Source organism: Streptomyces sp. SS7 (assembly GCF_037993025.1).
In the GTDB taxonomy this organism is placed as follows: Bacteria; Actinomycetota; Actinomycetes; order Streptomycetales; family Streptomycetaceae; genus Streptomyces.
In genome coordinates, this window is sequence record NZ_CP141223.1 from 1 (window position 1) to 230686 (window position 230686).

Annotated in this window: 189 protein-coding genes, 1 tRNA gene and 24 pseudogenes (1 of these 214 cut by a window edge); 103 read left to right on the forward strand and 111 right to left on the reverse strand. The window is 70.9% G+C overall.

Annotated elements, in window-relative coordinates; genetic code table 11:
* Nucleotides 1-679: 679 nt before the first annotated feature.
* The 3 genes from U5640_RS00005 to U5640_RS00015 all read left to right on the forward strand — a co-directional run bounded on the left by U5640_RS00005 (nt 680) and on the right by U5640_RS00015 (nt 3728).
* Complete coding sequence (locus U5640_RS00005) at nt 680-841, forward strand: hypothetical protein (RefSeq protein WP_340373729.1); 162 nt, start codon at nt 680-682, stop codon at nt 839-841.
* A 652-nt stretch (nt 842-1493) separates the two neighbouring features.
* Nucleotides 1494-2828: an MFS transporter gene (locus U5640_RS00010; RefSeq protein WP_340373730.1), complete on the forward strand. Its 1335-nt coding sequence runs from the start codon at nt 1494-1496 to the stop codon at nt 2826-2828.
* Between the two features lie 213 nt (nt 2829-3041).
* Nucleotides 3042-3728 (forward strand): tetratricopeptide repeat protein, encoded by a 687-nt coding sequence (locus tag U5640_RS00015; protein WP_340373731.1) that lies wholly within the window; start codon nt 3042-3044, stop codon nt 3726-3728.
* Between the two features lie 101 nt (nt 3729-3829).
* Here U5640_RS00015 and U5640_RS00020 read toward each other — a convergent pair whose 3' ends face one another.
* From U5640_RS00020 to U5640_RS00035, 4 genes are all read right to left on the reverse strand, one after another.
* The gene (locus tag U5640_RS00020) at nt 3830-6457 is read right to left on the reverse strand and encodes a LuxR C-terminal-related transcriptional regulator (RefSeq protein WP_340373732.1); all 2628 of its coding nucleotides are present in this window, start codon (nt 6455-6457) and stop codon (nt 3830-3832) included.
* Between the two features lie 1063 nt (nt 6458-7520).
* On the reverse strand, nt 7521-8555 hold the full coding sequence (locus tag U5640_RS00025) for a threonine/serine dehydratase (RefSeq protein ID WP_340373733.1): 1035 nt from the start codon (nt 8553-8555) through the stop codon (nt 7521-7523).
* A 116-nt stretch (nt 8556-8671) separates the two neighbouring features.
* Nucleotides 8672-9070, reverse strand: coding sequence for a hypothetical protein (locus U5640_RS00030; RefSeq protein WP_340373734.1), 399 nt, complete (start codon nt 9068-9070; stop codon nt 8672-8674).
* Between the two features lie 296 nt (nt 9071-9366).
* Nucleotides 9367-9846, reverse strand: a complete 480-nt coding sequence (locus tag U5640_RS00035) for an ATP-binding protein (protein ID WP_340373735.1) — start codon at nt 9844-9846, stop codon at nt 9367-9369.
* A gap of 293 nt (nt 9847-10139) precedes the next feature.
* On the opposite strand from U5640_RS00035, the gene U5640_RS00040 reads away from it, so the two are divergent.
* The 3 genes from U5640_RS00040 to U5640_RS00050 all read left to right on the forward strand — a co-directional run bounded on the left by U5640_RS00040 (nt 10140) and on the right by U5640_RS00050 (nt 12566).
* Complete coding sequence (locus tag U5640_RS00040) at nt 10140-11021, forward strand: class I SAM-dependent methyltransferase (protein WP_340373736.1); 882 nt, start codon at nt 10140-10142, stop codon at nt 11019-11021.
* A gap of 306 nt (nt 11022-11327) precedes the next feature.
* On the forward strand, nt 11328-11795 hold the full coding sequence (locus U5640_RS00045; protein ID WP_340373737.1) for a GNAT family N-acetyltransferase: 468 nt from the start codon (nt 11328-11330) through the stop codon (nt 11793-11795).
* Nucleotides 11796-12191: 396 nt separating this feature from the next.
* Entirely contained in the window at nt 12192-12566 is a 375-nt protein-coding gene (locus U5640_RS00050) for a TetR-like C-terminal domain-containing protein (RefSeq protein ID WP_340384838.1), read from the forward strand.
* 232 nt (nt 12567-12798) lie between these two features.
* Here U5640_RS00050 and U5640_RS00055 read toward each other — a convergent pair whose 3' ends face one another.
* The 4 genes from U5640_RS00055 to U5640_RS00070 form a co-directional block, all read right to left on the reverse strand.
* Nucleotides 12799-13182, reverse strand: coding sequence for a hypothetical protein (locus U5640_RS00055; RefSeq protein WP_340373738.1), 384 nt, complete (start codon nt 13180-13182; stop codon nt 12799-12801).
* 69 nt (nt 13183-13251) lie between these two features.
* Nucleotides 13252-13857 (reverse strand): TetR family transcriptional regulator, encoded by a 606-nt coding sequence (locus U5640_RS00060; RefSeq protein ID WP_340373739.1) that lies wholly within the window; start codon nt 13855-13857, stop codon nt 13252-13254.
* A gap of 134 nt (nt 13858-13991) precedes the next feature.
* Nucleotides 13992-14795: a hypothetical protein gene (locus tag U5640_RS00065; protein ID WP_340373740.1), complete on the reverse strand. Its 804-nt coding sequence runs from the start codon at nt 14793-14795 to the stop codon at nt 13992-13994.
* Between the two features lie 903 nt (nt 14796-15698).
* Nucleotides 15699-16280, reverse strand: coding sequence for a TetR family transcriptional regulator (locus U5640_RS00070; protein WP_340373741.1), 582 nt, complete (start codon nt 16278-16280; stop codon nt 15699-15701).
* Nucleotides 16281-16557: 277 nt separating this feature from the next.
* On the opposite strand from U5640_RS00070, the gene U5640_RS00075 reads away from it, so the two are divergent.
* Entirely contained in the window at nt 16558-18105 is a 1548-nt protein-coding gene (locus tag U5640_RS00075; RefSeq protein WP_340373742.1) for an MFS transporter, read from the forward strand.
* 234 nt (nt 18106-18339) lie between these two features.
* Here the strand turns inward: U5640_RS00075 and U5640_RS00080 are convergent, their stop codons facing one another.
* The 4 genes from U5640_RS00080 to U5640_RS00095 form a co-directional block, all read right to left on the reverse strand.
* Complete coding sequence (locus U5640_RS00080; RefSeq protein WP_340373743.1) at nt 18340-19011, reverse strand: enoyl-CoA hydratase-related protein; 672 nt, start codon at nt 19009-19011, stop codon at nt 18340-18342.
* Nucleotides 19012-19068: 57 nt separating this feature from the next.
* On the reverse strand, nt 19069-19635 hold the full coding sequence (locus tag U5640_RS00085) for a helix-turn-helix domain-containing protein (RefSeq protein WP_340373744.1): 567 nt from the start codon (nt 19633-19635) through the stop codon (nt 19069-19071).
* A gap of 89 nt (nt 19636-19724) precedes the next feature.
* The gene (locus U5640_RS00090) at nt 19725-19946 is read right to left on the reverse strand and encodes a hypothetical protein (RefSeq protein ID WP_340373745.1); all 222 of its coding nucleotides are present in this window, start codon (nt 19944-19946) and stop codon (nt 19725-19727) included.
* Nucleotides 19907-20077: a hypothetical protein gene (locus tag U5640_RS00095; protein ID WP_340373746.1), complete on the reverse strand. Its 171-nt coding sequence runs from the start codon at nt 20075-20077 to the stop codon at nt 19907-19909. Before U5640_RS00095 ends, U5640_RS00090 begins: the two co-directional genes overlap by 40 nt.
* Nucleotides 20078-20330: 253 nt before the next feature.
* On the opposite strand from U5640_RS00095, the gene U5640_RS00100 reads away from it, so the two are divergent.
* Nucleotides 20331-22568, forward strand: coding sequence for a LuxR C-terminal-related transcriptional regulator (locus U5640_RS00100; RefSeq protein ID WP_340373747.1), 2238 nt, complete (start codon nt 20331-20333; stop codon nt 22566-22568).
* Nucleotides 22569-23034: 466 nt separating this feature from the next.
* Here U5640_RS00100 and U5640_RS00105 read toward each other — a convergent pair whose 3' ends face one another.
* On the reverse strand, nt 23035-24165 hold the full coding sequence (locus U5640_RS00105) for an FAD-dependent monooxygenase (protein WP_340373748.1): 1131 nt from the start codon (nt 24163-24165) through the stop codon (nt 23035-23037).
* A 292-nt stretch (nt 24166-24457) separates the two neighbouring features.
* Entirely contained in the window at nt 24458-24778 is a 321-nt protein-coding gene (locus U5640_RS00110) for a WhiB family transcriptional regulator (protein WP_340384840.1), read from the reverse strand.
* A gap of 778 nt (nt 24779-25556) precedes the next feature.
* Between U5640_RS00110 and U5640_RS00115 the strand changes: the two genes are divergently transcribed.
* Complete coding sequence (locus U5640_RS00115) at nt 25557-25772, forward strand: hypothetical protein (RefSeq protein ID WP_340373749.1); 216 nt, start codon at nt 25557-25559, stop codon at nt 25770-25772.
* A 640-nt stretch (nt 25773-26412) separates the two neighbouring features.
* Here the strand turns inward: U5640_RS00115 and U5640_RS00120 are convergent.
* Nucleotides 26413-26823: pseudogene (locus U5640_RS00120) on the reverse strand (GtrA family protein); the annotation flags it as partial.
* Between the two features lie 553 nt (nt 26824-27376).
* On the opposite strand from U5640_RS00120, the gene U5640_RS00125 reads away from it, so the two are divergent.
* Complete coding sequence (locus tag U5640_RS00125) at nt 27377-29542, forward strand: MMPL family transporter (RefSeq protein WP_340373750.1); 2166 nt, start codon at nt 27377-27379, stop codon at nt 29540-29542.
* Between the two features lie 1034 nt (nt 29543-30576).
* On the opposite strand, the gene U5640_RS00130 is transcribed toward U5640_RS00125, so the two are convergent.
* The gene (locus U5640_RS00130) at nt 30577-31410 is read right to left on the reverse strand and encodes a LysR family transcriptional regulator (protein ID WP_340373751.1); all 834 of its coding nucleotides are present in this window, start codon (nt 31408-31410) and stop codon (nt 30577-30579) included.
* Nucleotides 31411-31483: 73 nt separating this feature from the next.
* Here U5640_RS00130 and U5640_RS00135 point away from each other — a divergent pair, with 73 nt between their 5' ends.
* The 5 genes and pseudogenes from U5640_RS00135 (at nt 31484) to U5640_RS00155 (ending at nt 35031) form a co-directional block, all read left to right on the forward strand.
* A complete protein-coding gene (locus U5640_RS00135) occupies nt 31484-32347 on the forward strand; it encodes a PhzF family phenazine biosynthesis protein (protein ID WP_340373752.1) in 864 nt (287 codons plus the stop codon).
* Nucleotides 32344-33354 carry an ornithine cyclodeaminase family protein gene (locus U5640_RS00140; RefSeq protein WP_340373753.1) on the forward strand — a complete coding sequence of 337 codons (1011 nt, stop codon included), beginning with the start codon at nt 32344-32346 and terminating at the stop codon, nt 33352-33354. Before U5640_RS00135 ends, U5640_RS00140 begins: the two co-directional genes overlap by 4 nt.
* A gap of 442 nt (nt 33355-33796) precedes the next feature.
* Nucleotides 33797-34054, forward strand: coding sequence for a hypothetical protein (locus U5640_RS00145; protein WP_340373754.1), 258 nt, complete (start codon nt 33797-33799; stop codon nt 34052-34054).
* Between the two features lie 100 nt (nt 34055-34154).
* Nucleotides 34155-34786 (forward strand): annotated as a pseudogene (locus U5640_RS00150) (transposase).
* Complete coding sequence (locus U5640_RS00155) at nt 34783-35031, forward strand: hypothetical protein (protein ID WP_340373755.1); 249 nt, start codon at nt 34783-34785, stop codon at nt 35029-35031. The pseudogene U5640_RS00150 and the gene U5640_RS00155 overlap by 4 nt, the downstream one beginning before the upstream one ends.
* A 115-nt stretch (nt 35032-35146) precedes the next feature.
* On the opposite strand, the pseudogene U5640_RS00160 reads toward U5640_RS00155, so the two are convergent.
* From U5640_RS00160 to U5640_RS00185, 6 genes and pseudogenes are all read right to left on the reverse strand, one after another.
* Nucleotides 35147-36339: pseudogene (locus U5640_RS00160) on the reverse strand (IS3 family transposase).
* Between the two features lie 69 nt (nt 36340-36408).
* The gene (locus U5640_RS00165) at nt 36409-36531 is read right to left on the reverse strand and encodes a hypothetical protein (protein WP_340373756.1); all 123 of its coding nucleotides are present in this window, start codon (nt 36529-36531) and stop codon (nt 36409-36411) included.
* A gap of 293 nt (nt 36532-36824) precedes the next feature.
* Nucleotides 36825-37238: an HGxxPAAW family protein gene (locus U5640_RS00170; protein ID WP_340373757.1), complete on the reverse strand. Its 414-nt coding sequence runs from the start codon at nt 37236-37238 to the stop codon at nt 36825-36827.
* 504 nt (nt 37239-37742) lie between these two features.
* Nucleotides 37743-38093 (reverse strand): helix-turn-helix domain-containing protein, encoded by a 351-nt coding sequence (locus tag U5640_RS00175; RefSeq protein WP_340384842.1) that lies wholly within the window; start codon nt 38091-38093, stop codon nt 37743-37745.
* Between the two features lie 152 nt (nt 38094-38245).
* Nucleotides 38246-39826, reverse strand: a complete 1581-nt coding sequence (locus U5640_RS00180; protein ID WP_340373758.1) for an MFS transporter — start codon at nt 39824-39826, stop codon at nt 38246-38248.
* 68 nt (nt 39827-39894) lie between these two features.
* Entirely contained in the window at nt 39895-41397 is a 1503-nt protein-coding gene (locus U5640_RS00185) for a hypothetical protein (protein ID WP_340373759.1), read from the reverse strand.
* Between the two features lie 454 nt (nt 41398-41851).
* On the opposite strand from U5640_RS00185, the gene U5640_RS00190 reads away from it, so the two are divergent.
* A complete protein-coding gene (locus U5640_RS00190) occupies nt 41852-43405 on the forward strand; it encodes a hypothetical protein (protein WP_340373760.1) in 1554 nt (517 codons plus the stop codon).
* A gap of 239 nt (nt 43406-43644) precedes the next feature.
* Nucleotides 43645-44085 (forward strand): hypothetical protein, encoded by a 441-nt coding sequence (locus tag U5640_RS00195; protein WP_340373761.1) that lies wholly within the window; start codon nt 43645-43647, stop codon nt 44083-44085.
* A 403-nt stretch (nt 44086-44488) separates the two neighbouring features.
* Here U5640_RS00195 and U5640_RS00200 read toward each other — a convergent pair whose 3' ends face one another.
* From U5640_RS00200 to U5640_RS00250, 11 genes and pseudogenes are all read right to left on the reverse strand, one after another.
* Entirely contained in the window at nt 44489-44668 is a 180-nt protein-coding gene (locus U5640_RS00200) for a hypothetical protein (protein ID WP_340373762.1), read from the reverse strand.
* A gap of 208 nt (nt 44669-44876) precedes the next feature.
* Nucleotides 44877-47282 (reverse strand): Helicase associated domain protein, encoded by a 2406-nt coding sequence (locus tag U5640_RS00205; protein WP_340373763.1) that lies wholly within the window; start codon nt 47280-47282, stop codon nt 44877-44879.
* A 180-nt stretch (nt 47283-47462) separates the two neighbouring features.
* Nucleotides 47463-48140 carry a restriction endonuclease gene (locus U5640_RS00210; protein WP_340373764.1) on the reverse strand — a complete coding sequence of 226 codons (678 nt, stop codon included), beginning with the start codon at nt 48138-48140 and terminating at the stop codon, nt 47463-47465.
* A gap of 126 nt (nt 48141-48266) precedes the next feature.
* A pseudogene (locus tag U5640_RS00215) lies at nt 48267-49459 on the reverse strand (IS3 family transposase).
* A 69-nt stretch (nt 49460-49528) separates the two neighbouring features.
* Nucleotides 49529-49654, reverse strand: coding sequence for a hypothetical protein (locus tag U5640_RS00220; RefSeq protein ID WP_340373765.1), 126 nt, complete (start codon nt 49652-49654; stop codon nt 49529-49531).
* Between the two features lie 541 nt (nt 49655-50195).
* Nucleotides 50196-50724: pseudogene (locus U5640_RS00225) on the reverse strand (SbcC/MukB-like Walker B domain-containing protein); the annotation flags it as partial.
* Between the two features lie 147 nt (nt 50725-50871).
* Nucleotides 50872-50945, reverse strand: a tRNA-Met gene (locus U5640_RS00230).
* 61 nt (nt 50946-51006) lie between these two features.
* Complete coding sequence (locus tag U5640_RS00235) at nt 51007-51579, reverse strand: transcriptional regulator (RefSeq protein WP_340373766.1); 573 nt, start codon at nt 51577-51579, stop codon at nt 51007-51009.
* On the reverse strand, nt 51579-53147 hold the full coding sequence (locus tag U5640_RS00240; RefSeq protein ID WP_340373767.1) for a helix-turn-helix transcriptional regulator: 1569 nt from the start codon (nt 53145-53147) through the stop codon (nt 51579-51581). The genes U5640_RS00235 and U5640_RS00240 overlap by 1 nt, the downstream gene beginning before the upstream one ends.
* Entirely contained in the window at nt 53144-53431 is a 288-nt protein-coding gene (locus U5640_RS00245; protein WP_340373768.1) for a helix-turn-helix domain-containing protein, read from the reverse strand. The genes U5640_RS00240 and U5640_RS00245 overlap by 4 nt, the downstream gene beginning before the upstream one ends.
* A 363-nt stretch (nt 53432-53794) precedes the next feature.
* Nucleotides 53795-54007 carry a hypothetical protein gene (locus tag U5640_RS00250; RefSeq protein WP_340373769.1) on the reverse strand — a complete coding sequence of 71 codons (213 nt, stop codon included), beginning with the start codon at nt 54005-54007 and terminating at the stop codon, nt 53795-53797.
* Nucleotides 54008-54495: 488 nt separating this feature from the next.
* Here U5640_RS00250 and U5640_RS00255 point away from each other — a divergent pair, with 488 nt between their 5' ends.
* On the forward strand, nt 54496-54822 hold the full coding sequence (locus U5640_RS00255) for a hypothetical protein (RefSeq protein WP_340373770.1): 327 nt from the start codon (nt 54496-54498) through the stop codon (nt 54820-54822).
* A 62-nt stretch (nt 54823-54884) separates the two neighbouring features.
* Here U5640_RS00255 and U5640_RS00260 read toward each other — a convergent pair whose 3' ends face one another.
* From U5640_RS00260 to U5640_RS00270, 3 genes are all read right to left on the reverse strand, one after another.
* Entirely contained in the window at nt 54885-55373 is a 489-nt protein-coding gene (locus tag U5640_RS00260; protein ID WP_340373771.1) for a hypothetical protein, read from the reverse strand.
* A 119-nt stretch (nt 55374-55492) separates the two neighbouring features.
* On the reverse strand, nt 55493-55624 hold the full coding sequence (locus U5640_RS00265; RefSeq protein WP_340373772.1) for a hypothetical protein: 132 nt from the start codon (nt 55622-55624) through the stop codon (nt 55493-55495).
* A gap of 59 nt (nt 55625-55683) precedes the next feature.
* The gene (locus U5640_RS00270) at nt 55684-60450 is read right to left on the reverse strand and encodes a cation-transporting P-type ATPase (protein ID WP_340373773.1); all 4767 of its coding nucleotides are present in this window, start codon (nt 60448-60450) and stop codon (nt 55684-55686) included.
* A 237-nt stretch (nt 60451-60687) separates the two neighbouring features.
* On the opposite strand from U5640_RS00270, the gene U5640_RS00275 reads away from it, so the two are divergent.
* The gene (locus U5640_RS00275; protein WP_340373774.1) at nt 60688-61023 is read left to right on the forward strand and encodes a hypothetical protein; all 336 of its coding nucleotides are present in this window, start codon (nt 60688-60690) and stop codon (nt 61021-61023) included.
* A 104-nt stretch (nt 61024-61127) separates the two neighbouring features.
* Here U5640_RS00275 and U5640_RS00280 read toward each other — a convergent pair.
* The 3 genes and pseudogenes from U5640_RS00280 to U5640_RS00290 all read right to left on the reverse strand — a co-directional run.
* Nucleotides 61128-61367: pseudogene (locus U5640_RS00280) on the reverse strand (hypothetical protein); the annotation flags it as partial.
* Between the two features lie 439 nt (nt 61368-61806).
* Nucleotides 61807-62046 (reverse strand): hypothetical protein, encoded by a 240-nt coding sequence (locus tag U5640_RS00285; protein ID WP_340384844.1) that lies wholly within the window; start codon nt 62044-62046, stop codon nt 61807-61809.
* Between the two features lie 144 nt (nt 62047-62190).
* On the reverse strand, nt 62191-62727 hold the full coding sequence (locus U5640_RS00290; RefSeq protein ID WP_340373775.1) for a TetR family transcriptional regulator: 537 nt from the start codon (nt 62725-62727) through the stop codon (nt 62191-62193).
* A 118-nt stretch (nt 62728-62845) separates the two neighbouring features.
* Here U5640_RS00290 and U5640_RS00295 point away from each other — a divergent pair, with 118 nt between their 5' ends.
* Nucleotides 62846-63532, forward strand: a complete 687-nt coding sequence (locus U5640_RS00295; RefSeq protein ID WP_340373776.1) for an SDR family oxidoreductase — start codon at nt 62846-62848, stop codon at nt 63530-63532.
* A gap of 253 nt (nt 63533-63785) precedes the next feature.
* Entirely contained in the window at nt 63786-64670 is an 885-nt protein-coding gene (locus U5640_RS00300) for an alpha/beta hydrolase (protein WP_340373777.1), read from the forward strand.
* A 451-nt stretch (nt 64671-65121) separates the two neighbouring features.
* Here U5640_RS00300 and U5640_RS00305 read toward each other — a convergent pair whose 3' ends face one another.
* Nucleotides 65122-65445, reverse strand: coding sequence for a DUF6191 domain-containing protein (locus tag U5640_RS00305; protein WP_340373778.1), 324 nt, complete (start codon nt 65443-65445; stop codon nt 65122-65124).
* Nucleotides 65446-65650: 205 nt separating this feature from the next.
* Between U5640_RS00305 and U5640_RS00310 the strand changes: the two are divergent.
* Together U5640_RS00310 and U5640_RS00315 are read left to right on the forward strand one after the other, a co-directional pair.
* Nucleotides 65651-66786: pseudogene (locus tag U5640_RS00310) on the forward strand (transposase); the annotation flags it as partial.
* Nucleotides 66787-66861: 75 nt separating this feature from the next.
* A pseudogene (locus U5640_RS00315) lies at nt 66862-67065 on the forward strand (transposase); the annotation flags it as partial.
* 97 nt (nt 67066-67162) lie between these two features.
* Here the strand turns inward: U5640_RS00315 and U5640_RS00320 are convergent.
* Nucleotides 67163-68452, reverse strand: a complete 1290-nt coding sequence (locus U5640_RS00320) for a DUF418 domain-containing protein (RefSeq protein WP_340373779.1) — start codon at nt 68450-68452, stop codon at nt 67163-67165.
* Nucleotides 68453-68882: 430 nt separating this feature from the next.
* Entirely contained in the window at nt 68883-69056 is a 174-nt protein-coding gene (locus U5640_RS00325) for a hypothetical protein (RefSeq protein ID WP_340373780.1), read from the reverse strand.
* 1150 nt (nt 69057-70206) lie between these two features.
* Between U5640_RS00325 and U5640_RS00330 the strand changes: the two genes are divergently transcribed.
* The 3 genes and pseudogenes from U5640_RS00330 to U5640_RS00340 all read left to right on the forward strand — a co-directional run bounded on the left by U5640_RS00330 (nt 70207) and on the right by U5640_RS00340 (nt 73582).
* On the forward strand, nt 70207-71226 hold the full coding sequence (locus U5640_RS00330; RefSeq protein ID WP_340373781.1) for an alpha/beta hydrolase family protein: 1020 nt from the start codon (nt 70207-70209) through the stop codon (nt 71224-71226).
* A gap of 39 nt (nt 71227-71265) precedes the next feature.
* On the forward strand, nt 71266-72513 hold the full coding sequence (locus U5640_RS00335; RefSeq protein WP_340373782.1) for a glycosyltransferase: 1248 nt from the start codon (nt 71266-71268) through the stop codon (nt 72511-72513).
* A gap of 71 nt (nt 72514-72584) precedes the next feature.
* Nucleotides 72585-73582, forward strand: a pseudogene (locus U5640_RS00340) (IS5 family transposase).
* 206 nt (nt 73583-73788) lie between these two features.
* Here U5640_RS00340 and U5640_RS00345 read toward each other — a convergent pair.
* Nucleotides 73789-75216, reverse strand: coding sequence for an MFS transporter (locus tag U5640_RS00345; protein WP_340373783.1), 1428 nt, complete (start codon nt 75214-75216; stop codon nt 73789-73791).
* 339 nt (nt 75217-75555) lie between these two features.
* Here U5640_RS00345 and U5640_RS00350 point away from each other — a divergent pair, with 339 nt between their 5' ends.
* Both U5640_RS00350 and U5640_RS00355 read left to right on the forward strand, forming a co-directional pair.
* On the forward strand, nt 75556-77211 hold the full coding sequence (locus U5640_RS00350) for a fatty acyl-AMP ligase (RefSeq protein WP_340384846.1): 1656 nt from the start codon (nt 75556-75558) through the stop codon (nt 77209-77211).
* Nucleotides 77212-77256: 45 nt separating this feature from the next.
* Nucleotides 77257-83994, forward strand: a complete 6738-nt coding sequence (locus U5640_RS00355) for an SDR family NAD(P)-dependent oxidoreductase (protein ID WP_340373784.1) — start codon at nt 77257-77259, stop codon at nt 83992-83994.
* Here U5640_RS00355 and ccrA read toward each other — a convergent pair whose 3' ends face one another.
* Nucleotides 83995-85314, reverse strand: a complete 1320-nt coding sequence (ccrA, locus tag U5640_RS00360; RefSeq protein WP_340384848.1) for a crotonyl-CoA carboxylase/reductase — start codon at nt 85312-85314, stop codon at nt 83995-83997. It abuts the gene before it with no gap.
* 504 nt (nt 85315-85818) lie between these two features.
* On the opposite strand from ccrA, the gene U5640_RS00365 reads away from it, so the two are divergent.
* Nucleotides 85819-86172 (forward strand): Ig-like domain-containing protein, encoded by a 354-nt coding sequence (locus U5640_RS00365; protein ID WP_340373785.1) that lies wholly within the window; start codon nt 85819-85821, stop codon nt 86170-86172.
* Between the two features lie 76 nt (nt 86173-86248).
* Complete coding sequence (locus U5640_RS00370; RefSeq protein ID WP_340373786.1) at nt 86249-86407, forward strand: hypothetical protein; 159 nt, start codon at nt 86249-86251, stop codon at nt 86405-86407.
* A gap of 191 nt (nt 86408-86598) precedes the next feature.
* Here U5640_RS00370 and U5640_RS00375 read toward each other — a convergent pair whose 3' ends face one another.
* On the reverse strand, nt 86599-87345 hold the full coding sequence (locus tag U5640_RS00375) for an IPT/TIG domain-containing protein (protein ID WP_340373787.1): 747 nt from the start codon (nt 87343-87345) through the stop codon (nt 86599-86601).
* A gap of 771 nt (nt 87346-88116) precedes the next feature.
* Nucleotides 88117-88929 (reverse strand): IPT/TIG domain-containing protein, encoded by an 813-nt coding sequence (locus tag U5640_RS00380; protein ID WP_340373788.1) that lies wholly within the window; start codon nt 88927-88929, stop codon nt 88117-88119.
* Between the two features lie 1053 nt (nt 88930-89982).
* On the opposite strand from U5640_RS00380, the gene U5640_RS00385 reads away from it, so the two are divergent.
* A complete protein-coding gene (locus U5640_RS00385; protein WP_340373789.1) occupies nt 89983-91002 on the forward strand; it encodes an IPT/TIG domain-containing protein in 1020 nt (339 codons plus the stop codon).
* A 130-nt stretch (nt 91003-91132) separates the two neighbouring features.
* On the opposite strand, the pseudogene U5640_RS00390 reads toward U5640_RS00385, so the two are convergent.
* The 3 genes and pseudogenes from U5640_RS00390 to U5640_RS00400 form a co-directional block, all read right to left on the reverse strand.
* Nucleotides 91133-92379, reverse strand: a pseudogene (locus U5640_RS00390) (IS701 family transposase); the annotation flags it as partial.
* Between the two features lie 230 nt (nt 92380-92609).
* Nucleotides 92610-93701 (reverse strand): IS630 family transposase, encoded by a 1092-nt coding sequence (locus tag U5640_RS00395; protein WP_340373790.1) that lies wholly within the window; start codon nt 93699-93701, stop codon nt 92610-92612.
* 271 nt (nt 93702-93972) lie between these two features.
* On the reverse strand, nt 93973-94161 hold the full coding sequence (locus tag U5640_RS00400) for a hypothetical protein (RefSeq protein WP_340373791.1): 189 nt from the start codon (nt 94159-94161) through the stop codon (nt 93973-93975).
* A gap of 1546 nt (nt 94162-95707) precedes the next feature.
* On the opposite strand from U5640_RS00400, the gene U5640_RS00405 reads away from it, so the two are divergent.
* On the forward strand, nt 95708-96178 hold the full coding sequence (locus U5640_RS00405) for an IPT/TIG domain-containing protein (RefSeq protein ID WP_340373792.1): 471 nt from the start codon (nt 95708-95710) through the stop codon (nt 96176-96178).
* 138 nt (nt 96179-96316) lie between these two features.
* Here U5640_RS00405 and U5640_RS00410 read toward each other — a convergent pair whose 3' ends face one another.
* A complete protein-coding gene (locus U5640_RS00410; protein WP_340373793.1) occupies nt 96317-97579 on the reverse strand; it encodes an MFS transporter in 1263 nt (420 codons plus the stop codon).
* 38 nt (nt 97580-97617) lie between these two features.
* Here U5640_RS00410 and U5640_RS00415 point away from each other — a divergent pair, with 38 nt between their 5' ends.
* From U5640_RS00415 to U5640_RS00435, 5 genes are all read left to right on the forward strand, one after another.
* The gene (locus U5640_RS00415) at nt 97618-98193 is read left to right on the forward strand and encodes a CGNR zinc finger domain-containing protein (protein WP_340373794.1); all 576 of its coding nucleotides are present in this window, start codon (nt 97618-97620) and stop codon (nt 98191-98193) included.
* Between the two features lie 433 nt (nt 98194-98626).
* Nucleotides 98627-99472 (forward strand): 2-amino-3,7-dideoxy-D-threo-hept-6-ulosonate synthase, encoded by an 846-nt coding sequence (locus U5640_RS00420; RefSeq protein WP_340373795.1) that lies wholly within the window; start codon nt 98627-98629, stop codon nt 99470-99472.
* A gap of 53 nt (nt 99473-99525) precedes the next feature.
* Entirely contained in the window at nt 99526-100626 is a 1101-nt protein-coding gene (locus tag U5640_RS00425) for a 3-dehydroquinate synthase II (protein WP_340373796.1), read from the forward strand.
* A gap of 6 nt (nt 100627-100632) precedes the next feature.
* Nucleotides 100633-101808: an FAD-dependent monooxygenase gene (locus U5640_RS00430; protein ID WP_340373797.1), complete on the forward strand. Its 1176-nt coding sequence runs from the start codon at nt 100633-100635 to the stop codon at nt 101806-101808.
* Between the two features lie 133 nt (nt 101809-101941).
* On the forward strand, nt 101942-102748 hold the full coding sequence (locus tag U5640_RS00435; RefSeq protein ID WP_340373798.1) for an arylamine N-acetyltransferase: 807 nt from the start codon (nt 101942-101944) through the stop codon (nt 102746-102748).
* Between the two features lie 147 nt (nt 102749-102895).
* Here the strand turns inward: U5640_RS00435 and U5640_RS00440 are convergent, their stop codons facing one another.
* Nucleotides 102896-103801 carry a LysR family transcriptional regulator gene (locus U5640_RS00440; RefSeq protein WP_340373799.1) on the reverse strand — a complete coding sequence of 302 codons (906 nt, stop codon included), beginning with the start codon at nt 103799-103801 and terminating at the stop codon, nt 102896-102898.
* Nucleotides 103802-103946: 145 nt separating this feature from the next.
* Here U5640_RS00440 and U5640_RS00445 point away from each other — a divergent pair, with 145 nt between their 5' ends.
* Nucleotides 103947-105065 carry a PrpF domain-containing protein gene (locus tag U5640_RS00445; protein ID WP_340373800.1) on the forward strand — a complete coding sequence of 373 codons (1119 nt, stop codon included), beginning with the start codon at nt 103947-103949 and terminating at the stop codon, nt 105063-105065.
* A complete protein-coding gene (gene dctA, locus U5640_RS00450; protein ID WP_340373801.1) occupies nt 105062-106477 on the forward strand; it encodes a C4-dicarboxylate transporter DctA in 1416 nt (471 codons plus the stop codon). The genes U5640_RS00445 and dctA overlap by 4 nt, the downstream gene beginning before the upstream one ends.
* Before the next feature lie 80 nt (nt 106478-106557).
* Here the strand turns inward: dctA and U5640_RS00455 are convergent, their stop codons facing one another.
* Nucleotides 106558-107985 (reverse strand): non-reducing end alpha-L-arabinofuranosidase family hydrolase, encoded by a 1428-nt coding sequence (locus U5640_RS00455; RefSeq protein ID WP_340373802.1) that lies wholly within the window; start codon nt 107983-107985, stop codon nt 106558-106560.
* Between the two features lie 53 nt (nt 107986-108038).
* Nucleotides 108039-109403, reverse strand: a complete 1365-nt coding sequence (locus tag U5640_RS00460; protein ID WP_340373803.1) for a glycoside hydrolase family 43 protein — start codon at nt 109401-109403, stop codon at nt 108039-108041.
* 532 nt (nt 109404-109935) lie between these two features.
* On the opposite strand from U5640_RS00460, the gene U5640_RS00465 reads away from it, so the two are divergent.
* The 5 genes from U5640_RS00465 (at nt 109936) to U5640_RS00485 (ending at nt 113757) form a co-directional block, all read left to right on the forward strand.
* Nucleotides 109936-110538, forward strand: a complete 603-nt coding sequence (locus U5640_RS00465; RefSeq protein WP_340373804.1) for a TIGR03086 family metal-binding protein — start codon at nt 109936-109938, stop codon at nt 110536-110538.
* A 594-nt stretch (nt 110539-111132) separates the two neighbouring features.
* Entirely contained in the window at nt 111133-111846 is a 714-nt protein-coding gene (locus U5640_RS00470; protein ID WP_340373805.1) for a DsbA family oxidoreductase, read from the forward strand.
* Between the two features lie 42 nt (nt 111847-111888).
* Nucleotides 111889-112554 (forward strand): NAD(P)-binding oxidoreductase, encoded by a 666-nt coding sequence (locus U5640_RS00475; RefSeq protein ID WP_340373806.1) that lies wholly within the window; start codon nt 111889-111891, stop codon nt 112552-112554.
* Nucleotides 112555-112705: 151 nt separating this feature from the next.
* Nucleotides 112706-113077: a DoxX family protein gene (locus U5640_RS00480; protein WP_133050106.1), complete on the forward strand. Its 372-nt coding sequence runs from the start codon at nt 112706-112708 to the stop codon at nt 113075-113077.
* Nucleotides 113078-113223: 146 nt separating this feature from the next.
* Complete coding sequence (locus U5640_RS00485) at nt 113224-113757, forward strand: cupin domain-containing protein (RefSeq protein ID WP_340373807.1); 534 nt, start codon at nt 113224-113226, stop codon at nt 113755-113757.
* Between the two features lie 899 nt (nt 113758-114656).
* Here the strand turns inward: U5640_RS00485 and U5640_RS00490 are convergent.
* Nucleotides 114657-115250: a TetR family transcriptional regulator gene (locus tag U5640_RS00490; protein ID WP_340373808.1), complete on the reverse strand. Its 594-nt coding sequence runs from the start codon at nt 115248-115250 to the stop codon at nt 114657-114659.
* A gap of 114 nt (nt 115251-115364) precedes the next feature.
* Between U5640_RS00490 and U5640_RS00495 the strand changes: the two genes are divergently transcribed.
* Nucleotides 115365-116297, forward strand: a complete 933-nt coding sequence (locus U5640_RS00495; RefSeq protein ID WP_340373809.1) for an oxidoreductase — start codon at nt 115365-115367, stop codon at nt 116295-116297.
* A gap of 276 nt (nt 116298-116573) precedes the next feature.
* Here U5640_RS00495 and U5640_RS00500 read toward each other — a convergent pair whose 3' ends face one another.
* Together U5640_RS00500 and U5640_RS00505 are read right to left on the reverse strand one after the other, a co-directional pair.
* Nucleotides 116574-117053 carry a DUF2231 domain-containing protein gene (locus U5640_RS00500; protein ID WP_132888400.1) on the reverse strand — a complete coding sequence of 160 codons (480 nt, stop codon included), beginning with the start codon at nt 117051-117053 and terminating at the stop codon, nt 116574-116576.
* Nucleotides 117054-117069: 16 nt separating this feature from the next.
* Nucleotides 117070-117345 carry a hypothetical protein gene (locus U5640_RS00505; protein WP_340373810.1) on the reverse strand — a complete coding sequence of 92 codons (276 nt, stop codon included), beginning with the start codon at nt 117343-117345 and terminating at the stop codon, nt 117070-117072.
* A 440-nt stretch (nt 117346-117785) separates the two neighbouring features.
* Between U5640_RS00505 and U5640_RS00510 the strand changes: the two genes are divergently transcribed.
* Nucleotides 117786-118445: a recombinase family protein gene (locus U5640_RS00510; protein ID WP_340373811.1), complete on the forward strand. Its 660-nt coding sequence runs from the start codon at nt 117786-117788 to the stop codon at nt 118443-118445.
* Between the two features lie 71 nt (nt 118446-118516).
* Here the strand turns inward: U5640_RS00510 and U5640_RS00515 are convergent, their stop codons facing one another.
* Entirely contained in the window at nt 118517-119140 is a 624-nt protein-coding gene (locus U5640_RS00515) for a TetR family transcriptional regulator (protein WP_340373812.1), read from the reverse strand.
* Nucleotides 119141-119220: 80 nt separating this feature from the next.
* On the opposite strand from U5640_RS00515, the pseudogene U5640_RS00520 reads away from it, so the two are divergent.
* Both U5640_RS00520 and U5640_RS00525 read left to right on the forward strand, forming a co-directional pair.
* Nucleotides 119221-119526, forward strand: a pseudogene (locus tag U5640_RS00520) (short-chain dehydrogenase); the annotation flags it as partial.
* A gap of 399 nt (nt 119527-119925) precedes the next feature.
* Nucleotides 119926-120759, forward strand: a complete 834-nt coding sequence (locus tag U5640_RS00525; protein WP_340373813.1) for a PIG-L family deacetylase — start codon at nt 119926-119928, stop codon at nt 120757-120759.
* Nucleotides 120760-120785: 26 nt separating this feature from the next.
* Here the strand turns inward: U5640_RS00525 and U5640_RS00530 are convergent, their stop codons facing one another.
* From U5640_RS00530 to U5640_RS00545, 4 genes and pseudogenes are all read right to left on the reverse strand, one after another.
* Nucleotides 120786-122333: an amino acid permease gene (locus U5640_RS00530; RefSeq protein WP_340373814.1), complete on the reverse strand. Its 1548-nt coding sequence runs from the start codon at nt 122331-122333 to the stop codon at nt 120786-120788.
* Nucleotides 122334-122531: 198 nt separating this feature from the next.
* Entirely contained in the window at nt 122532-123254 is a 723-nt protein-coding gene (locus U5640_RS00535) for a gamma-glutamyl-gamma-aminobutyrate hydrolase family protein (RefSeq protein ID WP_340373815.1), read from the reverse strand.
* The gene (gene eat, locus U5640_RS00540; RefSeq protein WP_340373816.1) at nt 123251-124753 is read right to left on the reverse strand and encodes an ethanolamine permease; all 1503 of its coding nucleotides are present in this window, start codon (nt 124751-124753) and stop codon (nt 123251-123253) included. Before eat ends, U5640_RS00535 begins: the two co-directional genes overlap by 4 nt.
* A gap of 100 nt (nt 124754-124853) precedes the next feature.
* Nucleotides 124854-125012: pseudogene (locus U5640_RS00545) on the reverse strand (FadR family transcriptional regulator); the annotation flags it as partial.
* A 185-nt stretch (nt 125013-125197) separates the two neighbouring features.
* On the opposite strand from U5640_RS00545, the gene U5640_RS00550 reads away from it, so the two are divergent.
* The 3 genes from U5640_RS00550 to U5640_RS00560 all read left to right on the forward strand — a co-directional run bounded on the left by U5640_RS00550 (nt 125198) and on the right by U5640_RS00560 (nt 128866).
* On the forward strand, nt 125198-126565 hold the full coding sequence (locus U5640_RS00550; protein ID WP_340373817.1) for a glutamine synthetase family protein: 1368 nt from the start codon (nt 125198-125200) through the stop codon (nt 126563-126565).
* A gap of 148 nt (nt 126566-126713) precedes the next feature.
* The gene (locus U5640_RS00555) at nt 126714-128081 is read left to right on the forward strand and encodes an aldehyde dehydrogenase family protein (RefSeq protein WP_340373818.1); all 1368 of its coding nucleotides are present in this window, start codon (nt 126714-126716) and stop codon (nt 128079-128081) included.
* A 2-nt stretch (nt 128082-128083) separates the two neighbouring features.
* A complete protein-coding gene (locus U5640_RS00560; protein ID WP_340373819.1) occupies nt 128084-128866 on the forward strand; it encodes a 3-oxoacyl-ACP reductase in 783 nt (260 codons plus the stop codon).
* Nucleotides 128867-129417: 551 nt separating this feature from the next.
* On the opposite strand, the gene U5640_RS00565 is transcribed toward U5640_RS00560, so the two are convergent.
* Nucleotides 129418-131844 carry a SpoIIE family protein phosphatase gene (locus tag U5640_RS00565; protein ID WP_340373820.1) on the reverse strand — a complete coding sequence of 809 codons (2427 nt, stop codon included), beginning with the start codon at nt 131842-131844 and terminating at the stop codon, nt 129418-129420.
* 354 nt (nt 131845-132198) lie between these two features.
* Nucleotides 132199-133695 (reverse strand): alpha/beta hydrolase, encoded by a 1497-nt coding sequence (locus U5640_RS00570; RefSeq protein WP_340373821.1) that lies wholly within the window; start codon nt 133693-133695, stop codon nt 132199-132201.
* A 495-nt stretch (nt 133696-134190) separates the two neighbouring features.
* Here U5640_RS00570 and U5640_RS00575 point away from each other — a divergent pair, with 495 nt between their 5' ends.
* From U5640_RS00575 to U5640_RS00595, 5 genes are all read left to right on the forward strand, one after another.
* A complete protein-coding gene (locus U5640_RS00575; protein WP_340373822.1) occupies nt 134191-135393 on the forward strand; it encodes a histidine kinase in 1203 nt (400 codons plus the stop codon).
* Nucleotides 135390-136052 carry a response regulator transcription factor gene (locus U5640_RS00580; protein ID WP_340373823.1) on the forward strand — a complete coding sequence of 221 codons (663 nt, stop codon included), beginning with the start codon at nt 135390-135392 and terminating at the stop codon, nt 136050-136052. The genes U5640_RS00575 and U5640_RS00580 overlap by 4 nt, the downstream gene beginning before the upstream one ends.
* A 122-nt stretch (nt 136053-136174) precedes the next feature.
* The gene (locus tag U5640_RS00585; RefSeq protein ID WP_340384850.1) at nt 136175-136603 is read left to right on the forward strand and encodes a hypothetical protein; all 429 of its coding nucleotides are present in this window, start codon (nt 136175-136177) and stop codon (nt 136601-136603) included.
* Between the two features lie 75 nt (nt 136604-136678).
* A complete protein-coding gene (locus U5640_RS00590; RefSeq protein WP_340373824.1) occupies nt 136679-137557 on the forward strand; it encodes an alpha/beta hydrolase in 879 nt (292 codons plus the stop codon).
* 358 nt (nt 137558-137915) lie between these two features.
* On the forward strand, nt 137916-138494 hold the full coding sequence (locus tag U5640_RS00595) for a DUF4240 domain-containing protein (protein ID WP_340373825.1): 579 nt from the start codon (nt 137916-137918) through the stop codon (nt 138492-138494).
* A gap of 38 nt (nt 138495-138532) precedes the next feature.
* On the opposite strand, the gene U5640_RS00600 is transcribed toward U5640_RS00595, so the two are convergent.
* Together U5640_RS00600 and U5640_RS00605 are read right to left on the reverse strand one after the other, a co-directional pair.
* Nucleotides 138533-139219 carry a VTT domain-containing protein gene (locus U5640_RS00600; protein WP_340373826.1) on the reverse strand — a complete coding sequence of 229 codons (687 nt, stop codon included), beginning with the start codon at nt 139217-139219 and terminating at the stop codon, nt 138533-138535.
* Entirely contained in the window at nt 139216-139878 is a 663-nt protein-coding gene (locus U5640_RS00605; protein WP_340373827.1) for a methyltransferase domain-containing protein, read from the reverse strand. The genes U5640_RS00600 and U5640_RS00605 overlap by 4 nt, the downstream gene beginning before the upstream one ends.
* Nucleotides 139879-140071: 193 nt before the next feature.
* Between U5640_RS00605 and U5640_RS00610 the strand changes: the two genes are divergently transcribed.
* The 3 genes and pseudogenes from U5640_RS00610 to U5640_RS00620 all read left to right on the forward strand — a co-directional run.
* The gene (locus tag U5640_RS00610; RefSeq protein WP_340373828.1) at nt 140072-140836 is read left to right on the forward strand and encodes a histidine kinase dimerization/phosphoacceptor domain-containing protein; all 765 of its coding nucleotides are present in this window, start codon (nt 140072-140074) and stop codon (nt 140834-140836) included.
* Between the two features lie 374 nt (nt 140837-141210).
* Nucleotides 141211-141861, forward strand: a complete 651-nt coding sequence (locus U5640_RS00615; protein ID WP_340373829.1) for a response regulator transcription factor — start codon at nt 141211-141213, stop codon at nt 141859-141861.
* An 11-nt stretch (nt 141862-141872) separates the two neighbouring features.
* Nucleotides 141873-142505 (forward strand): annotated as a pseudogene (locus tag U5640_RS00620) (phosphatidylglycerol lysyltransferase domain-containing protein); the annotation flags it as partial.
* A gap of 225 nt (nt 142506-142730) precedes the next feature.
* Here the strand turns inward: U5640_RS00620 and arr are convergent.
* Entirely contained in the window at nt 142731-143141 is a 411-nt protein-coding gene (arr, locus tag U5640_RS00625) for an NAD(+)--rifampin ADP-ribosyltransferase (protein WP_340373830.1), read from the reverse strand.
* Nucleotides 143142-143300: 159 nt separating this feature from the next.
* Here arr and U5640_RS00630 point away from each other — a divergent pair, with 159 nt between their 5' ends.
* Together U5640_RS00630 and U5640_RS00635 are read left to right on the forward strand one after the other, a co-directional pair.
* A complete protein-coding gene (locus U5640_RS00630) occupies nt 143301-144077 on the forward strand; it encodes a hypothetical protein (RefSeq protein WP_340373831.1) in 777 nt (258 codons plus the stop codon).
* A gap of 487 nt (nt 144078-144564) precedes the next feature.
* Nucleotides 144565-145296: a hypothetical protein gene (locus tag U5640_RS00635; protein WP_340373832.1), complete on the forward strand. Its 732-nt coding sequence runs from the start codon at nt 144565-144567 to the stop codon at nt 145294-145296.
* A 460-nt stretch (nt 145297-145756) separates the two neighbouring features.
* Here U5640_RS00635 and U5640_RS00640 read toward each other — a convergent pair.
* Nucleotides 145757-145840 (reverse strand): annotated as a pseudogene (locus tag U5640_RS00640) (IS630 family transposase); the annotation flags it as partial.
* Nucleotides 145841-146337: 497 nt separating this feature from the next.
* Entirely contained in the window at nt 146338-146844 is a 507-nt protein-coding gene (locus tag U5640_RS00645; protein ID WP_340373833.1) for an ArsI/CadI family heavy metal resistance metalloenzyme, read from the reverse strand.
* Between the two features lie 89 nt (nt 146845-146933).
* Between U5640_RS00645 and U5640_RS00650 the strand changes: the two genes are divergently transcribed.
* Nucleotides 146934-147311 (forward strand): metalloregulator ArsR/SmtB family transcription factor, encoded by a 378-nt coding sequence (locus U5640_RS00650; RefSeq protein ID WP_340373834.1) that lies wholly within the window; start codon nt 146934-146936, stop codon nt 147309-147311.
* A pseudogene (locus tag U5640_RS00655) lies at nt 147308-147750 on the forward strand (aquaporin); the annotation flags it as partial. The gene U5640_RS00650 and the pseudogene U5640_RS00655, both read left to right, overlap by 4 nt.
* Before the next feature lie 230 nt (nt 147751-147980).
* On the opposite strand, the gene U5640_RS00660 reads toward U5640_RS00655, so the two are convergent.
* From U5640_RS00660 to U5640_RS00670, 3 genes and pseudogenes are all read right to left on the reverse strand, one after another.
* On the reverse strand, nt 147981-148625 hold the full coding sequence (locus tag U5640_RS00660) for a GAP family protein (RefSeq protein ID WP_340373835.1): 645 nt from the start codon (nt 148623-148625) through the stop codon (nt 147981-147983).
* A gap of 276 nt (nt 148626-148901) precedes the next feature.
* Nucleotides 148902-149789: pseudogene (locus tag U5640_RS00665) on the reverse strand (PHB depolymerase family esterase); the annotation flags it as partial.
* A gap of 384 nt (nt 149790-150173) precedes the next feature.
* Nucleotides 150174-150299: pseudogene (locus U5640_RS00670) on the reverse strand (arabinofuranosidase catalytic domain-containing protein); the annotation flags it as partial.
* 504 nt (nt 150300-150803) lie between these two features.
* Between U5640_RS00670 and U5640_RS00675 the strand changes: the two are divergent.
* Nucleotides 150804-151020, forward strand: a pseudogene (locus tag U5640_RS00675) (IS481 family transposase); the annotation flags it as partial.
* Nucleotides 151021-151028: 8 nt separating this feature from the next.
* On the opposite strand, the gene U5640_RS00680 reads toward U5640_RS00675, so the two are convergent.
* Nucleotides 151029-152996, reverse strand: a complete 1968-nt coding sequence (locus U5640_RS00680) for an NAD-binding lipoprotein (RefSeq protein ID WP_340373836.1) — start codon at nt 152994-152996, stop codon at nt 151029-151031.
* Nucleotides 152997-153229: 233 nt separating this feature from the next.
* Here U5640_RS00680 and U5640_RS00685 point away from each other — a divergent pair, with 233 nt between their 5' ends.
* Complete coding sequence (locus U5640_RS00685; protein WP_340373837.1) at nt 153230-155251, forward strand: FAD-dependent oxidoreductase; 2022 nt, start codon at nt 153230-153232, stop codon at nt 155249-155251.
* 671 nt (nt 155252-155922) lie between these two features.
* On the opposite strand, the gene U5640_RS00690 is transcribed toward U5640_RS00685, so the two are convergent.
* The 3 genes from U5640_RS00690 to U5640_RS00700 all read right to left on the reverse strand — a co-directional run bounded on the left by U5640_RS00690 (nt 155923) and on the right by U5640_RS00700 (nt 160329).
* Nucleotides 155923-157974 carry a hypothetical protein gene (locus U5640_RS00690; RefSeq protein ID WP_340373838.1) on the reverse strand — a complete coding sequence of 684 codons (2052 nt, stop codon included), beginning with the start codon at nt 157972-157974 and terminating at the stop codon, nt 155923-155925.
* Nucleotides 157975-158105: 131 nt separating this feature from the next.
* The gene (locus U5640_RS00695) at nt 158106-159686 is read right to left on the reverse strand and encodes a hypothetical protein (protein WP_340373839.1); all 1581 of its coding nucleotides are present in this window, start codon (nt 159684-159686) and stop codon (nt 158106-158108) included.
* Nucleotides 159687-159789: 103 nt separating this feature from the next.
* The gene (locus tag U5640_RS00700; RefSeq protein WP_340373840.1) at nt 159790-160329 is read right to left on the reverse strand and encodes a GNAT family N-acetyltransferase; all 540 of its coding nucleotides are present in this window, start codon (nt 160327-160329) and stop codon (nt 159790-159792) included.
* 503 nt (nt 160330-160832) lie between these two features.
* Between U5640_RS00700 and U5640_RS00705 the strand changes: the two genes are divergently transcribed.
* On the forward strand, nt 160833-163322 hold the full coding sequence (locus U5640_RS00705; protein ID WP_340384852.1) for a GH32 C-terminal domain-containing protein: 2490 nt from the start codon (nt 160833-160835) through the stop codon (nt 163320-163322).
* An 81-nt stretch (nt 163323-163403) separates the two neighbouring features.
* Here the strand turns inward: U5640_RS00705 and U5640_RS00710 are convergent, their stop codons facing one another.
* Together U5640_RS00710 and U5640_RS00715 are read right to left on the reverse strand one after the other, a co-directional pair.
* Nucleotides 163404-164282: a hypothetical protein gene (locus U5640_RS00710; protein ID WP_340373841.1), complete on the reverse strand. Its 879-nt coding sequence runs from the start codon at nt 164280-164282 to the stop codon at nt 163404-163406.
* Between the two features lie 257 nt (nt 164283-164539).
* Nucleotides 164540-165175: a TetR/AcrR family transcriptional regulator gene (locus U5640_RS00715; RefSeq protein WP_340373842.1), complete on the reverse strand. Its 636-nt coding sequence runs from the start codon at nt 165173-165175 to the stop codon at nt 164540-164542.
* Between the two features lie 135 nt (nt 165176-165310).
* Between U5640_RS00715 and U5640_RS00720 the strand changes: the two genes are divergently transcribed.
* Genes U5640_RS00720 through U5640_RS00735 form a run of 4 tightly spaced genes read left to right on the forward strand, consistent with a single transcriptional unit; the run spans nt 165311 to nt 171049 of the window.
* The gene (locus tag U5640_RS00720; RefSeq protein ID WP_340373843.1) at nt 165311-166456 is read left to right on the forward strand and encodes a VOC family protein; all 1146 of its coding nucleotides are present in this window, start codon (nt 165311-165313) and stop codon (nt 166454-166456) included.
* On the forward strand, nt 166453-167418 hold the full coding sequence (locus tag U5640_RS00725; protein ID WP_340373844.1) for a fumarylacetoacetate hydrolase family protein: 966 nt from the start codon (nt 166453-166455) through the stop codon (nt 167416-167418). The genes U5640_RS00720 and U5640_RS00725 overlap by 4 nt, the downstream gene beginning before the upstream one ends.
* Nucleotides 167415-169019 carry a bifunctional 3-(3-hydroxy-phenyl)propionate/3-hydroxycinnamic acid hydroxylase gene (locus U5640_RS00730; protein WP_340373845.1) on the forward strand — a complete coding sequence of 535 codons (1605 nt, stop codon included), beginning with the start codon at nt 167415-167417 and terminating at the stop codon, nt 169017-169019. Before U5640_RS00725 ends, U5640_RS00730 begins: the two co-directional genes overlap by 4 nt.
* On the forward strand, nt 169016-171049 hold the full coding sequence (locus U5640_RS00735; RefSeq protein ID WP_340373846.1) for an acetoacetate--CoA ligase: 2034 nt from the start codon (nt 169016-169018) through the stop codon (nt 171047-171049). The genes U5640_RS00730 and U5640_RS00735 overlap by 4 nt, the downstream gene beginning before the upstream one ends.
* Nucleotides 171050-171318: 269 nt before the next feature.
* Here U5640_RS00735 and U5640_RS00740 read toward each other — a convergent pair whose 3' ends face one another.
* On the reverse strand, nt 171319-172461 hold the full coding sequence (locus U5640_RS00740; protein ID WP_340373847.1) for an arabinogalactan endo-1,4-beta-galactosidase: 1143 nt from the start codon (nt 172459-172461) through the stop codon (nt 171319-171321).
* Between the two features lie 407 nt (nt 172462-172868).
* Nucleotides 172869-174317, reverse strand: coding sequence for an amidohydrolase family protein (locus tag U5640_RS00745; RefSeq protein ID WP_340373848.1), 1449 nt, complete (start codon nt 174315-174317; stop codon nt 172869-172871).
* Nucleotides 174318-174581: 264 nt separating this feature from the next.
* On the opposite strand from U5640_RS00745, the gene U5640_RS00750 reads away from it, so the two are divergent.
* The 5 genes and pseudogenes from U5640_RS00750 (at nt 174582) to U5640_RS00770 (ending at nt 179090) form a co-directional block, all read left to right on the forward strand.
* On the forward strand, nt 174582-175403 hold the full coding sequence (locus U5640_RS00750; protein ID WP_340373849.1) for an IclR family transcriptional regulator C-terminal domain-containing protein: 822 nt from the start codon (nt 174582-174584) through the stop codon (nt 175401-175403).
* 71 nt (nt 175404-175474) lie between these two features.
* Nucleotides 175475-176666 (forward strand): annotated as a pseudogene (locus U5640_RS00755) (CaiB/BaiF CoA-transferase family protein).
* The gene (locus U5640_RS00760; RefSeq protein ID WP_340373850.1) at nt 176659-177519 is read left to right on the forward strand and encodes a citryl-CoA lyase; all 861 of its coding nucleotides are present in this window, start codon (nt 176659-176661) and stop codon (nt 177517-177519) included. The pseudogene U5640_RS00755 and the gene U5640_RS00760 overlap by 8 nt, the downstream one beginning before the upstream one ends.
* A gap of 57 nt (nt 177520-177576) precedes the next feature.
* Complete coding sequence (locus tag U5640_RS00765) at nt 177577-178434, forward strand: dioxygenase (RefSeq protein ID WP_340373851.1); 858 nt, start codon at nt 177577-177579, stop codon at nt 178432-178434.
* Between the two features lie 5 nt (nt 178435-178439).
* Nucleotides 178440-179090, forward strand: coding sequence for a YdcF family protein (locus U5640_RS00770; RefSeq protein ID WP_340373852.1), 651 nt, complete (start codon nt 178440-178442; stop codon nt 179088-179090).
* A 94-nt stretch (nt 179091-179184) separates the two neighbouring features.
* Here U5640_RS00770 and U5640_RS00775 read toward each other — a convergent pair whose 3' ends face one another.
* The gene (locus U5640_RS00775; RefSeq protein ID WP_340373853.1) at nt 179185-179445 is read right to left on the reverse strand and encodes a hypothetical protein; all 261 of its coding nucleotides are present in this window, start codon (nt 179443-179445) and stop codon (nt 179185-179187) included.
* Between the two features lie 340 nt (nt 179446-179785).
* On the opposite strand from U5640_RS00775, the gene U5640_RS00780 reads away from it, so the two are divergent.
* From U5640_RS00780 to U5640_RS00790, 3 genes are read left to right on the forward strand one after another with little or no spacing between them, the layout of a single operon-like run.
* A complete protein-coding gene (locus U5640_RS00780) occupies nt 179786-180448 on the forward strand; it encodes a hypothetical protein (protein ID WP_340373854.1) in 663 nt (220 codons plus the stop codon).
* Nucleotides 180449-180451: 3 nt separating this feature from the next.
* Nucleotides 180452-180868, forward strand: coding sequence for a phage holin family protein (locus U5640_RS00785; RefSeq protein ID WP_340373855.1), 417 nt, complete (start codon nt 180452-180454; stop codon nt 180866-180868).
* Nucleotides 180844-181521, forward strand: a complete 678-nt coding sequence (locus U5640_RS00790) for a DUF3618 domain-containing protein (RefSeq protein ID WP_340373856.1) — start codon at nt 180844-180846, stop codon at nt 181519-181521. The genes U5640_RS00785 and U5640_RS00790 overlap by 25 nt, the downstream gene beginning before the upstream one ends.
* Before the next feature lie 131 nt (nt 181522-181652).
* On the opposite strand, the gene U5640_RS00795 is transcribed toward U5640_RS00790, so the two are convergent.
* Nucleotides 181653-182309 (reverse strand): type III effector protein, encoded by a 657-nt coding sequence (locus U5640_RS00795; protein WP_340373857.1) that lies wholly within the window; start codon nt 182307-182309, stop codon nt 181653-181655.
* A 126-nt stretch (nt 182310-182435) separates the two neighbouring features.
* Between U5640_RS00795 and U5640_RS00800 the strand changes: the two genes are divergently transcribed.
* The 3 genes from U5640_RS00800 to U5640_RS00810 all read left to right on the forward strand — a co-directional run bounded on the left by U5640_RS00800 (nt 182436) and on the right by U5640_RS00810 (nt 183867).
* Complete coding sequence (locus tag U5640_RS00800) at nt 182436-182867, forward strand: Hsp20/alpha crystallin family protein (RefSeq protein ID WP_340373858.1); 432 nt, start codon at nt 182436-182438, stop codon at nt 182865-182867.
* A gap of 98 nt (nt 182868-182965) precedes the next feature.
* Nucleotides 182966-183361 carry a DUF2267 domain-containing protein gene (locus tag U5640_RS00805; RefSeq protein WP_340373859.1) on the forward strand — a complete coding sequence of 132 codons (396 nt, stop codon included), beginning with the start codon at nt 182966-182968 and terminating at the stop codon, nt 183359-183361.
* A 68-nt stretch (nt 183362-183429) separates the two neighbouring features.
* A complete protein-coding gene (locus U5640_RS00810) occupies nt 183430-183867 on the forward strand; it encodes a DUF2267 domain-containing protein (RefSeq protein WP_340373860.1) in 438 nt (145 codons plus the stop codon).
* Between the two features lie 74 nt (nt 183868-183941).
* Here U5640_RS00810 and U5640_RS00815 read toward each other — a convergent pair whose 3' ends face one another.
* The 3 genes from U5640_RS00815 to U5640_RS00825 all read right to left on the reverse strand — a co-directional run bounded on the left by U5640_RS00815 (nt 183942) and on the right by U5640_RS00825 (nt 186569).
* Nucleotides 183942-184979, reverse strand: coding sequence for a hypothetical protein (locus U5640_RS00815; RefSeq protein WP_340373861.1), 1038 nt, complete (start codon nt 184977-184979; stop codon nt 183942-183944).
* A gap of 229 nt (nt 184980-185208) precedes the next feature.
* Nucleotides 185209-185898, reverse strand: a complete 690-nt coding sequence (locus U5640_RS00820) for a polysaccharide deacetylase family protein (RefSeq protein ID WP_340373862.1) — start codon at nt 185896-185898, stop codon at nt 185209-185211.
* The gene (locus U5640_RS00825; RefSeq protein WP_340373863.1) at nt 185895-186569 is read right to left on the reverse strand and encodes a glycoside hydrolase family 11 protein; all 675 of its coding nucleotides are present in this window, start codon (nt 186567-186569) and stop codon (nt 185895-185897) included. The genes U5640_RS00820 and U5640_RS00825 overlap by 4 nt, the downstream gene beginning before the upstream one ends.
* A gap of 180 nt (nt 186570-186749) precedes the next feature.
* Between U5640_RS00825 and U5640_RS00830 the strand changes: the two are divergent.
* Nucleotides 186750-187016 (forward strand): annotated as a pseudogene (locus tag U5640_RS00830) (hypothetical protein); the annotation flags it as partial.
* Nucleotides 187017-187106: 90 nt separating this feature from the next.
* On the opposite strand, the gene U5640_RS00835 reads toward U5640_RS00830, so the two are convergent.
* Nucleotides 187107-187430, reverse strand: a complete 324-nt coding sequence (locus tag U5640_RS00835; protein ID WP_340385690.1) for a hypothetical protein — start codon at nt 187428-187430, stop codon at nt 187107-187109.
* A gap of 65 nt (nt 187431-187495) precedes the next feature.
* On the opposite strand from U5640_RS00835, the gene U5640_RS00840 reads away from it, so the two are divergent.
* The 5 genes from U5640_RS00840 (at nt 187496) to U5640_RS00860 (ending at nt 191815) form a co-directional block, all read left to right on the forward strand.
* A complete protein-coding gene (locus U5640_RS00840) occupies nt 187496-187813 on the forward strand; it encodes a substrate-binding domain-containing protein (protein WP_340373864.1) in 318 nt (105 codons plus the stop codon).
* 330 nt (nt 187814-188143) lie between these two features.
* Nucleotides 188144-188560 carry a transglycosylase SLT domain-containing protein gene (locus U5640_RS00845; RefSeq protein WP_340373865.1) on the forward strand — a complete coding sequence of 139 codons (417 nt, stop codon included), beginning with the start codon at nt 188144-188146 and terminating at the stop codon, nt 188558-188560.
* Nucleotides 188561-188698: 138 nt separating this feature from the next.
* The gene (locus tag U5640_RS00850; RefSeq protein ID WP_340373866.1) at nt 188699-188833 is read left to right on the forward strand and encodes a hypothetical protein; all 135 of its coding nucleotides are present in this window, start codon (nt 188699-188701) and stop codon (nt 188831-188833) included.
* A gap of 34 nt (nt 188834-188867) precedes the next feature.
* Nucleotides 188868-190796, forward strand: coding sequence for an ABC transporter ATP-binding protein (locus tag U5640_RS00855; protein WP_340373867.1), 1929 nt, complete (start codon nt 188868-188870; stop codon nt 190794-190796).
* Complete coding sequence (locus U5640_RS00860; protein ID WP_340373868.1) at nt 190793-191815, forward strand: serine/threonine-protein kinase; 1023 nt, start codon at nt 190793-190795, stop codon at nt 191813-191815. Before U5640_RS00855 ends, U5640_RS00860 begins: the two co-directional genes overlap by 4 nt.
* On the opposite strand, the gene U5640_RS00865 is transcribed toward U5640_RS00860, so the two are convergent.
* The 4 genes from U5640_RS00865 to U5640_RS00880 all read right to left on the reverse strand — a co-directional run bounded on the left by U5640_RS00865 (nt 191790) and on the right by U5640_RS00880 (nt 194272).
* Complete coding sequence (locus U5640_RS00865) at nt 191790-192005, reverse strand: DUF4177 domain-containing protein (protein WP_067253445.1); 216 nt, start codon at nt 192003-192005, stop codon at nt 191790-191792. The genes U5640_RS00860 and U5640_RS00865 overlap by 26 nt on opposite strands.
* Before the next feature lie 121 nt (nt 192006-192126).
* The gene (locus U5640_RS00870) at nt 192127-192693 is read right to left on the reverse strand and encodes an isochorismatase family cysteine hydrolase (protein WP_340373869.1); all 567 of its coding nucleotides are present in this window, start codon (nt 192691-192693) and stop codon (nt 192127-192129) included.
* Nucleotides 192694-192714: 21 nt separating this feature from the next.
* Nucleotides 192715-193671: an LLM class F420-dependent oxidoreductase gene (locus tag U5640_RS00875; protein WP_340373870.1), complete on the reverse strand. Its 957-nt coding sequence runs from the start codon at nt 193669-193671 to the stop codon at nt 192715-192717.
* Nucleotides 193672-193795: 124 nt separating this feature from the next.
* Complete coding sequence (locus U5640_RS00880) at nt 193796-194272, reverse strand: SRPBCC family protein (protein WP_340373871.1); 477 nt, start codon at nt 194270-194272, stop codon at nt 193796-193798.
* A gap of 89 nt (nt 194273-194361) precedes the next feature.
* Here U5640_RS00880 and U5640_RS00885 point away from each other — a divergent pair, with 89 nt between their 5' ends.
* The 5 genes from U5640_RS00885 (at nt 194362) to U5640_RS00905 (ending at nt 198614) form a co-directional block, all read left to right on the forward strand.
* Entirely contained in the window at nt 194362-195912 is a 1551-nt protein-coding gene (locus U5640_RS00885; RefSeq protein WP_340384854.1) for an FAD-dependent oxidoreductase, read from the forward strand.
* 4 nt (nt 195913-195916) lie between these two features.
* On the forward strand, nt 195917-196582 hold the full coding sequence (locus U5640_RS00890) for an HAD family hydrolase (RefSeq protein WP_340373872.1): 666 nt from the start codon (nt 195917-195919) through the stop codon (nt 196580-196582).
* A 118-nt stretch (nt 196583-196700) separates the two neighbouring features.
* The gene (locus U5640_RS00895) at nt 196701-197393 is read left to right on the forward strand and encodes a HemK2/MTQ2 family protein methyltransferase (protein WP_340384856.1); all 693 of its coding nucleotides are present in this window, start codon (nt 196701-196703) and stop codon (nt 197391-197393) included.
* The gene (locus U5640_RS00900) at nt 197377-197616 is read left to right on the forward strand and encodes a CDGSH iron-sulfur domain-containing protein (protein ID WP_340373873.1); all 240 of its coding nucleotides are present in this window, start codon (nt 197377-197379) and stop codon (nt 197614-197616) included. Before U5640_RS00895 ends, U5640_RS00900 begins: the two co-directional genes overlap by 17 nt.
* Nucleotides 197613-198614, forward strand: a complete 1002-nt coding sequence (locus tag U5640_RS00905) for an iron-containing redox enzyme family protein (protein WP_340373874.1) — start codon at nt 197613-197615, stop codon at nt 198612-198614. The genes U5640_RS00900 and U5640_RS00905 overlap by 4 nt, the downstream gene beginning before the upstream one ends.
* 38 nt (nt 198615-198652) lie before the next feature.
* On the opposite strand, the gene U5640_RS00910 is transcribed toward U5640_RS00905, so the two are convergent.
* On the reverse strand, nt 198653-199003 hold the full coding sequence (locus U5640_RS00910; RefSeq protein WP_340373875.1) for a helix-turn-helix domain-containing protein: 351 nt from the start codon (nt 199001-199003) through the stop codon (nt 198653-198655).
* 193 nt (nt 199004-199196) lie between these two features.
* Here U5640_RS00910 and U5640_RS00915 point away from each other — a divergent pair, with 193 nt between their 5' ends.
* From U5640_RS00915 to U5640_RS00940, 6 genes and pseudogenes are all read left to right on the forward strand, one after another.
* On the forward strand, nt 199197-199844 hold the full coding sequence (locus U5640_RS00915; protein WP_340373876.1) for an ANTAR domain-containing protein: 648 nt from the start codon (nt 199197-199199) through the stop codon (nt 199842-199844).
* A gap of 95 nt (nt 199845-199939) precedes the next feature.
* Nucleotides 199940-200272, forward strand: a complete 333-nt coding sequence (locus U5640_RS00920; RefSeq protein ID WP_340373877.1) for a plasmid stabilization protein — start codon at nt 199940-199942, stop codon at nt 200270-200272.
* A 5-nt stretch (nt 200273-200277) separates the two neighbouring features.
* Nucleotides 200278-201429 (forward strand): annotated as a pseudogene (locus U5640_RS00925) (molybdopterin-dependent oxidoreductase); the annotation flags it as partial.
* Nucleotides 201417-201902, forward strand: coding sequence for a hypothetical protein (locus U5640_RS00930; protein WP_340373878.1), 486 nt, complete (start codon nt 201417-201419; stop codon nt 201900-201902). The pseudogene U5640_RS00925 and the gene U5640_RS00930, both read left to right, overlap by 13 nt.
* A 75-nt stretch (nt 201903-201977) precedes the next feature.
* Nucleotides 201978-202538 (forward strand): hemerythrin domain-containing protein, encoded by a 561-nt coding sequence (locus U5640_RS00935; protein ID WP_340373879.1) that lies wholly within the window; start codon nt 201978-201980, stop codon nt 202536-202538.
* A gap of 242 nt (nt 202539-202780) precedes the next feature.
* Nucleotides 202781-203299 (forward strand): hypothetical protein, encoded by a 519-nt coding sequence (locus U5640_RS00940; protein ID WP_340373880.1) that lies wholly within the window; start codon nt 202781-202783, stop codon nt 203297-203299.
* On the opposite strand, the pseudogene U5640_RS00945 reads toward U5640_RS00940, so the two are convergent.
* From U5640_RS00945 to U5640_RS00985, 9 genes and pseudogenes are all read right to left on the reverse strand, one after another.
* Nucleotides 203280-203405: pseudogene (locus U5640_RS00945) on the reverse strand (DUF6766 family protein); the annotation flags it as partial. The gene U5640_RS00940 and the pseudogene U5640_RS00945 sit on opposite strands and share 20 nt — an antisense overlap.
* A 29-nt stretch (nt 203406-203434) precedes the next feature.
* The gene (locus U5640_RS00950; RefSeq protein ID WP_340373881.1) at nt 203435-203803 is read right to left on the reverse strand and encodes a hypothetical protein; all 369 of its coding nucleotides are present in this window, start codon (nt 203801-203803) and stop codon (nt 203435-203437) included.
* A 162-nt stretch (nt 203804-203965) separates the two neighbouring features.
* Nucleotides 203966-204979: an SDR family oxidoreductase gene (locus tag U5640_RS00955; RefSeq protein WP_340373882.1), complete on the reverse strand. Its 1014-nt coding sequence runs from the start codon at nt 204977-204979 to the stop codon at nt 203966-203968.
* 60 nt (nt 204980-205039) lie between these two features.
* Nucleotides 205040-206149 carry an enolase C-terminal domain-like protein gene (locus U5640_RS00960; RefSeq protein WP_340373883.1) on the reverse strand — a complete coding sequence of 370 codons (1110 nt, stop codon included), beginning with the start codon at nt 206147-206149 and terminating at the stop codon, nt 205040-205042.
* Nucleotides 206146-207987, reverse strand: coding sequence for a thiamine pyrophosphate-requiring protein (locus tag U5640_RS00965; protein WP_340373884.1), 1842 nt, complete (start codon nt 207985-207987; stop codon nt 206146-206148). The genes U5640_RS00960 and U5640_RS00965 overlap by 4 nt, the downstream gene beginning before the upstream one ends.
* Nucleotides 207988-208027: 40 nt before the next feature.
* Nucleotides 208028-211108: an FAD-linked oxidase C-terminal domain-containing protein gene (locus U5640_RS00970; RefSeq protein ID WP_340373885.1), complete on the reverse strand. Its 3081-nt coding sequence runs from the start codon at nt 211106-211108 to the stop codon at nt 208028-208030.
* Nucleotides 211109-211238: 130 nt separating this feature from the next.
* Nucleotides 211239-212399 (reverse strand): glutathione-independent formaldehyde dehydrogenase, encoded by a 1161-nt coding sequence (locus tag U5640_RS00975; RefSeq protein WP_340373886.1) that lies wholly within the window; start codon nt 212397-212399, stop codon nt 211239-211241.
* 114 nt (nt 212400-212513) lie between these two features.
* Nucleotides 212514-212897, reverse strand: coding sequence for an STAS domain-containing protein (locus U5640_RS00980; RefSeq protein WP_340373887.1), 384 nt, complete (start codon nt 212895-212897; stop codon nt 212514-212516).
* A gap of 53 nt (nt 212898-212950) precedes the next feature.
* Nucleotides 212951-215098: a SpoIIE family protein phosphatase gene (locus U5640_RS00985; protein ID WP_340373888.1), complete on the reverse strand. Its 2148-nt coding sequence runs from the start codon at nt 215096-215098 to the stop codon at nt 212951-212953.
* A 250-nt stretch (nt 215099-215348) separates the two neighbouring features.
* Here U5640_RS00985 and U5640_RS00990 point away from each other — a divergent pair, with 250 nt between their 5' ends.
* Nucleotides 215349-215810, forward strand: coding sequence for an SRPBCC family protein (locus tag U5640_RS00990; protein ID WP_340373889.1), 462 nt, complete (start codon nt 215349-215351; stop codon nt 215808-215810).
* Between the two features lie 205 nt (nt 215811-216015).
* Here the strand turns inward: U5640_RS00990 and U5640_RS00995 are convergent, their stop codons facing one another.
* The 4 genes from U5640_RS00995 to U5640_RS01010 all read right to left on the reverse strand — a co-directional run bounded on the left by U5640_RS00995 (nt 216016) and on the right by U5640_RS01010 (nt 219857).
* Nucleotides 216016-216546, reverse strand: a complete 531-nt coding sequence (locus U5640_RS00995; protein WP_340373890.1) for a hypothetical protein — start codon at nt 216544-216546, stop codon at nt 216016-216018.
* A gap of 727 nt (nt 216547-217273) precedes the next feature.
* A complete protein-coding gene (locus U5640_RS01000; RefSeq protein ID WP_340373891.1) occupies nt 217274-217963 on the reverse strand; it encodes a CoA-transferase in 690 nt (229 codons plus the stop codon).
* The gene (locus U5640_RS01005) at nt 217960-218655 is read right to left on the reverse strand and encodes a 3-oxoacid CoA-transferase subunit A (RefSeq protein WP_340373892.1); all 696 of its coding nucleotides are present in this window, start codon (nt 218653-218655) and stop codon (nt 217960-217962) included. The genes U5640_RS01000 and U5640_RS01005 overlap by 4 nt, the downstream gene beginning before the upstream one ends.
* Nucleotides 218652-219857, reverse strand: coding sequence for a thiolase family protein (locus tag U5640_RS01010; RefSeq protein ID WP_340373893.1), 1206 nt, complete (start codon nt 219855-219857; stop codon nt 218652-218654). Before U5640_RS01010 ends, U5640_RS01005 begins: the two co-directional genes overlap by 4 nt.
* 71 nt (nt 219858-219928) lie before the next feature.
* Between U5640_RS01010 and U5640_RS01015 the strand changes: the two genes are divergently transcribed.
* Nucleotides 219929-220810: a LysR substrate-binding domain-containing protein gene (locus U5640_RS01015; RefSeq protein WP_340373894.1), complete on the forward strand. Its 882-nt coding sequence runs from the start codon at nt 219929-219931 to the stop codon at nt 220808-220810.
* A gap of 427 nt (nt 220811-221237) precedes the next feature.
* On the opposite strand, the gene U5640_RS01020 is transcribed toward U5640_RS01015, so the two are convergent.
* From U5640_RS01020 to U5640_RS01035, 4 genes and pseudogenes are all read right to left on the reverse strand, one after another.
* A complete protein-coding gene (locus U5640_RS01020) occupies nt 221238-222104 on the reverse strand; it encodes an AraC family transcriptional regulator (RefSeq protein ID WP_340373895.1) in 867 nt (288 codons plus the stop codon).
* Nucleotides 222105-222184: 80 nt separating this feature from the next.
* Nucleotides 222185-223270, reverse strand: a complete 1086-nt coding sequence (locus U5640_RS01025) for an NAD(+)/NADH kinase (protein ID WP_340373896.1) — start codon at nt 223268-223270, stop codon at nt 222185-222187.
* Between the two features lie 114 nt (nt 223271-223384).
* Nucleotides 223385-224472: pseudogene (locus U5640_RS01030) on the reverse strand (hypothetical protein); the annotation flags it as partial.
* A gap of 302 nt (nt 224473-224774) precedes the next feature.
* Nucleotides 224775-225347 (reverse strand): TetR/AcrR family transcriptional regulator, encoded by a 573-nt coding sequence (locus U5640_RS01035; RefSeq protein ID WP_340373897.1) that lies wholly within the window; start codon nt 225345-225347, stop codon nt 224775-224777.
* A gap of 104 nt (nt 225348-225451) precedes the next feature.
* Here U5640_RS01035 and U5640_RS01040 point away from each other — a divergent pair, with 104 nt between their 5' ends.
* The 3 genes from U5640_RS01040 (at nt 225452) to U5640_RS01050 (ending at nt 228003) form a co-directional block, all read left to right on the forward strand.
* Nucleotides 225452-225760: a hypothetical protein gene (locus U5640_RS01040; protein WP_340373898.1), complete on the forward strand. Its 309-nt coding sequence runs from the start codon at nt 225452-225454 to the stop codon at nt 225758-225760.
* Nucleotides 225761-225844: 84 nt separating this feature from the next.
* Nucleotides 225845-226567 (forward strand): VOC family protein, encoded by a 723-nt coding sequence (locus tag U5640_RS01045; RefSeq protein ID WP_340373899.1) that lies wholly within the window; start codon nt 225845-225847, stop codon nt 226565-226567.
* 530 nt (nt 226568-227097) lie between these two features.
* Nucleotides 227098-228003, forward strand: a complete 906-nt coding sequence (locus U5640_RS01050) for a hypothetical protein (RefSeq protein WP_340373900.1) — start codon at nt 227098-227100, stop codon at nt 228001-228003.
* An 873-nt stretch (nt 228004-228876) separates the two neighbouring features.
* Here U5640_RS01050 and U5640_RS01055 read toward each other — a convergent pair.
* The 4 genes and pseudogenes from U5640_RS01055 to U5640_RS01070 form a co-directional block, all read right to left on the reverse strand.
* Nucleotides 228877-229272 carry a VOC family protein gene (locus tag U5640_RS01055; RefSeq protein WP_340373901.1) on the reverse strand — a complete coding sequence of 132 codons (396 nt, stop codon included), beginning with the start codon at nt 229270-229272 and terminating at the stop codon, nt 228877-228879.
* 218 nt (nt 229273-229490) lie between these two features.
* Nucleotides 229491-229859: a hypothetical protein gene (locus U5640_RS01060; protein WP_340373902.1), complete on the reverse strand. Its 369-nt coding sequence runs from the start codon at nt 229857-229859 to the stop codon at nt 229491-229493.
* Nucleotides 229860-229945: 86 nt separating this feature from the next.
* Entirely contained in the window at nt 229946-230431 is a 486-nt protein-coding gene (locus U5640_RS01065) for a hypothetical protein (RefSeq protein WP_340373903.1), read from the reverse strand.
* Nucleotides 230432-230556: 125 nt separating this feature from the next.
* A pseudogene (locus U5640_RS01070) lies at nt 230557-230686 on the reverse strand (zinc-binding dehydrogenase) (its annotated part continues 461 nt past the right edge of the window); the annotation flags it as partial.

The window sequence follows — 230686 nt, forward strand, 5'->3', positions numbered from 1 at the left end:
AGGATCGACGCGCCGACGCTACGCGTCGGTACCCCCGTCTCCGCTCCGCGGACAGCGGCCCGGCCCCTCCGGGGCCGGTCGCGATCCGCTCCGCGGATCAGAGGTGTGCCCCGATCGCTCCGCGATCGTGCCCAACTTTGGATTCCTCTGCAGCTTGACTACACCCAAGGTGAATTGAGGGACCTGCCCACTCCGTGGCCGGCACTGGCTGGTAGAGCGGAGGCCGTCGGCCTTCTTGTTGAGGCCTTGTCAGATGGGCGGTTGAGGCGTGCGGTTGGGGTGCTTCCTTGGATTCAAAACTATGGAAGATTTGAGTTCGGAGTCTCCCCCGCTCGAGGTGTGGCCGCATTGGTGACGTCCTTTACATCTCAGGGAACTCCCCCGGCCCGTCTGGCCGCTGCTGGCGAACAAGAACGCCGACCTGCTTCCGACGCGACAGGCCTGGCCAACGGCAGGCCGGCGCCGCTCCCACAACTGAACGAGCGCCGATCTTCGGCCGGGCGCGCCGCAACGCGCAGCCCTGCCAAGCAGCGGCCGAGCCGGGTCGCCGTCCAGAGTGGGCCCCGTAGGGCAATGAAGTACTGATTACTCAGTCGAGGACGTTGGGCACCCTCATACATTGCATGCATCCACTTCGCCGCGTACACGCGGGAACTGCGAACACGAAACAGGAGATGCCATGAAGGACGTTGCCGAGGCCGGAATCATCTGGGCCAGCAAGACGGGCAGCTACAACCACAACGAGATCACCTTGCCCGTCGACGTTGACGCCGATGTGGACGAGAGCATCGAGTTGGGCTTCGCCTCAGGCAACCTGACGACGGGGTCCACCATGTCGTGATCGTCTGCTGATTGCGACTGCGTGCGTGTGGGGCGTCGTCGGCCGACGTTCACAGCTCGGGATCAGGCCGAGGCGTCCCTCGCGTTTTCTAGCTGCAACCGCGGATCGACGGGCGCTATGGCAGGTGTCGCGAAGTGGTGACGCTGGGGCACAACGTGCGGTTCCTCATGAAGGGGCCGGAAGCGCTGCGCGTCTTCAGCCTGCTCGCCTCCGGGCGGACACCGGGCCCGCTTGGATCGACGGTGCACCGCCGCCGAACGCTGCCTCCTTGACAGCCGCAGTGCGGGCGCGGTCCACCGTCGGGTACTGCTCCAGCACGATCCGTTCCCAGCCAAGTGGACAGCCACTGAGCGCATCTGATGGTTCCTGAGCGGCTGGTGCTGCCTGGCGATTCCACCGGATGCTCCGTCTGCAGTGACCCAATCCTGCAGTCGGCCAAGTTGTGGAGCGAGAAACTTCCTGGCGGACGTCGCCCGGCGGGAGGACCGCGACGACCTGAGGGGGCGCAGTCCTGACCGCGCCTTCGCCACTGTCGAGGACTTCCTCGCGAGCGCTCCTTCCTGCCTGTATGACAAGGCCCACCCCGACACCGGCCCAGTCCCGCAAGACAGCGGCAGCCACCGACGGCGGGGGGCCGTGAGGAGCCCCTGCAGTGCCGATATCCGAAGCGATCCGTGATCGTGCCCGCCGCCGAGTCGGGCCTGCGTCCCGCGCCGAAAGAACACTCCGTCTTCCCTCGGCGGCGCGGGTCGTAGTGGGCGGGGAGCTGCTGTCCAGCATCGGGTCAGGTACCACCATCCCGTTTCTGCTGGTCTATCTGCACGACGCATGCCACACCCCGATCGGAGTCGTCAGTCTGCTGCTCGTCGTACGGGCCGTCATGGCGCTGGCCGGTGCCACCCTCGGGGGCGCTCTGTGCGACCGGATCGGGGCGAAGGCGGTCGTTGTCACCGCATTGGTGGTGACTGCGGTGTGTTCGGTGTGGATGGCAGCCGCCACCAGTCCGCTGCCGGGCGCCGCGGCGGTGCTCGCCCACACGGCCGGTTACACCGTACTGGCCCCAGCCCTGGACGCGATGCTGGCCCAGGCGGCACCAGGGCCTCTGCGCCAGGCGGCATTCGCCTGGCGCAACACGGCCGTCAACCTCGGGGGTGCTCTGGGCGCCGCAGCCGCCTCGCTCACGCTCGTCGTGCTGGGCACCGGCAGCGGGCTGAGACTGCTGTACGTCCTGGATGCCCTCTCTTTCGCCGGATTCGCCCTGCTCGTCGCGGTACGGATCACTTCTTCACCCCGGCCTGCGGACTCGAGGGAGAAGGAGTCGGCCACCGCCAGGACCGCGGGTCAGCGCGGCAGGTACGCCACACTGACGGCGGACCCGGTTCTGCGTCGGATATGCCTTCTGGTGGCCTTCACCGTCGCCACCGGATTCGCCCAGCTGCAGATCGGGCTTCCCACCCTTGCCACCGCCGCCGGTGTGCAAGCCGATTTGGGCTGGATGTTTGCCGCATTCATGGTCACCAGCGCAATCCTGCAGATTCCCGTCCAGCGTCGGCTGCCTGGACGGAGCCGGGCCGGTGTTCTGGCAGCCGCACTCATGTGCATGGCCCTCGCCTGGACCGTCATCTCCGTTTCCCACCCCTCGCCGGTAGTCCTCGCCGCCGCGGCGGCGGTCCTCGCCGTGGGCGGGACTCTGTTCAGCCCGGTGCCGCCCACACTTGTCAATGACATCGCTCCGGCTGCGTTGCTCGGACGCTACAACGGCGCCCACATGCTCGCCTGGACCGGGGGCTTCGCCATCGGTGCCGCCACCACCAGCGCCTTGCTCGCCGTCGGCGCTCTGCGCGCTCTCTTCCCCCTCTGCGCCGCCGCCCTGGCGCTGACCGCAGGTCACCTCTGGTACCACAGAGGCCGCTTCTTGCCGGCACCGCTCATGCGCATTCCGGTCGCCGTGCCGCCGCACCCCGTGCCGAAGGAATCAGCGTCGTGACTCCATCCAGGGAAACCGAGCCGGCCGAAGCCGCCCTGCGGGCCGCCATCGCTGGCCGCCGTCACGACTCCACCGGGCATTTGGACGCCCAGGTTCGAGCTGGCCCGCCACTGGCGCAAACACGGCGACTACCGACGCGCCGGAATTCTGCTGGCCCTGACCCTCTGCGCCGCAGAACACACCTACGGCGCCGACTGCCCGGAGGTGGCCGCGGTGTGCAACGAATGGGGCGTTCTGGGCAAGTACACCGGCCACTTCGACCGGTCCCGGGCCCTCTATCTGCGGGCTCTGAACATCTGCGAAAACACCTACGGAAGTGACCACGACACCGTCGCCACCCTGTGCCACAACCTGGGTGGCCTGGCCCACGCCCGCGGCACCCACCATGAGGGCGAGCCCTGGGCCGCACGTTCGGTGGGCATCCGCACCCGCCTGCACGGTCCCGGCCACCTGCTCGTCGCGGCCGACCGGGCCGCCTGGGCCGCTCTCCTGGAGGGCTGCGGCCGCTCGGGCGATGCGGAAACTCAATTGCGCGCCGCCCTCAGCGTCTTCCACCGCGTCCACGGCGCCGAGCACTACGAGATCGCCGTCACCACACACAACCTCGCCGCCCTCCAGCATCGTCGAGGCAACCGCACTGCCGCCATCGACGGCTACACCCGCGCTCTCGCCCTCAAAGCACGCCTCCTCGGCGACTCCCATCCCGAGCTCGCCACTACACTGGTCAACCTCGCCACCGCCTATCGCCAGTGCGACGCCTTCGACCAAGCTGTCCTGCACTACGCCCGGGCCATCGCCCTCCTCACTCCGCACGTCACCAGCGAACATCCCACCCTGTCAGCCGCCCGGCGAGGGCTCGCCTTGTCCCGTACGGAAGGTCGCGCTGTCCCGCCTGTATGACCGCAGCAGCAAGCGTTGTACAGCATCGCGGATCGACGCAGCGCTGTGGGCCGAGGTGCCGCCCAGGCCTGGTCTGACTGATTCGGCGACGAAAGGCTCGGTCACATTCCAGGTGATGTCGGGTGACGGGCCGCTTGGTATTCGAGGGCTTTCGCGAGGTCGGCCCGGGTGCGTACGCCGAGCTTGAGGTAGATGTGCTGGAGATGGTTGTCGACGGTACGGACAGAAAGCGTGAGGTGTTGGGAAATCGTTTTGCTGGAGCTCCCGGCGGCGGCCATCAGGGCGATCTCTTGTTCGCGTTTGGTCAGGCGGACGGATGAGGCGCCGAGTGTTGACAGGAGCGGGGTCCGGGCATCTTCGCATTGGGCCGCGAGGGCTGTGGCGCGAGCGGCGTCGGCGGTGGCTTTGCGGGGGTCTCCCTGGCGTGTCCAGGCGCCGGCGGCTGCGGCTGCGGCTTCTGCGGCGAGGATGGGCGAGCCCATTTGCTGGAAGGCGTGTGAGCACTCCATGAGGCGGCCGGGGTCGTTGTCGGCGAGGGCGGTTGCCAGCTGTGCGCGGGTGTGGGTGAGGGCTCCGTCGCACTGGGTCGCGAGTTCGGTGAGGCGGCGCTGGACGCTCGAGGCGTCACCGAGGCGTGCGATGTCGGTGAGCAGAAGGACCTCGGACAGGGTGTGGCCGGTGCGGCGAGCGTCGTCGGCCGCAGTGTGCAGGACGTCGCGGGCGCGGCTGAGCTTGCCTTGGGCCGCGTGGAGCCAGGCAGTGCCGAGAGTCTCCTCGCCGGCCATGAAACCGCTCGGTGCGTGCTGTTCGAGTTCCGGGAGCAGGGACTCGGCTGTGTCCGTGTCGCCGGTCAGTGCCGCGCAGGCGATCAGACCCGATACGTAGAGCCTGGTGGTCCTGGTGTGCTGGTGCGTACGTGCGATGGCGGCGGCTTCCGCGTACCAGCGGCGGGCGCTGGAGGGGTGGCCGGCCAGCCATTCCGTTCGTGCGATGAAGTAGGCGAGCCATTGGCGCGCGAGGGGGGAGGGTGAATCCTGAAGGGTGTCGAAAGCGCTCAGGCAGGTTTCGCGGGCCTCGCTGATCAGACCGGACTCCGAGAGGGCCAGCGCGAGCGGCGCCAGTTGGATGGCGGGATGGGGAAGGAGCGTTCCTCCACCGATCGCCTGGTGCATGCTGTGCCCGTGCTCGGCCAGGGCCCGGGCCTGGGCCACGCGGCCGACAGCGGCCAGGCCCACGGCTTTCGTCGTCGCCGCCAGCAGCCAGATGTCAGGGCTCTCCTGATGCGGGGCTCCGGGGAGGCTGTCGAGCAGTTGGAGCCCGTCCTCGGGTAGACCGGAGACGGCCTGCATGGCCCCTTCCATGAAATGCAGCTGTTGCTTCGCCGTCCGGCTGCGCAGCGCTGTGCGGGCGTCAGCGCACACGGAGAGTGCTCGGTCGAGTTGGGGGCTGGACCAGAACAGATTCATGCTCCGGGCGGTTACTGCGGTGATCTTCTCCTGATCGTCGCGGGCGTGGGCGTCGGCTTCGGCGAGGACCTCTTCGGCGCGTTCCAGGCGGCCGGTGTATGTCAGCACTCGGCCCAGTAGGATCCGGGTCTGCAGCGTGTGCTGGTCCGGTTTGATCGCGGTGAGCAGTTGGATGACCTGTTCGTTGTCGTTGGCGTTCATCGCGATGGCTGCGGCCTGGGCCAGGAGGGCGGGGTCGGCGGTGCCGATGGCTGCCAGTCGCCAGGAAGCGACGTGCAGGGCGTCGTCGCGGCGTCGGAGTCCGTGGGTTTCGAGACGCTCGGCCAGTCGGAGACCCAGGTCGTAGCGCTGGAGGGGTGAGATGCCGGCGGCTATGACTTCGCTGTACAGGGGGTGGGACAGCGCGATGGTGATTCTTCGGCCGTGTGTGGTGACCTGGATGATGCCCGAGCTCTCGACTTCGGCCAGGTGGGCGTGGTCGATGAGAGAGGCGGCGTCGGTCACGGACAGGGGGCCGCAGAGGGCGAGGGCTTGCAGGAGCGGGAGCGCTGCGGGCGGGGTGGCTGCGATCTTGGCGGTGATCAGGTCGTTGAGGTGGGGGGTGACGGCGAGCCAGTGATCGGGGATTTCCCAGACTTCGCCGTTGAGGCTGAGGGTGTCTGATTCGACGGCTCCCAGGACGAGTTCTTTCAGGAAGAGGACGTTTCCACCGCTTGCGGTGTACAGCGCGTGCAGGGTGCGGCGGCCGACGAGGCCGCCGAGGACGCGTTGGACGAGTGTCTCGACCTGGGTGCGGTCCATGTGGGACAGGTCGATGCGGCGGATGCGGTCCCCGCGTCGTAGCAGGGCCTCGACAGCGTCACTGACTGGTTCACCAGTGCGGGCGGTGCCGACCAGGACGATGACTTGGGAGTCCAGGAGCTGTCCGAGCAGGACGGCTGATGAGCTGTCCAGATGGTGCATGTCGTCGACGAAGACCACGGTGGGCTTGCCTGGCTCTGCGGCCATGGTCCGGGCGACGGCTCGGAAGCCGCTGACCGGGTCTGCCAGGTCGATGTCCGGGGGCAGCAGGTGGGCGATCGCGCTGAGGGGTACCTGCCCGGCAGCCTTGCCGGCTGCGGCCCTCGCGGTGCGTCGTCCGCTCTGGGCGGTTGCCAGTTCCAGAAACTCATCAGCCAGGCGGGTCTTCCCCACCCCAGCCGGCCCGCAGATCATCCAGCCCCGGGTGTGTCCGTCGGACAGGTCCCGGGCGAAGGAATCCATGAATGACTGTCGCCCGATGAGCGGCCATCTGTCTGCCCAGCCCTGCATTCGACTGCTCCCTCAAGGGGCGACCGGTCGGACAATGCTACCGGACTGCATGAGCGGCATGCTGATCGAGAGGCGGGAGATCCGGCGTCGTGAGCCTCGGCATCGTCTTTGCACGGGCAGCGGAGCTTCGCCTGATGTGCTGCTGCCAGCGGCTTTTCTGTAGCATCACACGGAATATTATGTCTGTAACCTGAGCGAGGTCCTACGCTTGTCGTTGGGCCATGCCTAGCTGGGCTTGTGCGGGCGTCGACTTCTCCAGACCCGCAGAATGGCTGACGGTCCAAGACTCCGTCGCGCCGAATCGGAACAACCAGTTGAGACCGCAGCAGGCGGGAACGGGGCGGGTTGCGGGACAAGTGTTGTCGGGGGCGGCATGACGAAGTCTGTCGAACATGTGGGGGCGGGGTTCAGGCGAAGGCGTGCCGAGAAGAACGGGGTGACACCCTCGTCTCAGCCCAGCACGCCCATCGGCCGTAAACCAAGAGCCGGCGGGCCAGTCGCCGGCACGTCAAAGACGGTTGCCACGACGATGTGGACGTCTTATGCGGTCGGCGTTGTTCTGCGCGTAACCAACCACACGAGAAATCAACGACGTCGGCCGGTCATATCTTCGTCCGCGCCGTGCTCGCCCCGGTGCTTCCAAACCTCTGGCCATCGGCGGCACGGTCACCCGCCCCCGCCGCCCGGGTCCATGTTCCGGCTGGCCGCGGTGGGCATGCGGTGTCCGTCCGACGGGCCGTCCCCGGGGGCGGCATGCGCCAGCGAGGGCATAGCCACGACGGCGCAGGCCGCCCACGCTGCGATTATGATCCTTCTCATTCTGCTTATTTCTCCTGCTCCTAGGTGATATCTGGGGGCTTTCGCATTGATCGGATGAGGAACGCACGTGTACCTCGTGCGCTCATCCTGTGCACCGGAGTGCAAGGGCGCTTGAGTAATGGGTGCTCATCCTGGGCCGCGCGCGGCAGGGGTGTGGTGCCCACGGCTCGTCCGCCTCACTGCGTGGAAGGTGGTCTCAGTGCTCTGCTTCGTCCTCGGCCTTGTTTCGCCTGCGGCACGTCTGGAAGGGCAACGGGGCTTCTTTGCGCAGCTGTTCGAACAGGTCGGGATCGACGTTGCCTCCACTGATCACCGCCACGTGTCCCCCGGCAGTGGGGAGGTCGCGCTCGTGGTAGAGGTACGCCGCCGTGGTGACGGCCCCGGACGGTTCGACGATCATGCCCGCGCGCCGTGCCAGAAGGGCCACGCTCGAGCAGATCTCCTCTTCGGTGACGGTGATGATGTCGTCGACGAAAACGTGCATGTGCTCGAAGGTGTGCTCCCCCACGGTTGTCATGCGCAGTCCGTCGGCGATGGTCCGGCTGACACGCTCAATGGGCCAGGTCACGCGCCGGCCGGCGCGCAGGCTTTCTCCGGCGTCCGCCGCCAGCTCCGGCTCGACGCCCACCACCCGTATGCCGGGGTGTGTGAGCTTCAGTGCAGCGGCGACTCCTGAGATCAGTCCGCCTCCGCTGACGGGCACCAGCACCGTGCCGATGTCTAGTACCGCAGCCACGGCTTCGTCGGATATCTCGAGGCCGACCGTCCCCTGGCCCGCGATGATGTCCAGGTCGTCGAAGGGCGGCACGATCGCATAGCCGTGTTCCGCGGCCAGCTGCTCAGTGAGGGCTGGGCACTGCTCGGGGGAAGCAAAGCGCACATCGGCCCCGTACTCCCGGACCCCGCCGATTTTCACCTTGGCGGCCGTGGAGGGCATGACGATCGTTGCTTTCACGCCTTCCTGCCGGGCCGCGTAGGCAAGTGCTTTGCCGTGGTTCCCGCTCGAGCGTGCAATGACGCCGCGGGTCTTCTGCGACTCGGACATCCGCGACAGTCGATTGTATGCGCCACGTATCTTGAACGAGCCGGTGATCTGCAGGTTTTCTGGTTTCAGCAAGAGAGACCGATGGTCGCAGGAGGCCCATGGAGCCCTGAGCAGCGACGTACGGGAGATCACTGGCTCCAGGCGTTGACGGGCCGTGTGCAGGTCGTTGAGCGTGACGAGAGTCATGGGTCGGTCATCCTTGTCAGGTCGTAACGGTCATCTGGCGAGCCGACGGGGGGACGCCCCCGGCGCTCGGCGCCGGCCTGAAGCCTCTGCACGGCCGTCATGCGCTGGGGGACGGATCACTCGGTCCGGGTGACGTCGACGAACGTCATGGATCGTTCGCCGGCCGTAGGCGGAGGAGCCTCGTCGGAACCCCACCAGCAGCCGTCGGGCGGAGCGGTCTCAGTGCCCGGGCGGATGACGATCATGTCTTCCCTGACCGTGCCCCACGTGACCGTTCCCGTGGTGCCCTCCGGGTGGCCGACCGCGCGGAGAGGGGATTCGTCCGCGTTGTCATCCGGGCAGCCGGTGCCGCCGGGGCGCTCGTTGATCTCGTGCTCTGCGTCTGTGACTACGGCGCTGTCGTCCACCAGGACCGGGGCTGCCGCCCTGGCCACGACGATCGAGCCGATGGGAGCGGCGAGCAGCACGCCGGCTACGGCTGCGGTGAGGGCTACTGCTTTCAGCGGCTCGTGCATCGCTGTCCTCCTGGGTGCTCGGCGCGGATCTCCGGGGTGGTGTGCTCTACCGGGTGGACGGGCGGCCGGCTACCGCGTCGGCATACTGATCACGACACGGTCCTCGCCGGTTGCGCTGTGCTCGCCTGCGTCCGTACGGACTTTGGCCGCACGGCGGAGCAAAGACATGACGACGGCCAAAAGTGCGGCGCCGGTTCCGCTCACCGGGGCGAGATGCATTCCGGGGGCGAAAGAGCGCTCAATGCCACGATCGCCGTTGTCCCGGCGGGGCCGGACATCGTTCTGGCCGTACACCGTCACAGCGCTGAGGGCCCTATGACTGCCCAGTGGTTGATCCGTCCGTCCCGCCCGGTGACGTCGCCGGCGCCTACGGCGACGGCGTCCACGATGAAGGTGCCGCGCCCGTGTTCGTCGGCGGGGCGGTCGTCGTCGTGCTGGTCCTCGGGGCGGGGGCCGCCGTCGGTGACCGCGACCAGGATCGCCCGGTCGTCGAAGAAGCACAGGGACACGGCGACGGGCGGCTCGGCGTACTGCACCGCGTTGGTCACCAGCTCCGAGACGACCAGCAGGGCGTCGTCCACGGTTTCCTCGTCGGCTCCCCAGGCGTGCATCACCCTGCGGGCCTCGCGGCGCGCGGTCGCGGGCGCCGGCGGGCCGCACTGCAGCGACAGCCTCCACGCGTCGGCGGTCCGAGCCGGCGCGGAAGGTCGGGTCGCGGTGGGGGCGAAGGAGTCGTCTGTCGTGCCGGCGGCGGTGGGAGGTGCGGTGCAAGTCATGGTGATCACGGCCTCGGAGAGCTGCTGTGTGACTCTTCCAGGAGACGCCGCGCAGCTTTGGGGCGACTGAGCAAGCGGTACTCAAACCCGGAACGAGGCCGGTCACAGGGACGGTCTTCGAGGGCGCGGCGCGTGTGGGGGCCGACTCTCCGCACCGGCGGGCTTGGCACGTCCGGGCAAGCAGCTTCTGGCTCCAGCCGAGTACCTCCTACTCATGTGGGGGTGCTCCTGCGTCCTGGAGAATCCCGACGTGGGGGCCGCATGCGAGTGCGGCCCGGAACAGGAGGTTCGCGATGGCTGTACAGGACGACTTCGGCGTTGAGGAAGCCGACGCGCGCAGGGACGGGCACGCTGAGGGGCTTGCCGCCAACCGGGCGCTTTGGGATTCCTGGGCCGAAACCCACGGCATGACAGCAACCGATCAGTCCTACGACGTGGAGGCGTTTCTCGGCGGTCAGCAGACGCTGCGCAGCATCGAGCGTGAACTGGCCGGTGACGTAGCGGGCAAGGATCTGCTCCACCTGCACTGCCACTTCGGCATGGACACCTTGAACTGGGCCCGCCTGGGCGCGAGGGTCACCGGAGTCGACTTCTCCCCCGTAGCGATCGCCCGTGCCCGGGCCCTCGCCGAAAAGGCGGGACTGGTCGCGGACTTCGTCATGGCGGACGCCCAGCGCCTGCCCGACAGCCTTGCGGCCGGGTTCGACGTCGTCGTCGCCACGTATGGCGTGTTGTCCTGGATCGCGGATGTCGGCGCGTGGATGCGGGGGGCCGCGCGGGCGCTCAGGCCAGGAGGCCGGCTGGTCCTGGTGGACATTCATCCGGTCTTCCAGACCGTCCTCAGCTTCGAACCCTTCGTAGCCGACTGGCCCTACGGCGGCGGCGAGGCTCAGTACGCCGCTCTCACCGGCACGTATGCAGATCCGAGCGTTGTGACAGCGCCGCAGCAGACGGTGCAGTTCCCCTACTCGGTCGGTGAGATCGTGACGGCCGCCGCTTCGGCGGGCCTGGTTGTGGAGCGGCTGGCAGAGCACACCGAGACGGAATCCGACGGCCGCCACATCCTGCCTCGAGGCGCCGACGGCCTCTACCGGTTCCCCTTCAGCGACACTTATCTGCCGATCATGTACTCGCTGCGGGCTGTCGCACCACGCACGCCGACGGCCGGCAGCTGATCGAGTCCTCCCTCTGACATTCAGAGGGCCTGTCCGCAAAAGCCAACGGCGGCACCGCGTTTCGGTCCGGCATCGCCACGGTCGTCACCAACCCGGGGGTGCGGGGCTGCAGTCGGACACCGGATGGTCGGCTGCGCAGCGGCGAGTCGTGGGCACATGAGTGCCTCTTGCTCAGGTGCTGCACGGCGGCCGCGACACACGCTTGTCGCTGACCTTCAGACCTCTACGGCAAGGCATGTCATGCGTTCATACAGCAGAGTCGAGTCTCATCTCGAGCGGCACGGGGGCAGTGAATGCGCTCCGGCTGTGTTCGTCAGCGAGCTGGACGTGACGGACATGGCGACGGCGACGGCGGTGCACCTGACCGGCCGCCGGTCGTATGCAGTCGAGGCCGCGCTGATCGGTTTCGACGGAATACCCGCTCTCGTGGAGAGCCTGGAAGAGATGCGGGCCCAGCCGTTGCGTTGGCTCGGGATGACGACGCGTGACGGTGACCTTGCCGCCTTCGTTGCCTGGCAGCGCCTGGCCGGAGGAAACGGCATCGATATCGACCGGGTGTGCGTCGACCCGGCATGGTTTCGCCGTGGTTTGGCTCTGAGACTGCTCGATCACCTGTTGACCGAGCTGGAGCCCACCGGGCAGGCGCTGGTCAGCACGGGCGCGGACAATCGTCCGGCCATCGCTCTCTATGAGCGTCTCGGCTTCACCCGTGTCGGCACCGTCGAGCGGGCACCCGGGCTGCTCATGGCCGAGTTCCGGCTTGCGCGGGAATAGGCCCCGGGCCGCCTCGTCGCAGCCCTCGCCAGCGCGAACGCATCGAGGCGATGCCGTGCGTGTGCATCGGCCTGCGGGGGTCCGGTGACGTCGACCTGCCGGTTTCCTTCCCGGACGTACGGGAGGGCAAGCCGCTCGGCAGTATCCGGCCGGCGGGGCACGACGGGCCGAGGACACCGGGTGGTCGGCAGGCCTGCTGACCAGGCCTGCCGTCGGCCGGCTGCCCCCGTTTCGTGGCATGTCGTGCGACGGCCGGCGGCCTGGCGGGCGGGCCTGCGGCTGGTGGGGGCGCCGGCCTCGGGCCGGCCACCGGTGGGCCGTCATACGTACGCGGTCAGTGGTGGCCGCGGCCGCTGGTGATCTAAGCGCACGGGCGCCCCGCCCGCGGACCGGTTCCTGGGCGCGTGCCGCGCGATGCGCGCCTGGGCCGTATCCCATCCCGCCGAGTTCGAGTGGATCTTCGCCAGCCCCGTCAGCGGCACGCAGCACCAGCCCGACTCCGCCCGGCACCAGGCCGGCCTGCGCTTCGAGAACGTCTTCATCGACATGATCGTCGAGGTGTGGAACACCCGTCCGTTCCCGGTGCCGGAACTGGACGCGCTGCCCCAGGGCCTGCCCGAACAACTGCACGCGTACTCCCGTCTGATCGACCGGCGCCTGCCCCCCGAAGCGGTTCACCAGATGGACTTCGTCCTGACCGACATGCAACCGCTCTACGAACAGTGCCTGAGTGAACTGAGTGGCATGCTGGGCCTCGCCCCGGAGCCCTGACGGGGCGTCGCGTGCCCGTGAAACGGAACAACACGCGCAACCCACAGGCCGCGCCCGCCTGAAGGATCGCGCCTTTCCGCACAGCGGTGGGCGGGAAGGCGCGGCGGCCGCCCCGTCGAGCGGCTCACCGCGGCACGGCGCCCTGAGCGGAGAGCCCATGCGCATGAATATGGATCACCCGCGAGATCCCGAAATGAGTAATCGGTACTCATTTTTTTCCCGTCACCGCACCTCAGGGGCGCGCGACGGCAGGGATGCGCGAGGGCGAAGAGGACGAGAACTCGGCCGAGGCGCTGAGGCAGAGCTGTCCAGCGCCGAGGCGGACGGCCTGCTCGCTGGGCATGCCGGCCGACGGCAGGTGCGGGAGGAGCGTCGCCGCACAGGTCATCACGTAGGCGGCCGCGTCAGATCCGGCGGACCGCCGGTGGCCGCGCCATCGGGCAGGCCTACCGGCCTGGAAGGTGAAACGTGCGCGCAGTTCTGCACACAGGAGGGTGGAAGCTGCGGTGACCAGCGCGTTCGCCATCGCCCACGGCATCAGTGCGGCCATCGGCGCCACGGCCGGGCCGAGCGAGAGGAGCCGTTGGCGCAACGGACCGTCCGGGCCGGGCGTCACGCCGTGCTTCTCGCGGCCTACGGGCGGGCGGCGGCGTCCTGGATTGCGCCGGCTCCCGCCCCGGCTCTCTCATTCATCGGCGGATCGGGCCGGAGGGAGAAGTGCACCAAGTCCTGGAGCCAGGAGGCCGATGATCCGCTCGGAGTCCATGGCGGCCATCGGGTTCAGCCTGAGAACGTAACGGCTGAAGGTCAGTCCGAGAGTCGTCGTCAGCACGGCCCCCGCTCGTTCCGCGGCGTCAATTCCGCCGATGTGTTGCGCCAGTCGGGCGGTCAGTTCCCGCTCGACGTACTCGCGGAACGCGCGCATGAGCGCCGGGTCCCGCTGGGCCTGGGTGACCAGCAGCGTCAGCGGACCAGCGAGTTCCGGATCATCCCATACGGCCAGGACAGCCCGGATGATCTGTTCGGGCATCTGCCCGGGATCACCCTCGAGGACGCGGGCCATCACCTGGCCCGGGCTGATCCCGAGCGCCATCGCCCCAGCGAACAACCCTTGCTTGGAGCCGAAGTGATAGCTGATCAGGGCCGGGTCCACGCCGGCTGCCGAGGCAACGGCTCGCATCGTCGTCGCGTTGTAGCCGTGCCGCAGGAACGCCGTCTTCGCCGCCGCCAGAATCCTCTCCTTGGCGTCGGAGCCTCCACGCGGACGTCCACGAGGTTTATTCATCGCCATTGAATGTCACGGGCCTCAGAGCCTCGTGCGGCACGCAGGTGCTCACACAGCCCAGGTCACGCCTTGCCGGCGCCCAGCGGGCGGCCGGGGGCGGCGGCCGCGGCGGTGAGCGCCGCTGCCGCCGCCCTGCAGGCTCAGCGGGTGATGTCGACGAAGACCATGGGCCGGTCGGCGACGGTGTGGAACGCGGCCTCGTTGCGGCCCCACCAGTGACCGGTCGGCTTGCCGGTGAGGGCGTCGGCCTGGATGAAGATCGTTCCCCGGCCGGCACCGCTCCATTCCTTCGTGGTAAGTCCCGGAGAGCCCTCGACCCGGGTGTCCCGGAACGCCCAGTGCGTCGACGTCTTGGAGGAGAAGGCGACGCCGTGCGGGGCGGAGGTGCTGTCGGAGACCCTGACCGCGTACTCCTGGGTGGCGCTGTTGCCGTCGCGCTCGAACGGTGCCACGGACTGCACGACCATCATGTGCCCGGTAGCTCCCCCGTCCGAGCCGTCCAGGTACTTCACCGCGATGACGGAACCCGCGTGCAGGTCGCTGACCCGCTGTGCGGAGGGGCGGTTGACGTGATCGCTCATGTCGTCGAGCGCGCCGCCGGCGGAGGTGTCGGTGAAGGCGTCGTAGTACTGCTCCGAGGTCGGGCTGCGGAAGCCGATACCGGAGGTGAACCACGCGTCGGTGGCCCAGGAGTAGGCATGTTTCAGCGAGGCGGTGAGGAACTGCGCGCACTTGGCCTCGACCTGATAGGAGCTGGGATCGCCGGGCGTGCCCCAGACGACCGTGGCTGTGGCGGAGTCCGCGTGGGCGCCGGCACCGGGGTAGAAGTTCTCCGGGTCCTGGCCCGGCCAGCCCAGTGCCGCGAGTTGGTCGATGATCTCGTTCTCGGCGGCCGCCAGGGGGGCGCCGTCTTCGATCCCGTCTGCCTGTGCCGCAGTGGGCATGACCGCCAGAACAACGGCTGCCGACACTGCGCACAGGGGGCCTATGAGCTTGTTCATCGTGCTGATCTTCTTCTTTCTGTGATGCTGTTCTGCCGCAGCGGAGGTGGTTACTGCCTGCCGGGCGGGTGGCCGAGCGGCACAGCCGGATGTCGTGCAGTGCTGCGGGCGGGATCAGCCATCGCGCGGCGCCGTGCAACGGGTACCGGCCGCCCTGCCGTCCCAGCGGCCCGCTGACATCGGGAGCGGCCGGAGTCCGGGCCCCGCACTGAGAGGTGTTCCGGGCGGGTGGCCCTCCCTCACCGCGAACTTGCCTGCCTCTGGCACTGCTCCGGTTGCTCGGGCAAGCAGGGTCAGTCAACCGTGAGCCGGGGAACCGGAGATGAGTAATGCCTGCCCATCCGGGAGGCCGAGGGCTGGCCATACGTCTCGCAGGAGGCGCTGGCCCTGATCTCAGACATACGAGGCGCCCAGTCGGTCTGAAACGCAGATCGCGTGATTCTGCAGCGTGGTAGGCGGCCGCGGCCGCGCTGTGCCGATCGCGTCCGGCAGCGACGTATCAGGAAGCCCGCCGCTGATCTGGCCCCACCGTGCAGGCGATGCCGGACCCACCACCCGGATACGCAAGGTGCACCGCGTCGCGGACGGCACCCGGTGGCGCCCAGATCACCGCCGGAGTACGGGCGAGGGCAAGCGTGTCACGACGGACGGGCGGCCGGTCATGCACTGGGCCGGCCGACAGCACTGGACTGGACTGGACTGCGCAGGAAGCACGGTCCCGCCGTGAAGGCCGCCGCACAGGCAGGCGACCTGACCGCTCGCGGCTTCAGCCCCGCGGTGGTGGACACGAGGTGGCCGGCGGCACCGCCTGGGGCTTTGACCGGTTCCGTCGTCTGATCTGTCTGTTCAATGGGCGGATGCCTGCGGTTCGAGGATGCTCCGGACGGCGGGCGTGTAGGCGGCGACGATCTCTTCAGGTGTCATGCGCACTACGGCTGGGATGCGCAGCAGATAGCGGGTGAGGGCGAGGCCGAGCAGCTGGGCGGAGACCAGCCCGACGTTGTCTTTGCTGGCGGGGCCCAGGGCCGGGGAGACCTGGGCGGCGAAGATCTCCCGCATGCGGCGTGCCGCCTGGTCGTTGGTGACGGCGGAGCGCAGAAGCAGCAGGAGCGCGTCGTCGGCGCCCTCGTGCTCCCAGCGGTGCAGGAAGTGCCGCACGAGGGCTTCGGCCCGTTCCTCTGCCGGGGTGGCGGACAGGTCGGGAAGGCGCAGGTCGATGTCGAGGGCGGCGTCGAAGAGCTGGGCCTTGCTGCCGTAGTAGCGCATGACCATGGAGGGGTCGATGCCCGCGTCGGCCGCGACGGCCCGGATTGTCGTGCGTTCGAAGCCCTGAGCGGCAAAGCGCTGGCGGGCGGCGTCGAGGATCGCTGTCCGGGTGCGGTCGGAGCGCCGGGGGCCGGGGGGAGCTTCTGTGCTGTCTGGTGTCATGCCAACAAATGTAGGCCATCGCTCGTTGACTTTCCATCCCTCTGGATGCGTTAATGTCAACGGAGGTTGGCCAACAAACGTTGGCATGAGGCGTCTTCCGTGGTGCAGCCCGTTGCGGTGCCGGGGCGGCAGCGGTCGGCGCCGGTCCCCCTCACACTGCGCGCTCGCGCGTCATGAACTCTGCGCTGCTGCTGCGCCGCGCCTCCATGGCGGCTGCATCCGCCATGGAGGCGTCCATCGCACCAGCGCACCTGTCCAGCGGGAAAGGACGCCTCTCATGAACCGAGGCCTCACAGAACAAGGTCACCAAGCGGTGCGTCACGGCGCAGTGCTGGCCGTCACATGCCTGGCTCTGGCAACCGTCGTCTCGGCGATGGCATCGCTGAATGTGGCCCTGCCCGACATCGCCCGTGAGACCCACGCGAGTCAGACGCAGCTGTCGTGGATCATCGACGCCTACAGTCTGGTCTTTGCCGCCCTTCTGCTGCTGGCGGCGACTCTGGGCGACCGGTTCGGCCGGCGCCGGGCCTTGCTGAGCGGCCTCGCTCTGTTCGCGGCCGGATCGGTCGCGGCCGCGTTCTCCTCGGAACCCGGGGTTCTCATCGCCCTGCGAGCTCTGCTGGGGGTGGCGGCTGCCTTTGTCATGCCCGCCACACTCTCGACCATCACCAGCACCTTTCCCCGTGAACAGAGGGCAAGTGCGGTCAGCATCTGGGCGGCCGTCGCGGGAGCGAGCGCCATACTGGGCCTGCTGGCTTCCGGCGCCGTGCTCGAAGCATGGTCCTGGCGATCTGTCTTCTGGGTGAACGTCGTTCTCGCGGTCGTGGCGTTCGTCGGCAGTTACGTCTTCGTGCCGGAGTCGGCCGAAGCGAACAAGCAGCGCATCGACACCGTCGGCGCCACGCTCACGGTCGTCGGTCTGGGAATTCTGGTCTACTCGGTCATCCAGGCGCCCGAGCAGGGCTGGGCGAGCGCCCGCACCCTGATCGGCATCACGGCGGGATTCCTCGTGCTCGCCGGTTTCGTCGTCTGGGAGCTGCGCCACCCCCGCCCTCTGCTGGATCCCCGGCTCTTCCGCAACAGGCCGTTCGCCGCCGGGACTTTGTCGATCACCTTGCAGTTCTTCGCGTTCTTCGGGTTCATCTTCGTCGTCATGCAGTACCTGCAGCTCGTGCGAGGCGACAGCGCGCTGATCGCCGCCCTGAGTGTGCTGCCCATGCCCGCCGCCATGATTCCGAGCGCCCGGCTGTCCCCGAAACTGGCAGCACGCGTCGGCGCTCGCCGTCCCTGGATCGCAGGGCTGACAGCCGTCGCCGTCGGTCTGAGCGTGCTCGCCGAGCTCGACAAGACGAGCTCCTACCGGCTCATCGTGACGGGGCTCATTCTCCTGGGCGCCGGTATGGGCCTGGCCATGACGCCCGCCACCGCGGCCATCACCGACGCCTTGCCCTCCCGCCTGCAAAACGTGGGCTCGGCGGTGAACGACCTGTCCCGTGAACTGGGCGGCGCCCTGGGAATCGCCGTCCTCGGCAGTGCGCTGAACGCCGGCTACCGCAACACTCTCGACACCGAGGGGCTCCCGGCCCACGTGGCTGAGGCAGTTCGCTCATCCCTCGCCGCAGCCAACATCGTCGGCGCCAGGACAGGCGACGCCGCCCTGGTCAATCAGGCCCGCGATGCCTTCGCCTCCGGTCTGCACCTCGCTCTCGTCACCGGAGCAGGAGCAGCCCTCCTGGGTGCGGCATCGGTCGCTTTCCTCCTGCGGCGCTCCCCCGGCACCCGTGACAGCGCCGACGGTTTCGACGGTGCCGCCACGGAGGGATGACCGGCTGCCGCCCTCCTCCCCCGCGCTGCCTGTGCCCGCCTCGTGCCGGCACAGGCAGCGTCGTGTTCTGCCCAGGCCGTGAGGGCGGGACGGCGCATTGCGGCTTCTGCACGTCGCGGTCCCCCTCGCGGCTGACCGCACTGCGGCAGCCGGGGACGCGCTGCCGGTGTGCCCCGGCCGGCGTTCCTTCGCCGAGCGCCCCGCCCCGGCCGCCGTGACGGCGTGTACGGCACTTCATCCGAGGGGAAGGGTGGTGTCGCGCAACGCGGTCAGGGCCGGGGCGTACATGCGGGCTTTGATGGTGCCGAGGGTGACCCCCGCCCTGCTCGCCTGCGACCGGGCCAGTGCGATGGCCGCCGTACGCACTTCGTTCTCGGCGACCGCCTGGTCGACGATGCCGGCGGCCACCGCGTCGGCTCCGCCGTAGCGGTGCGCGGTGAGCATGGCCCGGTGCGCGGTGTGCGGGCCCAGCCGTGCCTGGATGAGTGCGGACATGCCGGGGCTGAAGGGGATGTCGATGTCCGCCTCGGGCAGGCACCAGTATCCGCGGTCTGCGCGCATGATGCGGAAGTCGTGCGCGAGGGAGAACATCGCTCCGGCCGCGAAGGCATGTCCCTGCAGAGCCGCGACGGTGATCACCGGCAGGGACAGCATGCGCGCGAAGAGCTCCTGGACGCAGACGACGTAGCCGGGGTGCTCGTCCAGGTGGGCCAGCAGCCAGTCCAGGTCCAGGCCGTTGGAGTAGAACTTTCCCGTCGCGGTGGTCACCAGAGCGCGCGGGCCTGTCTCTTTCCCGACCTCGTCCAGTGCGGTGGCGACGGAGGCGAGCCAGTCGGGGTGGAAGCGGTTCTCGCCGTCTCCGAGGTCGAGAACGAAAACGTCGTCGTGACGATCGAGCGTGGGCATCTGGCTCCTTCGAGTGAGGCAGGATCGGGTGTGAGGGGCGAAGTTCGCCGGGGCGCTCTACCGGTTTCCCAGGCGTGCCGCTCGCAGCGAGGCTCGGGCGCGCCTGCTGTCACGAAGCCCTCGCGGCGCCGGCCCCGCCGTCTGCTCGCCTTCCCGTCCTTCACGGACGTGCCCTCGATCAGCAGCGTGGGTATGACGCCGGCTGAGGCCAGGAACCTGAGCCGGGTGCCTCAGCGGTCTTCTGCGGCCGGCCTCGGCCTCAGGGACGCCGGCGCAGAGGTGGTCCTCCGCCCACACGGTCAGGGCGGCCAGCGGGATGAGGAGGGCCTTACCGTGGGCGGAGAGCGCGTAGCGGGAACGTGAGGGCGTGTCCGGCGCGGCGGTTCGGGTCACGAGGCCGAGGGTGGTCATCTCCCGCAGGCGCCGGGTGAGCACGCCTTCGCTGAGAGCGGGGAGGCGCTCGCACACCTGGGCGGCATCGGCCGGGCCCCGGGCGAGGGCGGTGATGATCAGCCCGGTGCCGCGTCTGCCGAGCAGGGAGAAGGCCCGGGTGAGGGCCACCAGGGGTTCGGGGAGTTGCACAGGGTGGGGCTGGTGCGGCGGCTGAGGATACGGCAGCGTCATGGCCGGTTCCTTCCTGGTACGTCGCTGAGGGCAGCGGGGTGCGGCCCTCGCGCCGTACGTCGTGATGGCTGTCGGGCGGTCGGCGGTGGCTACGCAGCCGACTTCGCCGTGTCGCTGTGGGTGCCGCTGTTCGGCGTCTGTGCCTGGTCCGTGCCGGGCTTGCCGGTCCGGCGCAGCAGGAGGGTGACGACGACGGCCAGGACGGTGGTGGCTGCGCCGCTGAGGAGGGCGAGGTGCATGCCGGAGGCGAAGGCGTCGCGGGCCTCGCCGATCAGTGCCGGGTTGCTTGTGGCGTGTTGTGCGGGTCGCACGCCAGGACGCCGGCGGCGACGACCCGTTCGGTGCCGGCCATCGAGGTCCAGCCGTGCCAGAGGTCGTACGGATCACCGGATCCGGCGCTGAAGGCACCGTTGGTGGCGGCGCGGAGTCCGCCGACGCCCACGCCGAGGACTTTCTGCCGAGCCGAGGCCGGCCAGCTTCAGCGCGTCCCTGCGGGTCACGGCTGTCTGTGGAGGGTCGTCTGTGACGGTGTTCGTGGCCATTGCGTCTCTCCTGTCGCGCGGCCCCGGGCTGTGGCAGGAGCTTGGCGTGGGGCAGGGTGTTCGCGCACCACCCCGCCGCGAGATGTACCCGGGGTGTCCGAGCTGGCAGAATCGGCGTCGGGTTGCGGTGCCAGGCCGCAGGTCGGGAGCGTCGTGACGTCGGACATACCTACGCGGCCCCTGCTGGCCGTGAAGCAGGTGATCCCGCCGGCCCGGGTCGGCGCGGTCCCGCGTGAACGCCTGCAGCGTCAGTTGCGTCTGGCCGAGACCCGGCTGACCGCGGTGGTGGCACCCGCCGGCTGGGGCAAGACGAGCCTGCTCAGCGGCTGGGCGGCGGACCCCGAGGAGAAGCGCCGCATCGCGTGGGTCTCGCTCGACGAGAGCGACGACGAACCCGTCCGGTTCTGGAGCTACGTGCTCACCGCGCTGCACAACGCCGGCGACGCGATCAGCACGGGCCCGCTCCAGGCATTGGACGCGGCCGACGTCTCCCCGGTCGACCTCGCGCTGCCGAGGCTGCTGAACGAGCTCGCCGCATCCGAAGTGGCGCATGTGCTGGTCCTCGACGACTACCACCTGCTCACCGACCCGCGGATCCACGAGGCGGTCGAGTATCTCGTCTCCTACCTGCCCGCCTCGCTGCGGATCGTGATCGCCACGCGAACCGACCCGCCGCTGCCGATCGCGCGGCTACGGGCCCGCGGCGACCTGACCGAACTGCGCGCGGCACAGCTACGGTTCTCGCCCGACGAGGCGGCAGCCCTGGTGTCGGCGGTGTCGGGGCACGACCTCGACAAGACGGCGGCAGCAGCCATGTGGGAACGGACCGAGGGGTGGGCGGCAGGCCTGCAGCTGGCCGCCCTCGCACTGCGCGCGAACCCGGCGAAAGCCCACGCCGACGACCGGCACCTGCTGGACTACTTCGCGGCCGAGGTGCTGCCGGGCCTCGCACCGCGCCACCGCGACCTCCTCGTGCGGGCCGCGCCGCTCGAACGGCTCTCCGGCCCGCTGTGCGACGCCGCACTACAGGTGACCGGATCGGCCCAGGTACTGGCCGATCTCGTCAGGGCGGACCTGTTCGTGGCCGCCCTGGACGACGAACAGCAGTGGTACCGGTGCCATCACCTGCTGCGTGAGGTCCTGGCACACGAGGCCACCACGGACCCGCGAGAGGTCCTCGGCCACGCCGCGGCCTGGTTCACCGACCAGGACCGGATCGACGACGCGGTACGCCACCTGCTGCGCGCCGACCGCGACAACGACGCCGCCGAGCTGATGCTGCGCAACGCGGAGACCTGGTTCTTCCCCCGCGGGGCCGCCGCGACCTACCTGCAGTTCGGCGAGCAGCTGCCCCGCCGGGCGGTGAACCCGGCGCTGGCGTTCTCACTGGCCTACACGGCAGCGCTCTGCGGCGATCAGGAGCGTGTGAACCACTGGCTGGACGCCTGCGAGGCAGGTGACGCCCACAACACTGCCGTACCCGGCTGGCACAGCTTCCGCAGCGCCGTGCTCTGCGTGCGGGCGGGCTTCGGCATGCCGGATGCCCAGGCCGCTCTATCCGTCGCCATGGTGCAGCAGGCGCTGGACGAAGAAACCGAGGCAGGCACCGCCGGGCATCCGACTACTCGGGCGGCACTGGGGGCCATGCTGGCGCGCGACGGCCGCTTCGACGAGGCCGCGACCCTCCTGCTCGACCTGTGGTCGTCACCGACCCACCGCAAGGCGTGGCCGCCGTCGCTCATGCTTCAGGGCGCCGGCACACTGACGATCAGCCTCGCCGAAGCCGGCCGCGGCGAGGACTGCGACCGGGTCCTGCGCGAGGCCCGTCCGCTCGCCGACGCCGTCGAACGGGACGGACGGGAGACGAGCACGCCGGGGCTGGCCCCGCTGCGCATCGCCCAGGCCAGACGCAGCTACCAGAAAGCCGACATGGAGACGGCCGCCGTACTGCTGCGCCGCGCCGTCCCCCTCGCCGAACTGCACCCCCGGCCGACCGTACTGTTCCTCGGCCTGCTGTATCTCGCCGACGCCGAACTCGCCCTCGGGGACCGGCCGGCCGCCCGCGCCGCACTGGCGCGGGCCCGCGAGGTCGCGGACGAGGAGCCGGTGAGCGCCTACGCGGCTCGGCGCCTCGAGCAGGCCGAAACGCGGCTGGGCCGAGCCGGCACCCGCACCGCCGTACGCTCCGGTGCCCTCGCGGAGGAACTGACCGACCGCGAGCTGTCGATCCTGCGGGCACTGCAGGGACCGGCGACCCAGCGGGAGATCGGCGCAGCGCTGTTCCTGTCCATCAACACGGTCAAGGCGTACAACAAGAGCCTCTACCGCAAACTCGGCGTCGCGTCCCGCCACGACGCCGTCGCAGCTGCGCGCGATCTTGGCCTGATCTGAGGCCACCCGGAGTGTTCTTCCCGAGCGGGTGGTGCGCGGGCACCGGGGCCACAGGTTTCCGGACGGCATGACCCATACCCGTTTCGAGCCGAGATGTCGTCTTCACCTAAGTCGCCCGTTTATCGGATGATTCCTCGCGTGGGTGGATGAGGTACAGGCGGGGCCGTAGAGACCGTCGATGCCGGCGAGTCGTGAGATGTTGCGGATGGGATGGAAGGGGGCGTGATCCTGTCTCATCCCAGGATGCCCGGTCTTCGGGGGCGCAGCCCGTTCACCGTGCACGGCGGCGAGGAGGGCGATGTCCAGTGCCGTGACCGGGAAGGTCTGCCGGGAAGCTCGCGGCGTCCGGTGCGGCGCATCGCAAGGCGGAGCGTCGCCCGCGTACCGGATGCACTCGGGTGATGCGACAACGCGGCGAGGTGCCGTGCCGGGCGTCGCGAGCCGGCAAACCTTTCCGGTCACGGCACTAGCGGTAGTTGAGCTCGGCAAGCTCGGTGGCGAGCTTCCTGGGCATCGGGGTGTGCCCCAGCAGAGGCAGCGCGAGGTTGCGGACACCGCGGGCCACGGAGCTGCGCGTGGTGGCCACGCGGGTCATGCGGTGGGTGAAGGCGACCACACGCTGGGCCACGGGGCGGCGTTGCGCCTCATAGCCGTCGAGCCGGCCGGTGACGAACGCCTGGCCCAGGGCGTAGCCGTCTTGGATGCCGGTGTTCATCCCCTGCCCGCCGGCGGGGCTGTGCACATGGGCGGCGTCGCCGGCCAGCAGCAGACGGCCAGCGCGGTAGTGGTCGGCGACCCGGTGGTGCACCCGGAACCGTGACGACCATGCCATACCGGTGACCTTGGCCTGGCCGGGGGCGCGCTCGTCGAGCAGCTTCTGGACGAAGGCGAGGTCCGGTGCGGCGGGCGCGTCGTCCACGGTGGCGACGACCCGGTAGTGGCCGCCGGGAAGCGGGGCGACTACGGCGAGCCCCAAGGTGCCGAAGGTCAGCGAGACTTCGTCCGGTCCCGGGACCCAGTCCATCACCACGTCGGCGAGCACGAAGGACTCGGCATAGGCGTTGCCGGTGAAACCGATGCCCGCCCCCTCACGCACGGTGCTGTGCATGCCGTCGGCGCCGACGGCGTACGCGGCGCGCAGCGTCTCACCTGTGGTCATGGTGAGCGTCACGCCCTCCTCGTCCTGGACGACGGACGCGACCTCGTAGGGGCGGTGCACGTCCCCGCCGAGCGCCCGCAACCGGTCCAGCAGCACGCTCTCGGTCTCGTACTGCGGAACCATGAGCGTGTACGGGTGGGGCGTGGGCAGCTTGTCGAACGGCACGGTCAGCAGTCGGCGCGCGCCGTCGCGGACGGCGAACCGGGTGACCTTGACGCCCCGCGCGATCAGCTCCGCGGAGGCTCCCAGCTCGTCCAGGACCTCCAGCGTGCGGGCATGCACCACGGCGGCGCGCGACGTGTTGGCACCCTCCGCCAGCTTGTCCAGGACAACGAAGTCGATGCCTGCCGAAGCGAGTGTGACGGCGAGGGCGAGACCGGCCGGTCCGGCGCCGACGACGGCGACTTCGGTGCGGGCGGGAAGTGGGGTGGCGTTCATGGCGGAGCCTTCCGTTTCTGATCCGGGAAGTAGGTCAACAAGCGTTGGCCGACGCTCGTTGACAGGATGCTCGAATTCCCAGCGAGAGTCAACACGTGTTGGCCCACGCTCGTTGACGCGAAGGACCGGGGCCCCGCAGCGGCACTGGGACCGAGGGATGGCTGGTGGGCGCCGAGGTGCACGGGCTGCGGGCGGACCGCTCGCGCAACGGCCGGCAGAGCACACCGAGACGGAGTCCGGCGGCCGCCTCACAAGCCGCGGGACCCCGACGGCACTCGATCCGCCTGGGGCTTCATCCGTCTGCTGCCCAGCCCGCCCCGGAGGCTGGAAGGGGCCCGGCGCGTCCCGGTCCGGTCCGGCCGTGACTCCCCCTCGTAGCGTCATACCCGGCGGTTCGGAGCAGCTCCGTGCGTTCCTCCTCGCCGGTTCCGCCCCACACACCCGAGGTCTGTGCGGTGCCGAGGGCGTAGGACAGGCACTCGGAGCTCACCGGGCAGCGGGCGCAGACGCGTTTGGCGGCAGCGGCCTCCCGCAGCGCCGGCCCGATCGCGCTCACGGGGAAGAACAGCTCAGGGTCCTCGCCCACGCAGGCGGCGGCGCGCAACCACTCCATCTCACTCCACGGCATTGCTTTGCCTTCTTTGCTGTAGAACGCGTGGCACTGCGGCATTTCCCGGCCTTCACCGACCATCCGTTTCACGCTCACGGCGGCCATGAGGGGGGCTGTCGAGCTGTCGAGCCGATGCCCAGGCAGCCGGCTCCAGGGCGGCCCCGCGGGTCACGGCTGTCTCTCTGAAGGGGTCGTCCGGGACGGTGTTTCAGCCATTGCGTCCCTGTCGCGCGGCCCCGGTTCGTGGCAGGAGACTCGCGTCACACGGGGTGCTCGCGCACCACCCCGCCCCAAGATCTACCCGGGGTGCCCGCTGGCAGAATCGGCGCCGAGTTGCGGTGCCGATTCGCAGGGCCGGGAGTGACGTGACACGGACAGGCCTATGTGCTGGTCCTCGACGACTGCCACCTGCTCACCGACTCTCGGATCCACGAGGCGGTCCTACATCTGCCCGCATCGCGTGGTTCTCGCTCGACGAGAGCGACGACGAACCCGTCGCGACCTGACCAACTGCGCGGCGCAGCTGCAGTTCCCGCCCGGCGAAGGAGCCCCTCACCGCGCTGCACAACGCCGGCGACGCGATCAGCACGGGCCCGCTACAGGCGGGTCCCGCCGGCCCGGGCCAGATTCTGGAGCTACCTCTCCACCGCGAACTCAGCGTCGCCTCCCGGCGCGACGCCGTGACAACGGCACGCGAACCCGGCCTGATCTGATCCCACCCCGGGTGTCTTTGCCGCGCGGGTGGTGCGCGCGCCCACGGGCGACGGGTTTCCTGTACGGCATGGCCCCCACCCGCTACGAGCTGACCCTGCGCGCACCGATCGCCCGCACCCTGCTGGACGTGATCCGGACCAGGTTCGACCACGTGTCCACGCCTGGCGAGGACGGCACCGTGCTGATCGTCGAGAACATCGACCAGGCATCGGTGCGCGCCCTGCTGATCCTGCTCTGGGACACCGGCCAGGACGTACTGGCCTTCCAGGAGACAAGGGCCTGAGACGTCCACCGGCATGCGTGATGGCCTCGGCCGTGCGGCTGTCACCGGTTGACGTGCGGCACGACCTCGCTGTCGCCGCGGGTGGCGGACCGGTGCCGGAGGGCGGTCGGCCGGTTGCGACCGCAGCCGGCCTCGCCGGTGCGGTCGGCTGCGGCACAGGCTTGCGGTCCACGACACGCCAAGGCCTTTGTCATCTCCTTGCGCGAGTGCCTTCCGCGCCCGGACACAAGGTCCGCGGAGCGGGCATCACCGGCTGGCCCCTGCATCGTTGGCCCCCGGCCTCTGCGCGAAAGCGTGTCGCACCTTCCGGATCCAGGACTGCCGCTCACGCCGGGGACACCGCGCGCGAAGGACGGAAGACCCGGGGCCGGACCCGGTACGTCGGTCACCGCCACGGAAGCGATCAAGACACCCGGGTGAACCCCTCGCACAGCGACTCGCCCGGACGAACGCCCGTCCCCCTGAGGCTGGTTCTTCCGGTCGGCATCGTGGCCGCCGCCCTCGCCCCACGCAAGATGACCCGCTCGCTCACCGGCTGCGGGGTCTTCGGCCGCGGCGCAGTCGCGATGGACCAGGACGCGGCCTCGCTCGCTTCCTGGACCTCCGCCGGGCTGCTCTCCTGCACGGTGGTCGAACTGCCGGCGAAGACGATCAGGCGCAGAACGAGGAACCGCCCGATTCCGGCGAGCCCTGAAGCACCGAGATAGACGGCCTGCTCGCTCAGCGTCCCGGCCGACGGCTGTATGAGGTGCAGGACGAACATCGCCGCGCACGTCACTGTGTAGGCGGCCAAGGCCGACCCGGCGGACTGCCAGTGCCGGCGCCATCCGGCATGCCGCCCGGCCTTGAAGGTGAAGCGCGCGTGGAGTTCTGTGCACAGGATGGTGGAACCTGCGGTGACCAGTGCGTTCGCCGACGCCCAGGGCATCAGCGTGGCCAGCAGTGCCACGGCCGGCCCGGAAGCGAGTCCGACACCGCCGCCGCACAGGACGAACCGGGAGAAGGAGGTGAGCGGGCCGGGAGCGGCTGCGGTCGGGCGCACCTCGCCCAAGGCGGCTTCTGCCCGGCCGGTGCACTGCGCCTCGTACGCCGCACCGGGCTTCGAGGGGAGCAGCGACTTCATGGCGGTTGTCCTTCCGGCCGGGGGCACCCCGGTCTCCGGGCCGGGTGCGGAGCAGATTGCCAACAAGCGTTGGCCACCACTTGTTGACAGAATGCCCACCCCCGGCCGGAAAGTCAACACCGGTTGGCCTACACCTGTTGACAAAATGCGGAGGCCGGGGAACCCACTGCTCCGGCGCTCCGGCTGCACCCGGGGCTTCTTTCTTCGGCCGGCCGTGAGGCCCGTTCACCGCCCCGCTCTCGCCGCACCAACCGCCTCGGCCGCAGGGGCCGCAGGGGCCGCCGTCACGTCCGCCGGCGGACCTGCCGCACTCCGCGGGGACATGGGCATCGTTTACTCATGTGAGGGGCTTGGAGCCGCAAGGACGATGAGTACCTGAGAGGACCCGCACCTGAGGTGCGGCGCAGTTCTCTGACCTGAGTGGTCAAAGAGGCAGGCCGACCCTGTTCCTCTCGTCCCCCTCAATGAACAGGGAGCCCTCGTGGCCTCGATTCTCTACAGACTCGGGCGGCTGGCCTTCCGTCGCCGCAGGCTGGTAGCCCTCATCTGGGTGGCCCTCCTGGCGCTCGCCGGTTTCGCCGCGGCGTCCGCGCCGGCGGCCACCTCGTCGTCCTTCTCCGTTCCCGGCACGGAGGCCCAAAGGGCCTTCGACCTGCTGGAGGAGCGTTTCCCCGGTGGCAGTGCCGACGGTGCCACCGCCCGCATCGTCTTCAAGGCGCCCGACGGCGCGAAGATGACGGACGCCGGTTCCAGGGCCGAGGTCACCGGCGTGGTCGCCGCGCTGAAGTCCGGCTCCCGGCAGGTCGCCTCCGTCACCGACCCGTACACGACGCAGGCTGTGTCGAAGGACAGCTCGACGGCGTACGTGTCCGTCACCTACCGGGTCGGTTCCGTGGAACTCACCGACGGCACCCTCCACGCCCTGAAGAAGGCCGGCGCACAGGCCCGGCACGACGGGCTCACCGTCGAGATCGGCGGCGACGCGCTGCAGGCCACGCCGGAGACGGGTGCCGGGGAGATCATCGGCGTGGTGATCGCCGGGGTGGTCCTGGTCGTCACCTTCGGGTCGCTGATCGCCGCGGGTCTGCCGCTGCTCACCGCGCTCGTCGGCGTGGGTATCGGCATCTCCACGATCACGGGACTGGCCGCCGCCCTCGACCTGGGCACGACCACCTCGACGCTCGCCATGATGATCGGCCTCGCGGTCGGCATCGACTACGCGCTGTTCATCGTCTCCCGCTACCGCTCAGAACTCACCGAGGGACGCGAGAAGGAGGAGGCCGCCGGACGGGCCGCCGGCACTGCGGGCTCGGCCGTGGTCTTCGCCGGCCTGACCGTGGTCATCGCCCTGGTGGGCCTGGCCGTCGTCAACATCCCCCTGCTCACCAAGATGGGTGTCGCCGCGGCCGGCACCGTCGTCATCGCGGTGCTCATCGCTCTCACCCTGATTCCGGCCCTGCTGGGCTTCGCCGGTGACCGAGTCCTCGGCCGCAAGGCCCGCCGGGGCAGGGCCGTCGCGCACAAGCCGAACATGGGCGCCCGCTGGGCGCGTCTGGTGCTCCGCCACCCGGTCGCCGTCCTGCTCATCGGCGTCGTCGGCCTCGGCGCAGTCGCCCTACCGGCCGCCTCGCTGGAGGTCGGCCTGCCCGACGACGGCTCGCAGCCCGTCAACACCACCCAGCGCAAGGCCTACGACCTGCTCTCCGACGGCTTCGGCCCCGGCTTCAACGGACCGCTGACGGTCGTCGTCGACGGCGACGAAACCGAGGCCGACCGGGCGATCACGCTCATCCGGAGTCTCCACGGCACGGCCGCCGTCACCGAACCCACCCTCAACAAGGCCGGCGACACAGCCATGATCACGGTCATCCCGAAGGACCGGCCGTCCTCACTGGCCACCGAGGACCTGGTCCACGAGATCCGGGACAAGACCAGCGACCACGTCTACGTCACCGGCGCGACCGCGCTGAACACCGACTTCTCGCAGAAGATGAGCGACGCACTGCTGCCCTATCTCGCGCTGGTCGTCGGCCTCGCCTTCCTCCTGCTGATGGTGGTGTTCCGCTCACTGCTCGTGCCGCTCAAGGCAGCGCTCGGCTTCCTGCTCTCGGTCGTCGCCGCGCTCGGCGCCGTCGTGGCCGTCTTCCAGTGGGGCTGGCTCGGCTCGCTGTTCGGCGTCGAGCAGACCGGCCCGGTCATGTCGATGATGCCGATCTTCATGATCGGCGTGGTCTTCGGCCTCGCCATGGACTACGAAGTCTTCCTGGTCACGCGGATGCGAGAAGCCTTCGTCCACGGCCAGCAGCCCCAGAACGCCATCGTCACCGGCTTCCGTCACAGCGCCCGCGTGGTGATCGCGGCGGCGGTCATCATGATCGCGGTCTTCGCGGGCTTCATCGGTTCCAGCGAGCAGATGATCAAGATGATCGGCTTCGGACTCGCGATCGCGGTGTTCTTCGACGCCTTCGTGGTCCGCATGACGATCGTTCCGGCCGTGCTGGCTCTGCTGGGCCGGCGGGCCTGGTGGCTGCCGCGCCGGCTGGAGCGGAGTCTGCCCAACGTCGATGTGGAGGGCGAGCAGCTCGACAAGGAACTGTCCCAGAGCCCGGGCGGTTCGGACGAGGACCGCGGACTGATCCCCGTCTGAACCAGGGACGATCCGAAAGGATTCGGGGCTCTGTGCGGGGCGGTCGGCGTCGCCGCACACGCCCGGGCATCACCTGCTCGCGGCGCGCCCCGGAAGGCGGCGGCCCGTGGGGACGAGACCGCCGCTGGAAAGGATGGCCGTGCTGTCGCTGCAGACAGCACGGCCATCACCCACTGGCTTTCGAAATGCCGCAGCGCTCAGTGACCGGGCCAGGAGTCCTGCCGAGGAGGAGCACAGCGGGCCATGGACGCAGCCCAGCGGGAGGGCCGGCGCGGCGCAGCAGGACGGCGGACCCCTCCGTGCCGCGTTGCGGTGGCTGCGCCTGGCCCAGGCGATGCACAGCGGAGCCGCCCCGGCGTGCTCGCTCCCGCCCGTCGCGCTCGACGGCGTCGGCGAGCGGACGGACCTCGCGCATGACCCGGGTCGCACCTGCCCGCGGCCGGCTTCGACGAGGGGTGACCGTCGGCGTGCCGGAGCGCCCTGCCGCATCAGCGACGGCGGCCACGCCTTGCGCTGGCGCGGGCGACGACCGCAGATCGCGAAGCGGCCCGGGCCGGCATAGCCCCCGGCACCGCCCGTACGGCCGGATGCCCGGCGGAACCGCTGCGGTCTCCTCGTCCAGCGCCTGCTGCATCACCACGACGGACTGCGCGTCCTCGGCCTCCGGCACGCCGAAACCCGCAGGCACACAGAGCACAGCGCTGCGCCAAGCGGTGCCGGCCGGAGACGGCGGTACAGCGGGCGTCCCCCGCCTCGCAGACGTCCCATCGGTGGTGGGCCGGCTCCCGATCGCCCCAGCGCACCGCTGTGCAGGCCGGTGAGTACGCCGGCGCGGGGCCCACCGCCCGGCCGGGCAGCCGCTCGCCGAACTGCACGTACTCGCGGCGGCCACGGTGTCACCGCTGACCAAGGCGACGTCTGCCTGCCCGGAGGCAGCTCGTCCTCGGGGTGGAGGCAGGCCGCAGTCGTGACGGCGCCCGAGGGCGAGCCGTCCAGGCACCGCTTCCTCGCGTGCCTGGCCCTCGTGCGTTGCGTCAGATCAAGCTCTTCAGGAGTTCTTCGACCGCGTCGACAAGGACATCGCCCTCGGTGCCCGGACGTCGGACCATTCCGAGTTCCACGTCGGGCAGTTCGGGCAAACCGCGCACCGCCATGCCGGAGTCGACCTGGGCGGGAAAAAGGGCCGCAGCGCCCAGCCCGGCGCGAACCGCGCTCTGCACGCCGGCCAGGCCGGTGCTCTCAAAGGCGATACGCCAGTCGCGTCCGCTGTCTTTCAGAGCGTCGAGTACCGGCATGCGCCAGCGGCACGGCTGGGAGAACAGCACGAGCGGCAGCGGGTCCAGGCTGAGGTCCACCTCAGGCCCGGCGGCCCAGACGAGGGGCAGCCGCACGGTCCAGCGCGGAGGTTCGGGCAGATACGCCGGGTCACACAGCGCCAGGTGAATGCGGCTGGTCGTGAAGGCCCTCCTCATTGCCGGGCCGGGCGCGCTGACCAGTTCCAGCGTCGCCTGCGGATGCATCCGGCCGAAGTCGGCCAAGGCCTGTGCGAACGGAGCGGCGGCGAGGTCCTCGATCAGACCTACGCCGCAGTGCCCGGCCACGGTCTCCCCGGTGGCCGTCATAGCCTGTGCCGACAGGGTAAGGATGCGTTCCGCGTACGGCAGCAGAGCCTCCCCGGCTCTGGTCAGCGACACACCTGTCGCAGACCGGTGCAGCAGCGGTTGACCGACGGCGCGTTCGAGTTTCCTCAGCTGTCCGCTGAGCGCCGGCTGGCTGTGCCCCAGCACGTTCGCAGCCCTGCTGATGCTCCCCGAACGGACGCAGCTGACAAAGGCCCGCAGGAGCGATGTCTCAAGATCCGGCCCCATAAGCACAGGTTATATCCGCCCTATGAAAGTTGCCGGTTCCTTGAACCTGGCGACGGACCGTACTGTCCGAAACATGCGCTACCTACACGTTGACGTCTTCAGCAGCCGGCCGTACAGCGGCAACAGCCTGGCGGTGTTCCCCGACTCCGCACAGCTCAGCGCGGAGCAGATGGCGCGCATCACCCAGGAGATGCGCCACTTCGAGTCGGTCTTCCTGGCCCGGGACCCCACCGGTGACCGGAGCCGGCATGCGCGCGTCTTCGACCTTGCCGGGGAACTCGACTTCGCCGGCCACCCCCTCATCGGCGCGGCATGCGTCCTGCACGCGCTGCACGGTGGCGATGAGACCGAGACCTGGCCCCTGAAGCTCAAGGCCCGAGCGGTCGACGTCACCACCCGACGCCGAGCAGCGGGCCGCTACAGCGCCGTTCTCGACCAGGGCCCCGCCGCATTCCTCGGCCGCCCCGACATCGCCGAGCTGGCCGCCTGGTTCTCCTTGGACACCGACGACCTGGATCCGGACCTTCCTGCGGAAGTGCTCTCCACAGGACTTCGGTACCTCATGGTTCCTGTGCGGGGCGACGCGCTGGAACGCGCCCGGATCGCCCAGGACCTCGAAGCTCCCCTCGCCGCGCAGGGCGCACAGTTCGCCTACCTGCTCGACGCCACCACGATGGAAGGACGTCACTGGAACAACGACGGCGTCCTGGAGGACGTGGCCACCGGTTCCGGCGCCGGTTGCGCCGCCGCCTACCTGCGCCGACACAGCCGGATCGGCGACGGGGAGAGCGTCACCCTGCACCAGGGGCGCTTCACCGGCCGCGCCAGCCAGATGACGATCAGCGCACACGGCGAAGGACAGGACATCCGCTCCGTCACGGTGGGCGGCGAAGTGGCGTTCGTCGCTGAAGGGCATCTGAGGGAGCTGCCCGCATGAGCCCCTCCGCACTGCCCCACGCCGGCCCTGCCGCCATCCGGGCCGCAGTCGGATACGAAGACGTCCTGGAACCGGTGGCCCTGGCGCTTGCCGACTACAGCCGGGGCATGGGCGACTCTCCGGTGGTGGTCTTCGCACCCGCCGGGCGGGACGGCGACGTTCACGTGAAGTCGGCCTGGCTGCCCGGGCGCCCCGTGTTCACCGTGAAGGTGGCGACATGGTTCCTCGAGCGATCCCGGCGCGGCGGTACACCGGCATCCGGGATCATCGCCGTCTTCGACGCCCAGACCGGTGATCTGCGGATGCTGCTGGAGGACGAGCACCACATCTCCGACATCCGTACCGCTGCTGCCGGCGCCCTTGCCGCACGTACCCTGGCCCGACCGGATTCTGCCGTGCTCGCCGTCCTGGGCACCGGTGTCCAGGCTTATTTGCAGATCCTGGCGGCCGCCCATGAACTCCCCCTGCGGGAGGTACGCGTGTGGGGGCGCAACCCCGACCATGTGCTGCGCCTGACAGCCGCTGTCATGGCCCGCCACCCTGAACTGCACGTGAGGGCCGCGACCGATGTCCGAGGGGCCTGTCAAGGGGCCGACGTCCTGGTCACCGCAACCGCCAGCACCAAACCGCTGGTCGAAAGCGCGTGGCTCACGCCAGGCATGCACATCACCGCAGTCGGTGCCGACGATCCTTCCAAGGCCGAACTGTCTCGCGGCTGCCTGCTGAAAGCCGATCGGATCGTCGTCGACAGCCGTGAACTGGCCGGCATCCACGGGGACCTGGCGCGAGCAGGAATGGACACCGCGGAGCATGCAGAGCTCGGAGAGGTCCTGGCACGGACCGCACCCGGCCGATCGGACAACGCCGAGATCACTGTCTGCAAACTCATCGGCCTCGGGGTGCAGGACCTCGCCGCAGCCGAGGTCACCCTCAGGTACCTCGGCGACGGCGCCCCCTCACGCAAAAGGCCACCAGCGAGTGCAAAGGATGTGGGCGGCGCGCGATAGGAGAACCAACGGACCTGCAAGGCCAGGTCGGTGCATCGCCGGTTTCCCCCGGAGTATGTCCAGCAGCGGGAGCGACTGCTTGACGTCGTTGCGATTTCCGTCGGTCGGCGACAGCGACAGCGGGATGTCGGGGTGCCGGTGACGACGGGCTGCTTGCGGCCCCGTGCGCGGCCGATCGGGCTGGGCACGCTTTGGGTCCGCACCGGACGGCCCGGACACGACAGAAGCCGATCACCAGGTGGATGCCGATATGCAGCATGAAAAGGATCCCGCGCAGCGTGCCGGTCCGGCACCCGCAGTCTGCCTTCCACCGACTTCGGTGCCGGCCAGGGCAGCAACGGCTCGATCGGCGACCGCAGTTCCACGATCCAAGGACGCGACTACTCACTACCAGAGCAACGACCATCCACGCCGAAAGCCACATGATCAACGGCTTCTGGGGATGCTCTGGACGAAGGGTGCCGGCGTCTCCTCCATCCCCAGGGTGGCGCGCAGTGCCTCCCTGGCCTTCACCCGGTCCGCGGCCGGGCAGGCACGGCGGTGTTGTCTGCCCCCGCTCCGGCAGCCGCGCCGCGAACACCTCGGCTTCCTCGAATCAATCGCCTCCGAGAGCCCGAGTCCTGCCAGCCACGCGCCGTACGTCCCGTCGGGATGGTTGGCCATGCTGGCGATCTCCAGCTTCCTGTCCGCGCCGCACTGAGTGGACGTTAAGTCCGGTCTTCCCGGTTCGTGGTCGCTCGATCGTGGTACTGATGGCTGCGCGGGCCACGTAGTGGGCATGTCCATGCCGAGATGCAGGCATGGGGCGAAAGCCGTACCCCAGCGACTTATCGGACGTGCAGTGGGCGTTGATTGAGCCGATGATCACGGCCTGGAAGCAGGCGAGGGTGGCGCGGTCAGCGACCGGTGATCCCGGGGCCTGCGATCTGCGGGAGGTCGTGAACGCGATCTTCTATCAGAACCGGACGGGCTGTCAGTGGCGCTACCTGCCCCATGACCTTCCCGCCTGGTCGGCGGTGTTCCACTACTTCACGCTGTGGCGCCAGGACGGCCTTGACCAGCGGATCCAGGAACTCCTGCGCTGCCAGGTGAGGGAGAGAGCCCGGCGATTGGAGGACCCGTCCCTCGTGATCATCGACACCCAGTCCGTGCGCGCGGCCGCGGGTGTCCCCAAGACCCCGACGGGGCTGGACGCCAACAAGAAGGTCTCGGGCCGCAAGCGGGGACCGGCCGTCGACGTGCTGGGGCTGATCACCGGCGTCGTCGTGCTGGCCGCATCCGCCCACGACAACACCGCCGGCAGGCCCGCGAGTACGATCACCGGCCCGACACCTCCACCTCGCGCGTCTACTGGGCCTCCATCGCGAACATGACCCGCCGCCTCACCACACCCGCTCTGTCCTGGCGCGACACCCTCGGGCTGGCCGCGTGAACGTCATCGAGCTCCTGGCCGACCTCCAGGCCCAGCACCGCGAGACCGCGGCCCGGGCCGGCGAACCGCGCGACCAGATACAGCACTTGACCGGTCAAGAGTTCCGAGCCCGTGAGCTGCACGAACTCCTCGGCATGCCCACCGACGAGGCATCCGTCAACATCACCCGCAGCCGCCTCGGACGCCTCACCCGACAAGGCTTCCTCACCCAACCCGGACGAGGCCGCTACCAGAAAGGGACTTAACGTCCACTGAGATGGTCGGGGCTTCGCGAGCAGGCCGGTAGAGCACATGCCGACGCAAGACGTGCCCGGGTGGAAGTGAGCTGCCCCGAGTTTCGTGGAGTCCGGCGATCTTGTTTCAGGCGGACTGCGGGGTGGCCTCCTGCTGTCGCCACCAGTCGCGTTCGTACTCGGCGGGCGGTACGTAGTCGAGGGCGGAGTGGAGCCGTTCCTCGTTGTACCAGGCGACCCACTGGAAGATCGCCCGCTCGAGCTGGTCGACGTCCCTCCAGGGGCCCTGCATCTCGATCAGCTCGGCCTTGAAGGTGCCGTTCAGGGCCTCGGCCATCGCGTTGTCATAGCTGTCCGCGACCGAGCCGACCGAGGCCGAAGCCCCGACGTCGGACAGCCTCCCGGTATAGCGAATTGATACGTATTGCGCCCCGCGGTCGCTGTGATGAATGAGGCCGGAGTCCTTCTTGATCTTCCGTCTCCACAACGCCATCTCCAGTGCGTCCAACGGCAGTTCGGTTCGCATGTGGTTCGCGACCTGCCAGCCGACGATCGTCCGGGAGAAGACGTCCAGGACGAACGCCACATACACCCAGCCCGTCCAGGTGCGGACATAGGTCATGTCGGCCACCCAGAGCTGGTCGGGTCGGCTCGCGGTGAAGTCACGGTCGACCAGGTCCGGCGGCCTGGGTGCCGCCGGCTCCGGCACGGTGGTGCGGCGCCGCTGGCCGCGGATGACGCCTTCGAGGCCCAGTTCGGCCATCAGCCGCTCGACGGTGCAGCGGGCCACGTGGACGCCCCTGCGCCGCAGCGCGCGGGTGATCCGGCGGACGCCATAGGTGCCGCCGGACTCGGTATGGACCTGTTCGATCAGCGGCATGAGCTGCTCGTCCCGCAGTCGGCGGGCCGACTTCGGCCGCTTCTTGCGCGCGTAGTACGCCGACTCGGACAGCCCCAGCACCCGGCCGGCGAACCCGACCCCGAGGCCCTTGTCCCTGAGGTGCTCGATCACCTGGTCGGCCTCGTCCGGGGACGGTCGAGTTCCGCCGCAAAAAACGCGCTCGCGGCCTTCAGAATCTCGTTCGCCCGCCTCAACTCCGCGTTCTCCCGGCGGAGTTGTTTCAGCTCGTCCCGCTCTGCGGTGGTCAGCCGGTCGTCGCGTTCCCCGGTGTCCGCCTCGGCTTGGCGGACCCAGCCGCGCAGGGCCTCCTTGTGGATGCCCAGGTCCTTCGCGACATGCGCGATCGGACGGCCGGTGGTGCGGACCTCGCGGACGGCACGCTCGCGGAGCTCGTCGGGGTATTTACGTGGTGCTGGCACTGCTCGTGGTTCTCCTTCGGGCCAGGATCATAAGCCTGGCTTCAGGGACTCCACGAAACGGGGGTCAGCTCAAAGCCGTGGATGGTCGAAATCCTCGCGTGGGTCGTGTGTCATGCCCAAGCGTTGCATGACCGCCCGGGAGCGTCGGTTGCCCGCAACGGTGAAGGAGACGATCTCCGGTAGGTCCAGCACGTCGAAACCGAAGCGGACGGCCGCTCTTGCTCCTTCGGTGGCGTAACCACCTCTCGATTCCCGCAGATATCCGGTCAGCTAAAGCATCGCTGACCTTTCGCTCCAAGAGGCCTGGAAGATACTCCACGACCTCAGCGTCAGCGTTCATACGAGCGAACGGCTCCACATCAGACGGCTTCCAAGGGCGAAGCACGAGACGGGCCGTGCGCAGTTCAACCGGTGGAGACAAGGTCACCGGAACCTCCATCCCAACGGCACTCGAACAGACCTGCCGGGCCCTGACTGACGCGCCCTCAGAGACGGGCTCGAAGGTCCTGCTCCTGAGTACTCGAGCTGTGCAGGCTCTGGTGCGGCAGCGAGGTGGCGGCTGTGGACATCGGCTCTGCGAGCTTCGCCGCCGCATCGACCCGCCTCCCAGCCATGCGGCATCCAAGGCAGTCCGGGTGCCCCTGCCTGGCGCCGAGATCCTTCACCCGCCAGTCCCACTGGTCGGCTGGGCGGGGACCGCTGGGCTTCCCCCAGCCCGCCAGGTGGAGAAGCCAGGTGATGACCGCCGCCAGGGCGATCACGGCGATACCGGAGATCACCAACGCCACGGAAACAGCGATCATTCCGAGACCTGCGACACAGAAGCCGGCCAGTGCGACGGCTGTCCCAGTCCAGCCGGCCACCGTATGCCCCAGGTCCACGTTTTCGTGTGCGCTCATTTTTCTCTCCCTTCAAAGGATTCAGCGAGTTCTGTTGACGTGACACTGCACACCAAAGGGATCGCATCGGCCGGACACTGCTTTCCTGAAATTCGGCCTGGCGACGTGATGCGATGTCGCTCAGAAATCTCCGGGTCTCGTGAACAGCGGTTGTGGAATGACGGACGAACCGGTGGCAGGGGTCCGAAGAGGACGCCGTCGATCCACTGCTTTGCTCCAGGTGCTCTCGACGAGGTGGCCCTCACGCCGTAAGCCCCCGCGCTGCACCAGTTCGGCCGGGTGGAGATTGCGCCTGTCCCAGTCGGCCGAGACGCGGTCGGTGGCGGGGACCCCCGGCCGAGAACGTGGCCGCCCACTGCTGGGCATCCTCCCGCAGCAGCGGCGAATCCCAGGGCTGATACCGGCTCACCTCCGGCTCGGATCGATACACAGACAGGGCCGCAGCGTCTTGTGGCACGAACCTCCGGAGCAGCAGCCTCGCCGTCTCCATGCCCTCACGCCGTTTCACCAGTCCGCCCTGGCCTGGTCGCGTCGGGCACAACGGGCTTCCTCGGAGGCGTTCGCGGGGAGATGGTCCTGCGCCCACACCGTCAGGGCGGCCAGGGGAATGAGGAGCGCCTTGCCGTGGGAGGCGAGCGTGTAGCAGGTACTTGTAGGTGTGCCCGGGTAGGTGGTTCGGGCCACCAGGCCGAGGGCGGTCATCTCCCGAAGGCGCCGGGTGAGCAGGCCGTCACTGAAGCCGGGGACGCGCTCGCGCATCAGGTGGAGGTCGGCCGGGCCCTTGGCCAGGGCCGCGACGATGAGACCGGTGCCGCGTGTGCCGAGGAGAGCGAAGGCGCGGGTGAGGGCTTCCAGGGGGCTCCGGCAATCGGGGAGGGCCGGGTTGGTGCGCCGTCTGAGCGCGCAGCAAAGTCATGTCAGTTTCCTTACCGGGTACGGCGCGAGGGACGAATCGTGGTCGCTCGCGCCGCACGTCGTGGTAGATGTGCCCGACAGTCGGCTGGTGGTTACGCCGTCGCCTGCGCCGCTTCCCGGTCCGTGCCGTCGGTCTGCGTCTCTGCCTGGTCCGTGCCGGGCTTGCCGGTCCGGCGCAGCAGGAGGGTGACGACGACGACGGCCAGGACGGTGGTGGCTGCGCCGCTGAGGAGGGCGAGGTGCATGCCGGAGGCGAAGGCGTCGCGGGCCTCGTCGATCAGTGCCGGGTTGCCGGTGGCGTGGCCTATGTGGTTGGCGGCTGCGAGGGAGGAGCGTGCCGCGTGGGCGATCGGGGCGGGGAGCCCGTCGGTGTCGAGGGAGTCGCGGTACTGGGCGCTCATGAGGCTGCCGAGGACGGCGATGCCCAGGGCTCCGCCGAGTTCGCGGGACAGGTCGTTCACGGCGGATCCCACGTTCTGCAGGCGGGGCGGCAGGGCGTCGGTGATGGCGGCGGTGGCCGGCGTGGTGGCCAGGCCCATGCCCGCGCCGAGCGGCACGAGCCCGCCCACGATCAGCCAGTACGAGCTGCCGGCGTCGAGTTGGGCCAGCACGGCCAGGCCGGTGGTGACCAGGATGAGGCCGACGGCCCAGGGGGCGCGGATGCCCCGCCGGGCGACCAGGAGCGGGCTGAGGCGGGCGCTGGGGATCATCGCCGCGGACATCGGCAGCACGCTCACCGCGGCCATCAGAGCGCTGTCGCCGCGCACCAGCTGGAGGTACTGCATGGTGACGAAGATGAACCCGAAGAACGCGAAGAACTGCAGTGTGGTCGAGATCGATCCGGCCGCGAACAGCTTGTTGCGGAACAGCCGCGGGTCGAGCAGGGGGTGAGGGTGCTTCAGCTCCCAGGCGACGAAGGCGACCAGGACGGCGAGCCCGATGGCTATGCCGGCCAGGGTGCGTGTGCTGCCCCAGCCGTGCTCGGGTGCCTCGATGACCGAGTAGACCAGCACCCCGAGTCCGGCCACGGTGAGAGCCGCTCCGACCACGTCCACCCGGTGTTTGCCCGGCTGCGCGGACTCCGGGACGAAGAGGTGGGTGCCGATGAACGCCACTCCGGCCATCACCGTGTTCAGCCAGAACACCGATCGCCACGACCACACCTCCAGCAGCGCGCCCGAGGCGAACAGTCCCAGCGCGGCGCTGGCGCCGGCGACCGCCGCCCAGATGCTGATGGCGCGCGCCTGCTGGTCGCGGGGGAACGTGCTGGTGATCGTGGACAGCGTGGCGGGCATGACGAACGCGGCGGCCACGCCGAGCAGGGCGCGCAAGGTGATCAGGACGCCCGGTTCGTCCGTGAAGGTCGCGGCGAGCGATATCACGGCGAACAGTCCGATGCCGCCGAGCAGGGCCTTGCGACGGCCGAAGCGGTCGCCGAGGGTCGCGGCGAACAGCAGCAGCGAGGCGAAGATCAGGCTGTAGGAGTCGATGATCCACGACAGCTGGGTCTGGTTGGCGTGCGTCTCGCGGGCGACGTCGGGCAATGCCACGCTCAGCGATGCCATCGCCGATACGACGGTCGCCAGGGCCAGGCAGGTCACGGCCAGAACGGCACCGGGGCGCAGTGCGCGCACCGGTCCTGCGGCCGGGCCCGTGACGGGTGAGGCGGGCATGGGGGATCTCCTTTGGACGAAGAAACTGGTGGACGGGCGGCGCTTCGGACCCGCCGCCCGGGCAGAGGTCAGCAGGTCACGACGTCGTCGAGGCTGCGGCGCGGGCTGAGGCCCGGCGTGCGCCCGGGGTGACCGATCCGGAAGGACAGCAGGCCGCTCGAGGCGGGGCGGCCGAGCAGGGCGGCCCAGCGTGCGGAGAAGACATCGGGGTTGCCGGCCGCGGCGTCGCGGTCGATGCGTTCGGTGATCTGGTTCATGTGGTGCAGTCCGAGGCCGAGAGCGGTCGCGGTCAGGTGCATCCGGGCCAGCAGCCGTCCGCCGTTGACCTGCGCGGTTCGGTCGGTGACGTCGTCGACGGTGATGACGCCGTACGCGGCGGCGGTCACGGTGTGCACCTCACGGGTGGCCTTGACCCAGTAGGCGTCGCCGTCCTTGCGGGACTGCGCCGGCAGGAGTTTCGCCGCGAACAGGGTCAGCCCGCCGAGTCCCTGGCCGTCGAGGGTGAGCCCGTCGCGGTGCTTGTCGATGGTGCTGCGCGCGCTGCGGAACCAGGTGAAGGCTTCTCTCGACTGGGCGGAGTCCGCGGTGATCGCCTCGGTGGCCTCCACGTAGAGCCGGCCCAACTGCTGACGCACCGTCTCGTCGCTGATCCACAGCACGCTCGCTCCGTCGACGCGGGAACTCTGCTCGGTGAAACCGCTCAGGTCCACGGGCGTGGACGTGTACGGGCCGCGGTTGGTGTGCCGGTGCGGGATCGCGGCGGCCAGGTCGCGGTCCCGCCCTCTGCCGCCGCCGCTCAGGGCGATCCGGGCGACCAGGTCCGAGGCGACGCCGTCCGGGAAGAGGGTCACCTGCGCGGTCAAGGCGGCCGATCCGGCGGCGATCACCATGTTCTCGACGGCGCAGCCGAGTCCGGCGAAGTGTTCACGGCCGCTCGCGTCGTTGAGGGGCATCCGCCGGCTGGGGTCGGAGTGGACGTCGATGACGTTGCCGTTGACTCTCATGCGCCAGGGCTGGGTGTTGTGCGGATTGCACGCCAGGACGCCGGCCGCGACCACCCGCTCGACGCCGGAAATCGAACTCCAGTCGTGCCAGAGGTCGTACGGATCACCGGATCCGGCGCTGAAGGCGCCGTTGGTGACGGCCCGGACTCCGCCGACGCCCACGCCGAAGGCGGCTACCGAGCCGATGCCGAGGCCGGCCAGCTTCAGCGCGTCCCTGCGGGTCACGGCTATCTCTGGAGGATCGTCTGTGACGGTGTTCGTGGCCATTGCGTCTCTCCTGTCGCCCGGCCCCGGCTGGTGGCAGGAGACTCGCGCCGGACAGGGTGCTCGCGCACCACCCCGCCGCGAGATGTACCCGGGGTGGTGGAACTCTGCGTAGGAGTTGCCGGTGAACTCGAGGTTGGACAGCTGGCCGACCGGCACAGCCAGCAGCAGCCGGGAGCCGTCCCCGACGGCGAATCGGATGACCTCGGAGCCGTGCGCGATCAGCTCATCCGAGACTCCGAGTTCGCCCAGGGCCTCCAGGGTGCCGGCGGGCACGACGGCCGGCAGCTCGGTGGTGTTCATGGCGGAGTCTTCCGTTCTGGTCCGGAGAACAGATCAACGCACGTTGGCCAACATTCGTAGGCCAACGTGCGTTGACATAATGCGCAGACCCCCTCCGGAAAGTCAACAGGCGTCGGCCTACAATCGTTGGCACGGCACACCGAGACCCCGAGACCAGCCCCGCCAAGCGCTTCGACCCCACCAGGGCCGGGCCGCGATCCTGCGCGACCAGCGAGGGCGCAAGCCCGGATCCGGTCCCCTGCCCGCACAGGCGCGGGAGCACCTGGACGTACACCAGGTGATCGCCGCGACCCGCGAGTACCGCGGACTTCAGCGGGTCCTGGGGCTCGTCCTGGAGTTCGAGGTCGACGACCCGGCCGTTACCGCGCTGCTGACCGGGCCCGCGACACAGACCTGGGCCTCCCTGCAGATCACCTGGTCGGCCAGTCCGCCACCGGCAACCGGCCGCGCGGACGTGCTGCCCCGCACCCGCTGCCTGATCGGTGGCAACCGTTTCGAGGCCGCGCCGCGCGATGCCGACGCCAGTGACGTCGACCGGGGGATGCTGCGTGTAGGCCTGGGAGACCGGTTCACGGTCGTGCCCGTCGACCCGGACGGCGGAGCGCTGCTGTCTCGTCAGTTCGCCGACAACGTCACCCGTTCACGCGTGGTGGACGGCAGCAGGCTGAAGAAGCGCAGTGCGGCAAGTGCGGACCGGTTCTCTCTGCCCGCACTGCGGTCGGCGGGTCTGTCGGTCGCGCGCAGCGGCCGAGCGACCGAGCTCATCAAGGCGTTCGACCGGGCCGCCGAGGCCAACTCCGCAGCTTACGACCAGAACGGCAACCCACGGTCCGCCACCTTGGACCTGTATGCGGACGACCTCGTGCGAGGCCATCGCTGGGACGTCCGCGACCTCGCAGACCCCTCATGGCGGTCTCTGATGGCGCGCGAGGGCGTCTACGTTTTCGAGCGTGACGGACAGTCGGTGAGCACGGCCGAAGAAGGGCAGGTCACCCTGGCGCCCAGCACGTCCGGGGATACTGACGACACCGATCTGTATCTGGGCGAGTCGCTGATGCGCCGGGCCGGCTGGAGCCTGGCCGTCGACCGCATCGGCCGGGCCCTTCAGCCCGATGGGACGCTCGCCGACCCCGAGCCGGTCAAGGACGAGGACTTCCCCTTCACCACGCGGTTCACTGTGCCGCCGGGCAGCCTGCCCCGGCTCCGCTTTGGCCATGCGTACACCTTCCGTGCCCGTGCGGTGGACCTCGCGGGCGACAGCGTGTCGTTCACACAGCAGGACCTTTTCCCGAACGAAACAGGGTTGCGAACGCCTGAAGTCACCTACCGTCGCTTCGATCCGGTGCCGCCGCCCCATGTGCTGCTGCGCAAGCCGCAGACAGTCGGTGAATCGGTGAACAGGATGGTGATCCGCAGCGAGAACGCGGGCGGCTCCACAGCCGAGTCCCACAGGCATGTCCTCCCCCCGCGTACCTCGCAGGCGATCGCCGAGCAGCACGGCATGCTCGACGCCGACGCGAGCGGTCATCCCATGAGAACCGACCTCTACCAGCTGCTTGCCACCCGGGACGCGGCCCGGCTGGAAGACCTGCCGGGGGCCCATCAGGGCACCGGGGCGAACGCGGACACCTGGTTCTTCGACACCGACTCGCTGCCCGTCACCTACCTGCCGGACCCTCTGGCCAGGCAGCTGCTCATCAGGGGGCTGCCTGGAAGCACCACGGAGCTGGCGGCGCCGGCCCTGGGAAGCTGGCCGGAGGCGTCCTCGCTGCGCCTTCGGCTGATCAGCGGCACCTCCGACGGCTGGTCCTGGGCCGGCGGGGTGCTGAAGGTGGCAGTGGCACCAGGTCACGAGTACCGCCTGCTGCTGTCCTCCAGGTTCGCCGACGGCGATCTCAACATGATGGGGGTGTGGGACTGGATCAAGCGCTGGGCCACCGCGTGGAACGCCGCGCACCCCAGCAGCACACCGATCGATCTCGACCGACCAGAGCAGGCGGCGCGGTAACGCCATCCGAATCTATCTGGAGCGTCCCTGGTGGTCTTCGGGCGCCGGGGAAAAGCTCGGTGTGGTGCTGGTGAGCAGCAGCACCGAACCGCCCCAGGCCCTGCGCCCGTACCTCACCAGGCACAACGGTCACCATCGCCGGCCATGACGTCTCCTTCGATGCGGCCCGCGACCTCTGGTACGCCGACGTCGAGCTGGTCGCGCCGAACGGGGCGCCGCCCGCGGCGTGGCTTCCGTTCGTGCGACTGGCACTGGTGCGGTACCAGCCGAACTCGCTCGACGGCTACTCGGTGTCCAAGGTTGTCCCTTCCCCGATGGCCCAGCTGAGCCCGGAGCGTAAGGCCACCCTTGTGCGCGGCTCCGGCACGGCGACGATCTCGGTAACGGGGCCGGCGTACACGGGGAACTCGTGGCTGGCCACGACCCGTCCCTCGATGCGGGCTGTGGTCGAGCAGGCGAACCCGGCCGTTCCCGACCCACACCTGCGGTGGGAGGAGATCACAGGCTCGGCTGTCGCGCTGACCGCGACCGGAAGCAGCGCGCAGATGACATGGACAGGCACCGTGGCGGCCACCGGTGGCCCTTATGGCAACGCGCCGCGAAGGGTGTGCATCACCGAGACCGAACGCCACCTGGGAGGCACGGGCCGCGTCGTGTACCTGGATGTCCTGACCCTCTGACCCCGGCCGGCACGCGGCCGGGGTCAGAGGGTCAGGGCCGCGCCCGGCTTCGGCAGACATGCGAACCACCCACCAGGAGGAGGACGCCGTCCCGCAGGATCAGCGCACGCTGGATGCCGAATGCCGCACCCACCCCGCCCTGCGCCTATGACGAAGCGCAGGAAGACAGCTGCCGGACGGTTCGCCGGCCGGTGCGACGTCGGCTCACACTCACGAGTTGCCTCCGGGGCAGCGGCGCAAGCCGGGCTCCAGGCTGCCGGGCACACGAACTCAGGTCATGCGCTGGTCCCTGCCCGCCCCGGGGAGGAACAGCGGCGCAGCTGCGCTGGGGACCGAGGGGACGCCTGCCCGCTGCCGAGGCTGGGCCACCTGCGGGCGCTCGATCGCCGGCGGGCGCGCGTCGTCAGGCCGCGTCGAAGCTCGCCCAGTGGTCGATGAGATCTTCGCTTTCGTGTCCGGATCCGGCCTGGCTTGTGAGGGCAGCGACGATCATGCCGCCACGGCCGTGTTCGTCGGCGGGCCGGGCAGTTGCCCGGTTGTCCGCGGCGGCCTGGGGGCCGCCGTCGCTGACATGGACTTCCACGGCTCCCAGAACAGCGCAGTCTTTTCGACGACATCGACCGCTGGTAGATGGCCAGAACGCCCATCATGGGCCCCGCCTGCGCAGCGTTCCCTTGGTTTCCGCCGCGCTCTGCATCAAGACCCATGCCATGGCACTTCTCCCCGGCCGATCACCCGTGGTGGCACGAAGTACGAGGATCGGCGGCCGAGTTGAGCTCGGCGGCCGGTCCTCACCCGTTCTCGGGGGCGGTGGTGCCAGGAGCGGAGATTGCCTCGATGCCGTACTCGGCGAGGGTCGCGGTCAGCATCTGCGTCTGGCCGGGCGGGAGTTGCCCGGCGTTCAGCCTGGTGCGGGCCTTGGCGAGCCAGGGGCCGATCATGACGCGTTCACCGTCGACCTCCATCCACTCGCGGGCGCCGGGGGTGCGTCCCCAGCGCTCGACGAACAGGCCGAGGATCCGCACGGTCTGGGCGAAGGTGCGCCGCCTCGGGGCGCCGGTGCTGGGGGGAGCCTGGTCGGGGGTGAGGCCGATCCGGGTGAGCAGGTCGCGCTGCCCGGGGGCGAGTCGGGTCCAGATCGTGAATTGGCGGTGCAGCCAGCTGCCGGCCTTCACCGTTGCGATGACCGTGTCGCGGGTCAGGGTGACAGGGTGGGTGCCAGCTTCAATGTGGCGGCGGATGACGTGGTACTTGCGGTGCCAGTCGGGGCCGTGCGGGAGTTTCCAGTCCGGGTCGAGGGCGGTGAGTTCGGTGCCGCGGGCGGGGGCGAGACGGCCGTTGCGGGCGGCGGTGCGCTGGTCGGCGAGGAACTGGCCACCGGGCTGGTGGGCGGGGACGGCGAGGTGGCCGTGCTCGGCGTGGAAGGCCTCGACGGTGGCCATGTGACCCTGCCAGAGGGCCTCGTGCTCGTCCCAGACCATGCCGAGCGCCTCCAGCTCGGCGATCCACGCCGCATCGAGGGCGCCCGCGCGGCAGGCGGTGCGCTGGCCGGTGATGAAGGAGCCCAGCCGATAGCCGTAGGCGTCCTCGTAGTCGGCGGGCACGCGCAGGTGGCCGTGTTCGGCGTGGTAGCGGATGGCGGCGGCGAGACCGGCGCGGCGGGGGGCGGACAGGACGGCGCCGCTGGAGGGCCACACCAGCAGGTCGAGGGCGCGGGCGATCGCCGAAGGGTCGAGGGTGTGGTCGAAGCGGAAGCGGCGGGTGATGTAGGTGTGGGAGTCGCGGGCGGGATGCCGGTTCTTGGCCCGGGGGGCGCGGGCGGCGATGGTCTGGTCATGGTGGCGCAGGGCGGCGGTGACCAGCCAGAGGGCTTCGTAGGGGGTGCCGAGGAGGTCGGTGGGGTCGGCACCGGGCGGGATGTAGGCGGGGACCACGAGGCCGGCTGTCTTCGTCGTGGCGGTGGGTGGTTTGCGCAGGGCGCGGCCGAGGGCCTGGACGATGCGGCGGACGCTGGCGGTGCGGTCGGCGAAGACGACGGCGTCGACGGCCGGCAGGTCGACCCCTTCACCAAGGACCTTGGCGTTGGCCAGCACTCCCCGGTCGGCGTCGGTGAAGCGGGCGATGATGTCGGCGCGCCGGCTGGGGCTGTGGGTGCCGTCGATGGACTGCACGACGACGTCGTCCGCCCAGTCGGGGCGCAGTTCGTCGGGGAGGGTGCGCAGGGTGTGGGCGAACTGGCGAGCGAAGTCGGCGGCGTCGGCGATCTGCTGGAAGTAGACGAACACGTGCCGCAGGTCCTGCTCGCGCATGGCCTTGAGAATGGCCAGATGCAGGGCGGTGGTGCGGCGTGCGGTGGGCCCGGCTTCAGGATCGGTGAGGGCAGTGCGTAGTTCGGTGTCGGTGACGGTGGGAACGATTAGTTGGTAGTCGGCCAGAACGCCGTCGTCGATGGCGTCGGCGTGGGAGTAGGTGTGCAGGCGGGGGCCGAAGATCTGTGGCTGGTCCATGGTGGCCAGCAGGGCCGGGTCGTCCCAGGCGGGTGCGGTGGCGGTGGTGCGTTTGGGTTGCGCTCTGGTGGTGGGCGGCTCGGTCAGGCGGGGGGCGTCCCACACATAGGGGGTGGCGGTGAGGTAGAGGCGGCGCTCGGCAGGGATGCGCTCATTGTCGTGGAGCGCGGTCCAGTTCTTCTCCCAGGTGCCGGCCGTGGCGTGGGCCTCGTCCACGACCAGCAGGCCGAAGAGGGGGGCGGGGAAGATCGCGGAGTGCTGGGCCTCTTCGATCTTGGACAGCGAGTCGTAGGTGAAGAAGACCGTCGCTTTGGGGTGGCGGCCGAGCCAGTAGGCCAGGTACTCCCCCGCGTTGGCCGAGTCGACCTCGGCCTCGGCGAGCAGCGGGTGGGAGGCGGCGCGTAGCGAGGAGACGGTGATCATCGGCTCACGGCGGCCGTCTGCGCGGGCGGCCGCCGCCCACTGTGCGACCAGGTCCAGGCTGGGCACCGCCACCGCCAGGTGCTGCACGCCGAGTTCCTCGGCTACGCGCAGTGCGAAGAGGGTCTTGCCGGTGCCGCAGGCCGAGACGGCGTGCCCGCGGGTGTGCGGGCGGCGCAGGTGGCGAACCGTGTGGGCGAGGCCCTCCTGCTGGTCTGTGCGCAGGACCAGACGCCCGGGGTGTTCGGTTGGGGTGGGACTGGCGGTCATCGCGCGTTTCCTCGGCGTGCAGGAGGGGCTGACTCGCGTTCATTCTCGCGCACAGCAGGGGTGCGGCGCGGGGTCTCTGCTCTGGCGGGTGCGCGCTGCGAGCCCATGCGCGCCCCATGATCAGTTGTCGGATGCGGACAGGGGGCGAATGCTCGGGGCTCGGGCTTTCTCCGCTTGGTTTCAGGCAGCCCGGCGGAAGGCTGTCTTGCGTGCCGTGGGCAGGCGCAGAAGTTCTTGCAGGGGCGTGCCGTGTTCGGCCCACCGGCGCAGGCGGTCCCGGTCGATCCAGTGCACCTGGTGGCGTTCGCCCCATGCTCTGGCGTCCCGGGTGAAGGAGCCGTTGGTGACCACGACTGCGATATCGGCTCCGTGTGCGGGGCCTGCGGTGCCTTTGACCTGGTACATCACTGAGGAGCCGACCTTGCCGGCGACGGTCGTGTGCTTGGCCTGCAGGACGATCCTGCCGCGTTGGCGGTCCTCGCCGATGACGTCTGCGGCCTGGTCTCCTTGTCGGCCGACCTGCCGTGCGTTCCAGCCGTCCCGGAGGAGCAGGTCACGCAGGGCGAATTCGAAGGCCTGGTCGTCCATGGCGTCGAGTTGCGCGAGCGTGATCCGGAGCCGGGCCAGCGTCTCGGCCCGCACCTTCCGGGCCTGCAGTTCACGGATGAACCGCCAGGCTGCGTAGCCGAGGGCGAGAGCCGCGAGGAGGGCGAGCCATGGCCAGATGCGGACGGCTGCCTGCCATGTGGCTGTGGCGATCTTGGCCAGCAGCCAGAGTGCGGCGCAGGCGACGGCCGCGGCGGCGGCCTGTTCCCTGCCGCCGCGGGGTGGGCGTAGCCGGGGCGAGCGGCGGGGCATCAGTGGCCCACGCTCGCTGACACTGATGGTGTAGGGGTTTGCGGTGGTGTCGGGGAGGCCTCTCCGAAGCCGATGAGCTGGCTCCATTGAGCTGCCCCGAGTTTCGTGGAGTCCGGCGATCTTGTTTCAGGCGGACTGCGGGGTGGCCTCCTGCTGTCGCCACCAGTCGCGTTCGTACTCGGCGGGCGGTACGTAGTCGAGGGCGGAGTGGAGCCGTTCCTCGTTGTACCAGGCGACCCACTGGAAGATCGCCCGCTCGAGCTGGTCGACGTCCCTCCAGGGGCCCTGCATCTCGATCAGCTCGGCCTTGAAGGTGCCGTTCAGGGCCTCGGCCATCGCGTTGTCATAGCTGTCCGCGACCGAGCCGACCGAGGCCGAAGCCCCGACGTCGGACAGCCTCCCGGTATAGCGAATTGATACGTATTGCGCCCCGCGGTCGCTGTGATGAATGAGGCCGGAGTCCTTCTTGATCTTCCGTCTCCACAACGCCATCTCCAGTGCGTCCAACGGCAGTTCGGTTCGCATGTGGTTCGCGACCTGCCAGCCGACGATCGTCCGGGAGAAGACGTCCAGGACGAACGCCACATACACCCAGCCCGTCCAGGTGCGGACATAGGTCATGTCGGCCACCCAGAGCTGGTCGGGTCGGCTCGCGGTGAAGTCACGGTCGACCAGGTCCGGCGGCCTGGGTGCCGCCGGCTCCGGCACGGTGGTGCGGCGCCGCTGGCCGCGGATGACGCCTTCGAGGCCCAGTTCGGCCATCAGCCGCTCGACGGTGCAGCGGGCCACGTGGACGCCCCTGCGCCGCAGCGCGCGGGTGATCCGGCGGACGCCATAGGTGCCGCCGGACTCGGTATGGACCTGTTCGATCAGCGGCATGAGCTGCTCGTCCCGCAGTCGGCGGGCCGACTTCGGCCGCTTCTTGCGCGCGTAGTACGCCGACTCGGACAGCCCCAGCACCCGGCCGGCGAACCCGACCCCGAGGCCCTTGTCCCTGAGGTGCTCGATCACCTGGTCGGCCTCGTCCGGGGACGGTCGAGTTCCGCCGCAAAAAACGCGCTCGCGGCCTTCAGAATCTCGTTCGCCCGCCTCAACTCCGCGTTCTCCCGGCGGAGTTGTTTCAGCTCGTCCCGCTCTGCGGTGGTCAGCCGGTCGTCGCGTTCCCCGGTGTCCGCCTCGGCTTGGCGGACCCAGCCGCGCAGGGCCTCCTTGTGGATGCCCAGGTCCTTCGCGACATGCGCGATCGGACGGCCGGTGGTGCGGACCTCGCGGACGGCACGCTCGCGGAGCTCGTCGGGGTATTTACGTGGTGCTGGCACTGCTCGTGGTTCTCCTTCGGGCCAGGATCATAAGCCTGGCTTCAGGGACTCCACGAAACGGGGGTCAGCTCACCATAGCCACACCACCGCGATCAGCCCTGCGATCGACCAGCCGCTCAGTTTCTTCGCGCTGGGGCGGGGTTTGCGTCGGTAATGACTTCGCACCTTGTAGGAGCCCTCGGGCGGCTTCGCCACTGCTTCCTCCTCCGTGTCGTCAGGCCGCCGACTGCGGTCTGAGCTACGGGAATTGGTGTAGCAGCGGGCACTGACAAATCGGCCGGTTCGATCAGTGGAAGCCTTGGCGGTGCCTCGAAAACGCGCCGTGATGCGGTCACGGGGCGGGGTTCGAACATGCGGGACAGTGGTTCTCGGGTCTGCGGAAACTCCTGGCATGCGGACTGGACTGGCGTGTTCTGGTACGGCTGTGGTGGCCGATGCAGGTGCTCATGCACCGCAGTGCTCTGTTTCCGTCACTTCGATCACGTGCAGAAATGGCATGAAGCAGTACGTGTTCGATGCGCTCCTTCTTGGGAGGCAGGCCGGGTGCCTTCAGGGATGGGCGGCTTTCGACGCAGGGGCGCTGTGGGGCTGCCTTCTCGGCGGGGCCGAGAGGGGTACGGGCAGCCCCGGCGGTTGTGGCTACGCCTTGGGCCGACGGCGGGTTGAAGATCGGTGAGTGTGCGCGGCCTGGGGCTTGCGTTTCGTCGGCGGGGGCGGGTCCGGCGTCCGCCTGGGGTCATTCGGCCGCTTCGGTCAGATGTGTGAGGGTGGAGCCGTCGATGTTCTTGGAGATGTGCAGGCGTTGGGTGATGCGGCGGCGGAGTTCGGGGACGTGGCTGATGAGTCCGACGGTGCGGTCGTGGGCGCGTAGGGAGTCCAGGACGTCGAGGACTTGGTGGAGGGTGTCTTCGTCGAGGGTGCCGAAGCCTTCGTCGATGAAGAGGGTGTCCAGTGCCTGGCCGCCGGCTTCGGCGGTGACGATGTCGGCCAGGCCCAGGGCGAGGGCCAGGGAGACGTAGAAGGATTCGCCGCCGGAGAGGGTGTCGGTGTGGCGTTTGCGTCCGCTCCAGGCGTCGAGGACCTTGAGGTCCCAGGCCTGATTTGGCCCCTCGGGCGGCTCTGTCGTCGGAGTGGACGAGGGTGAAGCGGTGGTGGGACATGCGTGACAGGCGGGTGTTGGCGGCGTCGACGACGTCTTCGAGGCGGGCTGCCAGTACGTAGGACTCCAGTTGCATGCGGAGCTGGTTGCTGGGTGAGCCGCCGCTGAGGGGATCACGGCCCCGACACGCGCGCGTATCCATGGTGACCTGTGCCGACACGGCGGCGCCGGGCGGGAGGAAACAGATGGCGCGGCGAGGATCGTCCAGGGAACGCGAAAGAGCCCGGATCGTGTAGATCCGGGCTTTCGGCAGTAGCGGGGACAGGATTTGAACCTGCGACCTCTGGGTTATGAGCCCAGCGAGCTACCGAGCTGCTCCACCCCGCGTCGGTGTCCCCTACCCTACGCCATCCCAGCAGGCGCCGAAGACCACGTTTCGGCGCGGGCTCTATGCGGCGAAGCCGACGTTGGTGACGTACTCGTACTGGCCCCACTGCGAGCCGAGGTCGACGATCGTGTCCTGCCACGCGGCGTCGAGGCCCTGATGGTCGCCGGCCGCCCAGGAGCCGACGATGCGGTCCCAGCGGCGCACGTTCATCGTCCGGTACTCCACCACGCGCTGCAGCTGCTGCGGCACCTGGGACTGGTTGAGCGGGTGGATCTCCACCCGGGTGCCACGTCCGTCGCGGTTGAGGCGTCTGAGGAGATGGCGGGCGACGTTGTGCCGGCGCACCGTCCGGTACGCCTGGTCGATGCGTTCCAGGCTGGTCTTGGAGGGGCGGCGTCTGCCCTCCAGCCATGCCTTCAGCGTCCGGCGGGTCACGGTGAGTCCGGCGTCCTGCGCGGCCTTCAGGGTCGGGGCCGACTTCGTCAGGTAGTGCAGGCGCGCCATCCAGCCGCGCTTGGCGGTCACGGGAGTGGCGATGCCGCCCGCGAGTTCGTCGAGTTTGCGCGCGACGGCGTCGCTGCCCTTGATGCCCCGGGCGCCGAACCTCCCGAAGTCGATGTTCTTCTCGGGCACTACTCCCCCTCGCCTTCGTGCTCAGCGGCGTCGGTTCCGGCGGTGTACGTGTCCTTGACCTTGACCTCGGTAACAGCTCGGCCTTCGGCGAAGACACGGCGCCAGTCACCGATGACGTGGAGTTCGTCGGTGCCCATCGCCCGGACGACGGCCAGGCCCTCGTCATGGGCCTTGAGCGCCTTGAGCCACAGATTGGCGAAGGCCTGACTGCGGATGAGGTGCATCCAGTCCGGACGGTAGAGCTCCCGGTTGTAGTTCGACTCCCCCATCGTGGAGACGAACTTCGCGTACATCGCCTTCACGTACTCCAGCGTCACCGTGTCGCCCTGCTCGATCGCCGTGTCGCGGGCGTCCTTCAGGGCGATGCGGAACTTCTCCAGCAGGTTCTCCGTGGCCCCGGAGGTGTACGACTCGTGGATCTGAGGAGGCTCGCACAGCTGGTGCCTGGGGCCGGACAGGCGCAGCAGGAGGCGGAGCGTCGGCTCGGTGACCCACAGGGGGCCGGGCTCGTCCCGCTGGCCGATCGGGTTGGGCAGCACCGCCTCGTGCTCCCACTCGGGCGGGGTGATCAGGTGGACTCCGGAGCGGCGGCGGTCGTGGGCGAGGCCGGTGGAGTGCTCGAGCTGGCCCAGGGGGAGGTGCGTCTTGAGGGCGGAGAGGTAGGCGCCGTTGATGTCGAGCGCGGTCACCTGATGCCGGCCGGGCGGGAGTTCGTGACGCGTCCACTTGGGGCGGGCTTCCCAGATCTGATCCGCGCCGCGCGCGGTCTGCTTCTTGAGGATGTCGGGGATCCAGGGGTGCGCGATCACGTCGTAGCGGGCGCCCTTGCGGGTCTCGTCCAGCAGTCGCATCGCGTCCGGGATGGCCCGCTTCACCAGCGCCGCCGTGGCTGCGTCGACGTCGCCCCGGTGCTCGGCAAGCGCACCCTGCACGGCCTCACGGATCAGGTCGACCGGGCCGGACGTCTCCTGGAACGCGTGGCGGGCCGGGCCCTTGGAACGCTCCGTCGCACGCGCCGGACGTGTCGTGCGCAGCGGCGCTTTCGAGGTGTGCGCGGTGGGCTGTCCGGCCGGCGGGGCAGCTGGGGCCCCGGTGGCGGTGGGCCGGCAGTCGGCCGGGGTCAGGTGCTGAGCGAACCCCGCCACGCGTTGTCCGGCGGGATGGCCGCACAGCACACAGGGCTCGGGGGCGACGAGCAGCTCCACGTCGTCCCCGTCCTCGTCCTGGCCGAGGCCGGACGAAGACAAAGGGGTGACCGTCGCGGCCGTGCCTGACGTGACGGGCTGCTCCGCAGCCGGCGCCGCCTCGGTCTCGGTCTCGGTCTCGGTGGCGAGCTTGGCGTTCAGCCCGTCCAGCAGGTAGGCGTATTTGGTGCGGATCTCGCCGGCCGGGTCCCGGCCGCTTTCCCATCCGCTAAGGGTTGAGGGGCTCACGCCGAGCGCGCGTGCCACCTGTGCCTTGGAGAGCCGAGCCCGCTCTCGCAGCTCGCGGCGCACGTGGCAGGGCGGGAGTTCGGCCTGGGGGCCGACGGCGTCGAGCAGCGAGTCGATCGCGTCGAAGTCGCTCACCGGTCCGTCCCCCTCGCTTCGGCCCGCACGGTACGGCGCCTGTCGGCGGGCAGCGCCTCGCACGCTCTGGTCGGACCCGCCAGGAGATCCAGCGCGCCGATGCCGTAGTGCTCGGCCAGGACGTCGACGTCGCGCAGGCTCCAGGAGATGGCGCCCGACTGCCGGCGCGACACCTGTGTCTGCGTCAGTCCCAGCACCCCCGCGACCGACCGCTGCGATTCACCCGTTACCTGCATCAACGCGGCCACCGTCAGCCGCAGCGACTCCTCCAAGCGCAATCCCATGCCATCATCTTACCCGAATCCATGCAACTTACGCATCTTAATCAGCTTTTCACTATCATTAATGCAGAAAAGCTTTCAGCGTTCTGAGGGAGCTGAGGTTCTCGGGCACGAGCGATCCATGCCGCCCTGATCAACGCGGAAGCCGTCGGGCCGCGCGCCGGGCTTCCCGATTCGCCTGGCGCGCCTCTTCCACCGCACGATCGGACAGGCACCGCGGGCACACGAGGTCCACGACACGGCGGCGCAGGGCCCGGCGCAGCCGGAGCCCGGGCGGTGGCGGCCACCCACGGCAGTGGCGGCGCACCGTACGCACTCCAGCATCTTCCCGTCGGAGGCTCCGAACGCCCGGAACTACCCTGGGCGTCACCGCGGTGGCTGAGGACCGGCCGATGCTCCTTCCGGATGCTCGTTGATCCAGGACAGGCCGCCGATGTCGAGGCGGCGCGGGGTACGGGTGACGGCTACGTAGGCCAACCAGGCCTCTTTGTCGTCGATCCGGCGGACGGTTCCCTGCCCCGTGTCGTGCGGCGGCCCGTCGGAGGGTGGGGTGAAGTCGTCGGCGATCTTCGGAACCATGCAGCAGCGGCACGCCCCCCAACTCGGCGCCGCCTGACCCGGTCGGCATGCAGCTGACAGCCGCAGCACACACGGCACAGCCCCAGCTCACACCCCGACCCGCCCGCTGGAACCGTGCACCCGGCCTCCCTCAACCAACCCACAACACACCAGGCCAGCAAGCCCGCGATACACCAACAAGCCCCCCTCCGAGCGTTAACACGCAGCTGGCCCCGGCACGTCGTCTGGCACGGTCCGATGCGAGGGGAGCCACGGCCGCCGCCGCTGGAACCATGAGGGCCACCGCTGCCTGGTCGGGCACCACCGCCTTCGGGGTCCGGCACGGGCTCCGTGTCGCAGGACACGGGGAGTGGAACGTCCATCGGCTCGCTGGTCATGGACGCGATGCGGACCGGCTGCTGCCGCTCGGCACGCCGCTGTCCCCGCGCCCTACCTATGGTGGATGGAGGGGAAACCGTGGGAGGGGATCGGGAAGGGATGACGACAAAATGACCGCAGCGAACGTCACTCCCCAGGACATCGGCCGCGTTCAGCCCGCTGCCCCCGCCGCCCCCGCCGCGGGCGACCCGCAGAACGCCCGGGTGGCGGCCGAGCGTGCGGTGACGCACAACACCGTCGCCCTGGACGTGTTCGGCCTCCGTGTCGAACTGCTCCCGCTGGACCAGCTCGCTTTCCTGGCGGGCCTGGGTGCTCTGGCCGCCCTGGAGATCGTCGAATGGCCGGTGGCGCTGGTCCTGGCAGTCGGGCACCAGCTTGCCCACAACCACCACAGCCGGGTACTCCGTGAGTTCGGCGATGCCCTGGAAGAGGCTTGACGCAGGTCGGCGTCGCTCCCGGAAGCCGCGTCGAACTCACGGGGTTCGCGTCGGCTCGTCACTCATACCGTCGCGGTCTCCCGCTGGGCGGCTTCCGTCCGGGCGGAAGGCTCGGGTCCGGCCTGACGACGCCGCTCCTGCGTCTGCCCGGCTCGTTTACGGGCGCCCTGCTCGCGGGTGATCACTTCGGTGGCGGCGCCGACGGCGACGGCGACCGGCCACTCCAGGGCGCCGACCACGGCCATGCCGCCGAGGATTCCGTAGTAGGCGAGCTTGCGGGGCGAGGGCAGCAGGGACGCGGCCGCGCGGGCGTTGGTGAACATGTCGCCGGGGGTCACATAGGGGATGGGAACCGTCGGATGCGCGGTGTGCAGGTGCACCACCTTGCCGCCCGTCGGCTCGTCCCGGTTCTGTGCCACCTCTTGGCGGCGTTCCGCCGACGCCTCCGGCGCCGGCGGTGCCTGCGCCTCGGCCGTCTCGGTCCGGGCCGTCGTGCCCTCGGGTGTCGGTGGTTCTCGCTGGGGCTCTGGCTGGGTGTGTGGGGCTGTCATGTCCGTTCTCCCGGTGCTGGGGAGCGTGCGTGGAGGGGTCCCCCTCCAGCCTCCAACCGCGGACGGTGATAAAACACCTAATTCTTGGAAAAAGGGAAAAATTGACGTCCGGTGACGGATCAGGCGTGGGCGGTCACCGGGCGCCCGCCGCCGGCGAACGTCTTCCAGAGGTGCAGGGACAGGCGGATCAGGGCGGCCTCGAGCAGGGCGACCGCCGCCTTGGTCAGAATCGTGGCCAGGATCTGCGGCATGATTCAGCCGCCTTTCGTGTGTGTCGTGCCGGGAACCGCTCCTTTGTCCGGTGTCACGGCTACCGAGAGGCGACTTGAAGATGCATGGCAGGTGAACTTGCACTTTCCTCTGGTGGCGCGGGACGCGCCCGTCCCCGCGCCGGGCGGGCAGCGGAACCCGCCGCACGCTGCACCAAGGCGGGCAGCACCACGGAGCCGACCGCCGACGTCAGCGCGATCGTCCAGCCCGCGGGACCCAGGGGCCGGCTGCCGAAGAAGTGGCTGAGCCCCGGCACGGTCACCACCACGGCCAGCACCGCCAAGGACCCCAGGGCGGCGGCGGCGACCACCGGGTCGCGGCCCGCGTCCTGCAGCGTCTGGAGCAGCTGGGATGTCACCAGGGCGACCAGGGCGACCGTGTCGGCGCGCCCCCGGGTGCCGGTCGCCCGGGCGATCACCCAGGCGGCGACGGCCGCACCCGTGGTGACGGCGGCCCGCAGCCGGATGTGGCGGGTGAGGGCCGCGCCGAGCGAGGCCTCGGGCCCCTCCGCGAGCAGTTTCGTCGTGTGGTCGGCCGGGGGCCGGGCGGCGATGGCCAGGGCGGGCAGCATGTCGGTGAGCAGGTTGACCAGGAGGAGCTGGCGTGCGTTCAGCGCGCTGCGCCCGGTGAGCAGACTGGTCGCCAGCGTGAAAATGATCTCTCCGAGGTTGCCGCCGAGCAGGATGCCCAGCGCCTTGCGGACCGAGGCCCACATGGCACGGCCCTCGACGATGGCGTCGACGATGGTCTCGATACGGTCGTCGGTCACCACGACGTCGGCGGCGGAACGGGCCGCCGGAGTGGCCCGGGACCCGAGGGCGATACCTACGTCGGCGATCCGGATGGCGGCCGCGTCGTTGGCACCGTCGCCGGTGACGGCCACGACCCGTCCCGCCGAGCGCAGGGCGGTGACGATGCGGACCTTGTGCGCCGGGGTCACCCGGGCGAACACGGTGATGTGCGGCAGGGCCCGCACGAGCGCGGCATCGTCGAGGCAGTCCAGTTCCCCACCGGTCATCAGCCGCGGTTCCTCCTCGGGCAGCAGCTCCCTGGCGATGGCGGCGGCGGTACTGGGGTGGTCCCCGGTGGCCATGACGATCCGCACCCCGGCGGCGGCGAGCCTGTGCACACTGTCGGCCGCGGTGGCCCGTACCGGGTCCGCGAGTCCCAGCAGGCCCAGCAGACACAGTCCGGCGAGGTTCTCGTCGCTGACATCCGCGGGTGCGGCCTCGTCCCGCGGTGCGCCGGAAGGCAGGACGCGCTCGGCGACCGCGAGGACCCGCAGGCCCCGCCGGGCCAGGCGGTCGATCTCCGCCTCGATCTCCGCCCGCTGCCGGTCTCCGAAGGGCGCCTCGGTGCCCTCCCGGCGGATCCGGTCGCAGCGGGCCAGCACGACCTCGGGCGCGCCCTTGACGGCGATCCGCGCCTGGGAGTCCGATCGCCCCAGCACCACGTGATAGCCGCGCCCGGGCTCGAACGGCAGCTCCACCACCCGTTCCCAGCTGTCCGTGCCGAGCCCGGCGGCCCGGGAGGGGGACTCTCCTAGCAGCTCGGCCCCGGTGGCGATGGCGCGGTCGGTGGGGTGGGCGAGCGCCCTGGCCGGCCCGGTCGGACCCGCCAGGGCCGCCGTGGCGAGGATCCGCCGCAGCGCCGGGGAGAGCCGGTCCGGGGGACGGCGGTCCAGCCCGTCGGAGACCTGCTGGAGGCTGATCCTGCCCTCGGTGAGGGTGCCGGTCTTGTCGAAGCACAGCACGTCGGTGCGGCCCAGTGCCTCGATGGTGGAGGCGCTGCGCACGAGGGTGTCGCGGGTGGACAGCCGGCGGGCCGCGGCCAGCTCGGCGACGGTGGCGACGAACGGCAGCCCCTCGGGCACGGCCGCGACGCACAGGCTGACCGCGGAGCCCAGGGCGGCGCCCAGCGGCCGCCTGCGCAGCAGGTCGAAGGCGAGGAGGGCGAGGCCGGACCCGACGGAGAGCGGCAGGAACCAGTGGCCCAGCGACTTCAGCCGCCGTTCCACACCGCTCTCCGGCAGCCCGTCCAAGGGGCCCGCCTCGGCCGCGCTGCCGGCCTCGGTGGCGGTCCCGGTGGCGACCACCACGGCGAGCACCTGACCGGCCGCGACCGTCGTTCCCTGGTAGAGCATGGAGGTCCGGTCCGCGACAGCGCGCGCCGCGGACGGCGCGGCGGTCTTGGCGACCGGCAGCGACTCGCCGGTGAGGCTGGACTCGTCGGCCTCCACGCCCTGCGCCTGCACCACCCGGCAGTCGGCCGGGATCGCGTCACCGGCCCGCAGCTCGATCACATCGCCGCGCACCAGATGCTCCGCGGCCGCTTCGACTGCCTCGGCCCGGCTCCCGCGGCGCACCCGCACGCGCACCGAGGTCGCTTCGACGAGCCGCTCGGCCGCCCGGTCGGCCTTCTGCCGCTGCACACCGCCGACCAACGCGTCGACCCCCAGTACCCCGCCGATGAGCACGGCGTCCAGGGCGGAGCCGAGAGCCGCCGAGATGCCGCCGCCGACCGCCAGGACGGGCGTGAGCGGATTCGCCATCTCCTCCGCGAACCTGCCGATCAGCGTGAGGGCACCGGCGTGCCGGTCCCGGCCCTCGACATGCCGGCGCCGGGCGGCCTCGGCCTCGTCCAGGCCTCGCGAGGAGGTACCCAGCCGCGCCATGACCTGACGTACCGTCATGGCGTGCCACGGAGTGCGCTCGACGGCTGCCGGAGCCGGGCGGCGCCGCAGCCGCCAGCCCGCCCAGAAGCCCGTGGTGAGCCCGGCGACGGTCACCGCGTCGGTCACCATGCGGGCCCGCGCCCAGGCTGCGGAGCGGGGAACGAGCAGGGCGAGGGCCGAGCCCGCGAGCGCGCCGGCGCTCTCCATGCGGGTGGACAGCACATTCACCCGCCGGGCCTCGGGCAGGGCGGCCAGCAGCAGATGGACGACATCCGGCTGGGCGGCGACATCGGCCTCCCAGGGGACCCGGCGCGCACCCGTGACCACTCCGATCCCCAGATCCGCGTGCACCAGGGCACGCCGGGTTCGCGCCGACACCACGGCCACACCGTGCCCCCGCGCCTGGAGGGAGCGGACCAGCGCGGCGGTCCGGCGGTGGCCGGTGGGAACCGCCTCGGGCAGGCCGAACCGACGGTGCAGCCCCACCGGGCCGCCAACCAGCCGCACCTGGCCGCACTCGCCCGCCGTGCGCACCAAGTGGTGGGCGAGAGCGTGCAGTTGAGGGACCAGGCCGGCCACGGCCACCGGCGTGCCGTCCCGCAGGACGAGCACGACCTGTGCCCCCTCCTCGGCCCAGCGCGCCGCCCGCGCGGCGGTCTCCTCGGACACCGTCCCGCCGCCGGGAACGTCGTCGGGAACGTCGTCGGCACCGGTGTACGGCCGCAGCTCCCAGCCCGCCCGCCGCAGCGGCCGCGCGTGGCCGGTGCCCTGCCGAGGCCGCCGGTCCGGCGGGCCGCCGGGCTCGATCAGTTCGAGGATCCAGGCGTGGATCTCGTCCTCACCCGGGCCGTCCCCGGCGGCATCAGGGCGGCGTGCGCCGTCCGGTCCGGACTCCGCCCGGCCGGGCCGTCCGCCGGGCGGCTCCAGGCGCACCAGGCTCTCGACCGTCCATCCGCCGGTGGCCAGCACCCGGGCGTCGAGGACGACCGTGTCGATCCGGTCGAGGCGGCGCAGCGCTTCCGGGCGCAGCACCAGCGCCCCACGGTCCGAGACGGTCTGCGCCACCGAGCAGGCGAACGACTCCCGTCCGAAGCGCGGACCTCTCGGGGTCCCGGCGGTCAGCAGCGCCAGCCCCCGGTCATGACTGAGCGTGCCGACCGCGGTGAGGCCGTACGCGGCGAGGGCCACCGGTACCGCCACGTTGGCGTACCGCTCGCTCGGCGCGGGCGGCAACGCGGCCGGCCGCTCCTGCGCCGACACCGCATCGTGGCGGTACACCCCATCGTGCGCGGCGAGCGTGCGAGCCCAATCCCCCCAAGCCCTGCGGCGGGCCTGCACCTCCGCGTACCGGAGGGCGGTCAGCACCGTGGTCGCCGCGGCGCCGAGGGGCCGGAACGTCAGCGTCGTCAGCAGCAGGTTCGTGGCGGCCCAGACCCGCTCCGCGCCCTTGTCGCCGAGCCGGCCGGCGAGCCCCTCGCGCAGCCGCGGCGTGGCCTCGACGAGCTGCGCCGCCGAGATCACCACCGGAGGGAGGCCGCGCAGCCGCAGCACGTTGCCGACCGACGCCACCCCGACCGCCGCCAGCCCCGCACCGAGGTGCAGGGCCGCCTCGATCCCCTGCCCCGCCGCGCCGGGGAAACCGACCGGGCGCCGTACTCGCTGCGCGTCGGCACCCGGCCCGCCCCCGTCGCCGGTTCCCGGCTGCGGTGCGACGGCGTCCGCCGCGCAGACCAGGGCGACGACGCGCTCCAGGTCGGCCTCGGGCCCGCAACCGACGTACACGCAGCCCAGCGCGCCGTTCACCTCGGCGCGGTAGACGCCCGGCACCTCCTGCAGCGTCCTCTCCACCTCACGGGCCGCGCCGGCCGTCCCGGGCCGTCCCAGGCGCAGGACCTCGATCTGTACGCCGCCGGGTGTCTGCCAGAGCTGGGGCGCACCCGGCCGCAGCAACTGCCCTACGACCGGCAGCGCCGCCGGCGCTTTGGTCAGCCACTGCGAGGCGGAGCGGACCGCTCCGGACAGTCCGGTGCCGGATGGAATGAAACGGGCGAATGGGGACGGGGGGCGCGCCGGCTGGATCACATGGCCTCCACCATCGTCGACGGGGGTCGCGGCCAGCGCCCGGGAGGACACACGGCTGAGTCCAGTATGTGTGGTTTTGTTCTTACAGTCCCGCGCGGCCCGGGCCGGATGCGCCGATCGGGAACCCGGCTGCGGGGCGGCAGGGAGGCGAACCCGGCCCGCCTGCGGGGGTGCGTCACCGTGGTGCCGCCCGCTCGCTTCGCCGGGCTCGCGCTACCGCCCGTGGCCGATGCGCGGCACACTTGAAGGGAAGCGTTCGTCGCAATTCATATGATCTGAGTGATGTGTATGACTTCCAGTGCAGCTCAGATGAACTCCGGCGCGGCCCAGACCTCTGAGCGCGGCATGGCTCCTGGCGATCTCAAGGCCAGGGCGGCGGGAATGGCCTCCCGACTGCCCGAGTTCCGGGGCAGGGATCTGGTCTTCTACGGCGGCCTGGGGGCACTGACCATCGCCGGTGCGCTCGAATGGCCGGTCGCCCTCGCCGTCGGCGGGGCCACCTACGTCGTGAACGGCGGCTGGACCCGGCGGGAGACCAAGGCGGGTGCGGGCGAGGCCGCAGAAGCCGGCGAGAGCGGCGGGACCGGCAAGGAACAGGAAGCCGCAGCGCGGCGCGCAGGCTGACAAGCCCGCCTTCCGCGGGTGAGGGGGAAGCGGCCTTTCCCGGCGTGACACTCCCTCACATCCACTGGCAGCAGGCTCTGACCGCACGCCGGTCGGAGCCTCCGTCAGGTGTGGTCGGCGCAGCAGGGTGTGGGCCGGGGGACTTCGAAGGGGGCCAGGGTGCCGCCGGCGGCCGGGATCAGGGCGAGGGTCAGCAGTCCGTCACGCCACTCGGGTCGTACCTGGTCCCGGGTGAGCACCGGGGTGGCCGGGTCGGGTCCCTGGCCGTCGGCCGACGGTGTGCCGACCACCGTGAGCCGGTCGACGGGGGCCAGGGCGAGCAGGTCGGCCCTCGCGGTACCCGATCACTGCGCCAGGCGACCATGATCAATCTCACGCCGGTACGACCACCACCAACATCTCCACGAACGCTGGCGCACACGCCTCCACCGGCTCACCACCGCCAACCCCCACATCCCCCCAGGCCCCGCCTCCCCCACACTGACCTGCCGCAACCTGATCACCTGCCCCGAGACCCTCGCCCTCGCCACAGCCCTCGGCCACCTGCCCCGTTATGTTTTCCGCGGCTCCGCAACGGGGCCGCTGGCCTCTGGGCCCGGCATGACTGTTGCCCCCTGTCGAAGGCATGACCTGGGGGGTGGTGTCACCGGGCCCGGGAGGTGCCGTCGGAGACGCTGATCAGAGGTCCGGCCACCGTCCGGTCCGGCGCAACGCCGGGCCGTTCGCGGACGGCAGGTCTGCATAACGTGGATGCGCTGTCTTCACCGACCGGGTGGCGGGCCGTCAGGGGCTGTCGCCACTCCAGTCCCACCGGGCCGGGTCGCCGGGGCGCGGGTGGTACAGCGCCCGCCCGCCGGACCCGAACTGCCCGAGCTCCGTGAGGAGGGAGACACCGTCGTCGATCTCCTGCGGCCTCCAGCCGGTGATGTCGAGCAGCAGTCCGTCCAGCGGCCCGCAGACCAGTTCGGCGCGGTTGCGTCCCGGCTTCGGGCCGGGGTGGTCGTGGTCGGTGCCGATGAGGATCTCCGGATTTCCCCACCCGCACTCAGGACGTTCCCCCAGAGCTGCTCTTGTTCCCCAGGGAGCCTGGCCAGCGCCGTCGAGACGAGTCCGCCCGGCCTCCGCAGGGGCTCACCCGACTCCGGGGAGCTGAGCGTTTCGCCGGCGTCAGTCGCCTCGGCCCAGTACCTTGCGGGCGGTGGCGAGGATCTCCTCGGAGACGGGTTCGCCCCTGGTGGCGCGCGCGAGGACGAGTGCGCCGACCATGGTGCACAGCCGGCTGAGGCCGTCGTCCTGGTCCGTGGCGAGACGCTGTGCCATCTCGCTGACGCCTTCGCTGTACTTGCGCTGCGCCGCGGGACCGCCCTGGCCGCGCGCGATGTCGGCTGCGAGGGCTGCCACAGGACAACCGCCGGCCACGTCGTCGCGGTGCCCGGTGGACAGATACGCGTCGATCTCGGCCTCAGGAGAGGCAGCCTCGGTCGCAGCGCCTCCGACCGAGGCTGCGAAAGCGTGCGTGGTGGCCTCGTCGAAGAGCGCTTCCTTGGAGGCGAACTGCTTGTAGAAGCCGCCGTGAGTCAGTCCGGCCGCCTTCATCACGTCCGCGACGCTGATCTGGCCCCCCTGCTCCTTGAAGAGTCGCGACGCGGTCTCGACGACGCGGCGCCGGTTCTCTTCCGCCTGCGCCTGCGATACCCGGCCCATCGCCCACCTCCCAAATAGATGCCACTCGTCATCTATAGTAGGCTCGATTTTAGATTACATATGTAATCTATTCGCGGGGTCGCCGGTGCGGCCCCTGACCTACCGGAAGTGATGGATCATGGAACTCAAGGGTGCGACCGCTGTGGTGACCGGCGCCAACCGTGGGCTGGGACGCCGCCTGGCCGAGCAGCTCGTGCAGCGCGGGGCGAAGGTGTACGCCGCTGCCCGCCGGCCGGAGACCGTGGACCTGGACGGTGTCACGCCGCTGCGGCTCGACGTCACGGACGAGGCCACGATCCGGGAGGCCGCCCGTGTTGCGTCCGATGCGACGCTGCTGATCAACAATGCCGGTATCTCCCTCGGCACCCCGCTGATCGCCGGCGACCTGGCGGCCGTCCGCGCGGAGATGGGCACCAACTTCCACGGGCCGCTCGCCGTCACCCGCGAGTTCGCCCCGGTCATCGAGGCCAACGGCGGCGGAGCCGTCCTGAACATCCTCTCCGTGATCTCCTGGTGGCACCCGGCCCAGGCCGGCTCCTACGCGGCGTCCAAGGCCGCAGCCTGGGCGATGAGCAATGCCGTCCGCGAGGAGCTGGCACCCCGCGGTATCACCGTCTCCGCGCTGCACGTCGGCCTGATGGACACCGACATGACCGCCGGTATGCCCACGGCGGACAAGGCGGACCCGGCCGACGTCGCCGCCCAGGCCCTGGACGGCATCGAAGCGGGCCTGCCCGAGATCCTCGCTGACGACGTCACCCGGCAGGTCAAGCAGGGGCTGTCCCAGACGCACGCCCTCAGCTGAGCCCACCGGGGCGGCGGCCCTCACCCGCTCGTCCACGGTGACCGGCCCGTGGACCCCGCGGTCGCGGGCCCGCCTCGCCACCCTGATCCACCCAGCAGACAACGGCCAGGAGACCGCCGTCGCGTCCACTGCCCGCGGGGCCCGACGGAAGGGGCACATCCTTTCCGCCACCGGGCCCCGCCCCAGAGGCCGACGCCCCTCCCGGGCCAACGAGCGAACCACAGCCTTCGACAGCACACAGAAAGCCCCCGTCATGAATGCACCAGGAACACCCCTGTCCCGTCCGCCGTCGTCGTCTTCGTACAAGGACGCGCCGACACGCTCGGTGTCCGTCCGCGATGTCGACTTCGTCTACCGGGAGCTCGGCCCCGAGGACGGCGTACCACTGATCCTCCTGAACCACCTGGCAGCGGTCCTGGACAACTGGGACCCGCGCGTCGTCGACGGAATCGCCGCCCGCCGCCGCGTCATCGCCTTCGACAACCGCGGAGTCGGCGGCTCAGGCGGCACCACACCCCGCACGGTCGAGGACATGGCCCACGACGCAGCCATGTTCATCAACGCCCTCGGGCTCGACCTGGTCGACCTGTTCGGTTTCTCGCTGGGCGGCTTCGTCGCACAGGTCATCGCGGCCGAGCAGCCGCACCTGGTCCGCAAGCTCATCCTCGCGGGCACCGGCCCCGCCGGCGGCCAGGGCATCGACAAAGTCACGGCGATCACGCTCCGCGCCGCACTCAAAGGAGCCCTGACCCGCCAGGACCCGAAGCAGTACCTCTTCTTCACCGACACCGCCCACGGCCGACGCGCCGGCCGCGCCTTCCTGCAACGACTGACGGAACGTACCGACAACCGCGACAAACCCATCGCCCCGCCCTCGTTCCTCGCCCAACTCAAGGCCGTCCACCGATGGGGCCTCCAGACCCCGTCCGACCTCTCGGCAATCCGCCAGCCGGTCCTCCTCGCGAACGGTGAACGCGACCGGATGGTGCCGAGCCACAACACCACCGACCTGGCCGCACGCCTGCCCCACAGCCAACTCGTCCCGCTCTACCCCGACGCAGGGCACGGAGGGATCTTCCAGTACCACGATGACTTCGTGGCCAAGGCACTGGCCTTCCTCGACGCTCCAGGCGCCTGAGAACTGCCGCGCCCGCCGGTCGAGACCCGGGCGTACCCGATCTTGATCTCGGTGCGGACGAGGGGTTCGGCGACGAGGAGGTCCGGATCGGGGGCCGGTTCGAGGGCGGTCATGGCCCCGGAGGATGTCAGAAAACGGTGGTCCGAGGTTGTTGAATGGCCCCGGTCTGATGCCGCCTGGCACGGTGGTCCGGAGCCGTGGCCCCGCAGCACACTCCGGCGACCGCCGAGCAGTTAGAGGAGGGGGCAGAAGCCGACGTCAAGGACGAGTCTTTCCACCCGATCGCGACCTTCGCAGACGGCGAGTGCGTCGGCGCATCGGCAGCCATCTCCTTCGACGTGACGGTTCCTGGCGGAGGCACGGCCAAAATAGCCGGTGTCACTTCTACGGACTGTCCGAACACAGGGTGCCACCGCAGGCTGAGCACGTTCGACGGCGGCTGGCGCTCGCCCTACCGACCAACTGGAGGAGACATCCGAATGACCGCTGTTCCGCCCTCCAGATCCACCATGGTCCGGTTCGGCGGCGCTCCGTCCTCCTCGTCGTCCCTCAGAATGAGCGCCGACTGGCGCTCCTTCAGTTCGCTCTGTTTGCCCGGCGAGAAGCTCGCATGAAGCTGCTCGAAGCCGGTTGCTGAGATCTGCCCCTGTCTGGCGCTGTTCCGCCAGGGCAGCAGCCCGGCTCGCCCGGCTCGCAGAAGCAGCTGGTCAGCGAAGGCCAGAACGGTCAGCACGATGACCAGTCCAGGCAGGGTCATGAAGACGGCGAATCCCATGCCCCCAGTATCAAGGGCAAGGCCCACATTCATACGCCCTCTTCGGAAACACATACGACTGCCTCGTTTGATTTTTGAGCCGGCCGCACGTTCACCGAGGATCAGAAACGGGTACTACGTAAGAGGTCGTTTTCACCTTAATTATTTATGTATCTCGCAGATTGCGAGTCGTGGTGGTCTGATGCTGGTGGCCCCGGCGAGCAGGAGCAACTGGCTCCGCCCCGACGCCCCCACCAGCGACGACCGGCTCTTCTGCCAGATCTACGGACGCGGCGACCGCAAGACGGACCAGCTCGTTCCCGGCCGGCCGTACTCCTTCGTCGCCGCCCTGGAGACCGGCCGGACCTCCTGGGTCGCACTGCTGGACGCCGTGCGCCTCGGGCCGGCCGACGACTCAACCGCCGTGACCGCCGCCCAACTGCATGATGTCGTCGAGCGGTTGACACAGGCCGAACACTGGCAGCCGGGCGACCCGAAGATCCTGATCATGATGGATTCCGGCTACGACGTCGCCTACCTCTCCCACGCCCTGGCGGACCTGCCGGTTGTCCTGGTCGGACGCCTGCGCTCGGACCGCGTCATGCTCCGCGACCCCGGCCCCGCCCGCTCCGGGCCGAAGGGCGGACGGCCGCGTCGGCACGGTGGCGTCCTCACCTTCGCCAAGCCCGAGAGCTGGCATCAGCCCGAGGTCACCACGCTCACGGACACCACCCGCTACGGCACCGCGGAGGCGATCGCATGGGACCGGATGCACCCAAGGCTCACCCACCGCGCCCCCCTGGCTGGACGACGCTGAGGAGGAACTCCCCATCCTGCACGGGACGTTGGTGCGGCTGAAAGTCGAGCGCCTGCCAGGCGACCGGGACCCGAAACCGGTCTGGCTGTGGTGCTCGGCCCCCGCTGCCACCGGCGCGGATGTGGACCGCTGGTGGCAGTCGTTCCTCCCGCAGATTCGACCTGGAGCACACCTTCAGGCTCCTGAAGCAGACGCTCGGCTGGACCGCCCCGAAGATCCGCCACGCCGACAGCGCCGACCTGTGGACCTGGCTCATCATCGCCGCCCACACCCAACTCCGCCTTGCCCGGCCGCTGGCCGAGGACCTCCGCCGCCCCTGGGAACGGCCCGCCGAGCCCCGCCGCCTCACCCCTGCCCGGGTGGGGCGGGGGTTTCGCAACATCCGCCCGACTACCGCTCGCCCAGCGGCGGCGCCGTAACCGTCCAAGCCAGGCCCGGGACGGCCTCCCGGCTCGAGGAACAAGCACCGGGCCACACGTCACGACGTCGGAAAGACAGTCAAACGCGCCGAATCGATCAAGGAACACCAAGCCCGACGAGGATAAATTCCAAGCTAAGACCGTGTCCTACGTGGCGAGGCGGTCGCTGGTCAGGGCAGGGGGCGGGGTACGTGGAGCTGGATTGTTCCGGACGGCCTGTGGGAGATCGCGAAGCCGCTGATCCCGCCGTCGAGGGTGCGGCCACAGGGCGGCGGGCCGCAGGACACGCCTGATGAGACGCTGTTCGCGGCGATCATCTACGTGCTGGTCAGTGGCTGTGCCCGGCGGGCTCTGCCGCCCTGCTTCGGCATATCGGAGTCGGCCGCTCACCGCCGCTTCCTCATGTCTGTCACCGTGCCGCCGTGCGGACCGAGTCCGGCTCGATCGGCCTTCGGCCGGGGAGGCGGCTCGTTGCGAGGGAGCGTCCCGCCCCGGCCGGGTCTCATCGGATGTGCTCGGCCGGCTTGGTGGCGGCGTTGAGGAGGTGTTCCAGGGGGCCTCGGCGGAAGAAGCGGGACCAGATCGCGGCGAACACGGTCGCCCCGAGGACGAACATGATCAGTGGCACCCATGACTGCTGGGTGCCGGTCCCGGCGGGCACGGACAGTACGGACTGCGCGAGGAAGTGGCCGACGTAGGCGGTCAGGGACATGCTGCCCACGGCGATGACCGGCTTGGCCAGGCGGCGCAGTCGCGGCAGGCGGTCCATCGCCACCGTCGCGCCCACGATCACGAGGACCGCGACGCCCACGCTGCCGATGATGTCGAACGTCGTCCCGCTGTGCGGCCCGGCCTTCAGCAGGTACGACGCGGACATCTCGGGGAACGGCCCCCCGTCGGGCGGCATCGAACCGCCGGCGGAGGGCATCGCCCCGGAGCTGCCGGACGACGACCCGTCTTCCGCCGTGCTCCTCAACGCGCCCGATCCGGCGAGCAGCAGGGACATGCCGTACGCGGCCGCGGTGAGGGAGGCGCCGAGAGCGGCGAGGCGCTTGTGAACGGTGCTGGAGGACAGGTCGAGGCGGCCCAGCGCCATGCCCGCGATCACGAACGACATCCACGTGAGTGCCGGGTAGAAGCCGGTGAGCAGCAGATCGAGGACACCGACCTCGCTGAGGTGGCGGAGCGGGTCGTAGGCGTTGATGCTCTCCTGGACCGACGGGGTCAGCAGCGAGGTCAGGAGGTACGCCAGCTGCGGTGCGGCCAGGGCGAACGCGGCCGCGACGAGGGCGAGGGTCCTGGCACTCAAGCGCACCAGGGGCAGGGCGAGGAGGAAGTAGACGCCGTAGAAGCCGAGGATGATCACTCCCCCGTACTCCATCGCCATCACGGTGCCCAGCGCCAGCAGGACCACGGCGCGGATCGCGATGCGGACCTTCGCCTGCCTGCCGGCCAGGCCGGTCTTCGGCTCGCGGCGGCCGGCGATCAGCGTCAGCGAGAACCCGGCGAGGGTGGCGAACAGGACCGAGGAGTGACCGTCCGCCATGTACCGGATCCAGCTGGCGGCGCCCGTCGTGGCGGACAGCGGGGGGCCGATGTGCACGATGTACATGCCGAACACCGCCAGCGCGCGGGCCAGGTCCACCCCGACGAGGCGTCCCGTCGAGGGACCGGGCGAGGCCGGCGCGGCGGACTCGGGGGGCTCGGGGGGCCCGGGGGAGGTCCGGGGCTGCGGAGGCGGGTTCTCCTGCGGAACTGACGTGTCCTGCGGTGTCGTTGGTGTCTGTGGCATCTGGAGACTCTCGCGTCGCCGCCGGGCGGGGAGCTATCCGGCAGGCTTCGGTAACGGCCCCGCCCACCGGCGGGTTCCGCCCCGCCGACCGGCGGAGTCCCATGCCGGCCTGTCCGCTGCGAACCTCGCCCGAGCAGCCGGGGTCAACGACCACCAGGAGCGCGGCGGTGCGCGGGCCGGCGGTGCCGCGGTCGTGGACGACGTCGGCGTACGCCTGCGAGCCGAAGGCGCGGACCGCCAGGGCCGGGTTACCTGTGTCGGCGGGCCGGCCGGTCAGCTGCCGGCGCAGGGTGTCCTTCTCCGCCGGCACGTACAGGGTGTGCTCCTGGCCCTGGGTGCGGTCGAGGCGGAACCCGTCGGGCGTCTCCGCGAGGAACGCGTCCGCGCCCGTCCAGGCCGGCGGGACGGGGATCTCCCGGGACGGTGTCGATCAGGTCGGGGAACCGGCCCTCCCGCGGACCTTGGCCGGCTGCAAGGACAGACGGCGGTGCATCGGCGCCGTGTGCGGCAGTGTTCCCTCGGAGGCCAGGCGGTACGCGACCTGGCGCAGCGTGAGCTTCATCGGCGCGTACCCGTTCACGATCTCCCGCGGCCGGTCCGCCACGGACGGCCACCGCACCCGCTCACGCGCCCTACCGGTAGGTGTACATGTACCCCTCGCTGCCCTGCGGCCCGGGTTCACGTTATCCACAGGCGCAAGCGTGACCGGCGGTTCCTTCGTACTCTGCTGCCCGCACCGGCCACACGGGGGTGTGCGGGATGCGGTACGGCGTGGTGGTGGAGGACCTCGCGGTGGAGGTCATGGCACCGCTGCCGGACGACCGGGCACGGCGGGAGGTGATGGCACTGGTGGAGGTCGCGCGGAGGGATCCGCGGGGTGCTGGATCCCGTTCATGCCGCACGCCGGTGCGATCGGGGTCCGTGACATCGGGTGGGCGGGCTGAGCTCGGGGCTGTCGGCAGCGGGGGTCCTCAGACCGGTTCCGGAGCCGGTCCTCGAGGACGAGTTGTCGCCGCGGCTGACGGTCTGGAGCAGTTGGGCGCACACGGTCGCTTCGGCGGCGAGGCCGGCCTGGGCTGCCCAGGACGGGCAAGGCGGTACGGACACGGGCGGTGGCGTTCGGCTGGAGGAGTGCGGACGCGTAGAGGGCGGCGCAGTCGAAGCCCTGGGGGCTTGGTCCCGTCCTTCCCGGTCGAGCAGCCGCAGGGGTGATGCGGTGGGGTTCGCCCGGTGCGGGTCGGCGTGGGCTGTGGTCCGGCAGGGCACGGCCGGGGCCGGGAGGCCCACGAACTCGGGGATGGCGCGGTTCGGGTAGTGCTCGCGCACGGTGACGCGGTCGGTGCTGGTAGCCGAGCGCTTCTGCAGTGTCCCTGCGGGCGCTTGCCACCAGGAGTCGGGCAGATCCGGGTCCTGGCGCGGGATCGGGTCGTCGGACAGGACCGGCTCATCGACGCGGGCCGACAGCCGCGCCCGGTAGGCAGTGCCGTGGTCGGAATCATCGTGCACCCCGCAGGAGTGCGGGCCGACGCCCGTGGAGGTGGCCGAGGGCATGCTGGGTGCCCGTGGCGATACCCGTGCCGTGCTGGAGGTGCTCACAGCGTGGTGGGAGGTTGATTTCCGTGCCCGTGCGGTGTGTCAGATGGTAGTCGATTGCCCGTTTCGGCATGGTGGGTGCGTCCATGTGCGGGGGCTCTGTCAAGGAAGCAGCAGAGCGTCGCCCTGGCGACCCTCCCCGGCAAGGAGCCCTCGACTCGATGTCATTCACCGTCACATCCTGGTCGTCCCCTGCATCCGGCGTCGTGCGTTGTTTCGCCTCCGTGCTGGCCGTCGTCGCCTCTTTGGTCGCTGCGGTGGTTCCTGCCCACGCGCACGGCCCGGGCAATGCGCCACGGGCCGCGGACGGCGATGCGAGCATTGCGTCGGTCAAGCAGATCGATGAACGCACGCAGGACATCATGGTTCACTCGCCTGCGATGCATTCCTCCATCCCGGTCAGAGTCATCCTGCCCAAGAATTGGAACTCGGAAAAGGAAGCGAAATTCCCTGTCCTTTACATGCTGCACGGCGGGGACGACAATTACACGTCCTGGACTCGCGAGACAGACGTCGAAGAACTCGCCAGGAAGTCTGATGTGCTGGTCGTCATGCCCGACGGCGGGAAATTCGGTTACTACAGCGACTGGCATGCAGGGACGCACAACTGGGAGACGTTCCACACGAAAGAACTCGTTCGGCTCATGGAGAAGGAATATCGCGCCAGTTCCGCCCGTGCGATCATGGGGCTTTCCATGGGAGGGTTCGGGGCCCTCAACTACGCGGGGCGGCATCGGGGGATGTTCCGGTACGTGGCTGCGATGAGCTCGTACGTGGACCTCAACGAACCGTCGGTGCGCCTCACCCTGCAACTGGGTTCGCAGAGGGACGGCATCGACATCAAGGACGTCTGGGGCGATCCGGTGCGCGACTTCGGCGTCTGGCAGGACCACAACCCTGCCGCGATGACCAGGGCGTTCCGCGGGACGCGCGTTCACCTCTCCACGGGTGACGGAACAGTGGGCCCGTTGGACGCGGGGCGGCCGCTGGACGTCCTGCTCGTCGGTTCCGTGGCCGAGACGGTGCTCCCCGAGCAGACCAGGCGATTCGCCTCCGCGCTGCGGTCGGCGGGCGTGACGACCACCACGCACATCTATCGGCCCGGTACCCACTCCTGGCCGTACTGGCAGCGAGAACTGCACGCGGTCTGGCCCACGGTGACGCGGGTTCTCGACCAGTAGACGGCCGCTGGAACCGCCCTTTGGGGAGAGGTCATCGATATGGGGCAGCCAACGGTGATGATTTTCGCCGGCGGATCCCGGGGAGACGTTCAGCCCTGTCTGGCGCTCGGGCAGGCGCTGCTCCGTCAGGGGATTGCCGTGCGCGTGCTCGCCAGCATGCGTTACGAGGATCTGGCCGCGGAGGCCGGGGTCCGGTTCCATCCGCTGCCGGTCGACCCGGCGGCCGTCATCGAATCCGTTGCGGGACAGGAACTTCTTTCCGGCCGGAAAGGCCCGGTTTCTTTCATCCGCAGGATGAACCGGGTGCTTCGGCCGTGTGTCGAAACGATCCTGGAGCAGGCCCAGGCCTGTGCTCGGGGGGCCGACCTCGTCCTGGCCCCGACGCTGGGTCTGTTCGGTGTTCATCTGAGCCAGAGTCTCGGTGTGCCGCATGCGGTGATGCATTTTCAGCCGAGCCAGCCCACCGGGGCCTTCCCGCATCCTTTCGTTCCCGCCAGAACGCTGGGCAGTCTCGGAAACCGGGCCAGCTACGACGTGGTCGACATCGGCACCTGGCTCTTGTCCCGCCGTTACCTCAATCGCTGGCGTGCCGAGGAGAGGGGATTGCCGCCCATGCCCCTGCTGTCCCCTCTCCGCGCCAGCCGCCGCGCCACCGTGCTCTGTGCCTTCAGCCCGACGGTGGTCGAGCGCCCGGCCGACTGGGGTCCGAACGTCCACGTCACGGGTTTCTGGAGCTTCGAGCGGCCCGGGTGGACTCCCCCGCACCGGCTGCGCGCGTTCCTCGGTGCCGGCTCGCCACCGGTGTACGTGGGATTCGGCAGTATGCGAACCCCCGACCCGCACCGCACGGACCGCAGCGTCCGCGCGGCTCTCAGGCGGGCCGGGCTGCGCGGCGTACTCGCCGGCGATCCGGCGACGAGTGAGGACGACATGCTGGTCGTCTCCGACACTCCGCACGAGTGGCTGTTTCCCAGGATGGCCGCGGTCGTCCATCACGGGGGCGCGGGTACCGCCTTCACGGCGCTTCGGGCCGGTGTGCCTTCCATGGCCTGCCCGTTCTTCGGCGACCAACCGTACTGGGGCGCACGCATCCACCGGCTGGGGGCGGGCCCGCGCCCCCTGCCTGCCCGGGACCTGACCGCTTCGGAGCTTGCTCAGCGGCTGACGGCACTTACGGGGAGCACCGTGTACGCGGATGGCGCGCAGCGGCTCGGCGACGCGCTGCGGGCAGAGGACGGCGCCGGCCGTGCCTGCCGCGTCCTGGAGCGGACTCTGTGCCGCCGCTAGGGAGCGTATTGGGTCGTGATCAATCTTCGTTCTGTCCGTGGGGCGGGGCCTGGACTGGTAGACCTTCTTGGATGACTCGCGTGCAACTGACGGATGCGGAGTGGGAGTTCATCGAGCCGTACCTGCCGATTGGCGAGTACGGCCCGTACCCCGAGCGGCTGCGGCAGCAGTTCGAGGGCGTGATCTGGCGGTTCAAGGCGGGCGGCCAGTGGCGGGAGATGCCGACAGAGTTCGGCGCCTGGTCGACCGTCCACAACCGTTTCCGGCAGTGGCGTGATGCCGGAGTCTTCGAGGCCCTGCTGGAGGGCCTGATCGCGGAAGCCGCGAAGCGCGGTGAGGTGGACCTGTCCCTGGTCAGCATCGACTCCACCACCGCCCGGGCCCACCACGACGCGGCCGGCATGCACCTGGAGGAGGAGGTCCTCATCGCTTTGGAGAAGGCTGCCACCGAAGCGGAGAAGGCCAGGTCAAAGGGGGTGACTGCGACGAACAAACCGGGCAGGGGAACGAAAGCAACCCCGAGCGGGAAGAGCGACAGCGCATCCGGCGTCGGCACAAACTCCGGCTGAAGGCCGCCCTCCTCGGACGCTCCCGGGGTGGGCAGACCAGCAAGATCCATGTCGCCGGCGACCGGAAGTGCCGCCCGCTGGCCTTCATCCTGACCGCGGGCCAGGCCGCCGACAGCCCGCAGTTCATCCCCGTGCTGGGGAAGGTGCGGGTGCGTGGGCCTGCCGGCCGCCCCCGCACCCGGCCGGGCGCAGTCGCCGGGGACAAGGCGTACTCGTCCCGCGGCAACCGCGCCCACCTGCGTAAACGCCGTATCAAGGCGGTCGTCCCGGAGAAGAGGGACCAGGCCGCCAACCGGCAGAAGAAGGGCTCCAGAGGCGGCCGAGTCAGCCACGACGCTGATCTCTACAAGGAGCGGAACACCGTCGAGCGGCTGATCAACAAGCTCAAGGCCTGGCGAGGCATCGCTACGCGGTACGACAAGACACCCGCCAGCTACCTCGCCGGCCTTCACCTCCGCGGCTCGATGATCTGGCTCAGAGAGCTCACCCGGACCACCTAATGATCACAACGCAATACGCTCCCTAGTGCGGTGACCGGAAAGGTTTGCCGGGAAGCTCGCGGCGTCCGGTGCGGTGCATCGCACGGCCAAGCGTCGCCCGCGTGCCGGATGTTCTCGGGGGATGCAGACTACGCGGCGAGGTGCCGTGCCGGGCGTCGCGGGCCGGTGGACCTGTCCGGTCGCGGCACTCGGCTCGCGCGGGGGCTTCAGGAGTCGACGAGTGTCTTCCTCGTCGCCCGGGGAGAGCTGCGCAGCGCCCACAGCGCTACTGGTGCACCGGCCCCCACCAGCACGGCGGCGACGCACAGGCCGGCCTGGTAGCCCGTCGCGAATGCCTGGCCGTTCACGGCTCCCCCGGCCGCGAAGGACTTCTCGACGAAGGTGACGACCGCGCCCACCAGCACGATGCCGAACACACCGGACAGCTCCCGTGCCGCGCTGAAGAGGCCCGCGGCGAAGCCCGACAGGTGGCCGGGAGACGCCCCTAGCGCCCTGGTGGTCAGGGGCAGGGCCAGTGCGGAGCCCGTCCCCACGGTCGTCAGCCCCGGAAGGAGGGCGAGCAGAGTGCCTCTGCGGCTGCCCGCCGCGACGAGCAGCAGTCCTGCGGCAACCAGCAGCAGACCCGAGGAAGCGACCCGGGCGTCTCCCCACCGCCGGGCGAGCGCGCCGACGAAGGGTGCGGTGACGAACAGCGCGCAGACCACCGGGGTGAAGGTCAGGCCGGCTTTCGTCGGGCTGAGCCCGAGGCTGTTCTGCAGGAACTGCGAGGTGTAGAAGTACACCCCGCTCACGCCCAGGCCCCACAGGAGCTGGGTGACGACTCCGCCCGCGAAAGCGCGCCGGTGCAGCAGCAGGACCAGGGCGGGGCTGCGCCCGGGCCGTCTGATGCAGCGGAGCGTCAGCAGGCCTGTTGCGGCAACGGTCCCGGAGAGCATGACCGACGGCTTGGTGAATCCGTAGCTCGGTCCCTGGATCAGGAAATAGGCGAGGGCGGCCAGGGACAGGCAGGCCAGTGCGATCATGTGGTGCGGGACTGCGGCGGCCGGCCGGGGGCGGGCGCGCCCGGTGCGCCGCGGTGCTCCGGGAATCGCCGCGGCGCCGATGGCGAAGCCGGCCAGCCCGAGGGGAATGTTCAGGGTGAAGAGCCACTCCCATCCGAGCTGCTGCGTCACCACGCCGGAGATCACGGGTCCGAAGGCGAGTGCGGACGCCATCGTGGCCGATGTCGCGCCGAACGCGAGGGTGCGCACCCGGGGCGGCACGTCGAGCGTCATGACGGCCAGCGAGGACGGCAGGATGAACGCGGCGCCGGCGCCCTGCAGGGCGCGGAAGCAGACGAGCATCGTTCCGGTGGCCGACAGGGCGCAGCAGACCGAGGACAGGGTGAAGGCCGCCACACCGGTGAGCAGTGCCCAGCGCCGGCCCTTCGTGTCCGTGAGTTGCCCGGCCATCAGCAGAAGGCTGGCCAGCGTCAGCGGATATGCGGTGGCGACCCATTTCACGTCTGTTTCTGACAGTGCGAGTTCGTGACGCATCTGCGGCAGGGCCACGTTCACGATTGAGCCGTCGAGGGCCGTCAGAAATGTGGAGAGAACAGCAGTCGACACGACGCTGAGGACGCGCAGCCGGCTCATGGTTTCCTCCCGAGGTGCGATACCCCGGCTTGGGGAGAAATCATGTGTGTGGACTGTAGGCCTGTCCCACTGCGCAGCCTGGCCTTCGTGTGCGGCACCGGCGTGTCACTGGAATATGCGACATCTCCGTGTTTCGCTGTGCCATCGATGCCCCGGCGAAGCGCGGCCCGTCAACGACCCTGCTGGGAGCCGGACCCCGCGAAGGCAGGGCAGAGCGCGCCACTCTTGCCTGCTGAATGAAGGTTTGGTGAACACGTGCCGTCACTGGTGACTGAAACCCTCGGCCACAATCTCGCCCATGTCGCGGCTCTCACCCCGGACGAAACAGCCGTCACCTTTGTGGACTACGGGGCCGGCTCCGGTGAGGTCACCTCGCTGACCTGGAAGCAACTCGAAGAACGGGTCCGTACCGCTGGGGCAGGAATTCGGAGATTCTGTGCCAGTGGTGAGAGAGTCGCGGTCGTTGCTCCGCAAAGCCTGGAATACGTGGTCGGCTTCCTCGCGGCGGCGTGTTCGGGTGCCATCGCCGTGCCTCTGTTCCTGCCTTCTCTGCCAGGACATGAGGAGAAGCTCGCGGCGGTTCTGAAGGACGCGGCTCCCGCACTTCTTCTGACGGTCGAAGAGCAGCGCTCTTCTCTCCTGGAGTACTGCGCGCAGCAGGGAATCGCCCCCGCCTGCCGTATCGTTACGGAGACGGATCTGCGGAACTCCGCTGCGGGTTCCGGTTCCGTGTTCGACGGTCTCGATCCGCACGGCGTGGCATACCTGCAATACACATCGGGCTCCACCCGTATTCCGTCGGGTGTGGAGATCACCCATGCCAATGTGTGCTCCAACGCCCGTCAGGCGCTCGAGGCGTACGACCTGGGCCGAGGCCGCAACTGCACGGTGGGATGGCTGCCGCTCTACCACGACATGGGGCTCGTGCTGGCCGTCGCCCTGCCGGTCCTCGGTCATCTGCCCTCCGTCCTCATGGACCCGCTGGCGTTCATCCAGCAGCCGGCACGCTGGCTGCAGTTGCTGTCGCGGTACCCCGGTGCGCTGACCGCGGCGCCCAATTTCGCCTACGACTACTGTCTGCAGCGCATGGACGAGAAGGACCGCGCCGGTCTCTCGCTGGGATCGGTCGCGGCGATGGTCAACGGCAGCGAACCCGTCTCGGCTCGCACGCTCGAGCGTTTCCAGACGGCGTTCGCGTCCGCGGGCATGAGGCGTACGACCATGCGTCCCTCGTACGGGCTGGCGGAGGCGACCGTGTTCGTCTGTGCTTCGCCCGTCGGGGAAGAACCCACCGTCGCGTCCTTCGACAGGGAGGCTCTGGGGCGCGGGATCGCCCGTGCCGTCGACACCGCGGAGGAGGGGACGGCCGTCGAAGTGGTGGCATGCGGCCGCACGACCGGTCAGGAGGCGGCGATCGTCGATCCGGCGACGTGCCGGCGCCGCCAGGACGGGCTGATCGGTGAGATCTGGCTCCGCGGCCCCAATGTCGGCCGCGGCTACTGGGGCCGTGAGCAGGAGAGCGCGGCCGCGTTCGGCGCGGTCGTCGAGGGCGAGGACGCCGGCACGGCGTGGCTGCGCACCGGGGACCTGGGGGTGTGGCACGACAAGCAGCTCTACGTCACGGGACGGCTGAAGGACCTGGTGATCATCGATGGGACCAACCACTATCCGCACGACATCGAGGAGACGGTCCACCAGGCGCATCCGGTCATCCGCCCCCACTACGTCGCCGCGTTCGCCGTGTCCGCTCCCGAGGGCGAGCGGCTGGTCGTCGTGGCGGAACACGGACGGGACGTGGACCCCGGGCGGATCGCGCCGGCGGAGGTGACGCGTGCGGTGCGCAGCGCGGTCGCCGCTCGGCACGGCGCGGCGGTGCACGACTTCGTTCTCGTGGCGCCCGGCAGCATCCCTCACACGACCAGCGGCAAGGTGGCCCGTAGTGCATGCCGGGAGCAGTACCTGACGAACGCTTGGACCACCACCAGCGAGGCGTAGGCGTACGCCCCGGGGCATCGCGAGAGCGCGGGCAAGGAGAGACAGATGGAAGCGGACAGGGAAGCAACCGGGGCATCCGGGCGGCGGCCGGTCCCGCCCGGTGAACTGCGGGCAGTTCTGCGCCAGCTCATCACTGATGCCTGCGGGGTGCCGGAGGAGGAGATCGACGATCTCCGTCCTCTCGTGGACTACGGGCTGACGTCGCGTGCTGCCGTCTCTGTGGCGGGCCGGCTGGAACACGTACTGGATGTGTCGCTGCCCGCCACACTGTTGTGGGAGACCCGGACGATCGAGCAGCTCGTGCGGCGGCTGGGCGCGGTCGAGGACGTGTCGTGGGAAGAGCGGCGCGAAGACGAACGGCAGTCGCAGGGACGTGATCCCCTCGCTCTTGCGGCTGCCGTTGCCGATGACGGCGGCTCTCCCGGCGGGCCCTCCCGGGAGGCGCACCCCGTCGCTGTGATCGGCCTCGGCTGCCGGCTGCCGGGAGGGGTGAGCGGCCCGGAGGCGTTCTGGAAGCAGCTCGTGGCGGGGAGGGACTTCGTCGGTGCGGTGCCCGCCACGCGCCGGCGGGCGTTCGGGTCCGGTGCTCTGTTCGGTACGTCCGTCGAAGAGGTCGTGGGAGAGGGTTCCTTTCTCGACGACGTCGAGGCCTTCGACGCGGACTACTTCGGCATCACCCCGCGTGAGGCGGAAGTGATGGATCCGCAGCAGCGCCTGCTCCTGGAGGTGGCCTGCGAAGCCCTGGACCATGCCGGCCGGCCGGCTCATTGCGTCGAGGGAAGCGACACCGGGGTGTTCGTGGGTCTCAGTGCCCTCGAGTACGGCCACCTCACCACGGCGGATCCCTTGCGCCTCACTCCGTGGACCAGCACCGGTGCGGCGGGAAGCATCGCCGCCAACCGGCTGTCCTATCTGCTCGACCTGCACGGCCCGAGTGTGACCGTCGACACGGCCTGCTCGTCCTCGCTGGTAGCGGTGCACCAGGCGTGCGTGAGTCTGAGCCGGGGCGAGTGCGACACCGCTCTGGCGGCAGGGACGAACGTGCTGCTGCTGCCGGCCGTCACGGCGTCGTTCGAGCAGGCCGGGGCGCTGGCGGCGGACAGGCGGTGCAAACCGTTCGACGCGGCGGCGGACGGCATCACACGGGGCGAAGGGTGCGCGGTCGTCGTCCTGAGGCGGCTCGCCGACGCACAGCGCGACGGTGACCGGATCCTGGCCGTCATCAAAGGCACGGCGGTCAACAGCGACGGCCGCTCGGCCGGCCTGATGGCACCCAATCCGGCGGCGCAGGAGGACCTCCTGCGCAGGGCCCTGGGCCGTGCTCGCGTCGACGCCGGCAGCATCGACTACGTCGAGACGCACGGGACCGGCACGCTCCTGGGCGATCCCATGGAGGCCGGCGCGCTCGGCGCCGTCATGGGCCGGGGCAGGCCCGCCGGTCAACCGCTGCTCATCGGCTCGGTGAAGAGCAACCTGGGCCATCTCGAGGGGGCGGCGGGGATCGTCGGCCTGATGAAGACCGTGCTCGCGCTGCACCACCGCCGGATCCCGCAGAATCTGCACTTCCGCACGCCCAACCCGCACATCGACTTCACCGGCCTCCGGCTGCGCGTGGTCTCGGCCCCCACGGCCTGGCCCGAGCGGGAGGGGCACCCTCCCCGGGCCGGGGTGTCGGCCTTCGGTTTCGGGGGCACCAACGCCCACGCCGTGCTCGAGGCGGCACCCGCCGCCCCCTGCGCGGTGTCCGCGGAGGCGGAAGACGTCACGGCGGGGTCCCGGAGCCCCCATGTGCTGGTCGTGTCGTCGCGGTCCGGACACCGCATCGCGGACGCGGCCGCCGGGCTGGCCCGGCTGGCGGCTTCGGACCACGCGCCGCCCCTGAGGGACCTCGCGCACACGCTCGCCCTCCACCGCAGGGGTCACACGTGTGCCGCCGTCACCGCACGCACCCATGAGGAGGCGGCCCGCCTGCTGGCGGCTGTCGCCCGCGGGGAGGACGGCCCGGGAATCGTCGCACCGTGCACCGACCGGCCCGCGGTGCGGGCGTCGGAAAGCCGCCGGCCCGTCTTCGTCTTCTCGGGTCACGGCTCCCAGTGGCGGGGGATGGGGTGGCGCCTGCTGCAGGAGGACGCACTGTTCGACGCCGCGGTGCGGGACCTCGACCCGGTCTACGCGGAGGCGACCGGTCACTCCCTGCGGAGCCTGCTCGACGGTTCGTCGGGCGCCGGTGTGGACCACGTCCAGCCCCTGCTGTTCGGTATGCACCTCGCGCTGGCCCGGACCCTGGAGGCGTACGGCGTGCACCCGGCCGCCGTGATCGGGCACTCCGTCGGGGAGGTGAGCGCGGCGGTCGCTGCCGGTGCGCTCAGCGCGGCCGACGGTCTGCTCGTCGTTCTGCGGCGGTCGGCGCAGCTGGCCGCCGTCGACACCGGGGGCGCCGGCGCGATGGCGGCGGTCGAACTGGACGTCGAGGAACGGGCGTCGGTCCTGGTGCGGTTCCCCGGTGTCGAGATCGCCGTGCACTCCTCTCCCCGCAGATGCACGGTGACGGGCCCGGCCCAGGGGGTGCGCCGTCTGGTCGACGAACTGGCCGCCGAGGGCCGGCTGGCCCGGCTTTTGGACGTGGGCGGAGCGGGACACTCCCCGGCAGTGGACGCCGTCGTACCGGCGCTGCGTGAGGCTCTGGGCGCGCTTCGTCCGGGCCGGGCCGAGGTGCCGTGGTACACCACGGTCCTCGACGATCCGCGAGCCACCGTCCACGCCGACGCCGACTACTGGTGCGCCAACGTCCGCCGTCCGGTACGTCTGCAGCAGGCCGTCGACGCCGCCGTGGCGGACGGCCTCGATCTCTTCGTGGAGGTCTCCCCCCATCCCATCGCTGTTGTCGCCGTGCGGGAAACCGTCGAGGCGGCCCGGGGCGCCTCGCACGCGGTGGTCGTGCCCACCCTGGACAGGCGGGGGGACGAACCGGTCGACCTGCGCACCGCGCTCACCCGGCTGCACTTCGCGGGGGCGGGTGCGGACGAGAGCCGTCTGTGGCCCGCGGGTGCTCGCGTCGCGCTCCCCAGTCCGGCCTGGCGCCATGGTCGCTACTGGTTCGGCCGTGGGGGTGCCGCGGGTCCCCGCGGGGTGTCGGGCCGGAGCCTGCTCGGGGTGCGCACCGACGATCCGCGGACGGACGCCGTCCTGTGGCAGACCGACCTCGGTGCGTGCGGCATGCACGCCTTCGAACGTCCCCTCCACGGACAGCCGGTGCTCAACCTGGCCGCGGCCGCCGCCCTTGTGACGGCGGCTGCCGTGGAGGTCCAGGGGCACGACGCCGTGACGGACCTGTGCCTGGACGACCTCGTCGTCGAGGCGTGGCTTCCCCTGGGCACGAGCACGCCCGTCACCGTCGTGTGGGAACCCGCCGGGGAGCGTGCGGCCGTCACGGTCAACGCCCGTGCCGCGGACGGCAGCTGGCGCTGCCACGCGTCGGCGCAGGTCGACACCCGCCCCCCGGCGGCGCGGGGGGACGTCTTGGGCGCGGATGCGCCGCCGGTCGTCGTCGGCCGATGGGCCCCTGCCGAGACCGAGGCCGCAGCCGTGGCCGGCGAGGGGGTTGTGCCGGGGTACGAGGCCCTCCTCACGGCGCTTCTGTACGCGCCGGCCCAGGGCGGGGCGGACACGGCACCGGGGGCGCCGCTCGGCGCTGCGTCCCCCCACACCGTCCCTGTCGCCGTGCGCCGTCTGCGTATCCGGCACCTCACGGCTGCCGAGCCGGTCACCATCGAGGCTTTCCCGGCGGCACCGGGGCCCGGGCGGGCCGGGAGCGGCCCGGACGCGGACCCGGTCTGGGACGTCGTGGCACGCGGAACGCGGACCTGCATCACCGCCCGGGGCGTGGAACTGCGTTCCCCCGGCCCGGGCGAGATCCGCAGGCCGCTCGAAGCGCTCAGCTACGACATCCAGTGGCAGAAGTCTGCCGTTCCGCTTCCCGAAGAGCTCGGCAGCGTCCTTCTTCTGGCAGACGGGCCCGCGGCCGGCGACGGCGACGGCGGGGTGGCCGCTCTGGGCGCGGCGCTGCGCGGGAAGGGGGTGCGGACCGCGGTCTGTGCGAGCTCCTCCGCCGACACGGCACGATGTCTCGAGGACTGGCTGGAGCGTACGGGTCAGGACGGCAGGCGGGCCGCGGTGCTGCTGCTGACCGGCCCGCCGGCCGGTGCCGGCGACGCCCGTGCGCTGCACACGGCCGTCAGGATCGCGCGACGGCTCGTGTCCGGCGTGCCCGGAGGGCGCCAGCCACGGCTGTGGATCGTCACCGAGCGGGCCCGGGCCGTGAACCCGGGAGAGACGGGGGAGCCGAACCTGGCCTGTCTGCGCGGCCTGGTACGCGCGCTGGCTCTGGAGCACCCCACCTTGCGGGCAAGCCTGGTGGACCTCGACGGCTCGCTCGGATCGGGCGAGGAACTCCTTCAGGAGCTGTTGGGCAACAGCCCCGAGGACGAGGTCGTCTGGAGGACGGGGAGCAGGCTCGTCGCCCGCCTCGCTCCCGCCGAGCTGACGGCGCAGCAGTACGAGATCCCCTTCGTCCGCCGGAAGGGTGCCTACATCGTCACGGGTGGCCTCACGGGGCTCGGGCTGGCGACGGCTCGCCGCCTGGCCGGACAAGGAGCGGGCCGGCTTGTCCTCAACGGCAGGCGGCCGCCCGCGCCGCAGGCCCAGGAGGTCATCGGTGAGCTGCTCGCCCACGGGACCTCGGTCGCCGTCGTGCGGGGAGACATCGCCGACCCGGGGGTGGCTCCGCGTCTGGTGGAGGCAGCGCTCGGCGAGGGCCACGAGCTGCGCGGCGTCGCCCACTGCGCGGGCCTTCTCCACGACCGGATGCTCACCGACGTCGAGGCCGACGACATCGACACCGTGCTCCGTCCGAAGGTGACCGGCGCACTGCGCCTGGAGGAGGCGCTGGACGGCCACGACATCGACTGGCTGGTGTTCTACAGTTCGGCGGCCGCGCTGCTCGGCTCCCCCGGCCAGTCGGCCTACGCCGCCGCCAACGCGTGGCTGGACGCCATGGCGCAGCGCCGCAGGGCCGAAGGGAAACCGGCCGTGTCCATCGGGTGGGGGCCCTGGAGCGAGACCGGTGGCGTTCGCGCCGGCCGGGCCATGGCGCTGCGGTCCCTGACCATGAGCGAGGGGCTGGACGCCCTGCAGACCCTCGTCGTCCACCATCGGACGCACACGGGTGTGGCTCACTTCGACACCGAACGGGTGCTGGGGGCGTTTCCGGGGGTGTCCGACATCCCGTTCTTCGCGGACTGCTTCCAGGACGGCGGCGCCCCGGCGGACGACTGGGTGGGTCCCGACGGCATCGGGGCGCTCGGTGACGGTGCCGCCGGGAAGGTCTACCAACGGCTGGTCGAGCGGACCGCCACGCTCATGGGCTTGGGTGCGGCGGACATCGACCGGTCGGTGCCGCTTCCCGAACTCGGCCTCGATTCGCTGATGGCGGTGCGTGTCCGCAACGCCGCCCGGCAGGACTTCGCCATCGATCTGCCGCCGGATCTCATGCTGCGGGGCGCGTCGCTCGAGGAGATCGGCGAGGCCGTCCTCGAACGCCTCGGGCTCGAGCGGGACGGGGGGCAACCGCCCGGCGCACCGGCGAAGGAGACGGTGCAAGAGGCGAGCGCGCCTTCGCTGCCCGTGCTGCCGTCCTCGATCCAGCCCCGGGACGCCGCCGAGCGCCTGGTGGCCGGGGCCTGGGCCGAAGTACTGGGCACCCGCCCGGCAGACGTGTTCACCGACTTCGCCTCGGCGGGCGGGGACCGGCGCTGGGCCGGGAGTCTCCTCGAGGCGATCCGCGGCCGTCTGGCGGGAGCCCCCCTGGATCTCACGGCGGAGTCGTTGTTCGCGGCGCGGACGCCGGCCGGCATGGCGGAGCTGATCCGGCCGGCGGTCAACCCGGCCGGCAGGTCCCCCGTCACCGTCCTGCGGCCCCCCTGCGCGGGCTCCGGCGGGCGCCCGCTGTTCACCTTCCACCCGGCCGGCGGCCCGACGTCGGTCTACCGGCCGCTGACTCAGCTCCTGCCCTCCGACCAGGCCGTGTACGGCATGGAGCGGCTCGACGGTGTGGACACGATGGAGGAGAAGGCGGCGCACTACGTCCGCCTCATCAGGGAGCTGCAGCCCGCCGGGCCCTACCGGCTGCTCGGCTGGTCGTTCGGTGGCTGTCTCGCCTACGAGTCGGCCCGGCAACTGGCCGAGGCGGGCGAGCAGGTCGGCTTTCTCGGCCTCATCGACACGATCCTGCCGGCCGCGCTTCCCGACCTCGACTCCGAGGAGATGCTCCTCGAACGGTTCGGACGATTTGCCGAGTACATCGAGAAGACCTACGGGAGGAAACTGCAGCTGCCCTACGACGAGCTTGCGGCGACCCCCGACGAGCGGCAGATCGATGTCGTCATGCGCCTGGTGGCCGAGGTGGGTCTCGACATGAGCCCGGGAATCATGGAGCACCAGCGGACGTCGTACATCGACGCGAGAGTCGGCGAGCGCTACACGCCGCGGCCCACCGACGCGCATGTGGTGCTGTACCGGGCCCAGCAGGCGCAGCCCCTGACCACTGCTCTGGACCCGCGGTATCTGAGGTCGGAGGCGGATCTCGGCTGGGCGCCGCTGTGCCCGTCACTGGAGATCGTCCCGGTGGAGGGCGACCATCTCTCCCTCATCGATCCGCCGCATGTGGCCGCCATCGCGCGGCATCTCGTGAGGAGACTCGCAGGGGCGGCCGGCCGGGGGGAGTAGTCAGCCGCGGAAGGCGTGCAGCCGCTTGTCGTCGATCCGGGACCGTGCGCCCGGATCGGTGACACCCAGCCCGGGCCGGGGCGCGAGGCACAGCACTCCCACCTTGCCGATGTGCTGGTTGGTCTGCACGCTTCGCGCGGCGGCCGCGACGTCGTTCAGCGGGTAGGTCCTGGACAGGGTGGGCACCAGGTGGCCCAGGGCGAGGAGCCGGTTGACCTCCCACTGCTCGTGGAGGTTGGCGCCGTGGCTGCCGATGATCCGCTTCAGGCGCATCCAGAGGTACCTGTTGTCGTAGAGGTGTTCGTAGCCTGTGCTCGATCCGCAGGTGATGATGGTGCCTCCGCGCCGGGCGAGGAAGACGGATGCGGCGAATGTCTTCTGGCCGACGTGCTCGAAGACGATGTGCGGGTCCTCTCCGACAGCCGCGCGGATGGCCTTTCCCATTGTCTTCCAGCCTTCCGGCCGCTGCAGAAGTGTGGGGTCTCCCCCGTCGATGTCGGTGCGGTTGATGACCGCTTCGCAGCCCAGTGTTCTCAGTACGCTCGCCTTCTCGGCGGAATTGACGACGCCCACGGGGATGCCCCCGCCGTTGAGGACGAGCTGAACGGCGTAGGCGCCCAGGCCGCCCGTCGCGCCCCAGACGAGGACGACGTCTCCCTGCTTCATCCGCGCGCCGCGTTCGCTGACCAGCATGCGGTAGGCGGTGCTCGCACACAGCGGGTTGACCGCCGCCTCCTCCCAGCTCAGAGCGGCGGGTTTCGGCATCAGCTGGCTGGCCCGTACGACGGCGTAGTGGGCCAGCCCGCCGAAGTTGGTCTCGAAGCCCCAGGCCTTCTGTCCCTCACCGAGCATCCCGTCCCGATGGGTGTCATGGTCCTGTTCGTCGACGTAGGCGGGTGAAATCACGACGTGGTCGCCCACTTTCCACTTGCGTACGGACGATCCCGTGCGGACGACGACTCCTGAAGCGTCGGAACCGACGACGTGGTAGGGGAGGTCGTGACGTGCCTCCCAACCGCCGTTCCTGCCCAGCTGCCGCAGGAACTGGAAGGTGGGAACCGGCTCGAACATAGCGGTCCATACCGTGTTGTAGTTGATGGAGCTCGCCATGACAGCGACCAGTGCCTCGTCGGGCGCCAGCTCCGGCATGGGTACCTGATCGACGAGAAGGGACTTGCGCACGTCCTTGTCTTCCACGGACCGGAAGATGTCGGTGTCTTCCTTTCGGACCACGGCCGCGGGGAAATAGTCCGGCAGGGGAAGGGACTCCAGGACCGCAGCATCGGCACCGGCGAGGACCGCATCGGACAGGGACTGCATCATGACTCCTTTGTCGGACACTCAGGCGTTCACTGTGGCTGCTCTCCAGCAAGCATTTACTTCGCCGGTCACGCAACCGCAGGAGCCGGCCGCAGGGCGGGCGCCGAACGGAAGAACGCGGGTCGGAGCTTCGCTTTCCCTCCGTCTGCGTCCCTGCCGCTGCCTCGAAGGGAGCAGTGCGCGGCGTCCGCGGCCGGCCCGTGGCCGCGGACGCCGCCGGTTCCTGCAGGCACCGCGGCCCGGGACCGCCGCTCTTGACCCAGTTGGCGCATCTTGGACCAAGATTAATGATATGTACTGATATAAACACGCATGGTCGCCTAGCGTGAGGTCATCCAGAAAACATCCAGCACGGACCAGGACAAAGGGAGTTGACTCGTGATGCGTAGACGTCCCCGTGACAGGTGGGCAGGGGTCACAGCAGCGGCCGTGGCGGCCGTGATGGCCGTTGCCTCCCCGGCGGCGGCCGCCCCGTCGGCCACGAGCGTCACTGCAGCTCCCGCGGTGGCTTCGATCGGAGCTGCGGTCGAGCTGACCGCGACGGTCACCTGTGCCTCCGATCCGGGCGGCGGTCTGGGGATGACGTTCTTCGACGGCGCCGACCTGCTGGGCACGGTGGCCGTCGCGGCGAACGGCCAGGCACGGTTCACCGCCTCGTTCACGGCACTCGGCACGCACACGATCACCGCTGCCTACAACGGCAACGAATCCTGCGACGCCTCCAGCGGCACGGCACCCGTGTCGGTCTCGGCGGCGCCCGTCACCCCCACCGTGCCCCCCGGGCTGTGCCTGCTCACCTGCGGAGGGCTGCTCGGCTTCGTGGTCGGGGACATCCACAACAACATCATCATCGGCTGAGGACCCGGGGGGCGGGCCGACGCGGGGGCGGGCCGACCAGGTCCCCGGACGGTTTGGCCGCGGACCGGGCCGGCGGATGAACCGCGCCCGCTCCTGGCGCCGTTGTGCCCGTGCCGGGACCGCGCCGCTGCACGCACTGCTGCCGGGGAAGCGCCCTCTTGCGGCCGCCGGGCAGGGCATCCCCGCGCACGGCACGCACGGTTCGCCGGCCGGCACCACCACCGCCGTGACGTGACCGCGCCGGCCCGGGGACCGCTGCTTGTCCGTCCCCGCCCCGCGGCCCCGTCCGCCGCCCGCAACGGCCCCCGGGACGACCGCTGCCCGCCTGCGGGGCCGTGGGGCCGTCACAGGCGGGCGCGTCACAGGCGGGCGCGTGACAGGTCCTGTGCACCGGGGCAGGACGCGAACCTGTCGCAGGGGGAGGGATCAGATGCCCGGGCCTGCCACGTAGGTGTAGGCACCGGCTGCGGTGTCCGATCCGGCGGCGTTGGTCACGACCACGTCGACCGCTCCCGCGGTGCCGGGCGGGGTGACCACCGACAGCGTGGTGGAGTTGATCACGGCGAACGGTGCGGGGACGCCGTCGAAGGTGACCGATTCGGTGCTGTCCAGGTTGGTTCCGGTGACCGTCACCGCGGTCCCGCCCGAGGTCGGGCCCGAGGTCGGGCTGAGGGTTCCGATCGTGGGGACGTCGACGTAGACGTAGGTCAGCCCGTTGTTGCTCCCCCCGGCGGTGGTGACGCTCACCGACACCGGCCCTGCCGCCGCGCCCGCGGGAACCGTGACGGCGAGTGAGCTGTCGGAGACCACCGTGGGGGTGGCGGTTGCTGCGCCGAAGGAGACACTGGTCGCGGTCGACAGGCCGGTCCCCGTGACGGTGACGGTGTTGCCGCCGGCCAGCGGACCCGAGGACGCGCTCAGGGACGACTTGAACGGGGCGCCGACGTAGAAGAACGGCACCGGATTGCTCGTGCCGCCCGGGGTCTTGACGGTGATGCCGACGGTCCCGGTTCCCGACGGGGAGACCGCGGTGACCTGGGTCGGCGAAACGTTGGTGACGTTCGTGGCGGGCTTGCTGCCGAACATCACGGCGCTGGTGTTGGCCAGGTTCGTGCCGGTGATGGTCACCAGGGTCCCGCCTCCCGTGGAACCCTGATTCGGAGAGATCGGCATGGAACACTCCTCGCTGGTTGGGTGGGACGTGCGAGGAACCGGCGGAACAGCCGATGACCGCGACGAGCCTCACAAGCCTCTCGCGCCTGTCCGGCGTGATGCGCATTGCATAGACCGGGAAAAGAAGAGCCCCTTGCCCCCCATTCAGGAGTGCACTGCAGGCATGGGGAGGGAATCCGGCATATACATGCCCGCCTCATTCTTCCCCCGGCACGGGGATGGGCGGCCCGCCGGTTCACATTCTTAATTGACTCACGCGCCCAATCGGGTGACAAGACGCAGTTGACTCCATTCACCTGAACGAGTTAACCGCCCTTGCGGGAGTTCAGGTTCTTGCGGTCGGCCGGGAGGGGCGAAAGGTATGCCCGGGGAAGGATCGGCCCTGCTCACGCCGGAGGCGCGGCGACACGGCCGCCCGGCGGCAGCCTGCGGCGTCCGCCGTGCAGACGGCCGTCCTCGCGTGCGTGCGGCCCGCGCCGCGGGGATTGTCCGCCGGCCCGGCGGAGGCGACCGGGTGTGCCGCATTCTTCTTCACCGCTCCGGCTTTTGGCCGTTCGACGCGGGGACCGGCGAATTCTGCCCGGTTTTCCGCGCCATGCCGTTCCGGGCGGCCGTCAGCCGTTCCGGGCGGCCGTCGATCCCATGCCGTCCGTTCGCGCTCCGCTTTCCGCAAAGGACACCGAAACCCGCGAGACGGGCCGGGACGGCACACGCCACGATGATGCCCGCACACGAAGTGCGGGCATCATCGTGGCGTGCGGCTTTCGTCGATCACACGTAGGTGAAGCCGCCCGTGACGCTGGCCGAGCCTGCCGGGGTGGTCACCACCACCGCGGCGTTGCCGGCCGTCCCGGCCGGTGTGATGCCGGCGAGTACCGTCCCGGTGGGGTCGACGATGACGTTGGTCGCCGCGACTCCTCCGATGGTGACGGCGGCACCTGTCAGATGGGAGCCCGTGATGGCGAACGGCGTGCCGCCCGCGGCGGGGCCGGAAGCCGGCGTGATGGCCGTGACCGTGGGCACGGCCGGCCCGACGTAGGTGAAGCCGCCGGGTACGGTCGTGGTGCCCCCCGCAGTCGTCACCTGGACGGAGACGAGGCCCGCGGCATGAGCAGGAGTCACGCCGGTGAGGATGACTCCGCCGATCACGTTCACGCCGGTGGCGGGGACTCCGCCGAAGGTGACCGAGGCGCCGGCGAGGTTGGCGCCGATGATCGTGAAGGGTGTGCCGCCCTCGACCGGCCCGGTCACCGGGGTGATCGCCAGCGCGATGGGCGCCGGCGTCACGGGGGGCACGTAGGTGTAGTGGGCCGGCGTGCTCGCCCCGGCCGGGGTGGTGACGACGACGGGCACGTTGCCCGCGGCGTGCGCAGGGGCGATGACGGTGAGCAGGATCCCCAGGGGGTCCTGCGCGACGATGGTCGCGGGCACGCCGTCGAAGGTGACGGAGGTCGCCCCGCCCAGGTTGGTGCCGATGAGGAGGACGACGTTGCCTCCGCTGGTCGGTCCGAATCCCGGGACGGCGGCGATCAGGGTCGGCTGCGTCAGGATCGGGGGGAGGGGGAACAGGGTGGCGACAGACATGGTTGTCTCCTTCTGGGGTTCGGATGAGGGGGCGCCGCGGCCGTGCTCCACGGCCGTGTGTGGGAGAGCACCGCAAGGGGCCCCGCGCCGTACGCGGTTGCGGTGACGGACACCGAAGCCGCGTGTGCAGGCCGGCCATGAGGCAGACGGCGCAGAACTGCCGCGGTCGCTACGGCTGGCGTTCTCGCTGCTCGGGCGGCGCAGCTCCTGCGCGAGCTCGCCGTGAGGAACCGGCGGAGCCGTGTCGCGCTGTCCGGCTGAATGGGCGAACCGCCGGTGTCTCCAGTGATCCATACGGGTGAAAGAAAGAGCAAGGGACAGAACCGAACATCGCCCGTATGGCGGAGCGCGCGCATGAGGAGCCGGAAGCGACGGGCGCGCGGCCCGATCCGGGCGGTCCCCTCGCACACGCCCCCCGGGCTCCGCCGTGGCGGTGCGTCACCCGTGGGCCCGGCCACCAGGTCTGACGCCGTGCCGCGTTCGCTTCCCCAGCCACGGACAGCTCCGCTGCGTGGCCGCCGCGTCGCGACGGCCACGGCGTGGGCGCTGGTGCCGCCGCGTCGCGACGGGTGCACGCCCCGCGCGCCCGGGACGGCCCCGAGGGACGGGGCCGGGCCCCGCCCCGGTGCCCCCGCGCAGGGCCGGCCCGGCCGCGGCGGCGGACACAGCGCGGCCCCGGCAGCCGGGCACGGAGGGCGGCGGACGTTACTCCGTGCGGGTGAGTGGGCGCCGCTGCCCCTTGTTCCGGGCACGGCCCCTGTGGGTCACTACTGCTGGAGAACGTGCGGGACCCACCCGGGCGGGCCGGCGCCGGCCCGCCTCGTGTCGGTGCGGACTGCACGGCGCGGCCGCACCGACCGGCCCCGAGGTGCAGACGACCCCGCCACCACCACGGCGAGTGGCGTGCCGGGCTCCGCTCCGCTCCGGCTTCTCCCGCCGCAGACATGACGCACCGCGAACGGGGCATCCCGGTCAGCCGGACAGCCCTCGGCACAGCCGCCTGCCTTTGAACCTTCGTCCCCGCCGTCTTCTCAGTCTCCCTAGGAGCCCTTGATGCCTCCCGTGGTCACGTCGGTCAGCCCCACGCAGGGACCCACCTCCGGAGGAACAACCGTCACCATCACCGGTACCAGCCTGACGGGCGCCACTGCCGTACGCTTCGGCTCGGCCAACGCTTCCTCCTACACCGTCAACTCCTCCACGCGGATCACCGCGGTCACCCCACCGGGAGGCGCGGGGGCCGTCCCGGTGACCGTGGTGTCCCCCAGCGGGAGCAGCAATACGACGGTCAGCTTCACCTACACGGTCGTCCTGCCCTCGGTGACCGGCGTCTCGCCCGTCTCCGGCCCCACCAGCGGCGGTACCGCCGTCACGCTGACGGGTGCGAACCTTTCCGGTGCCACGGCGGTGCGCTTCGGCGCTGCCAACGCCGCCTCGTTCACCGTGACTTCGCCGACGCAGATCACGGCCGTCTCGCCCCCCGGGTCTCCCGGCGCGGTGCCGGTGACCGTGACGACACCGGCCGGCACCAGCGCGGCTTCCCCGGGGGCCTACTACTTCTACGCCCCGGCCCCTGTGCTGTCGGAGATCTCCCCCGGTGCCGGGCCGGCCGCCGGCGGCGCAAGCGTCACCCTGAGCGGGCAGAACCTCTCGAACGCCACAGCGGTGCAGTTCGCCACGTCCGGTTCCGTCTTCACCGTCCTGTCGTCCACGGAGATCGTGGCAACAGCACCGCCGGGACTGGGGACGGTATCGGTGACGGTGACCACGCCGGGCGGGTCCAGCAACCCGCTCGCCTACGCCTACGTGTCCGCCCCTGTGCTCACCGCCGTGTCGCCCCCCACCGCAGGCGTGTCCGCAGGAACCGTGGTGACCCTGACGGGCACCGGCCTGACGACCACTACGTCCGTGACCATCGGCGGCGCGGCAGTCGCCTTCGTGGTGCTCTCCGACAGCCAGCTGACTGCTGCGGTACCGGCGGGCCCGCCCGGCGCGGCCGCCATCGAGGTCACCACCGCCGCAGGCACCGCGCCCGCGCTCGTCTTCCACCGGGTGGAACCGCCCGGCATCTAGCAGTGCTTGGTCAGGTGGGTATCGGTTCTGGCATGTCGCGGTGACAGGTGGGGCAGGCGCCGGTCCAGACCGCGAGGAGTAACTGCAGTTCACGGGCGACCCGGTAGAGGCTCAGGCCGGCGCCGTCTCTTTTTGGGGACCGGGTGATGCGCTGGAGGGTGCAGAAGGCGTGCGCGACGGAAGACCCGGATGACGTGGTGGTGCCAGCCTCTCCAGGTGCGGCCCTCGAAGCGGGCCAGGCCCAGGACCTGCTTCATCTCGCGGTAGTCGTGCTCGATACGCCAGCGCAGCTTCGCGGTGCGCACAAGGGCGGCCGGCGGGATGTCGGCGGGCAGGCTGGACCGCCAGAACTGCACGGGTTCGGCCTCAGTGGCGGGCCATTCGGCCAGCAGCCAGCGCACCGGCAGCTCCGGGCCGTCGCAGGCCTTGCGGATCTCGCGTCCGGCGGGCCTGATCCGCAAGGCCACGAAGCGTGAGTACATGCGCTTGAGGCCGCTGCGGCCGCTGCCCGGGCGGGAAGGCTCCCGCCCGGGCAGCGGCCGGGCGGCCCGCTTGCCGGCCTCGATGACCAGCTTCTTCACTGCCCGGGCCGGGTCGGGGTAGACAGGCTGAGGCCGGGGACCGCGACCGCCGCAGGGCGGGGTGTGCAGCTGTGCTGGTTCCGGCCGGGCGGTGGTCGTGGCGGAGATCCCGACCACGCAGGAGAGCCCACGCTCTTCCAGACCGAGGCGGAAGGCGGCGGCATCGCCGTAGCCGCCGTCAGCGACGACGAGCGGGATGTCGATGCCCCACGACTGCGTCTCGTCGATCATGTCCCGGGCCAGCTGCCACTTCTCGACATGGCCGACCTCGGCCGGGATACCGCACGTGTCCCGGCGGGCCACCTTGAGCGGATCGGCCTTCGGCGAGGCGGGATCCCAGCTCTCGGGCAGGAACAGCCGCCAGTCCACGGCCGCCGACGCCCGGTCCGATGCCAGATGCAGCGAGACCCCGGCCTGGCAGCTGGTGACCCTGCCCGCGGTGCCGGTGCACTGCCCGGCCACACAGGCAGAGGCATCACCGTCCTTGAGGAAGCCGGTATCATCCACGCTCAGCGAGGTCGGCTCGATCACCTGCTGCATCCGCCACGCCAGACCGGCCCGCACATACGCCGCGCCCCACGGGCTGGAGGTGATGAAATGGGCCAGAACCTGCCCGTTGCCGTCCTCACCCAGCCGTGCGGCCATCGGCTCCACCCACTCGCGCCGCGTCCAGCAGCAGCCCCCGCAGATACACCTCGCCCCACCGGCGCTGACCCGGCCGCGCGAACAGCTCGAACATCTCCGCCGCGAAGTCCTCCAGATCACACCGGACCGCAGCCAACTCCCCACCCAGCACACCCGGTCAACAACACACCCGATCAAACGGACACGCCACCGGCGAATAAACCTGACCAAGCCCTACTAGGGGGTGTTGCGAAAATCCTGTGCGGTGCCCGCGGTGTCCGGCGCGTGCTCTCGGAGTGCCGGACGAAAGCCCTCGTACTGGACGTACTCGGGATTTCGGCCGGTGCGCCGAGAGGGCGTGCCAGGCGCCGTGGGTGCCGTGCGGGACTCTCGCAACACCCCCTAGTGTCCTGAGTCTTTGATTCGATTCAGATATCCGGTGAGGCGTTCGAAGATCTCGTCAGCGGTCTTCGTCCAGACGAAGGGCCTCGGGTTGTCGTTCCAGTCGGCGATCCAGGCCCGGATGTCCTTCTCCAGGGCTTGGACGTTCCTGTGGACGCCACGCCGTATCTGCTTGTCCGTCAGCAGTGCGAACCAGCGCTCCACCTGGTTGAGCCAGGACGAGCTGGTCGGGGTGAAGTGCATGTGGAACCGGGGATGGGCCAGCAGCCACTTCTGGATCGCGGGCGTCTTGTGGGTGGCGTAGTTGTCGCAGATCAGGTGGACGTCGAGATGGTCTGGGACCTCCTTGTCCAGCTTGGCCAGGAACTTCTTGAACTCCACCGCGCGGTGCCGGCGGTGGAGCGAGCTGATGACCTCGCCGGTGGCCGCGTTCAGGGCGGCGAACAGGGTCGTCACGCCGCCGCGCAAGTAGTCGTGGGTGCGGCGCTCGGGCATGCCCGGCATCATCGGCAGCACCGGCGCCGACCGGTCCAGCGCCTGGATCTGTGACTTCTCGTCCACGCACAGGACGATGGCCCGCTCGGGCGGGTCCAGGTACAGGCCGACAACGTCGCGGACCTTCTCGATGAACTGCGGGTCCTTGGACAGCTTGAAGGTGTCCACCAGGTGTGGTTTGAGGCCGAAGGTCCGCCAGATCCGCGAGACGGTGGACTGGCTCAGGCCGCTGGCCGCGGCCATGTCCCGTGTCGACCAGTGCGTGGCGTTCTTCGGAGTGGTCTCCAGGGTCCGCACGACCACCTCCTCGACTTTCTCGTCGCTCACCGTGCGGGGCGGGCCGGGCCGCGGCTCGTCCGACAGACCCTGGAGCCGGTCGGCCGCGAACCGCTTACGCCACTTGGCCACCGTGACCGGGTGGACCCCAAGCTCCATTCCCACCGCGGTGTTCGAGCCGCCATCAGCACACGCGAGTACGATCCGGCACCTCAACGCCAGAGCCTGCGAGGACGTTGCCCGCCGTGACCAGCGCAGCAGCGTCTCTCGCTCCTCATCCGTCAGAACCACCTCGACCGTCGGCCGACCCATACGCGCCATGAGCCCAGCCTACTTCTGTATCGAAATAAAGACTCATGACACTAGAAGCATCCTGAAGATCGTGAAATCGCGCCCGACTTGCACCGGTTCATAGTGATTGACATTTACTGGCAATCCGGGGCGAGTCAGGCGGCCGGAGCAAGATCTTCATCAGACTCCTAGGCGTGCTTCGCCAGGTTCCGGCTCCGGTTCTGCGAGCCGTGCCGGCCTGGACGCTCACCGGGCGGGCCGCGTCACCGCCCCCGGGCCTGTGTCACCCGGCAGGAGCCGGTCAGCCGTTGTTCCCGGCGGCCGGAGCCGCGCCGCCGGCCGCCGGTGCCACGCCGGACGGTGCTCTGAAACGGAAGATGTGCCGCAGAAGGTCCACCGTGCTCGATTCCCCCAGGACGCCCGGGCCGTCGTCGGCCGCCGCGGCCGTGCCGGCGCAGTGCCGCCGTCCCGGTCCGGCATCTGCGGTCATGAAATCCACTTTTCTTCCCTTTCGCCGACCGGGGAGCCAGGGCTTCGTCCAGTCCGCCCGGGCTCCACGACAGGATGCCAGCACGGGAGCAGCCCGCCCCGGGGCGACACAGCGTTCCGCTGAACAGAGTTGCCGCCGAGGACGGTTACGGCCGGCGGCTTCGCGTGCCGGAGAGACCGGTCGGACCGGGCGCAAGAAGGCCGGCAGGTGCCGTGAACGGTGAGGGAAAGGGGGCGTCCGGAACGGCGCGGCGCCCCCCCCTGCCGTCGGGGAAGGACGAGCGTGCATGCCCGGGCAGACCCCTCTCGGCGCAGGGCATGTCCGCGCCTGTCCTCGACAGGGCCCATACGGCCCGGGGCCGGTGCGTGGCGCAACACCGCCTGACGCGGCAACCAACCAGTCGGTGCCACACGAGTGACACCGACTGGCGATCCAATACCTCCCGGGAGTGCCCATCGCAGCTCCGGCAGGGCCCTGCAACCCCCTACCCCTTCTGGCGGTCGAAAGCCGTACCGAAGTCGCGTCCCCCGGGAGGATGGGCTGCCCACCGGTTGGATATTTCCAGTGACGCAGCATCTGACATATGCCGCAAGGGACAGGAGGGATCGTCACTCCATTGGCGGGGCGTACGGGCGGGGCGCTTTCCGTACCGGTCAGGCACGGCCGCGGGCGCACCGCCAGACCCCCTGCCTGCACCCCGTCCGCGACAAAGGCCTGACGCGCACCGGGCCCCCGGCAGCCGTCCCGGGGCAGAAACCGGCCGGGACCGACGGGCCCCCGGGGCCGACGGGCCCCCGGGGCCGACGGGCCGACCGGCACGGCCCGGCCACGGACAGGCCGCGCCCGGGCCGCGGGTGACGCATGACGGGCCGCTACGGGCAGAGCGCCTCCCCCGCAACCGGGCAGGACCAGCGGCACAGGGCGGCGGCGCCGGACCGGCAGCAGCCCGCACGGGCCCGGACAGCCGGGAGGCACGGCCCGGAGCAGACCGGGACCGGACCGGAGTGCGGCCCCGCCCCGGGTTCTGCCGCGCGGGCCCCGGGCATCCGTTCCGGAATTCCGGCCCCCCTCACCCGATCAAGTGATAACGGGGAACACTCATTGTCATCACCCTGCCCGGGTGATCAGCTACTGCCATCTCAGGTATCGAGCACTGGCGGGGCGCCCATCCTTACCAGCCGACGTGGAAGGAGCCGGCGTGCCCGGCATCACAGCTGACGTCCCCCACCGGAGCCGACCACCGGTGGGACAAGCACCACCGCCCCGGGCACCGGACCCGGCACGTCCGTCCCCACAGTGCTGCGCGGCGACGACTCGGTACCCTTCACCGTGCTGAACAGCACCACCCCCACGCTGAAGACACCCCCCAGGCCGCCACCAACGCCCAGAACGGCGTCGCCGTGCCACCGGGCACGGCCACAAACCGCCGCGTCGACCACACGACACCGACGGTACCGGCCGTCACAACCATCCACCCCCCTCCCCACCAACCAGCGACGACACCCAGCCGACGATCACAGGCCATGGATTCACCGGTGCCACCGCCGTGGTCGCTGGCAACCTGCCCGCGCCGGCTTACCCGGCCACCGCCGACACCACGACCCTGGCGACGGCCCCGGCGCAGGCCACCGGCACCGTGACGGTCAACGCCACCACGAGTGCGGACACCGGCACGGGCGGCAGTCTCACCTACCTCGCCCCGGTACTGCCCGCGGCCACCGGGATCAGTCCCTCCTCCGGCCCGACCGGGGACGGCACGCTGCTGGCCATCACCGGCAGCGGCTTCACCGACACCACCGCCGTCCTGATCGTCGGCGTCCCCGCCGCAGGCTTCACCGTCGACGACGACACCGCCATCACCGCCATCACCGCCCCCGCTCCCCCGGGCGGGATCACCGGGCCGGCCGCGGTGACGACGAAGGGCGGCACCGGCATCGGCGGCGCCCTCGCCTATCTGGGTCCCGTCCTGCCCGCCATCAGCACCGCACAGCCGCACCCGACCAACACGACCCGGTGAGCACTCTCCATCACAATGATCATCCCTACGCACTCACACCCCACGAGCCGGGCACCAACCCGGCCATGACCCACGTCGACGCACGGCCGCGCCGTCAGGGACAGGACCCCGTCTCGTCCGGTGACCGCCCCACACCGCCTACGACTTCGGCAAAGACCGGCAGCCCGGAGCGGAGCGGGCAGAGCGGGCAGACGCCTCCCCCACCACGGCCAAACGGCGTACGCCTCGGTCGGCGGCCCCCGACGGGATGGCGAAGAAGCCCAGCGCGGCGAGGGCCGCCGCGCCCGCTGCGAGAGCCAAGGCGCCCGGAAGGGAGCAGGTCGCCATGGGTCCGGCAACCGCCGCCCCCAGGGCGAAGCCGGTGATCTTCAGGCTGGCGCCGGTGGTGAAGACCTGGCCGCGCAGGGGTTCCGGAGCCTCCCGGTGGCGGACGGCCAACAGGGCGGTCAGTTGGGGACCTTCGCCGGCCCCTGCTATGAGTACGGCCACGATGAGCGCCATGGGTGACCCCGTGGTGGCCAAGGCCAACGCGACAGCCTGAACCAGGGCGCTGGTCCAGATGATCGTGTCGGGGGCGACTGCGCGCGGAAACCAGGCGAGTACGGCGTTGGCCACCAGGGCGGAGACCGCCGTGCAGGAGAGCAGCACCGCGCCACGGCCGGCTCCGCCCAGGACGCGTTCGCCCAGGAGCGGGATGCACGCCGTCAGCATGCCCTGGGACACGCAGGAGACGATGGAGGCGAGGGTCGCCCGGGCCAGTGAGGGTCTTGCGACGATGATCCGTATCCCGGCAGCGAGGTCGCTGATCACCGAGGTCGTGTGAGCTCCCCGCGCCCGGCCGGGAGGGGCGGGCAGCCTCCATGCGGCGGGCAGCGCCAAGGCGATGAGCACCACGGAGACCACCACGGCCGACGGGGCTCCCAGCACCTCCGCCACGCCGCCGGCGAGAGCAGGACCGGCAAGACTCGCCACGCTGAACGTCATGGCGTCGAACGCGTTCGCCCGCTGCAGGTGGTCGCCGAGCACCACACGGGGCAGTTGGGCCGTCCATCCGCCCGACAGGGCAGGCCCCAGCAGCCCTGTCACCACGGCGATCACCATGATGACAGCGAACAGCAATCGGGCGAGTCCCACGAGAATCACTCCCAGCCCCGCCGCATACATGACGAGGGCCCCGGCCAGCAGGCGTCCCGGCCGTCCGGCTCTGTCGAGGAGCACCCCGAGCACCGGTCCGCCTACGGCGGCAGAGACCGTAATGCCCGCAAGCAGCGCCGACGCTTCGACCGTCGATCCCGCCACGGCGAATCCCGCCAGCATCAGCGCAGGGCCTGACATCTCGTCTCCGGCACGGGCTGCCACTGCTCCGGCGAGATAGAAGCGGAGTGAGTAACGCCTTCTCATCACCAAGACGTTACGGAAGTAACTGAAAACTCAGCAAGATGCGTTACATTCCGCAGATGCTCTCCGACAGCGGCGACTGGTCCACCCGGCACTCCGTGCTGACCACGGCTCGACGGACCGCCGCGCTGATCAACGTTCTCGCTGACGACCACCCCGATCCGGCCGGAGTTGCCGACGTGCTCCGCGCCTACGGCGAGACCGAGCCCATCGACCTCACCCCCCGCGATGTCGCCGGGATGCGCGCAGCTGCCACACTGCTGCGGCAGGTCTTCGCCGCCGAGCACGCCGACGGCGCCGCAGCCACCCTCAACCGCCTCCTGCAGGAGCACACCGGACCACTCCGCCTGACCTCGCACGGCGGCAGCACCCCCTGGCATCCCCACCTCGACCAAGACGACAACGCCCCCTGGGACGAATGGCTCCTCGCCTCCTCCTGCATGGCCCTGGCCGTCCTCGTGTGGGACCGCCAACGCCCGCCCGGCAGGATCTGCGCCTCACCCCGCTGCCACAACGTCTTCATCACCCAGGGCAGCGGCCCCGAACGCCTCTACTGCTCCCGCCGATGCGCGACCCGCGAACGAGTCGCAGCCCACCGGCGCTCCCGCTCCACCTGACAACCGAACGAAACCAAGCAGGGCACCCAGCGCCCCACCCAGCATCGCTCGACGAGCTGCTCGACGAGCTGTGACTCCCACAATCCAGCAGGCAGCGGACCCGGCGGGCGAGCTGATGCGGGTCGGCATAGGAGCAGCCGGTGCCGGGCGTCCGCGGCATCCCGGCTGTCCGGGCCCTGACTGCACGTGTCACCAGGGCCGTTCTGGTCGTGGCTGTCTCGCGGACGGCTGTACGGGGCTCGGTTGCGGAGGTTCCGCGAGCATTCCGCGGGCCTGCGGTGAAAGGTAGGTGAACGCGCCAACTCCGGTACGCATGGCCGGAATTCAGGGATATCCCTGAAACGCGCGTGAATCGGTCTCAGCCGGGCCCCGGATATGTACGTTGTGCTTGCTGCTGCCGACCCCCCACCCCTCCTCACTCCCAGGAACGACCATGCACAGTTCAACGAGGGCGTTCAACGGCACGTCATCCGGGCGCAGGACGCGTCTGCTGCGCCTCCACCGGCGCAATCCGCAGCGCATGCTCGTGGTGCCGCTCGACCATCCCCTCTCGGACGGTCCGTTCGCCGCCGGTGGCGCCAACCTCAATCGGCTGGTCGGCCAGTTGGCGACCAACGGCGCGGACGCGGTGGTGCTGCACAAGGGCAGCGTCCGGTTCGTCGATCCCGCCTGGTTCACCCAGACCTCGCTCATCGTCCATCTCAGTGCCAGCACCGCGCACGCTCCCGACCCCGACGCGAAAACCGTGGTGGGAAGTGTCGAGGAGGCTCTGCGGTGGGGTGCCGACGCCGTGAGCGTGCATGTCAACATCGGTTCCCGGGAGGAGGCGCGCCAGATCGCCGACATGGCGAAGGTCGCGGAGGACTGTGACCGCTGGAACGTGCCGCTGCTGGCGATGATGTACCCGCGCGGGCCGCACATCGCCGACCCCCGGGACGCGGCCGTCGTGGCCCACGCGGTGGCCGTCGCCGTCGAGCTCGGGGCCGACGTGGTCAAGACCTACTGCGTCGACTCGGAAGCCGAAATGCTCCGCCTCACGGCGAGCTGCCCGGTGCCGATTCTGGTGGCCGGCGGGCCGAGGCTCACGGACGAAGAGGCGTTGCTGCGTTTCGTGGACACGGCGCTCAGGCGGGGCGCGGCGGGCGTCGCGATGGGACGCAACGTCTTCGAGTCCGCGAATCCCGCGGACACGACGAGGAAACTCGCTCGTCTGGTGCACGGGGACGTGTTCCCCCCGGCCCCGGCCGAGCTGCTCGGACGGGGCACGAGCGCCGTATGACGGCCATACGGCACGGTGTCATCAGTGAAGATCAAGGCAAGGAACGGACAGGTATGAGGCTCACGTGGCTGGACATCCGCACCACCACCGCCAAGGAGGCCGTGCTCGAGGAGGCGGTGCACCAGCGGCTGGACGGCGTCGTGTCGGACAAGCTGGAGGAGCTACAGCAGCTGCCCCCCACCGTGAAGAAGATCCTCTTTCCCCAGGGCAAGAAGCTCCCCAAGGATCTCGGCGGCGCCGACGTGGTGATCGTCGATCCGCGGGAGCACGGCAGCCCCGCGGAACTCGCGGCCGTGCATCCAGGGGTGGACTTCGGCCGGTTCGTGGAGATCATCGACGCGGACTCCCTGGAGGAGGCCTGTGACTCGGCGCGCACCGAGCGGTGGAGCCTGCTGCTCTTCCGTGATCCGACCAAGATCCCGCTGGAGATCGTCATCGCCGCCGCCGCACAGGCCACGGGCAGCCTGATCACCATCGCCCAGGACGCCGAAGAGGCGGAGATCATCTTCGGTGTGCTCGAGCACGGGTCCGACGGCGTGATGATGGCGCCGGCCGCCGTGGGCGACGCCACCGCCCTCAAGCAGGCGGCCGTCGTGCACACCCCGGCCCTCGACCTCGTCGAGCTCACCGTCCGGGCGACGGAGCACGTGGGCATGGGTGAGCGGGCCTGCGTCGACACCTGCAGCTACTTCCGGGAGGACGAGGGGATCCTCGTGGGTTCGCACTCCAAGGGAATGATCCTCTGCGTGAGTGAGACGCACCCGCTTCCCTACATGCCGACCCGCCCGTTCCGGGTGAACGCGGGCGCGATTCACTCGTACACCCTCTCCCGTGACGGACGTACCCACTACCTGAGCGAGCTGAAGTCCGGCAGCAAGGTGATGGCGGTCGACGTCAAGGGGCAGACCCGGCTCGTCACGGTCGGCCGGGTCAAGATCGAGAGCCGTCCGCTGATATCCATCGACGCGGTGTCGGAGGACGGCCGCAGCGTCAACCTGATCCTTCAGGACGACTGGCACGTGCGGGTGCTCGGCCCCGGTGGCGCGGTGCTGAACAGCACCGAGCTCAGGCCCGGCGACCGGGTGCTGGGTTACCTGCCCAGCGAGGACCGGCACGTCGGCTACCCGATCAACGAATTCTGCGTGGAGAGGTGACCCCGGGTGGCTGAGCACAAGCACGGACCACGCGTGGCGATCGTGGGAGCCGGCATCACGGGCCTGACCCTGGCCGCCGCGCTGGACCGGTCCGGCGTCACCTGCGAGGTCTTCGAGCGGGCACCCGGGCTCGGGGAAACCGGTGCCGGCATTCAGCTGGGGCCGAACGCCGTGCGCCTGCTGCACCGGCTGGGGCTGGCCGACGACCTCGCCAAGACGGCGGTGCCGTCGGCCGGGATCGAACTGCGCTCCTGGGAGCGCGGCGAGGTGATCGGCCGCATCCCGCTCGGTGACCGGTGCGAGGAGCGGTTCGGTGTCCCTTACTACCTTCTGCGCAGGTCGGATCTGCACGCCGCGCTCCTGAGGCTCCTCCCTGCGGGCACGGTGCGCCCAGGGAAGGCGTGCGTCGCGGTGGACGAGCACGCGGACGGCGCCGAACTGCGCTTCCTGGACGGCACGGCGGTCGAGGCCGACCTCGTCGTGGGGGCCGACGGCATCCGCTCGGTGGTCCGCGGCTGCCTGACACGCGACGAACCCGTCTACTCCGGGCAGACCGTCTACCGGGGCCTCGCCCCGGCCGACCGCACGCCCTTCCCGGCAGGCGAGTGGGCATCGCTGATCTGGGCGGGTCCGGGACAGCACTTCGTGTGCTACCCCGTGGCGGGCGGTGAGCTCGTCAACTTCGTCGCGACCGTTCCCTCGGGCCGGCAACCCACGGAATCCTGGTCGGAACCCGGCGAGATCCGGGACGTGCTGGAGGCCTACACGGGCTGGGACCCCACGGTCCTGGGTATCGTCGAGGCGACGGACACGGTGACCCGCTGGGCCCTGCACGTCAGGGAATCCGATTTCGCATGGAGCCGGCAGCGCATCACGCTGGCGGGCGACGCCGCCCACCCCATGCTGCCGTTCATGGCTCAGGGGGCCAGCCAGGGCATCGAGGACGCCTTCGCGCTCGCGGCCTGCCTGCGGGACGCGGAGCGCTCCGGGATCCCGGCCGCGCTGCAGCGGTACGAAGCGGCACGCCGGCCGAGAACCGTCCTCGTCCAGCAGCGGTCCAACGACATGATCCGCGTCTTCCACGACCCGGACGCACCCCGGCCGGCGCCGGAGCACGGCGACCTGCTGGACACCGTCTCCTGGCTCTTCGGCCACGACGCCGAGCAGGTGCCCACGACCTGACCGGACGCCCCAGGGCCCCGACCGCTCCGCACTCCCCCGGTTCGCCTGCCTCGGCGGCCGGGGGCGAAGCGCGGCCGCGACGGGTCCTGGGACGTGTTCTCCCCCTCCGACCGCCGACAGGACCCTCACGCACATGGAACCCGAACTCGTCGACGCCTATCTGCGGCGCATAGGCGCCCGCAGGCCGGAGAAGGCCGACGCGGCAGCATTGAAGCACCTTCAGGAGCGCCACGTACTGTCCATTCCGTTCGAAAACCTCTCGTTCCATCTGAACGAGTCCGTACCCTATTCCGTCGAGGCGGTCCACAGGATCGTCCGCGAACGGCGGGGAGGATGCTGCGAGCTGAATTCGGCTTTCGCCCTCCTGCTCCAGGCATTCGGCTACCGGGTCGCCTTCCTGGGTGGACGCATCCACCGGGGGAACCACCTGAGCAGTCAGACCGGCCACTTCGTCCTCAGGGTGGAGACCGATGAACCGTCCGGGGCCGGGCCGTGGCTGGTCGACGTCGCGCAGGGCAGCCACAGCCGGTGGCCCTTGCGCCTGGACCTGCGGACACCGCAGGAAGACCCGCACGGAACCTACCTGTTTTCCGACGCACCCGAAGGCGACATCGACCTCGCGCTCGACGGCGTGCCGCTCTATCGGCTGGAGACCAGGCCCCGCGACATCGCCTTCTTCTTTCCCGTCCTCTGGTGGTACCGGACCGCTCCCGATTCCCCGTTCGCGAACAAAATCCTGTGCGTCCGTCGCCTGGAGGACGGAAAGGTGGCGCTGACCGCGACGGGACGCGTAGTCGTCCGGGAAAGGAAGGGGCAGGAAACCGTCAGGCAGAGGATCACCGGCGAGGAGGAACTGCGAGAAGTGCTGCGGACCTGGTTCGGCATCCACGTGGACCGACTGCCGGAACTCGCCGGACGGCCCGCCCCGCAACCCGTCTGAACACAGCGCCCCCGTCGTCCTCCACCGGCGGCGTATCCGTCAGGGGCCGTGGCCGCCGCCACGGCCCCTGATCGTGCGTCAGCCGTCGTCCGCGTCGCGGATACGGGTGAGCGCGACGGTCGACCGACCGGTGGGCGTGGCCCGGTGTCAGGGTTTCCGGGTGGTCACGGCGTCGCGGAGGAGGCCGGCGAAGGTCAGTGCGGCCGGGGTGAGCGAGTGGCCTGCCATGCGTACCAGGAGGATGCGGCGGACGGGGGCCGGCGGCTGCAGGGGCAGGACGCTGACGCCGGGTCGGATGCCCTCCAGGGCCAGGGTGGGGGCGAGGGCGACGCCGATACCGGCGGCGACCATGGCCTGGGCCTCCTGGTAGTCGTGGGCCTCGTAGGCGATGTGGGGCTCGAAGCCGACGGCGCGACAGCCGCGCACGAGCGCCTCGGCCACCGGGTGGTGGTCCGCCCGGGTGATCCAGGGGTCACGTGCGAAGTCGGCGAGCGAGGCGGTGTCACGGCCGGCGAGCGGGTGGTGGTCGCCGACGAGGAGAGCCGGCGGGTCGTCGAGGAGGGGGGTGACGACGATGTCCTCCCGGTCGATCCGGCTCCAGTCGTAGTCCCACATCAGCGACATCTCGATCTCCCGGTTCTCCAGCATCGTCCACAGTCCGGCGATGCGTGCGCTGCGCACGGTCAGCCGTACGCCGGGGTGGGCGTCGCGGAAGGCGATCACGGCGTGCGGGAGGAGCGAGGCGCCGACGGTGGGGAAGGTGCCGATGCGCAGGGTGCCCGCGCGCAGGCCGGCGTGGTCGGCGAGTTCGTTCTCCGCGGCCCGCAGTTCGCGTTCGATCCGCTGGCCCCGTTCGGCCAGGGCCCGTCCGGCGTCGGTGAGGGTGACACCCCGGGCGTGGCGTTCGAGCAGGGGTTGTCCTGCCTCCGCTTCCAGGCGGCTGATCTGCTGCGATACCGCTGACGGTGTGTAGTTGAGGGCGCGGGCGGTCGCTGTCACCGAGCCGCGCCGGGCGACCTCCGTGAACAGCAGGATGCGCCGGACGTCGAGCATGCCGCTGCCTCCAGCGTTCACTTGCTCTTAAGGGCCATACACATTTCCGAGATTGTACTTCACGCTGTCGTAACCCACCGTGGAGGACACCACGCACGGCGAGACCGCGGGTGGATTCCCCTTCCCTGTCTGTGAGGAGTCGGTTGTGCTGCGTCTGCAGGGCGAGATGATCCGCGGAGGAACCAGCAAGTGCTGGATCTTCGACCACCGCGACGTGGCCGCCACGGGTGTGGACGTCGACGCCCTCCTGCTCGCCGCCTTCAACGCCGCCGACCCCCGTCAGATCGACGGCGTCGGCGGCGCGTCCTCCACCACCTCCAAGGCCGCCGTCGTACAGGCGTCGACCCGGGCCGGCGTCGATGTCGAGTACGCCTTCGCGCAGGTGGGAATCGGCGACGAGCGCGTGGAATGGGCCAGCAACTGCGGCAACTGCGCCACCGCCGTGGCCCTGTACGCCGTCCACCACGATCTCGTGCCGATCGCGTCGGACACCACCACCGTCCGGATGCTCAACGTCAACACCGGGGCCCGCCTCACCGGCACGATCCCCACCCCCGCGGGCGTGGCCCCCGAGGAGGGCACGGCCCTGGTCCCGGGTACCTCGGCACGGGGCGTTCCCGTCCTGCTGGGATTCCAGGACCCGGCGGGCTCGACGACCGGCCGTGCCCTGCCGACCGGCCGGACACTGGACGAGCTGACCGGCCCGGACGGTGTCGTCGAGGCGTCCCTCGTGGACGCGGGCGCTCCGGCCGCCCTGTTCGAGGCCAAGGCGTTCGGCCTCGACGGCACCGAGTCCCTCAGCGCGTTCGCCGCCGCTGTGCCCGCGCTGACACTGCTGCGCCGCCGGGCGGCGCTGGCCATGGGCCTGGCCCGCGAGGGCGACCCGGTCAGCCACGCGGTGCCCAAGGTGGGCATCGTCGCCCGGCCTGCCTCCTATCGCACCACACAGGGCGTGCTCGTCACCCAGGACGAGTACGACCTGGCCGTGCGCATGGTCTCCATGCACGCCCCGCACCCGGCGATCGGCCTGACCTCCGCCGTGGCCCTGGCCGCGGCCGCCGCCACCCCCGGCACCCTCGCCCACCGCGTCGCCCGGCAGACCGCCGACGGCACGCTGCGCCTGGGCACTCCCGCCGGCGTGATCACCACGCAAGGCGTCCCCGCACCGGACGGCGCGTCCCCCACGGTGGTCCTGCACCGCGCCGCCCGGCGTATCGCCCGAGCCGAACTCCTCGTTCCCGTCCTGGAAGGACGCCCCGCATGAGCCGCAACGACGCCGCCCCGGGTACCGTCACCGCACCGCCGGGCCGCATCCGCCGGATGCTGTCCCACCTCTACGTACAGTGCCTGATCGCCGTCCTCCTCGGCGCCCTCGTGGGCACGCTGTGGCCGCACGTCGGCGCCGAACTCAAGCCGCTCGGCGACGGCTTCATCGCGCTGGTGAAGATGCTCATCGCGCCGATCATCTTCTGCACGGTCGTCCACGGCATCGCCTCCATGGGCGACGCCCGCACGGTCGGCCGGGTCAGCCTCAAGGCCCTGGTCTACTTCGAGGTGCTGACCACCCTGGCCATGGTGATCGGCCTGGTCGTCGTCAACGTCGTCGCACCGGGCGACGGTCTGCACGTCGATGTCGCGAGCCTGTCCACCAAGGGTCTGCCGGCGGAGGCGACCACGGCCCACGAGGGCTTCGCCGAGTTCGTCCTCGCCGTCATCCCGGCCACCCTGATAAGCGCCCTGACCGGCAACGAGATCCTGCCGGTGCTGCTGGTGTCGGTGCTGTTCGGCTTCGGCCTGCACGCCACCGGGGAGGCCGGCCTGGGCATCGCCCGGGGCATCGAGAAGTTCTCGGCGGTCCTGTTCACGCTCATCCGCTGGATCATGCGGCTCGCTCCCGTCGGCGCCTTCGGCTCGATGGCGTTCACCATCGGCAACTACGGGCTGGGCACCCTGCGCCACCTGGCCCTGCTGGTCGGTTCGTTCTGGCTGACCGCCCTCTTCTTCGTCCTGGTCGTCCTCGGCACCGTGATGCGCCTGAACGGGCTGCGGCTGCTGCTCTTCCTGCGCTACATCAAGGAAGAACTGCTCATCGTCCTGGGCACGTCCTCCACCGAGCCCGTCCTGCCGCGCATGATGGCCAAGCTCGAGCACGCCGGCGCCTCCAGGCCCGTCGTCGGCATCACGCTCCCCGCCGGGTACTCCTTCAACCTCGACGGCACCGCCATCTACCTGACCATGGGCTCGGTCTTCCTCGCCCAGGCCCTCGGCATCGACCTCTCCCTCACCCAGCAGTTGTCCATGCTCGCCGTCATGCTGCTCACCTCCAAGGGCGCGGCCGGTGTCACCGGCTCCGGGTTCATCGCCCTGGCGGCCACCCTCAGCGCGATCCCGCACGTCCCCGTCGCCGCCCTCGCGCTGATCTTCGGCATCGACCGGTTCATGTCCGAAGCCCGTGCCCTGACCAGCCTGGTCGGCAACGGCGTCGCCACCCTGGCCGTCGCCCGGTGGGAGGGCGAGCTGGACGAGGGCCGCGCGAAGGCGGTCCTGAGCGGAGCGATCCCCTACATCTCCGCCCCCACCTCCCTCGCGGTGACAGCCGAGCCCGGTCCGCACCACACGCCGTCCCCCGAGGCCCTGCCCGAACCACCCCGCGCGTCGGTTCCCGCCGCAGGCTGACACCGCGTGGGCGGGCCGGCCCGGAGCAGACGCTCCCGGCCGGCCCGCCCGCGTCCCGGTCTTCGGTGCGGGAGGGCGGGTCAGCGCTGCAGGGTGAGGACGCCGGGCCGGTACGGCAGTTGCTCGTAGGGGGTGGTCGACGGTGTGCTGGGGGACTTGCCCTGGTAGAGGAACTGCAGGTTGCAGGGGTCGATGGTCATGGTCTGGTCGGGGTTGTTGCGGACCAGGTCACCGTGGCTGATGTCGTTGGTCCAGGTGGCACCGCTGTTGGCCTTGCCCGCGAAGGGGTTGCTCTCGGTGGCCGCCTGCGGGGTCCACGTACCGTTCAGGCTGGAGGCCGTGAACGAGCGGAAGTAGCGCACCTCGTTCGCGGTCTTCGCCTCGACGATCATGAGGTACTGGTTCTGGCCCTGGACCTTGTAGACCTGCGGCGCCTCGAACAGGTTGTTCGTCGTGTCGCTCATGACCGTCGTGTACGAGGAGCCGAAGCTGCCCGGGAAGTTCCCGATCGGCATGCTCGCGCGGTAGATCTTGCCGTTGTCGCCGGCGAAGAACAGGTAGATGTTCTGGTCGTCGGCGATCAGGGTCTGGTCGATCGGGCCGGTGCCGGAACCGGTGATGCTGCCGGTGAACAGCGGCTGCGGCGCGGACCAGCCGTTGGGGTTGGTGGGGTCGCTGGACGTGCGGTAGATGAAGGGCCACGCACCCCACTGGTACGCCAGCACCCAGATGTTCTTGGGCGCGAAGTAGAACAGGGTGGGCGCCACCGCGGACTGGCTCATGCCGGTCTGGGTGGCCGAGGCCATGTCCGACCAGTTGGTGAAGGGGCTGAACGCCATCGAACCCCACGACCCGGACGAGGTCGGATAGTTCGTCCCGTAGACCAGGTGCTTGCCGTTGTACGTCACGGTGGTGAAGTCCTTCAGGGAGACCCAGCCGCTCGCCGGCTGCGCCAGGGCTCCCGTCGAGGTCCACCGGTACGTCGACGGAAGGGAACACGTGGTGCCCGTCCCGGACAGGCCGGTCCACTTCTGGTTGCCGGCGCCGTTGCAGGCCGCGATCTCCACCGCGGTGCCGTTGGCCGTACCGGCGCCCGTCACGGCCAGGCACAGCCCGGACTCCACGCCGACCACGGTGCCGTCGGTGTTGACCCGCCACTGCTGGTTCGTACCGCCGTTGCAGGCCCAGATCGCCACCTTGGTACCGGCCGTGGTGGCGTGGCCCGGCACGTCCAGGCACTTGTTGCCGTACACGGTGAGCTGGTTGCTGTCCGTCAGCGTCCACTGCTGGTTGGTCCCGCTCCAGCAGTCCCAGATCTGCAGGTTGGTCCCGTCGGTCTGGCTGGCGCCCGGCACATCGAGACACCGGCCGGAACCGACGCCGCGCAGGGCGCCGCTGGTGGCTGCCTGAGCCGGCTGGGCGACGAGCATCGCGCCCAGGGAGGCCAGGGCCGCGGTCGTGGCGGCGGCCACGGACAGGTGTCTGCGGCTGAACGTTCTTCTGCGCATGGAACCTCGTTTTCCTGGTAGGCGGATCTGATGGGCGAGCGTCAGGGGGCAGGTCAGGCCCAGGGGCTGACCACCGTGAAGGAGCTGTCGGCGCGGAACGTGTCGGTGTTCTGACCGGTGTCCACGCGCAGTGCGTAGTTGTAGTGGCGCACGTAGCGGCCGGGGTAGTTGTACGACTCCAGGCGGACGGAACCGGGGGCGGTGCCCGGACGGGCGCAGTAGGTGGCGTCCTTGTCGAAGACGTCGGTGCCGTTGTCCGCGTCGAAGCGGATCCGGAAGTCCCAGTGGCGCATGTAGCGGCCGCCGGAGTCACGGAAGGAGTAGCAGGCGGCGTCGGCGAGGCCGGGCACGATCGTCAGGGTGGCGCTCTGCTTGACGGCGGTGCTGCTGGAGGAGCTCACCGGGTCGATGTAGCCGAGGCTGTCGGAGCGCACCGCGGCGTACCGGTCGGGGTAGTTGACCGAACGCAGCGACCGGGTGGTGCCGGTGGGCAGCGCGACACCGTCGGGCACCGTCTCCTTCAGCACGGTGGCGTGGCGTATGAAGCCGGAGAGCGCGGGCACTTCGGCGGGTGTGGACCAGGTGGCGAAGTTGTCGAAGCTGTCGCTGTACCAGTACTTCCCGGCCCGGTAGCCGTCGAAGTAGATGCGCCAGCCTCCGTTGTCGAGCTGGACCAGGGCCGGGCCCTCGACCCAGCTGCCGAATCCGGCCCAGTCGCCCGTCTTCCGCAAGGTGTACGGGCCGGTGAGGCTGGAGGCGGTGGCGTACTCGATGTACTTCGTCGTCTCGTTCTTGGTGAACGCGTGGTACGTGGAGCCGACCTTGACGATGAAGGTGTCGATGTTGTTCGGGCCGATGCCGGCCAGTTGGACGGGTGCGGACCAGGTGGTCAGCGCGGAGTCGGTGGCCGTGATCCTGTAGGCGGTGAAGTGGGTGGCGGTGCTCGCCGCGGTCAGAGACATGACGACGTTGACGCTGCCGTCGGTGTCGACGAACCACTCGGGCGCCCAGGTGCGGGTCAGTCCGCTGATCGGGACCGTGTAGTCGTAGAGGAACGTCCAGTTGACCCGATCGGCGCTGCGGGCGAAACCGATCGTGTTGCCGGTCCAGTTGGTGGTGTAGGTGAGGTAGTAGAAGCCGTCGGTGTGCCTGAAGACGCTGGGGTCCCGGATCAGCCCGGACGGCGGGGTGTAGGCGGGACCTTTCTGCAGGGTGAAGGCGGTAGCGTCCGGCGAGTCGTACACGTACAGGTTCGACTCACTGCTGTTGGTGAACGCGGTCATCGTGTACCGGGTGACCTGCCCGGGCGCTGGAGCGGAGGAGGCGGCCGAGGCGGTGCCCTGAAGGGAGGGGACACCCAGCAGGACCAGCAACAGCGGGCCCAGCAAGGCGAGCAGAGCTCTTACGGTCTTCTTCACATCTTCCTCCAGGCGCCCGGCCAGTCCACTTGGCCGATCACCGTGACGGGACGCTTTTGTTCGAAATCACGAACTCTGTGCGGGACTTCGAGCAGAAGATAAGTTTGTGCCGTGGTCGCGTCAACATTTCCGACGAGTACGGTTCCGGCGCGTTCCCCTCCGTCCCCCACCAGGGAAAAGACCGCGGGCGTCGCTCTTGACTTCCGTACGGAGTGCCCTTTACGTTCAGCGCCGACCCTGTCCCCGGCCATGCAACCCGCTTTCGGAATACCGGCGTTCGCGGTGCGAGAACCGTCGCGCGCCGCGACGAGACCGTCCGCCGCTTGGCCGAGCCCGGCCTCACCGTTCTCGTGGGCACGCTTCCTGCCTGTGCCGCGCAAGGACACTCGTGACGATCCTTCATCCCGTCGCGACTGGTACTGGCGGTCCTGCCGTCGCAGCGGGCACTGGTTCTCCTGTCGCCACGGGTCGAGAGGGGACGCATGACAACAACCTGCATCACGGTGACGGCACCACGACGGGGAGCTCGGCGATGAGCGAGGGCACGATCTCCATCGGTCGGGACGTCCTGGACGCCTCCCACGAAGCACTGCGTACGGCGGTCCGCGCCGTCCCCGCCGACGGCTGGCACCTGCCGACGCCCTGCGCCGCCTGGGACGTCACCCAGGTCCTCCAGCACGCCGTCGGCGACCAGATCGGCTACGCCGCCGCGCTGACCGGCGAACCCGGCCCCGACTTCAACCCGTTCACCCCGTCGGGCGAGATGGAGGGGGTGGCCCCCCAGGCGTTCCTGGAGGACGCCCTGGCACGCGCGGCGAAGGCGTGGGCGGGGGCCGACCGGGACGCCGCCGAGGTGCCCGTGCCGGTGCCGCCGCACAAGCTGTCCCCATGGTCCGGCTCGGCGGCGTGCGGGCCGGACGCAGCGGTCCACGCCTGGGACATCTCCGTGGCCACAGGCCGGCCGTCACCGCTCACGCCCGGGCTGGCCCGCCCCCTCCTCAAGGTCGCCCGGGAGATCGTCGAGCCGCTGCGCCCCCGCGCGTACACCGCCGCCCTGACCCCCGAGCAGTGCGACGACGACGTGGCGGTCCTCCTGCGTTACCTCGGCCGCGACCCCTGCTGGAGCGCCTCGTAGGAGTCCTTCGGGAAGCCGGGATCTTGCAGGCGAGGGTCATCGTGCATGGCGTACCAGTTTTCCCAGCGGGTCCGTAGGCGGCGAAGACCGCGGAGCAAGGGCCTTCCCGATAACGAAGGACGTTCGGACCGGGCCGGTGATGTTCGTGCTCACGGCGTGCCGCGGTGGACTCAGGACGCGGCCAGGCGACGCCGGGTTGGGTGGACGGGCCGACAGTCTGCCAACGCCGCAGGAGAAGGCCGCGGCGACCCACGATCTCGCAGTCGAGGACCAGGTCGCCCCGCGCGTGGCCACCGACTTCCTGTGCAGACCGACCGGTGGCGCCAGGCCTACGAGGCCGAGCCGGTTTCCGGGCGAACCTGCGAGTGCTGCTGCGGGGCGAGCAGCCGTGCCGCGCCGATCGCGGCGCGAGGGCGATGCCGCCCGCTGGCGGAGCCCCACCGCCGCCGCGCCGCCCGAACTGCCGGTGACCTCCATGACGCACATTCCTCTCCGGCACGAACACCCATGTGCCTTTTGTATCGGCTTCCACACTGACCCATCATGGCGCTACGAACAAAACGTAGGAGTCCAGCGCAGGCATGGGAGCGCGTCTTGAAGATCGAGATCTGGGCCGAGGTCACCTGCCCCTGGTGCGGACTGGGCAGCCACCGTCTGGACCGGGCGGTGGAGCGGTTCGAGCACGGCGACGAGGTGGAGGTCGTCCACCACTCGTTCCCGCTGAGCAGCTCCTTCCCCGTGGATGAGACGTTCAGCGTCCGTGACGCGCTGCTGCGCCGGCACGGCATGGGCGGCTCCCAGGCCGAGGCGTCCACCCGTCGGATCGAGGCGCTGGCCGAGGCCGAGGGACTCACCCCCTACCGGGTGCTGGACAACCTGGTCGCCAACACCGACCTGGCGCACGAGTTCCTCGCCCACGCCTCCGCCGAGGGCAAGAACCGCGAAGCCTGGGACGCGATCTTCCGCGCCTACTTCGGCCAGGCCCGCCCCGTCTTCAGCATGGACGACCTGCTCGACCTGGGCCAGGAGATCGCCCTGGACCGCGAGGGCACCCGCCGGGCGCTCACCGAGCACCGCCACCGGCGCCACGTCCGCGACGATGCCGCCCGCGCCCAGCGCCTGGGCGCCACCGGCGCGCCCTTCATCGTCGTCGACGGCACGTACGGCATCCCCGGCGCCCAGGACAGCGACGGCCTTCTCGACGTGCTGCGCACGGCCTGGAACGCATCCCACCCACTCACCCCCGCGACCGGCGCCGACGCTGCGGTCTGCGGCCCCGACGGCTGCGCCGTACCGGCCCACAGCTGACCCCCACCGGTCACTCCCCTGCCCGAAAGGCGTTTGATCACCATGAGTAGCCTCCTGGTCCTCGGCGGCAGCGGCCGCACCGGCATCCACGTCCTGAAGCAGGCCGCCGAGCGTGGCCACCACGTCCGGGCCCTCGTCCGCAACCCCGACGCCGTCCAGGCCCCGACCGGCGTCGAACTGATCCAGGGCACGCCGGCGAACATCGACGACATCCGCAAGGCCGCCGAGGGAACGGAGGCGGTGCTCGGCGCCCTCAACAACGCCCGCGCCTCCGACAACCCCTGGGCCAAACCGGTCAGCCCGCCCATGTTCATGACCGACGCCACCCGCAACACCCTGACCGTGATGAAGGAGGAGGGCATCAACCGGATCGTCCTGACTTCCACGATGGGCGCCGGAGACGACTGGGCGCGGCTCAACCCGCTGCTCAGGGCGCTCTTCAAGATGTCGAACCTCAAGGCAGGCTTCGCGGACCACACCGGCGTCGACCAGGTCATCCGCGCCTCGTCCGGCATCGACTGGACCCTGGCACGCGCCGTCACCCTGACCGACAAGCCCGGCGGTGGCCCCGTACGGGCCGCCGAGGCCGGCACCGAAAAGCCCGGCGCCCGGATCAACCGCGCCGACCTCGCCCGGTTCCTCGTCCAGACGATCGAGGACGACACCTGGATCCGCAAGGCCCCCCTCGTCTGGAACACACGAGGATGACCCGCCCCATGATCCACACCCACCTCATGCGCAACAGCTGTCCGACCTACAACGACATCGCGTTCAACGAGCGCCCGCGCGTCGTGTTCGACAAGCAGTCCGCTCCGCCGCGTCCCCTCCCTTGCTCTCTCCCCGAAAGACTCCACCCCTGATGAACATCTTCCTGTGGATAGTGCAGGCCGTACTGGCCGTCATGTTCGCCATGGCCGGTGTCATGAAAACCACCCAGCCCAAGGACAAGCTCGTCGAGAAGCTGCCCTGGGTGGCCGACTTCTCAGCCGGCACCGTCCGCTTCATCGGCATCGTGGAATTCGCCGGCGCTCTCGGGCTGATCCTGCCCGCGGCAACCGGTATCGCCACCGTGCTGACACCGCTGGCCGCCGTCGGCCTCGGTATCACAATGCTGCTGGCCGCGACGTACCACGCCCGCAAGAAGGAATTCCCCGCGATCGGCCTCAACGCCGTGCTGCTGATCCTTGCCGTACTGGTGGCCTGGGGACGCTTCGGCCCGTACAGCCTCTGAAGCCGCCATCCGCTCCGATTCCCATGTACGGGGGGCCGGTTCGTCACAGATCACCGGGCCCCATCCCCCCACTGCTCACTTCTCCGCCCTGACCGCCCCACCGGCGATGTACAAGTGGTCGAATCACGAGAAAAGGAGTTCCAAAGATGAATGCAGAGCAGACCAATTCCGATCGATCCTCGAAGAAGGCTCGATTCATCAAACTTGGACCAGGCGAGGGTCTGGAAACTCGCGTCAACATCGCACCGCTGTACTTGCTCAAAGCGGGGGCCGCCCATACCGACGGCCAGTACTCAGTCCTTGAGGTCTCGGTGAACCACGAGCTCCCGCTCCACATCCACGACACCGCCGACGAACTCTTCTTCCTGCTGGAAGGCACGCTACGGGTGACCTTTGACGACGAGCAGCATGAGGTCGGCCCGGGTAGCTTTATGTTCCTGCCTGCAGGGATTCCCCATGCGGTGAAGCCGGTAGGGGAGACCGTGCCGCGTCTTCTGCAGATCTCGGTTCCCGGAGGTTTCGAGCACTTCATCGAAGATATGGTTGAGCTTCAAGCCAAGGGTAAGGCGATGGACTTGAATTCGGAGGAGTTCCGAGAGTTCGCGCGTAAGCACGACTGGACCTTGATCGGGTCGGCTGGAAGCGCTGATCCCAACACCGACGAACCGCAGGCTTCGTAGCTGCTCCGGAATCCGGCGAGGGTTCCGCAGCTTGGCGCGGGTCCGGGCGAGATCACTGGTCAGCGGGTTCCGGCGGGACCAGTGGCTTCGTATGAAGGCGATCGGTCCGGGCTCGGTGCAGGCCGGTAACAAAGCAGGCACGGCGCCGGTGATCATGTGGTTGTCGAGATCCATGAGTACCGAGCGAGACCGTGCCTGCCCCCGCATCGTCTCCCATGCCCTGCGTGCTGGACCGACTGACCCGCGCCGAAGCCGCCGCGCCCGTCGCCGATACCGTGCGACTGCACCACTACCTGGCCCCTCGTACCAGACCCGAGGGGTCGCCGGGGCCGCTTGTACCTACCCGCTGGCCCCGCTGCTGTCGGCCGCCGCGGCGAGCATCCTGGCCGGTGCACGGTCGCTGACCGCGATCGGTGAATGGCTCGCCGACGCTCCGCGCCGGGCGTTGTGAGTCCTGGGCTTCGCGCCCGACCCGCTGACCGACCGGATCCCGGTGCCGCACCCGGGCACCGTGCGCCGGCTGCTGGCCCGTCTGGACGGTGATGCGCCGGACGCCGCGATCGGCTCCTTCCCCACTGCCCGGAATACCCCCACCTCCGCGGGCGGGCTGCGGCCGATCGCTTGGACGGCAAGACCGTACACGGCTCGCGCACCACCACCTCCCCGGCCATCGCCCTGCTGGCCGCCATGACCCACACCGGGGGCGTCCTCGCCCAGCGCCAGGTCGCCGACAGGAGCAACGAGACCCCCCGCCTTCGCCCCGCTGCCCGCCGGCGTCGCCCCGGAAGAGGTGCGCGCGAACCGTGCGTGAAGGAGCTGTGGATCCCGCCCGCAGCCGGGTTTTTTCTGCGCGTTGACCAGTCGCCCTGTGACGGGCCGACATGCAGTTCGGGAGTCGGTCAGCCCGCATCGACCCCGAGTTCGATCACCGGTCCAACCAGGGCAAGTGCCTGATCGACGACCTCGTCCAGGCTTTCGCTGCCGTCGCTGTCCACCCAGCGGCGCAGGGCGGCCTGGAAGGCCGTCAGGGCGACGCCGGCAGCGACGGCAGGACGCAGGTCGACGTCCGGGTCCAGTCCGGCACGCAGGGCGAGGATGCCGGTCATCTCGGCCTGCCACTGGGACTGCCGCTCCAGGAAGCGGGCCAGAAGGGCCGGGGTGTGGAGGATCAGCCTGCTCACGCGCAGCGTCTTGGCCGGATTGCCGACGCTCATCGAGGTGAACGCCGACAGGGCACGACGCAACGCCACCGCGGGCGGCTCGTCGGCGGGCCGGGCGTTCAGCTCCGCGCACAGCCTCACGCCGGCTTCCGCCAGCATGTGCACGATCACGTCTTCCTTGGAATCGAAGTAGCGCGAGAACGTACGGCGCGACATGCCCACGGCTGCCACGATCTGGTCGACCGTCGTCTCTTCGAATCCCTGGTCGGCCAGCAGCTTGACCGCGGCCTCCGCCAGTTCGCTGCGCACGAGCTGGCGCTTGCGCTCCGCCATGGTGGCCGCCGGGGCCGTCTCTGTATCTCCCACGACACCGATGCTGGTCCGAGCCGGACGAGTCCCGCCAGGCCCTGGTTGACACACTGGGTCATTGACGGCAGCCTGGGTCTCATGTCAGACAGCAAATGGACCGCATCCCGCATCCCCGACCTGACGGCCCGGACCTTCGTCGTCACCGGAGCCAACAGCGGCCTCGGCCTGGCCACCACCCGCCACCTGGCGCGGCACGGTGCGCACGTCGTCATGGCCGTACGCGACGAGGCCAAGGGCCGCCGGGCCGCCGCCGACATCCGCGCCGCCGATCCCGACGCAAGCCTTGAGATCCGCCGTCTCGACCTCGCCGATCTGGACTCGGTCAAGGCGTTCGCCGCCCGCGCACACGTCGACGGCCTGCAGGTCGACGTCCTGATCAACAACGCGGGTGTCATGACGCCACCCCGAACGCTGAGCCCCCAGGGCCACGAGTCACAGTTCGCCGGTAACCACCTCGGCCACTTCGCCCTCACCGGCCTGCTCATGGACCTGCTGCGGCAGGGTCGTGACCCGCGTGTGGTGACCGTCAGCTCGATCGGGCATCACGGCGGGCAGATCCACTTCGACGACCTCTCCGGCGCCCGGAACTACCAGCGCGTGAAGTACTACGACCAGTCGAAGTTCGCCAACGTCCTCTTCGGCCTGGAACTCGACCGCAGGCTCCGCGCGGCCGACAGCCCGGTACGCAGCCTGCTCGCCCACCCCGGGATCACGGCCACCAACCTCCAGCGCACGGGCCCGACCGGCCTGTTCCGGGTGGGAGGCGCCCTCGTCAACCGGCTGTTCGCCCAGGACGTCGAGATCGGCGCGCTTCCCCAACTGCACGCCGCGACGGCACCGGACGTCGAGGGCGGGCAGTTCTTCGGCCCCGACGGCTGGAAGGAGTTGCGCGGACATCCCACGGTCGTCCGCCCCGACCCTGCGGCGGAGGACCCTGACACCGCACGCCGCCTGTGGGTGCTGTCCGAGGAGCTGACCGGTGTGGCCTACGCACCCGCCCCTTCGGCATGACCCGAGGCCGTCTTCGGCCCGCATACAGCTGCAGCGGCATACAGCTGCAGCGGTGAGCGAGTGCCCGGAGGAGCGCGTGCTGCCGCGCATCAGCCTCACGGCTCCGGACGGCCCGCTACGGGAAGAAGGCGATCCAGGAGGGACTGCTCCAGCTCGACCAGGACGGCTTCACTGCCCGGCCACAGGGCTCGGAAGAGCACGCCACAGGACCAGCCGGCCATGCACGGCGGTAAGCGGCGCCGAACTGCCTGACCGCGACCGAAGCCCGACGGCGCGTCAGAGCACGCCGGTCCAGACCAGCTTGGCGCCCGAGTCGCCGGCCAGGTACGAGTAGACGAGATTGAGGCCGGAGAGGCCCACCACGACGACAACGAGCGCCGCAGGCGCCCAGCGTGGCATACGGGCTCCGCGCTTCGAGCGAACCTGCAGCAACAACAGAATGGTCGTTATACCGAGTCCCAGACTGAGAAGCTGCAACGTGTCGGCGTAGTCCGCGTGTTGCGCCACCTTGTGCAGCACGCTGCTCGGGTAGTGCTTCTCGGTGACCACTTCCTGCAGGCTTTCACCGGACTCCCGGGCGACGATCGCCATGAGAGGAGTCACCACCGCGAGCACCCACACCACCCAGCCCAACTGGGGGCGGAACCGGGGCAGCATGGCGTATCCAGCAGCGCCCAGCGCCAGCAACGGGATGAGCACTACCGCCGCGTGCACCGCAAGCGGGTGCAGGGGGAGACCCATGAATTCTTTGAACACTGCTCGCTCTCGTTCCCTAGTGCGTGAATGCCGGCTCGGCCGTGGTCGACTCGTGCCGGCCGTCTGACGAGTCAGCCGACATGCGGACGAACGACGCCGTCTGCTCCACACCGGTCCCCGGCTGGACCGTGCTGACGGTGCCGGCGCCGTTGGCCTCGTTGCCCGGCGAGACACCTCGACCGGCCATGGGACCGGCCACCGCCGTGGTGACGAGGGCGTTCAGCAGGGTCTGCCGAGCGAGGCGCCCGACTGTCGGGGGCGGCTCCCGGCGCGCCGGGCGCGCCGGCGTCATGGCTGCCGAGGCCGGACAGCGCGGTGTTCGACCTCGGTCCGTCCATTCGGCCCGGACCGAAGCCGCTGTTGACCCCGGGGAAGAGGACCTGGCCGACGGTCCGCTCGCTCTCGGCATGTGGCCCACGATGGCCCAGATGACACAGCGTGTCAATCTCGGCCTGATGTGATCCATCTTGCACGCAGCGGCATGTGGCCGGGGTTGATCCCTGTGCCGGTGAGTTCCCGGTGGCCCCGATGCCGGTCCGGGGCTCCGATCGCGGCCGGGCCTACGCGTGAAGTCAGCCGACCGCAGCGTGTGAGGGCGAGTTGGCCGGCCGACCCATGGCAAGATCCTCAGCGTGCCGACCCCCGCCGTACGCAAGCCGGGCTCGGCGTGGACCGAACCGTCCCGGCCCGTGCGCGCCGGCACCGAACCGGTCTCCGGAGCCGGAGGCCGTCGTGAAGCTCGCCGGGGAGATCCGCTCCTCCGGTGTCGCCGTCACCCTCGTCGTGCACGAGCACAAGCGCCTCGGCCGCGGCATCGACCCCGCCATGCTCGCCGAAGAGCCGAAGGCGAGCGACGTCGGCCTGGACTTCCTCACCGGAGGACGGAAGGGCTCACACGGCCCGTCCGGCATCGCGTTCACCGTGCTCCCGGCCATGTCCGGCATGGAACGCAAGTACATCCGCGACCGCACCCTCGAAGGCCACGAGTCCGCGCGGAAGCGCGGCAAGACCATCGGCGGCGCCGGGGTCACCGACGCCGACATGCTCGCCATGGCCCTCCATCTGCGCGACCAGGAGATGAGCCTGCGCAACATACGCGACGCCGGCACCCTCCTGTTCACCTCCGGCGGGTCATCGGTGGACCCGCTCGCCGGGACGCCGGAGTTCGGCAACATCGCCGTTGCCACGGCCGCCCTGCGGGCCTACGTGCTCAAGCTCAACCAGATGCTCGCCGGCACGGGCGTGTACGCGGCGCACGTGCCGATCTTCGCCTGGATCGGCTCCGGTGGCCCGGAAACCCAGGCCGACACCATCGCCGAGCGCTACTGGGACATCTGCACCAAGCGCGAGGGCGCAGCGCAACCCCTACAACATGCGGTGACCTGCCGCTGAGGCGGTGTGCGGTGCGGGGCGCCGCGGGCAGCCCGCACCGCACACCGTCGGCAGCAGACGGGGTTCGGGAGTCAGTTCGCGCCGATGGCGAGGCCGAGAGTCGGCGCGACGGCCGTGAAAGCCTCGTCGACCAGTTCGTCCATATCGACGGTGCCGCCGCCCTCTGACCAGCGACGCAGCGACGCGTTGAACGCGGTGAGTGCGACACCGGCGGCGAGCCTCGGCCACAGGTCGGCCTCCGGGGCGAGGCCGGTGCGTTCGGCCAGGATCGTCGTCATCTCGTCCTGCCAGTGCGTCTGCCGCTCCAGGAAGCGGGCCAGCAGGGCCGGGGTGTCGAGGATCAGCCTGGTCAGGCACTGTGTCTTCGCCGGATCGCCGGCCATCATCGCGGTGAACACCGACAGAGCGTGACGCAATGCCACCGCGGGTGACTCGTCGGCGGGCCTGGCGCGCAGTTCCGCGCACAGCTGCGTGCCGGCTCCCGCCAGCATGTGCACGATGACGTCTTCCTTGGACTCGAAGTAGCGGGAGAACGTGCGGCGCGACATTCCCACGGCGGCCGCGATCTGGTCGACCGTCGTCTCGTCGAATCCCTTGTTGGCCAGCAGCTTGACGGCGGCTTCGGTCAGTTCATCGCGTACGAGCTGACGTTTGCGCTCGGCCAGGTTGACCGCGGGAGCTCTGGTCGTATCCACCACCATATGCTACATCGCGTTAGTTCAGTCCCACTGGGAAGAATTTGACTCATCGAGTCATCAGTGGCAGCCTGGGAATCATGGCAGGAAGCAAGTGGACCGCTGACAGAATCCCTGACCTGAACGGCCGGACGGCCGTTGTGACCGGCGCCAACAGCGGCCTCGGTATGGCCACCGGTCGAGCCGCCGCGCCGATCAGCGATGTCCAGCCCGGTGCGCGCCTGGAAGTGCGGCGTCTGGACCTGGCCGACCTTGACTCCGTCAGGGCATTCGCCGCCGGGATGCATGACCGCGGGACCGTGGACGTCCTGGTCAACAACGCCGGTGTGATGGCGCCGCCCCACACGCTGAACCGGCACGGGCGGGAGGTGCAGTTCGCCGGCAGCCCCACGCACCCTTCGGCGACATCAATGCCTCCGCGCACGGCCGCTTCGGCGGACGATGGGGCATCGAGGCCTTCTCCCACACCCGCTGGGTGACCATCGCCACCCAGCAGGCCCACCACCCCTTCTGATCACTCCTCCAGGCACCGGACCACGACGCCCGCGCCTTCCCCGTGGAGGTGCGGGCGTCGTGGTCCGGTCGGCCGTCCTGCGGACGGGAATCCGGCCTCGGGAACAGCCGGTCCGGTCGGCATGGTTGCATCGACGAGGGGCCGGGGCCGCACGGGCGGCGACGCCGGAGACCGTGAGGTCGTCTGCGCCGACAGGATCCGGACCCCGGGATCGCGGTACGCCCACCGCGCACTCGGACCAGGAACGTATTGCCGCAGGAGGACTGTTTTGATGACTGACCGGCCCTTGACGCTCATGGCGGTGCACGCCCACCCCGACGACGAGGCCACCGGCACCGGCGGGGTCCTCGCGCGGTATGCGGCGGAAGGCATCCGCACGGTTCTCGTGACGTGTACCGACGGCGGTTGCGGTGACGGACCGGGGGGCGCCAAGCCGGGCGATCCCGGGCACGATCCGGCGGCGGTCGCCTCGCTGCGCCGTCGAGAACTCGAGGCGAGCTGTGAGGTCCTGAAGATCAGCGACCTGGAGATGCTGGATTATGCCGACTCCGGGATGATCGGCTGGCCGAGCAACGACGCCCCCGGATCCTTCTGGCAGACCCCCGTGGAGGAAGGCGCGGCCCGGCTCGCGGAGCTCATGCGGCACTACCGCCCCGATGTGGTCGTCACCTACGACGAGAACGGCTTCTACGGCCACCCCGACCACATCCAGGCCCACCGCATCACGATGGCGGCGCTGGAGATGACCGCGCTGACACCGAAGGTGTACTGGACCACGATGCCCCGCTCGGGGATGCGGCGGTTCGGCGAGATCATGCGCGAGTTCCATCCGGACATGCCGGAGCCGGATCCCGCCGAGGCCGCCGCGATGGCCGAGATCGGCCTCCCCGACGAGGAGATCACCACCTGGGTGGACACCACCGCGTTCAGCGGCCAGAAGTTCGACGCGCTGGCCGCGCACGCCAGCCAGGGCGAGAACATCTTCTTCCTGAAGATGGGCAAGGAGCGGTTCGGCGAGTTGATGGGCATGGAGACCTTCGTACGTGTCCAGGACGCCACCGGGGCGGCCCTGCCCGAGGACGATCTCTTCGCCGGACTGCGCTGATCCTGGCCGTCCGGTGCCCCGTTCGGTCAGAACTGGATGTCGTGTTCGATGGCGGCCAGTTCCTCGGCCGTGCCCTGGACCCTCGGGCCGGTGAACCACTTACGGGCGGAGACCAGCCACCACGCGCCGGCGAAGCCGAGGACGAGGAGGACCGCGAGTGGTGTGTAGTTGAAGGTCGTCGCGGTGACCGGGCTGGTCGTCGGCAGCATGAACAGCACCGAGATGAACAGGGTCCATCCGACCGCGATCACGCCGACGAGCCTGCTCCACCGGCCGAGGTGCCACGGTCCGCGTTCGAACCGGTCGCCCTGCACCAGGCGGAGGAAGACGGGCAGGACGTAGGCGATGTACAGGCCGATGACCGCGATCGAGGTGACGGCCGCGTACGCCGTGGCGTTCCACAGGTAGGGCAGCCCCAGCAGGAAGGCACCGCCGGCCGCCAGCCATACCGCGTTGGTCGGCGTCCTGGTCCGCTTGTTGATGCGGTGCCACACCCGGGAGCCGGGGAGTGCGCCGTCTCGGGAAAAGGCGTAGATCATGCGCGAGTTGGCGGTGACGGACGACATCCCGCAGAAGAACTGCGCGCCGATGACGACGAGCAGGAGCAGCTTGCCGCCCGTGGCACCGAGCGCGTCGATGAAGATCTGCGCCGGGGGCACGCCGGTCTTGCCGGCCAGGGCGCCGCCGTAGTCCTGGATGGCGAAGGTGATACCGACCAGCAGGATCCACCCGGCGACGAGCGAGACGAGGATGGACATCACGATGCCCCGCGGACCGGCCTTGGCCGCGTCGTGCGTCTCCTCACTCATGTGTGCCGAGGCGTCGTACCCGGTGAAGGTGTACTGCGCGAGGAGCAGGCTCAGCAGGCCGACGTAGAAGCCGGAGTGCCAGCCGGTGTTGTTGACGAAGTGGGTGAAGACGAAGGAGGCGGACTGGTGCCTGGACGGCAGGACGGCGAGCGCGCCCACGATGACCAGGACGCCGAGGACGTGCCACCACACGCTGACGTTGCTGAGGAAGGAGACCAGCTTCACGCCGAAGGTGTTGAGCAGGCCGTGGGCCAGGAGCACCAGCCCGAACAGCATGATGGTGTGCGCCGGGGTGGCGGCGAAGCCGAACTGCAGGTCCAGCAGCGCGTTCATGAAGAACGCGGCCCCGAAGTCGACGCCCGCCGTCACCGCGATCTGGCCGAGGAAGTTGAACCAGCCGGTGAACCAGGCCCACGCCGGGCCGTGGGAGGGCGCCAGCTTCGCCGCCCAGTAGTACAGGCCGCCCGCGGTGGGGTAGCTGGAGCAGACCTCCGCCATGGCCAGGCCCACGAACAGTGTCATGGCACCTACCAGGGGCCACCCCCATGTGATGAGTGCCGGGCCTCCCGTGTTCATTCCGAAGCCGTACAACGTCAGGCAGCCGGAGAGGACCGAGATGATGGTGAAGGAGACGGCGAAGTTGGAGAACGCCGACATCGAACGGGCCAGTTCCTGAGCGTAACCGAGTTGGTGCAGCCGTTGCTCGTCGCTGAGCGGCGGGGACGTTCGCTCGTGCAGGTCCGCACTCGGGACATGCTTGTCCATGGGCACAATGCCTCCGAGGGCCTCGAGTAGCCACAGTGGGTGCAGGGGACGCGGCGAGTCGCTGCCCGCCTCGAAACAAAGGTGTGAAGCGATACCATTAACCCTTGGGTGACTCAGCGCAAGACCCTGACGAGAAAAATCAGGAGGGGAACACCCTGGCCGGAGCATGGGTGGCAGGCACACCGAAAAGGTTGTCGCTCATGCCTTCTCCGCTGCGGTCACCAGCGCCCGCATCACCCGGAGGTCGTCGCCGACCTCCGGGTGCCATTGCACGGCCAGCGTGAAGGGGTGCGCCGTCGGCAGTTCGATCGCTTCAACCGTGCCGTCCTCGGCGTGTGCGCAGGGCAGCAGCCCGCTGCCGAGCCGGTCCACCGCCTGGTGGTGGTAGGTGGCCACGCTCACCTCCTCGGGAACCACCGCGGCCAGCAGTGTTCCGGGAACGGGTTGCACGCGGTGCGCGGCGAAGAATCCGGGCGGACCGGAGTGGCCGCCGTGCCCCACCCGGTCGGGCAGATGCTGGACGAGGGTGCCGCCCAGGGCGACGTTGAGCAGTTGCATGCCCCGGCAGATGCCCAGCAGCGGTTTGTCCGCCGCCAGGGCGGCGTCGATCAGGGCCAGTTCCCAGGCGTCCCGCTCCGCGTGGGCCGGCCCGGTCCTCGGGTGCCGTTCGGCTCGGTAGCGGCCGGGGTCCACATCCGGGCCGCCCGCGATCACGAGGCCGTCGAGCCGGGCCACCACCGCCTCGGCGGCGGCGGGGGCGTCCGGGGGCAGAAGTGCCGGGAGGGCGCCCGCCTTCTGGGCGAGGCGGTGGTAACCCGTCGGCAGTACGGCGGCGGGCAGCTCCCACACGCCCCACCGCACCGACGTCTCGAGGTAGGTGCTGATGCCGATCAGCGGCTTGGACACGGATTCTCCTGTCATGACCGGGGTGGCGTTGCGTCGCGTTCGAGTTCGGCCTCGGCCGCGGCCAGCGCTGCGAACTCCTCCTCCGGCGCGGAGGCCACGAGGCGGTGACGGCTGTAGAAGGCGAAGTAGGCGATCGCCACGCCGTACACGCCGAGCGCGATGAAGGCGGCTTCCCGGTCCACCAGGAAGGTGGCCGCGAGCGCCGCGCACGCGAGCACGAGTGCGATCGAGGAGGTGACCACGCCTCCCGGGGTGCGGTAGACGCGCGGCAGGTCGGGCTCGCGGCGGCGCAGTGCGATGTGCGACAGCGCCATCAGCGCGTAGGAGATGGTCGCGCCGAAGACGGCGACGTTGAGCATGCGCGCACCGTCGCCGGTCCCGGCGGCGAGAGCGAAGCCGACCGCGCCGGGCACCAGCAGGCCGAGGTAGGGGGCCTTGCGTCGGCTGGTGAGGGACAGGAAGCGCGGCAGGTAGCCGGCGCGCGAGAGGGCGAAGAGCTGGCGGGAGCCGGCGTAGATGAGGGAGAAGAAGGAGGCGACCAGCCCGGCCAGGCCCGCGTAGTTCACGAACCGGCTCAGCAGGGTCGGCTCGCCGCCGCCCTCGAGTGCCGCCACCAGGGGATTGCCCTCCGCCTGTACCGCGGCGGAGCCCCGTGCGCCGGTGGTGGCCAGGAAGGTGAGTACCGCGAGGACGAGCAGGATGCCCATGGACAGGGCCATCGCCCTCGGCAGGGAGCGCGCCGGATCCTTGGTCTCCTCGGCGGCCAATGGCACTCCTTCGACGCCCAGGAAGAACCACATGCCGAAGGGGAAGGCCGCCCAGATGCCCAGGACACCGAACGGCAGCCACGAGTTCGCGCCGAAGGCCGACGCCTGCACCGGGATGTCGTTGAGCCGGTCGGCGTCGAAGTGGCGGAAGGCTCCGAGAACGAAGATGATCAGCGCGGCAACCGCGATACCCGTGACGATGAAGCTGAAGCGCAGGGCCTCGCCGACGCCCCAGAGGTGGATGCCGATGAAGATCGCGAAGCAGGCCAGGTAGACGGGCCATCCCGCACGCAGTCCGAACAGGTGCAGCGACTGGACGTAATCCCCGATGAACACGGCGATGGCCGCCGGCGCGAGCATGTACTCGATCAGGATGGCGGTGCCGGTGAGGAAGCCGCCCCACGTGCCGAGAGCGCGGCGGGCGAAGCCGTAGCCGCCGCCGGCCGTGGGCAGCACCGCCGCCATCTCCGCCTGGGAGAAGACCAGACAGGTGTACATCAGGCCCATCAGAGCGGCAGCGACGGCAAGGCCGCCGAAGCCGGCCTCGGCCAGGCCGAAGTTCCAGCCGGCGTAGTCGCCGGAGACGACGTAGGCCACCCCGAGACCGGTCAGCAACAGCCAGCCGGCGCTGCCGCGGCGCAGGGTGCGCCGCTCCAGATAGGCGTCCTCGCCCGACGGCCCCGTGGTGGGGGCGCCACCCGGCGGGGCGGAGGGTGTTGCGATACGCGAGTCGGTGCCGTCGGCCATGGCCGCTCCCTGCCTCGATCCAAAGGTTCGAGGTGAAACCTTTACTCGGCGGAAGGCGAAGCGCAAGACCCAGGACGGGAGATGATCAGTCACACCGCCCTCACGGCGGGAAGCGGCACAGCAGGGGCACGGCGCCCGCGCCGCGTTCGCACACCACCTCCCGCGCACCGTCCGCGTCGCCGTCCGACAGCGCCTCCACCAGCACTTCGCGCCACGGCCGGGAGTGTTCCAGGTGTTCCGGGTTGCACACGAGGAGCGGGCCGCGGTCCGGCGGGCGGTTCACACCGCCGGGACGGCCGCGTACCGGCACCTCTCCCAGCCCATCCTCCGAACCCCCTTCCCAATCAAAGGTCTCCATGCATACCTTTGCCCCATCCGGTGCGGCACCTCTGGGAGACGGCCTTCGCGCTCCCAGTTCACCGACTGACGCCAGGAGGCACCCGCATGGCTGACCGTACGCCCCCGCTCTCCGTCGACGAACTGAGAGAACTCGTCGACTCCGGAGCCATCGACACCGTGGTCCTCGCCTTCACCGACATGCAGGGACGGCTGCAGGGCAAGCGGTTCGCCGCCCGCTTCTTCCTCGACGACGTCCTCGACCACGGCACCGAGGGCTGCAACTACCTGCTCGCCGTGGACGCCGACATGAACACCGTCGGCGGCTACACCATGTCCTCCTGGGAGCGGGGCTACGGCGACTTCGCCCTGCACGCCGACCCGGCCACGCTGCGTCGCACCTCCTGGGACGCGGGCACCGCCCTGCTGCTCGCGGATCTGGCGTGGCACGACGGCTCCCCGGTGGTGGCCTCCCCGCGGCAGATCCTGCGCCGCCAGCTGGACCGGCTCGCCCAGCACGGCTGGACCGCCTACGCCGGCACCGAGCTGGAGTTCATGGTCTTCAAGGACACCTACGAAGAGGCCTGGGCGCGCGGCTACCGCGACATGAACCCCGCCAACCAGTACAACATCGACTACTCGATCCTCGGCACCGGCCGCGTCGAGCCCCTGCTGCGCCGCATCCGCAACGAGATGGGCGCGGCGGGTATGACCGTGGAGTCCGCCAAGGGGGAGTGCAACCTCGGGCAGCACGAGATCGCCTTCCGCTACGACGAGGCCCTGACCACCTGCGACCAGCACAGCATCTACAAGACCGGTGCCAAGCAGATCGCCGGGCAGGAGGGCATGTCGCTCACCTTCATGGCCAAGTGGGACGAGCGCGAGGGCAACTCCTGCCATATCCACCTCTCGCTGCGCGACGAGTCCGGGCACCCGGTCCTCGCCGACGACGAGAACGAGTACGGCATGTCCAAGCTCATGCGGCACTTCCTCGCCGGGCAGCTCGCCGCCATGCGCGAACTCACCCTGCTCTACGCGCCGAACATCAACTCCTACAAGCGGTTCCGTCCCGGGTCCTTCGCGCCCACAGCGGTCGCCTGGGGCCCCGACAACCGCACCTGCGCCCTGCGCGTCATCGGACACGGCCCCTCCCACCGGTTCGAGAACCGGCTGCCCGGCGGAGATGTGAACCCCTATCTCGCGGTCGCCGGCATGGTCGCCGCAGGTCTCCACGGCGTCGAGCACGAGCTGGAGCTGCCCGAGCCGTGCACCGGCAACGCCTACACCGGCGACGCCCGGCACGTCCCCACCACGCTGCGGGAGGCCGCCGAGCTCTGGGCGAACAGCCGGATCGCCCGCGCCGCCTTCGGCGACGAGGTCGTCGAGCACTACCTGAACATGGCGCGCGTCGAGCTGGACGCGTTCGACTCCTCCGTCACGGACTGGGAGCGGTTCCGGTCCTTCGAGCGGATGTGACCCCTCCCCGGACCCCTCCCCCGCCCCCTGCCCGGACCCCTCCCCCGCGCCCTGCCCGGACCCCTCCCCCTGCCTCCTCCCCCGGGCAGCAACTGCGCCCCGCCCCTCTGTCCCGTCACCGCCTCGCCCCATCCCTGGAGAACCTGCCTTGAGTGAGCACCACGTACTCAATCCGGCGACCGAGGAGATCGTCGCCACCGTCCTCGCGTCCACCGCGTCCGACGTGGACGCCGCGGTCACGCGGGCGGTGAAGGCCCAGGCGAGCTGGGCGAACGCCGCCCCCGGCGACCGGGCCCGGCTGCTGCGCCGCTTCGCCGCCGTCATCGACGAGCACCTCGAGGAGCTGGCCCGGCTGGAGGTCGCCGAAGCGGGGCACCCGATCGGCAACGCCCGCTGGGAGGCCGGCAACGCCCGCGACCTGTTCGAGTACGCGGCCGGCGGCATCGAGCGCCTGGCCGGACGTCAGATTCCCGTCGCGGGCGGGATGAACATCACGATCCACGAGCCCCTCGGCGTCGTCGCGGTGATCGCACCATGGAACTTCCCGATGCCGATCGCCTCCTGGGGAGCCGCCCCCGCGCTCGCGGCGGGCAACGCCGTCCTCCTCAAGCCCGCCGAGACGACCCCGCTGACCGCGATCCGCCTCGCCGAGCTGGGCCTGGAAGCGGGCCTGCCGGAGGGCCTGTTCCAGGTTCTGCCGGGCGCCGGGCGGGTCGCGGGCAACGCCCTCGTCGAACACCCGGCCGTGGCGAAGATCGTCTTCACCGGCTCCACCTCGGTCGGCAAGCAGATCATGGCCAGATGCGCCGCAGGCGTGAAGCGGGTGACCCTGGAGCTCGGCGGCAAGAGCCCGAACATCGTCTTCGCCGACGCCGACCTCGACAAGGCCGCCGCGGCCGCCCCCGCCTCCTTCCTGGACAACACCGGACAGGACTGCTGCGCCCGCAGCCGCATCCTCGTCCAGCGCAGCGTCTACGACCGCTTCCTGGAGCTGCTCGAACCGGCCGTCCACGCCTGGCGGGTCGGTGACCCCGCGGACCCGGACACCCGGATGGGACCGCTGATCTCCGCCGCCCAGCGGGAGACCGTACGCTCCTACGTCCCCGACGGGGCCCCCGTGGTCATCCGCGGCGAAGCTCCCGAGGGCAAGGGGTTCTGGTACCCGGCGACCGTGCTCGCCCCCACCTCGCCCGACGACCGGACGGTCACGGAGGAGATCTTCGGCCCCGTCGCGGTCGTGCTGCCCTTCGAGGACGAGGCCGACGCCGTACGCCTGGCCAACGCCACCGACTACGGGCTGTCGGGTTCCATCTGGACCCGCGACGTCGGGCGCGCGCTGCGTGTCTCGGGCGCGGTCGCGGCCGGGAACCTGTCGGTCAACTCGCACAGCAGCGTGCGGTACTGGACGCCCTTCGGGGGCTACAAGCAATCCGGTCTCGGCCGGGAGCTGGGCCCCGACGCGCTGGTCGCCTTCACCGAGACCAAGAACGTCTTCATCAGCACCGAGGAGAACTGAACATGACCGAGACCGTCCTCTGCCGCCGCCTGGTCGGCCGCACCGCAGTCGTCACCGGAGCCGGCAGCGGCATCGGCCTGGCCACCGTCCGCCGCCTCGCCTCCGAGGGCGCCAACGTCGTCTGCGCCGATATCGACGAGAGGGCGGGCAAGGCGGCGGCAGCCGAGGTCGGCGGCCTGTTCGTCCAGGTGGACGTCACCGACCCCGAGCAGGTCGACGCCCTGTTCAAGACCGCCTTCGACACCTACGGCTCCGTCGACATCGCCTTCAACAACGCCGGGATCTCCCCGCCCGACGACGACTCGATCCTCACCACCGGCCTGGAGGCGTGGAAGCGGGTCCAGGAGGTCAACCTCACCTCCGTCTACCTGTGCTGCAAGGCCGCCATCCCCTACATGCAGCGCCAGGGCAGGGGCTCCATCATCAACACCGCCTCCTTCGTGGCCGTCATGGGCGCCGCCACCTCGCAGATCAGCTACACCGCGTCCAAGGGCGGCGTGCTGGCCATGTCCCGCGAGCTCGGTGTGCAGTTCGCCCGGGAGGGCATCCGCGTCAACGCGCTGTGCCCGGGACCGGTCAACACCCCCCTGCTGACGGAACTGTTCGCCAAGGACCCCGAGCGGGCCGCCCGCCGCCTGGTCCACGTCCCCGTGGGCCGCTTCGCGGAACCGGAGGAGATGGCCGCCGCGGTCGCCTTCCTCGCAAGCGACGACTCCTCCTTCGTCAACGCCGCCGAGTTCCTCGTCGACGGCGGTATCGCGGGCGCCTACGTCACCCCGCTGTAGGCCTCCTGCTCCACGTCGTCCCTGAGCGCGGCCGCGCGGTGGTTCCACGCCGGCGCCTCGGACGCGGCGGCCCTCACGACGCCGCCCGTCTGCGGCACCCGCTCCAGGAGCGCCAGGATGCTCGGGCGGACGTCGCGCCGGTGCAGCCGGGTACGGGGGGTAGGGGGTGTTTCGAAAGTCCCGTGCGGTGCCCGCGGTGTCCGGTGCGTGCTCTGGGGGTCCCCCCGGCCGAAGGCTGGGGGAGTGCCGGACGAAAGCCCTCGTACTGGACGTACTTGGGGTTTCATCCGGTGCGGCGAGAGGGCGTGCCGGGCGCCGTGGGTGCTGTGCGGGACTTTCGCAACACCCCCTCGGCGCGAGGACGGGATGGGACGCGGTACGCGCGAGGACGTGGAGACGGCCGGACCCGGGGCCGGTCAGCCGCAGCGGGTCCGGCATCCCGACGGGGCACCACCTGGCCCGTACACGCCGCGGCTGTGTCGGGGCCCGGGTCAGCGCCGGCACCGGTTCCGTCCCAGGGGCCGGTGCGAGCCGGCCGAGCCCCGCGGTCCTCACCGTGGCAGCGGCTGCTCCGCCCAGATCGTCTTTCCCGTCGGGGTCTGGCGGCTGCCCCAGCGCTGCGCGAGCTGGGCGACGAGCAGCAGCCCGCGTCCGCCTTCGTCGAAGATGCGGGCCCTGCGCAGGTGCGGGGCGGTGCTGGTGCCGTCGGACACCTCGCAGATGAGGGCGTCACCTCGGATGAGTCGCAGCTGGATGGGCGCACTGCCGTAGCGGATGGCGTTGGTGACGAGTTCGCTGACGATCAGCTCGGTGGCGAAGGCCATCTCGTCCAGCCCCCAGGCGGCCAGCTGGTCGTCCGCCATTCGGCGGGCTCCGGCGACGGCCGCGGGATCGGAGGGCAGCTGCCAGGTGCGCACCTGCTCGGCACCCAGCACGCGCGTGCGGGCCAGGAGCAGGACGATGTCGTCGGCGGGAGGGTCGGGCATCACCTTGCGCACCACCTGGTCGCAGGTCTCCTCCAGATCAGGGGCGGGGTCGGCCAGAGCGTCCCGCAGAAGCCCGAGGCCGATGTCGATGTCCCGGTCGGCGGCCTCGACGAGACCGTCGGTGTAGAGGACGAGCGTGCTGCCCTCGTCGAGGTCGACCGTGGTGGCCTCGAAGGGCAGCCCGCCCAGGCCGAGCGGCGGCCCGGCGGGCAGGTCCAGGAACCGCACGGTGCCGTCCGGGTGTGCCAGGACCGGCGGTGGATGCCCGGCCCTGGCCAGTTGGCAGCGGCGGGAGACCGGGTCGTACACGGCGTACAGGCAGGTGGCCCCGACCTCTCCCGCCGCTTCCTCCCGGGGCTCCCGCGCGTCCGGCCCCTCCTCCCGGTCGAGGCGCAGGACCAGATCGTCCAGCTGGGTGAGCAGTTCGTCGGGGGCGAGATCGACGTCGGCGAGGGTGTGGACGGCGGCTCGCAGGCGGCCCATCGTGGCCGAGGCGTGGATGCCGTGGCCCACCACGTCGCCCACCACCAGGGCGACCCGTCCTCCGGACAGCGGGATGGCGTCGAACCAGTCCCCGCCGACGCCGCTCTCGGAACCGGTCGGCAGATAGCGGTACGCGAGGTCCACGGCCGCCGGTGTGGGCAGCCGTTCCGGCAGCAGACTGCGCTGGAGGGCGAGAGCGGTCCGGCGCTGATGGGTGTACCGGCGGGCGTTGTCGATGCTCACGGCCGCCCTGGCGGCGATCTCCTCGGCGAGCAGGAGGTCGTCGTCGCCGAATGCCTCCGGCGTACGGTGCCGCACCAGGTGGACCAGGCCCAGGGTGACCCCGCGGGCACGCAGCGGCACCAGCAGCACGGAATGCATCCCGTGGCGCCGCACGCTCTCGTCGCGCGCCGGGTGGGCCGTGAGCCACTCCCGAAGCGGCGGGTCACCGACACGGTGCCGAGTGCCCCGTGCCGTGAGCACCGCCTGGCCCGGTGGGGAATCCGGGGGACAGACATTCGTCCCGCCCACGGGGAGCACGGCCTCGGGGCAGCCGGGAAGCACCGAATCGTGTGCCGCGCGACGGAAGACGATCGGTCCGGTCGGCGATATCGGCTCCGGCTCGTCACCTTGTACGACGCTCGTCAGCAGATCGACGGCCACGAAGTCCGCGAACCCGGCCACCGCGGCCTCGGCCAGTTCCTCGGCGGTCCGGGTCACGTCGAGGGTGGTGCCGATGCGCAGGCCGGCGTCGTTGAGGACCTCCAGGCGGCGCTGGGCCCAGTACTGTTCCGTGGTGTCGATGACCAGCGCCGACAGGCCCTGCACCGCTCCGGTCACGTCCTTCAGCGGGGTGAGGAAGACCGACCAGGCATGATCGTGGATCTCGCCGAGGGCTCGGGCCGGCCGCTCCTGGCGGTGGATCATCTCGCCGGTGCGCAGCGCCTGCCGCTGAAGACGGTCCATCTCCTCGTGCGTGGGCTGGATCTCCGTGAGAGTCAGGCCTGCCATCTCCTGCGGGGTCATGCCCATGGCACGGCTCATCGTCCGGTTGCAGGTCACGAACCGCGCCTCGCGATCGTAGACGGCCACGGGCAGGGGCAGCTGCGCGAGCGTCCGGTCCCACAGCTCCGCCGCCTGCGGGGCGGTCGGCCCGGCGGGGTACGTCAGGTCCGGCCCCGTGATGAGCCAGAGGGGTCGCACCTCGGCGTCGACCAGCGGCGTTCCCCGGAGCTGAACCGTGAGACGGCCCCCGTCCCGGTGCCGCAGGGCCACATCGCTCGTCCACGGTTCCCTGGCGGACAGATACCGTCGGGCGGAGAAGGGAAGTCCTGCGGCGAGCAGGCGGGCGGCCGGGCGGCCCACGACCTCCTCAGCCGCGTACCCCAGCAGTTTCCGGGCTCCGGCACCCCACAGCGTGATCCTTCCCCTGCTGTCGACGACGACCGCGAAGTCCTCGGGCACCCCGGCGTCCTGCGACGCTCCGGGGACGACAGACTCGTTGTCCATGGGGCCACCTCTCGCTTCTCCGGTGACCGCGCACCGCACCTCAGCGAGACAGGTACGTGCGCCCCCTCCAGCATCCCGCCGCGGCACACCCCTCTCAAGCGCCGGACCGCTGATCTCGGTGCGTCCGCTGCTGCCCGGCGCGCCGGGCTGTCTCGTCCCATGTCACCTGGAATCCGCTCGACCAGCACGTACCTGCTGCCGCAGGGGCGCCGCTTCGGTGGACCGTCCGGCGGCCGTCAGAGCGCGTGACTTCTGGAAAGACTCGCCGACCCGGTCCCTGGCGTCGGCGGACGCGGCCCGTTTTCCGCCCGGGAAGGTGGTCCCGCAGGACTTGCTGTCCGTCCCGCGGTCGGGTCAGCTCCGGCATGTCGTATCACCGGGCGGCAGGGTGCCGTCCTTCAGGTATGCGTTGACCGCGTTGTCGACGCAGGTGTTCTTCGGGGCGAAGAGGCCCGCGTAGACCGTGTGGTGGAAGGCGCCGCGCAACGTGACCAGGCGCGAACCGCGCAGATCCCGGTGCGCCGCCAGCTGGCCCCGGTAGAGGGCCGCCGGGTCACCGGTGGCACCCACCATCAGGACGGGCACGTCGTTGCGGACCTTGGTGGCGGGCTCCGCGGGGGCCGCCGGCCAGAAGGAGCAGGGAGTCACGGTGCGGGCGAGCGGTCCGAAGACGGGCTCGGTGGTGCGGTGGGCCTGGATGTCGCGGTAGTAGGCTTCCGGGTCGCGGGAGGCTGCCCGGTCGGCGCACTGGATCGCGGTCTGGACGCTGAACGTGCCGTCCGAGTCCGGGGCGGCCAGGCCGGTCAGGGTCTGCTCGAGTACGTGCGTGGGGGTGACCTCGATGCCGCGAGCGGCCGTCGCCAGCACCCGGACATCGGCGGAGTAGCTCGCATACGCCTCGTCGTCGTCCCCCGCGGTGACGTTCCACAACAGCTGGGGCAGCACCCGGCTGTCGACGGCGTGGCCGCCGACCCGGATCGGGCCACGGCTGACGGTCCGGTTGAGCTCGTCGACGGCGTCGAGGACCTCTGCAGGGGTGGAGCCGAGGTGGTAGCGGCTGTCGCGGCGGGCCGCCCAGCCCGCCCAGTGCTCCAGAGCCCGGCCTACGGCCGGCCCCATGGTGCGGGTCAGGTCGGGTCCGTAGAGGTCGGGATCCAGGGTGCTGTCGAGCACCACGCGGTCGGCTCGGTGCGGGAAGAGCTGCAGGTAGACCGCTCCCAGATAGGTGCCGTAGGAGGAACCGAGGTAGTTGATCTTCTGCTCGCCCAGGGCGGCGCGGATCACGTCCATGTCGCGGGCCGTGTTGCGCGTGGAGACGAAGGGCAGCACGGACCGGTGGCGGGCGCAGCGGGATGCCAGGTCCCTGGAGAGCCGCACGGTCTTCTCGAACGTGCTCCTGTCGGGTCCGGCGGAGCCGATGCTGACGGTCGGCCAGTGACAGTCGAGGGGTGTGCTGCGGCCGACGAATCGGGGGTCCATGCCGATCACGTCGTACCGCGCGGCCAGCAAGGGTTCGGCTTGTCGCAGCTGGAGAGCGAGGTACATGGCGGGCACGCCGGGTCCGCCGGGGTTGTAGAGGAGCGTGCCGTGACGGTGGGCGCGGTCGGTGGCCCGCAGACGCGACAGCGCCACCTCGATGACCCGGCCATCGGGGTGCCGGTAGTCCCATGGCACGGTGACTTCGCCGCACCGGGCGCCGGCCTGGTCCAACTCCTCGCCCGTGGTGTCCTTCGGACTGTTCTTGCAGCCGTGCCAGACGACCTTCTGGTGCTGGAAACGGGCCAGCCCGTCGTCGAAGGTTGTGGCTTCCCCCCGGAACGCACACCCGGTGATCAGGGAAACACTTGTCATGGCCGCCGCGGCAGCGGCTGCGGCGGCTCTGCGTAGGCGCAGCACGAGTTCTCCTTCAGTTCTCCAGGGCACGGCCGACAGCGGTCCGTCGGCCGCGCCATTTGCCGTCTGCAGAACCTAGATCGCGTGGCCGGACCCGCACATCGGCTCCCGGTCGGCCTTTCACCTGCCGGACGCACCGGGGGGAACACCTCCTCCCGAATCCCGCATCCAGGACTGTGACCTGCGGGTTTTGCTGGCTGAGCCATACCTCGTCGGCAGGTTCACGTACGACTGGGGGATGAATCCCGAGCCGCTCAGTAGTCCTGTGCAAGGGGTGAAACGCGACGCAGCCCAGGTCAGCGGTCCTCTTTGCCACTGGGGTAGGAACGGGGAGTCCTCCTCAGGGCTCAGTCTCGGTACGGCGCTTTCAGCCGGCGAGCTCATGCCGTCAGCGGTTCGGCGGCCTAGCGTGATGAACCGTCGAACCGATCGGCTCCGAGGAGGCACCGCGCGATGATCACGGTCCGGGCTTGCACGAAACGCCGCGCGATGCGCCGCGCCCGGTTCGCTGCCGCGGTCCCGTCCGAGCGGCTGGTGAACGCCGTGCTGCGCGCCGGTTCCAGGCTCCCGCCCTGGGCGTGGGACTCGCTGCTGGCGTCCCTGCTGTTCATAGCGCCGCTGTCGGCGCTGGCCGGAAAGCCGGGGCCGGTGGCGGTCAGCGGCATGCTCCTGCTGCCTCTGGTGTGGCGACGCCGCGCCCCCTGGGCGGTGTTCTGCGCCGTGGCCGCTGCGGCGTGGGGCCAGTGGCTGCTGGGCCTTCAGCTGCCGGCGGACATCGCTCTGCCGGTGGCCCTGTACACGGTGGCGGCGCACTCGACCCGACGCCACCTGCTGTCGGCCTGCGCCGTCCTGGAGTGCGGCATCGTGCTGGCCTGCCTGCGCTGGGCGGCCGACGGCCGCTTCGCGATCACCGTCCTCACGTTGAACGCGTTGGCTGCCGCTGCCGCCGCCCTCGGAGCGAACATGCGCGCCCTCAGGGAGCGGGCGGCGCACCTGGAAGTCGAGCAGGACCAGCGGGCACGGCTGGCGGTGGCTGAGGAAAGGGCACGTATCACCCGCGAGATGCACGACATCGTCACCCACAACCTGTCCGTCATGGTCGCGCTGGCGGACTCCGCCGCCTACGCCCGGTCGGCAGACAAGTCGTCCGCCGTGCTGCCGCAGATCTCCGAGACGGGCCGGCAGGCGCTGACCGACATGCGGCGCGCGCTGGGAATTCTGCGGGCGGGTGAACCGGACGCGGAGCGTCATCCGCCGCCCGGCATCGCCCAGTTGGAGTCCCTGGCCGTCCAGATGCGCGCCGCGGGGCTGCCGACCCGCCTGGAGGTCGAGGGCGACCACACGCCCGTTCCCTCCACGGCACAACTCACCGTTTACCGCCTGGTGCAGGAAGCCTTGACCAACACCCTCAAGCACACGCCCTCCGGCACCCGCGCGGAGGTCCGGATACGCTGCCTCGCCGCGAGCGTCACGGTTGACGTCACCGACGACGGACCCGCGCAGCCTGCCGGCGTCCCGTCCGGGCACGGCATCGCCGGCATGCGCGAGCGAGCGGTCACCTACGGCGGGACACTGCACGCCGGAGCGCTCCCGGGTGGCGGCTGGCGAGTGCGCACCCGCCTGGAACTCGGCGGCGGAGCGGACGTGGCCGTATGACGATCCGCGTCCTGCTCGCCGACGACGAGGCACTCCTGCGCATGGCCTTCACCACGGTGCTGGACGCCCAGCCGGACATGCAACCGGTCGGCGAGGCCGCGGACGGCGACGAAGCCGTCCGTCTCGCCCGGCAACTGCGCCCCGATGTCGTACTGATGGACGTCCGTATGCCGGGCGTGGACGGTATCGAGGCGACCCGACGGATCATCCGCGTCTCGCCTCAGAGCAGAGTGCTCGTCCTCACCACCTTCGACCTGGACGAATACGCGTTCTCCGGACTCAGGGCCGGCGCGTCGGGCTTCCTGCTGAAGAACACACGGCCCGAGGAGCTTCTCACCGCCGTTCGCAATGTCGCCGCAGGGGACGCGGTGGTCTCCCCCAGGGTCACCCGCCGTCTGCTGCAGAACTTCTCCGCCCACATTCCCGGCGGCGGCAGCGGTCAGCGGGAAGAGCGTCTGCACCGGCTGACCGCCCGCGAGCGCCAGGTACTCGTCCAGGTGGCCCGCGGCCTGTCCAACAGGGAGATCGCGGACACGCTGTACCTCGCGGAGGCGACCGTGAAGTCCCACCTGGGACGGATCCTGCACAAGCTCGAACTGCGCGACCGCGCACAGGCTGTGGTCTTCGCCTACGAAAGCCGCCTCGTTCACCCCGACTGAAAGAGCGCAGTAGGGGGCTCCAGGACAACGGCCTTGTGGCGCCCATGCTTTGAAGGCCAGAGCCGGTTGCCGTGTCTGCCGGCGTCGGGCCGTTGTCAGTGCCTGCTGGCAGGATCGCCGGCATGACACCGTTGCTTCTCACCGACATCGAACAAGCCGTTCGCAGCAGTTGGAGTGCCGAGACCTGCACGCCTGAGTTCCGATCGAGCTGGACCAAGGACAACCCGGCCCGGGACCAGTGCGGAGTGACCGCCATGGTGCTCCATGACCTGCTGGGAGGTGAGTTGCTCCGGGGAGAGGTCCACGTCGACGGAGAGCGTGTGGACTACCACTGGTGGAACCGCCTGGGCATGGGCATCGAGATCGACCTCACCCGCGAGCAGTTCGGGCCGGAGGAGATCGTCACCGCAGGCATCGTGATTCCCCGCCCGCCCGAGACCGAATGGCACAGGCTCCGTCAGGAGTACGAGCTTCTCCGCGACCGCGTCGTGGAGAAGCTCGGCCGACAGCAGGCGACGGGCTCTGCGGCCGTGACTCGTCAACCGGCCTGAGCCCTTGATGGACCTTCACGCACCCACGCGTGAGGGGCAGTACCTCACACGTTCGGCAGAAGGGAAGCGACAACGATGGGCATCAGCATTCCGGGGTTCGAGACCAGGTCGATCGGCGTGACCGACGACGTCGAGCTGAACGCAGTGGTAGGCGGAGACGGGCCGGCCGTCGTGCTGCTCCACGGCTTTCCCGAGACCCACCTGATGTGGCGGCATGTCGCTCCCGTCCTGGCCGAGCACCACACCGTGGTCTGCCCCGACCTTCGCGGCTACGGCGCCAGCAGCAAGCCGGAAGCGGTCGCCGAGGACACCTACTCGAAGCGGACGATGGCCGCGGACATCATCGGCCTGGCCGACGCACTCGGATTCGACCGGTTCACGCTGGTCGGACACGACCGGGGCGCGCACGTTGCTTTCCGAGCCGGCCTGGATCACCCGAATCGGATCAGCCACCTGGGAATCCTTGACATCGTTCCCACTCCGGACACCTGGAACGTCCTCCACGGGGCCGGCGCGGCGGTGGCCTTCCACCTGTATCTGATGGCCCAGCCGCCCGGCCTGCCCGAACAGATGATCGCCAACAGCGCCGACGCGTTCTTCGGGCACTTCCTCGACGCATGGTCCACGAGCTCCGACGCGATCCCGGCGGAAGTGCGCGCCGAGTACCTTCGCGCATGCCGGGACGCCGTTCCGTCGATCGTCGCCGACTACCGCGCCACCGCGACCGTCGACATCGAGCATGACCAGGCCGACCTCGACGCCGGCAACCGGCTCGCCATGCCGGTGACGGTCGTCCAGCAGGACTGGGGCCGACAGCTGGGGTTCGATGCCCACGCGATCTGGCGGCCGTGGGCCACCGACCTCCAGCACCTCACCACCCAGGCGGGCCACTTCATGGCCGAGGAGGCTCCGGAGGAGATCGCCACGCTGCTTCTGAACCTCATGAAGAGGTGACGCCCCACGCCCGGGACAAGCCGGTGTCGGGCCTGCACGCGCTTACGATGACACCTGTGCACCCGCTCTGGTTCGAGTTCGACGAACATGACACAACCCCGGAAAACTGCGATCCGTTCCAGCGTGAGTTCCTACGCCCGGTTCGAGAGGGTGCCCGGGAGTGGCCGTGCCGACCGAGCGACACCTACGTGCTGTTCTTCCCCCGCGACGAACGCCAACTTCGCCTGGACGCGGGAGCGCCCCGACATCGTGCCGCGCGAGCACACCGGACCGGTCGAGGACCTGGCGGCCTTCACCTTCGACTGGCTCGGTGAGACCCTGCGTCGAGCTGTCAGGTCTCGCGTGTCTATGATCACTCATGGACATGAGTGAGTGGTGGGGGCTCGTCGACAGGGCTCGGGCCGCGGTCGGTGACCGCGCCGACGATCGCGACCTGCCAGATGATCCACTGCCCGAGGCGCTGGTCGATGTCCTTGCCACGCTGGAGCCCGCCGAGATCGTCGACTTCTACGTCAAGTACGTCGAGGTGAAGGATTCGGCCTGTCAGTATGCGTTGTGCATGGCCGCCTACTTGATCGAGGGAAGCTACACGGATGACGGCTTCATGGACTTCCGTGGCGGGCTGATCCTCCTCGGGCGGGACACCTTCAGCCGCGCGGTGGCACATCCCGACATCCTTGCCGACTTGCCTACGGTCACCCGTATGAGCCGTGGGGAAGGGGGTTGGATCGGCTACGAGTCTGTGAGCTATTTGATCTCGGACGCGTACCGAAGGATCCAAGGGGAGACCGACTCGCTCGATACAGCCGTCGAGACTGCGCTGAGAGGCATGGCGCGTCCGGACAAGCCGCTGGGCGAGGAATGGAACGGGGACCCCGAAGATGAAGAGCAGATGAGACGCCGCCTCCCACGGCTTGCGGCGCTTTTCCTTGACTGAAAATGAGTCCGCGCTCGCGCGTGGGAGTCCAGCGTCCTTCATCGCGGGGCCGAACGATCCTGGAGCGGGCGGTCTGACGGGGTGTCACCGTGGTCGGGGCCGGGGCGCCGGTCTGCGGCCGCACGGCTTACCGGGCGGACGCGGCGACGCCAGAGGAGCGTGACACCGAGGGCGGTCAGGACGGCCACGGCCAGGGTGGGGCCGCCCAGGGTCAGGATGGGTTGCACAGACGCCGCGGCCGCGTATCCGGCACCGGCTTCTGCCGCTGCCCACAGGCAGGCGGCGGCGACGCTGTAGGGGGCGATGCGCCGGTACGGCAGGCGGGTGGCACCTGCGAAGTGCGGAGCGAGCGTGCGCACCACAGGGAGGAAACGGGCGAGGAGGACGGCTCTGCCGCCGTGGCGTGTCATCAGGGTCTCGGCTCGTCGCCAGGCGGCGCCCGGGATACGGCGGCCCACCCGCCCCGCCCTCAGCCGGGCCCCGAGGAGCCTGCCGGTGCGGTGAGCGAGGAAATCGCCCGTCACCACGGCCGCGGCGGCCACGACCAGCACGACGGTAAGGCTGATGCGGCCGGTGCGGGCCAGCGCGCCCGCGGTCAGCAGCAGCGTCAGGGTGGGGATGAAGGCGCCGACCAGGAGAACGGACTCGGCCAGCACGGCTGCTGCCACCACCGTGTAGGCCAAAATGGGGGAAAGGTGGCCGAGGATGTCCGACAGCGCTGTCACCGCCGTGTGGTCTCTGTGAAGTGCTGCCGGTGCGCGGGCACGAGGGGCACCTGCAGGTGCCAGGCGCAGGCGGGGGGCATGTTGGCCCAGACCGTCCAGCGGCCGGTGGCATACCTGCGCTGGTAGCCGGTCATCACCTCGTCCACCGCCGCGTGCCGGAGTGCCTCCGCCCTCGATGCGGTCAGCGCACGTGCCCTGCGCGTGCCCAGGTAGGCGAAGTAGGTGAGGGTGCCGCCGGGATGCAGCAGTTCCATGTAGCGGGACATGATCCGTTCCACCTGCGCGGGCGTGAAGTTCGTCAGCGGCAGGCCGGAGACGATCACGTCGTAGCGCACGTCCGTGGTGAGGTTCTCCACGAGTGTCTGGTGCACTGTCACCCGTGCGGGCCGGTCCGCCAGAGCCGGATGGGCGTCCACCAGGCTCCGCAGCCGGGTGGTGAAGCGCGGGTTGGCCTCCACGATGTCCAGCCGGCTCCCCCGCGGGAGCTGCGGTATCAGGACACGCGTGATGGCCCCGGTGCCCGCGCCGACCTCCAGCACCGTGAGCGGGCGCGGGCCCTGGGCTCGCAGGGGTTCGGTCAGGGCGCGGGCGAGCGCCCTGCCGCTGGGAGCGACCGCGCCGGTGGTCCGCAGATCGCGGGCCGCTTCGGCCAGGAACATCCAGCCCTCGCCTTGACGGGATGCCGGGACACGGTGGTTCTGAGGTGATCCGGTCTTTCATGGGTTCGACGCTAGAAACCGGCTTCAGGCATCGGATCCGTCAATGTGCGACGCCTTCCCCCTACGAAAGTCGGGGATGACCGTGGCAGATCGTCCGGGGCAGGTTCCTCCTGGTCTGCCTAGGATGATCCGGGTGAGGAAGAAAGAAGGCCGCAGGTGGGCTGCCTATGGACGGGTGAGCCTGGTGGCCGTGTGTGGGGTGGCGGCGCCGCTGAACGCCATGTCGCTCGTCGACGACCCACCTCTCGTCGCGGTGAGCGCGGCGGCCCTCCTGAGCGGCGCGTGCCTGCTGGTGCCCCGGCTCCGATGGCCCGTGGCGCCTGTCGTGGTCACCGTCGCCACCGCGTGGTGGGGGTGGCCGCTGCTTCCGCTGATGGTGCTCGCCCTGTTCGGCCTGGCGGTGGACCGCCGGGTTCGGCCGGCGGTCGGATGTGCCGTGGCAGCGCTGGCCGGCAACCTCCTCAGCTACCGGGACACCTCCCTGTGGACGACACAGAGTTACGCCTCCACGCTGCTCCTGCCCGTACTGGCCATCGTCGTCGGTCTGTGGCTGGGCAACCGGCGGCGTCTGCTGGAGGCCCTGGCCGCCGACGTCGAACACCTGCGGGTGGCGGCGGATCTCCGTGAGGAGGCCGCGCAGGCGGCGGAGCGGTCACGGATCGCGGCGGAGATGCATGACGTGCTCGCCCACCGCTTGAGCCTGATCGCCCTGCACACCGGTGTCCTCGTCACCAGGAGCGACACGCTGCCCGCCCCGGTCGCCGAACGGCTCGTACTGCTGCGCGGCACGTCGGTCGAAGCCCTGGGCGACCTCCGTGACGTCCTGCCCTGCACGACACTGTGGCCACGCCGTCCGGTGCCGGGCTCGCCCCCGCCCTTCGGGAGGTGGGGGAACTGACCGCCGAGGCCCGCACCGCGGGCCAGCATGTCGACCTGGTCGTCGAAGGCCTTCCCGGTCAGGCTCCCACCACTCGTCGTCTGGCCGCCTACCGTCTCGTGCAGGAAGCGCTGACCAACGCCCGCAAGCACGCCACGGGAAGCCGGGTCACCGTGTGCGTCGACTACCGGCCGTCGGCCACCCTCGTCGAGGTCACCACACGTCCGGCACCCCCGGCACGGACACCGTCAGCTCCGGCTGCGGTCTCGTCGGGCTGCGCACCCGTGTCACCGCCCTCGGCGGTGTCTGTCGGCAGGCCCCGCGGGAGGCGGAGCCTGGCGCCTCGCCGCCCGTATCCCCCACCCCACCAGCACCGGACAGAACGGCAGCCCCACATGATCCGCGCCATGATCGTCGACGATGACGCCCTGGTCCGCCTCGGACTGACCGACCTCCTCGCCACGGACAAGGACATCGACGTGGTCGCCCAGGCCTGCGACGGGCTCCAGGCCGTCGAACGGGCCACGGCCCACCGTGTCGACGTCGCCCTCGTCGACGTACGGATGCCGGGCATGGACGGCATCACCGCCACCGCCAGGCTGCGTGCGCTCCCCCACCCCCCGAAAGTGATCACCCTGACCACCTTCGACCTCGACGAATACGTCTACAACTCCCTTGCCGCCGGAGCCGACGGGTTCCTGCTCAAGGACACCGAACCCGCCGAGATACTGCGCGCCGTCCACCTCGTCGCCGGCGGGTCGGCCATGCTGCACCCCGCCGCGGCCCGCCGCCTCATCGATCGCTACCACGCCGCCAACCCGCCCCGGGCAACCGCCGCCCAGTCCCTGCTCGGCCGCCTCACCCCCCGCGAACGCGACGTTCTCGCCCTCCTCGCCGTAGGCGACACCAACGCCGGCATCGCCGCCCGCCTGGCCATGCGCGAGAGCACCGTCAAGGCCCACGTCAGCCGCATACTGAGCGCACTGGAGGTCACCAACCGCGTCCAGGCGGCCCTCGTGGCCCGCGACGCCGGGCTCACCGGCTGACGAGGGCAGGCCGTCTCATGGACGAGGCCAAGGCCCACTCCTGGACACCCGCCGTCATGGGCTGCTCCGAGACCGGCGGCGAGGACTGGCGCGGCACCGACACCGAACGCGGCTTCTCCATGGCACTGGGCCGCGTCGGCGACCCCGCCGACAGCGACTGCCTCATCGCCACCGCCCACAAAGCCGACGAAACCCCCGGCCCCTACGGCGACCTCAAGGCCATCCTGCACTTCGTGCCCTGGGGCACCGACGGCGCCTCCCTGGACCTGATGCGCCGCGACCGCTCCGCCGACCCCGGCATGAACGAACTCCTCATCGTCGCCGCCCTCCAGGCCGCCCCCAAATTCGGCATCACCCGCGTCTCCCCCAACTTCGCCATGTTCCGCTCCGCCCTGGCCCGCGGCGAGAAGATCGGCGCCGGACCCGTCCTGCGCGCCTGGCGCGGCCTGCTCGTCTTCCTCTCCCGCTGGTTCCAGATCGAGTCCCTCTACAAGTTCAACGCCAAGTTCCAGCCCCGCTGGGAACCCCGCTTCGTCGTCTACCGCGCCTCCGGCGACCTCCCCCGCATCGGCTTCGCCGCCATGCAGGCCGAAGGCTTCGTCAACCTCGCCCTCCCCCTCCCCCGCTTCCTCCGCCGCCGCAGCAACCCCGCCGCGCGTGTACGCACGCGGCGGCCGATCACGGCGTACACCCCGGGCAGGGCCTCGCGTTGCACACGGCGCGGCGCGACGGGCCGCCTCGCACGTAACGGACCTCAGCCACGGGACGGTCGGCACCGGCACCCTGCGCGGAAGCACTACACGGACCGACCCACCCTCACCCACCAACCGGGGCGGGCCGGGTCATTTCCGGTGCGAGACGGTCAGCCGTCAGTTGATGATTTCGGCGCGCTCGTCCAGACGGATCGCGGCCAGCCGGTCCCGCCACATGCGGAGAGCTTCGGGTGTTTGCCGCGTCCAGTCGGTGACCTCGCCGACGATCCGCAGCGGATCCCTGCTGCGATAGGAGCGGGTGGGATTGCCGGGGAACTTCCTGTCCGTGACGTTGGGATCGTTCTCGAACTCCCCCGTCGGTTCGACGACATACACGCGCGGGGCCCCGTCGCCGGCGGCGAGCTCGGCGGCGAGTCCCGCGCCGTCGCGCAACGCGGTGAAGTAGATGTGGTTCATCACGATTTCCGGCCGGTAGTTGGAACGGAAACCGGCAGCGAGGTGATCTCCGACTCGCAGGTCAGCCTTCGTGCCGTGAAAGAACGGCCCCTCGTCCAACGCCTCATCCATCACGGCAGATTAGCAAAGCACGCCGGCCTGACAGCGAGATGCGCACGCCTTACGCATTGCCCGGCCGAAACGTACATTTGAACCATGGCCATGGGAAACCCGGACCCGTCTTTAGCGGGCAGTGTCTCGGCAACGGCAGCGGGCGGGCGACTGATATGTGTGCCAAGTCGGCTCCGGGAGATCGGTGTCGCGCTCGGCGCGAGCGTCGTGGTCCCGTTGTGGATCGCGGCCCCCCTGCTGCTGGTGGCCCTGCTCGTCGCCGTACTCACCGAGTCCGCGCAGGCCTGGGCCATCGTCTGGGTGGTTCTCGGGCTGACAGTCCTGGCCGTGGTCGGGCTCACCCTGGCCTTGCTGGTCACGACGTCGACCGCGATGGTGCGGTGGATCGAGTTCCGCCCGCACGGCGATGCGACGCAGATCGTGGTCGCCCGCTTCCTGCGTTCGTCGACCGTAGCCATGGCTGATCTGCAGCGGGTCGTCGTGGTCGAGCGGCTCAGACTGGGCCGGCGAAAGTCGATCAGAGTGGTGCTGCACACGCGTGGAGGGACGGTGGACTGCGAACCGGGCTTCCACGCACCCCTGTCCCGGGTCGGCACCGGAGCCCTGCTCGACTGGTTGACCGGCCAACTCGGCTCAGCCCGGGCGATGGTGGAACACCGGACGGAAGTTGACCGGAACTTCCTGTGCCCGGACGAGTGGTGGACACCGTCGGACCTGTCCGCCCTGTGGCACGTCCCCGTGAGCGCCGTCGACGAGCTGGCTGTCCGCCACGGGATCCGCAGTTACCACTACACGCCCCGGGGCGCCGCGACGTACGGGGACACGACGAAGACCGTCTACGACCCGGCTCGGGCACACGAAGTCGCCGAGGAACTCCACGAGGCACGGGCCGTCGACTCGGGGAGCGACGGCACGACAGAGGCTCCGCACCATTGACGGGGCAGGAGCCCACGAACGGCGACCTGGCGATGGTCCAGCCGTCCTGGCGGATCACGAGCATCATCGACAGCCCCTACGGCGTCTGATTGTCGTCAACCGGCATCACCGTCGGGCGACGGAACCTCGTCACGGCAGCGGCGGCCGTATCGACGTTCTCGATGCGGCCGCCGCTTTCCGGCGTCGGTGACACGGGCATGATCCGGTGTGGTCCGGGCGCAGTTGGCTGGGGAGGCTGGGACCGCGAAGGTTCACCGTGTCGCGGCGACCGACACTGCGGTCGACGCTTGTCGGACCACCGAGGTACGTCCCCGGTAGCAGCAGTGGCCCTCCGTCCTGCGACGGACCGCACGGGGCCGTCGGCCGGGCGGCCGCCTTACGGTTGGCGACCTTCGCGTCCCGGTCCGGGCTCACATTCGCCGCCCCGCCCTCTCGGCCTGGCGCATAATCGGATGTGCGTGCGGCGCGGAGTTGTTAGGTTCGCCGTGTGCCGAAGCTGAATCAGATCATCGCAGTCGAAAAGGGCGTCAAGTCCAAGGCTCTCCAGGAGCTCACGCAGACTCACCAGGACGTGCAGAAGCCTGCCCTGCTGGCCGGCATCTCCCGGACCTACCAGCCCAAGGACGAAGAGGGCGAGCAGCTGCCGCCCGAGGCCACGCGGGTGCAGATCAAGGCCGAGGACGCTTTGCGGGCCACCGCCGGGACGCTGACGCGGCTGTTCGACGTGACCGCGACGAAGGACTGGGCGAACCGGTCCGCGGCCGCGGACGTGGTGGTCGACGGTACGGTGCTGTTGCCCCAGGTGCCTGTCCCGTACCTGTTGTTCCTGGAGAAGCAACTCACCGACCTGCACACCTTCGTGCGCAAGCTGCCGGTGCTCGACGCCTCCGAGTCGTGGAACCTGGACCCCTCGACGGACTCGTGGAAGACGGACCCGGTGCGGACCATCCGCACGAAGAAGGTTCCGCGCAACCATGTGAAGGCCGAGGCCACGGAGAAGCACCCGGCGCAGGTCGAGGTGTACTACGAGGACGTCCCGGTCGGTTACTGGACTACGGTGAAGTTCTCCGGCGCGCTGCCCGCCCGGCGGGTCAACGAGATCCTCGACCGCGTCGAGAAGCTCCAGCAGTCCGTCAAGTTCGCCCGCGAGGAGGCGAACAGCACCGAGGTCACCGACCAGCGGGTCGGAGATGCGGTATTCGGCTACCTCTTCCGGTAGCCCCCACATACGCCCTCCGTCGCGAGCGGAGGGTGCGCGATGAGCGCAAGCTGAAACTGATGTTGAAGCTGATGAAGGGGTGTCAGTTGGGGGTTCGAATCCCTCTCCCCGCACCACGTGCGGGGGTGGCCCAAGCCTGGCAGAGGCGGCCCCATGAAACTCAGATTCTCGCTCCAGTCTCAGTATTCGCCGCCGAACACCGGATCGACCGAGCGTGGGCGAACGTCGACGGATGGGGGTTCAAGTCCCCCCGGCGCCTCTCTCGTGGCGCTGTAGTTCAAAGGCAGAACACGTCGATCTCAACATGACCCGCGGTTCTTAAACGCCGTCGGTGTGCGCAAATGGGTGGCAAGCTGGAGCCCGGGAGCTGGACATGCTCCCGGGCTCCGTCACGTTCCGGCTGCGGCTTGTGCTGTGACCGGGAAGGTTCACCGGGTTGAGTGGTCAGGCCGCGGTGGGGGGGTCTGCCGCCCCAGGGGATGCTTCTTTCGCTGCGGATTCGGGCACGTTCGCGTCGTTCGGCGGCCGTGACGTGGAGGTGGCGGGGCTGCGTCGAGACGGGCCATCGCTGCCACAGATCTCCCAGGTCGCCGTACCTGGCTGGCGCTTCCTTCTTCTTCTGCTGCTTCTGCTTTCTGGACCTGGCTGCCTTCCGATCGAGGCCTTCGCCGTCTGGGCCTCCCAGACCGCGGTGCGACGGGGCCGCGGGGCGCAGCTGTACGGCGCGCCGGTACAGCCGAGCCGGCCGCCCGGCGCGCGATCCACGCCGGCGCCCAGGCCGCGCCTTCGCCGGGTCGATCCGCATCCACCGCCAGGCCCGGGACATCCTCAGCGACCCGGAGCGGCTGCGCCGGCAGGTCCGGCGGCTCAAAGAGCTGCGGGCCGCCGAAGAGATCACCCAGCTGAAGGTCGACGTCCAAGCGCTGGTCGGTGCCCTGGACCGGGCCGCCGTGGAGAACAGCCACCTGCGCCGGCAGCTCGCCGACCAGCATGCGGTCGTGCGCGTACGGCCGGCGCAGGCGCCGCCCGGAAGGCAGCCGGTCAGCTCGCGCAGCCGCACCCGGCGGCGGCCTTCGCCTCCGCCGGGCTCTGCGCGGGATCGAGGGCCTGCTCCGCGGGAGTGCAGCAGGCGGTGGTGCCGCAGCACGCGTCCGGGGCGGCGTCGGCCCTCTCCAGGGTGTCGGCGTCGGCCTTGACCACGTACACCTCCCACGGCTCCTTGCCCGGGCCGGTCACCCACACCTTGTCCTGCAGCGCGTAGCAGCAGGAGGTGTCGTTCTCCTCGGAGGTGGCCAGGCCCGATTCCTTCAGGCGGGTCGTGGCGGCGTTGACGTCCTCGGTGCTGGCGACCTCGACACCGAGGTGGTCCAGGCGGGTCTCCTCGTCGGCCTCGCCCTCGATGAGGACCAGCTTCAGCGGGGGCTCGGTGATCGCGAAGTTGGCGTAGCCCTCGCGCCGCTTGGCGGGCTCGGTGCTGAACAGCCGGGAGTAGAAGGCGATCGAGCCTTCCAGGTCGGCGACGCGCAGGGCGAGCTGGACTCGGGACATGGCGGTCTCCCATCCGAGACGAGACTGTATCGACAGCTGTCGATACAGTCGAGGCTGCCACCTTGATAGACATCCGTCAACATAGAGATATGTCGAAACAAGCTGATCTGCCGGTGCTCGACCAGGACGAGGCGTGCTGCGCCCCGATGGTCCGTGAACCGCTGGGCGAAGTGGACGCGGCCGAGCTGTCTCGGATGTTCAAGGCTCTGTCCGACCCGATCCGGCTGCGGCTGCTGTCCCTGATCGCCTCCGCCGAGGGCGGGGAGGCGTGCGTGTGCGACCTGGTCGGCCCGTTCGACCTCTCCCAGCCGACCATCTCCCACCACCTGAAGGTGCTGCGCGAGGCCGGGCTGGTCGGCTCCGAACGGCGCGGGACCTGGGTGTACTACTGGATGCTTCCCGAGGCCCTGGCCAGACTGTCCGCTCTCCTTGAGACCCCGGCCGTGCCCGTGAAGGCGTCCGCGTGAGCGCGCCGGCCCCTCTCGCGCGGCGGGCGGCTGCCGAGGCCGTCGGCACGGCGGCGCTGGTGGCTGTGGTGGTCGGCTCCGGGATCCAGGCAACCGAGTTGACCCGCGACGTCGGCGTGCAGCTGCTGGCCAACTCGCTGGCGCCGTGTTCGGCCCGGGCGTGCTCATCGCCCTGCTCGGCTCGGTCTCCGGGGCGCACTTCAACCCCGTCGTGACGCTGGCCGCCTGGTTCGCCGGGCGCCGCAGCGGCGACGGTCCCAGCCCGCGGGAGGTGGCCGCGTACGTGCCCGCCCAGGTCGCCGGGGCCATCGCCGGCGCGGTCCTCGCCGACGCCATGTTCGCTCGGCCGCTGGTGCAGTGGTCGACACACGACCGGTCCGCGGGACATCTGCGGCCGGGCGAAGCGGTCGCCACCGCGGGACTGGTCTGGCTGATCTTCTACGTCCATCCCGGCGCCCGCGGCCGCGGTGTCGGCTCGGCCCTGCTGACGGCCCTGATCGCCTCCACCGAGGCCGCGGACATCTGGACGGTCCAGTCCGGCATCTGTCGACGTCGCCGTGGCCGCCGCCGTTACCGCCAACAAGGACGGCTGATTCCGCCGCCCCTTGGTCGGGAGGGCTTGCCCTGCAGGACCTCCCTTTCCTTCCGGCCCGGGGTGGGGTGGCCCTGTCAGGCGGTCAGCTCGAAGATGCTCCGAGCCGTGAGCCACAGGCCGACAAGCAGGGAAAGCGTGACAAGCAGCTGTTCCTGGCGCTGCGCGAGTCCGCTCCGCAGGGCGTTGAGCCGGGCGTTCGCGACGGCGGGCGCCCGGAGCATGTACAGCTGCATGACGATGAGACTGGCAGTGGCCAGGAGGCAGTAGCCGGCCAAAGTGAGCCAGGCGGCAGCGGTGGAGAGGTTCGCGTCGACGGCGGTGGCCGCGCCCGCGGCGACCAGCGCCCAGGGCTGCAGCATCCACGCCAGTCCGGCCGCGGCGGCCGGGGAGGCGTTGTCGATCCGGGAGGTCCACCGCGGCGGCCCGTGAGGGCGGGGAGGGCGCCGGTGACGGTGAGCGCCGTACACGACCAGGGCAAGGCCAAGGGCGAGTTTCGCGGCGATCACGGCGGTGGAGGGCACCGTGTGGGGGGCTGGGGGCTGACCACCCGTCAGGAGCAACACGCAGGCGATGACCACGATCAGGTTGGCCAGCCATGACAGCAGGAACGCCGCCCCCTGCCGAACGCCGTGCCGCGTGGAGAGCAGCAGGATGAAGGCGCTGTTGTGCAAAGGCCCCAGGGTGACGGCCGTACCGATCACCAGCAGGTCGAGGACCATTGGGTTAGCCGCTCCTTGGCGTCGGGGCCGTCAGCCGCCTGTGGAATGGCGAGCCGGCCGACCGCGTGAGGCGGTGCTGCGGTGTCACACCTCGACTCTGTCGGCAGGGAACCGCCTGGTCAAGCAAGCCACACCCGCTCGGCGGCACCGGCTGGAGGGGCCCGGGGGCACCACAGGACCACTCCGGCCGGGCGTCAGGTTTGCCTGACTCCGTCGCTGCGACGCTCAGATCAGACCCATGAACTGCAAGGCCAGCGGTTGCATGCCGCTCTGCGGCAGGCCGTGGCCCACGCCCTGGACGCTGATTGCTTCGACCGGTGCGGTGGTGCCGGTGCCGCCGTACCGGGTTCGGGTCCAGTTCGACTTCGGGTGGTCGGTGAGGGCGGGCGTCTGGCTCACCCCGAGGACGTTGGTCCACTGCTTGATCTCTTCGCCGAACTCGACGTAGCTCAGTGTGGTGTCCTGCGTGCCGTGCCACACCTGCATGCGCGGGCGGGGCCCGGTGTAGCCCGGATAGGCGGCGCGCACGAGGTCGCCCCATTGCTGGGGCGTTTTGGTGATCCTTCCGCCGGAGCAGTCGCTGTTCCACTCCGAGCCGTTCGTGGTGGCGAAGCAGCCGAAGGGCACGCCGGAGAACGCCGAGCCTGCCTTGAACACGTCGGGGTAGGCGCCGAGCAGGACGTTCGTCTCCATCGCTCCGGAGGAGAAGCCGGTGGCGTAGACCCGGTTCGGGTCGGCGCCCCGGTGCTGCTCTTCCCACCGCACCATCGACACGATGCCCGCGGGGTCACTGCTGCCGTTGTGGGTCAGGGCGCGTGGTGACGACACGTCGAAGCACTTGCTGCTGCGGGTGACCGACGGGTACACGACGATGAAACCGTGCTGGTTGGCCAGCGAGGCGAACTCGCTGCCCGAGTACATGGCCGGTCCGGAGCCTCCGCAGTAGTGGTTGGCGACAAGGAGCGCCGGGTGCGCACCGGCATTCTGCGGCACGTATTCGTACATCCTCAGGTTGGACGGGTTGTAGCCGAAGCCGGTGACTTCGGTCAGCGTTCCCGCTGCCTGCGTCGCCGCTGAAGCTCGCACCGGTACCGGCAGCGCACCTGTTGCCACCGCCAGGCACGTGGCGAGGAGCCCGATCAGCGTCGGAAGTAACCTCTTCATGGGTGGGATGTCTCCGTTTCTGTGGGGGGTCCGTTGCCCCGGGCCGCGCGTTCCGGCGCCGCCTCGGGAGCTCGGCGGTGCGTGCCGCGCGGGTCGCAGCCGTGAGCGCGTCCCTCATCAGTGAGCTTGCTCGGCGGTGCGCGGTCGTCTCACCCGCTGCGGGAAGGGGCTTCAGAACCGGGTGAAGAGTTTCCGGATCTCGTCCGGCACCCAGGTCCTGGAGCCGCTGTCACCGGCGGCGCCGCCCTGGGGTGCGGCGATGTGGCCTTCGTCGAATGCGCCCCACCTCACGGGGTGCCCGGCGGATCATCCTGAGCAGGAGGTGACCCGGTGGGTCCGGCTGCCCTGTGCGGGCTCGGGTGCGTTCTGGGCGGAGCAGCCGGTGGAGGCGTACAGGGCGCGCATGGTGCTGTGCGCCGCGACGCACGGTGTCCCACCGGCGGCGTAGAGGTCCCAGGGGCCCGGGGCGTCCGCCGACGCCGGGCCCGGCGGGATCAGGGCGGCAAGCAGCGTGGCCGGGAGAGTCGCCACACACGCGGCTGCCTTGGCCGCCGAATGACGGGCGCCGGGTGCGCGACTCGGTGGAGGACGACGAAAAGGAGCGGGGAGGAGCGTTGGGCTGCTGGGGGCATGCCGGACTCCAGCGTGTCGTGAGCGGCTTCGCTCCCACACCGAGGGCTGATCCGTACTCACCGGCGAGGAGCAGAAGGGCCGTACCGGAAGGGGCGGTGCTGGTGTAGCGGGAGCTGTCGCGCGTGCGTCGCCGTACGGGATCCGGAGGTGTCGACACCGGCCCCGGCTCAGTTGTCCGAAAAATCGAACGCCGCTCGGTGTTTCGGACCCTTTGGATGATAGGCACCCGATCGCAATCGTCAATGGCCGTCGCCTGATTTCGTGACGGCACAGTGGCGGACATCAGCCACTGCGGTGACGTGCCCCTCTTGACCTGTCCGGCATCAGTCTCGCTTCACCCACAGAGAGCCGGCGAGCATGGCGCACACGCGTCCTTTGGCGGGCGGGTAAAGTCCTGGGCCGACAGGCAGGCCGGACCCGGCGAAGCAGGGTGGGCTTCGACTACGTCCACTCCGCCGTCGGCGACCACAGCCGCCTGGCCTACAGCGAGATCCACGGCGACGAGAAGGCCACCACCTGCGCCGCCTTCCTGCGCCGGGCCGCGGCCTTCTTCACCGCGTCGGGCATCGACCGCGTCGAGCGGGTGCTGACCGACAACGCCCGGCCCTACCGCAAAACGTGATCATCCTCGGGGAGCCGGCGAGGAAGCGGGAGCCGGCCGCTCCTGACAGCACCCCGCCGTCCCTCCCCGGCGATGACAACCACCTCGTCGCCGTCGGACCAGCGCCGGCGGTCCGCCTTGGGCGGATTGAGGCGCAGCCCGTACCCGGGGGCCCGGCGGGCGTCGGCCTGGCTGCGGTAGCCGACGGCGCACTCGCCCCGGGTGCGTGCCGCCGCGACGACCGTGGCGAAGGACGTCTCGTGGCCGGTCACGACGTAGTCGGCGGCCGACCGCAGGTGGATCTGCGTGCCGCCGGCCGAGAACAGTTCGTCGAACACGTCCGCCAGGTGGTGGTTCTGGGAGATCTGCGCCATCAGCAGCCCGATGAGCTTGCCGCTGATGATCACGTCAGCTCCGGGGCCGAGCGGCGCGAGGGGCCGGTTGCCGTCGTCGGTGAGCTCGGTGACCAACGGCAGCTCCCGGCCGGTGCGCCGTTCGAGGTGGCGCAGGACGAGCAGAGTGACGAGCGTGCGGGTGTCCGGCTCCTCGGGGGGCTCACCGGCCCGTGGCTCCTGGCCGAGCACGATGACGCTGTCGTAGGAGCCGAGGTCCAGGCTGGCCAGAGTCTCCGGGCGGGTGGTGTCGCCCCTGAGGGCCACACAGGTCCAGCCGGAGCCGTCGCCGTCGTCGTCGCAGGCGGCCCGCACCACGGCCTCGTCCTCGTCCGCCACCACGTCGGCCACCGAACCCGAGGGAGCGTTGCGGCCCCACTCTCGCAGGACGAGGGGTGCGCGGCGGTTCCAGCCCAGCACCAGCAGCCGCTCCGGCCGGGTGTCCGACGGCCGGGGGCCCGCCACAGATTGCTCGTCGACCAGCGGCGCACAGTCGGCGACCTCGGCGGTGTCGTCGTCGGCGGCGATGACGAGGAGCTGGTCGTCGGGTTCGAGCACCGTCCGCGCGGGCGGGTTCAGCCAGGGTGCCCCGTCGCGGATCAGCCCGACCACGCTGGCGTTGCCGTAGGAGAGCAGCGCCTCGCCGAACTCCCGGCCGGCCAGGGACGGGTGGGCGGCCGGGTAGAACTCGTTCCCAGCGAAGTCGAGCAGGTCGTGGTGGACCAGGGACAGTCCCGGGCGGCGCGCCGCCTGCGCGATCAGCCGGGCGGTGACGGTGTCGCTCTCCAGGACGACGCCCCGGGACCCGGCGGCCAGGCGGGCCGCGAGCAGGTAACCGCTGTCGCGGACCGCCGCCACGACGGGCACGGTGACGTCGCCTCCGCGCGCCGTCGCCCGCAGGGCCAGCAGCGCCTTGACGACGTCCGCGTCGCTGCGGGACGTGTCGGGCGGCAGCACGATCACCGAGTCGGCGGTGGCCGGGCTGGTCAGCGCCAGCACGGCCGGGTCTGCCGACGGACCGCTGCGACAGATCAGCCGGGTCCGGCCGGTCGGGCCGACCTTGCTCTGCAGGGACTCCTCCATGGCCGTCTTGTCCCGGTCGGCCAGGATCGCCACGGCCGACCGCCGCTGGTTGGCGCCCGCCGCGACCAGTTCGCTCACCACCGTGAAGACCTGCTCCGACCAGCCCAGGACCACCACGTGGCCGCGCTCCAGGAGCTTGGAGCGGCCGCGCCGCAGGGCGATGAGCCGCTCGGTGAGCCCGGTCGTGATGAGACCCACGAGGGTCGAGACGTACACCAGGGCGACCAGGGCCAGCAGCACCGACAGCGCCACCCGGGCCGGACTGCCCGTGGTGCCGCCCAACCGCATCGTCTCCCCGGTCAGGCGCCAAATCGCCGCCACCTTCCCGGAGAGGGTGGCGGGGGCGTGCCCGCCCGTCCACACCAGCGCCGCGCTCGCCGGGACGACGACGGCCAGGCAGACCAGCACCAGCCAGCCCACCAGGGCCGAGGTGCCGCGCGCCAGGGTCGTGTCGAACCAGTACCGCGCTCGGGCACCCGCCCCGGGCCGCTGTTCCACTGTGTTCCCCCTCCGCGCGCAGGTCTGTAGGGGGCAGTGTCCTGAACCGACCTCGCGCGCCGGGTGACACAAAGGCGCGGTTCATCCCTTCGCCGTAATCGGGGGCAGGTGCCCGCGCCCGCGTGCCCCCGCGCACCCGGTCCACACTGGTTTGAACGGGGACTTTCCCTCGTCCGTGGCAATTCACCACAACCCGCAGTGAACCGGTCCGGCGGGCCCATAGAAGTTGTGGCATGACCGAGCATCACCAGGCTGACGCCGACCACGGCTGCCTGACCAGACGTACGCTCACGACGGCCGCGGGCACGACCGCCGTGGCCGCCTTCCTCAGCGCCGGCAGCGCGGCGGCCCTGCCCGCCCAGTCGCCCCCGCGCAATCCCGCCCCGGCGGCAGCCCCGTCCGCCGCGCGCGGCGCGGACTTCGACCGCTGCCTCGCCGTCGCCCGGGCACTGCTCGTCGTCGACGACGGCGGCCGGCCCCTCGTCCCCGGCTACCGGCGCGTACTCAAGGACGGCCTGCCCCGCACCCGGACAGCCAGGGCCAAGAAGGTCCTCGTCATCGGGGCGGGCCCGGCCGGCCTCGTCACGGCGTGGCTGCTCCAGCGCGCCGGACACCACGTGACCATCCTGGAGGCCAACGGCAACCGGGTGGGCGGACGCATCAAGACATTCCGCCGCGGCGGCCACGAGAAGGCGGCACAGCCCTTCGCCGACCCTCACCAGTACGCCGAGGCCGGCGCGATGCGGCTGCCCGGCAGCCACCCGCTGGTGATGGACCTCATCGGCCAACTTGGCCTGAAGAAGCGGCCGTTCTATTACGTCGACGTGGACGGCCACGGACGGCCGGCCGCGCACACCTGGATCCACGTCAACGGCGTGCGCATGCGCCGCGCCGACTACGCCAGCGCCCCCCGGCGCATCAACCGCTCCTTCGGCGTCCCGCGCGCCCACTGGGACACCCCGGCCGCGGCCATCCTGCGCTCGGTCCTCGAGCCGGTGCGCGACGAGTTCAGCACGCTCGGCCCGGACGGCAAGCGCACCGACAAGCCGCTGCCCGAACGCATCCAGGGCTGGGCCAGGGTGATCCAGCGCTTCGGCGACTGGTCGATGTTCCGCTTCCTGACCGAGCACGCGGGCCTGGACGAGCGGACGGTCGACCTGATCGGCACCGTCGAGAACCTCACCTCACGGCTGCCGCTGTCCTTCGTGCACAGCTTCATCGGGTCCTCCCTGATCAGCCCGGACACTGCGTTCTGGGAGCTGGAGGGCGGCACGGCCGTCCTGCCGGACGCCCTGCTGGCCAAGGTCCGCGACAGCGTGCGGTTCGACCGGCGGGTGACCCGGATCGAGTACTACGACCCCGACCGGGCCGGCAGCGACACCCGGCACGTACGCGCCCGGGGACCCCACGTGTGGGTGGACACCGTCTCCGAGGGACGGGGCCGCCCGGTCGTGCGCGAACAGTTCACGGCGGACGCGGCGGTAGTGACCGTGCCCTTCTCCGGCCTGCGGCACGTGCAGGTCAGCCCGCCGATGTCGTACACCAAGCGCCGGGCGGTCACCGAGCTGCACTACGACTGCGCGACCAAGGTGCTGCTGGAGTTCAGCCGCCGCTGGTGGGAGTTCGACGAGGCCGACTGGAAGCGGGAGCTGGGCCGCATCGACCCCGGGCTGTACGACGCCTACCGCGCCGGACGGACCTCGGGCGACGGCAGCCTGCTCGGCGCCCACCCGTCCGTCCCGTCCGGCCACATCTCCGCCGGCCAGCGCACCCACTACGCCGCGAACCGCGCCGTCACCCGCGACCAGCCGGCCGCGGCCGGCGTCGTCGGTGGCGGCTCGGTCTCGGACAACGCCAACCGGTTCATGTACCAGCCGTCCCACCCGGTGCCCGGCAGCGCCGGCGGGGTGGTCCTGGCGTCCTACAGCTGGGCGGACGACGCCCTGCGCTGGGACTCCCTGGACGACGAGGCCCGCTATCCGCACGCCCTGTGCGGGCTCCAGGAGGTGTACGGGCAGCGGATCGAGGTCTTCTACACCGGCGCGGGCCGCACCCAGAGCTGGATGCGCGACCCGTACGCCTACGGCGAGGCGTCCGTGCTGCTGCCCGGCCAGCACACGGAGCTGCTCACGTCCATCCCGGCCCCCGAGGGGCCGCTCCACTTCGCGGGCGACCACACCTCCGTGAAACCGGCGTGGATCGAGGGAGCGCTGGAGTCCGCCGTACGCGCCGCCCTGGAGGTCCACTCGGCGTGAACCGCGCCGGGCACCGCTCCCCATGCGAGGGGGCGGCGCCCGGCGTCCCGGGACGGCACACCCGAAGCGTGTATCACAAGTGCGTGCTCTCGTTCGGCTGACGTGAGTGCGCGGGGCGGTGTTACAGGGATGTCGGCCCGGTTGAGCTGAAGGCTGCGGCGTCTGGCCTGCGCCGTTCTGGCGATTTCCCTCGCCCGCACTCACGGCCGTCTGGCCTGGTTCTTCTCCGGTGCCCTCAGTGCGCTCGAACCGGTGCTGCGCGGGCGCGCGCCCTGTCTGCTGATCAGGGCTGCACCTTCGGCACCGTCCTAGCGAGTCCCGAGCAGTACACGCAGGCGGAGAATGAACGTCGGCGCCGACCCGGCTCCCGGCATCCCCGGCTGCCGACCGACTCACCCCACCCCAACTCCCGCTCTCCACGCCCCGGAGGCTTCCGTCCTGTACGGATGCCCGGGGACCCGGGCGACAGTGTGTCTGGGCGTCGAGTTCGCCGCCGGTGTCTTCCGGCAGCGGGCCGACGGCCGACGGGCTCCGGGAAATTCCTGACGGCGGGCGACGCGGCGGCCGTCGAGATCCTGTTGCTTGCGCGGGCAGCCTTCCGGGGAGCCCCGGACCGGCTGGCCGGGAGGACGCCGGACCGTGGGAGGGGCCGATTTCGCGGCGGAACGCGTTCACTGTCTGGTGAGCGGGAGGCTGAGGACTCCGTGGTCGTGTCCGACGATCAGATCCCCACCCGCGGTGGCCAGACAGGTGAGCGCCACCTCCAGGGCGATGTGCCCCACCGCGCCGCTCTCCGGTTCCCAGACCCGCAGTCGGTGACCGTGACGGGTTCCGGCGACCAGGAGCGTACGGCCGCCGTGCGGGGTGGTGCCGGTGATGAGCGGCGGGCCTGCGGTGCCGGTGGAGGCGGGCAGACCGCCGCCGATCGGGACACCGGTGGCGAGGTCCCACAGCATGACCACGCCCTGGTGGTCTGCCGTGGCCAGCACGGTTCGGTCGGAGGTGGGAACGGCCGCCACGGCTGCCGCACGGTGGTCGGCGTCGGCGAGCGCACGTGCGTTCAACTGTGTGGCCGCGCCCGGGTCCCAGGGGTCGTCGACGGCGGGATCCCACACGTGAACGCGGCCCGCGGTGTCCGCCGCCGCGATCAGCGTGTGCGCGGCGGAGAGCGGGACGGCGGCGATCGACTGGATCGGGCTGCCGTACGGGTTGAGACGCCCGACGCACTCGCCGGTGTCCGGGTCCCAGAGCCGGACCGCGCCTCGGGGTGCGGCGGTGACGAGCAGGGTGCGGCCGTCGGGGACGGTGGCGGTACACATCCCGGTCACCCCGCCGGGCCACTCGCCGGCCGGTTCACGAACCGGCTGCCCGGTGGCCGGGTCCCACAGGGCGATCGTCCCGGTGTCGCCGCCGCTCGCCAGGAGAACCCGTCCGTCGGGCAGGGGCAGCGCCGTCATCGAGCGGACACGGTCGGGATGCCCCGGCAGCGGGTCATGGACGAGTCGGCCGTCGACCACGTCCCACAGACGCACCACGCCCTGGTCCCCGGCACCGGCCACGAGCGCGGGTCGACCGGGGAGGGACACCACCGCCAGGGCGTTGACGCCCTCGGACGGACCGGACGCGCCGTCGGAGAACACCGCCGTACGGCCCCAGGGTGTGCCGTCGGCCGCGAGCACCAGGTCTTCGTCCTGCCGGAACCGGATCGCCGCCCCGCCTGTTCCTCCGGGCGCCGGCGGCGACGCCGTGGCAGCCGACTCGTAGGAGTCCGTCCACGCGTCCGTCGCGGGGCGCTGGGGGCGGGCACCGTCGGGATTCTGCGCCAGGCCGTCGGCGATCGTCCACGTCCGCTCGCAGTCCCAGCAGCGGAAGTGTCCGCTGAGGCACATCAGTTGGTGGGCCGACTCCCGCGCGTCGCGTCGCGGGACGCCCCTCGCCGCGACCAGGCCGGCGACCAGGCACAGGACGGCCCGTCCCGTGATGCCGGGGGACACCCCTGCCACCGCGACCTCGCGTGCCACCCGCAGGAAAGGCTCCCACCCCTCCCCCACCATCTCCTCCCGCAGTGCCTCCTCCTGCAAGGCCGCGGCGGCCTCGGCCCAGGGATGGCCGCCCTGCCGGACCTGGGCGGGATCAGGCGGCTCAGGAGCCTCGAAGGGCGGACTCGCCGGGTCCACGACGAAGAACTCGGGGATCTCGGTGTCGCTCTCGCACCCGGGACACACCAACAGGAGGCCGCTTTCGCGGGGATCCGGCAACCGCCCCAGCGCCTCGCCCGCGTAGTGGCCGGCGAAGGCCACGCAGGAGAGCGCGAGGTGGGTGCAGACCAGCGCGGGAGCGTCGGCCGCGAGGAGACTTCGGACGGCCGCCCGCTCGGCCAGCCGCAGTGCGGCGCCGAACCCCGCCTCGAGATCGGCCGGGACAGGGGGCCGGTGATCGGCTGTCACGATGAATCCCAGGTCCACCCAGAAGTCCACGGTCTGGCCCGGAGGCAGGGTCGCCGCCGCTTCGACGAGGTGCGGCAGGGCCGCGTAGACGCCGTCGGAGACGATCCCGTCGTCCAAGAGGCCGTCGCAGAGGCGCGTCCACGTCTGCCTCCATGCACCGCCGCCCCCGGTGGCGGCCGCTGAGGCGAACTGCTCCAGGAGGGCCTGCACCTCCTCGGCCTTCACGCCGTTGAGGTCATGCCAGCGAGGGCTGTGCAAGGACAACTTGGGAATCATGGAACGAGTCTCGCAGCCGCCACTGACAGTCAGACGGCGACCGGTGTCCTACGCCCGCCGCTCAGCTCGTCAACTCGCACCTGGTCACCTGGTCACCTGCTCAGCTCGTCGACTCGCAGCTGGTCACCTGGTCACCTGGTCAGCTCGTCGACGACCAGTGCCACCGAACGAGGCACGATCCGCTCCAAGGCCTCCAGAACGGGGGCCCAACCGTCCAGGACCAGTACCTGCGCGGCGAGCCTGCGGGCGCGGAACGGCTCGGACAGCTCCACGAGCGAGGCCAGCGCGCGGGCCCGGGTCGCGCGGTAGACGATCGAGCGGGTGAGTATCTCGGCCCGGCCCGGATCGCCGTGACGGGCCGTTTCCCGGGCGACTGCGACCAACGCCTCGCCCTGGGCCCAGCGGTCGTCGATCGCGTGCACGAGCGCCTCGGCACGGCCCGTGTCGCCGCGCCGCGCCAACTCCCGGACCACTTCGACGAGCGCCCTGTCCTTGGCCCAGCGGTCGTCGATCGCGTGCACGAGCGCCTCCGCCCGGCCCGTGTCGCCGGAGCCGGCCAGTTCAGCGACGACGTCCGCCTGCCGCCCTCCGCGCAGATCGGGGTCGAGCCGGTCAGCGAGAGCCATCGCCCGGTCGGCGCACCCCTGCCGGGCCAGCAAGAGCGTCACGGACCTCAGCAGGATGTCGTGATCACGGCCGTCACCGGTCTCCAGCAGAGTCGCGGCCCGGTCGGCCAGGGCCAGGGCCACGTCCTGGTCGGCGCTCTCGGCGACCGCATCCAGCACACACGCCATGCCCCGGGCCCCGAGCAGGGCTCCTGCGGAGAGCAAGCCGACGACGGGCTCGTCCAGATCCCCTTCCGGGTCCATCCCCTGGCCGGTTTCCCTGTCGGTGTCCTGGGCGACGTCCTCGCCGGGCACCCACCCGCACAGGGCGCCGCCTTCGTCGTCGGCAGGTCCGAAGGGCGGACGCAGGAGAGCGTCGAGCCGGTCGAGGTTCCCGTCGAGTGCCTCGCGGGCCAGCACCATCGCGAGCGACCGTGGCAGGGACCACGCCGTCGGGTCGCGGAACCGGGTCATCTCCTCGACCCGGTCGGCGAGTACGGCGGCCCGGTCGTGGTCGCCGGTGGCGAAGGCCACCTCCACCAGGAGGGCCAGCACCTGCTCCGTCCCGTCGACGGCGTAAGAACTCACCTCGTCCTCGGCGCGAGCGGCGAACCCCCGCGCCTCGTCGATGTCGCCCCTGTCCACCGCCGCCTTGGCCAACAGGGCCCAGGACTTCCCCCAGTTGTGGGGATAACGGATCCTCTGCGCCACGGCGACGGCCCTGTCACGCTCACCGGCACGGGCCCAGACCGGCACGAGGGCGACAAGTGCCTGGTCCCGCAGCTGCCGCAGAGGAATCGACTCGGCCAGCGTCTGAGCCCCGCACAGGTCTCCGGCGCCCGCCGCTGCCTTCACCAACGCCAGAAGCTCCTCACCCTGGTCGAGCGCGTCGGTGATCGAGTACACCAGCTCGGCCGCGCGGGCCAGGTGGCCGGTGCGGGCGAGCGCCCTCGGCAGCCAGCCACGGGTGACGTCGGCGCCGGACTCCGTCCCCACCGACAACCGCAGCAGGGCCAGCAGGCAGGGCTCGAACCCCCCTCGCGCGATGTCCCCACCCGCGCCGTCCACGGGCAGCAGGCCGCGACGTCGCTCCCACACCCGCGTCATGAAAAGCTCCGGCCCCCACTGGGCCAACCCCTCTGACATACCTGGCACCCCCCTTGGTGAAACCCCTCCCGGCAGCGCCCCACGCAGTCGGCGTCGGGGGAAATCAGAAGTGGCCGCGGCCTTCCGAGGGTCGGCCCCCCGGCAGAGCGGCGTGCGCCAGATCGCGCTGGTACCAGGTGCCTGACTTCCCGCCGAGGTGGGCCGGGTCGGCGGGGCCGACGGGGACGAACCCGGCTTTGGTCAGAACCCTTCGGGATGCGGCATTCTGACGGGCAGTGGCCGCGCGCAGCACGCGCAACCGGTACCGCGCCGCCGCCAGTTGGCACAGCTCCCGCACGGTTGCGGTCGCCACGCCGCGGCCTGTCGCATGCCGAGCGACCCGGTAGCCGAGTTCCGCGGCGTGGTCCTCGATGTCGACCAGGTTGAACCTGCCGAGCACCGAGCCGTCCCCGGCTACGAGCACATGGAAGGCACAGATGCCGTCCTCCTGCTCAGCCAGTAGAGCGTCGTACCGGTCGGTGAACCGGTCGAAGAAGTCGTCACCGCGGTCGGGGACGGAGGCAGCGAAGTAGGCGCGGTTCGCCAGCTCGAAAGCCAGGACCGCCGGGGCATGGCCGGCATGCAGCCGCTGCAACTCGGGCATTGCCCGACACTACCCCTGCGGCGCACCGGGACCCACTGGTTTCCTCCACCGGCCAACAGCGCCGCGGTGTTGCTCCACCACCTCCGGCCCTCGGACGTCTCGGCGGTCGGCGCGCCGCTCCGCGTCTTCCTGACGATGCCGCGGAAGCCTGCCGGTTCGCCGCTCGGGCAGCGGCTCCGACTTGCTCGATCGCCCGCCCCGGCCGCCGTGGAACGGCCAACTCGTGCCGCTGGCACAGCCGATCACGTCCGACCGGCGGACGAGCCGTGCCGGGCGATTCCCGTCCGAACCGTTGACGCGTCGGCCGGATGGCGCACATCATCAGGCCACTCGATGTCAGCGTTGACACAAGTCATCGATGACATCCCTGGCCGGCGGAGTGGAGAACATCGCGGGCCAGGACGTCACATTTCGGCCGCCCGCCGTGGGCTGTGCGCGCGGACGGTCATAGGACAGGAGACACCTTGAGCTCTGGACGTGTAGCCCGGCATGCCCGCGTGCGGATGGCCGCCGCGGCGGCGGTCCTCTGCGCCCTGTCCGCCGCCCTGACAGCTCCTCAGGCCACCGCGGCCGACACCCCTCCGCATTCCGAGACCTATCGTCCCCAGTTCCACTTCACTCCGGAGAAGAACTGGATGAACGACCCCAACGGCCTCGTGTACTACAAGGGCGAGTACCACCTCTTCTACCAGTACAACCCCGACGGCACCTCGTGGGGCGACATGTCCTGGGGCCACGCGGTGAGCACGGACCTCGTCCACTGGCAGCAGCTGCCGCTCGCCCTGTCGCACGACGACAAGGAGATGGTCTTCTCCGGCAGCGCCGTGGTCGACGAGAACAACACCACCGGGTTCGGCACCACGAAGAACCCGCCCTTGGTGGCGATCTACACCAGCCACGACAAAACCACCGGGATCCAGTCCCAGGCGCTCGCCTACAGCACCGACCGAGGCCGCACCTGGACCAAGTACCGGGGCAATCCGGTCATCGACATCGGTTCGAGGGACTTCCGCGACCCCAAGGTCCAGTGGTACGCGCCGACGAAGAGCTGGCTCATGACGGTCTCGCTGTCCGCCGAGCACAAGGTGCGGTTCTACTCCTCCAAGAACCTCAAGGACTGGACGCGGCTCAGCGAGTTCGGCCCGGCCGGGGCGACGGGCGGTGTGTGGGAGTGCCCGGACCTGTTCCCCCTCGCCGTCGACGGGGACACCGACAACGTCAAGTGGGTCCTGGTCGTCAACATCAACCCCGGTGGAATAGCGGGCGGTTCGGCAGCCCAGTACTTCGTCGGCGACTTCGACGGCACGACGTTCACCGCCGAGGACAACGGCACCTCCGCCCCGCCCGCCGGAGCGGTCATGCAGGACTTCGAGGGCTCCGACTTCGGTTCGTGGACGGCCACGGGCACCGCGTTCGGCCCGGGACCGGCGGCCGGGACGCTCGACGGGCAGCAGACCGTCGGCGGGTACGACGGCAAGGGCCTCGCCAACAGCTTCCACTCCGGGGACGCCACCACCGGCACCCTCACCTCGCCCGCCTTCACCGTGAACAGCGCCTACCTGAACTTCAAGATCGGCGGCGGCCGGCACCCGCACCAGCCCGGTGAGATCCTCGCCGACTTCGACAACGGCACCTACGGCGACTGGACGGCGACCGGCGACGCCTTCGGCCCGGCACCGGCGACCGGCACCCTCCCCGGCCAGCAGCAGGTCCACGGCTTCCAGGGCAGCGGCCTGGTCGACACCTTCCGCGACGGCGACGCCGCCACCGGCACCCTCACCTCGCCCGAGTTCACCATCGACAGGCGCTACGTCAACTTCCTCATCGGCGGCGGCAACCACCCCGCCGACTCTCCGAACCCCACCGCCCTCGAACTCCTCGTCGACGGCCGGGTCGTGCGCAGCGCCACCGGAAAGGACGCCGAGGCACTGGAGACGGCCTCCTGGGACGTCCATGACCTCGTCGGCAAGAAGGCGCAGATCAGGGTAGTCGACGACAACACCGGCGGCTGGGGCCACATCAACGCCGACCAGATCCTGCTGTCCGACACCCAGGCCCGGCCCGGCGCCGAGGAGACGGCCGTCAACCTCGTCGTGGACGGCCAAGTCGTCCGCAGCGCCACCGGCTCCGACAGCGAGACCCTGGACTGGGCCTCGTTCGACACGCGCCCCTACCTCGGCAAGGAGGCGCAGATCCAGCTCGTCGACATGAACACCGGCGGCTGGGGCCACATCCTCGCCGACCAGTTCACCGCCGCCGACTCCCCCGCCCTCTCCGTCCTGCAGCGCGCCGACTGGGCCGACTTCGGCAAGGACTACTACGCGGCCGTCTCCTGGGAGAACGCCCCCGGCGGCAAGCGGTACATGATCGGCTGGATGAACAACTGGGACTACGCCGGCGCCATCCCCACCTCCTCCTGGCGCGGAGCGCAGAGCATCCCCCGTCAGATGGCGCTGCGCACCGTCGACGGCCGCATCCGGCTGACGAGCGAGCCGGTGAGCAGCGTGAAGTCGCTGCGGCGGGCCTCCCCGGCGACCGCGCCCGCGACCACCGTGACGAACGCCTCGAAGGCCCTGGCCGGTCCCGCCGCCGAGGGCAAGGCGCTCGACATCGAGGCCACGTTCTCCCTCGGAGACGCCGAACGCTTCGGGCTGAAGGTACGCACCGGCGCCTCGGGCCAGGAGACGGTCATCGGCTACGACACCACGACTCAGGAGCTGTACGTCGACCGCACCCACTCCGGCGCCGTGGACTTCAACAGCACCTTCCCCGGCGTCCAGACCGCGCCTCTGAAGGCGGCGAACGGCAAGATCAAGCTGCGGATCCTGGTCGACCGGTCGTCCGTCGAGGTCTTCGGCGGCAGCGGCGAAGCCGTGATCACCGACCAGATCTTCCCCGACCCCGCCAGTCAGGGAGTCCAGGTCTTCGCCGAGAACGGCTCGGTGAAGCTGGACAAGGCCACGGTCTGGCACCTCGACTCCGCCCACGACTGACGCAAGACCCACACGCCGCATCTGCACGCGAGACGAGCCCGCCGCCTGCTGGGCGAGCTGCTCAAGACCGGTCTGGCCGATTCACTCCGGGAGGAGGTGGCTGAGGTCGAACACGCCCCACGTGGTGAACGGCTCCGTCTGGACGTAGATCCGGCTTCCTCGGCCGACGACACGTCGGCGGCCGGGGGCAGAGCCATCGGGCAGGGTCAGCAGGCCGACATCCTCTGGCTCGACCGACCATTCGGTGATCTCTCCATGGGCGAGGCGGTCTCGCTCCTCGCCGTAGCCGCCGTAGAAGGCGACCCGCTCGCCGTGGACGGCCACCGCGTGGGAGCCCTGCACGCGGTTCGCCCACACCCTCACCGGCCGATCGGCGCGGTCGGGGCGTATCTCGACGAGCGGGAATTCCGTGTACGGGCACGCCCAGGCCACGGTGCCCGACACGTTCAGGGCGTAGCAGTCGAAGAGTCCCGGAATGGCGGCGCCGTCCGAGGTCCAGTCGAGCCGGCCCGTGGCGCTCCAGCGGCGGATTCCGACCGGGTTCTCGTCGAAGTGCCCGACCCAGATATGGCCGGACTCGTCTACGAGCAGGTGCTCGATGGCGTCCCCGACGGAGAAGGACGAGGTCTCGCGGCCGCGCACGTCGAAGATCTGGACCTGGTTCGCGTCCTCGTGCCCGCGGGTGCGGGACGCGGCGACGACGAATCCGCCGTCGGGCAGGCGGTCAAGGTGCGGCCAGCGGGTTCGCACGCAGCTCAGTTCGGTGAGTTCGACGTCGCCGTACGGATCGACGGAGACGACCAGCGCGTCGAAAGGCAGGAGGTCGACGCCGGGCTGCGGCGCGCGTTCGGCAAGGAGCCAGTGGGCGGTGCCGAAGACGTCGACCGTGCTGGTCAGGACGTGGCGGTGGTGGTGTGCTCGGGCGAGATGGGCGTAGGGAACGAGCGCGGTCTTCTGCACGGGCGGGCTCTCCTGGGGCGGGCGGTCACGGCGTTCGAGCGCTGCGGTGAGCGGCGGCGCCGGTGGTGCGCGTGCGGTGGAGAGCGGAGCGGGGCGCCTAGAGGGCACGGCCCTTTCTGGTCGTCATGTGGCGATCATCGTCGACATCCGTCCGCACGACAAACCCTTTGGGCACGACCGTCCGCCAGGGGACGGAAGTCGAAGAGTCTTCGCCCGTCGGGGCCCCGGAGACAGGCCCCGGGCGTGGTGCAGAACCGTCAGTCCAGGTCGGGCAGCGGGCGTCGGGCTACCTCGTGGGCGTCGTCCGGTGGAACACCCAGCATCCGCAGGACCATCTCGGCGAGGTTCACCGCGGCCTCGTCACCGTCCAGGTCGGGGCGGGCGAACCTCAGCTCCAGCAGGGACAGCAGGGTCCCGCCCAGCGCCGACAGGGCCACGATCGGCTCGACGGACGTGAAGCGGCCGGAGGCGATGCCGACCTGGAGATCGCGCAGAGCCCGTACGGCCAGGCCGTTGTCCGAGTAGAGGTGGCCGAGGCCGCGGCGGCGCAGGACCTGCATGAGTTCCGGGTGGGAGTCGGCCATGCGGGCGCTGAGCCGGAAGCCGGCCGCGACGAGTTCCGCGGGGTCGTCGATCCCGGTCAGCCGCTCGTCGAAGGTCTGGCCGAACTCCTCCAAGGCGTCCGTCACCGCCGCCTCGAACAGCTCCGTCTTGGACTCGAAGTGGTTGTAGAAGGAGCCGAAGCCGACGTCCGCGCGCTCGGCGATCGCCTGGATGCTGACGCTGCTGTCCCCGGTCTCGGCGAGTATCTGCCGGGCCGCGCGAAGGAGCGCGCGACGGGTCTCGGCGCGGCGCCGCTCGAACCGGTTGCTGGGCGGGGCTGACGTGGGCATGGCCCGAGTGTAGCTGCGGAGTCGACCTCTGCCGCAGTTCTGATGAAATCCTCATCGTGGAGGGTCGAGCTATTGACGAGGGTTCTGTCAGTAGTGATGATTTCATCATTACGGCAATGTTGCTCGGAGGGCACCATGTCTGAAACACGCGTGGCCGAAGCCGCCGTCGCGACGCCTCACCAGGATCTCCACAGCGAGCGGGGCGCCCTGCGCGGGGAACGTCCCGGTCGGTCCCGGAACCCCGTGATCAAGGTCGCGGGCCTGGCCTGGCTGGAGTTCGAGAAGCCCGACCTGGACCGGGCGGAAGTGTTCGCCCGGGACTTCGGCTTCGGTGCCGCCGCCCGCACGGAGAGTGAGCTGTGGCTGCGGGGTACCTTCGCCGGGCCGCCCTGCATGGTGATCCGGCGCGGTCGTACGTCCCGTTTCATCGGCCCGGCGTTCCGGGCGGCCGAGCGGGCCGACCTGGAGCGGCTGGCGCGGGCGACCGGGGCGGCCGTACGGGACGGGGACGTGCCCGGCGGCGGCAAGGCGGTCGACCTGCTCGATCCCTCGGGCGTCCCGGTGCGGGTCGTGCACTGTGCCGAACAGCTCGCCGAACTGCCGGGTCAGCGGCCGCTGCTCCTCAACTCCGGCACGGATCACCGTCGTGTCAACGCCACGCAGCGCCCGCCGCGGGAGCCGTCCCGGATCCAGCGGCTGGGTCATCTGGTGCTGGAGACAAGGGTGTTCAGCCGGGCCCTGGACTGGTATCTGGACACGCTCGGGATGATCGTGTCGGACTTCCTGTTCCTGGACGGGCAGCGCGGGCGTGGTCCGACGATGGCGTTCCTCCGCTGCGATCTGGGCAGCGAACCCGCCGACCACCACACGCTCGCGCTGCACCTGGGACCGGGGACGGGGTACGTCCACTCCGCCTACCAGGTCACCGACCTGGACGCGATCGCGGCCGGCGGCGCGTACCTGGCCGAGCGTGGCTACCGGCGCAGCTGGGGCATCGGCCGGCACATCCAGGGCAGCCAGCTCTTCGACTACTGGCGCGACCCCGACCACTTCCTGCTGGAGCACTTCGCCGACGGCGACCTGTTCTCCTGCGACGTCGAGCCCGGCTGGGCGCCGATGTCGGCGAGCGGGCTGGCCCAGTGGGGCCCGCCGGCCACCCGCGACTTCCTGGGCGCGAGTCCGTCGCCCGCCAAGGTCCGCGAGGTGCTGCACGCCCTGCGCGGCGACAACGAACTGGACGTCGAACGCCTGCTGGGCCTGATGAAAGCGATGAACTCATGAGTGTCAACGTCCTGCGCACCGATGGAGGAGGCTGGTGGGTCGTGGCCGGCGAGCGCGCCGTCCCCGTCGACACCAAGGCCGTCACCACCGCCGAACTGATCGCCGACCGTGACGCCGTACGCGAGGCGGCTCTTTCCGGTGAGGCGGGCACGCCCGTTTCCGAGCTGGCAGCGCTCTCGCCGGTCACCACGCCCTGCCGCGTCGTGGCCCAGATGGTCAACTACCGCAGCCACGCACGGGATTCGGGCTTCACCGGCGACATCCCGCCCGCCTTCTTCCGCAAGGCGTCCGGCTCGCTCAGCGGTCCGGGCGACGCCATCGTCCGCCCCTCCCATGTGCGGTTCCTCGACTACGAGATCGAACTCGGCCTGGTCATGGGGGCCCCGCTGCCCGTCGGCACCGTCGTCGAGGAAGCGGACCTGGCGTCCTATGTCGCCGGGCTCGTGGTGACGAACGACGTCAGCGCCCGTGAAATCCAGCTGACCAGGACGCAGTTCTACGAGAGCAAGTCCTACCCGACCTTCACGCCCACCGGCCCCTACCTGGCCCTGTTGGAGCCGGAGGACTTCGCCCACCTCCTCGACCTGCGGCTGCGGCTGTCCGTCAACGGCGAGCCGCGCCAGGACCGCACCCTCGCCGACATGATCGTCCGTCCGGCGCAGGCCCTGACGCTGCTGGCCCGCTTCCAGACCCTCGACCCCGGCGATCTGCTGCTCACCGGCACCCCCGGCGGTACGGCCCTCAAGGCCCCGCCGAAGCCGGTCGAGAAGATCGGCGCCCTGCTGCCGCCCGCGGTGAAGTGGAAGGCGTTCTTCAAGTCCCAGGCCAGGAATCCCCACTACCTGCGGCACGGCGATGTCGTCACCGCCTCCATCGCCACACCGGACGGCCGGATCGACCTGGGCGAGCAGCGCACGTCCGTGGCCGACGCACACGGAGAGCCAGAGGTGAGCCGTACATGACCGTCGAGCACGGCTCGGCAGCCGTACCCGTGGTGATCGTCGGCGCCGGGCCGGTGGGCGTGACCGCCGCCCTGCTGCTCGCCCGCCGCGGGGTGCGTACCGTCGTCCTCGAACGCCACCGGGACGTCTACCCCCTGCCCCGGGCCGTCGCCACCGACGACGAGGTCCGCAGGATCCTCCAGGCCGCCGGAACAGCCGACGAGTTCGCCGCCATCGCCCGTCCCGCGCGCGGACTGCGGCTGCTGGACGCCCGGCACCGGGTGATCGCCGAGTTCCGGCGGTCCCCGCACGGCCACCACGGCTTCCCGCAGACCAGCATGTTCGACCAGCCCGAGCTGGAGCGGCTGCTGCGCGCGGCACTCGCCCGCCGCCCGGAGAGCGAGCTGCGGGGCGGGGTCGAGGTGACGGCGGTCGAGCAGCCTGCCCGGGGACCGGTCCGCGTCACCTACCGCGACGACGCCGGCGAGCACCTGCTGCTCGCGGACGCCGTGCTCGGCTGCGACGGCGCGGGCAGCCTCACCCGCGCCGCGATCGGCGCGGGGTGGGAGGACCTGCGCTTCGAGGAGGAGTGGACCGTCGTCGACGTGGCGACGAAAGCCGCCGTCCGCTGCTGGGAAGGCGTCGACCAGGTCTGCGATCCGTACCGCCCGGCCACCTTCATGCGCGTCGGCGAGGACCGTTACCGCTGGGAGTTCCGGCTCCGTAACGGGGAGGGCCTCGACGGCCCCGGGGGGCGGGAGCGGCTGCGCGAGCTGGTCGCTCCCTGGCTGGACGTCTCCCGCCTCTCCCCCGGCCACGACTTCCACGTCATCCGGCAGGCCCGGTACACCTTCCGGGCCCGCATAGCCGACCGCTGGCGCCTCGGTCGCGTCTTCCTGCTCGGCGACGCCGCCCATCTCACCCCGCCGTTCGTCGGACAGGGCCTGTGCTCGGGGCTGCGCGACGCGTACAACCTGACCTGGAAGCTCGCCCGCGTCCTGCGGCAGGGCGCCGACGAACGGCTGCTCGACACCTACGAGGGGGAACGCAGACCCCACGCCCGCCATGTGATCCGCCTCGCGGTCGCCACCGGCTGGGCCATGACCGGCGGCCAGGACCGCGCCGCGGCCCTGCGCCGCACCGCCGTCGCCGCGGCCTGCCGCATCCCCGGGGTGACGCGCAGGGCGAACCGGGACCTCGGCCGCCCGCTGCGGGCCGGTCCGCTCGTACACGGCAGCCGGCTGGGCGGGACCTTCTGTCCGCAGCCCCGGGTGACCCTCGAGGACGGACGGCGGGTCCCTCTCGACGACGTCCTCGGCGACTCCTTCGCCGTGCTGGCCTCGGTGCCGCTGCCGCCCTCGCTGCGCGCGCTCGCCGACGGACTCGGCGCCCGGGTCGTCGACGTACACGCCACCGGCGACGACGGCACCCTCGACGCCTGGCTGCGCGCGGGCCGCGCCGACGCCGTGCTGCTGCGTCCCGACCGCGTCGTGATGGACGTCGTGCCGGCAGGCGGCGGCGACTTCACGGGCACCGCCTCCTGGGCGCCCCTGCTGTGCACGGCCCGCGGGCGGGTCGAACAGTCCGTATCCGCACCCCCGTCGAGGAGTTCCGCGCGATGACCACGCCGTACACCCGTCCCTTCTGGACCCCGGACCCGGAGGCCGCCGCGCGCAGCCGGATCGCCGACTTCGGCCGCTGGGCCGCCCGGCACCGGCGCGCCGAAGCCGACCTGCGCGACTACTCCGCACTGCACCGCTGGTCGGTCACCGATCTGGAGGGCTTCTGGGGCGCGGTGTGGGAGTACTTCGCCATCGACGCGGACACCCCGTACGAGCGGGTCCTGGCCGAGGAGACCATGCCCGGCGCCCGCTGGTTCACCGGCGCCACCCTCAACTACGCCCACCACGCCCTGCGCCGCCTCCCGGACGACGGCCCGGCGATCGTCGCCCTCGACGAGACCGGCTCGGGGTACGAGGTGAGCGGAGGCCGTCTGCGCTCCCAGGTCGCGTCGGTCGCCGCGACCCTGCGCGAGCTGGGCGTGGGGCAGGGCGACCGCGTCGTCGGCTACCTGCCCAACACGCCGCACGCGATCGTCGCGTTCCTGGCCGCGGCGAGCCTCGGGGCAGTGTGGTCGGTGTGCGGACAGGACTACGCCCCCCGGGCCGCCGCCGACCGTTTCGCCCAGCTCGAACCGACCGTGCTGATCGCCGCCGACGGCTACCTGTTCAACGGCACCACGCACGACCGCCGGGAGGCCACCCTCGAACTGGCCCGGGCGCTGCCGACGTTGAAGGCCACCGTGCTGGTCGACCACGTGGGCCTGCCCGGGCTCCCGGCCACCTACCCGTCGCCGGTCCTCCCCTGGGAGGAGACCGCGACCCGCACCGAGGAACTGACCTGCACGCCCGTGCCGTTCGACCACCCCCTCTGGGTCGTCTTCTCCTCCGGCACGACCGGTCTGCCCAAGGGCATCGTCCACGGCCACGGCGGTGTGCTGCTGGAGCACCTCAAGACCCTCGCCCTCCAGTCCGACCTGGGGCCCGGCGACCGTCTCCTGTGGTACACCACCACCCACTGGATGATGTGGAACCTCGTCGTCTCCACCCTCCTGACGGGCGCCACGACCTGTACCTACGACGGCAGTCCGGCCCTGCTCACCCAACCGGACATCCTCTGGGAGCTGGCTGCCCGCCACCGCGTCACCCTCTTCGGCACCAGCCCCCAGTACCTGCTGGGCATGGCCAAGTTCGGGATCGACCCGTCCGTGCACGACCTGTCGGCGCTCCGTGCCGTGGGCTGCACCGGCTCCGCCCTGCCGGCCTCCGCCTATCCGTGGGTCCGCGACCACGTCGGCGACGGCGTCCAGCTCGCCTCCGTCAGCGGCGGCACGGACGTCGTGTCCGGCTTCGCCGGCGGAGCACCTGTGGTGCCCGTGTGGGCGGGCGAGCTCTCCGCGCCCTGCCTGGGTGTCGCACTGGCCGCGTACGACGAGGAGGGCCGGCCGGTCACCGACCAGGTGGGCGAACTGGTCGTCACCCGCCCGATGCCGTCCATGCCGCTGCACTTCTGGAACGACACCGACGGCGCCCGCTACCGCGAGGCGTACTTCTCCCGTTATCCCGGTGTGTGGCGGCACGGCGACTGGATCACCCTCACCTCCCGGGGCTCGGTGATCGTGCACGGCCGCTCCGACTCCACGCTCAACCGCAACGGCATACGGCTGGGCAGTGCCGACATCCACGATGTCGTCGAACGCCTTCCCGAGATCACCGAAGCCCTGGTCGTCGGCGCGGAGGAGCCGGACGGCGGCTACTGGATGCCCCTGTTCGTGGTCCTGGCGGCCGGCGTCGCACTGGACGACGCCCTGCGCGAGCGCATCCGCGAGGCCATACGCACCGGCGCCTCGCCCCGCCATGTCCCCGACGAGATCCTCGAGGTGCCGGCCATTCCGCACACCCGCACCGGCAAGAAGCTGGAGGTTCCGGTCAAACGCCTGCTCCAGGGCGCTCCGGCCGAGCAGGTCGTCAACCCGGCCGCCGTGGACGACCCCGACCTCATCGACCACTACGTCCGCCTCGGCGCCGAACGGCGTGCGCGGAAGACGTCGTCGTCGGGCCCGGACACGGATGAACCGAGAGTCACCGGGTAGCCGAGAACGCGAGGTGCCTCACCACAGCGGAGCACCCGGGCGGAGGGAGCGGCGTGGCCGGAGTTGTCGCACGCATCAAGCAGTTCGTAAGAAGTCCGCAGGGCCGGCGCACGATCGAGCAGGTGCGCCGGTCGGCGGCGGATCCACGCCGGCGTGCTCAGGCTCAGGCGCTGGTACGGAAGTTGCGCGGCCGCCGTTGATCCGGTGGGCCGGTGCACCACCGGGGCCATCCCCGCAGGCGCGGGGGTGGCCCTCGTGCGTCGGGGGAGTCAGGAGCGGTAGCGGCCGAGGGTCCGCAGACCGGGCAGCGCCCTGTCGTCGAAGTCGAACAGGGCGAGGTTCTCCCAGGCGTTGCCCGACGCCGGGTCCTCCGGGTTCCAGCCGCTGCCGGCGCGGTAGGTCCACAGGCCTTCCCAGTAGCAGTGGCCCAGGCCCTTGCCGTCGGGGACGGCGGCCGCCAGGTCGGCCACCGCGCGCAGCCACGCGGCCTGTCCCTCGGGCGTGGCGGGGTAGCCCTCGGTGAGCTGGGAGGGGCTGTTCATGATGTCGTTGGTCTCGTCCTCGCTGCTCAGCGAGAAGGGGTAGGCGGTCTCGGCGATCACGCAGGGCTTGCTGTAACGGGCCGTGACGTCGGCCATGTTGGCGGCGGCCTGGTCCAGGGATCCGTGCCAGAAGGGGTAGTAGGAAAGGCCTATGACGTCGAAGTCGACGCCGTGGGACACGACGTTGTCGAACCACCAGCGGTACAGGCCGTTGTCGCCGCCGTTGGCCAGGTGGAGGACGGTGCGGACGCGCGGGGTGGTGTCGCGTGCGGCGCGCAGGCCGGCCTTGAGGAAGGCGGACAGGTTGTCCCAGTGCTCCCAGTTGCCGGTCGGCCACAGCATGCCGCCGTTGAGTTCGTTGCCGATCTGCACCAGGTCGGCGGGCGTTCCCTGGCGCCTGAGGGCGCCGAGGACGTCGGCGGTGTGGTCGTGGACGGCCCTGGTCAGGCCCGCCACGTCCAGGTCGGCCCAGGCAGCCGGCTTGGTCTGGTGCGCCGGGTCGGCCCAGCTGTCGGAGTAGTGGAAGTCCACCCAGAGGCGGATGCCCGCCCGCTTCAGGCGACGGGCCAGCGGCAGGATGCGCCTCTTCGTGTTGTAGCCGTCGACGGGGTCGACCCAGACCTTCAGCCGGGCGTGGGTGATGCCGGCCTCGGCGAGGATGTGGATCGGATCGCCGAGTCGGCCGTCGGCGCGACGGTAGACGGCACCGTGGTCCTCGTTCTTCGGCAGCGAGGAGACGTCCATCGCACGGATCGGGAGCCGGCGCGGCGCGGCGCGACCCGTCGTGGCGCTCGCCGCGGCCGGCACGGCGCCGATGGTCGGCACCGCCAGCGCCGCGGCACCGGCGGCGAGAATCGTGCGTCTGCGCATTTTTTTCAAGGGTCCTTTCTCAGGGGTCGGGGGCGCCCGGGGAGGAACAAGGGCCGGTGTGGCGGCGGACCGGGGCGCGCGCCCATGCGTCGGCACCGGCCGGCTGGCGTACGCCGGCTGCTGTTGGTGTTCCTGTACGCCGACTTCTTGATCGGGGGTGGCCGAAAATTCCGTGAACGTACACAGAATTGGTTCCGTGGGTCACCCTTGCGCTACAGGTAGGTAACCGGAGGATGGTGTTCCTGACAAGAGGATGGAGGAGAATTCCTGTGAACGCTCACAGACGTCCCACGCTCACCGCCGACCGTGTGCCGGCCTGCCCCCGGATCAGCCCCTCCCGGACCGGATCAGGGGCCCGACATGCCCCGCTCCTGCTCCCGGCCCTCGACGGCAGAGGGCCCGTCGGTTCAGCCGCGGTGCGTCGTCGCGCTGCGGTAGTCCGTGTAGGTGTAGGGGTTGTCGAGGACCTTGGCCTCGGGAACGTCGGGGTTCATGCCCTTCGCCCAGGCCTCCTCCCCCAACGTCGATCGCAGGTGCTCGACGGTCCGTTCCACCTCGCGCCGGACCGCCGCCAGGTCGACGTCGAGCAGCCGGTGGTCGTGCTTGACCACCCGGCCGTCGACGACCACGGTGTGCACGTCTCCCCGCTGGGCCTGGAACGCCACGTGTCCATAGGGGTTGAGCACCGGGAAGGACACCGGCGAGTGGTCGTTCTTCAGCAGGACCAGGTCGGCCTTCTTGCCCTCCTCGACGCTGCCCAGGTCGTGGGCGCGGCCGAGTGCCCTGGCGCCGCCGAGGGTCGCCCATTCCACGACCTGGTCGGCGCGCAGGGCGCAGTGGGTGACGGTCTCGCCCTTGGCGTGGGCGTCCAGGTGCTCGCGGGCGCGGTCGGCGCCGAGGGTGGTGCGCATGGCGGAGAACAGGTCGCCGCTCCACCACACGCTCGTGTCCATCGACAGGGAGACCGGGATGTCGTGGGAGCGGATCGCCCAGGTCGTCGGATAGCCCTGTCCGGCGCTCTGCTCGCTCTCCGTGGACACCGAGATCGAGCCGCCGGTCGCCGCGATGCGGTGGTAGGAGTCGGCCGAGAGGGTCGAGGCGTGCACATAGACCGTCTCGGGGGTCATGAACCCGTGCTCGTGCATCAGCCGGATGCCGTCGTCGTCGGTGGCGCCCCAGACGCCGGCGTGGGTGGTGACCGCGACCCCCAGTTCGCGTGCCACTTCGAAGGCGGGCTTCTCGGGGAAGGCCGGGTCGCCGGTGACGTCGAAGGCGAGCTGGAAGCCCAGCATGTCGTCCCCGGTGATCCGGCGGCGGACGAAGTCCCGGAACTCCGGTGCCGCCGTCCACTCAGCGGGCGCCTGCTGGATGTTGCCGTAGGCGAGGACGAACCGGCCGGGCACCGCCTCCAGCGCGTCCACCGCGGCGTCCGCGTGGTCGACCGTCTGCAGGCCGTGCGACCAGTCGACGACCGTGGTCACCCCGGCGTCCAGGGCCTCTACGGCGGCCAGGAGGTTCCCGGCGTGCACGTCCTGGGGGCGGAAGGCCCGGCCGTGTTCGAGGTAGTACCAGACGAAGTACTGGGTCAGGGTCCAGTCGGCTCCGTACCCTCGCATCGCCGTCTGCCACATGTGCCGGTGAGTGTCGATCATGCCGGGCATCACGATGCCGCCGGACGCGTCGATCTCCGCCGCCGCCTCCGGGACGGCGAGGTGCGGGCCGACGGCGGCGATCCGGTCGCCGATCACGAGCACGTCCGTACCGGCGAGCACTCGGCGCGTGCCGTCCATGGGCAGCACCGTGCCGCCGCGAAGGACGACGGGACGTCCCGCCGGGAACGGGGTGGACTCGCTCATCTGAATCTCCGACTCTCCATCGGACAATCGTCCGTACAGCGGCAGATGGTGTCAGCCGATGGTGGTGAGAGCCGGGTTCCGGTGTCAATACTCGACGCAGGACGGATGCAGTACCAGAATTGCCAGCAGGATGTCCGCCTGGCGGACGAGCCGACGGTCTACTGTCGGGCGGCAGCGGAAGGCCCGCCTTCTCGCTGCGTAGAGTGCTTCGACGCGCTGTCCGGGACGCGGACGGGCGCGGTCGACCACGTGGAGAGGAACGTCATGCCGCGCGAAGGAACCGGACCCGATTTCATCGAGGCGCTGGCCCGGGGCCTGGAGGTCATCACCGCGTTCCGGCCGCGGCAGCCCGTGATGTCGCTGGCCGAGGTGGCGGGGGCGACAGGCCTGGCCCGGCCGACCGTGCGCCGGATCCTGCTCACCCTCACCGAGCTGGGATACGTCCAGCAGCAGGCCGGCGGTTTCGCCCTGACCCCGCGCGTCCTCGACCTCGGCGTGGCCTACGTCCGCTCGATGGGCCTGTGGGACGTGGCCCGTCCCCACCTGGAACGACTGGTCCGGCGCACGAACGAATCCTGCTCGATCGCCCAGCTCGACGGTTCGGACATCGTCTACGTCGCCCGGGTGTCCGTTCCCAAGATCGTCACCCTCGCGGTGCAGATCGGCACCCGTTTCCCCGCGCTGCCCACCTCGCTGGGCAAGGTCCTGCTGGCCGCGCTGCCGCCGGACGAGGCGGCCCGGGTCCTCAGCGAGCCGAGCCGGTCGGGCCTGGAGCCCGTGTGGCGGCCGGACCGGCCCGACTGGGAGGCCGAGCTGCGCGAGGTCCGGGCACGCGGCTGGGCCATGACCGACCAGCAGCTGGCCCGGGGCATTCGCTCGGTGGCCGCTCCCCTGCGCGACGGCTCGGGCCGGGTCGTCGCGAGCGTCAACGTCAACGCGCATGCCGCGGAGACCTCCACGGACGTCCTCCTCGACGACTACCTGCCGCTCCTCCTGCAGACCGCCGGCGAGATCAGTCTGGACTTCGCCCGGCTGGAGTCCGTACCCCACACCGTCCAGTCGGCGGGTGCGGTCACGCAGCCTTGACGCCCTCCCGTTCGCGACACAGAATCGCTAGACGGACACTCGTCCGCTGAGCGGACAGAGAGGCGGGGTCGATGTCGCAGAGCGCCAAGACCGCTCGGTCCGGCACCGCGGGACCGCTTTCCGGGGTGCTGGTGGCGGACTTCTCGCGGATCCTCGCCGGGCCGTACGCCACGATGCTGCTCGCCGACCTGGGTGCCGACGTCGTCAAGGTCGAAGGACCGCACGGCGACGACACCCCGGACCTGGACCCCTCCGGCACGCGGCGAGGCCTCCACCTACTACCTGGGGATCAACAGGGGGAAGCGTTCGATCACCCTCGATCTGCGCGACGAGCACGACGCCGAGCTCGCCCGTGACCTCGCCCGCCGGGCGGACGTCCTGATCGAGAACCTCAAGCCCGGCGGCATGGCGAAGTACGGACTGGACTACGAGTCGGTGCGCCCGGACAACCCCGGGCTGATCTACACCTCGATCACCGGCTTCGGCGCCGGACCCGGCCGCCACGTCCCCGGCTACGACCTCATGGTGCAGGCCGTCTCCGGGCTCATGAGCCTGACCGGCGCCCCCGACGGACCGCCCTACCGGGCCGGGATCTCCGTGTTCGACGTCATGGCCGGCAACCACGCCGTCATCGGCGTCCTCGCCGCACTGCGGCACCGGGACACCACGGGCGCGGGCCAGCTCGTCGAGGTGAACCTGCTGTCCTCGGCGCTGACCGGACTGGTGAACCACAGCTCGGCCTATGTCGCCGGCGGCACCGTGCCGTACCGCATGGGCAACGCCCATCCCAGCGTCTTCCCGTACGAGCCGCTGCCCACCGCCGACAACGACCTCATCGTGACCGCCGCGAACGACGGCCAGTTCCGCAAGCTCTGTGAGGTCCTCGGCATACCGGAGGTGGCCGACGATCCGCGTTTCGCGCACAACGCCGACCGCACCGCCCACCGGGAACAGCTGCGGCCGCTGCTGGTGGAGAGGCTGGTGACACGCGGCGCGACCGAGTGGTTCGAAGCGCTGGTCGAGGCGGGCGTGCCCAGTGGTCCGATCAACACCGTCGACGGCGGGTTCGCGATGGCCGAGCGCTTCGGACTCGACCCGGTCGTCACCGTCGGCGAGGGCGACCGCGCGGTGCCCACGACCCGGCATCCGATCCGGTTCTCCGCCACCCCCGCCACCTACCGGCTCCCGCCTCCCGAACTGAACGAACACGGCGACGAACTGCGCAGGTGGCTGTCCGGGACCGAGGGGGACGAGCATGTCTGAGCCGACGAGCACGTCCGAGCCGACGTCACGCCCGGTCTACCCCACCGCCCTGGGCGCGTCCGACCTGAGGACGATCACCCTGCTCGGGCACGACCTGGCCGAGGACGTCATGGGCAAGGTCGGCTTCGGTGAACTCTCCTTCTGGCTGGCCACCCAGCGACGGCCCACCCCCGGCGAGACACGCGTCTTCGAGGCGGTGCTCGCCGCACTCGCCGACCACGGCTTCACCCCCACCGCCATCGTCACCCGCCTGACCTACCTGTCGGCACCGGACTCGGTGCAGGGCGCGCTCGCCGCCGGCCTGCTCGGCGGCGGATCACGCTTCCTCGGTGTCACCGAGGACACCGGCCGCTTCCTGCACGACGTGCTCGAATCCCTGGCCGGCGCCCTTCCCACCCACGACACGGGCTGGGACGAGGTCGCGCTGCGCACCGTCCGAGAACAGCGCGCGGCCGGCGCGTTCGTCCCCGGGCTGGGGCACCACGTGCACAAGGAAGGCGATCCCCGTACGCCACGGCTGATGCGCCTCGCCCGGGAGGAAGGCGTCCTCGGTCCGCACCTGTCCCTGTTCGCCGCCATCGGCAGGGTCCACCCGGCCGTGCTGAACAGAACACTCCCCCTCAACGGCGCGGGGGTCTGCGGAGCCGCCCTCGCGGACCTGGGTCTCCCGCTGCCGCTGCTGCGCGGCTTCGCCCTCCTGGCCCGTACCGCCGGGCTGATCGGCCAGCTCGCGGAGGAACTGCGCCGTCCGGTCGCCCGGGACGTCTTCCTGTCCGTCGACCGCAACAACACCCCCGTCCCGCCGGATCCGTACGTGCCGGAACCGTTCCCGCAGGGGCGGCGCGAGGACTGATCCCTCGACCGTCGCGACCGTCGCCGCCGTCCACCCGCAGAGCAAGGAGCAGCAACCGTGTCCGTCGACGAGGACAGCATCACCGAGCTGGCCGTCCAGCGCTGGGCCACCGCGCACTCCCCGCGGCTGGGCGAACTCATGACCGCTCTGGTCCGCCATCTGCACGCCTTCGCGCGAGAGGTGCGGCTCAGCGAGGACGAGTGGGCGGCCGCGATCGAGTGGCCGACCGCGGCCGGCCAGACCTGTGACGACAAGCGCCAGGAGCTGATCCTCACGTCCGACGTGCTCGGACTGAGCATGCTCGTCGTGCAGTTGAACAACAGGTTCTCGCTGCGGGCCACCCCGGCCACGGTGCTCGGGCCGTTCCACATCGACGGTTCCCCGACCGCGCCGTACGGTTTCGACATGTCGGACGGCATCGAGGGGACTCCGCTCTTCATCACGGGCAAGGTGACGGACACCGAGGGCACCCCCCTCCCGGGCGCCGTGCTCGACGTCTGGCAGGCCGACGCCGACGGCGCGTACGAGGCCCAGATCCCCGAGATCGACGAGGCGCGCCTGCGGGCCAAGTACCGCGCCCGTGAGGACGGTACGTACTGCATCCGCACCATCGCACCGCGCGGCTACGCGATACCCATGGACGGCCCCGTCGGTGATCTGGTGCGCCGGACGGACATCAGCCATTTCCGGCCCGCGCACGTCCACTTCCTCCTCCACGAGCCCGGCCACCGGAGACTGGTCACGCACCTGTTCCAGGAGGGCAGTGCACACCTCGCGTCCGACGTCGTCTTCGGCACCAAGGACGCGTTGATCGTCCGATTCGCGGAACGGCCCGCGGGTGCGGCGCCCGACGGCACCGCGGTCGACGTTCCCCATCTGCACGCGGAGTTCGACTTCGTCCTGCAGCCCGGCTGATCCGCATGCGGCGCAGGAGCGGATGGGTGTGGGCGGGGGTTGCCGCCCTGGTCTGGGGCGAGTGGTTGAACTGGCGCTGGTCCCGCGCTCTCGTGGGGAACCGCGAGGGCGTTTCCGAGGCCGTGGTCGTCCTGGGGTACCGGAATCACCAGGAGAGCGTGAACGTGATCAACCGTTGGCGGGTCCGTGCCGGGATTCGCTCCGTCTCCGCTGACGGCGCGCACGGGACTCTGGTGGTCTTCAGCGGCGGCGACACGGGCAGCGGCACCGCTGAGGCCAGGCTGATGGCGGACTACGCGAGGTCGGTGCTCGCGTTCGACGGCCCCGTGCTCCTCGAGGACCGCAGTTCGACGACGTGGGAGAACATCACGAACGTGATCCCGCTGATCGAGGACGTCGACCGCATCAAGATCGTCTCCCAACCGGCCCATGCGCTCAAGGCCCGGGCGTACCTGCGGCGGCAGCGCCCCGATCTGGCGGAGCGGCTGGTGCGCGCGGACGACTACCGTCCCGGCGAGTGGACGGTCGTCAAGCCGCTGCTGGCTCTGTACGGGCTGTGGACGCTCCGCCGTCTCCGCGCCGACGAACGTCAGCGGCGCCAGGCGGCGCTGCGCCAATCCCGCTCGTGGGGAGGGTTCACGGACGGGTGGAGGTAGCAGTCGTCGCAGCCGAGTTCGAAGATGCCGCTGTCGGCGATGACGTCCATGACGGCAGCGTCGGGCACTGCGATCCCGTCGGCGAAGAGTGCGGTCACGACGTGCGACGTGCCGTTGTCGACCACGGCGCGGCCGAAGTGGACGAGGACCGCGTCCGGGTCCGCCCGTTCATGGCGGGGCCGCGGGCGACGTCGCGGATCCACCGGACGAGGCCCGGGTTGGACATCACCGAGTGGACGAGCCGGTTGGTGTCCTCGGCCCGGCGGGGTTCGAGGCGCTCGCCCCGGACGTACTCCGCGAGGATCTGGGCGGGGTCGGTGACGAACTGCTCGCGGAGCAGGAAGTCCGATCCCATCTCCTTGAACAGCGCCTCCGCCCTGCGTGCCGCCGCGCACCACCGAGTGCCGTACCGACTGCCGTCCTGCCCTGCCCGCCGTTCCTGTCCGTGAGGTCCGCGCCCGCTCCGCTCCCGCTCGTCGCGACGCCGCCACTCGTCGGGCGGCCCGGCCGGTCGGAACGTATCCACTCGTAGGGGAGATATGCCGCATACCAGTCCTGTTCGGCTCGCTCGTTCACCGCGACGGCCGAAGAGGCTCGATGCACAAATTCGTGTCGCAAGAGGTGTGAAGCGACACAAAGCAGTCACTCGCGTAGAGGACTCATAAAACCTCCAGGGTGGGCGAGGAGTGTGACCGATGAGTGAGGCAGCGCAGGACGACAGGACGAGGGTGCGGCAGACCGGTGAGGCGGCCAGGACGGAGGCCTCGGCCACGGCCGGTCAGGCCAAGCAGGCCGCCGAGCGCATCGGGGGAACCGCGGTGGACCAGGCCAGGACTGTGGCGGGTGAGGCCCGCCGGCAGGTGGGCGCGGTGGCGGGCGACCTGCGGAGCCGCGCGATGAACGAGGCCGAGCAACAGAGCAGGCGGGCGGTCGGCTCCCTGCATCAGTGGGCGGAGGATCTCGCGGGGCTCGCGGAGAACGCGACGGGCGACTCGCCCGCGCGCAGGCTCGCGGCCCAGGCAGCCGACGGCGGGCACCGGGCCGCCGACTATCTGGAGGAACAGGGGGTCGACGGAGTCCTCACCGACATGCAGGACTTCGCCCGCCGACGCCCCGGCATGTTCCTGGGCGGCGCGTTGCTGGCGGGACTGCTCGTCGGCCGCCTGGTGAAGGCGGCGGCACAGACCGACGGAGCCTCCGGCGCATCCGGGGACGGGGCCGACACGGGGCGCCGAGGGCAGAGGGCACTGGGCTCGCCGGCTCCGACGGCGCTGCCGACCGGTCCTCCGCCCGAGGCGCAGCCGTCCGTCGGCAGGCCGCCGGGTGGGGCACCGAACCGTCCGGTTCCGGGGGTGTGAGGGATGTCGTACGTCCCGTCACGCCCGGTGGAGGCGAACGGTGGGGAGAGGTCGGTGGGCGAACTGCTGTCCGCGGTGACCTCGGACGTCCAGACCCTGTTCCGGCAGGAGGTGGAACTCGCCAGAACCGAGGTCAAGGAGGAGGCAACCAAGGCGGGCAAGGCGGCCGGCATGTACGGCGGCGCCGGGTTCGCCGGCTACATGGTGCTGCTGTTCCTCTCGCTGGCGGCCGTGCTGGGCCTGTCCAACGTGATGGACGGCGGCTGGGCCGCCCTGATCGTCACCGCCGTGTGGGCCGTGATCGCAGGGGTCCTGTACCAGCGGGCCCGCACCCGGATGCGCACCGTGTCGCCGAAGCCGGAGCAGACCGTCGACACCCTGAAGGAGAATGCACAATGGGCACGTCACCCGACCAGATGAGGGCCGAGATCAGCTCCACCCGGGACCGTTTGGCCGCGGATGTGGACCGGCTCGCGGACCGGACCAGCCCGCGCCGCCTGGCCCGACGCCGTACCCGCAGGATGCGCGGCGCCGTCTCGGGCATGCGGGACCGGGTCATGGGAACGGCCTTCGAGACCGCCCACGGGGTCGGCAGCGGCGCGCAGTCGATGGCCGGGTCGGTGCAGGAGGGCACCCAGCAGGCCGTGGGCACCGCACGCGAGGCCGCGGGCCAGGCCGGCGAGGCGGTGCGGCAGGCCCCGGAACAGGCGATGCGGCAGACCCGGGGCAATCCGCTGGCTGCGGGGCTGATCGCTTTCGGTGCCGGTCTGCTGGCATCGTCGATGCTGCCCACGTCCGAGTTGGAGCGGGAGAAGTCCGGCGACCTCATGGAGCGTGGGGGCGAGGCGCTGGAGCCGGTGAAGGAGGCCGCCCTGGACTCCGCGCAGAACCTGAAGGAGGGCACCAAGGAGGCTGCGCAGAGCGCGGTGCAGGAGGTGACGGACACCGCCAAGGAGGGTGCCCGCGCCACCCAGGACGAGGCCGGCGCGCAGGCCGGTCACCTGGCCGACCAAGCGCGCGACTCGGCCGGACACGTCGCCTCCGAAGCCCGTCAGGAGCCTGGACCCGGCTGAGGCCGCGACAGACCGCTCGGAGGCAGGGAGGCACCCGCGGTCGCCTCCCTGCCTCCTGTATGCCTGCGAGGCGCGGCGGCGGGCGGGTCCGCTGTCGCGCTCCGACGGGATGCGCGACGCCCGTCGCCGGGTCAGGCGGGGGTGTCGGGTCGCAGTGGGGCGGACTGCGTGAGGGTGTCGAGTCTGGCGGCCAGGTCGGGGTGGGTGGCCGTCAGGTACGGGCGGGCGACGGACAGGGGGTGGAGGAGGGTCGAGGGGTCGTCGTGGGCGAGGGCGGCGTCGAGTCGGCCGAGCGGCAGCCGCGCGGCGGCCGGCAGGTCGGTGAGGGCGGTGATCTGGCCGGCGATGCGGCGCAGGTCGGCCGCGTTGCGGCGGGCCCAGGCAGCGACGGTGCGGTCGGCGGCCCGGCGTTCCCGGGTGGCCTGCACGCGCTGTTCGCCGGTACTGCCCTCGGGACCGGGACGGTTGCGCAGGTAGCGGCGCTCGGCCGCCTGACGGCTGGCGACGCCGAGGGGTTCGGCGAGGTCGGCCCAGCTGGCTCCCGCGTCGCGGGCCGTTTCGATCAGGCCGGTCTCCCATCCGGCGAGCTGCTCGCGCACCTGCCGCAGGAGCAGGAGGGAGGCGAGGGCCGCCTCCGGACCGGGGCCGGCGTCGACGGCGCCGGAGGTCACCTGCCGGGCGGCGTGCAGGCTTTCGGCTATGGCCCGGAGCGCCGCCTCGGCGGCCAGGAACGAGGCCGGGCCGGGGATGTCGGCGCTGGACGAGGGCGGCTGATCGGCTGTCGTCACGGGCACCTCCTCGATGTGTCATCGTTCGGACGACGGAGCGTTTGTCATCCATCGGATGACATGCTACAACGGTTTCCGTGAGGCGCATTGGCAGTGACTGCCGCAACCCACTGGAGGTGTTTGACCGTGTTGATGCGCACCGACCCCTTCCGGGAGCTCGACCGCCTGGCCCAGCAGCTGACGGGCCCGGGTACCTGGTCCCGTCCGACCCTCATGCCGATGGACGCCTACCGTGAGGGCGACGAGTACGTGGTGGCGTTCGACGTCCCCGGCGTCAGCCCCGAGGCGATCGACATCGACGTCGAACGGAACATGCTGACCGTCAAGGCCGAGCGCCGGCCCGTGACGAAGGCCGACGATGTGCAGATGGAACTGTCGGAGCGGCCGCTGGGTGTCTTCTCCCGCCAGATCGTCCTGGCCGACACGCTGGACACCGAGCGCATCAAGGCCGACTACGACGCCGGCGTGCTCACCCTGCGCATCCCGATCGCCGAACGGGCCAAGCCCCGCAAGATCGCAATCGGCGGCGGGTCCGACCGCCGGGAGATCTCCGGCTGAGCCGGACCGGCACGGGCCGAACAGCGGCGGAGGACGGGCACCGGATCTCCCCCTCCCGTCCTCCGCGCCGACGGAGGGGAAGAAGGGCGGCGGCGGACGTGACGCTGCGACGGGAGGCGTTCCTCGACCAGGTGCGGGAACGCGGCGAGTACGAGACCCCGCAGGAGGCGGACCGGGCGGCCCGCGTGGTCCTCGCCCTGCTGGGCGCGCACCTGGTCGGCGAGGTGCGCGCCCGACTGGCGGCGCGGCTGCCGGACGAGTTCGCCCTGATCCTGCTCAATCCGCTGCAGAGCGCGGAACCGCTGCCACCGGAGCGGTTCGTGCGGGCCACGGCGGCCTGGATCGAGGGAGCCACCTCCCAGACCGCGGCCTGGGACGTCGGCGCCGTGCTCAGCACGGTCGCCGACGCGGTCGGCGAGGACCTGCTGCGCGAGATCCTGCTCCAGCTCCCGTACGGCTACGACCTCCTCTTCGGGCGCCCCCAGCCCACCTGAAACCACGCCGGTGTCCGCCCACGCGGGCACCGGCACGACGACCTGATCGCGAGAAAGGCAACCACCCAGTGATGTCCGACCGGCGTGCGCCGCTGCGGCACCTGCCCGCGATGACATACGAGCACCTGCTGGAAAAGGTCCGCCAGGAAGGCGCCTACCCGAGCCGGGAGAAGGCCGAAGCAGCCGTCCACCTGGTTCTTTCGGGGCTCGGGCGCCAGCTGACGGGCGACGAACGCGTCGACCTGGCGGCCCGCCTGCCCCTCGAAGCGGCCCGTGTCCTCACCCGACAGATTCCCGACACGCAGCCCCTCACCGGCTGGGGCTTCGTCAAGGACCTGGCGGCCCGCGCCGGCGCACCGCTCGGAACCACCCGCTGGGACACCGGCTCCGTCCTGAGCGCCGTCGCGGCCCTGTCCGGCCCCGACCTGCTGAGCCGCATCCTGGACCGGCTCCCCTCCGGCTACGCGCTCCTGTTCGGCCGGGCCGAACTCACCCGGGCCGCCTGAGACTCACCCGCGCGAGACCGGCGCCTCGCCCCCCGCATGGGCGGGGGGCGAGGCGCCCGTACGCACTCCGGATGTCAGCGCGGCTCGTCCTTTCCGGTGTTCTCGCGCGGCAGGAGGGTCTGGCGGGCCCAGAGACCCAGGAGGGCCATCCCGCCGACCAGCATCGGCACCGGGTCACCTGCGGGAGGAGCCAGCACGTACCCCAGCACCGTGACCGTGCAGACCGTCAACGGAATGAACGCCGCCGCGCTCTCCATCCCCCAGCGCAACGTCGGCTGAGCCGTGTCCAGCACCTTCGCGCCACCGGGCACCCAGGGACCTGCGGCGACCACGAGCAGACCGACGGTGTTGCAGACGCCCGCCGGCAGAGAGGGCATCACCTCGGGGCCGTGCGGACCGACCGTCCACAGGCGCAGCGTGTCGCCGGTCAGCATGAGGGACAGCCCGACGATCCCCACCCACAAGGTGGCTCTGCGGTCGCTCCGTACGAGACGGCGCAGGGCGAACAGAAAACTGAGGAACAGGACCTCCGCCCCCCACAGGACTCCCACCATTCCGGTGCCCAGCCGCCAGCCGCCCGTGGCACCCCGCACCAGGACCCAGACCGTCATGAACACGGCCCCCGCCGTGACCACCCCGTCCAGCACCCGCCGCAGCCACACCCTCCGGCCGGTGCCGGCATCGGCCGCGACCACCAGGCCCGCCATCCCCAGGCCGGACGCCAGCGTCAGCCCGACGACCACCACCGGGCCGAGCAGCGAGGGCTCGCCAGGCCCGGTCCCCGCAGGCCCGGCCGACAGCACGTTGACCGCCTCGCGGTACACACCCCCCGCGACCGCCGACCCTCCCAACAGCAGCAGCCGCGTCCGCACCCGTCCGGCCACCCCCCACGCGCGGAGCAGCAGGGAGAGTGCCAACCCGCAGCACGCGGCGGTCGGCCCGAAGGCCACCGTCCACGCTGCCGCGCTCCCGGCCGCCCCAGGCCGGGTCAACATCAGCGCCGCACCCAGGACACCGGCCACGCCCAGCGCGCCCCAGGCCCACGCCCCGGTTCGCCGGCAGCGGCCCGCCCGGCCCCCGAGCACGTCCGGCGACTTGCCCAACCCCGCCATCAGGTGCGCCTTTCGCCCCGTCCCCCGTCCGCCGGGCATGCAGCACCCGGATCCCTGCAGAGACGGTAGAAGACACACCACCCGTCCCGACCTGAACGCTCAGGTCATTCACCCGTACTGCTTAAGGACGGGGAGGGCGCCGACCTCGGCTCGTATGCGCGGGGTCGGCCGTGGGAGGGTGGAGGCCGACGGGCGCCGGCCGTGCCGGTGCGGGCCGGCCCCCACCCGGTCAGGGCGCCACCGCGCGGCCCGTCTGCGGGGAGATAGCGCCGGAGCACAGGCCGCGAGCGGCCAGCCCCTGCGCGATGCGCGGGACCGCGGCGAGCGTGTTGGCGGCCCAGTCGTGCATGAGGATGACCTGCCCGTTGGTGAGCCGCCCGGCGGCCTGCACGATCGCGTCCGTACTGGCGCCGTTCCAGTCCTGGGAGTCCACGTTCCAGATGATCTCGGTCAGGCCGTACCGGGCCTCCACCGCCTTGACCGTCGCGTTGGTCTCGCCGTACGGCGGCCGCATCAGTTTCGGCGTGCCGCCGCCCGCCGCCGCGACGGCCTGCTGGGTGCGGAGGATCTCGGAGTCGATCTGTGCCTGGCCGAGTTGGGTGAGATGGGGGTGCGTGTAGCTGTGGTTGCCCACCCACATGCCGGCCGCGACCTGGGCCCTGACCTGGGCCGGGTAGGCGGCGGCGTACCGGCCCTCGTTGAACATGGTGGCGCGCAGCCCGCTCCGCTGGAGTGCGCTCAGCAGGGCGGGGGTGTTCCCGGACGGGCCGTCGTCGAAGGTGAGTCCGACGTATCCCGCACAGGGGGCGGCCCCCGCCGGCGCGGCCTGGACGGTGAGGGTGCCGGCGGCGGCGAGCGCCAGCGCGGCCAGGGCGGTCGTCAGGGGGCGAGCGCCCGGACGCGTCCCGGCCCGGCTCATGGCGCCACCGTGATGGCGGAGCTTCCGCTGCTCTGATAGCCCTCGGTCGCGAGGATCATGTAGTACCGGAGGGTGCCGAGGGGCATCCCCGCGCGGGCCCAGGCGTCGAAGTGGTTGCCGGTGGTGATGGAGCCGCCCGTCCGCCTCGACTGCCGTACGCTCCAGTACTGGTTGAAGGTCCTGTTGCCCTCGACGGACGGCGCGTTGTACCGCGTCGTCTGGTAGATGTCGTAGGTGCCGCCGTCGCTGGTCACGGCGCCCTTGTAGGTGCCGGTCGGCCGGTAGGTGCCCCAGTTGTCGACGATGTAGTACTCGACGAGGGGGTTGGACGACCATCCGTACAGGGCCAGGTAGGCGTTGCCGGAGGGGCTGAAGGAGCCCGAGTAGTTCACGGTCCTGCGCGAACCGGTGCTCCAGCCCTTGCCGGCGACGAAGTTGCCGGTGTTGCGCCAGTTGGTGCGGTAGATGCCACCGGAGTCGAGGGTCATGGAGACCGTGCCCTGCGAGTCGGTCCAGAACGAGTAGTAGAAGCCGTTGTTCATGCCGGTCTGGTTCGAGGTGATGACCGTGGCCGCCCGGGCGGTGCCGGGCAGGGCCAGCGTCGATGCGGCGCCCAGCAGTAAGGCGCATGCGGTCCTGCGGGTCGGGGTGCGTGCGGGTTCGGCGTGCATTCGGGGGTTCCTCCTCTTCTGAGGCCTGAGTGGTCCGCAGTGTTGACCCGCCCTCTATGACTGTCAATAGTTTCGGTATCCGCTCCGAAATCTTTCGACGGCTTCTGACTACTATTGAGACAGCCCTTTCCGTCCGGGGAAAGCAAGGTCCGGAATGCATTCCGACGGCCGAGGGACCGAATGTTTCGAAGCCTTTCCGGCAAGTCCGGGAACCCGTCCCGGCACGTCGCGTCGCGGCCGGGTTCGCCGTGCGGCGGAACCGCCCGCCGTCAGGAGCCGACCGCGGCCGTTGCCGCATCGGCCGCGGTGGATGCCGCATCGCCCCCAGGGCGCGGGCGACGGCCGGATAGTGGATCTCGCCGGTGCCCGGTTCACACCGACGTGGCAAGCGCCGCCGGGATCTCCACCGCTCTCGTGTCGATCGTCATCCGCGACGTGCCCGGAGCCAGTGCCGAGACCCGCCGGCGCGTCCTGCGGATCGCCGACGAGCTGGGGTACGTCCCCGACCGGCACGCCCAGAAGCTCCGGCGGTCCAGTTCACGGGTCCTCGGCATCGTCTTCGAGCTCCAACAGCCGTTCCACGGCGATCTCGTCGAGCATCTCTACGCCGCGGCGGCACGACGCGGCAACGAAGCGTTGAGCAGCGCGGTCGCGCCGAGCCGGAACGAGGCCACGGCCGTCGACTCCCTGCTGCGCGAGCGCTGTGATGCGGCGATCCTGCTGGGCAGCCGCCCGGGCATCAGGCTCGCGGTCGACCACATGGTGGGCCTCGGGCACCGGCGGATCGCGCACATCGACGGTGCCGGTGCGCCGGGCAGTTCGGATCGCCGGCTCGGCTTCCGCGAGGGGATGGCGGAGCACGGGCTGGCCGACTTCGCCGACGTACTCGCGGGTGGTCTCACCGAGGAGGCCGGGGGGGGAAGGGCATGCGCTCCCCGCTGGACCGTCCGGTCCCGCCACCCACGGCCGTCATCGCGTTCAACGACCGGACGGCGACCGGCGTCCTGGACGTTCTCGCACGTCAGGGGCGTGACGCGCCCGGCGAGATCTCCGTCGTCGGCTACGACGACTCACGGCCGGCGAAGATCCCCCATGTGCAGATGACCACCGTGTCGCAGGACGCGCCCCTCACGGCGGACGCAGCGGTGGCCGCCGCGCTGGATCTGACCAACGGCGGCACAGCGCGGGAGACCGTCCTCACCCCCCGACCGGTCGAGCGGTCCACCACCGGCCCGGCCGCGTAAGGCCCTGAAGCGGTGAACCACCCCACATGACCCACATCACCTACTACCTGCCCTAGTTGGGCATATCGGACGCCATGCCCATGCCATCAGGGCCTCTGACCTGCACTTTGAGAGCCAGGTCACACAACAGGCCTTCACCCCAAGTACGGCCACAACTAGCAAAAGGGGTCTTTGCGGACGGCTCCCGACCCTGCTTCTCTGGACGACGTCGCACGGCACCGACCCGCCCACGGACCCCGGCGCCGACGCACGCAGGCAGCAGGACAGGCCACCGGCCGCCCACCCCACAGCGCACCGCGACCGCCATGCCCCCGAAGAAAAAGGTTCTCCGTGTCCGTCTCCGTCATCCGCCGCATCGCCAGCCCGAAGAAGGCCCTCACCACCGTCGCCCTGGCCGCCGCCACCGCCGGCATCGCCATGACCGCGGCACCGGCCCACGCGGCCACCGTGACCAGCGCCTCCCAGGCCCAGGCGATCGCGCACAAGATGATCCCGGACGCCGGCCAGTACGCCGCCTTCTCCCACATCGTCCAGCACGAGAGCAACTGGAACGTCAGCGCCACCAACTCCTCCTCCGGCGCCTACGGCCTCGTCCAGGCCCTCCCCGGCTCCAAGATGGCCTCCGCCGGCTCCGACTGGAAGACCAACGCCGCCACCCAGATCAAGTGGGGCCTGGACTACATGAACTCCCGCTACGGCAGCCCCGCCGCCGCCTGGAACTTCTGGCAGGCCAACGGCTGGTACTGAGCCACCCCGACGGCGCCCCCCTCACGGCGCCCACCGGAACAAGAATTTCTTACCGAAATCGCAATCTCGCGGCAGAGGTCGGTCGTATGTCCTAGTGAACCGGTGTCCAAGTGAACCGGTGAGACGAAGGGAAAGACCATGTCCCTCTTCAGTCACCTGGCACCCGCCAAGAGGCACTCCAAGGACAGGAAGTCCACGACCAGCATGAACGGGAGGACGTCCCACCAGCGCAAGCACCTCCGCCGTACGTCGAGCACCGGCACCCACAAGTGACACCAGGACGACGTCCGGGAAAGTCGCGATTCTCGTGAGACTCCGCCGTCGCCCCGCCCGCAGCGCCGCCCTGTTCGCGGCGCTGCGACGGTCGTTCACCGTCGCGGAGCAGGAGGGCGAACAGCTCGTCGCCGCTGCGCCGGCCCTGCCGGTGCGGGAGGTCTTCCGGCGGTTCTGGCCCTACACGCGCGGCGGGCGGTGGTGGCTGCTGCCCCTCGTCGCCTTCTGTGTCGTCGGCCCCGCCATCGACGCGGCCGAGATATGGCTGTTCAAGGTGGTGGTGGACGAGGTCCTCGTCCAGCGCGACCTCGGTGCGTTCCCGTCGATCGCCCTGGCCTACGTCGGGCTCAGTCTGGCCTCGGGCCTCGTGTCGTTCGCCGACGACGTGACCTCCGTCTGGGTCGGTGAGCGTTTCCTGCTCGCCCTGCGGGCGGACGTCTTCCGGCATGTGCAGGGTCTCTCGCTCGGCTTCTTCGAGCGACGCAGGCTCGGCGACGTCCTGGCCCGGGTGACCGGTGACGTCGACGCCGTCGAGACGTTCCTGCTCTCGGGCGTGGCCCAGGCACTCTGGTACGTGATGCGGCTCGGGATCTTCCTGGGCATGCTCTTCTACCTGAGCTGGGACCTGACGCTGTTCGCCCTCGTCGTCGTGCCCCTGTTCTGGTGCGCGGCCCGGTACTTCTCCCGGCTGGTGAAGGCCGCCTCCCGGGAACGCCGCCGACGCAGCGGCTCCGTCAGCGCGATCGCCGAGGAGGTGCTGGGCAACATCGCCCTGGTCCAGGCGTACAACCGCCAGGAGTGGGAGCAGGGCAGGTTCCAGCGCGAGATCCTCGGACGCTACCGCGCCACCATGGCCTCGACCAGGATCCGTGCCGTGTTCGGGCCGTTGGTCGACCTGGTCGAGCTGAGCGGGGCCCTCCTGGTGATGGGCCTGGGCACCTGGCAACTGGCCCGAGGCCGTCTCACCCTGGGCGAGCTCCTGATCTTCCTGACCCTGCTCGGCAAGCTCTACAGCCCGATCCGGGGCATGTCCCACCTGTCCGGCACCTTCTACGCGGCGTCCGCCGCCGCGGAGCGGATCGCCGAACTGCTCGACCAGCGTCCGGTGGTGGCCGAGGTCTCCCGTCCGGCCAGGAGCGGGCGCGCTCGCGGGTACGTGGAGTTCGACGGCGTCGGCTTCACCTATCCGGGCACCGACCGGCCCGCGTTGTGCGACGTGTCGTTGCGGGTGGAACCCGGACAGACCCTGGCGCTGGTCGGGGCCAGTGGCGCGGGGAAGTCCACCGTCGCCAAGCTGCTGCTGCGCTTCTACGACCCCGAGTTGGGCACCGTCCGGCTGGACGGCACGGACCTGAGGAGCCTGCGGCTCGCCGACGCCCGGGACAACGTGGCCGTCGTGCTCCAGGAGACGCTGGTCCTGCACGGCACCGTGCGCGAGAACATCCTCTACGGCCGTCCGGACGCCAGTGAGCGGGAGGTCGTCGCGGCGGCCCGCGCGGCGGACGCGCACGACTTCGTCACCGCTCTGCCCGAGGGGTACGACACCGTCGTGGGCCAGCGGGGCAGGCTGCTCTCCGGAGGCCAGCGGCAGCGCCTGGCGATCGCCCGGGCCATGATCCGGGACGCGCCCGTCCTCGTCCTGGACGAGCCGACCACCGGCCTGGACGCGGTGTCGGGCCGACGCGTGATGGAGCCGCTGCGCCGGCTGATGTCCGGCCGTACCACGCTCCTCATCTCCCACAACCTGCTCACCGTCCGGGACGCCACCTCGATCGTGGTCCTGGACCACGGCCGGGTCGTCGAACAGGGCACCCACGACGACCTGCTGCTGAGCGGCAAGGCCTACGCGCGGCTGCACCGGCTGCACGCTGCCCCGGAGACCGCCGCCACCGTCTTCGCCCCCACCCCGGCCACCCCGGCCACCCCGCCCTCCACTCCCTCCACGACCAAGGCCTTCCCGTGAGCCCCGCGCACCTCGCCCCGCCGCGAGCGGTCCCCCGGCACCGGACCGCCCCGCCGTCCGCACCTCTTCCGCCGGGGGCGAGCCCGGTGGCCGGATACGAGATCCTCGCCCATCTGACCAGGACCGGCTGGCTCGACGTGTACGACGCCTGGAGCGACGAGCGGGACTGCCGCTGCCTGCTGAAGACGCTGCGTCCGGACCGCCGGCACGAGACGCGGCTGCGTGAACGGCTCCTGCGCGAAGGCCGCTGGCTGCAGGGGTTCAGCCACCCGCATCTGGTCCGCGCCTACGAGACCGGTGAGGCACCCGAGCCGTACGTCGTCCTGGAGACACTGAGCGGTGAGACCGTCGCCCACCTCGTCGGTCGCCTGCACCGCAGGCTCGCCGCCCCTGACGTGGCCTTCCTGGGCCTGCACCTGTGCTCCGCGCTGCACTACCTGCACGGCCGGGACCTGCTGCACCTGGACGTCAAGCCGTCGAACGTGATCGTCGACCGCGGGCGGGCCGTACTCCTCGACCTCAGCGTCGCCCGCCCGCCGGGGCCCGCGCCCCCCGGCATAGGCACCCCCTGCTATCTCGCCCCCGAGCAGGCACGGGGTGGCGGCCTGTCCGCCGCCGCGGACGTCTGGGGCGTGGGGATCACCCTGTACGAGGTCGCCACCGGCGGCCTCCCCTTCCCCGAGGTCACCACGACCACGACGGGCGGGGAGCCGTCCGGGGACACCGATGCCGGCACCCCGTCCGCTTCGGCCGGCCGGAGCGGACGCGCCACCTACGACCGGCAGGCCCGCTACCCGCAGCTGGAGGGCCGGGCCGCGCCGGTGAGTACCCTGCGCCGTCTGCCGTGTGCGCTCGCCGCCGCCGTCGACGCCTGTCTGGAACCGGACCCCGCCGCCCGGCCGGACATCGGTTCCCTCGCCGCGGAGTTCGACGCGCTGCTGCCCTCCCACCGCAAGGACGTGGAACCGACGCCCTCCGCGCCGACCGATGCGGTCAGCCGCGCGGACGCTCGAAGGTGAGGAGCAGGCCCTCGACGGCGCCTGGTCCGATACGGCCCTTGACGTCGGCGGACGTGATGGCCTTGAGGCCCCAGCCGTCCTCGGCGTGCTTGTTGAGGACCTTCTCCAGCTTGTCGCTGTCCAGGGCGTCGCCGATCAGCGATTCCCGGAACGTGACGACCTTGTACTCGTAGACGTGCGGACTGCTCATGACGGTGTCCTCCTGCCGGCCGGGCCGGGTCGGGTGCGATGGCCGGAACCAGCCAATCACACGCTTCATCAGGTGCCTTCCGCACCCCGCGTCCTGTCTTCGGGTCGACATGCCGCCTGCGTCAGGCCCGGGGACGGAAGTCGACCTCCTTCGCGGGCACGATCCGGGCGCCCATGTTGCGCTCCATCATGTCCAGCGCGGCGCTCCCGAGCCCGGGGTGGATGGAGGCGACGGCGTCCCTCGGCACCGTGACGTCGAGATGGCGGATGTGCGCGTCCAGCGCGGAGTACAGGACGCACTGCTCGGTGACCTGGCCCGTCAGCACCACCGTGCCGACGCCCAGTTGCCACAGCAGATAGGACACGGGCGTGTCGTAGAAGATCGAGTGTCTGGCCTTGACCACGAAGAGGGAGTCGTCGTCCGGTCTGATCGGCTCGACCAGGTCGGCGTGGGGCCGGGCGAGAGCGGCTGCCACGAGTTCGCCGTGGTGGGAGCGCCAGAGCCCGAAGTTGTCGTTCACGTAGACGACCGGCACGCCCGTGTCGCGGGCCCGGCCGATCAGCTCCGCGAGCACCGGTACGACCCGTGCGACGGAGGGCGTCAGCAGCTCGGCGTCCTCGTGGTCGTAGGTGTTGATCATGTCGATCACGACGAGCGCGTTGCCGTCCGTCGCTCCGGGCCCGGGCACGGCGTCCACCTCCTCGTGCGGTCAGCCGCGCAGCTGCGGCAGGACCTTGGTGCGGTAGAAGTCGAAGAAGCCCTGCTGGTCCTTGCCGATCTGGCCGACGTACACGCCGTCGAAGCCGGCGTCCACGAACTCCGCCACCGCCTCGGCGTGGACGTCGGGGTCGTCGCCGCAGGGCACCGACCCGGCCACCTGGTCCTCGGTGACCAGCTGTGTCGCCTGCTCAAAGTGGCGGGGGGTGGGCAGGATCTGCGCGAGTTCGCCCGGCAGCTGCTCGGTGGCCCACAGCCGGTGTGCGGTGCGGACCGCCTCCCGCTCGTCGGCGCCCCAGCAGACCTTGAGACCGCCGTAGACCGGCTTGGTGCCGCCGCCACCGCTGCGGAATCGGTCCACCAGGGACTGGTCGGGCATCATCGTGATCAGGCCGTCGCCGATCCGCGCGGCCACCTCGGCGGCCTGCGGACCGAAGGCGGAGACGTCGATCGGCACGGGCGCGTCGGGGAGCGTGTACAGGCGGGCGTTCTCCACGGTGTAGTGCTTGCCGCGGTGGCTGATCTGCTCACCGGTGAAGAGCCGCCGGATGATCTGCAGTGCCTCCTCCAGCATCTCCAGCCGTACCGGCGCCTCGGGCCACCCGCTGCCGAGGATGTGTTCGTTCAGCGCCTCGCCGGTGCCCACCCCCAGCCGGAAGCGCCCGTCCAGCTGTACGGCGCTGGTGGCGGCCGCCTGCGCGATCACCGCGGGGTGGGTGCGCACGAGGGGGCAGGTCACCGCCGTCTCGATCGGGAGCGACACCGCCTGTGAGAGCGCGCCGATGACCGACCACACGAAGGGGCTCTGGCCCTGGCCGTCGTGCCACGGGTGGTAGTGGTCCGAGATCCACAGGGAGTCGAAGCCGGCGTGCTCGGCCATGCGCGCCTGCTCGACCAGTTCTGCCGGGGTGTGCTCCTCGCACGCGAGGAAGTATCCGAGCTCTGTCATCGTCCCTCCCGGGGACCGGTTCTCCGATGGACCCTCGTCGGGTACCCCGTCCCCGTGATGTCTGTCGGACGCGCCGCGAGGGCCGCCTGCGGGCGGCCCTCCCTGCGGCTTCGGACGGGGCGGTTCAGAGCGGTGCGCCGGGGTCCCCGGGGCGGATCCGGCCGCGCCAGGCACCGGTCGCGCCGTCGCCGCGCTCGACGTAGTCCTTGAAGCGCCGCAGGTCGCCCTTGACCCGGCGGTCGATCATGCCGAGCATGTCCGCGCCCTTCTCGACGGCGCCGCTGGGCTCCACGTCCATGCTCAGCTCCACCCGGGTCCGGTCCTCGCCCAGCCGCTGAAAGCGCACCGAGCCGCGCTGCTCGCTGTCGCCCCCGACGGAACGCCAGGTGATCCGGTCGTCGGGCATCTGGTCGACGATCTCGGTGTCGAACTCGCGGCGCACCCCGCCGATCTTCGTGACCCAGTGGTTGTGCCGGTCGTCGAGCTGCCTGACCTCCTCGACGCCCTCCATGAAGTCCGGGAAGTGCTCGAACTGGGTCCACTGGTTGTAGGCGGTGTGGACGGGGACCTCCACGTCCACCGACTCCTTGACCGTGCTCATGTGGTCCTCCTCGGTTCGGATGGGTGACGTCCGCCGAGTACCCGGAAGGAGCGATGAACACGTCATCGCATCCCGGGTACTCGGCGGCCATGGACACGCACGGAGGAATCAGGGGCTCGTACTGGATGGAGACGGCGCCGCCCGGCGCCCCCTCCCCCGCGCCCGCCGGTGACCTCGCCGTCGACGTGGCGGTGATCGGGGCCGGCATGGCGGGGCTGAGCACGGCCTGGGAACTGGTCCGGCAGGGACGCTCGGTGGCCGTGCTGGAGGCCGGACGGGTCGCCGCAGGGGTCACCGGCCACACGACGGCCAAACTGACCGCGCTGCACACGCTCGTGTACGACCGGCTGCGCCGCACCCGGGGGGCGGAGGGAGCCCGGCTGTACGCGCGTTCGCAGTCCGAGGCGATCCGGCACGCCGCCGGGATCGTCGAGGAACTCGGCATCGACTGCGACTGGGAGGAGGCCGCCGCCTGCACCTACGCCGAGGACCCGCAGCGCACCGGGGAGCTGCGGGCGGAGGCGGACGCCGCCCGCGAGGCCGGACTTCCCGCGACGTTCGTCACCGACACGGAGCTGCCGTTCCCGGTCGCGGGGGCGGTACGGGTGACCGGTCAGGCGCAGTTCCACCCGCGGAAGTATCTGCTGGCGCTCGCGGAGGACCTGCGCCGGAGCGGTGGCACGGTGTACGAGGGCACGCGCGTCGTCGGCCTGGAGGAGGGCGAGCCGTGCGTCCTGGCGACCGACGCGGGCGTGTCCGTGCGCGCCGGGGAGGTCGTGATCGCCACCCACTACCCCGTCTTCGACCGGGCCCTGCTGTTCACCCGCCTCTCCCCGCGGCGGGAGCTGGTGGTCGCCGGGACCGTCGAGGAGGAACGGGCGCCGCGGGACATGCACATCACCCCGGAGCAGGCCACGCGGTCCGTGCGCAGTGCGCCGTACGGCGACGGCAGGCGGCTGCTGATCGTCACGGGCGAGCACTTCACCCCCGGCACCGCCGACGTCGAGGAGCGGTACGCCCGGCTGTGGGCGTGGGCGGCCGACCGGTTCTCAAGCTTCGCGCCCACGCACCGCTGGGCCGCCCAGGACAACGACTCCACCGACTCGGTGCCGCTGGTCGGGCGGTTCCACCCGGGCAGCCGGCACACCTGGGTCGCCACCGGTTTCGGCGGCTGGGGGCTCAGCGGCGGTGTCATGGCCGGCACCCTGCTCGCGGGTCTCCTCGACGGCCGCCCGCCGGACTGGGCGGGGCTGTACGACCCGCGCCGGCTGGCGTCCGTCGTCCGGGAGGGCACGACGTTCCTGAAGCACCAGGCCCAGGTGGCCCGGCACTTCGTCGGCGACCGGCTGCCGCCGGTCACGGGACCGGCGCCCGAGGACCTCGCTCCGGGCCAGGGGGCCGTGGTGCGGCTCGGCGGGCGGCAGTGCGCCGTGCACCGCGACGACAGCGGTCAGCTGCACGCGGTCTCCGCCCGGTGCACGCATCTCGGCTGTGTGGTGGCGTTCAACCAGGCCGAACGGGCCTGGGAGTGCCCGTGCCACGGCTCCCGGTTCGCCCCCGACGGCGGTGTCCTGCAGGGCCCCGCGGTCCAGCCCCTGGAGAAGCGCGACATCCGGACGGCCCCGCCCGGCGAGGAGTGAGGACATGGCAGGCAGTGAGCGAGCGGCCGTCTTCGACGTGGACGGCACCCTCGTCGACACCAACCATCTGCACGTGGTCACCTGGTGGGAGGCGCTGCGCCAGGCCGGCCACCCGGTCACCATGCACGCCGTGCACCGTGCCGTCGGCCTCGCCTCCGGCGACCTCGTCGCCCATCTGTTGGGCGAGCGGACCGCGCGGGAGGAGGGCGAGGACCTCAGCGCCGCCCACAAGGCGCTGTACGCCCCGTACTTCGAGCGGTTGCGCGCGCTGCCGGAGGCGGGCCGGCTGCTGCGGCGGCTGGCCGCCGACGGCTGGTCCGTGGTCCTGGCGACCTCGGCCGGCGAGGACGAACTGTCCGCCCTGCGGCGCGCGATCGACGCGGACGACGCCATCGAGGCGACGGCGAGCGCCGACGACGTGTCCCGGGGCAAACCGGCTCCCGACCCGGTGCGGCGGGCCCTGGAGCTCGCCGGTACGCCGCCCGAGCAGGCGATGTTCGTCGGTGACACGGTGTGGGACATGCGGGCCGGCAGCCGTGCGGGGGTGCGGTGCGTGGGGCTGCTGTGCGGGGGCATCCCCCGCGCGGACCTGGAGGAGGCCGGGGCCGCCGCCGTCTTCGACGATCCGGCGGATCTGCTCGCCTCACTGCCGCGGGGGCCGCGGGACTGACCGTCGGTTCGGCCGTTACGCCGGCCGCCCGGGGGTACCCGGGGGGACGACCGCGTCCGGCCCGCCGGACGATCCGCCCGCCGCACCATCGATCGAACCCGGAGTCACGGTGAAGGCACTGACCGCCGACCGCACCTCGACCGCCGCGCCCGCCGCGCCGCCCGGCCTCCGCTGCTGGGTTCCCCGAGGCGTCTACCGGCCCCAGACCGACTCGCAGCTCCTTCGGCGCGCGTTGCGCCGTGAGGGGATCGTGCGCGGGACCGACGTCCTGGACCTGGGCACCGGCAGCGGGCTGCTGGCGGTGGAGGCGGCCCGGCTGGGCGGGCGGGTGACGGCGGTGGACATCTCCTGGCGCGCGGTACTGACCGCCCGGTGCAACGCCGTGCTCAACGGACAGAGCGTGCGGGTGCGCCACGGCGACCTGACGTCCGCGGTGCGGGGCCGGCGTTTCGACCTCGTGATCGCCAACCCGCCGTACGTGCCCGCGCCGGACGACCGTCCGCCGCGCGGCCTCGCGCGGGCCTGGGACGCGGGCAGGGACGGCCGTCTGCTCGTCGACCGGGTGTGTGACGCCGTACCGCAGGTCCTGCGGTCCGCGGGCACCCTGCTGCTGGTCCACTCGCATCTGTGCGGGATCGACCGGACCCTGGACCGCCTGGCCGGGGCGGGGCTGCGCACGGATGTCGTCGAACGCGCCCGGCTGCCCTTCGGGCCCGTGCTGAGGTCCCGGCTCGGCCGGCTGCGCGAACGCGGGATGGCGACCGGGGACGCCATGGAGGAGCTGGTGGTGATCCGTGCCGAACAGCCCTGAGCGGCCCCGCCGTATCCGTGTCCAACGGGACGGGCCCCTGCTGGTGGAGGGGCCCGTCGAAGTGGTGGGTGAGGACGGCGAGGTGACGGTGTCGCAGCGGTTCGCGGTGGCGGTGTGCACCTGTCGCCGCAGCCGGATCTTCCCCTGGTGCGACACCAGCCACCGCCGACGCGAGAAGCGCCCGCGGGACACCGGGGGGCGCGAGGACGGTGACGTCGTATGACGCACGCACCGGCCCGGCTGCGTCCGCCTCCCCTGCCCGAGCCGCGCGGCCCGCTCTCGGCGGCGCTCGTGGCGTCCCTGCGCGGTGGGCGCGGCTCGGCGCTGCCGCCGGTCCCCGCGTCCTGCCCGGCGTACGGCGACGACCTGCAGCTCGCGCTCTACACGCTGTACGAGCTGCACTACCAGGGCTTCGAGGGCGTGCCCGACGACGCCGAGTGGGACGCCGCGCTGCTGTCCCACCGCGCCGCGCTGGAGGACGTCTTCCTGCGCGCCCTGGTCGCGGACGTCCCGGTCGGAGGCACCGCCGCGCACGCACTGGACGCACTGCAGCGCGAACCCGTCGCGGGCGACGACCTCAGTGTCTCGCACCACCTCAGGGACCGGGGCACCCTCGGCCAGCTGCGCGAGTACGCGGCGATCCGCTCGCTGTACCACCTCAAGGAGGCGGACCCGCACGCCTGGGTGATCCCCCGGCTCTACGGGCGCGCCAAGGCCGCCATGGTCGCGGTGGAGTACGACGAGTTCGGCGCGGGCCGCCCGGACGAGATCCACGCCGAGCTGTACGCCGATCTGATGAGGGACCTGGGGCTCGACACCGCCTACGGTCGCTATGTCGACGCCGCGCCCGCCGAGGCGCTCGCCACCGTCAACCTGATGTCCCTGTTCGGCCTGCACCGGGCCCTGCGGGCGGCGCTGGTCGGGCATTTCGCCGCCGTCGAGGTGACCTCGTCACCCGCTTCGCGCCGGCTCGCCGAGGCCATGCGGCGGGCGGGGGCGGGCGCGGCGGCCGTACGGTTCTACACCGAGCACGTCGAGGCGGACGCCGTGCACGAGCAGGTCGTCCGGCACGATGTCGTCGGCGGCCTGCTGGAGCGCGAACCGGCGTTGGACGCCGACGTGGTGTTCGGGATCCGTGCGACCGCGCATCTGGAGGACCTGCTGGCGGCCCGGCTGCTGGACGCCTGGCGGGACGGGACGACGGCCCTGCGGTCCGCCTGAGGGAGGCCTCGGGCGGCGAGGCGGGGTCCGGGGCGCCGTCAGCGGTCGGTCGGGGCGCCCTCGGCCGTGCCCTGGCGTTCGGCCTCGTCCCTGACGAGCATCGCCAGCAGCGACGCCACGGTCAGGCCGGCCTCGGCCGGATGCCGCAGGACCCCGTCGGGGGCGATGCGGTACCGGTTGCCGCGGCCGTTGCGGGTGTGCGACAAGTAGCCGCTCTGCTCCAGATCCGCGATGATCTTCTGGACGGCGCGTTCCGTGAGCCGGCAGCGCGCCGCGATGTCACGGATCCGTGCGTGGCGGTCGTCGGCGATGCTGGCCAGGACGCGTGCGTGATTGGTGACGAACGTCCAGCCGGTGTGCGGCTCGGGTGCTCCCTCGGCTGCCGACATGCCCACAGCGTACGCCGGGACATTCACGCCCACAAAGACACGAAGCGGAATTCGCGTATGTCTTGACGTGAGACGGGGGGCGTATGAGCCTGGGACTGGTGACACGAAGGAGGCGAGCATGCCGAAAACGCCTCGCGGAGACCCGTTTTCGCACGAGGACAGCCGGCCGGGAGGCCCTTCCGCCAGGAGTCTGGTGGTCCTGACCGGGCCGGACGGTGACCGGGTGGTCGTCACCGTGAGCGGGGAGTACCGCCTCGACCACAGCCAGTATTTCCGGCGCTGCGCGCGCGACGCCCTCGCGAGGTCGACCGAGGGGATCGACCTGGACCTGGGCGGTCTGACGTTCGCGGACTCGTCCGCGCTCAACGTCCTCCTGGCGGTGCGCGGCCAGGCGCTCGCGGACGAGAAGACGGTCGCCGTCACCGCCGTCAGCCCGGCGGCGGAACGGCTCCTGAGCTTCACGGACACCTACACCCTGTTCTCGGCGGGGCACGGGACGGCGGAACAGGGCGGGGACACCGAGGGCACGGACACCGAGGAGGAGCTGCTGCGGACGGAGCTCGTCCAGCTGCGGCGCGCGATGCGGACCCGGCCGGACATCGACCTGGCGCGGGGCATCCTCATGGCGGCCTTCGGCCTGGACGCCGACGAGGCCTGGGAAGTGCTCGTCACGGCATCCCAGCACACGAACACCAAGCTGCACCGCCTGGCCCGGGACGTGGTGGCCACCGTGCGGGGCGCCGCGCTGCCGGAGCCGGTCCGGCGGGAGATCACGGCGACGATCGCCAGGGCCCGCCGCGGACACGTCCGCCCGCCGGGAGGTACCGGTCTTCCTCGATGACCACCGGCAACCTCGCTCGACGGCCACCGGATAGAACCGCTGCCGGGGGGAACCCGGCGGCTGACCGGACCGCTGCGAGAGCGAGGAGGAGCGCCATGCCTGCCGGATCGAGTCCCAAGCGGGAACGGCAGTACGAGCACATCAGGAAGAGCGCCCAGGACCGGGGCGAGTCCGCCGAGCGGGCCAAGGAGATCGCCGCGCGGACCGTCAACAAGGAGCGGGCGCGGTCGGGCGAGTCGACGACCAGCAGCAGGACCTCGACCCGTGACCCGAAATCCGCCTCGCAGCGCGGCGGCGAGCGCTCGCACAGCGGCGCGCAGGGGCCGACGAAGGACCAGCTGTACGCGGAGGCGAAGAAGCGCAACATCGACGGCCGTTCCTCGATGAGCAAGGAAGAACTGCGGAACGCCCTCGACCGTGGACGGTGAGGGCGGTGCAGCCCGAGGTCGACCGGATCGCGGAGCCCTGGGGTGATCGCACCCCGTACGGGCGCGGCGAGCGCTGGCCGGTGCGGGTCGACTCCTACCTTCGGCCCGGCGTCGGCGCCGACTCGGTGGAGCGTTGGGTGCCGACGGCGTCGCTGCTGCACTCCAACGGGGACGCGATGGACGTCGCCGTCGCCGGCGGGCGGATCGTCGGGGTGCGCGGACGGCCCGGCGACCGGGTGAACCACGGCCGGCTGGGCCCGAAGGACCTGTTCGGCTGGCAGGCCAACCACGCGGGCGACCGGCTCACCACTCCCCTGGTCCGGGAGGGCGGGCGGCTGGTGGCGTGCGGCTGGGACACCGCCATGGACCGGATCACCGCCCGGACCCGTGATCTGCTGGAGGAGAGCGGCCCCGGCTCCATCGGCTTCTACACCAGCGGGCAGCTGTTCCTGGAGGACTACTACACGCTGACGGTGATCGCCCGCGCCGGGATCGGCACCCACCACGTCGACGGCAACACGCGGCTGTGCACCGCCACGGCCGCGGAGTCGCTGAAGGAGACCTTCGGCTGCGACGGGCAGCCGGCCTCCTTCACCGACGTCGACCACGCCGATGTCATCGCCCTGTTCGGGCACAACATGGCCGAGACCCAGCCGGTGCTGTGGATGCGTGTCCTGGACCGGCTGGAGGGCCCCGCTCCGCCGCGTCTGGTGTGCGTCGACCCGCGTCCCACCCCGGTCGCCCGCCGCGCGGCCGTCCATCTCGCACCGCGCGGGGGCACCAACGTGGCACTGCTCGACGCGCTGCTGCACGAGATCATCCGCACCGACCGGATCGACCGCGCCTACCTCGAGGCGCACACGGTGGGCTTCGAGGAACTCACCGAGCAGGTCTCCGGCTGCACTCCGGAGTGGGCCGCCGCCCTCTGTGACGTTCCGGCCGCGAGGATCACCGAGGCGGCGGAGGTCCTCGGCGGTGCCGAGCGACTGCTCTCCACCGTGCTGCAGGGCGTCTACCAGTCCCACCAGGCCACCGCCGCGGCCTGCCAGGTCAACAACCTCCAGCTGATCCGCGGCATGCTCGGCCGCCCGGGCTGCGGCGTCCTGCAGATGAACGGCCAGCCCACCGCCGAGAACACCCGTGAGTGCGGCGCCGACCTCTGCAGGCCCTGCACGACGGCGAACGCGGGCTGGAGCGACAGCTCCTCGCCGCGGCCGAACCGCACGGCGGCGAGCCCGAGTTCCGGCACATCGCCACGGACGTCGCCCGCTGGTCGCGGGAACACGCGGACCGCCTGGCCCGGGCCGCCGCGTCGTACGACCTGGGTCTGCCGGGGCCCGCGGACCGTCCGGAGCCCGGTCCGCCGGAGTCCCTGCGCGCCACCCTCGGCCGGGCCGTCGGGCGACAGCCCGCGCCCGGTCTGCTCCTGCTGCGCGATCTGCGCGACCTCCATCTCTCGGCCACCGAGAACTCCCTGAGCTGGGAGATGCTCGCCCAGGTGGCCCAGGCCGCCGGGGACACCGGTCTCCTCGACCTCGCCGCCGCCTGCCACCCGCAGACCCTGCGCCAGCTCCGCTGGACCAACACCATGATCAAGACCCTGTCGCCCCAGCTGCTCTCCAGTCTGTGAGCCCGTGGTTTGGGCCGGTGGGGCGGGGCAACTCGGTCGCCAGGCGACGCCCACGAGCGACGAAAGGGACATCCCATGGGACACGGCGGAAACGTACTCAACGAACTCCTGACCGATCACCGCGAGGTCGAGGAGCTGTTCGGCCGGATCGAGGCGATGCCCGGCGCGGGACAGGAGCTGCGGGATCTCGTGGACGAGGTCACCATCGAGCTGGTACGGCACTCGGTGGCCGAGGAGCAGTACCTGTACCCGGCGGTGCGCAAGTACGTCGAGGGCGGTGACCGGCTCGCCGACAAGGAGATCGCGGACCACGCGGAGGTGGAGAAACTCCTCAAGGAGCTGGAGAAGACGGAGACCGACGCCCCGCGGATGCGACCGCTGCTGCGGCAGCTCGTGGACGACGTCTCCGCGCACATCCGGGACGAGGAGGACAACCTCTTCCCGATGCTGACCCGCAGCTGCTCCCCCGAGGCGCTGGACGAGCTGGGGGACCAGGTCCGCCGGGCCAAGTCCATGGCTCCCACCCGCCCGCACCCCTCCGCTCCGGACACCCCGCCGGCGAACAAGCTGCTCGCCCCGGGAGCGGGTCTGGTGGACCGGGCCCGCGACTTCGTCACGGGCCGCGGCAAGTCCTGACGCCCACGGGGCCGCCGGAGGGACCGGCCGAGGCTTCCGGGCCGCACAGGTTCCGGGCCGCACCGTACGAGCGGTGCGTCCCCGGACCGGTGCGGCCTGCTCGCTGTGACGCCGGCCATTTCCCCTTCCGGACGGGCTGTCTACGCTGGTGTGGCACAGGCGGGGCAGTGCGGCTCCGCGCATCAGCTCGCGGGACGGATCAGCCGCTCACCGGCGAGCACGTCCCCGGGAGACCTGCCACCGTGTCCCCTGATCCGACGGATCTCACGCCCGTCGCGGCCGCCTCCGCCCGCTGGCTCCTGAGCGCCTATCCCCCGCCCGGGGGCGCGCTCAGCAGGGCGCTGGCAGAAGCCCAGGCCCACCAGGCCGGACTCCTCGCCGCGGCCCTGCGTTTCCCCACCGGCCTCGACGTACAGCTGCTCCATCTGCTGGCACCCAGCGGGTCCCACCGTCTGGACCGGCTCACCGGACACGAACCGCCCCCGCACGACCGCGGCTGGCGGAGCTGGGTCGACGAACACGTCGTCAGCTGGGCGGCCTGCCTGTTGGCGGACCCCGCCCTGACCGTGCACGCGGTACGGGCCCTGGAGGGAACCGAGCACCACGGCACGGCCGGTCACCTGCGCCGGCTCACCGAACCCGGCACCCGGGATCTCGAAGCCACCGTCCTCCTCCGCCACCCGGACCTGCTCGAAACCGTCGCAGCCCTGCACCGGCCCCTGTTCCTGGAGACGCTGAGTCTCATCCCTCCACTCCCGTAGCGGTGCGCGCCGCGCCGACGGGCTCGGACTCCGGGGAGCCGCGTTGACGCAGGCAGACCGAGAGGATGGCCATCGAGGCGACGGCCAGGAGCTCGGACTGCCAGTTCCAGCGTGAACAGGGTGCGCATCCTTGGGTCAGCCCCCCTTGACCTGGCACTGGTACGGGCGCCGGGGGCGCGGCGTGCATCCCGCCGCCGTGATCTTCCACCCGGAGGGGAAGGCCGACAGGAACAGCGTGTCGGCGGCGAGGACGACCTGGGCCTGGCGCCCGTAGACCTGGACCTCCCGCACCGCACCCGCGGGGGACGGCTGCTCGTCCAGGAGGGCCTGTGCGCAGGGTGTCCCGGCCGACTCCTCCACCTCCTGCCGTGTGTCGGGGGCCAGCGCCGCGCAGGCGCGGATCCCGTCGGAGTGCCGGATGCTCTCCTCGAAGCGCTGGGCGGCCCGGGAGGCGGCCGCCTCGCGTTCGCCGAGGGTGCTGCACGCGGTGAGGCAGACGGGCACAGGCCACCGCCGTCAGGCCCGTACTCCTCCAGCTCGACGAGGAATCCTCCGCTCGCGGCGTCCGACATATCCCGTATGCGAGAGGCGTCCGACCCATGGTGCGGGACGTACGACACCGTGCGGGACAGCCAGGCCGGGCGAGGGGCGGGCGCCGATCGGGTCTCATGACGCGGTGCGGGCGTGCCTCCTCCACACGGCCGTCGCCGTCGCGGTCGCGGCGACGGCGGCCGCGACGGCCGAGGCGGCGGGATGGCGGGCCACCGCGGCCTCGAAGGACCGGCTGCGGGAGGCGGTGTCGAAGGCACCGTGGGCGCCGCGGTCGGCGCCTTCGCGCTGGTCGGCCGGTGCGAAGAGGTTGCTCTCGTGGCTCGGGGGCCGCCGGTCGGTCTGCTGGGCCGCGAAGCCGGTGCGGGCGAGGTAGCGGTCGAGCAGGGCCGGGGCGAGGCGGTTGGCCCAGATCGTCGCCACCGTGCTGGCGCCGACGTAGTACTGCTTGCGGCGCGGGTGGTCGGCCGCGTACACCACTCCTCTGGCGGCGACCTCCGGCTGGTAGATCGGCGGCACGGGTTGCGGGTGCCGGGGCAGCCGGGAGCGGACCCAGGAGAACTGGGGCGTGTTGACGGCGGGCATCTGGACGACGGTGAGGTGCACGTCGCTGCCGCGGTGGAGCAGTTCGGTCCGCAGGGAGGAGGTGAATCCGTTGATGGCGTGCTTGGCACCGCAGTACGCCGACTGCAGCGGGATGGCCCGCTCCCCGAGCGCGGAGCCGACCTGCACGACGGTGCCGTGGTCTCGTGGCAGCATCCGCCTGAGGGCGGTCCGGGTGCCGTTGACGAAGCCGAGGTAGGTCACCCGGGTGACCCGGTCGTACTCCTCGGCGGTGATGTCGTCGAAGGCGGCGAAGACGCTGGTGAACGCGGAGTTGATCCAGACGTCGATGGGCCCGAAGGCCTGCTCGGCGGCGTCGGCGGCCTGCTCGACCTGCTGGGCGTCGGCGGTGTCGGCGATCTGGACGAGCGCACGGCCCCCCAGGGACTCCACCTCTTTCGCGGCGGCCTCCAGGCCCGCCCGGCCGCGCGCGAGCAGGACCACGTCGGCGCCGCGCTCGCCGTAGAGGCGCGCGACGGCGCGGCCGATACCGGCGCTGGCTCCGGTGACGACGACGGTCTCGGGCATGGTCGACTCCCTCTGTTCGTGGGTGGGATGCGCGGTGGGTGGGGCGGGTGCCTCCCGCTGTCAGGCCACGCGGTAGGGCTGTGCCCGCTCCTGGTCGAGGACCAGGCCGAGGCCGGGTTCGCCGTCGGCGCCGGGCGTGACGCTGCCGCCGTGGGCGGAGAGGACTCCGTCGAAGAAGGTGCGTTCGATGCGGACGTGGTCGTGGAACCATTCGAGGTGGCGGCAGTTGGGCACGGTGGCGGCGGCGTGCGCGTGGGCGTGCGGGGCGCAGTGGCCGGAGATGTCGATGCCGTGGGCCTCGGCGAGGGCGGCGGCGCGCAGCCAGACGGTGATGCCGCCGCAGCGGGTGACGTCGGCCTGGAGGCAGTCCACCGCTCCGGCGGCGAGCAGATGGGCGAAGTACGGCAGGCTGTAGCCGTACTCGCCGGCCGCCACGTCCTGGGGAACCTGGTCGCGGATCGCGGCGAGGGCGGCCGGGTGGTCGGAGGAGACCGGTTCCTCGAACCAGGTCACGCCCTCGTCGGCGAGCGATCGGCCCACCCGCGCGGCCTGTTTGGCGCCGTAGCCGCCGTTGGCGTCGACGTACAGCTCGGTGGTCCCGCCGATGACGGCTCGGGCTCGGGCGACGCGCCGCCGGTCGCGCTCCTCGCGGCGTCCCCACGACTCCGCGATCTTGATCTTGACGCGGGGGATGCCGTCGCCCTCGGTCCAGCCGCGCAGTTGCCGTTCCAGCTGTTCGTCGTCGTACGTGGTGAAGCCGCCGCTGCCGTAGACGGGCACCTCGTCCCGGGCCGCGCCCAGGAGCCGCACGAGCGGCAGGCCGAGCAGGCGGGCCTTGCAGTCCCACAGCGCGATGTCGACGGCCGAGACCGCCTGGGCGGCCACGCCGGGCAGCCCGGCGTTGCGCACCGCCCGGCGCATGGCCTCGTTGATCCGTGGCACGTCGAAGGCGTCGGAGCCGGTGACCACGCCGGCGAGCAGATCGTCGACGACACGTGCCGTCGCGGCGGGCGCGTAGGTGTAGCCGAGGCCCGTGACGCTCCCGCAGTCGACGCTCGCCAGGACCAGGGTGGTGCTGTCCCAGGCGAGTGTGCCGTCGGCCTCGGGGGCGTCGGTGGGCACGGTGTAGACGGCGGTGACCACCCGCTCCACGACCGGGCTGTCGCTCATGTGCCGTCCGTCTCGCCCTGGTCGGCCTTCGCCCCCGGGCGGTCCGCGCGGTGGCGGTGGCCGGGCAGGAGGTCCTGGACCTTGGCCTTGAAGCCCTGGCGGACCATGGACGCGCGGTCGCTGTCGCCCTTGAGGACCGAGGACGCCGCCGCCTCGATCTGGTCGAGGGTGGCGTGCGGCGGGATCGGCGGGACGGCGGGGTCGGTCACGAAGTCCAGGACACAGGGCCGGTCGGCGGCCAGCGCTGCCGTCCAGGCGTCCACGACGTCGCCCGGCTTCTCGACCCGTATGCCCTTCAGGCCCACCATGCGGGCGAAGTCGGCGTAGGGGATGTCGGGGATCGACTGCGAGGGCAGGAACTGCGGGGCGCCTTCCATGGCCCGCATCTCCCAGGTGACCTGGTTGAGGTCCTGGTTGTTCAGCACCGCCACGATCAGCCGGGGGTCCTCCCATTCGTGGTGGTACTTGGCGACGGTGATCAGCTCGGCCATGCCGTTCATCTGCATGGCCCCGTCGCCGACGAGCGCGATCGCCGGCCGGTCGCCGTGCGCGAACTTGGCGCCGATCGCGTACGGCACCCCGGGCCCCATCGTGGCGAGCGTGCCGGACAGCGAACCGCGCATGGCGCCGCGCAGCCGCAGATGGCGGGCGTACCAGTTGGCGGCCGAGCCGGAGTCGGAGGACAGGATGACGTTCTCCGGCAGCAGGGCGTCCAGCGCGTGGACGACGTACTCGGGGTTGAGCGGGTCCGCGTCGACCGCGGCACGCCGCTGCATGACCTCCCACCAGCGGGCGGTGTTCTTCTCGATCTGCTCGCGCCAGCTGCGGTGCCTGTCCGTCTCGAGCAGCGGCAGCAGCCGGGTGAGCGTCTCGCGGGCGTCGCCGACGAGGTTGACCTCGAAGGGGTAGCGCAGCCCGACCATGTGCGGGTCGATGTCGATCTGTACCGCCCGCGCCTGGTCGAACTCGGGCAGGAACTGGGTGTAGGGGAAGGAGGAGCCGATGACGAGGAGGGTGTCGCAGCGCATCATCAGCTCGTACGAGGGCCGGGTGCCCAGCAGTCCGATGGAGCCGGTGACGTACGGCAGGTCGTCGTCGAGGGCGTCCTTGCCCAGCAGCGCCTTGGCCACGCCGGCGCCGAGCCGGTCGGCGACCGCCATGACCTCCTGTCGGGCCCCGCGGGCCCCCTGCCCGACCAGGAGCGCGACCTTCTCGCCCGCGTTGAGCACCTCGGCGGCGCGGGTGAGGTCCTCGTCGCGCGGCACCGGGGCGTACCGCGGCGCGCCGAGGCTGGACGGCACCATCTTGAAGGCGTGGCCGGGCGGCGAGTAGTCCAGTTCCTGGACGTCGGCGGGGACGATCACAGCGGTGACGGAGCGGCGGGCCATGGCGGTGCGGAGCGCGCGGTCCAGGACGTTGGGGAGCTGTTCGGGGACGGTGACCATCTCGCAGAAGTCGGAGGCGACGTCCTTGTAGAGGCTGATCAGGTCGACCTCCTGCTGGTAGGAGCCGCCCATGGCGCTGCGGTTGGTCTGTCCGACGATCGCGACGACGGGCACGTGGTCGAGTTTGGCGTCGTAGAGCCCGTTGAGGAGGTGGATGGCGCCGGGGCCGGACGTGGCGGCGCACACCCCGACCCGGCCGGAGAACTTGGCGTAGCCGACGGCTTCGAAGGCCGCCATCTCCTCGTGCCGGGCCTGGATGAAGCGGGGGTTGTCGTCGGCACGGCCCCAGGCCGCGAGCAGACCGTTGATGCCGTCGCCGGGGTAGGCGAAGACATGGTCCACTCCCCAGGCGCGCAGGCGCTCGAGGAGATGGTCGGAAACCTTCTGCGACATGGTCGACTGCCTTTCTGCTGGTGGCTTTCGTGACGAGGGGTCAGGGGTGGCGCAGCGAGCGGACCGCGGCGCGGCCGGCCACCGTCGCGGCGGTCGCCGTCACGGTGGCCGCGCCCGCGGTGACCGTCCAGCGGGACGTGCGGGAGGGCGGGGCGGGGCGTTCGACGAGGCGTTCGGGGTGCTCGGCCGGGAGTGTGCCGTCGAGGCCGAGGGCCAGGACCTCCGCGAGGTGCAGGGCCCGCCGTCCGGTGCCGCCCTGTTCGATCTGGGTACGGCAGCTGAAGCCGTCGGCGAGGACGAGACGGTCCGGGGCGGCGGCGCGGACCGCGGGCAGGACGCCCAGTTCGGCGACGTCCATGGAGATCTCGTGGTGGCCGCGTTCGAAGCCGAAGTTGCCGGCCAGGCCGCAGCAGCCCTCGTCGAGGACGTCGGCGTCGAGGTACGCGCGGCGCATCAGCTCGCGGTCCGCGTCGAACTTCATGACGGCGTGCTGGTGGCAGTGGGTCTGGACGGTCGCCCGCCGGCTGAGCGGCGGGGGCCGCCAGTCGTCCGGCGCGTGGTGGACGAGGTGTTCGGCGAAGGTGCGGACCTGTCCGGCCAGCCGCCGTACGTCCTGGTCGGCGGGCATCAGTTCGGGGGCGTCGGAGCGGAACACCGCGGTACAGGACGGTTCGAGCCCGATGACCGGGGTGCCGGCCTCCAGGTAGGGGCGCAGCACGCCGAGGGTGTGGCGGAGCACTTTTCGGGCGCGTGGCAGCTGCCCGGTGGAGATCCAGGTGAGTCCGCAGCACACCGGGCGGGTGGGGACGGTGACGCGGAAGCCGGCGTCCTCCAGGACGCGTACGGCGGACGCGGCGATCGCGGGGTGGAAGGCGTTGGTGAAGGTGTCCGGCCACAGGACGACGGCGCGCGGGTCGGCCGGGCCGGGTTCGTCGGCGCGGTGGCTCCGCCACCACTGCTGGAAGGACTGCGGGGCGAAGACGGGTGCCGCCCGTGCCTCGTCGACGCCGGCCAGGCGCTTGCCCGCCCGTGCGAGACCGGGGGCGTGCAGGACGCCGTTGACCAGCTGGGGCGCGATGCGGGACAGCCGGGCCCAGACGGGGAGCCAGCCCATGGAGTAGTGGGCCGCGGGGCGCGGCCGTCCCTCGTAGTGGTGGGCGAGGAACTCCGCCTTGAGGGTGGCCATGTCGACACCGGTCGGGCAGTCCGACTTGCAGCCCTTGCAGGCCAGGCAGAGGTCCAGTGCGTCGCGTACCTCGGTGGAGCGCCAGCCGTCGGTGACGGCCGAGTCGGGGTGGCCGTCGAGCATCTCGAACAGCAGCCTGGCGCGGCCGCGGGTGGAGTGTTCCTCCTCCCTGGTGGCCCGGTAGGAGGGGCACATGACGCCGCCGGAGTGGCCGCGGCAGTTGCCGATGCCGACGCAGCGCATGACCGCCCGGTTGAAGGAGTGGTCGTCCTCGGGGAAGCCGAAGTGCGTCGGCGGGGTCCTCGGGCGCCAGGTGGGCCCGAGACGCAGCTGGCCGTCGACGGGGTTGGGGTGGACGATCTTGCCGGGGTTCATGCGGTTGCCGGGGTCGAACAGCGCCTTCAGCTCGCCGAACGCGGTCACGAGCCGCTCGCCGAACATACGGGTGAGCAGCTCGCCCCGGGACTGGCCGTCGCCGTGCTCGCCGGAGAGGGAACCGCCGTAGGAGGCGACGAGGTCGGCGGCCCGCTCCAGGAAGCGGCGGAAGTCGGCCACGCCTTCGGCGGTCCGCAGTCCGAACGGGATACGGGTGTGGACGCAGCCCTGTCCGAAGTGCCCGTACAGGGAGGGGTGGTCGTAGCCGAACTCCCCGAACAGCTCCTTGAGGTCCCGCAGATAGTCCCCGAGCCGCTCGGGCGGCACGGCCGAGTCCTCCCAGCCCTCCCAGGTCTCCCGGTCGTCGGGCGGACGGGCGGTGACGCCGAGCCCGGCCTCGCGTGCCTTGAGCATCCGCTGCTCGCGTTCGGGATCGTCGGAGAAGGCGACGTCGGCGTTCTTCTCGGTGCGGTCCACGGCGCGCAGCAGGGCGTGCGCCTGCTCGTCCACCTCCTCCTGGCTGTCGCCGCCGAACTGCAGCATCAGCCAGCTGTCGCCCTGCGGCAGGGCGTCCAGGGACGCCAGGTAGGCGCCTTCCTCGCGCATCAGCTGGGCCATCCGGCCGTCCAGCGCCTCCAGTTGTCCGGGCGAACAGTGCTCCAGCAGCCGGGGTACGTCGTCGGCGGCGGCGCAGATGTCGTCGTAGCCGAGGACCAGCAGCGACTGGTACGCGGGCACCGGCACCAGGTCGAGCTCGGCGTGCAGCACGGTCGCCAGGGTTCCCTCGCTGCCGACCAGTGTCCGCGCCACGTCGAAGCCGTTCTCGGGGAGCAGGGAGTCGAGGTTGTAGCCGGAGACCCGGCGCGGGATCCTGGGGTAGCCGCGGCGGATGTCGGCGAGGTACTCGGTGACGACGCGGTCCAGGCCGGCGTACAGCTCGGCGCGGGGGCCGCCCTCGGCGGCGATCCGCGCCCGCTCGGCCTTCGACGTCGGCCCGGCCCACATCCGGAGGCCGTCGTAGGTGAGCACCTCCAGGCGGCGGACGTTGTCGACGGTCTTGCCGTAGGCCTGCGCGGACGCCCCGCAGGAGTTGTTGCCGATCATGCCGCCCAGGGCGCAGTGGCTGTGCGTGGAGGGCTTGGGGCCGAACTGGAGCCGGTGGGCCGCCAGCCGCCGGTTGAGCGCGTCCAGCACGATGCCCGGTTCGACCACGCAGGTCCGCGCGTCGGGATCGACGGCGACGAGCCGGTGGCAGTACTTGCTCCAGTCGATCACCACGGCGGTGTTCGTCGACTGTCCGGCGAGGCTGGTCCCGCCGCCGCGCGAGAGGACCGGGGCACCGAACCGGGCGCACACCCGCACCGCCTCCGCCGCGGCCTCCACCGTGCGGGGCACCACGACGCCGATCGGGAGCTGCCGGTAGTTGGAGCCGTCCGTGGCGTAGGCCCCCCTGCTGCCCGCGTCGAACCTGACCTCGGCGTCCGCCTCCTCGGCGAGCGCCGCCGTCAGCGCGGCCACGTCCACGTCTGCCGAGGTACCGGAGGGAGTGGGACGAGTCATCAGGAGAACCGCCTTCTGAGCCGGGGGCTGCCGCCCCCCGGGTACCCGACTCGGAGGGAGGCAAGGGTGCGCGTTCGGGGCCGCGCGGCGATCCGGGACCTCGACGGGGCGGACGACGGCGGAACCGGGTTCAGTGGTGGCCGTCGGGGTGCAGGACCACCTTGGTCCAGCCCTCGTCGCGGCGGTCGAAGTGTTCGTAGGCCGACGGCGCTTCGGCCAGGGGCAGTTCGTGCGAGACGACGAAGCCCGGTTCGGCCCGGCCGGAGGCGATCAGGTCGCGCAGGGCACGGTTGTACCGCTTCACGGGAGCCTGGCCGGTCCCCATGCGCTGTCCCTTGAACCACATCAGCCCGTAGTCGAACGGGATCCTGCCCCGGGCCTCCTGCTCGCCCTGGGCCTCGGCGCCGCCCGGGTCCTCGGGCAGGAACACGCCGACCACGCCCAGCGAACCGGTGAAGCGGACGCTGTCGATCAGCCCGTTCAGGGTGAGCGCGGCGTCCTCCTGTCCGCCCGGGTCGTGGGCCTGGTAGCCGACGCACTCACAGCCGTTGTCGGCGCCGAGCCCGAGCGTGGCCTCCTTCACGACCTCCGCCGGGTCCTCGGCGCTCGTGTCGATCGCGAGGGCGCCGATCTCCTCGGCCTTGCGCAGCCGGTCCGGCTGGTGGTCGGCGACCCACACCCGGCCGGCGCCCCGCAGGATCGCCGAGTAGGCGGCCATGAGCCCGACGGGGCCTGCGCCGTAGACGATGGTCTGGTCGCCCGGACCGACATCGGCCATCTCGGTGGCGTGATAGCCCGTGGGGAAGACGTCGGCGAGCATCACGTAGTCCTTCTGCCGCTCGACCGCGTCCTCGCCGAGGCGCAGGGCGTTGAAGTCGCCGTACGGGACCCGCAGGTACTCGGCCTGACCACCCTCGTACGGTCCCATCTCGGCGAATCCGTAGGCGGCCCCGGCCATCGCGGGTTCCGGCTGCATGGTCAGGCAGTAGTTGGTCATGCCCCGCTCGCACTGCTTGCAGAACCCGCAGGCGACGTTGAAGGGGAGGACGACGTAGTCGCCGACCTGCACCTTGCGGACGGCAGATCCGGTCTCCACCACCTCGCCGAGGTTCTCGTGCCCCATGCTGCGGCCCGTCTCGAACGACGTACGGCCCTCGTAGACGTGCAGGTCGGAGCCGCAGATGTTGGTGGTGGTGATTCTGACGAGGATGTCGCAGGGGTGTTCGATCTTCGCGTCCGGGACGTCCTTGACGGTCACCGTGCGCGGTCCTTCGTATACCGCGGCCTTCACGGTCGCTCCCTTCCGCCCCTGCGCTCCGTCGGGGCGAGGGACTGTCGAGCAGACGGTTGCCGTCCGTGTCGGGTCCCCTGGGCCGATCCATCCGAAACGGCGGCCCTGCCGTTCTCAGCGGGCGAGCGCGTCCTCGAGCGTCGGCCGGATGTCGAGGACGGTGTCCGCTCCGGTCAGCTCCAGGACCCTGCGCAGCGGTGGCGCCGGCCTGGCCACGTACAGCCGCGCCGCGGCGGTGCGGTTGAAGGTCAGCAGGACGTTCAGGACGGTGGAGTCGGCGAAGGTGAGTCCGGCCGCGTCCACGACCACCTTGGAGAAGGACGCGGCCCCCGCCTCCAGGGCCGCGCTCAGCGAGGGGGTCGAGTTCGAGTCGAAGGCGCCGTGCACGGCGACCACCCACGCGCCCTCCCGCTCGTGCTGGCTCAGGTACGGCAGCCCGGCGGCGTGCGACCTCGGCGGATCCGACGGTCTGTCATCGCTGCCGCTCATGGGACTCATGGCGCGAGTATGTCGCGGAGACCGCTCCTCCGCGAGGAGGCGGGGCCTCGGGCTCACACGCCGGGCACCGGCTCCGCCGCGCCCGGAGCGTCCTGGACGGTCTCCTGGATGACGAGCAGGGCGATGTCGTCGAGGCGCTGCCCGGTGGTCCCGGACTCGCCCAGGACGGCGTCGATGAGCAGATGCAGGTCCCGTTCGCCGGCCTCGGCGAGGTGCCGGGCGAGACAGGCGATCGACTCCTCCAGGTCGGCGCCCGGTGCTTCGACCAGCCCGTCGGTGTAGAGGGCCAGCAGCATCCCCTCGACGAGCGGGATCTCGGTCACGGGGAACGCGGCGTCCGGGTCGATGCCGAGGAGCGGTCCGGGCACCACGTCCAGGGGCCGGCTCCCGCCGTCGGGGAGGCGCAGGATCGGTGGGGGGTGGCCGGCGCTGGCGAGGGTGACGCGTCGGCGGGCGAGGTCGAGGTGGGCGTAGAGACAGCTGGTGAACAGGTCGGGGTCGAGGTCGGTGAGGAGCCGGTTGGTGCGGTGCAGGACCTCGTCGGGGGGTGTGCCGAGGGTCGCGTGGGCGTGGACGGCGGTGCGGACCTGCCCCATCAGGGCGGCCGCGGCGACGTTGTGGCCCTGGACGTCGCCGATGACGGCGGCCGCCGCGGTGTCGCCGAGGCGGATCAGGTCGTAGAAGTCCCCTCCGATGTCCATGCCGCGGGTGGCGGGCAGATAGCGCGCGGCGACGCTCAGGCCGTCGATCGCGGGGAGGGTGCGCGGGAGCAGGCCCTGCTGGAGGCCGTGGGCGAGTTCGAGTTTGGTGTCGTAGAGGCGGGCGCGGTCGAAGGCCTGGGCGATGAGCCCGGCGAGGGAGGTCAGGACCGCGCGTTCCTCGGCGGTGAACGGGTGGGGGCGGTCGTACGACAGGACGCAGATGCCGACCGGGCGGCCGGAGATGATCAGGGGCAGGAAGGCCCACGCCTGCTTTCCACTGGCCGGCGGGGCCTCCGGGTGGGTGCGCCGCATGTCGTCCGGGTCGGTGTAGAACGCGGGGGTGCCGTCGGCCAGTACCTGCCCTGCCGGGGTGAAGGCGGTGTCCAGCGGGAGGCCGTCCAGGCGGGCGATGGTGTCGGAGGCGTAGCCGCGGTGGCCGGTGATCCGCAGCCGGCCCGCTTCGGCGGTGGACAGGACGAGCCCCTGGGCGCCGAAGGCGGGCATGATCTGGTCGGCCACCAGGTCGACGACGTCCTGCACGCCGACGACCTCGGTCAGCGCGGCGGCGAGATGCGTGAGCTGGTACAGCTGGCCGGCGCGGGCCGACGTGTCGGCGGCGCCGGTCCGGCCCGCCGGTGCGGAGGGCTCGTCGGCACTGCTGGGGAGGATGCGGACGCTGATGCCGCTGTCGTCCGGGTAGAGGTGGAGGTCGAGCCACTGGCCCGGCGGGCGGCACGCGGTGAACGTGACGGGCTCGCGGCTGATCACCGCGGCTCGGTAGCGGTCCTCGTAGAGGGGGACGTCGAGCCAGCGCAGGGACTGCCAGGGCAACGTGCCCAGCAGGTGCGCCGCCTCGCGGCCGAGGAGCTCCGCGGCGCCGGAGCTGACGTAGGTGAAGCGCCCCTCCAGGTCCAGCGCGCAGCTGCCGCCGGGCAGGCGCTCGACGAGGTCGGCGACGGCGAGCTCGGGGGGCGCGGACCGGTGGCCGGTGCCGACGGGTACCGCACGCGGCCGCTCGCGGGGGGCCGACCCGGGCCGTACGGCGGCCTCCTCCAGCAGCCGGGCCAGACGGCCGCAGCTGGACATGATGTTGCCGCGCCCGCGCGGGGTCATGTGGGAGGGCCGCGTGGCGGGCCACATCAGCAGCAGGGTCCCCCACCGTCGGACACCGATGACCGGCGCGGCCGCCAGCGCCAGCGGGTACGGAAGGACCATCGCGGTGCGCGGATAGGAGAGGACCATCTCCTCCTGGCTGCCGACCCACACCATCCGTGCCTCACGCACGGCGTCGGCCACGGGTGCCGGAGAGGCGAGGGGGACCCTCGTCCAGGGTGCGGCGAACTCGACCGGTGCACCGCACACGGCGTCCAGGTGCAGCAGCGCCTCGTCCGGTGCGAGCAGGTAGAGGGCACCGATGGACGCTCCCGTCCGGCGCACGGTCTCCGCGAAGGCGGCGTCCAGCCCTTCGGTGTCCGCCCGCGGATCGGCGCTACCGGTCATGCCCTCTGCTCCTCTCGGGGCGCGGGTCGTCGTGGACGGCCGGAGATCTCCAGACTAGTCGCGCCGCGGTCGTCACGGGATCGGCGCACCCCCGGCTCCTCACCCACGTGGCGCCGGGCAGCACGATCCCGCCGTACGGCGGGCGGAAGGGCCGTGGCTCCCGTAGGGTCGCAGTGCCACCGCGTGCCGTCGCGGCGGCACGGTGTGGTCCAGCGTTCCTTCGCACGTGTCCGAGCGACGAGGAGTGCCCATGTCAGGACGGTTCGAGGCGACGGTCGAGGTGGACCGGCCCATCGCGGAGGTGTTCGCCTACCTTGCCGACGGGCGCAACGACCCGCAGTTCAGCCCGAGGGTGCTCAGGATCGAACGGATTCCGGACGGGCCGACCGCGGTGGGCACCGTCTTCCGCAGCACCGTCAAGGACGCCGGTATGAAGACCGCGCGCGAGTTCCGCATCACGGCTCTCGAAGCCCCCGTGCTGCTCCGGTGGGCCGAGATCTCGAAGAACAGCGTGACGGCGAGCGAGGGCGGCTACGACCTGACGCCGTTGCCGGACGGCGGCACGCGGGTGCGGCTCCACAACCTGCTGGAGGGCCACGGGCTGGGCAAGCTCCTCGTCGGCCTCGCGCTGGGCGCGGCCCGCAAGGACGCCGACGCGTTCGGCCGACGGATCAAGACCGCGGCGGAGGCGGCGATCGCACCCTCGGCCTGACGACTCCGCCCGCCGGACCGGCGGGGCGGGACGCCCGCGTCATCACCCCTGGCGAGACCGGGAAACGGTGCCAGAACCCGGCAATGACCGGCTATTCCCGCTGCCAGCTGCACCGGGGCGAGTGGACTCCCCCGCAGCAGAAGAAGACCAGGAAGCGCTGACCGCGCGCCGGCCGCCGCGTGGGCGGCGGGAATCGCTGCCGCGGTCAGCGTCCCTGAGTCGGGCGCCGGCGCGGTCCCTGGCCTGGGCGGCGGGGTCGGCGTGCGGGAGCGGGGCGGTCCTCGGGCCCGGCGGTGGGTGAGGAGAAGCCTCCCGGGACGACAGGCCGCGCCGGGGCCGGAACCTGCCCGGCGGTCTGCTCGGGCTTGCGCTGGGGGGCGGCGGCGCGGGCGACGACGGTGGCGTGCGGGATCAGCGGAGCGCACATCGTGCAGACCTCCTCCACGCTCCACACCTGGCCCACCGTGGCGTCGTGACGCAGGATCATCACCACGGAGCCCGCACAGCGCACCCTGCTCTCATGGGGTGCGCACTCCGTCGAACCGCAGTGGCAGCGGGCGTTGGGGCGAACCGTGGCCGCCTTCGCGTGCGCGGCGGCGTGCTGGGCGGCGAAGGAGCGCAACGCCGCGAGGTCCTTGGACCGCTGCGGCATCCGGCATGCCGTGGTGCTGCAGGTGAGGGTGGCGGAGCGGTCGCCGTGCCCGGTGAGGCGGACGGTCCAGGCGCGTCCGGGCACACGGTCGGCTGAGGAATCGGTGGAGGCTGTCGTCACGGCACGGCTACCCGTTCTGATCGATCGATGGTGTCGGTCCACTATGCGCTACGCGGCCGCCCGACGGACAGCAGGTTGACGCCTCCTCGCCACGTCGGCTTCTCGTCAGGCGCGCGCCAGTCTTACCGAGCCCGGTGACGAAAGCCCGGCGGCAGGAGGCCGCTGACGCCCTCCCCTCTCCCGTGATCCCCGCTCTGCGTTCCAGCGAAAACCAACCACCTGGTAAGTGCTGGCGCTCGGACGGGCGACCAGGAAGGCAGCCGACGATGACCGAACCCGCTCCCGGGTTCCTCTGGGGTGCGTCCACGGCGCCGCACCAGATCGAGGGCAACACCGTGTGAGCGTCGTCCACCGGGGCGGCATCGTCGCGACCGGCCCGGCGGGCGAGGTCACCGCACGCCCCGCGCACCCCTGCACCCGGCGCAGGTCGCGGACCCGGCCGAACAGCGCCGACGGCGCGAGGCACGGCAACGCCCGTGACCGTCCGCGCGGCCGCTCCGTCCGTCGCGGGCCACAGGACCATTCGGACGCGGGCGCGCCCGGGAGGTACGCCTCCGGCGAGCGCCGGTCAAGCGCCGGCAGTGGCCGGCCGCCCGGACCGCCATGTGCGGGAAACTGCGCACGACGGCCCGAGCCCGGAAACGGTGCCGGCATCGATTCCCTCGGCGACCGGGCCGCCACGAGGCCGGCGTCAGGGCCGGTGCGGTGGCGTGATGCCGAGCCGCTGCGCGAGTTCCCCGGCGTCGACGCCGTACGTCTCCCGGATCCGTATGCCCTCGGAGCCGACGTCGAAGACGCCGTGGTCGGTGTAGACGCGGCTGACGCAGCCGAGGCCGGTGAGGGGGTAGGTGCACCGCGGGACGAGCTTGGGCTCGCCGGAGCGGGTGAAGAGCGTCATCATCACGTAGACGTCCTTGGCACCGATGGCGAGGTCCATGGCGCCTCCGACGGCGGGGATGTCGTCGGGTCTGCCGGTGGTCCAGTTGGCGAGGTCGCCGTTGAAGGCCACCTCGTAGGCACCGAGGACGCAGACGTCGAGGTGGCCGCCGCGCATCATGGCGAAGGAGTCGGCGTGGTGGAAGTAGGCCGCGCCCGGCAGCTCGGTCACCGGGACCTTGCCCGCGTTGGTCAGATCGGGGTCGATGGCGTCGCCCTCGGCCTTCGGCCCCATGTTGAGCATGCCGTTCTCGGTGTGCAGCACCACTCCGGAGCCGGCCGGCAGATGGTCGGCGATCTTGGTGGGCTGCCCGATGCCGAGGTTCACGAAGGAGTCGGCCGGGATGTCGCGGGCGATGACGGCGGCGAGTTCGTCCATCGAGAGACGGTGGTCGGCGCTCCTCGGCGGCCCGGGGTACGCCCGGTCGGCGGTCGTGGTGGTCATCGCGCCCCCTGGACGGTGTAGTGACGGGCCGTCACCTGGACGATCCGGTCGACGTAGATGGACGGGGTGACGACGGCCTCGGGGTCGAGCGCCCCCGGCTCGACGACCCGGTCGACCTGGACGATGGTGGTCGTCGCGGCCGTGGCCATGACCGGTCCGAAGTTACGGGCCGTCCTGCGGTAGACGAGGTTGCCCATGGTGTCCGCGACATGGGCACCGATCAGCGCGTAGTCGCCCTTGATCGGGTACTCCAGCAGGTACGTGCGGCCGTCGATCTCCCGGACCTCCTTGCCCTCCGCCAGTGGCGTGCCCACCGCGGTCGGGCAGTAGAAGGCCCCTATGCCGGCGCCGGCCGCGCGCATCCGCTCGGCGAGGTTGCCCTGCGGCACCACCTCGAGTTCGATCTTCCCGGCGCGGTAGAGGTCGTCGAAGACCCAGGAGTCGGACTGGCGCGGGAAGGAGCACAGCACCTTGCGCACCCGGCCGGCGGCCAGCAGCGCCGCCAGGCCGACATCGCCGTTGCCCGCGTTGTTGGAAACGATGGTGAGGTCCTTCGCGCCCTGCCGGATGAGCGCGTCGATCAGGTCGAACGGCATGCCCGCCAGGCCGAAGCCGCCGACCAGGACCGTCGCACCGTCCTCGATGCCGGCGACCGCCGCATCCGCGCTGTCGAGGATCTCCGCCCGGCTCACCGGTCCGCCCCCGTCACGGCGCAGTTCTCCAGGACGACGGCCAGGCCCTGGCCCACCCCGATGCAGATGGCGGCGACGCCGTAACGCTGTCGCGTCTCGCGCAGCACCTTGGCCAGGGTGGCGAGGATGCGGCCGCCGGAGGCGCCCAGCGGGTGGCCGATCGCGAGGGCGCCGCCCTTCCGGTTGACGAGGGCGGGGTCGATCTTCCAGGCGTCGAGGCAGGCGAGCGACTGCACGGCGAACGCCTCGTTGATCTCGACGGCGCCCACCTGGTCCCAGCCGATCCCGGCCCGCGCCAGCGCCCGGTTCGCGGCCTCGACCGGGGCGTAGCCGAAGGACTGCGGCTCCAGCGCGGTCACCCCGCGGCCGGCGATGCGGGCGAGGGGGTCGGTTCCGATCGTGGCCGCGGCCTTCTCACTGCCCAGCAGCACCGCGGAGGCGCCGTCGTTGAGCGGACTGGCGTTGCCCGCGGTGATGGTGCCGCCCTGCTCCGGGGTGCGGAAGACCGGCTTGAGCCCGGCCAGCGCCTCGGGGGTGGATCCGGGGCGGATGCCCTCGTCGCGGGTGAGGGCGACGCCGTCGACCGGCGTCACCAGGTCGTCGTAGAAGCCCGACTCCCAGGCGGCGTGGGCGAGTCGGTGGGAGCGGGCGGCGAACTCGTCCTGCCGCTCGCGGGAGATCCCGAAGCGTTCCCGCAGTTGTTCGTTGGCCTCGCCGAGGCTGACCGTCCACTCCTTCGGCATCCGCGGGTTGACCAGCCGCCAGCCGAGCGTGGTCGAGACGGCGGTGACGTCGCCGGCCGGGAACGGCTTCGCCGACTTGGGCAGGACCCAGGGCGCACGCGTCATCGACTCGACGCCGCCGGTCAGCACCACGTCCGCGTCGCCGGACTCGATGGTCCGGCTGGCCGTCATCGCCGCGTCGAGGCTGGAGCCGCACAGCCGGTTGACCGTGGTGCCGGGCACGCTCACCGGGAGGCCGGCGAGCAGCGCCGCCATGCGGCCGACGTTGCGGTTGTCCTCCCCGGCGCCGTTGGCGTTGCCCCACACCACGTCGTCGATGGCGGCGGGGTCGAGGCCCGGCACCCGGGCGAGCGTCGAGGTGATCGCGGCGGCGGCGAGGTCGTCGGGGCGCACCCCGGCCAGCGCGCCGTTGAAGCGGCCGAACGGGGTCCGGGTCGCGGCGTAGAGGAATGCACTCATGGCACCGACGCTAGTACCCGGGAGCGATATTCTGAAGTACGCATATCCCAGCCGATTGATATGGATGACATATGGATCTGCGACATCTGCGGTACTTCGTGGCGGTGGCCGAGGAGCGGCACTTCGGGCGGGCGGCCGAGCGCCTCCACATGGCGCAGCCGCCGCTGTCCCAGCAGATCCGGCAGCTGGAGACGGAGCTCGGCGTCCAGCTGCTGCGGCGCACCACGCGCCGCGTCGACCTGACCGAGGCCGGCCGGGCCTACCTGGCACGGGCGCGCGCGATCCTCGCCGACGTCGACGAGGCGGCGCGCCAGGCACGGCTCGTCGCGGCCGGCGCGGTCGGGCACCTGGCGATCGGGTGCGTCGGTTCGGCGACGTACAGCCTCCTGCCCGCGCTCTCGCGCCGGCTCACGGCGGAACTGCCCGGCGTCGACTTCTCCTTCCGCGGCGAGATGCTCGCGCCCGACCAGGTCGAGGCGCTCCGCTCCGGCGCGATCGACGTGGCGCTGCTGCGCCCGGTGGCGGCCGACCTCTCCCTCACCGTGCACACCCTGCGCCGGGACCGGCTGGTCGTCGCCGTACCGGTCGACCACCCCCTCGCCCGCCGGAAACGGCTGCGCGTCGAGGACCTGGCCGGGACCGACCTCATCGTGCACTCCGCCGGCCGCCGGTCGGTGATGTACGACGTGGTCCTGGGCCTGCTGCGCGACGCCGGTGTCGAACCGCGCATCCGGCACGAGGTCGGCGAGACCTCGACGCTGGTGACCCTCGTGGCCGGCGGCCTCGGCGTCGCGGTGGTACCGGAACCGGTGACGGCGCTGGCGCTCGACGGTGTCGCCTACCTGCCGCTGGCCGGGGCCGACGCACGCGTGGAGCTGGCCGTGGCCCACCGGGCCGACCGCGCCGAACCGCACCTGGCCCGCACCGTGGGGATCATCCGGGCGGCGATCTGAGGAGCCGGGGGCCGCCCGGTCGGCGCCGCCCGGTCCCCGACGGCCGGGCAGCGGTCCTGCGCCACGGCCCTCGCGACGGAGTCGCGGGCGAGACCCGCGATGCGATCGTCCGTGGTGTCGTCCGCCCCGCCCACCCCGATGGCGCCGATGACCTACGGTGTCGGCCGTGCTGGCGTCACGCGGCGGCTCACGCGCGAAGGCGCGGCTCCGCGCAGGTGACAGGCTGCGGATCGCGCGTCCGCGCAACGGACGGGCCGTCGCTCTTCAGTGCCGAGGTCCATGCCGCAGCCGCCGACCGACGTCTCGGGCGTCGTGGCGTTCCTCGCCTCCGACGGCCCCGCTTTCATCCCCGGGCAGATCGTCGTCGCGGACGGCGGCAACACGCGCCGCTGAGTCCGGCTGCGGCAGGCCGGGGCCGGCGCCGCCGTCAGCTCCCGGCCCGCTCCACGGGGAGCCACAGCTCGGCGTCCGCCTCCGTCCCGTCCGGGGACAGCTGTGTGCGCAGGATCTCCGGACCGGGCCGGCTGCGGTACGGATTGGACGGGAACCACTGGGTGAATACGTCCCGCCACAGCTCCTGGACGGCTTGCGGCGCGGGCCCCGAGGTGGTGAAGACCGCCCAGGTGCCGGCCGGGACGGCGAGCGTCGCGGCGCCCTCGGGGGCGGCGGCGGACGTGATCACCCCTTGGTAGTAGTCGAGCTCGGTGCCTTCGGCCCGGCTGGGGTCCAGGTCGTCGCAGACCGCGACGATGCCCCGCGGCTCCTGGTCGGACAGCTTCTCCAACTGCTCCAGTCGCTGTCGGCCGATGCCGCGGACGAAGTCGATGACGGCCTGGTTCGGCCCCCTGTGCACGAGGGGCACCCGGGCCCTGGGCCCCACGACCGTGAAGTCCGGCCGGTCCACCACGCGATAGCGCATGCTGCTGTTCCCTTCGACGGTGAGGCGGAAGGACAACCGCGGCTGGGAGACGAGCGCGGCGCCGGTGCGCCGGGCCTCCCCCGGGCCCACGCCGTGCATGGCCCGGAAGGCCCGGGCGAACGCCTCGCCCGAGCCGTAGCCGTACCGCACCGCGATCTCCAGCAGCGACTCCCGGCCCGCGAGCACCTCGGCGCCGGCGACGGTGAGCCGGCGCCGCCGTACGTACTCCGACAGCGGCATGCCCGCGAGTGCGGAGAACATCCGGCGCAGGTGGTACTCCGAGGTGGCCGCGACGCGGGCCAGTTCGGTCACGTCGACCTGCCCGTCGAGACGGCCCTCGATGTCCTCCATGGCCTGGTTGAGACGCTCCAGCACGTCCGGTCCCCTTCCCTTTTCCGGTCACCAGACTAGGAACCGGGCTCCCTCCCCGACCCGACATCCTGTGCCCGATCGGATCAGGTGCGCTCGCTCCCGGCGGGCGCAGGGGACGCCGGAACCGTCAGCAGGGACAGATGGGCGAGGTCTCCGGGCGGGGGTGTCGTCACCGACCACAGCGGTGCGGGGGAACCGTCGGCGATCGCTGCCGGGGCGTCGGTCAGGTTCATCCGCTCGCGCAGGCGGCCGTAGAAGTCCATCGGGCCCAGCCGGACCGCACGCAGACGGCGCGGCGCGGCGTACACGCCGATCCAGTCCCCCGGGTCGAGCACGCCCCGCAGCTGGCCGTCGATGCTGACCGCGGCCGGCCCCGACCGGTCGAGGAGACGCAGCCCGACCGGCTCGTCGGGCGCGGTGACGACCGAGCGGTCGAAGGTCATGTGCGGGGCGACCGGAGTGAAGACGAGGACCTCCGCACGGGGCGAGACGACGGGCCCGCCCGCGGCGAAACTGTAGGCCGTCGAGCCGGTCGGGGTGGCGACGAGCAGCGCGTCGGCCGAGTAGGAGGCCAGGAGCCGACCGGAGACGTAGACCCCGACGGACACCTGCCGGTCCCGGACCAGCTTCTCCAGGACGACGTCGTTGAGCGCGGTGACGTCCAGCGGGATGCCCCAGTCCTTGTCGACCTCGCAGTCCTGCCGCACCTGGGGCGGCGGCAGGAGCGGCCCGCGGCCGTACCCGATGAGCGATTCCATGCCCGCGGGCACCTCCAGCCTGCGCGAGGCGCGCAGGGCGAGCAGCATGCGGCTGTCGACCTCGAACCGGTCCTCGCGGACGGCGTCCAGTGCCGAACGCACGGCGGCGGCCGACACCTCCGTCAGGAATCCCACCCGGCCCAGGTCGACTCCCAGGACCAGGGAGCCGTTCTCGGCGGCCAGTCGCGCGCCGCGCAGGAAGGTGCCGTCGCCGCCCAGGGTCACCACGAGGTCGGGGTCGCCTCCCGCCTCGACCTCCTCGCGGGCGCCGCGCCGCCCGCCGTCGCGCCACACGTCGATGTCCGTGCACCGCACGGCGTGCTCCCCGCACCAGGCGCGGACGAGGCCGGCCGCCGCGACGGCCTCCGGGCGTCCACCGTGCACGACCAGGCCGAGCCGGTTCACTGTCACATCCGCCTCCGGGGATCTCGGGTCACCGAACGGCGGCCCCGGTACGCAGCACTCCGTGCCCTCTCCTCGATGGTGGCGCGGACGGACCCGCCTTGTCTCGTCCGGGCCGGCCCGTCACCGCTCCGGTGCGGGCACGAGGCGGACGATCACGCTCTTCGACGTGGGGATGTCGCCGATGTCGGCGACGCTGTCGAGGGGGACCAGGACGTTGGTCTCGGGGTAGTAGGCGGCGGCCGAGCCGCGGGGGGGGCGGGGAGGCGATGGCGCGGAAGCCGTCGGCGCGGCGTTCCGGCTGCCGTCGTCGAGGCCAGGCAAGTGAGGTCGGCGCGGTTGACCAGGACGACGCGCCGGCCGCCCTTGATGCCGCGGTGGCGGTCGTCCATCGCGTAGGGGACCGTGTTGTCTTCCACTGGTCGTGCGAGCGCAGGGTCTGCAGGACCAGGTGTCCCTCGGCGGCCCGGAGCATGGTGAAGTCGTTGGCGGTGAAGACGGCCTTGCCGGTGGGGGTGCGGAACGCCTTGTCCTTGACCGGGTTGGGCAGACGGAAGCCTCCCGGGCGCCTTACCCGCTCGTTGAAGTCGTGGATCTCCCGTCGACGACCCGGGCGATGCGGTCGCGGACGAGGTCGTAGTCGGCTTCGAAGTCCGCCCAGGGGATGTCCGCTCCGCTCTCGCGGCCCTGCAGCGTCCTGCGGGCCAGGCGGCTGATGATGGACACCTCGCTCGGCAGGTGCGGGGAGGCGGGGGCCAGGCGGCCGCGGGTCGTGTGGACCTCGCTCATCGAGTCCTCGACCGTCATGAACTGCTCTGAGCCGGCCTGGATGTCCCGGTCGCTGCGGCCGAGCGTGGGCAGGATCAGGGCGGTGCGTCCGCACACCGTGTGCGAGCGGTTGAGCTTCGTCGAGATGTGCGCGGTCAGACAGCAGGTGCGCAGGGCGCGCTCGGTGGCGTCGCTGTCGGGCGAGGCTCGTACGAAGTTCCCGGCGACGCCGACGAACAGCTTGGCCCGTCCGTCGAGCATGGCCCGGACGGAGTCGACGGAGTCCAGTCCGTGCCGGGTCGGAGCGGTGAAGCGGAACTCCTCCCCCAGCCGGCCCAGGAAGGGCTGCGGCATCCGCTCCCGGATCCCCATGGTGCGGTCGCCCTGGACTTGCCGTGCCCGCGCACCGGGCAGACGCCCGCCCCGGGCCGGCCGATGTTGCCGCTTCTCGTCCCTGGTCAGACCGGTGGCCTCCAGGAGCGCGTCCCAGGCGCCGGCCGCCCGCAACCGGCTGCGGCCTCGGCGCTCGTGCAGTCGGCCCTCCTCGGCGGCCATCCATGCTTCGGCCAACTCCGCGATCAGCGAACCGAGTCGACGGCGCTGGAGGCCGGTGAAGACACGATGGGACAAGGCCGTGCGACCAAGGTGTTGCGTCACAGCAACATCCAGCCCACGCGGCCCTGTGCATGCCATGGCAGAAGCCTGATCGTGTCAGCGCGCCACGTTGTTGTGTTCCGGCACCGGTTCAGCACGAGCTCGGGAGGCCGGAGAGCAGAGCCGCAGCAGCTCTGTCGAAAGGGGCGATGCTGCCTTCAGCGCGACACAGGATGTGGGCGCCTTCGAGTGTGACGATCATGAGGGTGGCGAGATCAGCGGCCTGGGACGGGCTCATTCCGGCGTGGGTGAGTTTTCCGGCGAGCTCGCCGCCCCATCCGGTGAATGCTTCGGCCGCGACAGTGCGCAGGCTGCTCTGGTCGGCAATGGCCGCACCGCCGTCGATGGTGACCGCCGCGATTGCGCAGCCGCCGCCCCCGGCGGACGCCTGCACCACGGGGCGCACGCTGCCAAGGAACGCCTCCACGACTTCGCGTGGCGTGCGGGCCGGCAGTTCGTGCAGGTGGCTGCGGACGTCTTCTCCGTTGCGGCGGGCGGCTTCGAGCGCGAGTTGCTGTTTGCCGCCCGGGAAATGGTGATAGATCGCTCCGCGCGCGGCACCACTCTCGGCCAGGACGTCGGTGAAGGACATCGCGGCCAGGCCGTGGCGCTGCAGCAGTCCGATTGCTGCCCTGATCATGCGGGACTTCGTGTCCGCGGCCATCGCGACCTCCTTGACTAGTACGGCCATCCTAGTTCATGCTCTCCCCACTAGGACGCACGTACTAGTCGCGTGGGCTGGACAGCCCCCGAAACCGGAGGTTCCTGATGGGCAAGACGTTTCTCTACACCGAGATCCAGGCAGCAGTGCCGTTCGATCAGTTCGACTGGCACCAGATCAATGCGGCGCTGAAGACCGCGCCGGGCCTGATCCGCAAGACGTGGCTGTCCGGCATCGGAACGCACACCGTCGGAGGCTTCTACGAGTTCGACAGCGCCCAGAACGCCCTGGCCTTCGCTCAGGGCCCCTTCGCCGAAGAAGCCCGCCGGGCCGGAGCCCCGGCAACGACACGACTGTTCGACGGCGACATCGTCAAAGACGCCAGTATCGACCTGAACTCGCCCTACTACAGCTGACACCGCGGGTTGCCGCCGAGTCGGCTCTGCACACTGCCTCGCTCCGTCGCCGGGGCGAGGCGGCCTCAACGGAAAGTCATCTCGATGAACATCACGCGGCACCCCGAGAACACCGTGAGCTGGATCGACCTCGGCACCCCCGATATGGGGACGACGACGGCGTTCTACACCGCCCTGTTCGGCTGGACCGTCGCCCCACCGGACTCCAACGGCTACCGGCTCTGTACGCTGCGCGGACATCTCGTCGCCGCCCTCGGGCCGGCCGAGGACGCAGGCGCACCCTACTGGACGGCCAACGTCACCGTGTCGGACATCCAAGCCACCGCCACCCGCTTCACGAACCTGGGCGCCCGAATCATCGTGGCACCGACCCAAGTCGGGACGCTCGGCCACGCCGCCGTCACGATCGACCCCGTCGGCGCACCACTGTCACTCTGGCAGCCCGGAACCCATGACGGCATGCAACTGAACCACGAACCGGGGACCTTCGGCCGCATCAGCCTTCTCACCGACCACTCCGCGCATGCCGCCGCCTTCTACCGACCAGCACTGCACTGGAACTCCAACCCCCAGCACACCGAGTTCCGGTTGCCGGACAACTCCATCGCCGCCACCGGCAAGCCGCCCGGGAAACCAACGGCGCAGCGATCAATCTGGCTGGTCGGCTTCGCCAGCAACAGACCCACCGCCGACGCCAAGCGGGCCCGGCAACTCGGTGCGACCGAAGTACGCCAGAACTCCAACAGAGACGTGGTCATGCGCGATCCCACCGGCGCTCTGTTCGGCCTTACCCAGCACGTCCGATAGTCCCGCTCCGCCCGAACGTGTTGCCCCAAGCAATCGCTCACCCAGTTGTGAGGCGTATGGGCCACCTGAAGAAGTCCCTGGCCAACCTCGCACCCCGCACTGTCGACGCCCTCACCCCACTCGTGAAGAACCGCCTACGCGGTATCCAACGCCCGTCCCCGAGGTCCTCGACGGCTTCATAGACCGACGGACAGGCCTTGTCCGCCTGTCCGCGCAGGGATACTGCGCGACGACCGGATCGACTACCCGATCAAGGAAGACCGCGCGTCGCCCTGGCGGCCACCGGCGTGTGGGCCGTGTGCCCGGGCACCGACCAGGTGTCCGGGCACAGCCGTATCCGGGCGGTCATATCGAGGACGGTGGAGGAGGCCCGGCCTCCTCCACCGCCGCCGCTATCTCGCGAAACCTGACGGGTCTTCACCAGCCATGGTGCAGGCGGCCCGACCGGAGGAGTTCGACGGGCTGGACCGCAGTGTCTGTTGGTGCCACAGAGATCACAGCGTCGTACGCGCATCTGCGATGCTGGGCAGATGAGCAAGGTGTGGCAAGGACACGTCATCGATGGCACGCGCTTCGTGGTCCCGGCGTCCGGTGTGACGCCGAGGCACGTGCTGTGCGCGGTCGGCGTCGGCCTGGATCCCGATGTCATCAGCCGGGTGGTCGAGGAGGCGGGCGCGGGGGACTTCACGCTCGACGAGTTCCAGCGGGAGCCCGACCCCCGGATGCGTGAGGCGTTCGACGTCGCGTTGGCTTCCCGCCGGGCCGCCGGCGTCGACGAGTTCGGCGACGACGACTGGGCCGCGGTGGACGCACACGACTCGGTCGCCTATGTCCTGTCACCGCCGGTCTCCCAGGCCACCGGCCTCGACGTGTCCCGCCGGGCGCTGGCCGTCACCGCTGCCCTGCTGGCCAACGGAGCCACCGCGGTGAAGAACGAGTCCAGTGGGGTGGCCTGCGGCCGGGAGCGGTGGCTGGCCCTGGCGAGCGAGGCGGCGGCCGCCGAGACCGCGGACGACCTGGTCGGCGCCCTTGTCCGGGCGTGGGTCGTGCCGGTGATCCACGACGGGGAGGTCTACTACAGCTGCGGCATGCACCTCCTGGGCGAGGCCGACGTGGAGCTGGCCCCCGGAAGCACCGCCGTGCCCGAGCCGGAGCTGCTGTGGGAGTGGGTGACCACCCTGGAGATCGCGTCGTCCTACCTGCTGACCGGGCAGCCGGACCACGGCGTCCAGAACGGCGAGGGCTTCCGCATCGCGCAGGACGCCACGCGCTGGATCATGAACCGTGTGGAGTGTGAACGGTTCGAGGACGACGACTTCTTCCACAACCCGTACGGATACTGGCGCCTGACTCCGGCTGCCCGCGGCCCACGGAGGGCGGCGAGGCTCAAGCGGCGCAACCCCCGCACGACCTTTGGAACGCGACGGAAGGGGTGAGGGCGGGGGGCGTGGAGATCTCCGGATCACGGGCCGAACGCCGCGCCCTTCTCCGGCGTCTCAGTACCGATCGCGGCCCCGCCCACCGGTGCCGACACGGATGGGGCCGCAGCAGGTCGTAGGCACGGACCAGGTTCGTGAGGAGCGATCCGGCGACCCGGAGCATGTCCGGCCAGTGTGTCGCGCTCCTCTTCAGGGTTGTAACGCTCGTCTTCCGGGTGGCGAAACCCCGGCTCCGGCGAGGCGAGCCGTGGTACGAGATCGGCGTCGACGACCCGGACCGGCGCCGTCGGCGCTACCCAGGGCCCGTAGGCCGCTGAGCCGCGCGCGACGCCGGGCAAGCCCTTCGCGAGAGGGGCTTGCCCGGGGCACGGCTGCACGAGGGCGGCGGCCGCGGTCTCGAGGACAGCGCGCTGCTGCGGGTCGATGGGCACGTCGGCCTGGCGCAGCGAGCGCGGCGTGGTGCCTTCGGCGCACAGCCGGCACAGCCCGAGCACCGGTATCGGAGCGGCACCGACCAGGGTGTGGGAGGTGGAGCTCTCGGAGACGGGTCGGTAGCAGCCGGGGCACAGCTGGCAGTCCTCTGGCTCATCCGCCGGCGGTGTGTCGGGGCCCAACAGCGGGACGATCCCGGAGGAGGTTCTCCCCGGCCTCCGCCCACAGTCCCGTCGGCCGTTCCGCGGACCGCTCGAACACGACGTCGCCGTCCGGGCCTTCGAGCGACACCGGGCAGGCGTGCCGCCGCACCGACGCGGTGGGACAGGCCGACATCGCGGCCACCCTCGAACGACCGTCCCATGAGGCCACTGCCCCCGCCGGACCGCCGACGCGGCCCTGAGCGCCTGGGCGGCCGCGGCGGGTGTCACCGTTTTCCTAGTGCCGCGGTGCCAGGGTGCGCAGGACGTCGAACTCGTTGCCCTCGGGGTCGGCCATCACCACCCAGGTCCGGTCCGGGCCCTGGCCCACGTCCACCGTGACGGCGCCGAGACCGATCAGTCGGGTCACCTCCTCCTCGGTGCTGCCGTCGATCGGACTGACGTCGAGGTGGAGCCGGTTCTTGACGGTCTTGCCCTCGGGCACCCGGATGAACACCAGGGTGGGCGGCATCTGGCGGGCCCGGACGTCCTCGGCGGTCGGCACCCAGGAGCCGATCTCGACCTTGTCAGCCCCTCGGTCGATCACCTTGAAGTCCAGGACCTCGCACCAGAAGGCCGCGAGCGTCTCCGGATCATGGCAGTCAACGGTCAACTCGGTGAACCTGCTTGTCATGCTTCTCCCAGACAGTACGAACGGGGCGCAGCGTGGGCCGCCCGCCCCACGAGGAAGCCGGCCCAGGCCAACGGTGATCAACACCCTTGGCCGTCGCATGAATTCCTCCACCTCGTTTCGGTTCGTCGACGCCGTCGCGCCGGTGGCCCCGCCCCCGAAGCGGTCGGGGCGGGGCCACGGTCAGTCGGTCGCGTCGGTGCGGACCGCGACGGTCCGGTTCAGAGCCTGATGGCGGCGGAGCAGTTCCCGATCCCCGTCCGGCAGATACGGACGGACCACAGCGAGCGGGCTCCCGTCACATACCGGTCGGCGGAGGTGCAGACCATGTCGCCGTACCACCGCCAACTGGTGTCGTCCGTGTCCTTCACCTGGAAGCGCGCGCAGTGCCCGTCGGTGAGCGGGTCGTGCGCGTGGAGCGACCAGTCGCCGTTGCCGACGTAGGTGACCGTGCCGGCGGCGCCGGTCGTACTCAGGCTGAACGTCTCGGCCTGGGCGGGTACGGCCCAGAAGCCGACGATCGCGGTGGCGGCCGATACGGCGACCACCGCCAGCCTTTTCGGCACCGAAGCCTGCGTTCTGCGTTTCACCGTGCATTCCCCCTTCTGGGACTGTCTGTTGGGCGAGTGGCGGTTCCGGTGGGTCCTGCCACGGACAGCGCGCGGTCGACGGCCGGTCAGGGGCAGGAGGCGGTTCCCTGGTCCTGGACGTGCGCGTCCGCGTTGTCCCCGACCTTCACCCAGAGTGCCGTCTTGCCCCGCCGGTCGTAGGTGCGCGTGAAGTCGGACTGCCCGGTGCGGACGAACTTGACCTTGTAGCACCAGCCGGCGTCCACCCGGAACGCGTCCCAGTCCTGGTTGTATGGCGTGTGGCCGCCGCGCGCCGTGAGGTTCATGGTCTTCTGACCCACCCCGTCGGACGAGCATCTGGGCTCGGTGGCCGTCGAGTCACCCGTGCTGTCGTCGGCCCGGCACCAGTTGAAGACGGCCGTGACCCCGTAGGCGCTGTCGTTCACGGTCGTCGAGCACAGGCCGAGCGTGCAGCCCGTGCCCGCCTGCGCGGTCGGTGCCGCCCCCAGGACAGCGGCGGCGCCGAGCGCGCCCACGACGACGAGCGAGCGGACCCGCCCGGTACCGAACCGCTGGGCCGGCATCTTTTTCACATGCATGTTCTTGCCTTCCCTGACCGGTGGCGACCACCCGGGACGCGACCGTCCGTGCTTGGTGACGCCACGCTGGACCATCGACCTTGCGCAAACCTTGCCGCGCAGGCCGGGCGACGCCTCGGTCAGGGAATCAGCACCAGCCTCCCGCGCACCCCGCCCTCCGCCAGACGGGCGTGCGCCTTGGCCGCGTCCTCCAGGGGGTAGGTCTCCGCGACCCGCAGCGTCAGCGCGCCCTCGTCCACCAGCGCCACC

Coding starts and splice junctions, on each gene's coding strand:
- U5640_RS00005 (WP_340373729.1), top strand. CDS start 680: ATGAAGGACGTTGCCGAGGCCGGAATCATCTGGGCCAGCAAGACGGGC.
- U5640_RS00020 (WP_340373732.1), bottom strand. CDS start 6,457: ATGGATTCCTTCGCCCGGGACCTGTCCGACGGACACACCCGGGGCTGG.
- U5640_RS00025 (WP_340373733.1), bottom strand. CDS start 8,555: ATGACTCTCGTCACGCTCAACGACCTGCACACGGCCCGTCAACGCCTG.
- U5640_RS00030 (WP_340373734.1), bottom strand. CDS start 9,070: ATGCACGAGCCGCTGAAAGCAGTAGCCCTCACCGCAGCCGTAGCCGGC.
- U5640_RS00035 (WP_340373735.1), bottom strand. CDS start 9,846: ATGACTTGCACCGCACCTCCCACCGCCGCCGGCACGACAGACGACTCC.
- U5640_RS00040 (WP_340373736.1), top strand. CDS start 10,140: ATGGCTGTACAGGACGACTTCGGCGTTGAGGAAGCCGACGCGCGCAGG.
- U5640_RS00060 (WP_340373739.1), bottom strand. CDS start 13,857: ATGGCGATGAATAAACCTCGTGGACGTCCGCGTGGAGGCTCCGACGCC.
- U5640_RS00065 (WP_340373740.1), bottom strand. CDS start 14,795: ATGCCCACTGCGGCACAGGCAGACGGGATCGAAGACGGCGCCCCCCTG.
- U5640_RS00070 (WP_340373741.1), bottom strand. CDS start 16,280: ATGACACCAGACAGCACAGAAGCTCCCCCCGGCCCCCGGCGCTCCGAC.
- U5640_RS00075 (WP_340373742.1), top strand. CDS start 16,558: ATGAACCGAGGCCTCACAGAACAAGGTCACCAAGCGGTGCGTCACGGC.
- U5640_RS00080 (WP_340373743.1), bottom strand. CDS start 19,011: ATGCCCACGCTCGATCGTCACGACGACGTTTTCGTTCTCGACCTCGGA.
- U5640_RS00085 (WP_340373744.1), bottom strand. CDS start 19,635: ATGACGCTGCCGTATCCTCAGCCGCCGCACCAGCCCCACCCTGTGCAA.
- U5640_RS00105 (WP_340373748.1), bottom strand. CDS start 24,165: ATGAACGCCACCCCACTTCCCGCCCGCACCGAAGTCGCCGTCGTCGGC.
- U5640_RS00110 (WP_340384840.1), bottom strand. CDS start 24,778: ATGGAGTGGTTGCGCGCCGCCGCCTGCGTGGGCGAGGACCCTGAGCTG.
- U5640_RS00115 (WP_340373749.1), top strand. CDS start 25,557: ATGGCCCCCACCCGCTACGAGCTGACCCTGCGCGCACCGATCGCCCGC.
- U5640_RS00130 (WP_340373751.1), bottom strand. CDS start 31,410: ATGGGGCCGGATCTTGAGACATCGCTCCTGCGGGCCTTTGTCAGCTGC.
- U5640_RS00135 (WP_340373752.1), top strand. CDS start 31,484: ATGCGCTACCTACACGTTGACGTCTTCAGCAGCCGGCCGTACAGCGGC.
- U5640_RS00140 (WP_340373753.1), top strand. CDS start 32,344: ATGAGCCCCTCCGCACTGCCCCACGCCGGCCCTGCCGCCATCCGGGCC.
- U5640_RS00145 (WP_340373754.1), top strand. CDS start 33,797: ATGCTCTGGACGAAGGGTGCCGGCGTCTCCTCCATCCCCAGGGTGGCG.
- U5640_RS00170 (WP_340373757.1), bottom strand. CDS start 37,238: ATGAGCGCACACGAAAACGTGGACCTGGGGCATACGGTGGCCGGCTGG.
- U5640_RS00180 (WP_340373758.1), bottom strand. CDS start 39,826: ATGCCCGCCTCACCCGTCACGGGCCCGGCCGCAGGACCGGTGCGCGCA.
- U5640_RS00185 (WP_340373759.1), bottom strand. CDS start 41,397: ATGAACACCACCGAGCTGCCGGCCGTCGTGCCCGCCGGCACCCTGGAG.
- U5640_RS00205 (WP_340373763.1), bottom strand. CDS start 47,282: ATGACCGCCAGTCCCACCCCAACCGAACACCCCGGGCGTCTGGTCCTG.
- U5640_RS00210 (WP_340373764.1), bottom strand. CDS start 48,140: ATGCCCCGCCGCTCGCCCCGGCTACGCCCACCCCGCGGCGGCAGGGAA.
- U5640_RS00245 (WP_340373768.1), bottom strand. CDS start 53,431: ATGGGATTGCGCTTGGAGGAGTCGCTGCGGCTGACGGTGGCCGCGTTG.
- U5640_RS00250 (WP_340373769.1), bottom strand. CDS start 54,007: ATGGTTCCGAAGATCGCCGACGACTTCACCCCACCCTCCGACGGGCCG.
- U5640_RS00255 (WP_340373770.1), top strand. CDS start 54,496: ATGACCGCAGCGAACGTCACTCCCCAGGACATCGGCCGCGTTCAGCCC.
- U5640_RS00260 (WP_340373771.1), bottom strand. CDS start 55,373: ATGACAGCCCCACACACCCAGCCAGAGCCCCAGCGAGAACCACCGACA.
- U5640_RS00265 (WP_340373772.1), bottom strand. CDS start 55,624: ATGCCGCAGATCCTGGCCACGATTCTGACCAAGGCGGCGGTCGCCCTG.
- U5640_RS00275 (WP_340373774.1), top strand. CDS start 60,688: ATGACTTCCAGTGCAGCTCAGATGAACTCCGGCGCGGCCCAGACCTCT.
- U5640_RS00290 (WP_340373775.1), bottom strand. CDS start 62,727: ATGGGCCGGGTATCGCAGGCGCAGGCGGAAGAGAACCGGCGCCGCGTC.
- U5640_RS00295 (WP_340373776.1), top strand. CDS start 62,846: ATGGAACTCAAGGGTGCGACCGCTGTGGTGACCGGCGCCAACCGTGGG.
- U5640_RS00300 (WP_340373777.1), top strand. CDS start 63,786: ATGAATGCACCAGGAACACCCCTGTCCCGTCCGCCGTCGTCGTCTTCG.
- U5640_RS00305 (WP_340373778.1), bottom strand. CDS start 65,445: ATGGGATTCGCCGTCTTCATGACCCTGCCTGGACTGGTCATCGTGCTG.
- U5640_RS00320 (WP_340373779.1), bottom strand. CDS start 68,452: ATGCCACAGACACCAACGACACCGCAGGACACGTCAGTTCCGCAGGAG.
- U5640_RS00330 (WP_340373781.1), top strand. CDS start 70,207: ATGTCATTCACCGTCACATCCTGGTCGTCCCCTGCATCCGGCGTCGTG.
- U5640_RS00335 (WP_340373782.1), top strand. CDS start 71,266: ATGGGGCAGCCAACGGTGATGATTTTCGCCGGCGGATCCCGGGGAGAC.
- U5640_RS00345 (WP_340373783.1), bottom strand. CDS start 75,216: ATGAGCCGGCTGCGCGTCCTCAGCGTCGTGTCGACTGCTGTTCTCTCC.
- U5640_RS00355 (WP_340373784.1), top strand. CDS start 77,257: ATGGAAGCGGACAGGGAAGCAACCGGGGCATCCGGGCGGCGGCCGGTC.
- ccrA (WP_340384848.1), bottom strand. CDS start 85,314: ATGCAGTCCCTGTCCGATGCGGTCCTCGCCGGTGCCGATGCTGCGGTC.
- U5640_RS00370 (WP_340373786.1), top strand. CDS start 86,249: ATGAACCGCGCCCGCTCCTGGCGCCGTTGTGCCCGTGCCGGGACCGCG.
- U5640_RS00375 (WP_340373787.1), bottom strand. CDS start 87,345: ATGCCGATCTCTCCGAATCAGGGTTCCACGGGAGGCGGGACCCTGGTG.
- U5640_RS00380 (WP_340373788.1), bottom strand. CDS start 88,929: ATGTCTGTCGCCACCCTGTTCCCCCTCCCCCCGATCCTGACGCAGCCG.
- U5640_RS00385 (WP_340373789.1), top strand. CDS start 89,983: ATGCCTCCCGTGGTCACGTCGGTCAGCCCCACGCAGGGACCCACCTCC.
- U5640_RS00395 (WP_340373790.1), bottom strand. CDS start 93,701: ATGGCGCGTATGGGTCGGCCGACGGTCGAGGTGGTTCTGACGGATGAG.
- U5640_RS00400 (WP_340373791.1), bottom strand. CDS start 94,161: ATGACCGCAGATGCCGGACCGGGACGGCGGCACTGCGCCGGCACGGCC.
- U5640_RS00410 (WP_340373793.1), bottom strand. CDS start 97,579: ATGAGAAGGCGTTACTCACTCCGCTTCTATCTCGCCGGAGCAGTGGCA.
- U5640_RS00415 (WP_340373794.1), top strand. CDS start 97,618: ATGCGTTACATTCCGCAGATGCTCTCCGACAGCGGCGACTGGTCCACC.
- U5640_RS00420 (WP_340373795.1), top strand. CDS start 98,627: ATGCACAGTTCAACGAGGGCGTTCAACGGCACGTCATCCGGGCGCAGG.
- U5640_RS00425 (WP_340373796.1), top strand. CDS start 99,526: ATGAGGCTCACGTGGCTGGACATCCGCACCACCACCGCCAAGGAGGCC.
- U5640_RS00435 (WP_340373798.1), top strand. CDS start 101,942: ATGGAACCCGAACTCGTCGACGCCTATCTGCGGCGCATAGGCGCCCGC.
- U5640_RS00440 (WP_340373799.1), bottom strand. CDS start 103,801: ATGCTCGACGTCCGGCGCATCCTGCTGTTCACGGAGGTCGCCCGGCGC.
- dctA (WP_340373801.1), top strand. CDS start 105,062: ATGAGCCGCAACGACGCCGCCCCGGGTACCGTCACCGCACCGCCGGGC.
- U5640_RS00455 (WP_340373802.1), bottom strand. CDS start 107,985: ATGCGCAGAAGAACGTTCAGCCGCAGACACCTGTCCGTGGCCGCCGCC.
- U5640_RS00465 (WP_340373804.1), top strand. CDS start 109,936: ATGAGCGAGGGCACGATCTCCATCGGTCGGGACGTCCTGGACGCCTCC.
- U5640_RS00475 (WP_340373806.1), top strand. CDS start 111,889: ATGAGTAGCCTCCTGGTCCTCGGCGGCAGCGGCCGCACCGGCATCCAC.
- U5640_RS00480 (WP_133050106.1), top strand. CDS start 112,706: ATGAACATCTTCCTGTGGATAGTGCAGGCCGTACTGGCCGTCATGTTC.
- U5640_RS00485 (WP_340373807.1), top strand. CDS start 113,224: ATGAATGCAGAGCAGACCAATTCCGATCGATCCTCGAAGAAGGCTCGA.
- U5640_RS00490 (WP_340373808.1), bottom strand. CDS start 115,250: ATGGCGGAGCGCAAGCGCCAGCTCGTGCGCAGCGAACTGGCGGAGGCC.
- U5640_RS00495 (WP_340373809.1), top strand. CDS start 115,365: ATGTCAGACAGCAAATGGACCGCATCCCGCATCCCCGACCTGACGGCC.
- U5640_RS00505 (WP_340373810.1), bottom strand. CDS start 117,345: ATGACGCCGGCGCGCCCGGCGCGCCGGGAGCCGCCCCCGACAGTCGGG.
- U5640_RS00525 (WP_340373813.1), top strand. CDS start 119,926: ATGACTGACCGGCCCTTGACGCTCATGGCGGTGCACGCCCACCCCGAC.
- U5640_RS00530 (WP_340373814.1), bottom strand. CDS start 122,333: ATGGACAAGCATGTCCCGAGTGCGGACCTGCACGAGCGAACGTCCCCG.
- U5640_RS00535 (WP_340373815.1), bottom strand. CDS start 123,254: ATGACAGGAGAATCCGTGTCCAAGCCGCTGATCGGCATCAGCACCTAC.
- eat (WP_340373816.1), bottom strand. CDS start 124,753: ATGGCCGACGGCACCGACTCGCGTATCGCAACACCCTCCGCCCCGCCG.
- U5640_RS00550 (WP_340373817.1), top strand. CDS start 125,198: ATGGCTGACCGTACGCCCCCGCTCTCCGTCGACGAACTGAGAGAACTC.
- U5640_RS00560 (WP_340373819.1), top strand. CDS start 128,084: ATGACCGAGACCGTCCTCTGCCGCCGCCTGGTCGGCCGCACCGCAGTC.
- U5640_RS00565 (WP_340373820.1), bottom strand. CDS start 131,844: ATGGACAACGAGTCTGTCGTCCCCGGAGCGTCGCAGGACGCCGGGGTG.
- U5640_RS00570 (WP_340373821.1), bottom strand. CDS start 133,695: ATGACAAGTGTTTCCCTGATCACCGGGTGTGCGTTCCGGGGGGAAGCC.
- U5640_RS00575 (WP_340373822.1), top strand. CDS start 134,191: ATGATCACGGTCCGGGCTTGCACGAAACGCCGCGCGATGCGCCGCGCC.
- U5640_RS00580 (WP_340373823.1), top strand. CDS start 135,390: ATGACGATCCGCGTCCTGCTCGCCGACGACGAGGCACTCCTGCGCATG.
- U5640_RS00585 (WP_340384850.1), top strand. CDS start 136,175: ATGACACCGTTGCTTCTCACCGACATCGAACAAGCCGTTCGCAGCAGT.
- U5640_RS00590 (WP_340373824.1), top strand. CDS start 136,679: ATGGGCATCAGCATTCCGGGGTTCGAGACCAGGTCGATCGGCGTGACC.
- U5640_RS00595 (WP_340373825.1), top strand. CDS start 137,916: ATGGACATGAGTGAGTGGTGGGGGCTCGTCGACAGGGCTCGGGCCGCG.
- U5640_RS00605 (WP_340373827.1), bottom strand. CDS start 139,878: ATGTTCCTGGCCGAAGCGGCCCGCGATCTGCGGACCACCGGCGCGGTC.
- U5640_RS00615 (WP_340373829.1), top strand. CDS start 141,211: ATGATCCGCGCCATGATCGTCGACGATGACGCCCTGGTCCGCCTCGGA.
- arr (WP_340373830.1), bottom strand. CDS start 143,141: ATGGATGAGGCGTTGGACGAGGGGCCGTTCTTTCACGGCACGAAGGCT.
- U5640_RS00645 (WP_340373833.1), bottom strand. CDS start 146,844: ATGTCCCGAGTCCAGCTCGCCCTGCGCGTCGCCGACCTGGAAGGCTCG.
- U5640_RS00650 (WP_340373834.1), top strand. CDS start 146,934: ATGTCGAAACAAGCTGATCTGCCGGTGCTCGACCAGGACGAGGCGTGC.
- U5640_RS00660 (WP_340373835.1), bottom strand. CDS start 148,625: ATGGTCCTCGACCTGCTGGTGATCGGTACGGCCGTCACCCTGGGGCCT.
- U5640_RS00685 (WP_340373837.1), top strand. CDS start 153,230: ATGACCGAGCATCACCAGGCTGACGCCGACCACGGCTGCCTGACCAGA.
- U5640_RS00690 (WP_340373838.1), bottom strand. CDS start 157,974: ATGATTCCCAAGTTGTCCTTGCACAGCCCTCGCTGGCATGACCTCAAC.
- U5640_RS00695 (WP_340373839.1), bottom strand. CDS start 159,686: ATGACGCGGGTGTGGGAGCGACGTCGCGGCCTGCTGCCCGTGGACGGC.
- U5640_RS00700 (WP_340373840.1), bottom strand. CDS start 160,329: ATGCCCGAGTTGCAGCGGCTGCATGCCGGCCATGCCCCGGCGGTCCTG.
- U5640_RS00705 (WP_340384852.1), top strand. CDS start 160,833: ATGGCCGCCGCGGCGGCGGTCCTCTGCGCCCTGTCCGCCGCCCTGACA.
- U5640_RS00715 (WP_340373842.1), bottom strand. CDS start 165,175: ATGCCCACGTCAGCCCCGCCCAGCAACCGGTTCGAGCGGCGCCGCGCC.
- U5640_RS00720 (WP_340373843.1), top strand. CDS start 165,311: ATGTCTGAAACACGCGTGGCCGAAGCCGCCGTCGCGACGCCTCACCAG.
- U5640_RS00725 (WP_340373844.1), top strand. CDS start 166,453: ATGAGTGTCAACGTCCTGCGCACCGATGGAGGAGGCTGGTGGGTCGTG.
- U5640_RS00730 (WP_340373845.1), top strand. CDS start 167,415: ATGACCGTCGAGCACGGCTCGGCAGCCGTACCCGTGGTGATCGTCGGC.
- U5640_RS00735 (WP_340373846.1), top strand. CDS start 169,016: ATGACCACGCCGTACACCCGTCCCTTCTGGACCCCGGACCCGGAGGCC.
- U5640_RS00740 (WP_340373847.1), bottom strand. CDS start 172,461: ATGCGCAGACGCACGATTCTCGCCGCCGGTGCCGCGGCGCTGGCGGTG.
- U5640_RS00745 (WP_340373848.1), bottom strand. CDS start 174,317: ATGAGCGAGTCCACCCCGTTCCCGGCGGGACGTCCCGTCGTCCTTCGC.
- U5640_RS00750 (WP_340373849.1), top strand. CDS start 174,582: ATGCCGCGCGAAGGAACCGGACCCGATTTCATCGAGGCGCTGGCCCGG.
- U5640_RS00760 (WP_340373850.1), top strand. CDS start 176,659: ATGTCTGAGCCGACGAGCACGTCCGAGCCGACGTCACGCCCGGTCTAC.
- U5640_RS00770 (WP_340373852.1), top strand. CDS start 178,440: ATGCGGCGCAGGAGCGGATGGGTGTGGGCGGGGGTTGCCGCCCTGGTC.
- U5640_RS00775 (WP_340373853.1), bottom strand. CDS start 179,445: ATGGGATCGGACTTCCTGCTCCGCGAGCAGTTCGTCACCGACCCCGCC.
- U5640_RS00780 (WP_340373854.1), top strand. CDS start 179,786: ATGAGTGAGGCAGCGCAGGACGACAGGACGAGGGTGCGGCAGACCGGT.
- U5640_RS00785 (WP_340373855.1), top strand. CDS start 180,452: ATGTCGTACGTCCCGTCACGCCCGGTGGAGGCGAACGGTGGGGAGAGG.
- U5640_RS00790 (WP_340373856.1), top strand. CDS start 180,844: ATGGGCACGTCACCCGACCAGATGAGGGCCGAGATCAGCTCCACCCGG.
- U5640_RS00815 (WP_340373861.1), bottom strand. CDS start 184,979: ATGGCGGGGTTGGGCAAGTCGCCGGACGTGCTCGGGGGCCGGGCGGGC.
- U5640_RS00820 (WP_340373862.1), bottom strand. CDS start 185,898: ATGAGCCGGGCCGGGACGCGTCCGGGCGCTCGCCCCCTGACGACCGCC.
- U5640_RS00825 (WP_340373863.1), bottom strand. CDS start 186,569: ATGCACGCCGAACCCGCACGCACCCCGACCCGCAGGACCGCATGCGCC.
- U5640_RS00840 (WP_340373864.1), top strand. CDS start 187,496: ATGCGCTCCCCGCTGGACCGTCCGGTCCCGCCACCCACGGCCGTCATC.
- U5640_RS00850 (WP_340373866.1), top strand. CDS start 188,699: ATGTCCCTCTTCAGTCACCTGGCACCCGCCAAGAGGCACTCCAAGGAC.
- U5640_RS00865 (WP_067253445.1), bottom strand. CDS start 192,005: ATGAGCAGTCCGCACGTCTACGAGTACAAGGTCGTCACGTTCCGGGAA.
- U5640_RS00875 (WP_340373870.1), bottom strand. CDS start 193,671: ATGACAGAGCTCGGATACTTCCTCGCGTGCGAGGAGCACACCCCGGCA.
- U5640_RS00880 (WP_340373871.1), bottom strand. CDS start 194,272: ATGAGCACGGTCAAGGAGTCGGTGGACGTGGAGGTCCCCGTCCACACC.
- U5640_RS00885 (WP_340384854.1), top strand. CDS start 194,362: ATGGACACGCACGGAGGAATCAGGGGCTCGTACTGGATGGAGACGGCG.
- U5640_RS00890 (WP_340373872.1), top strand. CDS start 195,917: ATGGCAGGCAGTGAGCGAGCGGCCGTCTTCGACGTGGACGGCACCCTC.
- U5640_RS00905 (WP_340373874.1), top strand. CDS start 197,613: ATGACGCACGCACCGGCCCGGCTGCGTCCGCCTCCCCTGCCCGAGCCG.
- U5640_RS00910 (WP_340373875.1), bottom strand. CDS start 199,003: ATGTCGGCAGCCGAGGGAGCACCCGAGCCGCACACCGGCTGGACGTTC.
- U5640_RS00920 (WP_340373877.1), top strand. CDS start 199,940: ATGCCTGCCGGATCGAGTCCCAAGCGGGAACGGCAGTACGAGCACATC.
- U5640_RS00935 (WP_340373879.1), top strand. CDS start 201,978: ATGGGACACGGCGGAAACGTACTCAACGAACTCCTGACCGATCACCGC.
- U5640_RS00955 (WP_340373882.1), bottom strand. CDS start 204,979: ATGCCCGAGACCGTCGTCGTCACCGGAGCCAGCGCCGGTATCGGCCGC.
- U5640_RS00960 (WP_340373883.1), bottom strand. CDS start 206,149: ATGAGCGACAGCCCGGTCGTGGAGCGGGTGGTCACCGCCGTCTACACC.
- U5640_RS00965 (WP_340373884.1), bottom strand. CDS start 207,987: ATGTCGCAGAAGGTTTCCGACCATCTCCTCGAGCGCCTGCGCGCCTGG.
- U5640_RS00970 (WP_340373885.1), bottom strand. CDS start 211,108: ATGACTCGTCCCACTCCCTCCGGTACCTCGGCAGACGTGGACGTGGCC.
- U5640_RS00980 (WP_340373887.1), bottom strand. CDS start 212,897: ATGAGTCCCATGAGCGGCAGCGATGACAGACCGTCGGATCCGCCGAGG.
- U5640_RS00985 (WP_340373888.1), bottom strand. CDS start 215,098: ATGACCGGTAGCGCCGATCCGCGGGCGGACACCGAAGGGCTGGACGCC.
- U5640_RS00990 (WP_340373889.1), top strand. CDS start 215,349: ATGTCAGGACGGTTCGAGGCGACGGTCGAGGTGGACCGGCCCATCGCG.
- U5640_RS01000 (WP_340373891.1), bottom strand. CDS start 217,963: ATGACCACCACGACCGCCGACCGGGCGTACCCCGGGCCGCCGAGGAGC.
- U5640_RS01010 (WP_340373893.1), bottom strand. CDS start 219,857: ATGAGTGCATTCCTCTACGCCGCGACCCGGACCCCGTTCGGCCGCTTC.
- U5640_RS01015 (WP_340373894.1), top strand. CDS start 219,929: ATGGATCTGCGACATCTGCGGTACTTCGTGGCGGTGGCCGAGGAGCGG.
- U5640_RS01035 (WP_340373897.1), bottom strand. CDS start 225,347: ATGGCCGCGGACACGAAGTCCCGCATGATCAGGGCAGCAATCGGACTG.
- U5640_RS01040 (WP_340373898.1), top strand. CDS start 225,452: ATGGGCAAGACGTTTCTCTACACCGAGATCCAGGCAGCAGTGCCGTTC.
- U5640_RS01045 (WP_340373899.1), top strand. CDS start 225,845: ATGAACATCACGCGGCACCCCGAGAACACCGTGAGCTGGATCGACCTC.
- U5640_RS01050 (WP_340373900.1), top strand. CDS start 227,098: ATGAGCAAGGTGTGGCAAGGACACGTCATCGATGGCACGCGCTTCGTG.
- U5640_RS01055 (WP_340373901.1), bottom strand. CDS start 229,272: ATGACAAGCAGGTTCACCGAGTTGACCGTTGACTGCCATGATCCGGAG.